Annotated in this window: 223 protein-coding genes, 6 tRNA genes and 1 pseudogene (1 of these 230 cut by a window edge); 145 read left to right on the top strand and 85 right to left on the bottom strand. The window is 63.1% G+C overall.

Annotation, left to right across the window (positions count from 1 at the left end; genetic code table 11):
- The first annotated feature begins 193 nt into the window (after positions 1-193).
- Complete coding sequence (locus tag KTJ77_RS11610) at positions 194-919, top strand: hypothetical protein (protein ID WP_217338700.1); 726 nt, start codon at positions 194-196, stop codon at positions 917-919.
- 206 nt (positions 920-1,125) lie between these two features.
- Here KTJ77_RS11610 and KTJ77_RS11605 read toward each other — a convergent pair whose 3' ends face one another.
- The 7 genes from KTJ77_RS11605 to KTJ77_RS11575 all read right to left on the bottom strand — a co-directional run bounded on the left by KTJ77_RS11605 (position 1,126) and on the right by KTJ77_RS11575 (position 7,861).
- The gene (locus KTJ77_RS11605; RefSeq protein ID WP_217338699.1) at positions 1,126-2,007 is read right to left on the bottom strand and encodes a phosphoribosylaminoimidazolesuccinocarboxamide synthase; all 882 of its coding nucleotides are present in this window, start codon (positions 2,005-2,007) and stop codon (positions 1,126-1,128) included.
- A gap of 40 nt (positions 2,008-2,047) precedes the next feature.
- Positions 2,048-2,857: a siderophore-interacting protein gene (locus tag KTJ77_RS11600; protein ID WP_217338698.1), complete on the bottom strand. Its 810-nt coding sequence runs from the start codon at positions 2,855-2,857 to the stop codon at positions 2,048-2,050.
- A 110-nt stretch (positions 2,858-2,967) separates the two neighbouring features.
- Positions 2,968-4,239: a phosphoribosylamine--glycine ligase gene (purD, locus tag KTJ77_RS11595; protein ID WP_217338697.1), complete on the bottom strand. Its 1,272-nt coding sequence runs from the start codon at positions 4,237-4,239 to the stop codon at positions 2,968-2,970.
- Between the two features lie 119 nt (positions 4,240-4,358).
- Complete coding sequence (locus KTJ77_RS11590; RefSeq protein WP_217338696.1) at positions 4,359-4,715, bottom strand: sterol carrier family protein; 357 nt, start codon at positions 4,713-4,715, stop codon at positions 4,359-4,361.
- 10 nt (positions 4,716-4,725) lie between these two features.
- Complete coding sequence (locus KTJ77_RS11585; RefSeq protein ID WP_217338695.1) at positions 4,726-6,240, bottom strand: AAA family ATPase; 1,515 nt, start codon at positions 6,238-6,240, stop codon at positions 4,726-4,728.
- A 95-nt stretch (positions 6,241-6,335) separates the two neighbouring features.
- Positions 6,336-7,649, bottom strand: a complete 1,314-nt coding sequence (locus KTJ77_RS11580; RefSeq protein ID WP_217338694.1) for an APC family permease — start codon at positions 7,647-7,649, stop codon at positions 6,336-6,338.
- Positions 7,646-7,861, bottom strand: a complete 216-nt coding sequence (locus KTJ77_RS11575; protein ID WP_217338693.1) for a hypothetical protein — start codon at positions 7,859-7,861, stop codon at positions 7,646-7,648. The genes KTJ77_RS11580 and KTJ77_RS11575 overlap by 4 nt, the downstream gene beginning before the upstream one ends.
- Before the next feature lie 137 nt (positions 7,862-7,998).
- On the opposite strand from KTJ77_RS11575, the gene KTJ77_RS11570 reads away from it, so the two are divergent.
- Positions 7,999-8,325 (top strand): potassium transporter Trk, encoded by a 327-nt coding sequence (locus KTJ77_RS11570; protein WP_217338692.1) that lies wholly within the window; start codon positions 7,999-8,001, stop codon positions 8,323-8,325.
- Positions 8,326-8,330: 5 nt separating this feature from the next.
- On the opposite strand, the gene KTJ77_RS11565 is transcribed toward KTJ77_RS11570, so the two are convergent.
- Positions 8,331-8,942 (bottom strand): zinc-binding alcohol dehydrogenase, encoded by a 612-nt coding sequence (locus KTJ77_RS11565; protein WP_217338691.1) that lies wholly within the window; start codon positions 8,940-8,942, stop codon positions 8,331-8,333.
- An 84-nt stretch (positions 8,943-9,026) separates the two neighbouring features.
- Here KTJ77_RS11565 and purM point away from each other — a divergent pair, with 84 nt between their 5' ends.
- The gene (gene purM, locus KTJ77_RS11560) at positions 9,027-10,175 is read left to right on the top strand and encodes a phosphoribosylformylglycinamidine cyclo-ligase (protein WP_217338690.1); all 1,149 of its coding nucleotides are present in this window, start codon (positions 9,027-9,029) and stop codon (positions 10,173-10,175) included.
- Between the two features lie 6 nt (positions 10,176-10,181).
- Complete coding sequence (purF, locus tag KTJ77_RS11555; protein WP_217338689.1) at positions 10,182-11,642, top strand: amidophosphoribosyltransferase; 1,461 nt, start codon at positions 10,182-10,184, stop codon at positions 11,640-11,642.
- A gap of 124 nt (positions 11,643-11,766) precedes the next feature.
- Here the strand turns inward: purF and KTJ77_RS11550 are convergent, their stop codons facing one another.
- The gene (locus KTJ77_RS11550; RefSeq protein ID WP_217338688.1) at positions 11,767-11,964 is read right to left on the bottom strand and encodes a DUF3073 family protein; all 198 of its coding nucleotides are present in this window, start codon (positions 11,962-11,964) and stop codon (positions 11,767-11,769) included.
- Between the two features lie 128 nt (positions 11,965-12,092).
- Between KTJ77_RS11550 and KTJ77_RS11545 the strand changes: the two genes are divergently transcribed.
- Positions 12,093-12,638 (top strand): universal stress protein, encoded by a 546-nt coding sequence (locus KTJ77_RS11545; protein WP_217338687.1) that lies wholly within the window; start codon positions 12,093-12,095, stop codon positions 12,636-12,638.
- Between the two features lie 304 nt (positions 12,639-12,942).
- Here KTJ77_RS11545 and KTJ77_RS11540 read toward each other — a convergent pair whose 3' ends face one another.
- Positions 12,943-13,557 (bottom strand): PadR family transcriptional regulator, encoded by a 615-nt coding sequence (locus KTJ77_RS11540; RefSeq protein WP_217338686.1) that lies wholly within the window; start codon positions 13,555-13,557, stop codon positions 12,943-12,945.
- Positions 13,554-14,465, bottom strand: a complete 912-nt coding sequence (locus tag KTJ77_RS11535) for a DUF4097 family beta strand repeat-containing protein (RefSeq protein ID WP_217338685.1) — start codon at positions 14,463-14,465, stop codon at positions 13,554-13,556. Before KTJ77_RS11535 ends, KTJ77_RS11540 begins: the two co-directional genes overlap by 4 nt.
- A 163-nt stretch (positions 14,466-14,628) precedes the next feature.
- On the opposite strand from KTJ77_RS11535, the gene KTJ77_RS11530 reads away from it, so the two are divergent.
- Together KTJ77_RS11530 and dcd are read left to right on the top strand one after the other, a co-directional pair.
- Positions 14,629-15,381, top strand: coding sequence for a MerR family transcriptional regulator (locus tag KTJ77_RS11530; RefSeq protein WP_217338684.1), 753 nt, complete (start codon positions 14,629-14,631; stop codon positions 15,379-15,381).
- A gap of 81 nt (positions 15,382-15,462) precedes the next feature.
- Positions 15,463-16,068, top strand: coding sequence for a dCTP deaminase (gene dcd, locus KTJ77_RS11525; RefSeq protein ID WP_217338683.1), 606 nt, complete (start codon positions 15,463-15,465; stop codon positions 16,066-16,068).
- A 120-nt stretch (positions 16,069-16,188) separates the two neighbouring features.
- Here dcd and KTJ77_RS13730 read toward each other — a convergent pair whose 3' ends face one another.
- Positions 16,189-17,016, bottom strand: a complete 828-nt coding sequence (locus KTJ77_RS13730; RefSeq protein ID WP_217338682.1) for a tetratricopeptide repeat protein — start codon at positions 17,014-17,016, stop codon at positions 16,189-16,191.
- An 87-nt stretch (positions 17,017-17,103) separates the two neighbouring features.
- Here KTJ77_RS13730 and KTJ77_RS11515 point away from each other — a divergent pair, with 87 nt between their 5' ends.
- Positions 17,104-18,537: an MFS transporter gene (locus KTJ77_RS11515; RefSeq protein WP_217338681.1), complete on the top strand. Its 1,434-nt coding sequence runs from the start codon at positions 17,104-17,106 to the stop codon at positions 18,535-18,537.
- Positions 18,538-19,339: 802 nt separating this feature from the next.
- Here the strand turns inward: KTJ77_RS11515 and KTJ77_RS11510 are convergent.
- Positions 19,340-20,212 (bottom strand): hypothetical protein, encoded by an 873-nt coding sequence (locus KTJ77_RS11510; protein ID WP_217338680.1) that lies wholly within the window; start codon positions 20,210-20,212, stop codon positions 19,340-19,342.
- Positions 20,213-20,337: 125 nt separating this feature from the next.
- On the opposite strand from KTJ77_RS11510, the gene KTJ77_RS13470 reads away from it, so the two are divergent.
- From KTJ77_RS13470 to KTJ77_RS11450, 12 genes are all read left to right on the top strand, one after another.
- The gene (locus tag KTJ77_RS13470; protein ID WP_254367770.1) at positions 20,338-20,934 is read left to right on the top strand and encodes a MarR family winged helix-turn-helix transcriptional regulator; all 597 of its coding nucleotides are present in this window, start codon (positions 20,338-20,340) and stop codon (positions 20,932-20,934) included.
- Between the two features lie 490 nt (positions 20,935-21,424).
- Entirely contained in the window at positions 21,425-23,281 is a 1,857-nt protein-coding gene (gene dnaK / locus KTJ77_RS11500) for a molecular chaperone DnaK (RefSeq protein WP_217338679.1), read from the top strand.
- A gap of 8 nt (positions 23,282-23,289) precedes the next feature.
- Positions 23,290-23,886, top strand: coding sequence for a nucleotide exchange factor GrpE (locus KTJ77_RS11495; protein ID WP_217338678.1), 597 nt, complete (start codon positions 23,290-23,292; stop codon positions 23,884-23,886).
- 17 nt (positions 23,887-23,903) lie between these two features.
- A complete protein-coding gene (locus tag KTJ77_RS11490; RefSeq protein WP_217338677.1) occupies positions 23,904-24,887 on the top strand; it encodes a DnaJ C-terminal domain-containing protein in 984 nt (327 codons plus the stop codon).
- Positions 24,888-24,985: 98 nt separating this feature from the next.
- Positions 24,986-25,432, top strand: a complete 447-nt coding sequence (locus KTJ77_RS11485) for a MerR family transcriptional regulator (RefSeq protein WP_217338676.1) — start codon at positions 24,986-24,988, stop codon at positions 25,430-25,432.
- 110 nt (positions 25,433-25,542) lie between these two features.
- Positions 25,543-26,244 (top strand): GntR family transcriptional regulator, encoded by a 702-nt coding sequence (locus KTJ77_RS11480; protein WP_217338675.1) that lies wholly within the window; start codon positions 25,543-25,545, stop codon positions 26,242-26,244.
- Positions 26,245-26,451: 207 nt separating this feature from the next.
- A complete protein-coding gene (locus KTJ77_RS11475; protein ID WP_217338674.1) occupies positions 26,452-27,456 on the top strand; it encodes a tripartite tricarboxylate transporter substrate binding protein in 1,005 nt (334 codons plus the stop codon).
- Positions 27,457-27,510: 54 nt separating this feature from the next.
- Positions 27,511-28,053, top strand: a complete 543-nt coding sequence (locus tag KTJ77_RS11470; RefSeq protein ID WP_367948915.1) for a tripartite tricarboxylate transporter TctB family protein — start codon at positions 27,511-27,513, stop codon at positions 28,051-28,053.
- Positions 28,050-29,678: a tripartite tricarboxylate transporter permease gene (locus tag KTJ77_RS11465; protein WP_217338673.1), complete on the top strand. Its 1,629-nt coding sequence runs from the start codon at positions 28,050-28,052 to the stop codon at positions 29,676-29,678. The genes KTJ77_RS11470 and KTJ77_RS11465 overlap by 4 nt, the downstream gene beginning before the upstream one ends.
- Positions 29,675-30,544, top strand: a complete 870-nt coding sequence (locus KTJ77_RS11460; protein WP_217338672.1) for a dihydrodipicolinate synthase family protein — start codon at positions 29,675-29,677, stop codon at positions 30,542-30,544. Before KTJ77_RS11465 ends, KTJ77_RS11460 begins: the two co-directional genes overlap by 4 nt.
- A gap of 9 nt (positions 30,545-30,553) precedes the next feature.
- Positions 30,554-32,035, top strand: coding sequence for an FGGY-family carbohydrate kinase (locus tag KTJ77_RS11455; RefSeq protein ID WP_217338671.1), 1,482 nt, complete (start codon positions 30,554-30,556; stop codon positions 32,033-32,035).
- 30 nt (positions 32,036-32,065) lie between these two features.
- Complete coding sequence (locus tag KTJ77_RS11450; RefSeq protein ID WP_217338670.1) at positions 32,066-33,697, top strand: fucose isomerase; 1,632 nt, start codon at positions 32,066-32,068, stop codon at positions 33,695-33,697.
- Between the two features lie 53 nt (positions 33,698-33,750).
- Here the strand turns inward: KTJ77_RS11450 and KTJ77_RS11445 are convergent, their stop codons facing one another.
- Positions 33,751-35,154, bottom strand: a complete 1,404-nt coding sequence (locus KTJ77_RS11445) for a DUF2252 domain-containing protein (RefSeq protein ID WP_217338669.1) — start codon at positions 35,152-35,154, stop codon at positions 33,751-33,753.
- Positions 35,155-35,196: 42 nt separating this feature from the next.
- A complete protein-coding gene (locus KTJ77_RS11440) occupies positions 35,197-35,787 on the bottom strand; it encodes a hypothetical protein (RefSeq protein ID WP_217338668.1) in 591 nt (196 codons plus the stop codon).
- A 278-nt stretch (positions 35,788-36,065) separates the two neighbouring features.
- On the opposite strand from KTJ77_RS11440, the gene KTJ77_RS11435 reads away from it, so the two are divergent.
- Both KTJ77_RS11435 and KTJ77_RS11430 read left to right on the top strand, forming a co-directional pair.
- A complete protein-coding gene (locus KTJ77_RS11435; protein WP_217338869.1) occupies positions 36,066-37,271 on the top strand; it encodes a glycosyltransferase in 1,206 nt (401 codons plus the stop codon).
- Position 37,272: 1 nt separating this feature from the next.
- Entirely contained in the window at positions 37,273-38,370 is a 1,098-nt protein-coding gene (locus KTJ77_RS11430) for a glycosyltransferase family 1 protein (protein ID WP_217338667.1), read from the top strand.
- Between the two features lie 40 nt (positions 38,371-38,410).
- On the opposite strand, the gene KTJ77_RS11425 is transcribed toward KTJ77_RS11430, so the two are convergent.
- Positions 38,411-38,887: a hypothetical protein gene (locus tag KTJ77_RS11425; protein WP_217338666.1), complete on the bottom strand. Its 477-nt coding sequence runs from the start codon at positions 38,885-38,887 to the stop codon at positions 38,411-38,413.
- Positions 38,888-38,974: 87 nt separating this feature from the next.
- Here KTJ77_RS11425 and KTJ77_RS11420 point away from each other — a divergent pair, with 87 nt between their 5' ends.
- Both KTJ77_RS11420 and KTJ77_RS11415 read left to right on the top strand, forming a co-directional pair.
- A complete protein-coding gene (locus tag KTJ77_RS11420) occupies positions 38,975-40,327 on the top strand; it encodes a nitrate/nitrite transporter (protein ID WP_367948914.1) in 1,353 nt (450 codons plus the stop codon).
- A 133-nt stretch (positions 40,328-40,460) separates the two neighbouring features.
- Positions 40,461-42,614 (top strand): ATP-dependent Clp protease ATP-binding subunit, encoded by a 2,154-nt coding sequence (locus KTJ77_RS11415; protein ID WP_217338665.1) that lies wholly within the window; start codon positions 40,461-40,463, stop codon positions 42,612-42,614.
- A gap of 21 nt (positions 42,615-42,635) precedes the next feature.
- On the opposite strand, the gene KTJ77_RS11410 is transcribed toward KTJ77_RS11415, so the two are convergent.
- Positions 42,636-44,006: an MFS transporter gene (locus tag KTJ77_RS11410; protein ID WP_367948913.1), complete on the bottom strand. Its 1,371-nt coding sequence runs from the start codon at positions 44,004-44,006 to the stop codon at positions 42,636-42,638.
- A 147-nt stretch (positions 44,007-44,153) separates the two neighbouring features.
- Between KTJ77_RS11410 and rraA the strand changes: the two genes are divergently transcribed.
- Positions 44,154-44,636 (top strand): ribonuclease E activity regulator RraA, encoded by a 483-nt coding sequence (gene rraA, locus KTJ77_RS11405; protein WP_217338664.1) that lies wholly within the window; start codon positions 44,154-44,156, stop codon positions 44,634-44,636.
- Here rraA and KTJ77_RS11400 read toward each other — a convergent pair.
- Positions 44,633-45,727 carry an ABC transporter permease gene (locus KTJ77_RS11400; RefSeq protein WP_217338663.1) on the bottom strand — a complete coding sequence of 365 codons (1,095 nt, stop codon included), beginning with the start codon at positions 45,725-45,727 and terminating at the stop codon, positions 44,633-44,635. The two genes, rraA and KTJ77_RS11400, sit on opposite strands and share 4 nt — an antisense overlap.
- A complete protein-coding gene (locus tag KTJ77_RS11395; RefSeq protein ID WP_217338662.1) occupies positions 45,724-46,608 on the bottom strand; it encodes an ABC transporter ATP-binding protein in 885 nt (294 codons plus the stop codon). The genes KTJ77_RS11400 and KTJ77_RS11395 overlap by 4 nt, the downstream gene beginning before the upstream one ends.
- A 191-nt stretch (positions 46,609-46,799) precedes the next feature.
- Here KTJ77_RS11395 and KTJ77_RS11390 point away from each other — a divergent pair, with 191 nt between their 5' ends.
- Positions 46,800-47,372: an NADPH-dependent FMN reductase gene (locus KTJ77_RS11390; RefSeq protein WP_217338661.1), complete on the top strand. Its 573-nt coding sequence runs from the start codon at positions 46,800-46,802 to the stop codon at positions 47,370-47,372.
- Positions 47,373-47,558: 186 nt separating this feature from the next.
- Here KTJ77_RS11390 and KTJ77_RS11385 read toward each other — a convergent pair whose 3' ends face one another.
- From KTJ77_RS11385 to KTJ77_RS11370, 4 genes are all read right to left on the bottom strand, one after another.
- Positions 47,559-48,236, bottom strand: coding sequence for a response regulator transcription factor (locus tag KTJ77_RS11385; protein ID WP_217338660.1), 678 nt, complete (start codon positions 48,234-48,236; stop codon positions 47,559-47,561).
- Entirely contained in the window at positions 48,233-49,492 is a 1,260-nt protein-coding gene (locus KTJ77_RS11380) for a sensor histidine kinase (RefSeq protein ID WP_217338659.1), read from the bottom strand. Before KTJ77_RS11380 ends, KTJ77_RS11385 begins: the two co-directional genes overlap by 4 nt.
- A 78-nt stretch (positions 49,493-49,570) precedes the next feature.
- A complete protein-coding gene (locus KTJ77_RS11375; protein ID WP_217338658.1) occupies positions 49,571-50,413 on the bottom strand; it encodes an exodeoxyribonuclease III in 843 nt (280 codons plus the stop codon).
- 287 nt (positions 50,414-50,700) lie between these two features.
- Positions 50,701-51,294: a YbhB/YbcL family Raf kinase inhibitor-like protein gene (locus KTJ77_RS11370; protein WP_367948912.1), complete on the bottom strand. Its 594-nt coding sequence runs from the start codon at positions 51,292-51,294 to the stop codon at positions 50,701-50,703.
- A 33-nt stretch (positions 51,295-51,327) separates the two neighbouring features.
- Between KTJ77_RS11370 and KTJ77_RS11365 the strand changes: the two genes are divergently transcribed.
- From KTJ77_RS11365 to pyrE, 6 genes are all read left to right on the top strand, one after another.
- A complete protein-coding gene (locus KTJ77_RS11365) occupies positions 51,328-52,329 on the top strand; it encodes a LacI family DNA-binding transcriptional regulator (RefSeq protein ID WP_217338657.1) in 1,002 nt (333 codons plus the stop codon).
- A gap of 143 nt (positions 52,330-52,472) precedes the next feature.
- Positions 52,473-53,750 carry an ABC transporter substrate-binding protein gene (locus tag KTJ77_RS11360; RefSeq protein WP_217338656.1) on the top strand — a complete coding sequence of 426 codons (1,278 nt, stop codon included), beginning with the start codon at positions 52,473-52,475 and terminating at the stop codon, positions 53,748-53,750.
- Positions 53,751-53,802: 52 nt separating this feature from the next.
- On the top strand, positions 53,803-54,696 hold the full coding sequence (locus tag KTJ77_RS11355) for a carbohydrate ABC transporter permease (RefSeq protein ID WP_217338865.1): 894 nt from the start codon (positions 53,803-53,805) through the stop codon (positions 54,694-54,696).
- The gene (locus tag KTJ77_RS11350) at positions 54,693-55,610 is read left to right on the top strand and encodes a carbohydrate ABC transporter permease (protein WP_217338655.1); all 918 of its coding nucleotides are present in this window, start codon (positions 54,693-54,695) and stop codon (positions 55,608-55,610) included. Before KTJ77_RS11355 ends, KTJ77_RS11350 begins: the two co-directional genes overlap by 4 nt.
- Positions 55,607-56,536 (top strand): ROK family protein, encoded by a 930-nt coding sequence (locus KTJ77_RS11345; protein ID WP_217338654.1) that lies wholly within the window; start codon positions 55,607-55,609, stop codon positions 56,534-56,536. The genes KTJ77_RS11350 and KTJ77_RS11345 overlap by 4 nt, the downstream gene beginning before the upstream one ends.
- Before the next feature lie 9 nt (positions 56,537-56,545).
- Positions 56,546-57,124 (top strand): orotate phosphoribosyltransferase, encoded by a 579-nt coding sequence (gene pyrE, locus KTJ77_RS11340; protein ID WP_217338653.1) that lies wholly within the window; start codon positions 56,546-56,548, stop codon positions 57,122-57,124.
- Between the two features lie 154 nt (positions 57,125-57,278).
- Here the strand turns inward: pyrE and KTJ77_RS11335 are convergent, their stop codons facing one another.
- A complete protein-coding gene (locus KTJ77_RS11335) occupies positions 57,279-57,845 on the bottom strand; it encodes a YdeI family protein (RefSeq protein WP_217338652.1) in 567 nt (188 codons plus the stop codon).
- Between the two features lie 255 nt (positions 57,846-58,100).
- Here KTJ77_RS11335 and KTJ77_RS11330 point away from each other — a divergent pair, with 255 nt between their 5' ends.
- Positions 58,101-59,087: an SDR family NAD(P)-dependent oxidoreductase gene (locus KTJ77_RS11330; RefSeq protein WP_217338651.1), complete on the top strand. Its 987-nt coding sequence runs from the start codon at positions 58,101-58,103 to the stop codon at positions 59,085-59,087.
- A 31-nt stretch (positions 59,088-59,118) separates the two neighbouring features.
- Positions 59,119-60,054 (top strand): nucleoside hydrolase, encoded by a 936-nt coding sequence (locus tag KTJ77_RS11325; protein ID WP_217338650.1) that lies wholly within the window; start codon positions 59,119-59,121, stop codon positions 60,052-60,054.
- 11 nt (positions 60,055-60,065) lie between these two features.
- Here KTJ77_RS11325 and KTJ77_RS11320 read toward each other — a convergent pair whose 3' ends face one another.
- On the bottom strand, positions 60,066-60,698 hold the full coding sequence (locus KTJ77_RS11320) for a metal-dependent transcriptional regulator (RefSeq protein ID WP_217338649.1): 633 nt from the start codon (positions 60,696-60,698) through the stop codon (positions 60,066-60,068).
- Between the two features lie 135 nt (positions 60,699-60,833).
- Here KTJ77_RS11320 and KTJ77_RS11315 point away from each other — a divergent pair, with 135 nt between their 5' ends.
- Entirely contained in the window at positions 60,834-61,241 is a 408-nt protein-coding gene (locus KTJ77_RS11315) for a hypothetical protein (RefSeq protein WP_217338648.1), read from the top strand.
- Positions 61,242-61,285: 44 nt separating this feature from the next.
- On the opposite strand, the gene KTJ77_RS11310 is transcribed toward KTJ77_RS11315, so the two are convergent.
- Positions 61,286-61,609, bottom strand: a complete 324-nt coding sequence (locus tag KTJ77_RS11310; RefSeq protein ID WP_217338647.1) for a hypothetical protein — start codon at positions 61,607-61,609, stop codon at positions 61,286-61,288.
- A gap of 123 nt (positions 61,610-61,732) precedes the next feature.
- On the opposite strand from KTJ77_RS11310, the gene KTJ77_RS11305 reads away from it, so the two are divergent.
- The gene (locus KTJ77_RS11305; RefSeq protein ID WP_217338646.1) at positions 61,733-62,353 is read left to right on the top strand and encodes an RNA methyltransferase; all 621 of its coding nucleotides are present in this window, start codon (positions 61,733-61,735) and stop codon (positions 62,351-62,353) included.
- 3 nt (positions 62,354-62,356) lie between these two features.
- Here the strand turns inward: KTJ77_RS11305 and KTJ77_RS11300 are convergent, their stop codons facing one another.
- On the bottom strand, positions 62,357-62,839 hold the full coding sequence (locus tag KTJ77_RS11300) for a hypothetical protein (RefSeq protein WP_217338645.1): 483 nt from the start codon (positions 62,837-62,839) through the stop codon (positions 62,357-62,359).
- Between the two features lie 35 nt (positions 62,840-62,874).
- The gene (locus tag KTJ77_RS11295) at positions 62,875-64,197 is read right to left on the bottom strand and encodes an MATE family efflux transporter (protein ID WP_217338644.1); all 1,323 of its coding nucleotides are present in this window, start codon (positions 64,195-64,197) and stop codon (positions 62,875-62,877) included.
- 78 nt (positions 64,198-64,275) lie between these two features.
- Here KTJ77_RS11295 and KTJ77_RS11290 point away from each other — a divergent pair, with 78 nt between their 5' ends.
- Positions 64,276-66,240: a M13 family metallopeptidase gene (locus tag KTJ77_RS11290; RefSeq protein WP_217338643.1), complete on the top strand. Its 1,965-nt coding sequence runs from the start codon at positions 64,276-64,278 to the stop codon at positions 66,238-66,240.
- 1 nt (position 66,241) lies between these two features.
- Positions 66,242-67,168 carry a serine hydrolase gene (locus KTJ77_RS11285; RefSeq protein WP_254367768.1) on the top strand — a complete coding sequence of 309 codons (927 nt, stop codon included), beginning with the start codon at positions 66,242-66,244 and terminating at the stop codon, positions 67,166-67,168.
- A 14-nt stretch (positions 67,169-67,182) separates the two neighbouring features.
- Here the strand turns inward: KTJ77_RS11285 and KTJ77_RS13465 are convergent, their stop codons facing one another.
- A complete protein-coding gene (locus KTJ77_RS13465) occupies positions 67,183-67,374 on the bottom strand; it encodes a substrate-binding domain-containing protein (RefSeq protein ID WP_254367767.1) in 192 nt (63 codons plus the stop codon).
- A 271-nt stretch (positions 67,375-67,645) separates the two neighbouring features.
- On the opposite strand from KTJ77_RS13465, the gene KTJ77_RS11275 reads away from it, so the two are divergent.
- From KTJ77_RS11275 to KTJ77_RS11230, 10 genes are all read left to right on the top strand, one after another.
- The gene (locus KTJ77_RS11275) at positions 67,646-68,017 is read left to right on the top strand and encodes a hypothetical protein (RefSeq protein WP_217338640.1); all 372 of its coding nucleotides are present in this window, start codon (positions 67,646-67,648) and stop codon (positions 68,015-68,017) included.
- A 14-nt stretch (positions 68,018-68,031) separates the two neighbouring features.
- Positions 68,032-69,342 (top strand): alpha-hydroxy-acid oxidizing protein, encoded by a 1,311-nt coding sequence (locus tag KTJ77_RS11270; protein ID WP_217338639.1) that lies wholly within the window; start codon positions 68,032-68,034, stop codon positions 69,340-69,342.
- Between the two features lie 122 nt (positions 69,343-69,464).
- A complete protein-coding gene (locus tag KTJ77_RS11265) occupies positions 69,465-70,208 on the top strand; it encodes a hypothetical protein (protein ID WP_217338638.1) in 744 nt (247 codons plus the stop codon).
- Positions 70,209-70,215: 7 nt separating this feature from the next.
- Entirely contained in the window at positions 70,216-70,734 is a 519-nt protein-coding gene (locus tag KTJ77_RS11260; RefSeq protein ID WP_217338637.1) for a hypothetical protein, read from the top strand.
- A 284-nt stretch (positions 70,735-71,018) separates the two neighbouring features.
- A complete protein-coding gene (locus KTJ77_RS11255; RefSeq protein ID WP_217338636.1) occupies positions 71,019-72,404 on the top strand; it encodes a glycine--tRNA ligase in 1,386 nt (461 codons plus the stop codon).
- Between the two features lie 263 nt (positions 72,405-72,667).
- Positions 72,668-73,300, top strand: a complete 633-nt coding sequence (locus KTJ77_RS11250; protein WP_217338635.1) for a hypothetical protein — start codon at positions 72,668-72,670, stop codon at positions 73,298-73,300.
- 80 nt (positions 73,301-73,380) lie between these two features.
- Positions 73,381-73,995, top strand: coding sequence for a hypothetical protein (locus KTJ77_RS11245; RefSeq protein WP_217338634.1), 615 nt, complete (start codon positions 73,381-73,383; stop codon positions 73,993-73,995).
- A 107-nt stretch (positions 73,996-74,102) separates the two neighbouring features.
- Positions 74,103-74,693, top strand: a complete 591-nt coding sequence (locus KTJ77_RS11240) for a copper resistance CopC family protein (RefSeq protein WP_217338633.1) — start codon at positions 74,103-74,105, stop codon at positions 74,691-74,693.
- Between the two features lie 31 nt (positions 74,694-74,724).
- Positions 74,725-75,306: a copper chaperone PCu(A)C gene (locus tag KTJ77_RS11235; protein ID WP_217338632.1), complete on the top strand. Its 582-nt coding sequence runs from the start codon at positions 74,725-74,727 to the stop codon at positions 75,304-75,306.
- The gene (locus KTJ77_RS11230) at positions 75,306-76,532 is read left to right on the top strand and encodes a Dyp-type peroxidase (RefSeq protein WP_217338631.1); all 1,227 of its coding nucleotides are present in this window, start codon (positions 75,306-75,308) and stop codon (positions 76,530-76,532) included. Before KTJ77_RS11235 ends, KTJ77_RS11230 begins: the two co-directional genes overlap by 1 nt.
- A gap of 82 nt (positions 76,533-76,614) precedes the next feature.
- Here the strand turns inward: KTJ77_RS11230 and KTJ77_RS11225 are convergent, their stop codons facing one another.
- On the bottom strand, positions 76,615-77,889 hold the full coding sequence (locus KTJ77_RS11225; protein WP_217338630.1) for an aminoacetone oxidase family FAD-binding enzyme: 1,275 nt from the start codon (positions 77,887-77,889) through the stop codon (positions 76,615-76,617).
- A 126-nt stretch (positions 77,890-78,015) separates the two neighbouring features.
- Here KTJ77_RS11225 and KTJ77_RS11220 point away from each other — a divergent pair, with 126 nt between their 5' ends.
- The 4 genes from KTJ77_RS11220 to KTJ77_RS11205 all read left to right on the top strand — a co-directional run bounded on the left by KTJ77_RS11220 (position 78,016) and on the right by KTJ77_RS11205 (position 82,100).
- Positions 78,016-79,326, top strand: coding sequence for a M18 family aminopeptidase (locus tag KTJ77_RS11220; RefSeq protein ID WP_217338629.1), 1,311 nt, complete (start codon positions 78,016-78,018; stop codon positions 79,324-79,326).
- 178 nt (positions 79,327-79,504) lie between these two features.
- Positions 79,505-80,974, top strand: a complete 1,470-nt coding sequence (locus KTJ77_RS11215) for a cytosine permease (protein WP_367948911.1) — start codon at positions 79,505-79,507, stop codon at positions 80,972-80,974.
- Positions 80,971-81,540 (top strand): cysteine hydrolase family protein, encoded by a 570-nt coding sequence (locus KTJ77_RS11210; RefSeq protein WP_217338628.1) that lies wholly within the window; start codon positions 80,971-80,973, stop codon positions 81,538-81,540. The genes KTJ77_RS11215 and KTJ77_RS11210 overlap by 4 nt, the downstream gene beginning before the upstream one ends.
- 32 nt (positions 81,541-81,572) lie before the next feature.
- The gene (locus KTJ77_RS11205; protein ID WP_217338627.1) at positions 81,573-82,100 is read left to right on the top strand and encodes a hypothetical protein; all 528 of its coding nucleotides are present in this window, start codon (positions 81,573-81,575) and stop codon (positions 82,098-82,100) included.
- Between the two features lie 26 nt (positions 82,101-82,126).
- Here KTJ77_RS11205 and KTJ77_RS11200 read toward each other — a convergent pair whose 3' ends face one another.
- Both KTJ77_RS11200 and KTJ77_RS11195 read right to left on the bottom strand, forming a co-directional pair.
- Positions 82,127-82,549: a DUF1801 domain-containing protein gene (locus tag KTJ77_RS11200; RefSeq protein ID WP_217338626.1), complete on the bottom strand. Its 423-nt coding sequence runs from the start codon at positions 82,547-82,549 to the stop codon at positions 82,127-82,129.
- Positions 82,546-83,121, bottom strand: coding sequence for an HhH-GPD-type base excision DNA repair protein (locus KTJ77_RS11195; protein ID WP_217338625.1), 576 nt, complete (start codon positions 83,119-83,121; stop codon positions 82,546-82,548). The genes KTJ77_RS11200 and KTJ77_RS11195 overlap by 4 nt, the downstream gene beginning before the upstream one ends.
- A gap of 343 nt (positions 83,122-83,464) precedes the next feature.
- Here KTJ77_RS11195 and KTJ77_RS11190 point away from each other — a divergent pair, with 343 nt between their 5' ends.
- The 9 genes from KTJ77_RS11190 to KTJ77_RS11150 all read left to right on the top strand — a co-directional run bounded on the left by KTJ77_RS11190 (position 83,465) and on the right by KTJ77_RS11150 (position 94,382).
- On the top strand, positions 83,465-86,176 hold the full coding sequence (locus KTJ77_RS11190) for an FtsX-like permease family protein (RefSeq protein ID WP_217338624.1): 2,712 nt from the start codon (positions 83,465-83,467) through the stop codon (positions 86,174-86,176).
- The gene (locus KTJ77_RS11185) at positions 86,173-88,908 is read left to right on the top strand and encodes an ABC transporter permease (protein WP_217338623.1); all 2,736 of its coding nucleotides are present in this window, start codon (positions 86,173-86,175) and stop codon (positions 88,906-88,908) included. Before KTJ77_RS11190 ends, KTJ77_RS11185 begins: the two co-directional genes overlap by 4 nt.
- The gene (locus tag KTJ77_RS11180) at positions 88,905-89,831 is read left to right on the top strand and encodes an ABC transporter ATP-binding protein (RefSeq protein WP_217338622.1); all 927 of its coding nucleotides are present in this window, start codon (positions 88,905-88,907) and stop codon (positions 89,829-89,831) included. The genes KTJ77_RS11185 and KTJ77_RS11180 overlap by 4 nt, the downstream gene beginning before the upstream one ends.
- The gene (locus tag KTJ77_RS11175) at positions 89,828-90,745 is read left to right on the top strand and encodes an ABC transporter ATP-binding protein (RefSeq protein WP_217338621.1); all 918 of its coding nucleotides are present in this window, start codon (positions 89,828-89,830) and stop codon (positions 90,743-90,745) included. Before KTJ77_RS11180 ends, KTJ77_RS11175 begins: the two co-directional genes overlap by 4 nt.
- 32 nt (positions 90,746-90,777) lie before the next feature.
- Positions 90,778-92,151 (top strand): NAD(P)/FAD-dependent oxidoreductase, encoded by a 1,374-nt coding sequence (locus tag KTJ77_RS11170; RefSeq protein ID WP_217338620.1) that lies wholly within the window; start codon positions 90,778-90,780, stop codon positions 92,149-92,151.
- Between the two features lie 76 nt (positions 92,152-92,227).
- Positions 92,228-92,644: a hypothetical protein gene (locus KTJ77_RS11165; protein WP_217338619.1), complete on the top strand. Its 417-nt coding sequence runs from the start codon at positions 92,228-92,230 to the stop codon at positions 92,642-92,644.
- 2 nt (positions 92,645-92,646) lie between these two features.
- Positions 92,647-93,057 carry a phage holin family protein gene (locus tag KTJ77_RS11160; RefSeq protein WP_217338618.1) on the top strand — a complete coding sequence of 137 codons (411 nt, stop codon included), beginning with the start codon at positions 92,647-92,649 and terminating at the stop codon, positions 93,055-93,057.
- Positions 93,047-93,307 carry a hypothetical protein gene (locus tag KTJ77_RS11155; protein WP_217338617.1) on the top strand — a complete coding sequence of 87 codons (261 nt, stop codon included), beginning with the start codon at positions 93,047-93,049 and terminating at the stop codon, positions 93,305-93,307. Before KTJ77_RS11160 ends, KTJ77_RS11155 begins: the two co-directional genes overlap by 11 nt.
- 274 nt (positions 93,308-93,581) lie before the next feature.
- A complete protein-coding gene (locus tag KTJ77_RS11150; protein WP_217338616.1) occupies positions 93,582-94,382 on the top strand; it encodes a uroporphyrinogen-III synthase in 801 nt (266 codons plus the stop codon).
- Between the two features lie 4 nt (positions 94,383-94,386).
- On the opposite strand, the gene KTJ77_RS11145 is transcribed toward KTJ77_RS11150, so the two are convergent.
- Complete coding sequence (locus KTJ77_RS11145; RefSeq protein ID WP_217338615.1) at positions 94,387-95,049, bottom strand: hypothetical protein; 663 nt, start codon at positions 95,047-95,049, stop codon at positions 94,387-94,389.
- A gap of 105 nt (positions 95,050-95,154) precedes the next feature.
- Here KTJ77_RS11145 and KTJ77_RS11140 point away from each other — a divergent pair, with 105 nt between their 5' ends.
- A complete protein-coding gene (locus KTJ77_RS11140) occupies positions 95,155-95,595 on the top strand; it encodes a hypothetical protein (protein WP_217338614.1) in 441 nt (146 codons plus the stop codon).
- A gap of 62 nt (positions 95,596-95,657) precedes the next feature.
- Here the strand turns inward: KTJ77_RS11140 and KTJ77_RS11135 are convergent, their stop codons facing one another.
- Together KTJ77_RS11135 and KTJ77_RS11130 are read right to left on the bottom strand one after the other, a co-directional pair.
- On the bottom strand, positions 95,658-96,473 hold the full coding sequence (locus KTJ77_RS11135; protein ID WP_217338613.1) for an ABC transporter permease subunit: 816 nt from the start codon (positions 96,471-96,473) through the stop codon (positions 95,658-95,660).
- A complete protein-coding gene (locus tag KTJ77_RS11130; RefSeq protein ID WP_217338612.1) occupies positions 96,470-99,454 on the bottom strand; it encodes an ATP-binding cassette domain-containing protein in 2,985 nt (994 codons plus the stop codon). The genes KTJ77_RS11135 and KTJ77_RS11130 overlap by 4 nt, the downstream gene beginning before the upstream one ends.
- 109 nt (positions 99,455-99,563) lie before the next feature.
- Here KTJ77_RS11130 and KTJ77_RS11125 point away from each other — a divergent pair, with 109 nt between their 5' ends.
- Positions 99,564-100,646: an enoyl-CoA hydratase/isomerase family protein gene (locus KTJ77_RS11125; RefSeq protein ID WP_367948910.1), complete on the top strand. Its 1,083-nt coding sequence runs from the start codon at positions 99,564-99,566 to the stop codon at positions 100,644-100,646.
- A gap of 5 nt (positions 100,647-100,651) precedes the next feature.
- The gene (locus KTJ77_RS11120; protein WP_217338610.1) at positions 100,652-101,581 is read left to right on the top strand and encodes a DnaJ domain-containing protein; all 930 of its coding nucleotides are present in this window, start codon (positions 100,652-100,654) and stop codon (positions 101,579-101,581) included.
- Positions 101,582-101,766: 185 nt separating this feature from the next.
- Here the strand turns inward: KTJ77_RS11120 and KTJ77_RS11115 are convergent, their stop codons facing one another.
- Positions 101,767-102,462: a FadR/GntR family transcriptional regulator gene (locus KTJ77_RS11115; protein WP_217338609.1), complete on the bottom strand. Its 696-nt coding sequence runs from the start codon at positions 102,460-102,462 to the stop codon at positions 101,767-101,769.
- Between the two features lie 100 nt (positions 102,463-102,562).
- On the opposite strand from KTJ77_RS11115, the gene KTJ77_RS11110 reads away from it, so the two are divergent.
- Positions 102,563-103,126 (top strand): nucleosidase, encoded by a 564-nt coding sequence (locus KTJ77_RS11110; RefSeq protein WP_217338608.1) that lies wholly within the window; start codon positions 102,563-102,565, stop codon positions 103,124-103,126.
- A gap of 60 nt (positions 103,127-103,186) precedes the next feature.
- On the opposite strand, the gene KTJ77_RS11105 is transcribed toward KTJ77_RS11110, so the two are convergent.
- The 5 genes and pseudogenes from KTJ77_RS11105 to KTJ77_RS11085 form a co-directional block, all read right to left on the bottom strand.
- Positions 103,187-103,390, bottom strand: a complete 204-nt coding sequence (locus KTJ77_RS11105) for a cold-shock protein (RefSeq protein ID WP_217338607.1) — start codon at positions 103,388-103,390, stop codon at positions 103,187-103,189.
- Between the two features lie 458 nt (positions 103,391-103,848).
- On the bottom strand, positions 103,849-104,187 hold the full coding sequence (locus KTJ77_RS11100) for a cupin domain-containing protein (protein ID WP_217338606.1): 339 nt from the start codon (positions 104,185-104,187) through the stop codon (positions 103,849-103,851).
- A gap of 108 nt (positions 104,188-104,295) precedes the next feature.
- Positions 104,296-104,658 carry a rhodanese-like domain-containing protein gene (locus KTJ77_RS11095; protein WP_217338605.1) on the bottom strand — a complete coding sequence of 121 codons (363 nt, stop codon included), beginning with the start codon at positions 104,656-104,658 and terminating at the stop codon, positions 104,296-104,298.
- A gap of 9 nt (positions 104,659-104,667) precedes the next feature.
- Positions 104,668-104,853, bottom strand: a complete 186-nt coding sequence (locus KTJ77_RS11090; protein ID WP_217338604.1) for a hypothetical protein — start codon at positions 104,851-104,853, stop codon at positions 104,668-104,670.
- A 187-nt stretch (positions 104,854-105,040) separates the two neighbouring features.
- Positions 105,041-105,316 (bottom strand): annotated as a pseudogene (locus KTJ77_RS11085) (GyrI-like domain-containing protein); the annotation flags it as partial.
- A 257-nt stretch (positions 105,317-105,573) separates the two neighbouring features.
- Here KTJ77_RS11085 and KTJ77_RS13460 point away from each other — a divergent pair.
- Positions 105,574-106,698: a DUF998 domain-containing protein gene (locus tag KTJ77_RS13460; RefSeq protein ID WP_217338603.1), complete on the top strand. Its 1,125-nt coding sequence runs from the start codon at positions 105,574-105,576 to the stop codon at positions 106,696-106,698.
- A gap of 113 nt (positions 106,699-106,811) precedes the next feature.
- Here the strand turns inward: KTJ77_RS13460 and KTJ77_RS11075 are convergent.
- The 3 genes from KTJ77_RS11075 to KTJ77_RS11065 form a co-directional block, all read right to left on the bottom strand.
- Positions 106,812-106,884: transfer RNA gene (locus KTJ77_RS11075), tRNA-Phe, on the bottom strand.
- 68 nt (positions 106,885-106,952) lie between these two features.
- Positions 106,953-107,026: transfer RNA gene (locus KTJ77_RS11070), tRNA-Asp, on the bottom strand.
- Between the two features lie 21 nt (positions 107,027-107,047).
- Positions 107,048-107,120 (bottom strand) — tRNA-Glu (locus tag KTJ77_RS11065).
- A gap of 234 nt (positions 107,121-107,354) precedes the next feature.
- Between KTJ77_RS11065 and KTJ77_RS11060 the strand changes: the two genes are divergently transcribed.
- Positions 107,355-108,824 (top strand): M23 family metallopeptidase, encoded by a 1,470-nt coding sequence (locus KTJ77_RS11060; RefSeq protein WP_367948909.1) that lies wholly within the window; start codon positions 107,355-107,357, stop codon positions 108,822-108,824.
- A gap of 54 nt (positions 108,825-108,878) precedes the next feature.
- Positions 108,879-109,187, top strand: coding sequence for a M48 family metallopeptidase (locus tag KTJ77_RS11055; protein WP_217338602.1), 309 nt, complete (start codon positions 108,879-108,881; stop codon positions 109,185-109,187).
- A gap of 61 nt (positions 109,188-109,248) precedes the next feature.
- Here KTJ77_RS11055 and KTJ77_RS11050 read toward each other — a convergent pair whose 3' ends face one another.
- On the bottom strand, positions 109,249-109,782 hold the full coding sequence (locus KTJ77_RS11050; RefSeq protein WP_217338601.1) for an inorganic diphosphatase: 534 nt from the start codon (positions 109,780-109,782) through the stop codon (positions 109,249-109,251).
- 153 nt (positions 109,783-109,935) lie between these two features.
- On the opposite strand from KTJ77_RS11050, the gene tilS reads away from it, so the two are divergent.
- A complete protein-coding gene (tilS, locus tag KTJ77_RS11045; protein ID WP_217338600.1) occupies positions 109,936-110,913 on the top strand; it encodes a tRNA lysidine(34) synthetase TilS in 978 nt (325 codons plus the stop codon).
- Between the two features lie 246 nt (positions 110,914-111,159).
- Here tilS and KTJ77_RS13605 read toward each other — a convergent pair whose 3' ends face one another.
- Positions 111,160-111,759: a DUF937 domain-containing protein gene (locus KTJ77_RS13605; protein ID WP_217338599.1), complete on the bottom strand. Its 600-nt coding sequence runs from the start codon at positions 111,757-111,759 to the stop codon at positions 111,160-111,162.
- Positions 111,760-111,930: 171 nt separating this feature from the next.
- Between KTJ77_RS13605 and hpt the strand changes: the two genes are divergently transcribed.
- The 11 genes from hpt to lysS all read left to right on the top strand — a co-directional run bounded on the left by hpt (position 111,931) and on the right by lysS (position 122,361).
- Positions 111,931-112,482: a hypoxanthine phosphoribosyltransferase gene (gene hpt / locus KTJ77_RS11035; protein ID WP_217338598.1), complete on the top strand. Its 552-nt coding sequence runs from the start codon at positions 111,931-111,933 to the stop codon at positions 112,480-112,482.
- A gap of 160 nt (positions 112,483-112,642) precedes the next feature.
- A complete protein-coding gene (gene ftsH, locus KTJ77_RS11030) occupies positions 112,643-114,808 on the top strand; it encodes an ATP-dependent zinc metalloprotease FtsH (protein WP_217338597.1) in 2,166 nt (721 codons plus the stop codon).
- Position 114,809: 1 nt separating this feature from the next.
- Positions 114,810-115,397 carry a GTP cyclohydrolase I gene (folE, locus tag KTJ77_RS11025; protein ID WP_217338596.1) on the top strand — a complete coding sequence of 196 codons (588 nt, stop codon included), beginning with the start codon at positions 114,810-114,812 and terminating at the stop codon, positions 115,395-115,397.
- A complete protein-coding gene (folP, locus tag KTJ77_RS11020; RefSeq protein ID WP_217338595.1) occupies positions 115,394-116,197 on the top strand; it encodes a dihydropteroate synthase in 804 nt (267 codons plus the stop codon). Before folE ends, folP begins: the two co-directional genes overlap by 4 nt.
- On the top strand, positions 116,190-116,609 hold the full coding sequence (gene folB, locus KTJ77_RS11015) for a dihydroneopterin aldolase (RefSeq protein WP_217338594.1): 420 nt from the start codon (positions 116,190-116,192) through the stop codon (positions 116,607-116,609). Before folP ends, folB begins: the two co-directional genes overlap by 8 nt.
- Positions 116,606-117,133 (top strand): 2-amino-4-hydroxy-6-hydroxymethyldihydropteridine diphosphokinase, encoded by a 528-nt coding sequence (folK, locus tag KTJ77_RS11010; RefSeq protein WP_217338593.1) that lies wholly within the window; start codon positions 116,606-116,608, stop codon positions 117,131-117,133. The genes folB and folK overlap by 4 nt, the downstream gene beginning before the upstream one ends.
- A complete protein-coding gene (locus KTJ77_RS11005; RefSeq protein ID WP_217338592.1) occupies positions 117,130-117,597 on the top strand; it encodes a DUF3180 domain-containing protein in 468 nt (155 codons plus the stop codon). The genes folK and KTJ77_RS11005 overlap by 4 nt, the downstream gene beginning before the upstream one ends.
- Before the next feature lie 157 nt (positions 117,598-117,754).
- Positions 117,755-118,309: a PH domain-containing protein gene (locus KTJ77_RS11000; RefSeq protein ID WP_217338861.1), complete on the top strand. Its 555-nt coding sequence runs from the start codon at positions 117,755-117,757 to the stop codon at positions 118,307-118,309.
- Positions 118,306-120,021, top strand: a complete 1,716-nt coding sequence (locus KTJ77_RS10995; RefSeq protein ID WP_217338591.1) for a PH domain-containing protein — start codon at positions 118,306-118,308, stop codon at positions 120,019-120,021. The genes KTJ77_RS11000 and KTJ77_RS10995 overlap by 4 nt, the downstream gene beginning before the upstream one ends.
- Positions 120,018-120,764, top strand: a complete 747-nt coding sequence (locus tag KTJ77_RS10990; protein WP_217338590.1) for a DUF2520 domain-containing protein — start codon at positions 120,018-120,020, stop codon at positions 120,762-120,764. Before KTJ77_RS10995 ends, KTJ77_RS10990 begins: the two co-directional genes overlap by 4 nt.
- 73 nt (positions 120,765-120,837) lie before the next feature.
- On the top strand, positions 120,838-122,361 hold the full coding sequence (gene lysS, locus KTJ77_RS10985) for a lysine--tRNA ligase (protein WP_217338589.1): 1,524 nt from the start codon (positions 120,838-120,840) through the stop codon (positions 122,359-122,361).
- 196 nt (positions 122,362-122,557) lie between these two features.
- Here the strand turns inward: lysS and KTJ77_RS10980 are convergent, their stop codons facing one another.
- Together KTJ77_RS10980 and KTJ77_RS10975 are read right to left on the bottom strand one after the other, a co-directional pair.
- Positions 122,558-124,006, bottom strand: a complete 1,449-nt coding sequence (locus tag KTJ77_RS10980; protein ID WP_217338588.1) for an HNH endonuclease signature motif containing protein — start codon at positions 124,004-124,006, stop codon at positions 122,558-122,560.
- 286 nt (positions 124,007-124,292) lie between these two features.
- Positions 124,293-125,348, bottom strand: coding sequence for a DUF4192 family protein (locus KTJ77_RS10975; RefSeq protein WP_217338587.1), 1,056 nt, complete (start codon positions 125,346-125,348; stop codon positions 124,293-124,295).
- A 133-nt stretch (positions 125,349-125,481) separates the two neighbouring features.
- Between KTJ77_RS10975 and KTJ77_RS10970 the strand changes: the two genes are divergently transcribed.
- From KTJ77_RS10970 to KTJ77_RS10960, 3 genes are all read left to right on the top strand, one after another.
- Positions 125,482-125,658, top strand: coding sequence for a hypothetical protein (locus KTJ77_RS10970; protein WP_217338586.1), 177 nt, complete (start codon positions 125,482-125,484; stop codon positions 125,656-125,658).
- A 52-nt stretch (positions 125,659-125,710) separates the two neighbouring features.
- Positions 125,711-127,159 (top strand): cardiolipin synthase, encoded by a 1,449-nt coding sequence (gene cls / locus KTJ77_RS10965; protein ID WP_217338585.1) that lies wholly within the window; start codon positions 125,711-125,713, stop codon positions 127,157-127,159.
- A gap of 116 nt (positions 127,160-127,275) precedes the next feature.
- On the top strand, positions 127,276-128,001 hold the full coding sequence (locus tag KTJ77_RS10960; protein WP_217338584.1) for a hypothetical protein: 726 nt from the start codon (positions 127,276-127,278) through the stop codon (positions 127,999-128,001).
- 52 nt (positions 128,002-128,053) lie between these two features.
- On the opposite strand, the gene KTJ77_RS10955 is transcribed toward KTJ77_RS10960, so the two are convergent.
- Positions 128,054-129,067 (bottom strand): diacylglycerol kinase family protein, encoded by a 1,014-nt coding sequence (locus KTJ77_RS10955; RefSeq protein ID WP_217338583.1) that lies wholly within the window; start codon positions 129,065-129,067, stop codon positions 128,054-128,056.
- 42 nt (positions 129,068-129,109) lie between these two features.
- On the opposite strand from KTJ77_RS10955, the gene serS reads away from it, so the two are divergent.
- The 5 genes from serS to KTJ77_RS10930 all read left to right on the top strand — a co-directional run bounded on the left by serS (position 129,110) and on the right by KTJ77_RS10930 (position 133,051).
- On the top strand, positions 129,110-130,375 hold the full coding sequence (gene serS, locus KTJ77_RS10950) for a serine--tRNA ligase (RefSeq protein WP_217338582.1): 1,266 nt from the start codon (positions 129,110-129,112) through the stop codon (positions 130,373-130,375).
- Positions 130,372-131,193, top strand: a complete 822-nt coding sequence (locus KTJ77_RS10945) for an HAD family hydrolase (protein WP_217338581.1) — start codon at positions 130,372-130,374, stop codon at positions 131,191-131,193. The genes serS and KTJ77_RS10945 overlap by 4 nt, the downstream gene beginning before the upstream one ends.
- A gap of 191 nt (positions 131,194-131,384) precedes the next feature.
- A tRNA-Ser gene (locus tag KTJ77_RS10940) sits at positions 131,385-131,469 on the top strand.
- A gap of 47 nt (positions 131,470-131,516) precedes the next feature.
- Positions 131,517-132,833, top strand: a complete 1,317-nt coding sequence (locus KTJ77_RS10935) for an LCP family protein (RefSeq protein WP_217338580.1) — start codon at positions 131,517-131,519, stop codon at positions 132,831-132,833.
- Between the two features lie 126 nt (positions 132,834-132,959).
- Positions 132,960-133,051: transfer RNA gene (locus KTJ77_RS10930), tRNA-Ser, on the top strand.
- 58 nt (positions 133,052-133,109) lie between these two features.
- Here the strand turns inward: KTJ77_RS10930 and KTJ77_RS10925 are convergent.
- The gene (locus KTJ77_RS10925) at positions 133,110-133,868 is read right to left on the bottom strand and encodes an IclR family transcriptional regulator (RefSeq protein WP_217338579.1); all 759 of its coding nucleotides are present in this window, start codon (positions 133,866-133,868) and stop codon (positions 133,110-133,112) included.
- Between the two features lie 207 nt (positions 133,869-134,075).
- Between KTJ77_RS10925 and KTJ77_RS10920 the strand changes: the two genes are divergently transcribed.
- From KTJ77_RS10920 to KTJ77_RS10895, 6 genes are read left to right on the top strand one after another with little or no spacing between them, the layout of a single operon-like run.
- Positions 134,076-135,017, top strand: a complete 942-nt coding sequence (locus tag KTJ77_RS10920) for an ABC transporter permease (protein ID WP_217338578.1) — start codon at positions 134,076-134,078, stop codon at positions 135,015-135,017.
- Complete coding sequence (locus KTJ77_RS10915) at positions 135,014-135,901, top strand: ABC transporter permease (protein WP_217338577.1); 888 nt, start codon at positions 135,014-135,016, stop codon at positions 135,899-135,901. Before KTJ77_RS10920 ends, KTJ77_RS10915 begins: the two co-directional genes overlap by 4 nt.
- The gene (locus KTJ77_RS10910; protein WP_217338576.1) at positions 135,898-136,944 is read left to right on the top strand and encodes an ABC transporter ATP-binding protein; all 1,047 of its coding nucleotides are present in this window, start codon (positions 135,898-135,900) and stop codon (positions 136,942-136,944) included. Before KTJ77_RS10915 ends, KTJ77_RS10910 begins: the two co-directional genes overlap by 4 nt.
- Positions 136,944-137,753 (top strand): ATP-binding cassette domain-containing protein, encoded by an 810-nt coding sequence (locus tag KTJ77_RS10905; RefSeq protein ID WP_217338575.1) that lies wholly within the window; start codon positions 136,944-136,946, stop codon positions 137,751-137,753. The genes KTJ77_RS10910 and KTJ77_RS10905 overlap by 1 nt, the downstream gene beginning before the upstream one ends.
- A 24-nt stretch (positions 137,754-137,777) precedes the next feature.
- On the top strand, positions 137,778-139,346 hold the full coding sequence (locus KTJ77_RS10900) for an ABC transporter substrate-binding protein (protein ID WP_217338574.1): 1,569 nt from the start codon (positions 137,778-137,780) through the stop codon (positions 139,344-139,346).
- Positions 139,347-139,365: 19 nt separating this feature from the next.
- Positions 139,366-140,142 carry an SDR family NAD(P)-dependent oxidoreductase gene (locus KTJ77_RS10895; RefSeq protein WP_217338573.1) on the top strand — a complete coding sequence of 259 codons (777 nt, stop codon included), beginning with the start codon at positions 139,366-139,368 and terminating at the stop codon, positions 140,140-140,142.
- Positions 140,143-140,290: 148 nt separating this feature from the next.
- Here the strand turns inward: KTJ77_RS10895 and KTJ77_RS10890 are convergent, their stop codons facing one another.
- Positions 140,291-141,031: a 2-oxo acid dehydrogenase subunit E2 gene (locus KTJ77_RS10890; RefSeq protein ID WP_367948908.1), complete on the bottom strand. Its 741-nt coding sequence runs from the start codon at positions 141,029-141,031 to the stop codon at positions 140,291-140,293.
- A gap of 116 nt (positions 141,032-141,147) precedes the next feature.
- On the opposite strand from KTJ77_RS10890, the gene KTJ77_RS10885 reads away from it, so the two are divergent.
- The 10 genes from KTJ77_RS10885 (at position 141,148) to KTJ77_RS10840 (ending at position 150,530) form a co-directional block, all read left to right on the top strand.
- Positions 141,148-142,125 carry an AEC family transporter gene (locus KTJ77_RS10885; protein WP_217338572.1) on the top strand — a complete coding sequence of 326 codons (978 nt, stop codon included), beginning with the start codon at positions 141,148-141,150 and terminating at the stop codon, positions 142,123-142,125.
- A gap of 261 nt (positions 142,126-142,386) precedes the next feature.
- The gene (locus tag KTJ77_RS10880; RefSeq protein WP_217338571.1) at positions 142,387-143,409 is read left to right on the top strand and encodes a DctP family TRAP transporter solute-binding subunit; all 1,023 of its coding nucleotides are present in this window, start codon (positions 142,387-142,389) and stop codon (positions 143,407-143,409) included.
- 56 nt (positions 143,410-143,465) lie between these two features.
- The gene (locus KTJ77_RS10875; protein WP_217338570.1) at positions 143,466-144,101 is read left to right on the top strand and encodes a TRAP transporter small permease; all 636 of its coding nucleotides are present in this window, start codon (positions 143,466-143,468) and stop codon (positions 144,099-144,101) included.
- Positions 144,098-145,579, top strand: a complete 1,482-nt coding sequence (locus tag KTJ77_RS10870) for a TRAP transporter large permease (RefSeq protein ID WP_217338569.1) — start codon at positions 144,098-144,100, stop codon at positions 145,577-145,579. Before KTJ77_RS10875 ends, KTJ77_RS10870 begins: the two co-directional genes overlap by 4 nt.
- Before the next feature lie 21 nt (positions 145,580-145,600).
- Positions 145,601-146,368 carry an SDR family NAD(P)-dependent oxidoreductase gene (locus KTJ77_RS10865; RefSeq protein ID WP_217338568.1) on the top strand — a complete coding sequence of 256 codons (768 nt, stop codon included), beginning with the start codon at positions 145,601-145,603 and terminating at the stop codon, positions 146,366-146,368.
- A 122-nt stretch (positions 146,369-146,490) separates the two neighbouring features.
- Entirely contained in the window at positions 146,491-147,399 is a 909-nt protein-coding gene (locus tag KTJ77_RS10860; RefSeq protein ID WP_217338567.1) for a DUF296 domain-containing protein, read from the top strand.
- Positions 147,400-147,424: 25 nt separating this feature from the next.
- Entirely contained in the window at positions 147,425-147,652 is a 228-nt protein-coding gene (locus tag KTJ77_RS10855; RefSeq protein ID WP_217338566.1) for a biotin/lipoyl-containing protein, read from the top strand.
- 8 nt (positions 147,653-147,660) lie between these two features.
- Complete coding sequence (locus KTJ77_RS10850) at positions 147,661-148,635, top strand: thiamine pyrophosphate-dependent dehydrogenase E1 component subunit alpha (RefSeq protein ID WP_217338565.1); 975 nt, start codon at positions 147,661-147,663, stop codon at positions 148,633-148,635.
- 2 nt (positions 148,636-148,637) lie between these two features.
- Positions 148,638-149,624, top strand: coding sequence for an alpha-ketoacid dehydrogenase subunit beta (locus tag KTJ77_RS10845; RefSeq protein WP_217338564.1), 987 nt, complete (start codon positions 148,638-148,640; stop codon positions 149,622-149,624).
- A 78-nt stretch (positions 149,625-149,702) separates the two neighbouring features.
- Entirely contained in the window at positions 149,703-150,530 is an 828-nt protein-coding gene (locus KTJ77_RS10840; RefSeq protein WP_217338563.1) for an SDR family oxidoreductase, read from the top strand.
- Between the two features lie 56 nt (positions 150,531-150,586).
- On the opposite strand, the gene KTJ77_RS10835 is transcribed toward KTJ77_RS10840, so the two are convergent.
- Complete coding sequence (locus tag KTJ77_RS10835; protein ID WP_217338562.1) at positions 150,587-151,357, bottom strand: FadR/GntR family transcriptional regulator; 771 nt, start codon at positions 151,355-151,357, stop codon at positions 150,587-150,589.
- 349 nt (positions 151,358-151,706) lie between these two features.
- Here KTJ77_RS10835 and KTJ77_RS10830 point away from each other — a divergent pair, with 349 nt between their 5' ends.
- A complete protein-coding gene (locus KTJ77_RS10830) occupies positions 151,707-153,419 on the top strand; it encodes an acyl-CoA dehydrogenase (RefSeq protein WP_217338561.1) in 1,713 nt (570 codons plus the stop codon).
- Between the two features lie 252 nt (positions 153,420-153,671).
- Positions 153,672-154,433 carry a hypothetical protein gene (locus KTJ77_RS10825; RefSeq protein WP_217338560.1) on the top strand — a complete coding sequence of 254 codons (762 nt, stop codon included), beginning with the start codon at positions 153,672-153,674 and terminating at the stop codon, positions 154,431-154,433.
- 68 nt (positions 154,434-154,501) lie between these two features.
- Here KTJ77_RS10825 and KTJ77_RS10820 read toward each other — a convergent pair whose 3' ends face one another.
- Genes KTJ77_RS10820 through KTJ77_RS10805 form a run of 4 tightly spaced genes read right to left on the bottom strand, consistent with a single transcriptional unit; the run spans position 154,502 to position 158,233 of the window.
- Positions 154,502-155,677, bottom strand: coding sequence for an NADH:flavin oxidoreductase/NADH oxidase (locus KTJ77_RS10820; protein WP_217338559.1), 1,176 nt, complete (start codon positions 155,675-155,677; stop codon positions 154,502-154,504).
- Between the two features lie 14 nt (positions 155,678-155,691).
- Positions 155,692-157,086 (bottom strand): MFS transporter, encoded by a 1,395-nt coding sequence (locus KTJ77_RS10815; RefSeq protein WP_217338558.1) that lies wholly within the window; start codon positions 157,084-157,086, stop codon positions 155,692-155,694.
- Positions 157,074-157,496, bottom strand: a complete 423-nt coding sequence (locus KTJ77_RS10810; RefSeq protein ID WP_217338557.1) for a thioesterase family protein — start codon at positions 157,494-157,496, stop codon at positions 157,074-157,076. The genes KTJ77_RS10815 and KTJ77_RS10810 overlap by 13 nt, the downstream gene beginning before the upstream one ends.
- A complete protein-coding gene (locus KTJ77_RS10805) occupies positions 157,493-158,233 on the bottom strand; it encodes an SDR family NAD(P)-dependent oxidoreductase (RefSeq protein ID WP_217338556.1) in 741 nt (246 codons plus the stop codon). The genes KTJ77_RS10810 and KTJ77_RS10805 overlap by 4 nt, the downstream gene beginning before the upstream one ends.
- Before the next feature lie 91 nt (positions 158,234-158,324).
- On the opposite strand from KTJ77_RS10805, the gene KTJ77_RS10800 reads away from it, so the two are divergent.
- Positions 158,325-159,191, top strand: coding sequence for an SDR family NAD(P)-dependent oxidoreductase (locus KTJ77_RS10800; RefSeq protein ID WP_217338555.1), 867 nt, complete (start codon positions 158,325-158,327; stop codon positions 159,189-159,191).
- 126 nt (positions 159,192-159,317) lie between these two features.
- Here KTJ77_RS10800 and KTJ77_RS10795 read toward each other — a convergent pair whose 3' ends face one another.
- From KTJ77_RS10795 to KTJ77_RS10775, 5 genes are all read right to left on the bottom strand, one after another.
- Complete coding sequence (locus KTJ77_RS10795) at positions 159,318-160,499, bottom strand: NAD(P)/FAD-dependent oxidoreductase (RefSeq protein WP_217338554.1); 1,182 nt, start codon at positions 160,497-160,499, stop codon at positions 159,318-159,320.
- A gap of 4 nt (positions 160,500-160,503) precedes the next feature.
- Complete coding sequence (locus KTJ77_RS10790; RefSeq protein ID WP_217338553.1) at positions 160,504-160,821, bottom strand: 2Fe-2S iron-sulfur cluster-binding protein; 318 nt, start codon at positions 160,819-160,821, stop codon at positions 160,504-160,506.
- Entirely contained in the window at positions 160,814-162,085 is a 1,272-nt protein-coding gene (locus tag KTJ77_RS10785; protein WP_217338552.1) for an epoxide hydrolase family protein, read from the bottom strand. The genes KTJ77_RS10790 and KTJ77_RS10785 overlap by 8 nt, the downstream gene beginning before the upstream one ends.
- Positions 162,082-163,068 (bottom strand): cytochrome P450, encoded by a 987-nt coding sequence (locus tag KTJ77_RS10780; RefSeq protein ID WP_217338551.1) that lies wholly within the window; start codon positions 163,066-163,068, stop codon positions 162,082-162,084. Before KTJ77_RS10780 ends, KTJ77_RS10785 begins: the two co-directional genes overlap by 4 nt.
- Before the next feature lie 357 nt (positions 163,069-163,425).
- Positions 163,426-164,184 carry an SDR family oxidoreductase gene (locus tag KTJ77_RS10775; protein WP_217338550.1) on the bottom strand — a complete coding sequence of 253 codons (759 nt, stop codon included), beginning with the start codon at positions 164,182-164,184 and terminating at the stop codon, positions 163,426-163,428.
- A 132-nt stretch (positions 164,185-164,316) separates the two neighbouring features.
- Here KTJ77_RS10775 and KTJ77_RS10770 point away from each other — a divergent pair, with 132 nt between their 5' ends.
- The 4 genes from KTJ77_RS10770 (at position 164,317) to KTJ77_RS10755 (ending at position 169,042) form a co-directional block, all read left to right on the top strand.
- Positions 164,317-165,546 carry an ABC transporter substrate-binding protein gene (locus KTJ77_RS10770; RefSeq protein WP_217338549.1) on the top strand — a complete coding sequence of 410 codons (1,230 nt, stop codon included), beginning with the start codon at positions 164,317-164,319 and terminating at the stop codon, positions 165,544-165,546.
- Positions 165,547-165,628: 82 nt separating this feature from the next.
- Positions 165,629-166,486 (top strand): branched-chain amino acid ABC transporter permease, encoded by an 858-nt coding sequence (locus KTJ77_RS10765; RefSeq protein ID WP_217338548.1) that lies wholly within the window; start codon positions 165,629-165,631, stop codon positions 166,484-166,486.
- 2 nt (positions 166,487-166,488) lie between these two features.
- Entirely contained in the window at positions 166,489-168,324 is a 1,836-nt protein-coding gene (locus KTJ77_RS10760) for an ATP-binding cassette domain-containing protein (RefSeq protein ID WP_217338547.1), read from the top strand.
- Positions 168,317-169,042, top strand: coding sequence for an ABC transporter ATP-binding protein (locus tag KTJ77_RS10755; protein WP_217338546.1), 726 nt, complete (start codon positions 168,317-168,319; stop codon positions 169,040-169,042). The genes KTJ77_RS10760 and KTJ77_RS10755 overlap by 8 nt, the downstream gene beginning before the upstream one ends.
- Before the next feature lie 165 nt (positions 169,043-169,207).
- On the opposite strand, the gene KTJ77_RS10750 is transcribed toward KTJ77_RS10755, so the two are convergent.
- Complete coding sequence (locus KTJ77_RS10750) at positions 169,208-170,038, bottom strand: SDR family NAD(P)-dependent oxidoreductase (protein ID WP_217338545.1); 831 nt, start codon at positions 170,036-170,038, stop codon at positions 169,208-169,210.
- A 63-nt stretch (positions 170,039-170,101) separates the two neighbouring features.
- On the opposite strand from KTJ77_RS10750, the gene KTJ77_RS10745 reads away from it, so the two are divergent.
- Genes KTJ77_RS10745 through KTJ77_RS10735 form a run of 3 tightly spaced genes read left to right on the top strand, consistent with a single transcriptional unit; the run spans position 170,102 to position 172,954 of the window.
- Positions 170,102-170,890, top strand: a complete 789-nt coding sequence (locus KTJ77_RS10745) for an SDR family oxidoreductase (protein ID WP_217338544.1) — start codon at positions 170,102-170,104, stop codon at positions 170,888-170,890.
- Positions 170,883-172,103 (top strand): acetyl-CoA C-acetyltransferase, encoded by a 1,221-nt coding sequence (locus KTJ77_RS10740; RefSeq protein ID WP_217338543.1) that lies wholly within the window; start codon positions 170,883-170,885, stop codon positions 172,101-172,103. The genes KTJ77_RS10745 and KTJ77_RS10740 overlap by 8 nt, the downstream gene beginning before the upstream one ends.
- Positions 172,103-172,954, top strand: coding sequence for an SDR family NAD(P)-dependent oxidoreductase (locus KTJ77_RS10735; RefSeq protein ID WP_217338542.1), 852 nt, complete (start codon positions 172,103-172,105; stop codon positions 172,952-172,954). Before KTJ77_RS10740 ends, KTJ77_RS10735 begins: the two co-directional genes overlap by 1 nt.
- Positions 172,955-173,212: 258 nt before the next feature.
- Here KTJ77_RS10735 and KTJ77_RS10730 read toward each other — a convergent pair whose 3' ends face one another.
- Together KTJ77_RS10730 and KTJ77_RS10725 are read right to left on the bottom strand one after the other, a co-directional pair.
- On the bottom strand, positions 173,213-173,842 hold the full coding sequence (locus tag KTJ77_RS10730) for a hypothetical protein (RefSeq protein WP_217338541.1): 630 nt from the start codon (positions 173,840-173,842) through the stop codon (positions 173,213-173,215).
- Between the two features lie 97 nt (positions 173,843-173,939).
- Entirely contained in the window at positions 173,940-175,553 is a 1,614-nt protein-coding gene (locus KTJ77_RS10725) for an AMP-binding protein (RefSeq protein WP_217338540.1), read from the bottom strand.
- Between the two features lie 109 nt (positions 175,554-175,662).
- Here KTJ77_RS10725 and KTJ77_RS10720 point away from each other — a divergent pair, with 109 nt between their 5' ends.
- Positions 175,663-176,271, top strand: coding sequence for a TetR/AcrR family transcriptional regulator (locus tag KTJ77_RS10720; RefSeq protein ID WP_217338539.1), 609 nt, complete (start codon positions 175,663-175,665; stop codon positions 176,269-176,271).
- On the opposite strand, the gene KTJ77_RS10715 is transcribed toward KTJ77_RS10720, so the two are convergent.
- Both KTJ77_RS10715 and KTJ77_RS10710 read right to left on the bottom strand, forming a co-directional pair.
- Entirely contained in the window at positions 176,268-177,023 is a 756-nt protein-coding gene (locus KTJ77_RS10715) for a CoA-transferase subunit beta (protein WP_217338538.1), read from the bottom strand. The genes KTJ77_RS10720 and KTJ77_RS10715 overlap by 4 nt on opposite strands.
- A complete protein-coding gene (locus KTJ77_RS10710) occupies positions 177,020-177,883 on the bottom strand; it encodes a CoA transferase subunit A (RefSeq protein ID WP_217338537.1) in 864 nt (287 codons plus the stop codon). The genes KTJ77_RS10715 and KTJ77_RS10710 overlap by 4 nt, the downstream gene beginning before the upstream one ends.
- A gap of 151 nt (positions 177,884-178,034) precedes the next feature.
- Here KTJ77_RS10710 and KTJ77_RS10705 point away from each other — a divergent pair, with 151 nt between their 5' ends.
- Positions 178,035-178,757: an SDR family NAD(P)-dependent oxidoreductase gene (locus KTJ77_RS10705; RefSeq protein ID WP_217338536.1), complete on the top strand. Its 723-nt coding sequence runs from the start codon at positions 178,035-178,037 to the stop codon at positions 178,755-178,757.
- 8 nt (positions 178,758-178,765) lie between these two features.
- A complete protein-coding gene (locus tag KTJ77_RS10700; protein WP_254367765.1) occupies positions 178,766-179,647 on the top strand; it encodes an aldo/keto reductase in 882 nt (293 codons plus the stop codon).
- Here KTJ77_RS10700 and KTJ77_RS10695 read toward each other — a convergent pair.
- Positions 179,644-180,084 carry a VOC family protein gene (locus KTJ77_RS10695; RefSeq protein WP_217338534.1) on the bottom strand — a complete coding sequence of 147 codons (441 nt, stop codon included), beginning with the start codon at positions 180,082-180,084 and terminating at the stop codon, positions 179,644-179,646. The genes KTJ77_RS10700 and KTJ77_RS10695 overlap by 4 nt on opposite strands.
- Before the next feature lie 85 nt (positions 180,085-180,169).
- Here KTJ77_RS10695 and KTJ77_RS10690 point away from each other — a divergent pair, with 85 nt between their 5' ends.
- Both KTJ77_RS10690 and KTJ77_RS10685 read left to right on the top strand, forming a co-directional pair.
- Positions 180,170-180,910: an SDR family NAD(P)-dependent oxidoreductase gene (locus KTJ77_RS10690; protein WP_217338533.1), complete on the top strand. Its 741-nt coding sequence runs from the start codon at positions 180,170-180,172 to the stop codon at positions 180,908-180,910.
- Entirely contained in the window at positions 180,910-181,515 is a 606-nt protein-coding gene (locus KTJ77_RS10685; RefSeq protein ID WP_217338532.1) for a gamma carbonic anhydrase family protein, read from the top strand. The genes KTJ77_RS10690 and KTJ77_RS10685 overlap by 1 nt, the downstream gene beginning before the upstream one ends.
- 591 nt (positions 181,516-182,106) lie before the next feature.
- Here the strand turns inward: KTJ77_RS10685 and KTJ77_RS10680 are convergent.
- Entirely contained in the window at positions 182,107-182,712 is a 606-nt protein-coding gene (locus KTJ77_RS10680; protein WP_217338531.1) for a TetR/AcrR family transcriptional regulator, read from the bottom strand.
- 69 nt (positions 182,713-182,781) lie between these two features.
- Here KTJ77_RS10680 and KTJ77_RS10675 point away from each other — a divergent pair, with 69 nt between their 5' ends.
- The 3 genes from KTJ77_RS10675 (at position 182,782) to KTJ77_RS10665 (ending at position 184,891) form a co-directional block, all read left to right on the top strand.
- Positions 182,782-183,582 (top strand): SDR family oxidoreductase, encoded by an 801-nt coding sequence (locus tag KTJ77_RS10675; protein ID WP_217338530.1) that lies wholly within the window; start codon positions 182,782-182,784, stop codon positions 183,580-183,582.
- A gap of 68 nt (positions 183,583-183,650) precedes the next feature.
- Positions 183,651-184,466, top strand: coding sequence for an alpha/beta fold hydrolase (locus KTJ77_RS10670; protein ID WP_217338529.1), 816 nt, complete (start codon positions 183,651-183,653; stop codon positions 184,464-184,466).
- Positions 184,463-184,891 (top strand): hypothetical protein, encoded by a 429-nt coding sequence (locus tag KTJ77_RS10665; protein ID WP_217338528.1) that lies wholly within the window; start codon positions 184,463-184,465, stop codon positions 184,889-184,891. The genes KTJ77_RS10670 and KTJ77_RS10665 overlap by 4 nt, the downstream gene beginning before the upstream one ends.
- A 71-nt stretch (positions 184,892-184,962) precedes the next feature.
- On the opposite strand, the gene KTJ77_RS10660 is transcribed toward KTJ77_RS10665, so the two are convergent.
- From KTJ77_RS10660 to KTJ77_RS10645, 4 genes are read right to left on the bottom strand one after another with little or no spacing between them, the layout of a single operon-like run.
- The gene (locus KTJ77_RS10660; protein ID WP_217338527.1) at positions 184,963-186,054 is read right to left on the bottom strand and encodes an acyl-CoA dehydrogenase family protein; all 1,092 of its coding nucleotides are present in this window, start codon (positions 186,052-186,054) and stop codon (positions 184,963-184,965) included.
- A complete protein-coding gene (locus KTJ77_RS10655) occupies positions 186,051-187,019 on the bottom strand; it encodes an acyl-CoA dehydrogenase family protein (protein ID WP_254367764.1) in 969 nt (322 codons plus the stop codon). The genes KTJ77_RS10660 and KTJ77_RS10655 overlap by 4 nt, the downstream gene beginning before the upstream one ends.
- Positions 187,016-188,188 (bottom strand): acyl-CoA dehydrogenase family protein, encoded by a 1,173-nt coding sequence (locus KTJ77_RS13600; protein ID WP_217338526.1) that lies wholly within the window; start codon positions 188,186-188,188, stop codon positions 187,016-187,018. The genes KTJ77_RS10655 and KTJ77_RS13600 overlap by 4 nt, the downstream gene beginning before the upstream one ends.
- Positions 188,185-189,039 (bottom strand): enoyl-CoA hydratase, encoded by an 855-nt coding sequence (locus KTJ77_RS10645; RefSeq protein ID WP_217338525.1) that lies wholly within the window; start codon positions 189,037-189,039, stop codon positions 188,185-188,187. The genes KTJ77_RS13600 and KTJ77_RS10645 overlap by 4 nt, the downstream gene beginning before the upstream one ends.
- Positions 189,040-189,158: 119 nt before the next feature.
- Between KTJ77_RS10645 and KTJ77_RS10640 the strand changes: the two genes are divergently transcribed.
- Genes KTJ77_RS10640 through KTJ77_RS10630 form a run of 3 tightly spaced genes read left to right on the top strand, consistent with a single transcriptional unit; the run spans position 189,159 to position 192,282 of the window.
- A complete protein-coding gene (locus KTJ77_RS10640; protein WP_217338524.1) occupies positions 189,159-190,328 on the top strand; it encodes an acyl-CoA dehydrogenase family protein in 1,170 nt (389 codons plus the stop codon).
- On the top strand, positions 190,325-191,116 hold the full coding sequence (locus KTJ77_RS10635; protein WP_217338523.1) for an SDR family oxidoreductase: 792 nt from the start codon (positions 190,325-190,327) through the stop codon (positions 191,114-191,116). The genes KTJ77_RS10640 and KTJ77_RS10635 overlap by 4 nt, the downstream gene beginning before the upstream one ends.
- A 14-nt stretch (positions 191,117-191,130) precedes the next feature.
- Complete coding sequence (locus KTJ77_RS10630; RefSeq protein ID WP_217338522.1) at positions 191,131-192,282, top strand: acetyl-CoA C-acetyltransferase; 1,152 nt, start codon at positions 191,131-191,133, stop codon at positions 192,280-192,282.
- 396 nt (positions 192,283-192,678) lie between these two features.
- Here KTJ77_RS10630 and KTJ77_RS10625 read toward each other — a convergent pair whose 3' ends face one another.
- The 5 genes from KTJ77_RS10625 to KTJ77_RS10605 form a co-directional block, all read right to left on the bottom strand.
- Positions 192,679-192,951, bottom strand: a complete 273-nt coding sequence (locus KTJ77_RS10625; RefSeq protein WP_217338521.1) for a hypothetical protein — start codon at positions 192,949-192,951, stop codon at positions 192,679-192,681.
- A 479-nt stretch (positions 192,952-193,430) separates the two neighbouring features.
- Positions 193,431-194,504, bottom strand: a complete 1,074-nt coding sequence (locus KTJ77_RS10620; protein ID WP_217338520.1) for a nitronate monooxygenase family protein — start codon at positions 194,502-194,504, stop codon at positions 193,431-193,433.
- Positions 194,504-195,343, bottom strand: coding sequence for a CoA-transferase subunit beta (locus KTJ77_RS10615; protein WP_367948907.1), 840 nt, complete (start codon positions 195,341-195,343; stop codon positions 194,504-194,506). The genes KTJ77_RS10620 and KTJ77_RS10615 overlap by 1 nt, the downstream gene beginning before the upstream one ends.
- Positions 195,340-196,182 carry a CoA transferase subunit A gene (locus tag KTJ77_RS10610; protein ID WP_217338519.1) on the bottom strand — a complete coding sequence of 281 codons (843 nt, stop codon included), beginning with the start codon at positions 196,180-196,182 and terminating at the stop codon, positions 195,340-195,342. Before KTJ77_RS10610 ends, KTJ77_RS10615 begins: the two co-directional genes overlap by 4 nt.
- A 9-nt stretch (positions 196,183-196,191) precedes the next feature.
- Entirely contained in the window at positions 196,192-196,950 is a 759-nt protein-coding gene (locus tag KTJ77_RS10605; protein WP_217338518.1) for an enoyl-CoA hydratase family protein, read from the bottom strand.
- Positions 196,951-197,096: 146 nt separating this feature from the next.
- On the opposite strand from KTJ77_RS10605, the gene KTJ77_RS10600 reads away from it, so the two are divergent.
- Genes KTJ77_RS10600 through KTJ77_RS10590 form a run of 3 tightly spaced genes read left to right on the top strand, consistent with a single transcriptional unit; the run spans position 197,097 to position 199,704 of the window.
- The gene (locus tag KTJ77_RS10600) at positions 197,097-198,002 is read left to right on the top strand and encodes an SDR family oxidoreductase (RefSeq protein WP_217338517.1); all 906 of its coding nucleotides are present in this window, start codon (positions 197,097-197,099) and stop codon (positions 198,000-198,002) included.
- Positions 197,999-198,784: a MaoC/PaaZ C-terminal domain-containing protein gene (locus tag KTJ77_RS10595; RefSeq protein ID WP_217338516.1), complete on the top strand. Its 786-nt coding sequence runs from the start codon at positions 197,999-198,001 to the stop codon at positions 198,782-198,784. Before KTJ77_RS10600 ends, KTJ77_RS10595 begins: the two co-directional genes overlap by 4 nt.
- Complete coding sequence (locus tag KTJ77_RS10590; RefSeq protein WP_217338515.1) at positions 198,781-199,704, top strand: NAD(P)-dependent oxidoreductase; 924 nt, start codon at positions 198,781-198,783, stop codon at positions 199,702-199,704. The genes KTJ77_RS10595 and KTJ77_RS10590 overlap by 4 nt, the downstream gene beginning before the upstream one ends.
- 4 nt (positions 199,705-199,708) lie before the next feature.
- On the opposite strand, the gene coaE is transcribed toward KTJ77_RS10590, so the two are convergent.
- The gene (gene coaE, locus KTJ77_RS10585; RefSeq protein ID WP_217338514.1) at positions 199,709-200,335 is read right to left on the bottom strand and encodes a dephospho-CoA kinase; all 627 of its coding nucleotides are present in this window, start codon (positions 200,333-200,335) and stop codon (positions 199,709-199,711) included.
- Between the two features lie 50 nt (positions 200,336-200,385).
- On the opposite strand from coaE, the gene KTJ77_RS10580 reads away from it, so the two are divergent.
- Positions 200,386-201,297: a TIGR03619 family F420-dependent LLM class oxidoreductase gene (locus KTJ77_RS10580; RefSeq protein WP_217338513.1), complete on the top strand. Its 912-nt coding sequence runs from the start codon at positions 200,386-200,388 to the stop codon at positions 201,295-201,297.
- A 26-nt stretch (positions 201,298-201,323) separates the two neighbouring features.
- Here KTJ77_RS10580 and KTJ77_RS10575 read toward each other — a convergent pair whose 3' ends face one another.
- A complete protein-coding gene (locus KTJ77_RS10575) occupies positions 201,324-203,729 on the bottom strand; it encodes a helix-turn-helix transcriptional regulator (RefSeq protein ID WP_254367763.1) in 2,406 nt (801 codons plus the stop codon).
- Between the two features lie 559 nt (positions 203,730-204,288).
- Positions 204,289-204,753: a nuclear transport factor 2 family protein gene (locus tag KTJ77_RS10570; protein WP_217338511.1), complete on the bottom strand. Its 465-nt coding sequence runs from the start codon at positions 204,751-204,753 to the stop codon at positions 204,289-204,291.
- 87 nt (positions 204,754-204,840) lie between these two features.
- Between KTJ77_RS10570 and KTJ77_RS10565 the strand changes: the two genes are divergently transcribed.
- A complete protein-coding gene (locus KTJ77_RS10565) occupies positions 204,841-205,293 on the top strand; it encodes a VOC family protein (protein WP_217338510.1) in 453 nt (150 codons plus the stop codon).
- Positions 205,294-205,358: 65 nt separating this feature from the next.
- Here KTJ77_RS10565 and KTJ77_RS10560 read toward each other — a convergent pair whose 3' ends face one another.
- Together KTJ77_RS10560 and KTJ77_RS10555 are read right to left on the bottom strand one after the other, a co-directional pair.
- Positions 205,359-206,426 carry a low specificity L-threonine aldolase gene (locus KTJ77_RS10560; RefSeq protein ID WP_217338509.1) on the bottom strand — a complete coding sequence of 356 codons (1,068 nt, stop codon included), beginning with the start codon at positions 206,424-206,426 and terminating at the stop codon, positions 205,359-205,361.
- 89 nt (positions 206,427-206,515) lie between these two features.
- A complete protein-coding gene (locus tag KTJ77_RS10555) occupies positions 206,516-207,367 on the bottom strand; it encodes an SDR family oxidoreductase (RefSeq protein WP_217338508.1) in 852 nt (283 codons plus the stop codon).
- A 167-nt stretch (positions 207,368-207,534) separates the two neighbouring features.
- On the opposite strand from KTJ77_RS10555, the gene KTJ77_RS10550 reads away from it, so the two are divergent.
- From KTJ77_RS10550 to KTJ77_RS10540, 3 genes are all read left to right on the top strand, one after another.
- Positions 207,535-208,095, top strand: a complete 561-nt coding sequence (locus tag KTJ77_RS10550; protein ID WP_217338507.1) for an asparagine synthase — start codon at positions 207,535-207,537, stop codon at positions 208,093-208,095.
- A 145-nt stretch (positions 208,096-208,240) separates the two neighbouring features.
- A tRNA-Arg gene (locus KTJ77_RS10545) sits at positions 208,241-208,313 on the top strand.
- Between the two features lie 545 nt (positions 208,314-208,858).
- Positions 208,859-209,767: a G5 domain-containing protein gene (locus KTJ77_RS10540; protein WP_254367762.1), complete on the top strand. Its 909-nt coding sequence runs from the start codon at positions 208,859-208,861 to the stop codon at positions 209,765-209,767.
- 105 nt (positions 209,768-209,872) lie between these two features.
- Here KTJ77_RS10540 and KTJ77_RS10535 read toward each other — a convergent pair whose 3' ends face one another.
- Positions 209,873-210,250, bottom strand: coding sequence for a cupredoxin domain-containing protein (locus tag KTJ77_RS10535; protein WP_217338506.1), 378 nt, complete (start codon positions 210,248-210,250; stop codon positions 209,873-209,875).
- Between the two features lie 132 nt (positions 210,251-210,382).
- On the opposite strand from KTJ77_RS10535, the gene KTJ77_RS10530 reads away from it, so the two are divergent.
- The 7 genes from KTJ77_RS10530 (at position 210,383) to KTJ77_RS10500 (ending at position 218,343) form a co-directional block, all read left to right on the top strand.
- On the top strand, positions 210,383-211,873 hold the full coding sequence (locus tag KTJ77_RS10530; RefSeq protein WP_217338505.1) for an L-serine ammonia-lyase, iron-sulfur-dependent, subunit alpha: 1,491 nt from the start codon (positions 210,383-210,385) through the stop codon (positions 211,871-211,873).
- A gap of 10 nt (positions 211,874-211,883) precedes the next feature.
- Positions 211,884-212,504 carry a TetR family transcriptional regulator gene (locus tag KTJ77_RS10525; RefSeq protein ID WP_217338504.1) on the top strand — a complete coding sequence of 207 codons (621 nt, stop codon included), beginning with the start codon at positions 211,884-211,886 and terminating at the stop codon, positions 212,502-212,504.
- 47 nt (positions 212,505-212,551) lie between these two features.
- A complete protein-coding gene (locus tag KTJ77_RS10520) occupies positions 212,552-213,292 on the top strand; it encodes an ABC transporter ATP-binding protein (RefSeq protein ID WP_217338503.1) in 741 nt (246 codons plus the stop codon).
- Complete coding sequence (locus KTJ77_RS10515) at positions 213,289-214,023, top strand: ABC transporter permease (protein ID WP_217338502.1); 735 nt, start codon at positions 213,289-213,291, stop codon at positions 214,021-214,023. The genes KTJ77_RS10520 and KTJ77_RS10515 overlap by 4 nt, the downstream gene beginning before the upstream one ends.
- A 117-nt stretch (positions 214,024-214,140) precedes the next feature.
- Entirely contained in the window at positions 214,141-215,526 is a 1,386-nt protein-coding gene (locus tag KTJ77_RS10510) for an MFS transporter (RefSeq protein ID WP_217338501.1), read from the top strand.
- Positions 215,523-217,358 (top strand): glycoside hydrolase family 2 protein, encoded by a 1,836-nt coding sequence (locus tag KTJ77_RS10505; protein WP_217338500.1) that lies wholly within the window; start codon positions 215,523-215,525, stop codon positions 217,356-217,358. Before KTJ77_RS10510 ends, KTJ77_RS10505 begins: the two co-directional genes overlap by 4 nt.
- Complete coding sequence (locus KTJ77_RS10500; protein ID WP_217338499.1) at positions 217,345-218,343, top strand: DUF2804 domain-containing protein; 999 nt, start codon at positions 217,345-217,347, stop codon at positions 218,341-218,343. Before KTJ77_RS10505 ends, KTJ77_RS10500 begins: the two co-directional genes overlap by 14 nt.
- A gap of 56 nt (positions 218,344-218,399) precedes the next feature.
- On the opposite strand, the gene KTJ77_RS10495 is transcribed toward KTJ77_RS10500, so the two are convergent.
- The gene (locus KTJ77_RS10495; RefSeq protein ID WP_217338498.1) at positions 218,400-218,834 is read right to left on the bottom strand and encodes a MarR family winged helix-turn-helix transcriptional regulator; all 435 of its coding nucleotides are present in this window, start codon (positions 218,832-218,834) and stop codon (positions 218,400-218,402) included.
- 77 nt (positions 218,835-218,911) lie between these two features.
- Between KTJ77_RS10495 and KTJ77_RS10490 the strand changes: the two genes are divergently transcribed.
- The 3 genes from KTJ77_RS10490 to KTJ77_RS10480 all read left to right on the top strand — a co-directional run bounded on the left by KTJ77_RS10490 (position 218,912) and on the right by KTJ77_RS10480 (position 223,435).
- Positions 218,912-220,753 carry a DUF2207 domain-containing protein gene (locus KTJ77_RS10490; protein WP_217338497.1) on the top strand — a complete coding sequence of 614 codons (1,842 nt, stop codon included), beginning with the start codon at positions 218,912-218,914 and terminating at the stop codon, positions 220,751-220,753.
- Between the two features lie 477 nt (positions 220,754-221,230).
- A complete protein-coding gene (locus tag KTJ77_RS10485) occupies positions 221,231-221,974 on the top strand; it encodes a TnsA-like heteromeric transposase endonuclease subunit (protein ID WP_217338496.1) in 744 nt (247 codons plus the stop codon).
- Positions 221,975-222,790: 816 nt separating this feature from the next.
- Entirely contained in the window at positions 222,791-223,435 is a 645-nt protein-coding gene (locus KTJ77_RS10480; RefSeq protein WP_367948906.1) for a hypothetical protein, read from the top strand.
- Between the two features lie 48 nt (positions 223,436-223,483).
- Here KTJ77_RS10480 and KTJ77_RS10475 read toward each other — a convergent pair whose 3' ends face one another.
- Complete coding sequence (locus KTJ77_RS10475; RefSeq protein ID WP_217338495.1) at positions 223,484-223,885, bottom strand: low molecular weight phosphatase family protein; 402 nt, start codon at positions 223,883-223,885, stop codon at positions 223,484-223,486.
- A gap of 126 nt (positions 223,886-224,011) precedes the next feature.
- On the opposite strand from KTJ77_RS10475, the gene trxB reads away from it, so the two are divergent.
- Complete coding sequence (trxB, locus tag KTJ77_RS10470; protein ID WP_217338494.1) at positions 224,012-224,989, top strand: thioredoxin-disulfide reductase; 978 nt, start codon at positions 224,012-224,014, stop codon at positions 224,987-224,989.
- On the top strand, positions 224,986-225,042 hold the 5' portion of the coding sequence (gene trxA, locus KTJ77_RS10465) for a thioredoxin (protein ID WP_217338493.1). 270 nt of this gene lie beyond the right edge of the window; the window shows 57 of its 327 coding nt (coding positions 1-57); the start codon lies at positions 224,986-224,988; the stop codon falls past the right edge of the window. Before trxB ends, trxA begins: the two co-directional genes overlap by 4 nt.

Here is a 225,042-nt window from a genome sequence, read left to right as displayed (position 1 = left end):
CCCCGCCCGGCGTGGTTCCGCCCTGCCCCGGCGCGCCAGCGGCGATACACATTTTGGTCGGCGAAACCCGCTCGGGCCGCATGTTTCTCGCCGACCAAGATGTGTCTCGGGATGGTGGGGCCGGAACCACGAAGCGGGTCGCTCGTCCAGCTGATGGTCAGACACGCCCCAACAAGTGGCGTACCGTTGAATGGTGGTCTCCTATTCAGCCCTGACCGACCATTCCGCCATCACACAAGCCTTTGACGAGTTCGACAAACTCGGTCGCGAACTGTTCTTGATCCGTTACGGATTCAAAGAGGTCAACGACTCGTTTGTTGTCGCCCGAAGTGGCCGCTACGACACCCGCGCACTCTTCGCTGCGGCCTACGAATACCAGACAGGTGACGCGCTCAGCTCGCGCCAGATCTCGGGCTTCGCCGGTGCCGCAACGCAGTTCACCGCGCTGGGCTATGTCGTCGTCGGTGCAAACGATCAGAAGGATCGTGAGCGCTTCACGTCGTTTGATGCTGCCTTGTCACGTGTGCGGATTCCCGTCGAAAACCTGCCCGCCATCCGTGAGTTCTTGGCTCGTGGACTTTACGCCGAATACTACGTGCCTACGTCGGGCGCATATATCGGCTTGAAACCCCGTTCCGGTAAGCCGCCGCACTTCGTTGCCGCGGGTTACATCGCCCATCGCGAAGACGACGGTCGCGCTCGCGGCTTTGATCTTCCGTACAAGCCTGCGCTGCGCCGATTCGCGCCATCGAAGCCGATTCGCCCAGCGTCCACAACGCCGTCAACGCGCGTGAAGAGTAACAAGCCGTCGACTCCGCAGTCGCGCGCGGCAGCCGCTGCTGAGCGGCCGATCACGTACTGCGAGACGTGTTTCCTGGCAGTGCCCGCCACGGGTATCTGCCCGAACTGCGACGAATAAGACGCACAAAAAGCGAGCGGAACCTTCGACTGTTGTCGAGGTTCCGCTCGCTTTGTCATTTCCGCGCGCCGGAGTTCGTGCTTCCCCCGCCGCAATTCCTGTTGTGCACGCCGTGATTCCTGTTGTGCACGATGAGATTCAGGAGAACGCGCGACACGACGTGATTTTTGGCACCCTGCCGCGTTTGCTCGTGCAGAACAGGATTGTCAGTCGCGGAGGCGGGTGAGGAGTTCCGCGTACTTGGCTGCCGTCTGGTCGACGATGTCGGCGGGCAATACCGGGGGAGTGCCCTGCTTGTCCCAGTTGGCGGCGAGCCAGTCGCGCACGATCTGCTTGTCGAAGCTTGCCATGCGCTCGCTTGGCGTGGTTCCGGTCTCCCAGGAATGCTTGTCCCAGTAGCGCGACGAATCGCTCGTGAGAACCTCGTCGGCGAGGGTGAGCACGCCGTCGGCGTCGTGGCCGAACTCGAACTTGGTGTCGGCGAGAATGAGGCCGTGCGCTTCGGCGATGGCTGCGGCGCGGCGGTAGATCTCGAGGGATGTGTCGCGCAGATCCATCGCGATCTCTTCGTCTACGATCTCGGTGACGCGCTCGAACGAGATGTTTTCGTCGTGCTCGCCCATCGGCGCCTTGTACGCCGGCGTAAAGATCGGCTCGGGCAGGCGGTCGCCGTTGTTGAGACCCGCAGGAAGCGCGATGCCGCAAACGGTTCCGCTCTCCTGGTATTCAACCCAGCCGCTGCCGGTGATGTAGCCGCGCACGACGCATTCAATCGGCAGCATGGTGAGCTTCTTCGCGACCATGCTGCGCCCGGCCACCTCGGCCGGCGGCTCTTCACCCGTCAGGTGGTTCGGGATCGCGCGGCCGCCATCGGCACCGGCGAGCTGCTCGAACCACCAATCGCTCAGCGTCGTGAGCAGCGCGCCCTTGTTGGGGATCGGCGGCTCAAGTGAGAAGTCAAACGCGCTGATGCGGTCGGACGCAACGACGAGCATGCGCGCGGCATCTCCCGACGTCGGTTCGTACAGGTCGCGCACCTTGCCCGAGTACACGTGGGTCCAACCGGGAATGCTCACAGGAGAAGTCACCGTTTCATTATCCCCCGTGTGCTCGGGCGGTTTCGACGGGTTACTCGTCGTCGGGATCCATCGGGTCGATGGGGGCGTGGTGGTCCCACGCGACAACGCCGGTGCGCCAGTAGCCGCTCACCGCGACCTGCGCCGCCGGCAGGGCGAGGGCGCGACGCAGGTGACGCCGCACCGTGATGAGGTTGGCGGCGTTGCCTGCGACAAAAACGAATGTGGTGTCGGTGATGCCGATCTCCGTGAGCGCCGCGATCGCGGGCTCAGCGGCGTTGGCCGTGACGATGACGGTCGCGCGATCGCCGACGTAGTTCTGCACCCAGGCTCCGTCGCCTGAAACGGTGGCGATCACGAAAACCTCGGCACCCGCCGGAGCATCGGCCACCCACCGTGAAGCGGAGGGCATTGCGGTTTCGTCGGCGACCACGATGAGGCGCTCAACGCCTGCGGGGAACGAACGTGATCCGCGCGGGCCGCCAATGACGAGAGCGGAACCAGGTGTTGCGTTGAGTGCGAAGGAGGCGGCAGGGCCGGGGTTCACGTGCGTGTAGAAGTCGAGGTCAAGTTCGGTACCGTTGGCCGTTTCGCGAATCAGCGGCGTGAAGTCGCGGGAGATAACGGCGGCCGGGTTTCCATCTTTCGGCGTGGTGATGACGCCGGTCTCCGGGTTCGGCAAGAACAGCTTGATGTGGTCGGCCGCCCCGTTGCTCATGAATCCAGCGAGGTCGGCGCCACCAACTGTGAGGCGAACCATGTCGGGAGCAATCCGCTGCACTGCCGTCACCTGCAGGTGACGCAACACCAACTCGTGGCGGATAAGTTCGCGGTGAAAGAGAGCAGTCTGTTCCGTCGTCATGGTTCCAGCTTAGGGCAACCTAACTTAGCCCGGATCCTGGTTCCGGATCGCGCGACCGGCGAGGGCAAACCGGCGCACCAGAAGAGCCGACGGCACCGGGCCCAAAAGAGTTACTCCGAGACGACGCGTGCCGCGATGTCCTTGCGGTACTGGGCTCCCTCGAGCTCGATCTTTGAGAGCGCGGTGTACGCGCTGGTGCGGGCCTCCGCGAAGTCGTTGCCGAGGCCGACGACGTTGAGCACGCGTCCACCGGTGGCAAGCAGAGCGGAACCATCGGCGGCGGTCGCGGCGTGCGCGATGTGCACGTTGGGGGTTGCCGCGGCGAGCTCGAGTCCGGTGATTTCGCGACCGCTGATCGGGTTGGCTGGGTAGCCCTCGCTTGCGAGAACAACCGTCACCGCGGCCTTCGACGAGAACTCCGGCAGCGGCTGGTCCTCCAGGTTTCCAGACGCAGCGGCGAGAAGCAGCTCAGACAACGGGGTGACCAGGCGGGGCAGCACAACCTGCGTCTCGGGGTCACCGAAGCGCGCGTTGAACTCGATGACCTTGATGCCCTGCTCGGTGAGGATCAGGCCGGCGTAGAGAAGGCCGATGAACGGCGTGCCCTCGCTATCGAGCTGACGAATGACGGGCAAGGCAACCTCATCGGTCACCTGCTGCACGAATGCAGCCTCCGAGCCGAACTGGTCGGCCAGCCACGGCAGCGGGGAGTACGCACCCATGCCACCCGTGTTGGGGCCTTCGTCGCCGTCGCCGAGGCGCTTGTAGTCTTGCGCCGGGCTGAGCGGGCGCACCGTGTCGCCATCGGCGAGGAAGAACAGGCTCACCTCGGGGCCAGAGAGGAACTCTTCAACGAGCACCGGGCCGACGGGGAGATACGTCTCCGCGTGCGCGAGCGCCTCGGCACGGTCAGCCGTAACAACGACACCCTTGCCCGCGGCGAGCCCGTCTGCCTTCACGACGTACGGGGCGCCGTACTCGTCAAGCGTGGCAGCAACCTCGTCGAGCGTCGCGGCGCGGGTTGCGCGGCCGGTCGGAACGCCAGCGGCATCCATGATGCGCTTCGCAAATGCCTTAGAGCCCTCCAGTGCGGCGGCTTCCTTGCCAGGGCCAAACACCGGAATCCCGCGCTGGCGCAGGGCGTCGGCGACACCGGCGATGAGGGGCGCTTCCGGGCCAATCACGACGAGGTCGACCGCGTTTTCAATCGCGTAGTTGGTGACAGCCACCGGGTCGTTCGCGTTCAGCGCGACCGGCGTGGCGTCCTGGGCGATGCCAGCGTTGCCCGGCGCAATGAAGAGGTCGTGAGCGGTGCTCTCCGACTTCAGCGCAAGGATGATGGCGTGCTCGCGGGCACCGGAACCGAGAACCAGGATCTTCACACCCACAGCCTATCCGGCGCACCGCCATCCGTCTGATCCGGGCCGTAATCTGGCGCTCCGCTTCTCACCGGAACCATTGGTTCCGCCGCAGGCTCACGGCGCAGTGTCACCGCCGCAGGTTAGGGGCGCAGGGGGAGTAACGCTGAGATGTCGGCGCGGGTGCCGCTCGCCGAGATGAGGCCTGCCGCGTACAGCTCGCTCCAGGCGCTCGCACCCGTGGCGAGGGCGATCCAGGTGTCTGCGTCCGTTTCAACGACGTTGGGTGGGGTGCCGCGGGTGTGCCGCGGCCCCTCCAAAACCTGTACCGCACCGAACGGCGGTACGCGCACCTCCACGGTGTTGCCAGGTGCCTTCTCTGCCAGCAGTTGCAACAGATAGCGGACTGCGGTGGCGCGGTCAGTGCGCACCGTGGAACCGTCAAGTACAGCGGCTAGTGCGCGCCGACCGATCGTGGTGTCGATCTTTGGTGCAGGCACCGTGAGACCTTTACAGGCCCTGGGCGACTGCCGCGGCAGCGGCCAGCCACGCACGCTGCGTTTCCGGCTTCAGAGCGTCGTAGGAGAGCTTGCCTGCACGCATGGCAGGGTCAAACGGAATGACGCTCGCGGCACGAGCCATGGAGCGGAACCCGTCGGCAACCTTCTCGGCCTGCGCCGAGCCGCCCTTGTGGTCAGCCTGCGACACCACCACAACGGCGTCACGTGCGAGCTGCGCCGAGTGTTCGCCACGCTCACGCAGGGCTTCAAGCAGCAGTGCGCCAGCTTCAGCATGCTCGCCGCGGGCGGTTGTCGCGATGACAATCTGGTCGGCGCGGTCAATCATGCGACGCCAGCGGTCAGCCGACTCGTCATTGCCCGAGTCGATGAAGATGAGGCGGAAGTACTTCGCCGCCACACTGTGAATTGCGTCGAATTCGTTCATGGTGAGGCGCTGGTCTTCAGCCAAAATGTTCGGGTTTGAGCGCAGCACGTCGTACTTGTCCGCAACCTGGTGGTGCAGGTATCCGGTCAGGTCAGAAGCACGCGCCTCGGCCGACATCAGGGTCGACGCGTTGGGCAGCAACGCCTGCACCGTCGCTTCGTGCTGACCCTGCTCGGTACGCCAGCCCAAGGTTCCGCGGGTCTCGTTGTTGTCCCACGCGAGCACGCCAGAACCGCCGTTGCGGGCAAAAACGGCCGACAGCATGGCCGTGGTCGGAGTCTTCGACGCCCCACCCTTGCCGTTCACAATCGCAATCGTGCGCGGGCCTGACCAGTGCTGGCTGACGCGCGCGATGTCGGCACGCTCCGATGCCTCGGACGCGTTCGGTGCGAGCTTGAAGCCCACCTTGTTCAGGGCGCCGCGGAATCCGCGCTCGGCGCGGGCCGCCTCCGTTTCCTCTTCGATGAATGAGCGGCGGGCGGGGCCAGCAGCGCGCTCAGTGACAACGGCGGGGGCGGGAGCTTCGGTCACGGCGGGAGAATCCTGTTCGATCGGGGTGGCGGCAACGGGTGCGGAAGATTCGGGTGCCGGAACCACGGGAGTCGGAACCACGGGAGCAGTATCGGCTGCAGGGGTGACGGCGGGAGCGGCTTCCGTCGACGAAACCGGCGCAACGGGTGCGATGCCCCGCGCTGGCGTCGGTGTCGGAACGCTGCGCACGATCGGCAGCCTGCCGGTCGTAATCGGGGCGTCCAAGTCGGGGGCGCCCGCGGGCACGTATGAAACCTCCGGCGCCATTTCCATGTCGCGCTGGGGCGAGAGGGGAGCGGTGCTCTCCTCGACATTGCCATTCGGGTTGACAACAAGGTGCGCGGTGCCGGACGGATCCTTCGAAACCACGGTGACCGGGCGGTCTTGCTTAGCAGCGTGCGTCACTAGCACTCCGATCGCGCGGGCGCGGGCGCGCTCGACGGAGGACTCAGCGATCAGCTCGGTGCGATCGCCAATGACGACAACGCCGCTCCCATCCGGGCGAATGGTGGCGGTCGCCGGCGCGGGGTTGGGGGTTGATGCGGGCATAAGTTGTCCTCCGGTGACGTGCCGCACTCGTGGTTCCGGCACCATCGTTTAATGCGCTTACGCGAGACGCGCGACAAAAGCCGTGCCTCAGGAGTTTACCGGTCGCGTTCTGAACGTTGATCCAGAACTCGTGTGGCGGCATAGAGCACTCCGCCGAATGCGAGTAGCGCTGCGGCGAACAGCCACACCATCGGCTTCTGCTGGGTCAGCAACACCACACACGAGGCGATCCCCAGGTACGGGACGATCGTCCAGACGGTGAAGTGCTCGTGCGTGACCTTGTCACGCCGCAACACCAAGACCGAAATGTTTGCGCTCAGAAACACGATCAGGAGCAGAAGTACGACTGTTTCGGCGAGCGTGGCTAGGTCGCCGATGAGAGTGAGTCCGATCGCGATGACAGTCGTCGCTACGATGGCAACCCACGGTGTCTTCCGCTGCGGAAGAACGCGACCGAGCACCGCAGGCAACAGACCCTGCTCTGCCATGCCGTACGTGAGCCTGCTCGCCATGATCATGGTGAGCAGGGCGCCGTTGGCGACCGCGATCAGTGCAATGAGGGCAAACAACCAAGACGGGACGCCAGCTCCGGTCGCTTCGACGACGGCCAACAGTGGGCCGCTGGATTGCTGTAATTCTTCAGGCGAAAGAGCCGCAGAGCTAGCTAGTCCGACGAGAACGTAAACGACGCCGGCTGTGATGAGTGACGCGAACAGTGCTCGTGGATAGCTCTTCGAAGGGTTCTTTACTTCTTCAATAATGTTCGCCGATGTCTCGAAGCCCACAAATGAGTAGTACGCGATGATAGCGCCGCCGAGCACGGCGAGGGGGACGGGCACGTCTGGCGGCGACTGGCCTACACGACTGAGATCGCCACCGCCGGAGGCGACGAAGAAGCTGACAACCACAATGACGATAACAAGTCCGCTGAGTTCGATAGCGGTCATCACAAGGTTCGCGCCCATCGATTCACGAATGCCACGCATGTTCAACAGCCCGACCAGGAGAAGGAAGATCACCGCGGCGATCGCGGGCGGGATTGCGAGGAAGGTTTGGAGGTAATCGCCCGCAAAGGCGATCGCAAGCCCTGCAGCGCTCACCACCCCTGCGGCCAACATGCTGAAGCCGACCAAGAACGCGATCGGCCGGTTTCTAAAGGCGCGTTCCGCGAAGACGGCAGCGCCTCCCGCGCGCGGATACTTCGTGACCAGCTCGGCGTACGACCCCGCCGTGAGCAACGCTAGGAGGAGCGCGATCAGCAGGGGAGCCCACAGCATGCCACCGACTTCTGTCGACAAGACTCCCATAAGAGCGTAGATACCAGCCCCCAGAACGTCTCCGAGGATGAAGGCGAACAGCATCGGGCCGCTGATAGCACGGCGCAATTTCGTGTCTGCTTGAGAGCTCATCGCATACCTTTTTCGTTCATGAAGCCGCGGTCGGCCTCTACGGGCAATTGTTCGGAAGGCACGATCGTGAACAGTTCCCACCGAATCGCTTTTTTCAACGCCGCGCGCTGTTTCGGCGGCAAATCGGAGCGGCCAAATTGCACGCCTCGTTCCACGTGAGGGAGACGTCGTCGCCGCATGCTCGTCGTGCGAGCCTTGTGTTCGATCGTCATGTAGACACCATCGCGCGTGCGGACGCGCGTTCAGAAGGGGATTGCATCCGGAGGTGCCCCTGGGGTAGCTCGGCATCACGATTGTTTGAAAGGTGGATCGCGGCGAACGCTCAGGGACGCGGTGACACAATGGAGGCATGCCCGAACAGACTTCCACCACGGTGACAGAGGGGCGCGTGCGCCGCGTTCCTCGGTACGGCGTCTTCCTGGTGTTGGGTGGTGCTCTTGGTGTTCTCATTGCCGCAATTTTGACGTTGGCGTTTGATGGCATTGCGGAGCCGAGCGAGATCGGTGTGACCTACTCGCAGAGCCAGGTCTTCGGGTTCCTGATGCTGTACTGCGCAGCAGGTGGCGTCATGCTGGGCGCCATCGTCGCCCTCATCCTCGACAAGACCATTGGTCGTCGTACCCACACGGTGACGGTGCAGACCGAAAAGGTCATCGAAACCCCCGACGCCGCGTAACGCGCCTACCCGAGTTCGTCGACGACGGCGGCCAGCGCCGAGTCAAACGCGACGACGTCGGAGCGCACGGAATCGGTGATCGCGATCGTGAGTGCGCCGATCCACCACACGCCGCGCTGACTAAGCGGCAGCACTTCAACGTTCAACTCGAAGTCTTGCGCGCTACGCCCCGCTGTGCGATGCAACGTCGAAATCGCATTGACGTAAGGGCGTCGCGCCTCGCCGCCGCGTCGTGCTGACTCATCGAAGTAACGTTGCCCCGCCTGCGCCGCGTACGCCATGGCGGCAGGGGCGAGCGGAACCATGGCTGCGTGCAATTCGTCGGCTCCCGTCACGGGGAGTGCCACGTAATCTTCATAGCCGTCCAGCAAGTCCAGCGGCCCGGAGTGCGTGTGCGCACGTGGTTCCACCGTCATATCCCAATACAGGCGCCACTGGCGTTCGAGGGCATCATGTTCCGCGTCGGAGCGGACGGGATTGGCGATCGGCGCGTTTCGCAGGGTGGGGAGGTCGTGCCTGCCGCGAATGCCGAGGGCCTGCCTGGCGTAGAGCGCGATGATGATGGCACGGGATGCTTCCTCCCGTATCACCCACCGTGATTGCGCCTCTTCGCTCATGCGCCCATTGTATGAACTCCTGGTGGCGATGGGGCGAACGTTATACGGAGGATAGAAGGCCGCGAAGCAGGTAGGCTGTCACTCGTGGCCGATGCATCTCAGGCAAACGATTCCCCCCTCTCCGCTTACGCGGCGGCAGGTGTTGACACCGTCGCCGGCGACCTCGCTGTCGAACTCATGAAGAACGCGGTGCGTTCTACCCACGGAGCCGAAGTGCTCGGTGGTGTCGGCGGCTTCGCCGGCATGTTTGACGCCAGCGCCTTGCGTGACTACCGCCGCCCGCTGCTCGCAACGAGCACCGACGGTGTCGGCACGAAGGTCGCCATCGCGCAGGCCATCGACAAGCACGACACCGTGGGTCAAGACCTCGTCGGCATGGTTGTTGATGACATCGTCGTGGTGGGCGCCAAGCCCCTCTTCATGACCGACTACATCGCCACCGGCAAGGTTGTGCCCGAGCGTATCGCCGACATCGTGCGCGGTATTGCTGACGCGTGCTCGGCAACCGGTACCGCTCTTGTGGGCGGCGAGACGGCAGAGCACCCGGGACTCCTCGGCCCCAACGACTACGACATGGCTGGCGCTGCCACCGGTGTGGTCGAGGCCGACAACGTGCTCGGTGCTGACCGGGTGCGCGACGGTGACGTCGTGCTGGCCCTCGGTGCGAGCGGCCTGCACTCCAACGGCTACTCACTGGTGCGTCACATCATCACGGGCGCCAACATTTCGTATGGCGACAACGCTGCCGACTTCTCAACCACGTGGGGCGAAGCACTGCTGGAGCCGACCCGCCTGTACACGACGCCGCTGCTGAAGCTCATTGATGAGCTGGGCGACGCGGTTCACTCCCTCAGCCACGTCACCGGCGGCGGAATCGCGGCAAACCTTGCGCGCGTGCTCCCGACCTCCGCATGGTGCGACGTTGACCGCTCGACGTGGTCACCGCTTCCTGTCTTCCGCGTGCTCACTGACCTCGCCGGAATGCGCTTGGAAGACACCGAGGGTACGTGGAACCTCGGCATTGGCTTCCTCGCTGTTGTCGACGCGAGCCGTGCCGCTGACGCCATTGCGGCGATTGCCCGTCAGGGCATTGACGCATGGCAGGTTGCCACCGTACGCATGACCGATCGCCCTGACGGCGATTATGAACAAGGCGCTAAGGGCGTCGATGGCGGCGCTGTCCGCCTCGTGGGCTCCTATGCAGATTCCACCTCCGGAAAGGGCGCGGAGTAACACCCCATGTGCGGCATCGTCGGAATGGTCGGCTCCGGCCCGGTCAATCAAGACATTTACGACTCCCTCGGTTTGCTGCAGCATCGTGGCCAAGACTCCACAGGTCTGGCCACGAGCGAGCCCAATGGTGTCTTCCACATCATCAAGGCCAAGGGCATGGTGCGTGAAGCTTTCCGCACCCGGGACATGCGCAACCTCATGGGCAACGTCGGGCTCGGCCACGTGCGTTACGCCACCATGGGTGCCGCCGCAAACGAAGAAGAGGCTCAGCCGTTCTACGTCAATGCGCCCTACGGCATCGTTCTCGTGCACAACGGCAACCTCACCAATACGCGTGAGCTGACCGAAGACCTATTCAGCAAAGACCGTCGCCACCTGAACACCACGAGCGACACTGAACTGCTCGTGAACGTGCTCGGCTCCGAGTTGCAGACGGCCATCGCTGGCCCAGACCTTGACACCGCGCAGATCTTCGAAGCGGTGCGCCGCGTTCACGAACGCGTCGAAGGATCGTACGCGACGATCGCCCTCATCGCCGGACACGGCTTGCTGGCATTCCGCGACCCGTACGGCATTCGCCCGCTCATTATGGGCAAGCGCACGGCTGCCAACGGCAAGACCGAGTGGATGGTTGCTTCCGAATCGCTCGTTCTCGAAAACGGCGACTACGACATCGTGCGCGATGTCGCTCCAGGTGAAGCGATCTTCATCGACAGCGACGGCGTCATGACCGCGCAGCAGACCGCGGCGGCCACGCGCCTCGCGCCCTGCTCGTTCGAGTACGTGTATCTCGCCCGCCCCGACTCGATCATGAACGGCATTTCGGTCTACGAAACGCGTCTGCGCATGGGCGACCGGTTGGCCGCAACCATCGCCAAGCACGTTGACGTATCTGAAATTGACGTCGTCATGCCGATCCCGGACTCGTCGCGGCCGTCGGCAATGCAGGTCGCGCGTCGGCTGGGCATCGAATACCGTGAGGGCTTCTACAAGAACCGTTACGTCGGCCGCACCTTCATCATGCCTGGCCAGGCGACGCGCAAAAAGAGCGTGCGCCAGAAGCTCAACGCCATGTCGACCGAGTTTCAGGGCAAGAACGTTCTCCTGATCGACGACTCGATTGTGCGCGGAACCACGAGCAAGCAGATTATTCAGATGGCGCGTGACGCTGGTGCGAAGTCTGTTATCTTCGCGTCGGCCGCTCCTCCCGTGCGCTACCCGCACGTATACGGCATCAACATGCCGAACCGTAATGAGCTTGTCGCGCACGGCCGGACGATTCCGGAGATCGCGGAAGAGCTTGGGTGCGATGGCCTGGTGTACCAGGAGGTCGAAGATCTGCGGTCTTCGATCCTTGAGGGCACCGACATCACCGAACTCGACATGAGCTGCTTCGATGGCAACTATGTGACCGGTACGGTCACCGACGAATACCTTGCCTGGGTGGAGAAGGTTAAGTCCAGCTGACACGTGAAAGCGGGGCCTGGAATCCAAGCCCCGCTTTCACACACAGGTATATTGTCATGCGAATTCAGCACACTAAAGAATCGTGCCACCGCAAAGGTGACGCGATCTTGCTAGAACGACTCGACTACGCGGTTTCCCGAGTATGCGAGTCTTCGTCCTCGTCTTCGTCCGCATACATGTCGGCCCACTTGTCGACATACTCCGCCTCTTCAGCAGGTGCACCGATCTCACGCTGCAGCGCGGCGACGTTAAGGTCCGGGCTGAAGGACTTGAGTTCGCGGGCGAGCTTAGTGTGCTTCGCCTTCTGACGGCCACGCCCCATGCGCAACCCCCTCACGAGTTCACTGCGGGTGGTCAAACCCGACTATTCACGATTCCGACTCTGGGTCGGTAAGAGTAAAGTCCAGGATACCATGACGGGGCACAGTCGCCCTTGCAGAGAGGACAGCAATGAGTACTTCACCTGCGCAAGACCCCGTACTTGATCCGTTTGATGCTGACGCGGTTCGCGGTGCCGTGGTTGTCGGCCTGATGCCCGGTCAAAATCCCCGTGTCATCAAGGAAGCGGCCAAGTACGCCACCCTCCTTCAGGTGCCCCTCGTGGGTGCCTACGTCGATACGACGCGCTTCGTCACATATGAAGAGCCGGGCGGAACGGTGCACTCGGCGGCTCTTGATCTCTCCATCGAAGCGAAACAGGTTGATTACGAGCGGCTCGTCACCGAAACCCGTGCCGCACTCGAAGGCACAGACACCGTCTGCGTCGTTCGAGAGCTTGTCGGTGACCCGGCATTCGCGATCCGTGACCTCGCCGACGCGGTGGGCGCAAAGCTCATCGTGGTCGGAACCCGTCGCCCCGGAATTGGGGAGACGCTTCGCGAGTTCATTACTGGTTCCGTCGCTGCGCGCCTAGCGCACCGGCAGAAGCGCAATATTCTCGTGGTTCCGCACGGCGACGTGATCGATGACGACGCCCCGGAGTTCCCCGCCGCCTAACCGCACCGACGACGATCGAACGTTGCGGCGTGGTACCGCGGAGCGCGGGATAGCTCCGGGAATATCTCCGGGCCGCCCTCCGGGCGGCCTGCCAGACCACCAATATTCCCTCCGCCATCCCGCACTCCTTGTGACGTCGGGTTGCGTTGGGTGGGTGGCTGAGTCAACGACCGGGGGCTCCGGGCCGAACGTTATGCAACGTCGGCGGGGCAAAAACCCCACCAACACCCCAGATTTCTGCGACATAACGTGTTTGCCGTGACATAACGTCGCGGCGAGCGGAACCATGGGGCTGGGTTTCGGCTCAATGACCCTGGTGAAGGGCCGCCACCAGATCACGGGCGGCGGCGTCGATCGCGTCGATGAACATCGTGATGGCCTCGGCGTCGATCGTGCCGCCCCGCGCGACCTGGGTGCGGAGGTCTGTGCGTACGCGTCCGCGGAAGTCGGTCAGCGCGGCGTCTGCCCGGTGTAGCTGCTCGCGTGCCTGGGTGCGCGCATCCGTGCGCGGCGGTGCCGGTTGGGCGGCGGAACGCATGGACTGCGCCGCAGCGGCGAGGTCGGCATTGAGTGAGCGCATCGCATCTTGCACGCTGGAGCGCACGCCATCGGCAATGAGTCGTACCGAATCGGCGAGGCCGGATTCGATGTTCTCAATATCGCCGCGGCGGGCATCCACCTCGGCGCGTCCGGCGTCGGTGATCTCGTAGATCGTCTTGCGGCCGTCGACCGTTTTCGTGACGAGCTCTTCTTCCTCCAGCTTCGCGAGCCTCGGGTAGATGGTTCCGGCGCTCGGCGTATAGGTTCCGCCTGTGCGGTCCGTCAGTGCCTGGATCAGGTCGTATCCGTGCCGCGGCCCCTCGTCGAGCAGCAGTAGCAGATACAGGCGCAGGTCACCGTGTTGGAAGACGGGGCTCATGACGCGCTTCCTTCGGTGCCGTACGACTCGTCGCTCGGCGTGCTCTGTGGTTCCGTTGCATCAGCGGAACCACTGGTGCCGCTGGGTGCCGCCGTCGCCGGAGCGGCGCGGCGGAGCACGGTGACGCTACCTGAGACAGCGTTGACGCGGGCGTCGACGAACTGTCCGGAGAGGTCGCCGCGTGTGGCGGTGACGTTGGAGGGGCCGACGGTTGTGTGTTGTGAACCGTCGAGCAGAATCTTGCCGCTCACCGTGCGCATGACGTAATTGGCGGCAAGGCTATCGTCGAGGCGAATCGTGGAGTCGCCTGACACCGTGTTCAGGCTGATGTCGTGCACGTATCCGCTCGCGTCGACGAGCATGTCGCCTGAGACGGTGTCGATCGATACTTTGGGCGGGGTTCCGACCACGGTGACATCGCCCGAGACCGTGTTGGCGGTGAAACGACCATCGAGGTCACGCACCTGCGTCTCGCCAGAGACCGCGTTGACGGAGAGGTCTCCGGTGAGGCCGTCAACGACGATATCGCCCGAGACGGTGTTGAGCTTCGCCCCGTTTTCCAGGCCAGCGACGAGTGCGGAGGCGCTCACGACACCGAGGGTCAGCGCCACACTGCGCGGCACGGCGACGGAAATTTCGGCTTTTGGGCCGGTGGCCGTGAAATTGCGGAACACCTCGAGGAAGTTGTCCCACCGCAATTGGGCGTGGTCGATCTCGAGGAGATCGTCGGTGAGTTCGATGCGCAAGTCTTTTTGCGTGACGCTGTGCACCTCGATGCGAATGGTCGGTTCGTCGTGTGCGATGACGTCGACCTGACCACCGACCAGGCCAATCTTGACCTTCGGGGTAGCGGGAACGTCAATAACGCGCGTGTCACCGGGGCTAATGAGCCACTTTTCTACGGGCATGATTGCTCCTTCATAAGAACTCGCGATATATCGCGTTGGGAAACAATAACACGATATATCGCGAGTTCGACCGTGCTGTTAGAAAACTTTCGGGTTTTCGCCGCGATTGGGCTTGACCTTGACGTAACGGAAGGTTTTATCGTCAGATGCGAAAGGAAAACGCATGGAATGGTCGATCCAACAGATAGCCAAGCTCTCCGGTACGACGAGCCGCACGCTGCGTCACTATGGTGACCTCGGGCTGCTCACGCCAGCACGCACGGGGGCAAACGGCTACCGCTATTACGACGACGACAACCTCGTCACCCTGCAACGCATTCTGCTGTTGCGCGAGATGGGATTGGGCCTCGACGACATCGCTGGCGTACTGGCGCGTGATGTCAGTGAAGAGCGTGCTCTGCAGTCGCACCTGACGTGGCTGCGCCAAGAGCAGGATCGCATCGCCCGACAAATCGCGGCGGTCAACACCACACTTCATGCTCGCAAGGAAGGAGTGCCCCTCGTGGCAGAAAACACATTCGATGGCTTTGAGCATACGAAACACAAAGGGGAGGTCGAACAGCGTTGGGGAGCCGACGCCTATCGCCGCTCTGATGAGTGGTACCGCGGCATGAGCGACGCCGAGCGTGGCGACTGGCGCGCGATCGTGCAATCGCTCAACGCCGATTGGACTGATGCTGCCCGCCGCGACGTCGATCCGGCAAGTGACGAAGCTCAGCAACTGGCGGCGCGCCACGTTGCCTGGCTGACGTCGATTCCCGGAACCCCGGCTGGCGACGGTGGCGACCTGGTTGGCTATGTGACGGGGCTGGCAGACATGTATGTCGCTGACCCTCGATTTGCCGCAAACTATGGCGGTCAATCGGGTGCGGAGTTCGTGCGTGACGCGCTCAAGCTCCACGCTGAGACGCTGTAATCCGGTGTACCGCAGGCCCCAGCGTGCGCAAGTTGAGGCAACATGGCGGCAGAGAGCGGCCCGGCATCGTAGGCTGGTGCCGTGCTGCTCTCTGACCGCGATATTCAGGCCGAACTGACCGCTGGCCGCATTGGCCTCGAACCAAGCGATGCCGCGATGATTCAGCCGTCGAGCGTCGACGTGCGTCTCGACCGCTACTTCCGGTTGTTCGACAACCACAAGTACCCGTTCATCGACCCGGCTGAAGACCAGCCTGAGCTCACTCATCTCATCGAGGTCGATCCGACGGAACCGTTCATTCTGCACCCTGGCGAGTTCGTGCTCGGCTCAACGTACGAGCAGATCACGCTGCCAGACGACATCGCGGCACGCCTCGAAGGTAAGTCGTCGCTCGGCCGCCTCGGCTTGCTCACGCACTCCACTGCCGGCTTCATCGATCCCGGCTTCTCCGGCCACGTCACACTGGAGCTCTCCAACGTCGCGACTCTGCCGATCAAGCTGTGGCCAGGCATGAAGATCGGTCAGCTCTGCTTCTTCCGGTTGTCTTCGCCCGCGATCAACCCCTACGGAACCGGCGCGTACGCGAACCGCTACCAGGGACAGCGCGGCCCGACGGCCTCCCGCTCATTCCAAAACTTCCACCACACCGATGTCGGCGTCACCGACGCCGGTGCACGCGGCAACTAGGCGTTCTTGCGATCCCGGTGTTCCGCCGGGGCTCGGCCTGTGGTTGCGGAACCACGGGCTAACGGTGGTGCGTTCTGGACTTCCGGGTGTTGGTTCCGGAACCACGGCGCGGGGTGTGCTTCACACCTCGAGCGGGCGGTTCGCCAGTTCGTGAGCCCGGCGGGCGTATCGCGCGCTTTTGGCATCGTTCTGCTCGACGCCCTGCCCCGTGCCGTACATTCGTGCCAGCGTCGCCGCCGCTCGCACACTGCCGGCCTCGGCGGCGCGCAGATACCAGGTGAGCGCCCGGCTCGGATCACGACTGATGCCCGTGCCCGTGGCATAAGCGCCGGCGAGGTTTGCCATGGCGCGCGCGTGTCCGAGCTTGGCAGCCTGGTGCAGGCGGGTCATCGCGGTGTTGAGGTTGGCCGGACCCGTCAGGCCGGTTGCGTCGTAGACATACAGCTCGAACAGCGCGTCGGCCGAACCCGCATCTGCAGCGGCTTGCATCATGGCGCGCGCACGCGTCGGATTCGCCGCATACCCTTGACCGCTGGCGAGCATGTATCCGGTGAAGACGATCGCTTCCACGCTCGGAGCGGTGCGCAGGAGATCGTTCAGGCTTGAGGCCGCTCGTACATAGTGCTCCGCCGTGAGGTCAGGCGGGAGAAAGTGCACGGCGCGCGCATAGGAGAGCGCATCGGAGTGGCCGCCCGCTTTCGCAGCCGCAGCCAACACCTCGAGCGCTTCAGCCAACACCTCGCGCTGCCCGTTCGCGGTGCGAATCAGGTGGCGACCGAGATCTCCGCCTGCCGCAGGAATGCCATCGGCGAGCGCGCGACGCAACAGCGTCGTGATTTCAGCCGTGTTTTTGCCTGCCGCATCCGTGGTTCCGGCGCTCTCATCCGCCATCAGGGCGCGCGCCTGCATCCACGCGGAGTGCGCCTGCCCCAATACGGAATCGCTCACGGTCCCCTCCTTAGCGAGTCACCACACAATAACAAGTTCGTGGGGTGGGTTAACTGTGCACATGCCGCGACCCACTAGGGTGAGCGCATGAGTGATCACCTCCCGACGAACCGCAAGATTCCCACCGTGGCAAACACGGGGGCGATCGCCCCGATCGGGCTGGAGCTCAACGAAGACCGCGACATCCCCAAGAAGCAGATCTGGTCATGGGCGATGTGGGACTGGGCGACCCAACCGTTTAACAGCGTCATTCTGACGTTTGTGTTTGTCGCCCTGTACCTGGTGGGCGACGATTTTCTTGCGCCGTCGATTGCCGCGCTCGCCGACGATGCCCCGGAGAAGGAGCGTGCGCTCGCCGAGCTGAGCGCGGTTCTGGGCTGGGGTGGGACCATCGCCGGTATCTTTATTGCGGTGCTCGCGCCGGTGCTCGCGCAGCGTGCAGACGCCGCGGGGCGGCGCAAGCGCTGGCTGTTGATCTACACCGGTGGCCTGATCGTCACGATGTTCCTGCTGTACTTTGTGCAGGCTGACCCGGCGTACTTCATGCTCGGTGTCGTGCTGATTTCGGCTGGAACCGTCTTTAGTGAGCTCGCCGGCGTCAACTATAACGCCATGATTACGCAGATTTCGACGCCGAAAACGGTCGGTAAGGTCAGTGGTCTTGGCTGGGGTCTTGGCTATATCGGCGGCATTGTCGCGCTGGTCATTGTCGTCGTGCTGAACACGTTCGACTGGTTCGGCATGGACACCTCCAACGGCAACGCGTACCGGCTGATTGGTGTCGGCGCTGCGGTGTGGGCCTGCATTTTTGTGATCCCGATGATCCTGAATGTGCCGGAAACCCCGCGCCTGCAAACCAAGCCACGCGGCGGCAACTGGATCACCGACTTCCTCCTCAGCTACCGCGACCTGTACGAGCACGTCAAGCGCATCTTCCGCGAATCACGCCCGACGTTCTGGTTTTTGGTGGCCTCTGCCGTGTACCGCGATGGGTTGAGCGGCGTCTTCACTTTTGGTGCCGTTATCGCCGCACGCGTCTATGGTTTCTCCGCGAACGAGGTCATCATCTTTGGCATCGCGGCGAACCTCATCGCCGGAATCGGAACCATCATCGCCGGCCGCCTTGACGACATCTTCGGACCGCGAAATGTCATTGTCGGCGCGCTGACGGCGCTGCTCGGTGCGGGACTGCTGGTGTTCTTCCTGCACGATGCTGGTTCCGTTGTGTTCTGGATCTGCGGCATGATTCTCTCCGCGCTCGTCGGCCCGGTGCAGGCGGCATCGCGTTCGCTGCTTGCTCGAGTGACGCCTGCTGGGCGTGAGGGTGAAATCTTCGGCCTGTACGCCACGACCGGTCGCGCCGCGAGCTTCCTCGCCGCGATGCTGTGGGCCATCTTCACGTCGGCCATGGGCGCGATCTACTGGGGCATCCTCGGCATCATGATCGTCATCGGCGCGGGCCTCGTGCTCATGCTCTTCGTCAAGATGCCGCCGATGGGCACCCGCGCGACGCGCGCCTGACTCGGGTTTCTCGAGCCGGGCTCCCTTGTAGGGGCCCGGCTTCGCCGTTGTGTAACTGCCGAATCGAGTAAGGGCATCGTGCGTGCAGGTGTGCTGACGAGCTGACGAGGTGCCGCGGACCCTTCATACGCGCACCATGGTTCCGCAGTTCCGCCACGGGCGCGCACCACGGGTCCGATTTGTCCGCTCGCCGTTGTGTAACCGTCGGACGATTCGGGTGACACGCCGGGTGGAACCGTTCTAACCCGCCAAGTGGAGGCAATTGGTCCGACGGTTGCCCCGTTTACGGCGATTGCCGCTCCGCCGCTGCCCCCCGTCACTGGCGCGCATCATGGTTCCGCGGTTCCGCCACAGGCGCGCACGGCGGGTCCGCGGGTCCGCTCGTCGTTGTGAAGCCGTCGGACGAATCGGGGGGACACGCCGGGTGGAACCGCTCTCGAGTGTCGTGGGCGCGGGATTGTCCGACGGTTGCTCCTGGCGGTCGCGATTTGGCGATTCGTCCGTGACATTTCGGACACCGGTGCGCCCCAGGGCGTGAGCTGACCAAATGTCCGGCCAGTTCGCGTGACACGCGGAACGGCGCTCGTCCTGTGGCTACTTGTCATCGAGGGACCGGACATTTGGTCGTGGCTGGCTTGCCACAGGTCGAACAATTACGGTAGCTAGGTCGCGGGCGGGCTGGCGTGGGGGTTCCGGAACCATCTGTGCGGCGTGCGATGGGCTGCGGTTCGAAAAGTGGTGCGGCGAAACGGCAGAATGCGGGCCCTGGAGGGTCCGCATTCTGGTGGATGTGGGGAGTGCGTTAGCGCTCGGTGTCGGTGCTTGTGGAGTCGAAGTCGTGTGGGCGTCCGTGACGGCGGCCGAAACCGCGGCCGCGCGGGTTGCCCTCGCAGGTGTGGCCATGCTCGCCGTGACCGCCGTGACCGGCGTACTCGCCGTGATTGTCGTGATTGCCGTGACCGGCGTGACCGGCGTGACCGTCATGCTCGGCGTGGCCATGTGCGTGTGGGCCATGCGCGCATCCGCGCCCGCCAGGCCCGGTGTGACCGTCGTCGGCGTGACCATGCCCATCATGGCCGTGACCGTGACCGTGTGGGTCGCGCCCGTGGCCATATCCGCGCCCATGGCCGCCATGGGCGCCGTGCCCGCCATTGCGATGGTGGCGTGAATGGGGATGGCCGCACCCAGTACGCATTGAGTCGTTCCCGCGCATACCCATGCGCTCGCGCATGGGGCGTCGCTGTGCGCGGCGTGCGGTGCGAGCAGCGTCGGGGCCACCGAGCGAATCGATCGCCGTGGTCAAAGCCTCCGCGAGTTCGGAGTTTTCGGTGGTGTCACCGACGGCGGACGCGACGATGGCGGTCAGGCGGGCGCGCTCGGCATCGCCAGCCGGGGTCAAGCGCCAGGCCTGGTCGGTGGACGTGAGCCATCCGCGCGCCGCAAACGTGGCGGCGATGGTTCCGGGCTGCGCGACCTTGATGTCGAGGCGGCGGCGCATGTGGTGCGTGCGATGACCATCGGCTGCGTTAGCCGATGCGATGCGCTCGAGCAGTCGAAGCTCGCGCGTGCTGCCGGCCGCGTGCAGAGCCTCAGCCGTTGCGGTGGCAACGAGGGCCTGCGCGTCTCCGAGGAGTGTGCCAAGCGGTCGGCCGGTGGGGGAGTCTGGGGGAGTCATTGGGGTGTTCATGGAGTCCTTTCGTGGATCGCAGAACCTTTCGCGATCTCAATGCATGTCATATTGCATGCATGTACTATGACATGCGAATTAACTACATGTCAAGTTGCATGTAATCTGGACGCATGACAAAGCCCGACGACAACGAGATCGATGCAATTGCGGCGGCGCTCGCTGTCATGCGGGCGAGTCGTGGCGGCCCTCGTGGAATGCGCCCGGACGCGGCGCATCGTGCGCACGGCGACCACGCGCACGGTGACCACGCGCATGTCGACCAGGCGTACGGCGACCATGTGCACGGCGACGATCCACTTCACGGTCACCGTGGCCATCGGGGTGATCGTGGTGCCGGAGGGTTCGGCGCCCACGGCGGCCGTCATGCCGCAGGCCCGGCACGCATGCGCATGCTCGAGGCGCTTGCGGCGTCGGGCGAACCCATGTCCATTAGTGCCATCGCCGAGCTCGTTGGGGTTGACCAGCCGCGTGCATCCCGCCTCGTGCAGCAGGCTGAGATGATGGGGTTTGTCGCGCGCGAGGTTGACCCGGATGACGCCCGCCGCACCCGCGTCGCACTGACCGAACAGGGCCGCACCGTCGCGACTTCCATGCGTCGCGATCGTCGCGACCGCATCGGCACCGCGCTCGAGCAGTTCACCCCCGAAGAGCGCGCCGATTTCGCCCGCCTCTTCACGAAGTTCGCCAGCGCCTGGGCTGACCGCTAACTCATTGCCCGCGGTCATCGCCGTGCCGAGTTGCCAAATGTCGAACGGCCCGGCTTGACACGCCGCGTGACACCGCCCGCATGCCTCTTTCGTGACCACCTGTTCGACATTTGGTAACTCTCGTGACCCGCGCCGTGGTTCCGGAACCGCGCGAGCGTATGAGAGGGAGCACAGCGCCGCAGCGGCTCGCTCAGATGCCGAAAGTTTCCGATCTCATGCGGGTGGGTGGCCGTCGTCAGCCATACGCGCGGACCTTTCGGCGAACGAGCCTCATTCCTGAGTGTGAGCTTTGCGTTTTCAAAGTTGAGCCTGATTGACTCAACTTTAAATTGACAATCGAAAAGCGCGGATCTAACATTGAGTCATCAAGGCTCAAGTCTTGAGAAACCCCTCATCGAATCGGTGAGGACCCCAGATTTAGGTTGCGGCCCAGCAAGGGCGAGCCACCCGCCTCGGAGCATCACACCTGCGGGGCATGAAAGGAAAAACAATGGCACGTGCAGTAGGTATTGACCTCGGTACGACGAACTCCGTCGTCTCGGTACTCGAGGGTGGCGAGCCGAAGGTCATCGCCAACGCCGAAGGTTTCCGTACGACCCCGTCGGTCGTCGCATTCACCAAGGATGGCGAGGTGCTTGTCGGTGAAACCGCTAAGCGCCAGGCCGTCACCAACGTTGACCGCACCATCGCGTCGGTCAAGCGCCACGTCGGCACGGACTGGACGTTCGACGTCGACGGCAAGAAGTACACGCCGCAGGAGATCTCGGCCCGTATCCTCGGCAAGCTGAAGAAGGATGCTGAAGAGTACCTCGGCGACACCGTCACTGACGCTGTCATCACGGTTCCGGCCTACTTCAACGACGCTGAGCGTCAGGCAACGAAGGACGCCGGTGAGATCGCTGGCCTCAACGTTCTGCGCATCATCAACGAGCCCACCGCTGCGGCTCTCGCATACGGCCTCGACAAGGGCAAGGAAGACGAGCTCATTCTGGTCTTCGACCTCGGTGGCGGTACGTTCGACGTCTCGCTGCTCGAAGTGGGCAAGGACGACGACTTCTCCACGATTCAGGTTCGCGCAACCTCCGGTGACAACCGCCTCGGTGGCGACGACTGGGACCAGCGCGTCGTCGACTACCTAATCAAGCAGTTCAAGGACACCACGGGTGTTGACGTCTCGGGCGACAAGATTGCCCTGCAGCGTCTGAAGGAAGCAGCTGAGCAGGCGAAGAAGGAGCTCTCGAGCTCGATGTCGACGTCGATCAACCTTCCCTACCTCTCGCTGACCGACTCGGGTCCCGTTTCGCTGTCGGAGACGCTGACCCGCGCGAAGTTCGAAGACCTGACGAAGGATCTCCTCGACCGCACGAAGAAGCCGTTCGAAGACGTGATCCGCGAGGCTGGCGTCAAGGTTTCTGACATCGACCACGTCGTTCTCGTCGGTGGCTCGACCCGTATGCCGCAGGTTGCTGAGCTCGTGAAGACGATGACCGGTGGACAGGAAGCCAACAAGGGTGTCAACCCGGATGAGGTCGTCGCCGTCGGTGCAGCCCTGCAGGCCGGTGTGCTGAAGGGCGAGCGCAAGGATGTTCTGCTCATCGACGTCACCCCCCTGAGCCTCGGTATCGAGACCAAGGGTGGCATGATGACGAAGCTCATCGAGCGCAACACCGCCATTCCGACTAAGCGTTCGGAGACCTTCACCACGGCCGACGACAACCAGCCGTCGGTTGCGATTCAGGTCTTCCAGGGTGAGCGCGAGTTCACCCGCGACAACAAGCCGCTCGGAACGTTCGAGCTCACGGGTATCGCTCCGGCTCCCCGTGGCATCCCGCAGATCGAGGTCACCTTCGACATCGACGCAAACGGCATCGTGCACGTGTCCGCTAAGGACAAGGGCACGGGCAAGGAGCAGTCGATGACGATCACCGGTGGCTCGTCGTTGCCGAAGGAAGACATCGAGCGCATGGTGCGCGAGGCTGAAGAGCACGCTGCTGAAGACAAGAAGCGTCGCGAGTCGGCAGAAACGCGGAACCAGGCTGAGTCGCTTGCGTACTCGATTGAGAAGCTCATCAAGGAAAACGACGAGAAGCTCCCCGCTGACGTGAAGGAGTCGGTCCAGGCTGACGTTGACGCTCTGAAGACGGCTCTGGCCGGCGAAGACGACGACGCGGTGAAGACCGCCTTCGACAAGCTGAACGAAAGCCAGGGCAAGTTGGGCGAAGCAATCTACGCTTCGAGCCAGGCTGAGGCTAACGCCGAGGCGCCCGAGGCTGACGCTGAGGCACCTGCGGCTGATGACGATGTCATCGACGCCGAGGTTGTCGAAGACGAAGACGACAAGAAGTAAGAGGAATCATGTCGGACGAGAAGGATTTCGACCCGTCGAATGCTTCGTCCGCAGAGCCGGGGTCGGAGGCACACGCCTCCGACCCCGCTTCGCAGGACGACGAGCTGACCGTTGATGACATCCTCGGCGCGGCGCAAGACGCCGACGTCGCCGATGCGGATGCCGCAGCTGATGCCGCACTGGCTGACGCTGAGAACGCGATGCTCAACGACCTCAAGCGACTGCAGGCGGAGTATGCAAACTACCGTCGTCGCACGGAAGAGCAGCGGGAGATTGAGAAGCAGCGCACCAAGGGTGACGTTGTGAAGTCTCTCCTGCCCGTGCTTGACGATTTGGACCGTGCGGAAAAGCACGGCGATCTGGCTGAAGGCAGCGCGTTTGCTGTCATTGCCGAGAAGGTTCGCGCGCTCGTTACCCGTCAGGGTGTCGAGTCATACGGCGCCGTTGGCGATGTTTTTGACCCACAGCGCCACGAAGCGATCTTCCAGCAGCCCACCCCGGGTGCCACGGAAATCACCATCATCGACGTTGTCGAGGTGGGATATCAGCTCGGTGACGTGGAGCTGCGCCCCGCCAAGGTCGTTGTTGCGGTTCCCGCCGAATAGGCGAAAGAGAGAAACATATGGCGAGCCAGGACTGGTTCGACAAGGACTTCTATAAGGTCCTCGGTGTCGACAAGAGCGTCACCGAAGCTGACCTCAAGAAGACATACCGCAAGCTCGCGCGCAAGTATCACCCTGACTCTAATCAGGGTGATGCGGCCGCCGAGGCAAAGTTCAAAGAGATCAGTGAGGCCTACTCGGTGCTCAGTGATTCTGAGCAGCGGGCCGAGTACGACCAGATCCGTGCCATGGGTTCGGGTGCACGATTCACTTCGGGTGGCCGTGGCGGCCAGACCGGCGGGTTTGAGGATGTCTTCAGCGGGTTTGGGCGCGGGTCTCGTGGCCAGCAACAGACCAACTTTGAAGACATCTTCGCGATGTTCAATCAAGACCCGATGTCGGACTTCAACTCGCGCTATGGTTCCGGCCGTCGCGCGGGCTTTGGTGGCCCGACTAAGGGTGGCGACTTCACCGCACGCACCACGATCGACTTCGTTACCGCGGTCAAAGGCGAAACCATCACGCTCGCGGGCGAAGATGGTCAGCCGTTCAAGGTGAAGATTCCGGCCGGCGTTTCTGACGGCCAGAAGATTCGTCTGCGTGGCCGTGGCCGTCCGTCCACGAACGGCGGCGAAAACGGCGACGTCGTTGTGACGGTCGCGGTGCGCAAGCACCCGGTCTTCGAGCGCGATGGCTTGAACCTCAAGGTGACTGTGCCCGTCACGTTCACCGAAGCCGCTCTCGGCGCGACCATCGAGGTTCCGACTCTCGGTGGCGAACCCGTGAAACTCAAGGTCGCACCCGGCACGCCGTCGGGCCGCACCATGCGTGTCAAGGGTCGTGGCGTACACACCGCGAAGGGCACAGGCGACCTGCTCGCGAGCGTGCAGGTCGTGGTTCCGTCCCACCTCGAAGGTGAAGCGAAAGCCGCGTTGGAGGCTTTCGCGGCAGCGGAACCAAAAGAGAATCCGCGAGCAGAACTGCTCGCTAAGGCACGCGCCTAGCGTGCACGCTTGTGCCGCACCTCTCGGGGGTGCGGCACAAGCACCAGGCGGCGGATGCCCGCCACAAACCCGGCGGGGAATACGCAGGAAGGAGCATCATGGCACACGAGAACGTTGATGAAGACGCGCCGCTGTTTGCGATCGCTGTCGCTGCCGAACTCGCCGCGATGCACCCCCAAACTTTGCGGCAGTACGACCGCATCGGCCTTGTGGTTCCGGGCCGCACCCGCGGCGGATCCCGCCGATACTCGCTGCGCAATATCGCGCAGCTGCGCCAGGTGGCGCAAATGTCACAAGACGGCATGAGCCTGCCAGCGATCGCCCACATTTTGCGGTTGGAAGACACCGTGCGGTCGTTGCGCAAGCAGGTCACCGATCTGGAAACCCAACTCCGCACCGAGCGTGAACAGCGCCCGGGTAGCCGCGTTTTTGCGGCAGGCGCGACCGGTTCGATCGTCACGCTCCGCTCCGGCACGCGCATCCGCCGCGAGACCGGCATCGAACTGTGGGCGCCGCCGGTGCGACGCGATCCTGACGACAGCTGACCTGTTTTGAGCGATCCGTGCGGTGACCGTCTGGCGGGCACCGCACTTGACAGCGCGTACGACCATCCGCCACGATTCTGTTAACAGTCAACAGAATCGAAGGGGATCGAGTGACTCCTCCACTGACACCAGTTCGGGTGGTGCGCGAGGCGCTCGGGCAACAGGTCGCGAATCATCTGCGTCAAGCGATCGTACGCGGGCAGCTTGCTACCGGCCAGCGACTCGTTGAAACAGACATCGCCGAGTCGCTCGAGGTGAGCCGCGGCCCCGTGCGTGACGGCTTCAAGATTCTCGAGGTCGAGGGTCTCATTGCCAAGCGCGGGCAGGGCTATGTTGTGCTGAGCCTGGCCGACAGCGACATTCGAGAGCTCTATTCGCTGCGCGAAGCGCTGGAGTCGTTGGCACTGCGCCTCACGATGGAACAATCGCCGCTGCCTGATCTCATGCCGCTGCGAGAAGCCATCGCGCACATGCGCATCGCGGCCGAAACAAAAGACCTGCAGGCCTTCGCGCGCGCCGACATCGGCTTCCACGCCGCGATGTGCGACGTCAGCGGGCACCGCCGAGTCGCCTCGGTCTGGCGCCAGCATGAGCCCATCACAACGGCCCTGATCGGGGCCACCGTCTTGCTGGACTCTGACCTGCACAAAACCACCGATCGGCACCTCGACATCGTGCGCCTGATTGAGGCCGGCGACATCGATGACGCCCTCGCTGAGCTGCACGACCACCTGCATGGATCCGAACAGAACATGCGCGAGGCCTGGTCGAAAATTTCCGGCGACCCCGTCGAGGCAGAGCAGCCCTCGTAGCCGCTGCACGGTTCCGCTCTCTGCATCACACGGTTCCGCTCTCTGTGTCAGGGGGCGGCGTTCGGCGTGGGCGGAAGAACCGAGCCGCGAACACCGCCGATCGATAACTTTTTGAAAACTGTTAACAATCCGGTTGACTGTCAACAGTGAACATTGCTACCGTGGCGGTGTCGACAACAAGGTCGGCCCCCACCAGGAGGAGCGAAGATGCCCCTTTCGCGCATCACTCGTGCAGCACTCGGACTCGCAGCAGTCGCGCTGACGGCAACCGCCCTGAGCGCATGCACCAAGGTCGAAGAAGCAGCCCCGCCGGCAGAGACTGGCGACGCACAGGCCACCACGGCCCCAGAAACAACCTTCCCCGAGAAGGACATTCGCCTCATCATCCAGGCCAACCCCGGTGGCGGTTCCGACCTGTCGTCGCGTGCGCTGGCAACGGAGCTTGAGGGCATCCTCGGCGTCAGTGTCATCCCGGAGAACATGCCGGGTGCCGCTGGTGCACTCGCCATGGAGTACGTCGGCTCGCAGCCTGCAGACGGTTACACGATCGGCTTCGGCCCGGTTGAAATCGCGATGCTGAACACGACGCAGGGCGCGAACGTCCTCCCTGAGAACTACGACCTGCTCGGCCAGATCATGCTCGCTCCTGGCGTGATTTCGGTTGCCGCAAACAGCGACATCCAGACGCTGGAAGACCTCATCGAGAAGGCCAAGGCTGGCTCGATCTCGGTCGCTAACTCGGGTGCTGGCTCCATTTGGGAGGCGGCAACGCTTGCCCTCGCCGACACCACCGGCGCACAGTTCAGCCCGGTCGCATACGAGGGTGGCGCCCCCGCCGTTGCCGCAGCGGCATCCGGTGAAGCCGGCGCTTCGGTCTCGGGTCTCGGTGAGGCACTGGCGCAGGAGGGTGCTGTGCGCATTCTTGCCGTCATGCACTCCGAGCGTCACCCCGACCTGCCCGACGTGCCGACCGTTGAAGAAGCGATTGGCGACAGCGTTGAGTTCGCTGGCTGGGGCGGAATCTACGCGCCCGCCGGTCTCCCCGACGACGTGAAGGCAAAGCTGGAATCGGCTATCGCTGAGGCTGTCGAGAGCGACACCTACCAGGCGTTCCAGAAGAACGCGAAGAACCTCGTCGTCTACCGTGACTCCGCTGAGTTCACCGAGTTCGTCAACGAGCAGTTCATCCTGTTCAAGGACCTGCTGGGTTAATAAGATTCGGGGCCGGGGTAATAACCTCGGCCCCGGTCTCGTAAGGAGCGCGACGTGTCGAACGCCAATGGTGCCGAAGAGTACACGGCCAATATTGTGATCGAACCCCCACCCGCACCATCGCGGAAGCTGGAGGTATCCTTCGCCGCTGGTGCGGTGATCTTTAGTGTGATTTACCTCATCATGGGGTTCCAGATTGAGCTGCGTCGCGAAGCGGCACCTGGCCAGATCGACGCTCGCTTCTTCCCCATCCTGATCGGCATCATCGCCCTCGTGACGTCGATTGCGATGCTGGTGTTCGCGCTCATCAAAGAGCCGCCCACACGCGAAGACCTGGAAAAGCAGCAGTCCGGCGGCATGCGTCGCGTGGCTGCCGCCCTCATCATCTCCATCGCGTACGTATTCGTTTGGAGTCTGAAGAGCGTCGTCATCGCCGGCTACCGCATTGAGGTGTTTCCCTTTGCGACTGCGCTGTTTATCTTCGGCCTGATCTTCCTGTTCGGTCAGCGTAAGATCGCCGGCCTCATCATTTATCCGCTCGCCATCACCGCCTTCATCTGGGTGCTGTTCGGCATGCTGCTGAGGATCCCCCTATGACCCCGATTCTCGAGGGCCTCGGCGCCCTCATGGACTGGTCCATCCTGCTCTACATGCTGGTCGGACTCCTGCTCGGCTTCCTGGTTGGCGCCTTCCCTGGCATCACGGCGACCATGGCCGTCGCGCTCGCCGCCGGCTTCACGATGACGCTGGAACCGGTGCAGGGTCTCGCGGTTCTCCTCACGATCTACGTCGCGGCAAACTTCGGTGACCGCGTGCCTGCGATCCTGGTGAATACGCCAGGAACCCCGGCATCCATCGCGACCACGCTGGACGGATATCCGATGGCGAAGCAGGGCCGCGCTGGCCTTGCGCTGACGATCTCTGCGATCGTCTCTGCCATCGGCATCCTGGCGTCTGTCGTCCTCTTCGCGCTGGTCGCGGTTCCGGTCGCCAGCTTCGCCCGTGACTACTTCAAATCGCCCGAACTGTTCGCCCTGGTGGTGTTCGGTCTCGCGGTGATGATCGGTATTTCTTCGAAGTCGATGCTCAAGGGCATTCTCGCCGCGGCCATCGGTCTCATGATCGGCACCGTCGGAACATATGCCGCGACCGGTGACAAACGCTTCACGTTCGGCATTCTGGAACTGATGGAGGGCTTCAACTTCATCGCCGTCATCATCGGTCTGTTTGGTATCGCCGAGCTCTTCGACCAGCTGCTCACGCACCACCAGACCAAGACGCGCCCCATTTCGAGCCTCGGCCGCTGGTGGCCGAACCGCTCCGAGCTGAAGCAGACGAAGCGTGCGCTCGCCGTTTCGGGTGGCGTCGGTCTTGGCGTCGGTCTGATCCCGGCCGCTGGTGGCGACATCGCGGGTCTGATCGGCTGGCAGCAGGCTCGCCGAGTATCCAAGACTCCGGAACAATTCGGCAAGGGATCGATTGAGGGCATCACCGCGAGTGATACGGCTTCAAGCGCAACCCTGGGTGGCTCGTTGACCACAACGATGGCGCTCGGTATTCCGGGCGACTCGGTGATGGCCGTGATGATCGGATCGATGATCATTTGGGGCATCGCGCCCGGCCCGAGCCTGTTCTCGAACCACCCCGACCTGGTCGCCTCCATCGCGGGCATCATGGTGATCGCGACCCTGCTGTCGCTCGGCCTCAGCCTGATCCGCATGCGCGGCATGGTGAAGCTGCTCGACGTACCGCGTCCGTACCTGTGGTCGGGCATCCTGATCTTCTGCATCATCGGTACCTACGCGACCACCAACTCGATTTCGACGGTGTTTCAGATGCTGATCTTCGGTGTCGTCGGCCTGGTTTTCAAGCGACTGTCGATTCCTGCAGGGCCCGTCGTACTTGGCCTGTTGCTCGGACCGCTCGCGGAAGAAAACCTCGCCCGCACCCTGGCCCTACTGCCCACCAAGCCATTCTTCGAAGTGGTCAGCCCGATCGCCATCGTGTTGCTCGCACTCGCCGTGATCTCGATCGTGATGCCTGCCGTTCGCAACGCCCGCAAGCCGCGTGACAAGCGTGGTTCGCTCGCGGACTCCATCCTCGATGACGACACGGTGGCCGAGGTTGAAGACTCGCACGCCGCGATGCACCTGCTGCCGGATCCCTCTGACGAGGTTCCCGCTATCACCAAGCCAAACAACACCAAGGAGAACCTCTCGTGACTCGCCGTGACATTCTGACCGCTATCCCCACGGCTTTTGCCGCTGACGGTTCACTCGACCTGGACGGCACCCGCGCGATCTTCCAGTACGTGGCGAAGTCGGGCAACGAAGGGGCTTTCGTGCTCGGAACCACGGGTGAATTCCCGTCCATCAACGAGGAAGAATTCCGTGCGGTTGTTGAGATCGCGCTGGCCGAGTTGTCGGCCGTGACGAGTGTTGTTGTGCACGTTGGCGCGCCCAGCGCATATCAGGCGGTCCGCCTCGTGAACATCGCTCGCGAGCTGGGAGCGACGCGTTTCGCCGCACTGACGCCTTACTACATGGCATCGAGCGAAGCCGCAATCTTCTCCTACTTTGAGCAGGTCGCAGCCGCAGTGGGCGACGGTGACGTGTTCGTCTACAACTACCCGAAGCGCAGCGGCAACCAGGTTTCGCCTGCGCTGATGGCGCGCCTTGCCGGTATCCCCGGCATCGTTGGTGCGAAGGTCAGCGAGCTCAGCCTCGACGACATCCGCGCCTACCGTGCAGCGACGCCAGAAAACTTCATCATCTACACGGGCGCCGACCGCGACCTCGTGGCCGCTGGTGAAGCCGGCGCGCAGGGTGTCGTGTCGGGTGTGAGCTCGGTTGCCCCGAAGCCCTTCCGTGCCCTGATCGAGGCCGCCAACTCGGGTGATGCTGAGCGCATCGCGACCGCACAGGCCGACGTTGACGACGTCGTGGCGACGATCGGCGGCGACATGCCCCGCATGAAGGCCGCGTACCGTGCCATGGGTATTACTGACAGCACGTGCCGTATGGCCCTCGACGAGCCGACTGAGGCTGCCCTCGCGCAGATCGACCGCATCGTCGCGATGTACATCTAGAAGGCAGCCATGAGAGTCACCCTCGGTTTCGACGTCGGAACCTCGTCATCGAAGGGCGTCCTCGTGGCGCCCGATGGCACGATCGTTGCGCAGGCGACGGTCGCGCACGAGGTGAGCCGACCCGCGCTCGGTCATGTTGAGCACGACCCTGCCGTGTGGTGGAACGAGTTCATCGATGTCACAGCGCAGCTAAAGGCCCAACGTCCGGACGCCGAGGTTACCGCGGTTGGTGTCAGCGGCATGGGCCCGTGCGTGCTGCTGACCGATGCCGACGACGTTCCCGTGCGGCCCGCGATTCTGTACGGCGTCGACATGCGTGCCATCGAGCAGATCGAGCGCATGACCGCAGAACTTGGCGTCGATGCCATCACCGCAACTGCTGGTTCCACCCTCACAACGCAGGCCGCCGGCCCCAAGATTGTGTGGGTCGCCGACAACGAGCCCGAGGTGTACGCTCGCGCCCGCCGACTATTCATGCCGTCATCGTGGTTGGCTCGCAACCTCACCGGCGCGTACGTGCTCGACCACCACTCCGCGTCGCAGTCCACGCCGCTCTATGACGTCACCACCCAGCAGTGGCACGACGCCTGGTGGCAACGCTACGCGCCCGGTATCGAGCAGCCGCAGCTGGTGTGGCCTGGGGAGATTGCCGGAACCATCACCGCGGTTGCGAGCGCCGCGACCGGGCTTACCGAGGGCACGCCCGTCATCGCCGGAACCATCGACGCGTGGACAGAATCGGTGAGCGTTGGCGCGGTTGACCCCGGTGACCTGATGCTGATGTACGGCACCACGATGTTCCTGGTCGCCACCGGAAGCGAAATCCTGCGTACCCCGTCGATGTGGACCACCATTGGCGCCTACCCCGGCACGACGAACCTCGCCGGTGGTCTCGCGACCAGCGGCGCTCTCACCGCCTGGCTGAAAGACCTCACCGATACCGACTATCCGGCCCTGCTCGCGGAGGCGGAGGCTGCCGGGGTCGGCGGCAACGGCCTGCTCATGCTCCCGTATTTTGCGGGGGAGCGCACGCCGATTCTCGACCCCGATGCGCGTGGCGTGATCGCCGGGCTCACCGTCACGCACACCCGCGGCGACCTCTACCGCGCGGCCCTCGAAGCGACAGCGTTTGGCGTTCGCCACAACATCGAGACGGTGCGCGCCGCTGGCGCCCACATCGAGCGGATTGTTGCGGTGGGCGGCGGAACCCAGGGGCAACTGTGGTTGCAGATTGTGTCGGATGTCACCGGCCTCGTGCAGGAGGTTCCGGCGACGACAATCGGTGCCAGCTACGGCGCCGCATACCTCGCCGCGCAAGCGATCTCTGACGACAAGCAGTCGATCACCGATTGGAACCCCGTCACTACCCGCATCGCGCCCACCCCCGACAACCGCGCGGACTATGACGACCTATACGCGCACTATCTCGCGCTCTACACGCAGACCAAAGACATTCAGCACGCCCTTGCTCGCCGCCAGCACGGCGCGTAGGCACCGAGACCCCAGCACGAAAGAGACGTCATGACGTACACCTTCCCTGACACCCCCGCCACCGCACCCGTGGCGCCGAAGACCGCCTACCTCATCGCCTCCGGTGACCTCCGCGAGTCAGCCAACGTCGCCGGCTGGCCGACGCAGGCCACGATGGAAGCCGACATCACCCGCGCGTTCGAAGCGCTCGGATGGAGCATCATCCGCGCCAACGGCATCGACCCGGAGACCGGCCACGGCTTCATTTCGAGTCAGCGCATGGGACTCGAAGTCTTCAAGACGATCCCCGCCGACGCCCCGCTCATCGTTGCGGAGGCTGTCTGGCAGTACTCGCACCACGTGCTTGCCGGTCTGCGCACGCACGAGGGCCCGATCCTCACGGTCGCCAACTTTGCAGGTGACTGGCCAGGGCTCGTCGGTCTGCTCGGCCTCAACGCTGGACTCACCAAGATGAACAAGCCGTACTCGACCATTTGGTCGGTCGACTTCACCGACGACTGGTTTGCCGCTGGCCTCGCCGAGTGGGTCGAGACCGGAACCATCACGCACGACGACTCGCACGTGCGCGCGTTGCCCGAGTTGCCTGCATCGCCCGAGCGTGATCTTGGCTACGCCCTCGGCGACCAGCTGCTGCGCGACAAGGCCATCATCGGTGTCTTCGATGAGGGCTGCATGGGTATGTACAACGCCATCTTCGATGACGAACTGCTCAACAAGACGGGTATCTACAAGGAGCGCCTGTCGCAGTCGGCGCTGTACGCCGAAATGCTGCGCGTCACCGACGAAGAAGCCGCCGCTGTCGGCGCGTGGCTGACAGAGAAGGGCATGACGTTCCGCCTCGGCACCGACGAGGCGACCGAGCTGACCGAAACCCAGCTGCAGTGGCAGTACAAGATGTACATCGCCGCGCTGCGCATCTCCGACGACTTCGGCCTTGATGCCGTCGGCATCCAGTACCAGCAGGGTCTGAAGGACCTGGTTCCGGCCTCCGACCTCGCCGAGGGCATCCTCAACTCGACCGAGCGTCCGCCGGTCTTCTCCCGTGACGGCAAGCGTGAGCTGCACGCGGGCCGTGCTTTCCCGCACTTCAACGAGGCCGACGAGGGCGTGGCAGTCGACGCGCTCGTTACCGACCGCGTCTGGACCGCCATGGGTATGGTTCCGGACAACACGCTGCACGATGTGCGCTGGGGCGAAGAATACGACGGCCAGTTCGTGTGGGTCTACGAAATCTCCGGCTCCGTCCCGGCCTCGCACCTGGGCGGTTGGCAGAACGCAGAAGGCTGGCGCCAAGACCCGGTGTTCTTCCCCGCGGGTGGTTCCACGATCAACGGAATTTCCAAGCCCGGTGAGCTCGTGCTGAGCCGCGTTTTCATCGCAGACGACCAGCTTCAGGTCGACATCTTCCGTGGTTCCGCTATCGAACTGCCCGCTGAGGAAACCGAGCGCCGCAAGCAGGCGACGAACCCGGAATGGCCGATCGCGCACGTCGTGCTGCACGGGGTCAGCCGCGACCAGTTCATGGCACGCCACAAGGCCAACCACGTGCAGATGGTTTACGCGGATGACGCCCAGTCGGCTGACAAGGCGCTACTCGCGAAGGCTGCCATGTTCGAGCGCATGGGTCTCATCGTCAACCTGATTGGTGACGTCGCGATCTAATTCGACGTCAGACGAGAGGGAGTGCCAGGCGGGGTGCTCCCTCTCTGTCGTTATCAGGCGGTTCCGGAACCAGGAGAGTCGGAACCAGGGGAAGAATCAGCGGCGCCTGTGGCTGAAATAGACGCACGGAATGCCTCGAAGTCGGCGAGTGACACGTCGGCGTAGGCGCGTGCCCAGGTGAGAATCGCGGCGGCGATGCCGCGCCCGCTTCCGATATATCCGGCAACAACCGGGGCCGTCGCCGATTGGCTGTGCGCTCGAGCGATCACCGCCGCACAGGACTGCGCGTAGGTCACGAACGGTCCGTCTTCGAGCTCTTCGACCTCGATGGATCCCTTCATGTCGTGAAACTGCCGCACATAGAAGTCGCGAAGCGGCCCACGCATGTGGCCGAGGAATGGGTCAGAAAGCGCCTGCAAAATGCGTTGCATGGCCACCACTCGCGCACCCTCGCCATGCTCGGTGATGTGTTGCGTCACGATGGCGGGTTGCTCGATGCGACCGTATTGAATGAGCACGCTCTGGCCGGCTTCCTTCGGCTGCATGAGCAGGCTGTGGCCGCCACCGTCTTGCAACAGCACGAGGTAACACCGGGTACCCACGCTGCCGACGCCAACGACGCGCTGCACGACATCGCTCACGCCGTAGTGCTCGAACAACAGTGAGACGTCCGGCGTCGCGCTGTCGCGAAACTGCTGCATGAGATTGCCGACACGGTTACGAAGCTCATCATCCACGGCAGTGGTGGTTGGCGGCATCAGCACGAACCGCAATCGCCCGGACTCATCAAGATGGGTGAGTTTGCGCACCGCACGCTCACCCGTGCGCTTCTGCGCTGCCTTAATCGACGCTTTCGTCGCCTTCTGCGACGCCTTGTCAAGCAGTTGGGTCGTCGCCGCGACATCGAAGTGCGTGAAGTAACGCTCGGTGGGGCTGAGTGCGATGGCCCGTCTGATGCCACGCACATACGTCGCAACAGCGCGACGCACGGCTTCGTCGATCACCTCATCGGTGCGCCCGGTGGCACGCCCGCCCACGACGATGCTCGCCGCAAGGCGCTTCAGATCCCACTCCCACGGTGCCCACGCCGCCTCATCAAAGTCATTGAGGTCAAACACGAGATCGCGCTGCGGTGACGCGTAAAACCCAAAGTTTGACACGTGCGCGTCACCACACGATGCCACCAGAATTCCGCTGTGCGGCGCATCAGCAAGATCCGCAGCCATCAGCGCCGCGGTTCCGCGGTAGAACGCGAATGGGCTCGCGCTCATGCGCTCTTTGCGAAGCGGAACCAGGAACGGGTCGCGCGACTTGTTTTGCGCATCGAGGATGCTGAGTGGATCACGCGCACCTGTTCCGAGCTGGGCGAGATCGCTGCGTCGCACGCGTGTTCGGGCGGCGATGCCGCGTCCGCGTTGCTCAGCAGGCGATTCGGGGCTTTCCCACACGTCGGTCATGCGCTCATTGTGGCACCCGGCCTGGCCGCAGCGGAAGAGTCGTTACGCCGGGTCAATCCGGAGCGTGGGGGACCCTTCGGTGACGGTCATGTCATCGATCACGCGAATTTCTCGCGCCAGCGCATCGAGATCTCCGAACGTCGTCGGAAAGCGGTTGGGGTCGCCGGCAATAGCGGTCACCTCGATGAAGTCAGTGCCGCGATCCCATGAGTACTGCACGAATGGGGGCTGCCCGTTGCCAGGCGCGTCCATCACCAGCTTCTCGCCGACACCTAGCGTGGGGTGGCCGAAGTTGACGCTGTCGTCGTACTCCATCGGCCGCATCGCACGGGCTGTGCGCAGCTGGGGCGTTGCCTGCTGGATCGTCGCCATCACCACGACCAGCTCAGGGTCGCCCTTGTGCACCCACACCAGCACGCGGCCAGCGGCCTTGCGCATCAACGCCGGCGCGGCCTGGCTCATCGCCCACGTCGCGAAACGCCCACCGCGGGGCGCCTCAGCTCCCATCGCACCCGTCATCTGCGCCATCAGCATGCGCAACGCGGCCTTGCGGTGGCGGCGTCCGCGAAAACCGAAGGATTCGGTCACCGGCACCCACGTTGTCGGGTCGGCTTCTGCGAAGAGTCTGGCCATGTCACCAGCTTATGGGGCACCGTTCACCCGCACCGGTGGTTCCGCTCTCTGTACGCACCGTGGTTCGACGTGCAACCACGCCGATGAGCCTCCATATATGCGCAGCGTCATTGCCGTGTCACGAAGAGTTCACCTGCAGGAACCCCGTGATGGCGGGCATGATCGGCGCGGGATCGGCTGGTATCCAGCACGCACCGGGTACAGTTAGGGCGCTGGGCGTGGCCACCGTCGCGTTCGACAAAAAGAAGAAGGCAGCATACCTCGTGAGTTCCTCCCCGATGCCCGAAGCCGACAACGGTACCAGGCACCCGCAGGCGAAGCGTCCGTTGAAGATTCTGATTGGTGCAGATACCTTCGCCCCCGACATCAACGGCGCCGCTCGATTCACGGAGCGGCTGGCTGCTGGCCTCGTCGAGCGTGGCCACGAGGTGCACGTCGCTGCACCGAACACGCAATACAAGCAGAACCCGACGCACACCGAGGTCATCGAGGGGCAACCGGTCATCATGCACCGTCTGCCTTCGGTGCGCTGGGCGCCGCACGACTGGCTGCGCTTTGTGTGGCCGTGGCGTTCGAAGCACTACGCACGCAAAGTGCTGAGCGAAGTTCAGCCCGACATCGTGCACATTCAGTCGCACATTGTGATTGGTCGCGGGCTCGCCCGTATTGCCCGCAAGCGTGGCATTCCGATGATCGCCACCAACCACGTGATGGCCGAAAACATTCTTGACTTCACGACGATGCCGCCGTTCGTCGACAAGCTCGTGCTGAAGCTTGCGTGGGACGATGCGACCCGCACGTTCAACATGGCTCGTGCCGTGACGACGCCGACGCGTCGCGCCGCAGAGTTCCTCGAGCAGACGATCGACATCACCGGCGTCATTCCGATCAGCTGCGGTATCGATCAGCGCAACTACACGGCTGATTTGTCGCCGCGCACCCAGATGAACGTCGTCTTTGTTGGGCGCCTGACGACCGAGAAGCACGTCGACGTTGTGCTGAAGGCGATTGCCTCCCTGGTTCCGGAACTTGACATTCACTTCGACATCGTCGGTGGCGGCGACCAGCACAAGAACCTTGTCGAGCTCACCGCACAGCTGGGTCTGAATGACCGCGTCAGCTTCCACGGGCGCATCCCTGACGAAGAACTGCGCGGATTCCTTACCCGCGCCAGCGTCTTCACAATTGCGTCGATCGCTGAACTACAGTCAATCGCGACGATGGAAGCGATGGCCTCCGGTCTGCCCATCGTTGCCGCCGACGCCGTTGCCCTTCCGCACCTCGTGCACGATGGCGAAAACGGTTACCTGTTTGAGCCAGGCAACGTTGCCGATCTCGCTGACAAGCTGCGCCGCGTGCTGACGGCGACGCCGGAAGAGTATCTGCGCATGCAGAACGCTTCGCTTGATGGCGTGAAGATTCACGACATTAACCGCACGCTGACGACGTTTGAAAAGCTCTACCGCAACGAGCCGCTCGACTGACATGCGTCTGATCTTTGACGCTCGGTACATCCGCACCGATTTTCACGATGGCATTAGCCGGTTCTCGCACGAACTTGCGCACGCCCTCGTGGCGACGGCACCCACCGACGTGGAGATCACGTTTCTGATCCACCAAGAGGCGCAGTGCGCGTTCTTGCCTGCCGGATCAGCCGCGCACATGTTCCATGCGCCGACCTCTGCGAAAGAAGCGTTCGCGGCACGCTTGCTCAATAAGCTGCACCCCGACGTTGTCTACTCTCCGATGCAGACCCTGGGTTCCGCCGGACGAAAGTTCCGGCTGATCCTGACGCTGCACGACATGATCTATTACCGGCATCGCACCCCGCCTCGGAACCTGCCCTGGCTGGTGCGCGTTGGCTGGCGGCTATTCCACCTCACGTATGTGCCGCAGCGCATCACGCTCAACGGCGCCGACATTGTGGCGACCGTGAGTGAAGAATCGCGCCGCCAGTTCGCGGAGGTGAACCTCACCAAGCGGGAGGTCATTGTGATTCACAATGCGCCGCAAAAGCTTGCTGAGCAGTTGCCTTCTGGCGTTTCAGTGCGTGCTGGAGCGCCGACAAACCTCGTGTACATGGGCTCCTTCATGCCGTACAAGAACGTGGAGACGCTAGTGCGGGCGATGGCGTACCTGCCGGGTCGCGCGTTGCATGTGCTCAGCCGGATCACTCCTGCCCGTCGCGCGGAGTACGAAGCGCTCGCGGCCCCCGGAGTGAAAATTGTCTTTCACAACGGCGTCACTGACGCGGAGTACGCCGCATTGCTTGCAGACGATGGCGCCCTCGTCACAATGAGCCTTGATGAGGGCTATGGTCTGCCGGTGGCTGAGGCACTCGAGCTCGGTGTGCCCGCTGTGGTCACTGACATGCCCATCTTCCGCGAGGTTGCCGGCGGTGGTGCCCTCTACGTCGACCCGCATGACCCGAAGGCTGTGGCCGACGCGATCATTGCGTTCGACGATGATGAGCGCCGCACCGCTGTGGTCGCCGCCGGGCGCGCCCACGTTGCCCGCTTTACCTGGGAACGCTCCGCCGGGGTTCTTCTTGAAGCGGCACAGCGACTCGTTGCGCGCACCTAGCGTCAGACCTGTGCGCGCATTGCTACGGGCGGTCTGAAGCTCAGAAGAACACCCCGGTAATATTCGGGATGTATCCGAGCACGAAACTGAGGATGCCAAAACCGCCGACGCCGAGCGCGATGCCAGCGAACAGGCGAACCCGATCTTTGCGCAGGCCCGCGAGTCCGAACAGCAAGATCACGACATTGACGGCTGCAAGCGCAAACGAAACGATCATGTGCGCCGAGGCCCACGCGGAATAATCGCCTCCATGCATCACGATGTTGATAAGTGGCGCACTGAGAACAGAGAGCAATAGGCTGACAGCGGCAATGGCGGTGCCGATCTTGCCATATTTCGCGTCTCCGCCAACGGGACGACCGCCGGACGCGCTTGGCGCGTACGGTGTGGTTCCGAACTGCGGGTCAAACCCAGCAGCAGGCGGCATCACACCGTAATGCGGGTCAGTGCCCGGTACGTATGGGGTGGTTCCGAACTGAGGATCAAAATCCGGGACTGAGGGCGTTTTGTTCGTCACGGTGACTCCGATGTGTTGCGAGGAGTGACCACCACGATACGCATCGGTTGAGTGCAGTGGCAGGATTGAAACGGAGAAGGAGGCTTCGTGGAGGCGAACCGAGCCCCGAACGCGCGGGCATGGATTATCTGGACCGTCGGAGTACTTGCCTACGTTCTCTCGATTACCAACCGATCATCGTTGTCGGCGCTCGGAGTGGAAGCGGCAGATCGCTTCTCCGCTGACGCATCAACGCTGTCGATGTTTGCGGTGCTGCAGGTGGGCGTTTACGCGATCATGCAGATTCCGTCCGGGCTCTTGCTCGACCGGTTTGGCGCCAGGCCCATCATGACGATCGGCCTCAGCATGATCGTCATCGGCCAATTGGTCATGGCGTTTTCGCCCAATGTTGGCGTCGCGATCGCCGCACGCATGTTGCTCGGCGCAGGAGATGCTGCACTCTTTCCCGGCGTGCTCCGACTGGTTTCCACGTGGTATTCCGCCCAGCGCGCGCCGCTCATGGCACAGCTGACCGGAACCGTGGGGCAGGGCGGCCAGCTGCTCGCGTTGGTTCCGTTGCCCTTGCTGTTGCACGAGACGAGCTGGGAGTTCGCGTTCGCGACACTGGCCTTGACGACGGCCGTGTTCGCCGTGCTCGTCTTCGTGATCGTCCGCAACCACCCGCCGACGGTTGCGGCGGACGTCTCGGTAAACACTGACACCGGAGCCATTCGCGTCGTTAAGAGCTCGTTCGACTTGCGGCAGTCGCTGGGGGAGGCGTGGCAAAACCCGGGCACGCGACTCGGGTTCTGGTCGCACTTCACGACGCCCTTCGCCGGCACCGCATTTCTCATGCTCTGGGGTGTGCCGTTCCTGACCGCAGGCGAAGGGCAATCGCGCGAGGTCGCATCCGTCATTACGACGCTGCTCGTGATCTTCGGCATGATCATGGGGCCGATCCTGGGAACACTGTCGGGGCGGCACCCGCTGCATCGCTCATACGGCCTTGTCTTGCCGACGGTGGCGCTCCAGTTCGTCGCATGGATGACGGTCATCCTCTGGCCAGGTCCGGCGCCCGTCTGGTTGCTCATTGGGCTGGCCTTCGCCATCGCGACGGGTGGCCCGGCCTCGATGATCGCGTTCGACCACGCTCGCGCCTACAACCCGGCACACCGATTGTCGACGGCGACCGGTCTCGTGAACGCCGGTGGATTCATTTCCGCCCTGATCCTGATCTTCGCGATCGGTCTGCTGCTTGACCTGCAGGGTGCAGGGTCTCCCGACACGTACACGCTCGATGCTTTCCGCGTCGCCTTCCTTGCGCAGATTCCGCTCTGGCTGGTGGGGTCGATCTTCATCGTGCGTAGCCGCGCCGACGTGCACCGCACGCTGGGTCTGCGTCCGCCGAAAGAGCCAAAGAAGCCGAAGAAGCCGACCGTACATCCTGACGACGAAGACTGAACACGTAGGTAGTGGTGCGCGATCTGCGTGCCGTCGCTCGGCATTCTCGCAGGCAGGCGGGTAGCCCGAAATCACACTCAATGGTAAAGTTGAGTCATATCGACTCAACTTTGGGTAGTGATGAGGAGAACGAATGAACAACACCAACCCTGCCGCGCAGGAGGAGCAGCAAAGCGCACTCCAGCAGTTCGGCATTAATCTCACCGATCGCGCCCGGCAGGGCAAGCTTGACCCTGTCATCGGGCGCGATGCGGAGATCCGTCGCGTTAGCCAGGTGTTGACGCGTCGTACCAAGAACAACCCGGTGCTTATCGGTGAACCTGGCGTCGGAAAGACCGCCGTCGTCGAGGGGCTCGCGCAACGCATTGTCGCGGGTGACGTCGCCGAGAGTCTGAAAGATAAAGAGCTGATTTCGCTCGACATGTCTGCGCTGGTAGCCGGCGCCATGTACCGCGGTCAGTTTGAAGAGCGCCTCAAGAACGTGCTCAAGGAGATCACCGAGTCTGACGGCAAAGTCATCACCTTCATTGACGAGCTTCACGTATTGATGGGTGCTGGCGGTGGCGAAGGATCCGTTGCCGCCTCCAACATGCTCAAGCCCATGCTTGCCCGCGGCGAACTACGCCTGATCGGCGCCACGACGCTCAACGAATACCGCGAGTACATCGAGAAGGACGCTGCGCTCGAGCGCCGCTTCCAGCAGGTTTACGTCGGCGAGCCGACCGTTGAAGACACGATCGCGATCCTGCGCGGACTCAAGGGGCGCTACGAAGCGCACCACGGTGTCACGATTGCCGACAGCGCGCTCGTCGCCGCCGCAGCCCTCTCGAACCGCTACCTGCCGAGTCGTCAGCTGCCTGACAAGGCGATCGACCTGATCGACGAGTCGATGTCCCGGCTCAAGATGGAAATTGATTCCTCTCCTGTCGAGATCGACCAGCTCAAGCGTCAGGTTGATCGTATGAAGCTGGAAGAGCTCGCACTGAAGAAGGAGAAAGACCCGGCATCGAAGGAGCGTCTCGCGGCGTTGCGAGAGCAACTGGGCGAGTCGGAACAAGAACTTGCGGTGCTGCAGGAGCGCTGGGCTCGCGAGCGCCAGGGGCTCAACCGCGTGGGTGACTTGAAGAAGCAGCTTGATGACGCCATCACGCAGCGCGACCGCGCGCTGCGTGAGGCTGACTACGCCAAGGCCTCCAAACTCGAGTACGAGACGATTAAGCGTCTCGAAGCCGAGATTGCTGAGGCGGAGAAGGCCGAAGCGCTGTCTGCCGATGAGCCGCGCATGGTCAACGAGCAGGTCACGGAGGAAGACATTGCGGCGGTGATCGCCGCGTGGACGGGCATTCCGGTTGGCAAGCTGATGCAGGGTGAGTCGGAGAAGCTGCTGCACCTTGAAGCTGAGCTTGGCAAGCGCCTGATCGGTCAGAAGGAAGCCGTCCGTGCGGTGTCTGACGCCGTGCGTCGTTCGCGCGCTGGCATTTCTGACCCGGGCAGGCCCACGGGTTCCTTCCTGTTCCTCGGCCCGACCGGTGTCGGCAAGACCGAACTCGCCAAGGCGCTCGCTGAGTTCCTTTTCGACGACGAGCACGCCATGATCCGCATCGACATGTCGGAGTACGGCGAGAAGCACTCGGTCTCGCGTCTGGTCGGTGCCCCTCCTGGATATGTCGGCTATGAGGCTGGCGGTCAGCTCACCGAGGCGGTGCGGCGTCGCCCGTACAGCGTTGTGCTGCTCGATGAGGTGGAGAAGGCGCACCCCGAAGTGTTCGATGTCTTGCTCCAGGTGATGGACGATGGTCGTCTGACCGACGGTCAGGGCCGCACCGTCGACTTCAGCAACGTCATTCTGATTCTGACGAGCAACATCGGCTCGCCGATTCTGATTGACCCGAGCCTGAGCGCCGACGCCAAGCGCGACGGCGTGATGACCCTCGTGCGGCAGGCGTTCAAGCCTGAGTTCATCAACCGCCTCGACGACATCGTGATGTTCCAGGCCCTCAGCATCGATGACCTCTCGCAGATCGTCGAGCTCGCCATCGACCAGCTCCAGCGTCGTCTCAAGGAGCGCCGCCTCACTCTGGCGGTCACCCCTGACGCTCGTGCCTGGTTGGCTGAGCGCGGCTACGACCCGATCTTCGGTGCCCGCCCGCTGCGTCGCCTGATTCAGACCGAGGTGCAGAACAAGCTCGCCACGGCACTGCTGGCAGGCAACGTGCGCGACGGCGACACCGTTCGCGTCGACGTCTCAGCCGATGGTTCCGGGCTCGTCCTCACGAGCGGCGAATAACCGAAAAACGAGAACTGCCGGTCACGCCTCTGCCGTGGCCGGCAGTTCTCGTGTGGCCCAGAAGGGGCCGAACACGACAAACAGTGAGCTCACCACCTGGCCGAAGGCGCCGACCCACATGGTTGCGACGACGCCAAACTCGGTGCCCAAGTACCCGGCGAGCAGGGCAGAAAGCGGCATCACGCCCCACACCACGAAGCGAATCGACGCGTTCATGCGGCCGAGCAAGCGGCGCGGGGTGATGCGCTGACGAAACGTCACCTGCGTGATGTTGTAGACCAGCACCGTGAAGCTGGAAATAAAGCCCTGCACGACGAGTAAGACAAAAGCGACAGACGGAACCATGGCGGCGACGGGCAGCAACACGGCGGTAACGCTGAAGCCGATGGCCCCCAGTAGAATCGCGCGAGCTTCGCCCACGCGCGCCACGATGAACTTCACCGACATCGCGCCGAGGAGACCACCGACACCGGCGAGCGAGAAGATCAATCCCATGTTCGCGACCGACAGCCCGAGCTCACGAAGAATGAAGATCGGTAGCAGCGTGAATGACAGGGTGCTGAAGAAGTTGCTCACCGCGGTGGTCGCGACGATGCGCTTCAAATAGCGGTTTCCGAACACCCAGCGCAGGCCCTCACCAATGTCGGAGACGAGCGAGCCCTTCTCGGTGCGTAGTTCCAGGTGCTCGGTGTCCTTCGTGAAAATCAGGGCGACGAGGCTGACGACGTAGGTGCCAACGGTTGCGAGAATCGCGAACGGTGCGGTGATCAGGCCGACAAGCCAGCCGCCCACCGCGGGCCCGGCGATACCGGCGACCTGCGCGGTTGACTCCAGCTTGCCGTTCGCTTCTGCGATGTGGGTGGCTGGCACGAGCGACGGAACCAGGCTCTGGTACGAGACATCGAAGAATACGTTTGCGATCCCGACGACGGCAGCCACCACGAACATGTGCCACATCTCGAGGGTTCCCAAAAACCACAGCATCGGGAGAACAGCGAGCGCGAGGGCGCGCACCGCGTCGGCGACAATCATCACGTGCCGTTTGCGCATGCGGTCAACCCAGGCGCCAGCGGGCAACCCGACCAGCAAGAACGCGGCAACCGCCGACGCATTCAAGAACCCGACGTCGAGCTCGCTGGCGTTCAGCAGAATGACGGCGAGCGTCGGAATTGCGAGCTCCGCAATTTGCGAGCCCAGCTGCGCGAGCGCCTGGCCCGACCACATCGTGAGAAAGTTGCCGTCCCGCCACAGTGACCCGGTGCGCGCCGGCTCGGGCGCCTGCCCGTCTTCGTGGGCCAGCGCCTCACCCATGATCGGCATGTCAGAGTACGGCGTCTGGTTGGCGACGGAACCAGCATCTTCGCTGGGCGCATCGGAGGGGTGGAAAGTCACTTCGTTAGTTTGGCACGGCGCCGACCGGAACAAGAGGGGCCGCGATGTGGGTCACCGGCCGGGGTGAAATTTTCGAGAACAGAAGAAGCCGCAGACTTTTTCTGTGAGGGCAGCACGCACCCCTGCCGCCGCGCATATGGTTCCGATATGAGCCATGCTTTTCAGACTGCCGACCTCTACGACGAGCACGGCGACGCCCTTGATTCGGTCAGCCTTGTGATGAATGACATGGGCGGGCGCACCGCCTTCACCGGGCGGGTGCGAACGATCCGGTGCTTTCGCGACAACGCACTCGTGAAGCAGACGCTGGCGACAGATGGCCGCGGTCAGGTGCTCGTCGTTGACGGTGGTGGCTCGCTTGAGTCAGCGCTCGTGGGCGACCTGATTGGCGCCTCGGCGGTGCAGCACGGCTGGGCAGGCGTCATCATCAACGGTGTGGTGCGTGACCGGCTCGCACTGGCGCGACTGCCCATCGGCATCAAAGCGCTGGGATCAAACCCCCGCAAGAGCGCAAAAGATGGCGCCGGCGAAGTCGACGTTGTCGTCTCATTCGGCGGCGCCACCTTTGTTCCCGGATCAACCGTCTGGGCTGATGCCGACGGAATCCTGGTGCAGCGGGCTGGGGACTAACCCTTCAGCGCGTCCTTCAGCGATACCCGGCTGCCCATCTTCAGCAGCGTGTTGTCGTAGATCTTCGCGCCCACCACGATCGCGATTCCAGCCGTGACGGCGAGGATCGCGAGGCTGAGCAGCGGCTCCCACCACTGTGCTTCACCGAGGAAGAGGCGCATCGGCATGCCGACCGGGGCGGAGAACGGAACATACGACATCGCGGTGAGAACGGCGGGGTTGTCGCTGAACAGGATGATGAGCACGTAGGGAATCATGATCAGCATCGTGATGGGCGTCGTGGTGGCGCCCGCGTCTTCCTGACGCGACACCATGGAGGCGGCTGCCGCGAACATCGCGGCCAACAGGATGAAGCCGAACAGGAAGAACACCGCGAACCACACCATCGGTGCGCCGAGCAGGCTCAGCAGGCCCGCCTGGCCGGTGATCGTGAGCCCCAGGATCGTGACGACCACGATGCCAATCACCTGCATCATGGCGAGCACAGTGTTGCCGAGCACCTTGCCTGCAAGCAACGCTCGCGTCGAGATGGTGGAGATGAGGATCTCAACGACGCGCGTTGACTTCTCTTCAATCACCGACTGGGTGATGGTGGAGCCGAACATGGTGGCCGCGAGCATGAACAGCACGCCGAAGCCGATCGAGACGATGTAACGCATGAACGGGTCGGTGGCACTCGGTTCGAGCACGTGTGTCGTGGGGGCGACCGAGAGGAGCGAGGTCAGTGAGTTGTCGACCTCGTGCAGCGTGACGACGGTGTAGCCGGTCGGAGAGGCAGGGTCTGCGACGACGGCTGCCTCAACGGTGTCGTTGCGAAGCGCGTCTTCGGCGGCGGTCACGGACGACACCTCGATGAGCTCGAGCCCCGGAACCTCGGCGAGGGCAGCGGAGGAGTCGCTTGTCACAGCAACTTTCGTCTCGCCGCTCAACGAGCCGCCAGCAAAGCCAGAGAATAGGATCCCGGCGAGAACGAGGGCGAACAGCACCAACGTGGAGATGACGAAGGCTTTGCTCTGCAGCTTCGACGTGATTTCGCGCTCCGCGACGAGAGCGACGGACTGACCAAAGCTGGGGCTAACGGCGGTACTCATTGGATGACCTCCTTGAAGATCTGCGCAAGCGTCGGGCGCAGGGGGCTGAAGCTGGTGACCTCACCGTGGGTGAGTGCGGTGCGGAGGGCCGCGTGTGCCGCAGCGGGCTGATCGGCGATGAACTGGGCGTTGCCGCCGTCGAATGCGGTGACCTGGATGCCTGGCTGCGTGCGCAGCCAGCCGGTGTCGGCCGTCGAGACGAGCTCGTACTGGTTGGAGGCGTACTGCTCGCGCAGGGCATCGCGGCTGCCTGCGGCGCGAATGTGCCCGCCGGCGATGATGACGAGGTCGTCACACAGGCGCTCAACGACATCGAGCTGGTGGCTGGAGAACAGCACAGACACGCCCTGTGCGGCGCGCGACTGCAAAACCTGCGCGACCGTGTCAACAGCAATGGGGTCAAGGCCGGAGAACGGTTCATCGAGGATGAGGACCTCGGGGTCATGCACGAGCGATGCCGCAATCTGCACGCGCTGCTGGTTGCCGAGTGACAGTGACTCAATCTTGTCGGTCAGGCGCTCGCCGAGGCTGAGTTCTTCGAGCAGTGCGGTGGCCTTTTGCACCGCGTCGCGCTTGGTGTAGCCGTGCAGGCGGGCGAAGTAGGCGACCTGGTCGAGCACGCCCATCTTCGGGTATAGGCCACGCTCTTCCGGCATGTAGCCAAAGCGGCGACGCTGCGTGGTTTGTACGGGCTCGCCGTCGATGGTTACGGAACCGCCATCCGCGGTGAGCACACCGAGAATGATGCGCATCGTCGTCGTCTTGCCTGCACCGTTTCCTCCGACAAAGCCGGTGAGGCGATTGTTCGCGACGGTGAACGACACGTCGTTCAGCACCTGCCTGGTTCCGTAATTCTTCGAGATCCCACTGAGTTGCAGCATGACCGCTCCTTCCTTGTGGTTCCAATCTAGAAATTCTGGTGGGGAGCACATCCGCCGTGCGGGGGAATTGTCTCCTCCACCCCGTGGGGGAGTGGAGAGTGGTCCGGTGGGCGAGCGGCCTGGCGCTGAGAGGTTGCTGAGATGGGGCCTCTCAATTTGCATCAATCATTTACATGCGTTTGAATATAACTATGACTCGCACCATTGGATACATCGTCGGATCGATTTCTTCGACTTCAATCAACCGCCGCCTGGCAAAGGCACTTGAGCGTCTTGCTCCCGAGGGTGTCGAAATCAAGGAGATTCCGATCAAGGACCTCGGCTTCTACTCGCCCGACCACGACGCGAACTACCCCGCTGAGGCTGTCGCCTTCAAGCAGGCCATCGCTGACGTCGACGGTGTCATCATCGTGACGCCCGAGTACAGCCGCTCGATTCCGGGTGTTCTGAAGAACGCTCTGGACTGGTCGGCACGCCCCTGGGGTCAGGGTTCGTTCGACGGCAAGCCTGTTGCGATCATCGGAACCTCGGGTGGTGGCATCGCCACGGCCGCTGCACAGCAGCACCTGAAGGCCATCTTCAGCCACTACAACGCGCCGGTTCTCGGCCAGCCTGAGGGCTACGTTCAGACCACGCCCGGCCTGTTCACCGAAGACGGTGAAGTGACCAACGAGGGTACCGCAGAATTCCTGCGCTCCTATCTCGCCGCATTCGAAGCGCTCATCGAGCGTTACGTTCCGGCCGAAGAGCTCGCTAACGCGTAAGTTCCGCGCTTCAGCCCCGCACCCGCTTCGGCCGGTGCGGGGCTTTTTCTGTCCCGTCCCCTCGCGTCCCGTGATCGGTCGCGAAACACATTTTGGTCGGCGAGAAACATGCGGCGCGGGAGGGTTTCGCCGACCAAAATGTGTTTCGCGGTGATGGGCGAGGGTAGGGGGCGGAACCAGGTGGGGCTAGGTGAGGCCGTTGCGGTGGGCGAAGACGACAGCGGCAACGCGGTCGCGGGCGCCGAGCTTGGCGAGCAGGTTTGAGACGTGTGACTTCACGGTTGCCTCGCCGATGAACAGTTCGGCCGCGATCTCGGCGTTTGACAGGGCACGGGCGAGAAGGCGGAGAACGTCGAGCTCACGTTCTGTCAGATCGACGGAAATATGGGCCTGCGTTGTGACACTGGGCGTAGCCGTCGCGCTCGCGGCGGCGGGTGCTGGCGTTGACGCAAACCGCTCGATGACGCGCTTGGTCACCTCCGGCGCGAGCAAAGCATCGCCGGCGGCGGCCACCCGTACGGCGGAGATGAGCTCATCGGCACCGGCGTTCTTGAGCAAGAATCCGCTCGCCCCGGCCTGCAACGCCTGAAAAACGTAGTCATCGCGGTCGAACGTGGTCACAACAACGATGGCGGAGCCCACCGCCGGGTCTGACACGATCTGCCTGGTGGCCTCGAGGCCGTCCATATCGGGCATCTGCACGTCCATGCAGATCACGTCGGGGTGAAGCTCCCGCGCCATAGCAACGGCCTCGCGCCCCGTCGACGCTTCACCGACAACCTCGATGTCATCGGTCGACGCGAGGATCATCCGAAAGCCTGCCCGCATCACGGCGTGGTCATCAACCAGGACGACGCGAATCATGCGCCCACCTCCGTCAGGGGAATCTGCGCGCGCACCAACAAACCGCCATGGGCACGCGGAACCAACTCAATGGTTCCGCCCGATGCAGCCGCCCGTTCCCGCATGCCGAGCTGTCCGAGTCCGGGGCGAACCTGCAACATCGAGCGGCCGGTGTTGCTCACTTCAATTTCAACGAAAGACGGGTCGTAACGCAGGCGAACGTCGGCCGTGGCATCGGGCCCGCCGTGACGGCGCGCATTGGTGAGGCACTCCTGGGTGATGCGGTACAGGTTGGTCTGTACGACGGCCGGAACCGCGCGCTCGTCGCCGAGGATCGTGAAAGCCGTGGGCATGCCAGCGTCGTTGACGTGGCGCACGAGGTCGGAAAGACGGTCAAGCTGCAGCGTCGACGCGTAGGTCGACTCGGTGCTGTCATCGTTCGTGCGCAGGGTTTCTAGCAACAGACGCAGCTCAGCGATGGCTGTGCGCGCGGACGCTTCGATCGTGGTGAGCGCCTCGGCGGCGAGCTGTGGTTCCTTCGTCATCATGAGGCGTGCGGCCGACGCCTGCACACCCATGGCAGAGACGTGGTGGGCGACGACGTCGTGGAGCTCGCGGGCGATCGCGACGCGATCCAGCGCGACGGCCTGTGCCGCGGTGAGCTCGCGTTCCGCCTCCAGCTCGCGCGTGCGCTGCATGAGCTTGTCCTGTTCGATCGCGGCGTTCCATGAGCGATCACCCATGAACCAGGCGCCGCCGAAGAATGCGATGTTGATCAGCACATTGAGCAGCATGTACGCGACGTAGGGGGAGAATAGCCCGGCGCGGGAGAGTCCCTCGTCGATGTCCACCGGCGCGGTTGCTGCGATGTACATGTTGATGAACAGCCACAGCATCATCAGCGACGTGATGATCGCGCGCGCCCAAAACGCCAGGCGACGGTTGTTCACCCACGCGCCCGCGGTAAACAGGGCGATGAACATGGCAATGTTGCCGACGTGGACTTCTGGAACCTGGAAGGTCACGCTGGCAAAATATGTGGCGCACACGATGGCGGCGACGGCGATCGGGTAGCGGCGGCGTACCGCGAGGGCAGCGCTGTTGATGGCGGTCGTGAGCAGCGCCCACTCAATGCCGACCTGACCGGCGCCGTAGAAGTTGACGACCGTCATCAGACCCGCACTGATGACACCCGCAACGAACATTCCCAGGGCGATCCAGAGATCGGTGCGGTACTCCTGCGCGGTGGGAGCCGGGCGGGCAAGAACTTCGGCCATGCTTTTACCGTAGGCGTCGTGCCGCCGTGTCGCCTCCTCCCTGAGGCGGAGATTTCAGATGGCGGCGGTGGCGCTTCGTTAGCCGAAAATCATCGGAATGTCGTCGTCATCGACCGGGTCAAGATCGAGATCGACAACCACCGGAACGTGGTCGCTGGGAATTTCGCCCTTGCGCTCATCCCGCGCAATAAAGGCGCCGGTGACCGTCTCTGCGAGTGCAGCCGAACCGAGAATGAAGTCGATTCTTATGCCCTCGTTGCGGGGGAATCGCAGCTGCTTGTAGTCCCAGTATGTGTAGCCGGTCGGAACCAGCGGGCGAACCACATCCGTCAAGCCGGCGGACTGGAGGGCAGCGAACGCCGCACGCTCCTGCGGCGAGACGTGGGTGGAGACGCCCTCAATGATAGACGGGTCGCCGTTGTCTTCGTCGAACGGAATGACGTTGAAGTCGCCGACGAGGGCGAGCTTGAGGTCGGGGTTGGCGGCCAACTCTGCCTCGGTGTGGCGGGCCAGTGCATCAAGCCAGTGCAGCTTGTATGCCATGTGCGGGTCATCGAGCGAGCGGCCGTTCGGCGTGTACAGGCTCCACACCCGGACGCCGTTGATCGTGGCGCCGATCGCACGCGCTTCCTGTGGTGCGTCGGGACCCTCATAACCCTTCAAGAAGCCCGGCATGTCGGCGAACGCGAGTTCAACGTCTTCAATCGGCTCGCGGCTCGCGATCGCGACACCGTTCCACTGGTTCAGGCCGTGCGCGACCACGTGATAGCCCGCCGCCTCAAAATCGGCGTACGGAAACTGCTCAGGCTTGCACTTGATTTCCTGCATCGCGAGAACATCGATGTTCTCGCGCACAGCGAATTCCACAGTGCGCACGACGCGCGCGCGAATCGAATTGACGTTCCAGGTGGCAAGGCGCATGCCACCAGCCTACGATCACCCGCCGACACCCAGCGACAGCCGCCCTGGTTCTGTCATCCTGGTTCCGTCACCTCAGTTCCTTCATCTGGTTCCGTCACCCAGTTCTTCCATCTGGTTCCGGAACCGGTGCAACCGTCGGATGAATCCGTGAGGACGGGGCGTGCGCGCGGAACTTTTCGGCGTGTCGGCAGATTTCGTCCGACGGTTGCACCGGCCAGCGAGGGAACCACGAGGCTGAGTCGGCGACGGAACCACGGGCTGTGTCAGTCGGGTTACCCCGAGAGCACCTACGGGGTCGCGGTTCCGATGAGCACGCCTCGCGCGAGCGAATGGAAGTGCCGGTTGAAGCCGAGGATCGCGGGCGTCGAACCCGGGGCGATATCGAGCGTGTCAACATCGAGGGCGTCGATCACGAAGAAGTACCGGTGGGTGCCGGTTCCGGCGGGCGGAGCGGCGCCGATGTAGTGCTCGGTCCCTGCCTCGTTCGGAAGCATCATCGCGGCTGCAGGCAGGGCCAACGAACCCGCCGAGCCCGCCCCGGCAGCCAACGATGCGACGTCGGCGGGAATGTTAAAAACGGCCCAGTGCCAGTAGCCGGAACCGGTGGGCGCGTCTGGGTCGAAGCACGAAATCGCGAACGACTTCGTACCTTCGGGCGCACCCGACCACGACAGCTGAGGTGACAAGTCCGCACCTCCGCGACCCGCGCTCCAGGCCGTGAGCGGCAGCGCTTCACCATCGGCAAAGTCGGTGCTGGTGAGCGTCATTGGGGCAAAGTCGCGAAGTTCCGCGAGGGCGGCGTACGGGTCGTACGACAGCATGGCTACCTCCTTGTGGCTTTCAGCCCAGGCTAGCGCTCGCGGCGCGGGAATTGTCGTCACGCCGATTCCGTGGCATTCTCCGATGGAGGTGTCATGACTGATGCAAACGCAACGCCGCGGCGCGCCACGATGAAAGACGTGGCCGCGCTAGCTGGCGTTGGCCTTTCTACGGTTTCTCGGGTGGTTGCCGGAACCGCGGGCGTGCGTGCCGACAAAGTGCGGCGGGTGGAGAGGGCGATTGCGGAACTCAACTTCACGCGAAACGACTTCGCACGCACGCTGCGCACGGGTAACACCGCAACAATCGGCGTGATCGTCACACGGCTGTCTGACCCGTTCTTCGCCCAGCTTGCCCATGCCGTCCAGGAGCGCGCGCAGAGCGAGGGCATGCTTGTGCTGATTGCGTCTGCGAGCGATGACCCGGAGCAAGCCACTCGCGTGTTGCAAAGCGTCGTGAGTCGTCGCCTCGATGGCCTCGTTGTTGTGGTTCCGGAGCAAACGGACGTCTCGTATCTCCAGCAGGAGATCAGCGGAGGCACGCCGATCGTGCTGGTCGACCGCCCGATGGCCGGCGTCGTCGCTGACGAAGTGTTCGCCGACAATGCGGCCGGTATGAGCCTCGCCGTTGATCACCTCGTCGCGCAGGGGCACACCCGCATCGGGTGCTTTGTGCACACGATTGGCGAGTTCACCGCTGATGCGCGCCGCGACGGGTTCGTCGCGGCAATGGCGGCGCACGGCCTCGACGCCGACGCCGAGTTGATGCCGACCGTTATCGAAGACGCCGCTCTCATCGCACCGGTGTTGCAAGCGATGCTTGCCACCGATGACCCGCCCACCGCGATCGTGACAACGAATAGCCCGACAACGAAGGCGACGCTCCGGGCCATCCGCGCGATTGACGCGACGCTCGCGCTCGTGGGCTTTGACGATCTTGATGACGCTGACCTGATGGAACGTTCGGTCACGACCATTGCGCAAGACCCGGCGAACATGGGCCAGCATGCGGCCGAATTGTTGATGATGCGCATTCGGGGCATCGACGCCCCCATCCGCCGCGTCGTTCTCGGCACCCGCCTCGTGACACGCTCGTAGGTTCCGCTCCATTTTCTGCCGCTGATCGGGCTGTTCGCGCAACCATCTTGTTTTTGGCAACGTTTTCAGGTTTTATGAACGCGAGCCGTTGGAATGGACCACGGTGTCTTGCAAATCACACATGCAATCCAAAGGAGGATCACATGCGCAAGTCTGTTGTAGCCATCGCGGGTGTCGCCGCGGCGGCCCTCGCACTCAGTGGCTGCTCGAACTCCGGTGGGGGAGGAGAAGGCGGCGGCTCCGCCAACGAGGTTGAGGTATTTACCTGGTGGGCTTCCGGCTCTGAGAAGGTCGGCCTTGACGCGCTCGAGAACGCGTTTGGCGAGCAGTTTCCCGACATCAAGTTTGTCAACGCATCCGTCGCAGGTGGCGCCGGCTCGAACGCGAAGGCTGCGCTTGCCGCGCGCCTCGAGGCGAACAACCCGCCTGACTCGTTCCAAGCGCACGCTGGTGCCGAGCTCACCGACTACATCGAGGCTGGCCAGCTTCAAGACCTCAGCGGCTTCTACGCTGACAAGGGTTTGAATGAGGTCTTCCCCGAGTCGCTGCTCGAGCGCCTCACCATCGACGGCAAGATCTACTCGGTGCCGTCGAACATCCACCGCGCCAACGTGACGTGGGTGAATGTCGATGTGCTTGAGAAGGCAGGCATCGACCCGAATAGCGCGCCAGCCGACATTGACGCGTGGCTCGTCGACCTCAAGAAGCTGAAGGACTCGGGCGTCGAAACGCCCCTCGCACTCGGTACCGAGTGGACCCAGATGCAGCTATTTGAAACCGTACTGATCGCGGATCTCGGCGCCGACGGCTACTCCGGGCTGTGGGACGGAACCACGAAGTGGGACGACGCGGGAGTCACGACCGCCATTGAGCACTACGGTGATCTGCTCGAGTACGCGAACACCGACTTCGCGGGCCTCGACTGGGATGCGGCAACGCAGATCCTGATCGACGGTCAGGCCGGGTACAACGTCATGGGCGACTGGGCAGAGGCCGCTTTCGCGCAGGCCGGCTGGACGTACGGCACTGAGTACACGACGTGGGCGACGCCCGGCACGGAAGGTGTCTTTGACTTCCTTGCCGACTCCTTCACGCTGCCGGTTGGTGCACCGCACGAGAGCGCAGCGAAGGACTGGCTGACGACCATCAGCTCGGATGAAGGCCAGAAGGTCTTCAACCAGGCCAAGGGTTCGATCCCGGCTCGTACCGACGCGAAGTCGAGCGATTACGGCGCATACCAGCAGACCGCGATGGAGAGCTGGGCTGCTGACACCATCGTGAGCTCGCTCGCGCACGGTGCCGCTGCCAAGATTTCCTGGTCGAGCGACATCTCGTCGGCAATTGGCAAGTTCGGTAGCGACTCTGACGCGAAGGCACTCCAGACCGCCCTCGTCGCCGCTGCTGACAAGGCCCTGGGCTAAACACATACAAAATCGGTGGGCGGGCGTGAGCCCGCCCACCGTGGGGGCACGCATGCATAAGGGAATCCGCAACTGGGGTCCGCCGGTACTCCTCATCTCACCGACGCTGATTCTGATCGCGATCTTCGTGTACGGACTCATCGGCGTGAACACGTCGGTCGCGATGAGCAACCGCCACTCGATCGCACCCGCCACCGAGTTTGTCGGATTCAAGAACTTCAGCGACCTGCTCGCTGAGGAGCGGTTCCAGCACTCGTTGGTGAACCTTGCGATCTTCACGGTCTTCTTCATCGTCGGAACCATGGTGTTCGGATTCTTGTGGGCCTGGATGCTCGATAAGGGCGTGACGGCCGAGGGCGTCTTTCGTAGCGTGTATCTCTTTCCAATGGCGATCTCCTTCGTCGCCTCTGGTGTCGTCTGGCGATGGCTGCTCAACTCGGCCGAAGGGGAGCGCGCGTCCGGCCTGAACCGACTGCTGGAGAGCATGGGCCTTGGCGCCCTCCAAAACGCGTGGTGGAACGAACCGGGCTGGGGCATGGCCGCCCTCGCGATGCCCGCCGTCTGGCAACTCTCCGGCTACGTGATGGCGCTGTTCCTCGCCGGCTTCCGCGGCATTCCGGAAGAACTCCGCGAGGCCGCCCGTATGGACGGCGCCAGTGAATTCAAGCTGTACCGCTACGTTGTCTTCCCGCAGCTCAGCCCCATCGCACTGTCCGCGCTGATCATCGTCGCGCACATGTCGCTCAAGGTCTTCGACCTCATCATGTCGATCACCGGCTCGATCTATCAGACCGAGGTTCCGGCGACGTACCTGTGGGAGGCGCTCACCGGAAACGACTACGCCAAGGCGGCAACGATCGCCACGATCCTGCTCCTCATTGTCTGTGTCTTCATCGTTCCTTACCTCGTGTGGACGATGCGCAACGAGCGAAAGGCCGCCCGATGAGCGTCACCACCGAAATCGAACGCCCCACGGCGACTGCGCATACTGTCACCGGCAGCACCGCCAAGCGCCGCCTCAGCCGCACCGCCAAATACGCGCTGCTGATTCTGTTCGTAGTCGTGGTTCTCATGCCCGTCTACGTGCTGATCGTGACGAGCCTGAAGCCACCGGCCGACGTCAACCCGGCAACCTCGTGGGGTCTGCCTGTGCGCTGGCCGTGGGAAGCCAAGGTTGAGGGCGGCCCGACCGGATTCGATAACTGGATCATGGCTTGGCAGTCACTGGCCCCGGCGATCAGCCGTACCTTCCTGCTCGCGATCCCGGCGGCCATCATCTCCGCGATGCTCGGTTCGATGAACGGCTTCGTGCTCTCCCGCTGGCGGTTCCGCGGTGCCGACCTCGTCTTTGCCCTCATCCTGTTCGGCATGTTCATCCCGTACCAGGCGATCATGACGCCGCTCGTGCAGATGAAGACGTCGCTCGGCATGCCGAGCAACGTGCTCACCCTGCTCATCGTGCACATCATTTACGGCCTGCCGATCTGCACGCTGATCTTCCGCAACTACTACGCCGGGGTTCCGAATGAGCTGATCGAGGCCTCTCGCGTCGACGGCGCTGGCATGCTCACGACCTATGCGCGCATCATTCTGCCGCTGTCGTTGCCCGGCTTCGTTGTCACGATTATTTGGCAGTTCACGTCGGCATGGAACGACTACCTCTTCGCGCTCTTCCTCTCCAATGCCAATGAGGGGCCGGTGTCGCTCGCATTGGTCAACCTGTCGCAGGGCGCCCAACTCGCCAACTACGGTGCGGCGATGGCCGGCGCGCTGCTCGCTTCGCTGCCCACCCTGCTGGTCTACATCATTCTCGGCAAGTACTTCATTGGCGGATTGATGAGCGGCTCGGTCAAGTCGTGACGCAGTTCGTCGTTGCCCTTGACCTCGGCGGAACCAAATTAGACGGCGCGCTCGTCAGTCACGCAGGTGACGTGGTCGCGGGATCTCGCACGCGGGTGCCGACCGGGCGCACGCTGAGCGCCGATGCCCTCACCGCGGCGCTCGCACAGGTGGTGTCACGGGCAGCAGCCGCCGCGAACGGCGCGCCCATCACCGGAATCGGAATAGGCGCACCCGGTCCGATCGCGAGCGACGGCACGTTGGCGTCTGTCAACCTTCCCGGGGTGCACGGATTCCATCTGGAGACCGAGCTTTCCCGCATTGCAGAAGAGGTGCTCGGAACCGCGGTGCCGGTAAAGAGCGGTCACGACGCGGGATGCTTGGCGCTGGGTGAAGCGACGTTTGGTGTGGCTCGGGAGGCCGCGGCCATGATCGGTGTTGTGGTGTCTACGGGCGTCGGCTGTGGCATCGTGATCGATGGCAATCTGGTGCGTGGTACGACCGGCAACGCCGGCCATATCGGCCAAATGCGCGATGAGTCCGGCGTCACCGTCGAGGAGGTGGCAGCAGGTCCGCATGCCGTCGCTTGGGCACGGGAACGCGGATTCAGCGGAACCACGGGGCACGAACTCGGTGCGGCGTACGCCGCAGGTGACGCGATTGCGCAGCAGGCCGTCGAGCGCTCTGCGCGCGCCGTTGGCCGCGCTCTGAGTAATGTCGCCACCCTGCTCGACGTCGACGCCATCGTCATTGGCGGAGGTTTTTCGCACGTCGCGACTGACTATCTGGAGCGCGTCCGCGCCGCGATTCGCGACTCCAGTGTGCTCGCCTACGCCCGCGACGTTGCCGTCATGGTTCCGTCTCTCCAAGGCGAGGGCGCCATCAAGGGGGCTGCCGCCCTCGCGCTTTCGCAGACGGCGCGAAATGTGGCGGAGACGGCCGCTTAGAATCGAAGCATGACCGCGTTCTCGTCGCCCGCCCTGGAAGCTGACCGCCAGATGCTCATTGAGCTCATCAAAAGTGAGGCCGTTTTCCACGGTGACTTCACCCTGTCGAGCGGCAAGAAGGCGTCGTACTACGTCGACATGCGTCGCCTGACGTTGGACCACCGTGCGGCTCCCGCGATCGGTCGCCTGACGGCAGAGCTCGCCAGCGAATTTGACGGCGTGGTTGCTGTCGGCGGGCTCACGCTCGGCGCTGACCCCATCGCCAACGCCGTCATGCACGCGTCGGCTGGCAGCGACAAGCCGCTGGACGCGTTTGTGGTGCGCAAGGAGCCGAAGGACCACGGCCGTGGCCGCCAGATCGAGGGCGCCGAGGTTGAGGGTAAGCGTGTCATCGTTGTCGAAGACACCTCGACCACCGGCCAGTCAGCGCTCAAGGCAGTAGAGGTGCTTCGCGCCGCTGGTGCCGAGGTCGTTGCCGTCATCGTGATCGTTGACCGCAAGACCGGCGCTCAGGCCGCGATTGAAAATGCCGGCCTGGAATGGCGCGCAGCTATTGACCTCGACGACCTGGGGCTCGCACCCCAGTAACCCGTTGCGGTAAGGCGTCGTCGGTCTCCGGCGGCGCCTTACTCGTTCTTGTCGTTCTTGTCGTTCTTGCGGTCATTCATATAACGCCAAATAAACAGCACGAGTGTGGACGAGACGATGACCGTCGAAACCAGGAAGAGAAGATCACGTTCGCTCATGGGCGTTTTCCTTCGGCAGCTGTGTGAACAACGTTCGCGATGCGTTTGGAGACCGTTGCCGGGCTCATTGCCATCGCGATCTGCGTGAGCTGATACTTGCGCACGCTCGCGGGATAAGACTCCCACGTTTCGCGCGCTGCGTCATTCGCATCGAGTGCCTCCTGCAGCTCAGTCGGCACGATGCCAGCCTCGGGGCCATCGAGCACAGACCACCACACCGAGGCTTTTGCCTGATCGATCACGGCCTGGCCTGCTGGCATCATGAGGCCCTGCTCGATGAGGCGGGCGACGCGCACCTTGTTTGTCGCCGCCCACGGGCTGCGTGGCCGCCGCGGCGAATACCACTGCATGCGCCGATCGTCGCCGAGTGACTTGTTGACCGCGTCGATCCACCCGAAGCACAGTGCTTCTTCGACCAAGTCGTCGTAGCTCGGCCGGGGGCGGTCACCTCGCCACACCACAATCCACACGCCGTCTGAGGTGGCGTGATTCTCGCTGAGCCAAGCGCGCCACTGGGCTCTGGATTCGAGATGAACACGCTCCGCTTCGTCCATTCGTGCCATGTCGAAATCCTAGGCGCGGCCCCCGACATTGCCCAGCGTTCTGCGCTCCCTGGTCCGCTGTCCTTCTCGCCGTCTCTCGTGGTTCCGCTCTCCGATGTCGCGGCGGAAGGAAAACACCGCGAGGGAAGGAGAATATGGGCCAATCGTCCTTCTGCCGGCGTGTTTTCCTTCTGCCAGAGCAACGCGGAAGGAAAACACGCCGGGAGTGCTCCGTGGCGGTGTTGGAGCACACCGGAAACCGGATAGGGTTGCCTCGTGGTTGGTTCCCGAGATTCGTGGGATGCGCGTGCGCTCCCGAGTCTTGCTGGGCGTACCTATCTCGTCACCGGGGCGACTTCTGGCCTCGGATTCTTCTCCGCAGAGCAGCTTGCTGCCGCAGGCGCTCACGTTATTTTGAGCGGCCGCAACGTCAATAAGCTCACCGCTGCTCGCGCGGCCATTGGCCGTCGCGTTGCCGGAGCTTCGCTCGAGTCGATGATTATTGACGTCACGAAGCGATCCGTGGTGCGCTCAGCCGCCGCGAGCTTGTCGTCGCACGACCGGCTTGACGGCGTCATCCTGAACGCCGGCATCGTGCACCCGCCGCGTAAGCGTGAAGAGGTTGATGGCCACGAGGTTGTGCTCACCACTAACGTGCTCGGCCACTTTGCGCTCGCGGCTGGCTTGTTGCCGACGCTGGCGAAAGCGGGTCGCGACTACGGAACCGGCCGCATGGTGTGGTTGGGATCGGTATCGACGGCGTCGTGGAAAACGATCAAGGTCGACCCCGAGCTCACAGAAAACTACAGCGGCCCCCGCGCCTACGTGCAGTCAAAGTTCATGGTGCAGACGCTCGCGGCCGAGGCACAGCGGCGTCTCGACGAAGCGAACGTCGCCGTGACCAGCGTGATCGCGCACCCCGGCTACTCGCTGAGCGGTCGCACCGAAGCCGTCGCCGGTGTCAACGAGGTGCGTCGCCTCAAACGATTCTTCGCCAACCTGCAGGCACCCGTGAGCCAGTCCAAAGAATTGGGTGCCACCGCGCAGGTGCGCGCCCTGATAGATCCGCTCGTTCAGGGCGGCGACCTCATCGGGCCTGCGCGCACGTTCACGGGCCCGCCGCGCATCTACCCAGCGGCTAAGCCGACGAAGCTCACCGAGCGTTCGCGCCGGCCCGAGGTTGGTCGCGATGTGTGGGAGTTCTGCGAATCTGCCACGCGCACGGTGTGGCCGTTCACGGCCGCGCAGTCTCCTCGCGACTAGTCCTACCCGCCCCCGTTCTGAAAGGTCTCTTGTGAGCGCCATTCCCGTCATCATTGATTGCGACCCCGGCCACGACGATGTGGTGGCTCTGTGGTTGGCGCTCGGCAACCCGACCCTTGATGTGCGTGCGGTAACCACGGTCGGCGGCAATGTTCCGCTACCCCTCACCACGATGAACGCGCGGGTCGCGCTCACCGTCGCGGGTGTGAACGATGTGCCGATTGCCGCCGGTGCCGCTGGCCCGCTTGCACGCGAGCTGGAGACGGCGGAGTTCATTCACGGCGAAAACGGTCTCGGCGGCCCTGAACTTCCGACGCCGACGATGCCGCTCGATGCTCGCTCAGCGCAGCAGCTCATGGTCGACGTTATCGAGGCGGCCGACGAACCGGTCGCGATCGTCGCCACCGGCCCGATCACGAACGTCGCGGTTTTGGTGCGCGATCGCCCCGACCTGAAGCCGCGTATTCGCGAAGTGGTCTGGATGGGCGGCTCAACCGAGCGCGGCAACGCCACCCCGTACGCCGAGTTCAACGCGCTTGTCGACCCAGAAGCGCTTGCCGTCGTGCTGGAATCCGGCGTGAAGTTCACCATGGTGGGCCTCAACGTCACCCATCAGGCGCTCCTCACCGCCGACGTCCGCGAGCGCATCCTCGCGGTCGGCAATAACACCAGCAAGTTCAGTGACGAGCTGATGCGCTTCTTCTGCGACACCAACGAGGCCGTGTACGGCATGCCCGATGGGCCGCTGCACGACCCGGTCGCCGTCGCCGTACTTGCCGCGCCTGAGACCGTTGAGGTTGTGCACACGCGTCTGGACGTGGAAACGCACGGAACCCACACGCTGGGCGCCACGAGCGTTGACCTGCACGGCATGCTTCAGCGCGAGCCCAACGCGTATGTGGCCGTTGGCCTCGACGTAGACGCGTTTTGGAGCGCGGTCGTCGACGCCATCAAGACTCTCGACTGAGGCGGTGGCGGCTACGCGGTCAGCCAGACCGACCGGGTAGCGCCGGGCGGAACCATGCGGCTGACGCCGTCGACGTCGACACCCGTTTCTGAGACGGTCACCGTGGTTCCGACCAACAGTCCGGCCTCATCGATCGCGCGCAGTAGATCCGGGTCGTGGTCGCTCACGCGCAACACGTTGCCTGTGTGCCCAACGGGAGCATCGGCCAACAGCACGAACGGCGTGAATGCGACGACAAGGTTCTCATCGGGAATCGCGTCGCCGTGCGGATCGAAGCGCGGGTTACCCAGCTGTGCGTCGATCTTTGACAGCAGACGATCGCTGAGCGCGTGCTCAAGGATCTCGGCCTCATCGTGCACTTCGTCCCACGAGTAGTCGAACGTCTTCACGAGCCATGTCTCAATGAGGCGGTGACGGCGCACCATTGCCAGCGCCCGTTCACGCCCCGCCTCGGTCAGCGTGACCGCGCCATACGGAACGTGCGAGACGAACCCAGCGGTAGCCAACTTCTTCACCATTTCGGTGACGCTCGATGGTGCGATGCCAAGCTTGCCAGCGAGAACCGAGGGCGTAATCGCTTCGTCTTGCCACTCCGTGTGGGCATAGACGGTCTTCAGATAGTCGTCGGCCGCAGGAGATCTCACCGCACCAGGCTACTCGCCTTCGAGGTTGAGTACCCATCGCATTGTTTACCTGCCAGCCCTGGATTGCGTCGTAAGCCGGACGTAGCATGGGCATCACGTGGGCGTATCCCCGTCCACCCGACGAAGGAGCACGCCATGATGAACATGACCGACATGATGAAGTCCATGCCGATGGATGACACCGCGATGGCCTCGATGGATATGGCCGTTATGCAAGAGTGCATGGAGGCATGTAACGCCTGTATGCAGGCATGCACGATGTGCTCCGGAACCATGGCGGGCATGGACGGCATGGGAATGTGCGTCTCGATGAGCACGATGTGCGCCGAGATGTGCCAGACCATGATGAAGATGATGATGCACCCGATGGCGATGTCACGCGACACCATGATGCCGATGCTTCAGGCGACGGTCGCCATGACGAAGGCCTGCATGGACTGCTGCAACGAGCACGCTGAGATGAGCGAGACCTGCCGCATGTGCGCGATGGCGTGCGAGGCGGCTATGAAGGCGTGCGAAAAGATGATGGCAGCGATGAGCTAACCCACAGCGCCGGGCTTCTGGCCCGACCGGCACCTCGCGATACGTCAGCGTGCGACGTTGACGCGAGTGTCGCCCGCGACGAGCACGTCGTAGCGTGCATGCACCGACACCGGCTCACCAACGTGCAGTGAATCGGTGCGATCGGTGTGGTTCCACACCCGCACGCTCTCGCCTGCGAGCGTTGCCACCGTGATCCAACCGTCCGACTCAACGGCAGTCACCAGGGCGTCGACCCAGCCGCTTGGGGTGGCCGTTGCGAGTCGCCACTGGATGGCGCTCAGTTGGTGGCCGGAGCGGTCGTGGACGCACATCTCACCCTGCTCGCATGCGGTCGCAAGTGACTGCTGGAGGCGGGCGGTGGTGAGCATGATGGTCCTTTCAACGGGGTGACATCACGGTACGTCTCACCCATGACGATGGCGAAAAGCCCCGTCACACAGTGAAACAGAGGCGGAACCAGGGGGAGCGGGGCCAGCGATTAGGCTGGATGGGTGAGTGAAGAAACCCCGGAACGGTCAACCCACGGCGTCGGCCCCTGGCAGGGGGAGTGGCCGGAGGGCGACTGGTACGACTCCGAACTGCTCCGTGACGGCGACACTCGCAACGTGATCGACAGGTACCGGTACTGGACGATGGAGGCCATCGTCGCCGACCTCGACACGCAGCGCCACGCGTTTCACGTGGCAATTGAAAACTGGCAGCACGACATGAACATCGGGTCGATCGTGCGAAGCGCCAACGCGTTCCTCGCTGACACTGTGCACATCATTGGTCGTCGCCGCTGGAACCGCCGTGGTGCGATGGTCACTGACCGCTACCAGCACGTTGTGCACCACGAAACGGTTGAGGCCTTCGCCGCGTGGGCAGCAAGCGAAAACCTGCCGATCCTCGCGATCGACAACGTTGGTGATGCCAAGCCCGTCGACAAGGCTGAACTTCCGGAACGATGCGTCATGCTGTTCGGCCAGGAGGGGCCCGGACTCTCTCCCGAGGCGCTCGCGGCAGCCGACGCCTTCATTGAGATCACGCAGTATGGTTCCACGCGCTCGATTAACGCTTCAGCAGCGGGCGCCATCGTGATGTATGAATGGTGCCGCCGCTACGCGAGCTAACGGCTAGACCGACGCGTCCTTCGAGAGCTGCGAAACGTAGATGCCATCGCTCTCGCCCGTGATGCGCAGCGTAATGGTTCCACCACCGGTGAACTTCAGGGCCGTGGGCGTTGCCGCCTCGCACTCCACCGGGGTGGATGCGACCACAATCTGGTCGTCGATGAGCACTTCTGCGGTCACCGATCCCTCAGCGGCGCAGGCAAACTCGGCAACCCAACCGCCGTCCGCGGCATCCTTTGCCGTGGCGTCCACCGGTTCGCCCGGGGTGAGCCTGCCCTCGGAGCGCAGCGCCACCGCAGCGCTTGTCGAGTTCTCCGGCAGGATCTCTTCGAACGTGGGCTGGTCACCAAGGTCAGGCTGCTGCGTCAGCGTGACGGTCGGGCTCGGTGCCTCGCCGTTGGGTGTCGTACCTCCGGCACAACCGGTCAGAGTGAGCAACGCTGCAATCGCAACGGCGGGAGTCGTCAACCACAATCGCTTCGTCATGTGACCAGAGTAGGCCGCATAGCGGCTTCTGCACCCTAAATGTTGCTGTCAATCCACGCATCGGTGCGAATGCGCGCACCGAGTGTGACCAAACGCGCCAGCATGTAGATGCCAAAGAAGCACACGGCGACCCACACCAGACCCGACGAACCGGTCGGGTGCAGTGCGACGACGAGCCAGAGCGCTGGGACGGTCGGAACCAGGTTGATGAGGCCGACGATGGCGAGGTATTTGGCGTCACCTGCTCCCATCAGCACGCCATCCAGCACGAACACCATGCCGCAGATTGGTTGCGCAATGGCGAGCACGAGGAGGGCAGGCATGATGAGCGCGGCGACCTCCGTGCTCCCGGTGAAGAGCAGGCCAATCACACCGCTGAACGCAGCGATGAGTACCCCGACGATCAGGCCGAACCAGGCGCCCCAGGCGAGTGTGCGTCGCAACACGAGGCGGGCCTGTCGGGGATCGTTCTTGCCAAGCGCGAGGCCGACGAGTGCTTGCGCGGCGATCGCGAGCGCATCGAGCGCGAATGCGGCGGTGGAGAACATCGTGAATGCGATTTGCCAACCCGCGAGCTCATCGGTGCCGAGGGAAGTGGCGACGGCAACGGTGAGTAAGAGTGCGAGGCGCAGGCTCACGGTGCGCAAGAGAAGCCACCCGCCGCTGCGGGCGTTTCCGGCGACGCCGTCACGTTGCGGGCGAAGACGGGCTTCATGCTGGCGGGCGAGGCGCGTGACAATCAGCACGTAGGCGCCGACCATGCCCCACTGTGCGACAACGGTTCCTGCGGCTGAACCGCCGATGCCCCAGTCCAAAACGTAGATGAAGATGTAGTTGAGCAGGGCGTTGGCGCCGAATCCGACACCGGCGATCCACAGCGGCGTGATGGTGTTCTGTAGTCCTCGCAAGAGACCCGTCGCTGCGAAGACGATGAGCATCGCGGGCAGACCGCCCATCGAAATGCCGAGGTAAATTGTGGCCTGCTCAGCGACATCAGCGGGCGCATTGAAGAGTGAGATCAGCCATGGCGAGGCGAGATAACCAGCCGTCGCGAGAATGGCGCCAAGGCCCAACGCCAGCCACATGCCGTCAATGCCGACCGAGACCGCCGAACGTGTGTCGCCTGCACCAAACTTTCGGGCGACGGCGGGCGTGGTCGAGTAGGCCAAGAAAACCATCAGCCCGACGATCGTCTGCAAGACGGCAGCCGCGATGCCGAGACCAGCAAGCGGAACCGTGCCGAGGTGGCCAATCATGGCCGAGTCGAGCATCAGAAACAGCGGCTCCGCAATGAGAGCACCAAACGCAGGAAGAGCGAGCGTGAGAATGTCGCGGTTCAGGGTGGAGGGTGCTGTCACGTCTCCAGCCTATGGGTGCGCCGAAAAAGACCCCTCAAACATGGCGGTGTCCCGGGCAGATCGGCATAGGCTGGGTGCATGAGTGCTCTCGTGCCTTCCGGCCTGAAAACCGAAGAATTCAACGACCAGATTCGCCCGCAAGACGACCTGTACCGTCACGTCAACGGTGACTGGATCGAACGCACCGATATTCCCGAAGACAAGGCGCGGTGGGGTTCCTTCAACGAGCTCGCGGAGCAGGCCGAAAAGCACGTACACGAGATCATCGAAGAAATCGTGACGGCTGAACCCGGCACCGACGCCCGTAAGGCGGGCGACATTTACGCCAGCTTCATGAACACCGACGCGATTGCTGCGCATGGCACCGCGCCGCTTCAGCCGTTGCTTGAGCGCGTAGACGCCATCACCGACGTCCCGAGCCTGCTCACCGTGCTTGGCGAGTTCGACCGCGAAGGTATCGCGAGCGTAATCGGCATGTTTGTGGAGCCCGACCCTGGCAACCCTGAGCGGTACGTTCCTTTCCTTCTGCAGAGTGGCATCACGCTGCCAGACGAGAGCTACTTCCGCCTCGATAACTTCGCCACCGTGCGCGAGCAGTACCTTGCTCACATTGAGACGATGCTCACCCTCGCAGGCATCGACAATGCCGCCGAGCAGGCGCAGCGCATCTTCGACCTGGAGAAAGAAATCGCCTCCCACCACTGGGACAACGTGCGTAGCCGTGACTCCGTCGCGACATACAACCTGCGCACGTGGGCTGAAATGCAGGCGGCCATGGGCGTTGACATGACGCCGTGGCGCGACGCGGTAACGCCGAACAGCACCGCCGCGCTGGATGAGGTCGTGCTGTACCAGCCCTCGTTCTTTGAGGGGCTCGGAACCATGCTGACGGCTGAGCGTGTTGCCGACTTCGTTTCGTGGTTGCGCTTCAAGGTCGTGCACGCGGCTGCTCCCTACCTGACGGACGAGCTGGTGAACGCAAACTTTGCGTTCTACGGCACCGCGCTTACGGGTGTTCCGGTGATCCGTGAGCGCTGGAAGCGCGGCGTTTCGCTGACCGAGGGTGCGATGGGTGAGGCGATCGGCAAGGTCTATATTGACCGTCACTTCCCGCCAGCTGCGAAGGAAGCGATGGACGACCTCGTCGCGAATGTGGTTGAGGCCTACCGCCAGAGCATCGCGAAGCTGGATTGGATGGGTGACGAGACGCGCGAGCGCGCCCTCGACAAGCTCTCCAAGTTCACGCCCAAGATCGGCTTCCCGGTGAAGTGGCGCGACTACTCGTCCCTCGAAGTCTCGGCTGATGACCTGCTCGGCAACGTTCGCGCCTCGGCCGTACACGAACACGATCGCCAGTTCGCTCGCGTGGGTGAGCCGATCGACCGCGACGAATGGTTGATGACTCCGCAGACCGTGAACGCGTACTACAACCCGCTCATGAACGAAATCGTCTTCCCTGCGGCCATTCTGCAGTTCCCGTTCTTCGATGCTGACCGCGATGCGGCCGCCAACTACGGCGGTATTGCTGCCGTTATCGGTCACGAGATCGGGCACGGTTTCGATGACCAGGGTGCCACGTTTAACGGCGACGGCAAGCTCGAAGACTGGTGGACCGAGGCTGACAAGAAGGCCTTCCAGGAGCGCACCGCGTCTCTCATTGCGCAGTACGACGCCCTGGTTCCGGTCGGTCTCGACGACGCGAACACCGTGAACGGTGCCCTCACGATCGGTGAGAACATCGGCGACCTTGGCGGCCTGGGCATCGCGCTTAAGGCATACGAACTGTCGCTTGGCGGCGCTGAGGCTCCGGTCATCGACGGATACACCGGTGTGCAGCGTCTGCTGCTGAGCTGGGCTCAGGTGTGGCAGCAGAAGTCACGCGAGGCGGAGACGATTCGTCTTCTGACGATTGACCCGCACTCGCCTGCCGAGTTCCGTTGCAACCAAATCGTGCGCAACATTGATGCCTTCTACGAGGCGTTTGATGTCACCGAATCCGACGAACTGTGGCTTGATGCGGATCAGCGCGTCACGATCTGGTGATATGACTCCGCGTACCCGTCGGGAGCAGGCAGCGGCTCAGGCCGAGCTGTTGCCTGCCCGTCGTGGTGCCCGGCATGCGTCGAGGCGCATTGACGCCTCTAGGCGTGGGTTTGCCGCGACGCTTCGTGCGCTCGAAGAGCTTGCGGCGACGGGCGCGCAAGTGTCGCTCCACGTGCGAGACGTGGACCGCGACAATGTCGTGGTCGCTGGCGATGACTATGTGTCGCAGCCGATTGGCGGCCTCGGCGCTGTGGCGGTACTGCTCGAAGTTGCCGTGCAGTTTGATGCGGGCACGCTCGACCCCGCCGAACTCGTTGACCGCTCCAACGTGGTTCCAGCCCCCGTCGCCGGAATTTGGAACCACCTCGCCGCCACCAACTTCACTCTCGCTGACGTCGCCGTATTAGCTGCAGCGACCGGTGATCCTGTCGCGACAAATGCGTTGCTTGCGCGCGTCGGAACCGAGGCGGTGCGGGTGCGGCTGGAGAGTTTGGGGTTGACGCGTCTCGCCGTCCTGGACGGATTTCGCGACAACCGCGGCCCGGACGACGCCCCGGATCTTGCGGTTGGTTCCACGCGGGAAACCGCGGGACTCTTTGCCGCGCTTGTAAACAGCAAGGTTGTTGACCCTGCCGTGAGTGCGCAGGTGGCAGAGTGGCTGAGTTTGAACCAAGACCTCAGCCTGGTGGCATCGGCGACGGGTCTGGATCCGTTCGATCACGAAAACGACAAGCACCGCATTCTGTTCATCAACAAGACGGGTCGTGCCGAGGGTGTCCGGGCCGAGGCCGGGGTGCTTGCCGGGCCGCGGGCGGGCGTTGCTTACGCCATCACGGTGTGCTTCGATGACCTTTCCATCGTGCACCGACTGCGTGTGCACGATGCGATGCGCACGTTCGGCATCGAACTGATGGAATACGTGTTCTGACACACGCTCGGGCGTTACGGCGCAGGCGGCGCGGCGGTGGACGAGCGAACGATGAGTTCGCTTCGCACGGGTTGGGTGGCGGTTGCCGAGCCGGTGCCCTCGATCTGTGCGATCACGCTCAGCGCCGCGGCGGCACCGACTTCATCGAATGGCTGCCGCACGGTCGTGAGCGCGGGGGACGCGTAAGCGGCAAAAGTTAGCGCCATACAATTTGGCGGGGGCGCTGCAGAGGGTGCGCAGGGCCAGCGCCGGAACCAGCGGTTGGTGGCGGGGGCTTCGCTGCGGTTCGTGTCGCCAAACCCGTATTTGGTCGTGAGGCCCGGTAAGAATGGCCCCAAAAGTACGGGTCTCGCGACCGAGTACGGGTCTCGCGACAGAGCGAGGGCGCCGGAACCATGGGCTGGGGTGCGGGGGAGCCTGCGGAACCAGAGGCGGGGTTCCGGAACCACGGGTCGGGTGCCGGGGTAGGGTTTCAGCATGTTGTCTGCTGACGCCACGCCCCACCGCCGAGCCGACCGCGAGATCGTGGGGTGGATCGTGCCTGCGGGTGATCTCTGGCAGGGCGTCGATGTGCTGGGGCGCACGGTCGGGGAGCCAGCCGAATGGCTCGACGTCGAAGAGAGGCTCGAAGAGTGGGGCATCAGCTTTCTGGCCGACGCATGGACGCTCGAACTCCCCGAAGGCCCGACCCGCGTGCGCCTCGTCGAGGTCACGCCCGACGGCATCGTCGTGAAAACCGAAGACTTCGGCGCGATCGATGCGCCGACCACGCGATACGACCTGCCCTGGCCCGCGCCGACCACCCTCCGGCCCACTCGCGCAGACGACCCCAATCCGTTCTTCTCCTAGCTAAGCTGACGGGCATGAGCAACGAAGCTCCGAGCGGCGTTGGCCGCAGTGCCCAGTCCGCAATCTTCCGTGCCGGCATCGGCGGAACCGCACCCCAGGTTCCGGTCGACCCCTCTGTGCTCTTCGACGCGGCTCGGCGAGCGCTGTCGAAAGAAGCCGCCGCCTACATCTTTGGCGGTGCCGGCGTTGAGCGCACCATGGCCGCCAACCGCGCCGCATTCGATGACTGGCAGGTGTGGCCGCGTCCGCTCACAGACGTCAGCATGAGAAACCTCGAAACCACGGCGTTCGGGGTTACCAGGCCGACGCCATTCATTCTCGCGCCTCTCGGCGTCATGGAGATGGTGCACCCCGAGGCAGACTTGGCGGTCGCACGCGCAGCGGTAACCGCACAGATGCCATATGTGCTCAGTAACCAAGCGTCCTTTCCCATGGAAGACGTTGCCGCAGAGGCGCCAGCTGGAGAACGCTGGTTTCAGCTGTATTGGTCGGCATCTGACGAACTGAACGAATCTCTTGTAACGCGAGCCGAAGGTTCCGGTTGCACAGCCATCGTCATCACTGTCGACACGCACCTCCTCGGCTGGCGCACCCGCGACCTTGACCTCGGGTACCTGCCTTTCACACGGGCCATGGGCATCGCGCAGTACCTCACCGACCCGGTATTTAAGAGGTTGGTGGCAGCGCGGGTGGCGGAACCACAGGGCCAGCGGGCCGCGGTGAAGATCACTCCGAAGGCGGTACTGGCGGGTATTTCGATCGCCCGCAAGGGCGAATCGCTGACGGGCGCTGGCCTGCGGGACAGCCTGAAGTCGCCGCTGCCGCGTGCCGCGGTTGAGACATTTCTTGACGTCTTCTCGACCCCCGCGCTGACGTGGGGCGACATTGTGCGGGTGCGCGAATGGACGAGCTTGCCCATCATCATCAAAGGCATCGTGCATCCCGATGACGCGGTTCGCGCCCGGGATGTTGGCGTCAACGGAGTATGGATCTCAAACCACGGCGGGCGCCAGATTGATGCCAGCGTGCCGACGCTCTACGTGCTGCCTGAGATCGTCGCGCGGGTTGGCGGTGACGTCGAGGTGATCTTTGACTCCGGCGTGCGTGGCGGTGCCGATGCGCTTATTGCGCTGGCCCTCGGCGCCTCGCTTGTTGCGATCGGTCGACCGTACGCCGCGGGCCTCGCGCTCGCGGGAGAAGACGGGGTGCGGGAGGTGTTGCGCAACCACCTGGCCGAGCTCGACATCACGATGGGACTCGCCGGTCGCACGCGCATCAGCGACCTCGACCCGACCGTGCTGCGGCACCGTGGGCGAGCCGATTAGGCGGGGCCCGCGCACGGGATATGTGGGCCGGGGATCGCTGTCTGGGAGGGGGTGGTGGTGTGCCCAAAGAATTGACATACTCGGTGCAACAAAGGCGGAAGCCCGTTAAAGGAGCGGAATCAATGATCACGGCATCACGGCATCACGGCATCACGGCATCACGGCATCACGGCATCACGGCATCACGGCATCACGGCATCACGGCATCAGGTAAGCGAGCGGCCAAGATCGGGCTGGTAGTTCTAGGAACTGTCGCTCTCTGCGGCGCGTCATTCTTGCCCTCGACATCTGTTGCGGCCTCAGAAGAGAATGAATCGCCAACGCGCGGATACTTTGCGGGTGTAAATGAGACTGCCCCTCTGTCATTCGGCGGGTTCGATGTGGAACGCGCTGCAGAAAACGGCTTCGATGTTCGAACGGATCCGCAGGGCTGGCAATACGCAGTACCTTTCGGCACTCCCGAGGACAGTATGGAAGGCGCGGAGTTTCGGTTTCACCCGGTTCTTGGTGTAACGGAGCTTCTCGGCGAACCAAACCCTTCGCCGCGGAACACAGTCGGCGGTGAATGCGGGACGAGCACGATCACGCTCTACACAAGGACCTCTGGATATACCGCGTACAACCTTAACGGGAGCATGGGCGGGGCCATTTATCACACGTGGAAAGTTGGCGTCAGTTCCCAGACGGCAAACGCGATTGTAGATAAGAGTGGGTTACCACCGTTCCCGACGGTCAGTTTGAGTTGGGGAACCGACTTCACATTCGACGTCGGGCAGAGCTCCACGGTGTACGCCGCCATGGGTGAGGGCGTCGTTGAGACGGTGCTCGGAATTTGCTATTCTACCGGCCCTTCCGACTCGATCTAGAGGAATCATGGAGCTTTCGGATGTCATAAAGGCCCGACGCAACGTGGACCGCGCACGCGCATTCGGGCAACCGCTCCTACATTCTGCGTATCCGCAGGCTTCGGTGGTGGGGTATTCATTGAACGCCGTGAATGACGTCGACAAGAGTATTGAAGTGAACCACGTCGTCGGGCCGCTCGGTTCGCCGAATATGCTTTGGTTCTCGACACGCACCTCAATCGCGACGGAGCTACCGGACGAACAACTGCTATCCCATGCCATTTCGGTCGTGATGAACAAGCTCATGCCCGAAGTGGGAGTTGAAGCTGTACTGGCTCAACGGGGCCTCCTTGTTGCGGAACTGCAATCTCTTGACCATCGTGTGCACTCGATCGTCATCGACGAACATCCAACCCGTGCGTTCGGCTTCGAGTATGAAGGAGTCACCTTTCTCTGCGTCGAACTTCGGTCTGCCGTCGTCACAACAGTGGCTGCACCGGAGCACATTATTGATGCGGGCTTCGTCACGAGATTTCCGACGGAGTGAGCGCCGAATAGACACGTCTGCTCACTTGATCGATGCTTACGCAAATTTCTTCGGCGCGCGGTAGACCAGCTCGTGAGCCTTTGCGAGGTGCTCGTCGGTGATCTCGTAGTGCGCTCGGGGCACGAATTGATCGGTATCGAAGATCGCGACGGCGCCTTCTGGGATGCCGCCAGCTGACCTGACCGCGCCTTTGCGGCGAACGCCGCGCGGGTAGGATGGGTGAGCGCGGCCTTGCGTGCGCCGCGCTTTCGAAACCCCACCCCTTCACGACCATTGGAGCCACCATGGCCGAGCAGTCCCGTCTCGACAAAGTCATTGCCCTCGCCCGTCACCGCGGGTTCGTTTTTCAAGCGGGTGAGATTTACGGCGGTTCGCGTTCGGCGTGGGACTACGGCCCCCTCGGTACCGAGCTGAAGGAAAACATCCGTCGCCAGTGGTGGCAGACGTTCGTGCGCGGCCGTGGCGACATGGTGGGCCTCGACTCGTCGATCATCTTGCCCAAGCGCGTGTGGGAAGCATCGGGTCACGTCGCGACGTTCTCCGACCCGCTGATCGAGTGCCTGCAGTGCCACAAGCGTCACCGCGAAGACCACCTCATCGAGGCGTTCGTTGCGAAGAAGGGCCGTCAGCCGGAGAACGGCCTCGCCGACATCGTCTGCCCTGACTGCGGAACCCGCGGCAAGTGGACAGAGCCGAAGGCGTTCTCTGGCCTCGTTAAGACGTACCTCGGTGTCGTCGACGATGAGTCGGGTCTGCACTACATGCGCCCCGAGACGGCCCAGGGTATTTTCGTGAACTTCGCGAACGTGTTGACCGCTGCGCGCAAGAAGCCGCCGTTCGGTATCGGCCAGGTTGGTAAGGCCTTCCGCAACGAAATCACGCCCGGAAACTTCATTTTCCGCACCCGTGAGTTCGAGCAGATGGAGATTGAATTCTTCGTACCGCCCGCCGAGGCCCAGGAATGGTTCGACCACTGGGTACAGGCGTGCTGGGACTGGTTCGTCGACCTGGGCGTCAACCCCGAGAACATGCGCCAGTTCAACGTGCCCGACGACGAGCGCGCGCACTACTCCGCCGCCACGATCGACTTCGAGTACCGCTTTGGCTTCCAGGGGTCGGAGTGGGGCGAGCTCATGGGCGTCGCCAACCGCACCGACTTCGACCTGTCGAGCCACTCAGAAGCGTCAGGTCAGAGCCTCACGTACTTCGACCAGGCTTCCGGCGACCGTTACACGCCGTACGTCATTGAGCCGTCGTTCGGCCTGACGCGTTCGATGATGGCCTTCCTCGTTGACTCCTACGTCGAAGAAGAGGTTCCGAACGCGAAGGGCGGCGTAGACACCCGCACGGTGCTCAAGCTTGACCCGCGCCTCGCACCGATCAAGGTCGCCGTGCTGCCGCTCAGCCGCAACGAGAAGCTTTCGCCACTCGCGCGCCAGGTGGCCGACGAACTGCGTGGCAACTGGAACATCGACTTCGACGACGCTGGCGCGATCGGCCGCCGCTACCGTCGCCAGGACGAAATCGGTACCCCGTTCTGCGTCACCGTTGACTTCGAATCGCTCGAAGACAACGCCGTGACCGTGCGCGACCGCGACACCATGGAACAGCAGCGCGTCGCTATCGACGAACTGCACGCCTTCCTCGCCGAGCGCCTTCGCGGAGCGTAAGCAAACGAACAACGGAACGTTCCCTCGAGCAATTGAGGGAACGTTCCGTTGTTCATTCCACCGGTCGATGAGCGAGCGTCCCCGCTGGCGCGCAGCGAGCAGCAGGCGAGACGAAACGTGCGGCCGCCAGCTGAACCCAGACCCAGTCGTTAATGTGGGGCGGTGCAGGCACTGAGATCGGTGCAACCGCCACGGGGGGAGACTTGTGGTTGAGTAGGCGGGTGAGCACGCCTGTGACCAGACCGCCAGTCTCCCTGGTGCGAGTGACGGTTGCCTTGGTCGTGACGACGCTGGTGCTCGGCGGGATCGGGGCGGCGCTGCGCGATCAACCCGATGACAACTCGATGCGCGGCATGGCGCTCGGGTTCGGCGGAGCACTGCTCTCGGGCTTTGTGATCACGGGAATCGTGTGTTTTCGAGACATCATCAGGCGACACCTGCTGTGGGCGATTCCTGCACTGTGGGTGGCCTCGGCTCTGGCATGCGCGGCAACTCTGCCTGCTGACGCTCCGGCGGCTGACTACATCATGCCCGCGGCGCTCCCGCCGCTCTTGATGATGATCGGCGTCCTCGTCTTCCTGGTCATCGGCTGGCCCTTAGCGATCCTCGTGATCAGCGTCGTGAAGCCGGGCCGATATCCGGCGTCACTCGTGTGGGGCTGTGCGGCGGCCATCACGTTCGCTGGCACGTATCCGTTTGTCGCTGCCGCCGTCGCGACGCCGCGATCTCTGACCCGGTGGGGGCAGGGCGGTGAAATTCTCGGTGCGGTTCTGGGCCTCAACGACCTGCCGATTGAGAACGAAACGGCGCTGTGGTTCACGCGTGCGTTCCTCGCACTCTCCATCGCGGTCGGGATCATTGCCCTCGTGCAAGCCAAGCGTGAACGCGCACGCTAAGCAGACCCTGCGCATAACGACCAGCGCAGTGAGGGAGCCGAGTCGTCCGATGACCGCAACAAACCTGGCAGAATAGAAGCATGCGTTCGCCTCGTGTCACTCGCGTCCTTCGCGGCTCGGTGGCTGGCGCGTTCGCAACTTTCGTTGCGCTGATGTCGCACGTTGCCGCCGGCGGCGCGCTTCCCGGATGGGTCGGCATCGCGGTTCCGCTCGTGTTGTCGATGCTGCTGTGCATCGTCATCGCGGGCCGCAAGCTTTCAGCCACTCGCACCCTCATCGGCGTGAGCGTCAGCCAATTCTTCTTCCACACGCTGTTCATCCTCGGCACGGCTTCCAGCCCCGCGGGTGGCACTTCGATCGGTCACCATAACCACGGCGCCATGGTCATGACCGAGTGGGAGACGGCCGCGACCCTCATCACCGCAGACACCACAATGTGGGGTTGGCACGCGCTCGCGGCAGGCGTGACCGCCGTCGTCATGTACCGTGCCGAACGTGCCGCCGTCGTGATGCGCGCGCTCGCCGCCGCGATCGGCGCCTGGCTTCGCCGCGTCATCGCCCTGCTCGTTGGCATTCTTGTCGACCCCGCTCGCGCAACGCGTAGCGTCGTTGACACCACGGTTCTTCCGGCGCTTGATCGCCTCTTCGTTGCGTCCGCCTGGCGGCGCGGCCCACCAATCGCACGCGTGCTCTGACTCCCTCCGCTGAGCAAGCGGAATCCTTCACCCCTAAACGCCTCAGGCGTCGGGGGATCAACGCGTAGCCTGATGCTTCGGGCATCGGCGCGCAGATGGGTCACATCATGCGTATTGCACGTGTTTCGAGCGCGGCGGCACTTGCCGCGCTGCTGGTTCTCGCGTCGGCTCCCGCCGCGTTCGCGCACGAAGAGCTGATCTCGAGCACTCCCGCCGTTGGGCAGGAGTTCGAGACGGCGCCCGAGACGGTCACGCTGAGGTTCTCGGCAGAAGTGATGACGATGGGTGCGGCGATCGTTGTGGTCGATGCTGATGGCACCGACTGGGTCGTCGACGAACCTGTCGTTGACTACAGCGAAGTCATCGCAACGCTCGAACCGGGCATGCCAGAAGCCGGATACGAAGTGCGTTGGCGCGTCGTCTCCAGCGACGGACACCCGATCAGTGGAATCATTCCGTTCACCGTTGGTGACGCGGAACCACTGGTGCGCGAGAGCGCCGCACCAGTGGCTCAGGAATCGACGACAGCGGAACCAGGATCAGCGGAAGAAGAGCAGAGCACAGCAGGCGACGGGGGAGTACCCCGCGCCCTCCTCATCGGGGGAGCCGCGGCTGTTATCGCCGCCGCCGCATTCACCCTTTTCTCCGTTACTCGTCGGCGCGCACAGCGTACCGACACCGAGACGACCGATGCCTAACATCGCGTCTCACAACATAAGGACTATTGCTATGACTTTTAAGAACACCGCCTCCATCCGTTTCGCTCGCCTCGGTGCCCTCGTCGCTGTCGGCGCCCTCGCTCTCACGGGTTGCACCGTTGTCGCCAACGAGCCGGGCATGACGCCGACGTCCACTGAGGCCGCGGCTGCCACCGTCGCAGGAGATGCCGTCACGGTGCACGATGCGTGGATCAAGGCCGTCGAGTCGGGCATGACGGGTGCCTTCGGACACCTGGAGAACACCGGAACGAGCGACGTCACGGTGGTGTCGGTTGCGACTGCGGTTTCGCACATGGTGGAGCTTCACGAAACCGTCGAAACCGACACAGGTGAAATGAAGATGCGTGAGGTCGAGGGCGGATTCACCATCCCCGCAGGCGAAACACTCGCGCTGGAGCCCGGCGCGAACCACATCATGCTGATGGGCATTGAGTCACCGCTCGTTGCCGGTGACGTCGTCACCTTCACGGTCACCTTCTCCGATGACTCGACGCTCGAGTTCGAAGCTCCGGTGAAGGACTACACCGGAGCAAACGAGAGCTACGACGACCTCGAGCACGGCGACGGCGACCACGAGGGTATGGATCACTAATGACGAAAACCGATTCGGGCGCGCGTCGGCCTGGATCGACCCGGCGACAGTTCCTCCTCGGAGGCGCTGTCGCCGGCGTCGCGGCCGCCGCAGCGATCGGCGTTGACTATGCGCTGAACTCGTCATCCACGCCAGCGAAAACTCCCAGCCCGACAGGCGAACCGGTCATCCACGGTGGCGAAACGGTGGCGTTTCACGGGAAACATCAGGCAGGCATCGCCACCGATGCCCAAGCACACGGCACCTTCATCGGTCTTGACCTCAAGCCCGAGATCGATCGCGGGGGCCTGCGTCGCCTGATGCAGATCCTCACCGACGACGCTGCCCGACTCACCGCGGGAGAACCCGCGCTCGCCGACTCCGAACCCGAAATGGCGATCACCCCCGCGCGGCTGACGGTCACCTTCGGATTCGGGCCCGGCTTTATCGCCCGAGCCGGTGGTTCCGGCATCTCGCAATTGCCCGCCTTCGGTATTGACCGGCTGCAACCCGAGTTCAGCGAGGGCGACCTGCTGATGCAGATCGCGGGAGATGACCCCACAACCGTTGCGCACGCCGCCCGTATGCTGCTCAAAGACACCCGCAGCTTCGCGACGGTGCGCTGGACGCAGCACGGGTTCCGTCGCGCCTACGGCACGGAAGCGCCCGGAACCACGATGCGCAACCTGTTTGGTCAGGTCGACGGAACCGCGAATCCGCGCCCGGGTACTGCCGACTTTGACACGGTGGTGTGGCGCGCGGACGGCTGGTTGGCGGGCGGAACCACGATGGTGATCCGCCGGATCCACATGGATCTGGAGGGCTGGGATCGCGTCGACCGTGTGGGGCGTGACCAGTCGGTGGGGCGCAAGCTGAGCAACGGGGCGCCGTTGACCGGCGTGAACGAGCACGATGAGCCCGACTTTGAGGCCAAGAACCCGATTGGGTTTCCGGTCATTCCGGAGTTCTCACACATGCGCCGCTCGCGGTCAGATAACCCGACCGAGCGCATCTTCCGCCGTGCGTACAACTACGACATCCCGCCGGTGGGCGAGGAGATCTCCAACTCGGGGCTCATCTTCGCTTCGTTCCAAGCCGATGTTGACGCACAGTACGTACCGCTGCAACGCCGGCTCGATGAGCTCGATCTGCTGAACGAGTGGACCGTGCCGATCGGGTCATCAGTGTTCGCGATTCCGCCCGGTTGCCAGCCCGGAGGCTACATCGGCGAGACTCTCCTCGGTTGACGCGGTCGTTGAGCGAAGGTAGCGAGACGAACGTCGTATCGTGCGGTGGGGCGTTTTCGTTTCGGGCGCTGCGCGCCTTCGCTCAACGGCCGGTCTCGGAAGCTACGGCTTGACCGGCGACGAATCCGGTCGTCCAGCAGATCTGCAGCGAGTAGCCGCCGGACGGCCGGTTAATGTCGAGCAGGTCACCGACGACGAACAGGTTGTCGATCAGGTTTGACCGCATGGTTTTCGTGTCGATCTCGCGGAGGTCGACGCCCCCATCGGCCACCACGGCGCGATCAAAACCCATCAGGTTGCTGATCGTCAGCGGGATGCCCTTGACGAGCCTGACCAGCTTCTTGCGATCCTCTTTACGCAGGCTGTGAACCTTCACCTCGGGATCGAGTTCAGGCAACAACATCCGCGGCACGTGCCACACGCCGTTGGGGAGCCACTCCTTCAGCACCGTCTTCAGCGCCTTGTTCTTGTGGAGTTCCAGAAGCTCCATGAGCTCTCGATCGCACGCGCCTTCATCGAGGTGCGGGAAGAGGTCGATCTCGGCCGTCACCGTGCCTGCTTCGAGTAGTTCGCCGACCTGGGCTGCGCTATTCAGAATCGTCGGACCGGAAATGCCGAAGTGCGCAAAGAGGATCCGGCCCTGGGCCTTGAATTGTCGCTTGCCATCGAGCAGGAAGGTGACTCGGCCTTCGACCGTTTTCCCGCCGAGTTTGGCTACCCACTTCTCCTTCGTGGCCAAAGGCACAATGCCGGGGCTCGGTTGACGGACGGTGTGTCCGAGCGATGTCAGCCAGCCGAAGCCAGCTCCGGTCGAGCCAGTCTCTGGTCGCGACATCCCACCTGTCGCCAAGATGTACGAGTCGGCACGAAACTCGCCGCGCTTCGTGCTGACGGACCTGAGCAGGTCGCCGTCGCGATTGAGCGATGTCACTGCGCAGTCAAAGATGATCTCGACCTGACCGTTTTTGAGGGCCCTCGAAAGGACAGCGGTGACGTCAGTGGCTTTCTGGCTCACCGGGAACGCTCGGTTGCGAGCCTCGACCTGCAGCGGCAGCCCGCGGCTTTCAAAGAATTCGAAGGTGTCGCTCACCGCAAACTGCGAGAACGGGCTGTGCAGAAAGTTCACTGCCTTGCCGTAATGCGCCAGCAGGCTTCGGGTGTCGTACTCGGCATTGGTGATGTTGCATCGACCACCGCCACTGATGTTCAGCTTCTTTCCGAGCGAACGGTTCTTTTCCAGCAGGAGAACCTTTTTGCCTGCCTCCGCTGCGACAGCTGCCGCCATCATGCCGGCGGGTCCGCCACCAACAACCAAGACGTCGTATCGATCAGTCGGTGGATTTTCAAACGTGTTCATATGTCCCGCCAAGCACGCCGTATGTGGCCACGGCTCCACTCAGGATAGTTGAACGGAACCAGGGGTGCGGGTTGCGGCATATGAGACGGGTGCCGACGGCGCTCGCGGGCCGCGGACTACGATTGAATGGACGACCCGGAGGTTGAATTGTCTGTCACCGCTGATGCGATTGCCCATGCCGAGGATCTTGCCGATTTTGTTGCGGCTTCGCCCTCGAGCTACCACGCTGCCGAAGAGGTAGCCCGCCGCCTCGAAGCCGATGGTTTTACCCGTCTGGCGGAAGAAGATGCCTGGCCTGACCAGCGTGGCGGCCGATTTGTCATCGTGCGTGACGGTGCCGCGATTGCCTGGGCTGTTCCCGCAAACGCCACCGCAACGACGGCCAACCGCGTCTTCGGTGCGCACACCGATTCGCCCGGATTCAAGTTGAAGCCCAAACCCACGACCGGCGCGCACGGCTGGCTGCAGGCGGGTGTCGAGATCTACGGTGGCCCACTGCTGGCATCATGGCTCGACCGTGAGTTGCGTCTCGCTGGCCGCCTCGCCATGAAGGACGGCTCTGTCGTGCTCGCCGCGACTGGCCCGCTGCTGCGGTTGCCGCAGCTCGCGATTCACCTGAACCGCGAAGCCAATGACCACCTCGCCCTCGAAAAGCAGGTGGAGACCCAGCCGGTGTGGGGGCTGGGTAACCCTGTCGACGCCGACCTGCTCGCCGAACTGGCTGACGCCGCTGGCGTCAACCCCGCAGACATTCGCGGCTTCGACGCCGTTGTCGCTGACAGTGCCCGCGGCCAGGTCTTCGGCAAAGACAACGCCTTCTTCGCGAGCGGTCGCCTCGATGACCTTGCTTCTGTGCATGCGGGTGTCGTCGCCCTCGGCGACATTGCCCGCGACGGCTTTGATGGCGACCACATCCCCGTTCTTGCCGCCTTCGACCACGAAGAAATTGGTTCCGCTTCGCGCTCAGGAGCGGCTGGCCCCATTCTCGAAGACGTTCTCGTGCGGATCTATGCCTCGCTCGGTGCCGATGACGCGCAGCGTCGACAGGCTTTCGTGTCATCGTGGTGCCTCTCGAGCGACGTTGGTCACTCGGTGCACCCCAACTACGCAGGCAAGCACGATCCCGTGAACAAGCCGCTTCTTGGTTCCGGCCCGATCCTCAAGATCAACGCCAACCAGCGCTACGCCACCGATGCCGTCGGCGCAGCCGCGTGGATTGACTGGTGCGAGCAGGTCGACGTCACGCAGCAGGAGTTCGTGTCGAACAACTCGGTGCCGTGTGGCTCGACGATTGGCCCGATCACAGCGACGCGCCTTGGTCTGCGCACGGTTGACGTGGGCATTCCGATTTTGTCGATGCACTCCGCACGCGAGCTCGCTGGAGTGAGTGACCTGTATGACCTCTCGAAGGTTGCCGGAGCGTTCTTCACGAAGTAGCTTGCCGGAAACGGGGCGTGCATGACCGGTCGGTCGCACGCCCCGTTTCGCAGGTTCCGGCGGCTCGTTACATTTTTATATCTTTGAGAAATAAGACGATGAAAGTTGTTCCCTCCGCTAGGTGACAGTGCCACACTGATGCTCAGAACTATTCAGCAACGGAGCCGACGGAGGCATCGTGTCTACTCAGAGCAGTGACGGCATTCTCACCGGATCAACCCTTATCGAGCGCAACGGCATCGAGATCATTCCCGAGTCGGAGCGCACCGCCAAGCCCTCAGACCTGTTCTGGCCGTGGTTCGCGGCCAACGTGTCGGTGTTCGGTATGTCGTACGGGTCGTTTGTCCTCGGGTTTGGCATCTCGTTCTGGCAGGCGACGATCGTGTCCATCGTCGGCATCGTCATTTCGTTTGTGCTGTGCGGTTTCATCGCGATCGCAGGTAAGCGCGGCTCAGCACCCACCATGGTGCTCTCGCGCGCGGCGTTCGGTGTGGAGGGACAAAAGGTTCCCGGCATCATGAGCTGGATCGTCTCGATTGGGTGGGAGACGTTCCTCGCGATTCTCGCCGTGCTCGCCACGTCGACGGTGCTGACGCAGCTCGGTGTGTCGAATGAGTCGAACGACATGTTCATCAAGATCCTCGCCACCGTGATCGTGGCGGCGCTCATCGTCACCGCCTCGGTGCTGGGCTACCACACGATCATGAAGATGCAGGCGGTGCTGACCTGGCTCACGGGTATCGTCACGGTGATCTACATCTTCCTCACCGTCGGTCACATCGACTTCGGCGCCGTGATGTCGGTGCCAGCCGGAAGCATGACGGCCGTCATCGGCGCGCTCGTCATGGTGATGACCGGCTTTGGCCTCGGCTGGATCAACATCGCCGCCGACTGGTCGCGCTACCAGCACCGCGACGCGAAAGACTCCAGCATTGTGTTCTGGAACACGATCGGTGGTTCCGTCGCCAACGTCATTCTGGTGACCTTCGGTCTGCTGCTTGCTGCTTCTGACCCCGAGCTCAATGCCGCCATCGCCGCCGACCCGGTGGGTGCGCTGGCCACAATCCTGCCGATTTGGGCACTCATCCCGTTCTTGCTGACCGCGATCCTCGCGCTGGTTTCTGGCGCCGTGCTCGGAATCTACTCCTCGGGCCTCACACTGCTGAGCCTCGGCATCAAGATTGCGCGCCCGAAGGCGGCCGCGATCGATGGCCTCATCTTGACCCTCGGAACCATTTACGTCGTGTTCTTTGCCGAGAACTTCCTTGGCCCGTTCCAGTCGTTCCTGATCACGCTCGGTGTTCCGCTCGCCGCATGGGCAGGCATTCTGATTGCCGATATCTTCAGCCGTCGCGCCGTCTACAACGAAGACGCGCTCTTCGACAAGAAGGGCATTTACGGTGCGTGGGATTGGATCTCGGTCGGAACCTTGATTGCCGCCACGATTATTGGCTGGGGTTTCGTACAAAACAACTTCGCCGACGATGCCGCCTGGAACAACTGGCAGGGCTACCTGCTGGGTCTCGTTGGTGGTAAGGACGGTGACTGGGGCTGGGCGAACCTCGGCGTGCTGTTCGCTCTCGTGATCGGCTTCGTCGTGACTTTCATCTTCCGTCGCGGCATTATCCGTCGACAGGAGCAGGCATGACATTGCGGGTCGATCGCGACGCTTGGCTCGTCGTGATCGACCCGCAGGTCATTTTCGCGGCACCAGACTCTGACTGGGCGTCGCCCTTCTTTGATGAGGCGTTCGCGAACATCCGTGCGCTGGCGTCGGCGTTTGGTGAGCGGGTCATCGTGACGCGCTGGGTGCCGACGGCCGATCGCGAAACGTCGTGGGGTGAGTACTTCGCCGCCTGGCCATTTGCCGACCAGCCGGCCGACAATCACCTCTTCGACTTGGTTCCTGAAGCCCGTGATCTCAGCCCGCTACCGACCGTTGACCTCCCCACGTTTGGCAAGTGGGGTGAAGCGCTTACCGACATCACCGGGCCCGCCCCGAAGCTTGTGATCACCGGCGTCTCGACGGACTGCTGTGTGCTCTCGACCGTGTTGCCAGCAGCGGATGCGGGAGCGTGGGTGACCGTCGCGACGGATGCGTGCGCGGGGTCAACGGCTGAGAACCACGCGGCCGCCGTGCATGTGATGGGGCTGTATCCGCCGCAGATTTCTCTCGCGACGACGGCTGAAATTCTCGCCGCTACTTCTCACTGAGTTTTCTGGCCGCCACTTCGTAAACTAGGCCCATGCACATGAACGTAGCGCTGACCGCGGCCGACGCCGCGCTCGATGACCTGCGCGCTGATGCTGACTTCGCGCACGCCGAGCACGGCGATGTGTACGCCACGAGCCTCATGCACTATCACGAGCGACTCTCAGAGCTGCTCGCGAAGGCGTTCACGCTGGTCGAGGCTTCGCACGATGCGACGATGAAAAAACGTGACCGCCTCGCTCACGAAGCGCACGCCAGCGACATTGCGAAGCACGTGCTCACCGACGTCACCGCCGTGCGCACGAACTTTGCCACCGTAGTTGCCCGTGGTTCCGTCTCCAAGCCCGGCGCTCGCGGCGTGGTTGAAGCAGCGATCGGCCAGAGTCTGAACAAGGCCGAGATTTGGTGGGATGGCCGCGTGCGGCTGGGTAAGCTCACGACGACCGACGTTGCCGCTCGCGACACGGCGACGTATCGTCCGTTTCCGACGTGGGTGCCGTGGACGGGAGGTGCCGTCGCCGCCGGTGCTGTCGGTCTTCAGGCGCTGTCGATTTTCTTCTAAATCGCCCGCCCGACAAGCCCGCCCACCTACGCGTCGACGCGAATGGTTCCGTAGCTCGTCTCTTCAGAGACAACCCGATTGAACGAATCGGTAATGATGGTGCGCAGCACGTCGAGGTTGTTTTTGTCGAGGTTCTTCAGGTACAGGCACGACTTGCCGACGGTGTGCGGACCAACCTGCGCGAGCTCGGCGACGTGGTCAGACGTGTCCATCAGATACACGCTCATCGACGCGGCGCGGGGCGAGAACGCGATCAGCGGCATGTCGCCGGAGCCGCCCGTCGGGTACTCATAGTGGCACGAGCCGAAGCCGACGATCGTTCCCCACATTTGGGGCTCACGGCCGGAGATATCGCGCATCATCTCGAGCAGGGTGAGGGCATCACGTTGACGAACGGCAGACGGAACCGCGGCGATGAACTCGTCGACGGAACCACCGGTCGGGTTCATGACTTCGCTTCCTTGGCTGCCGCCTTCATGGCGCGCTTGTGCTCGCGCACCAGGGTGAGGGACTCGGGGCTCACGATGTCGGCGACGCTGCGGTACGAGCCCTCGTCGCCATACGCGCCTACGGCCTCACGCCAACCCTCACCGGTGAAGCCGTACTGCTTACCGAGCAGCGCGAGGAAGATCTTGGCCTTCTGGTCGCCGAAACCGGGTAGGGCCTTCAGACGCTTGAGCACCTCGGGGCCGGTGGGGTTGCCGCGGGTCCAGAGGGCGGCAGCGTCGCCGTCCCAGTCTGAGACCAAAACCGAGCACAGCGTCTGCACGCGGGTGGCCATCGATCCCGGAAAACGGTGCACCGCCGGTGTCTCACTGAATGCCGCGTTAAACGCCTCAGGGTCGTACGACGCAATGTGCTCGGCCGTCAGAGCCCCGGTGCGCTGCTCGATCTTGAGCGGCCCGCTGAACGCCTGTTCCATCGCAACCTGCTGGTCAAGCAACATGCCGATCAGGAGGGCGAGCGGGTTTTCGGTGAGCAGTGTGTCAGCAGCCGGGTCATCCGTGATGTGCAGAGCCATGGTTCCAGTGTCGCACCGCGAGTGCCGTAAGTGGGAGGCTGGAGACGCTCGCCAAGCGAGGACGCGCAGAGCGTGAGCGGGTGGCGGGGCTCGGACCCGTCAAGATGCAACGGATCGTGTGACAGAAGTAAACCAGAGTGACGAATGAGGAAGGCTTTTCGTCATGCGTGATGCATTTTCACGCGACTCAGGCGGGAGCAGCACGTCTCCCTGCGCTCGCGGGGCGGCAGGGAGGATGGCAGGGGCATTACTCGCGGGGCGGGCGTGTGCGCATTAGGGTAAAGGAACTGCCGGGGGCTCATGAGGTGCCCGTCTGTCTTACCACTCGACGACGAATGGGTTCATGAGTACGACGCGTCTGATCCGACTGAGCCGATTGACGCGCGCCCGTACCTTCGCCCACGGCGCGCTCGCGGCGGGCGTGGGCCTGCTCATCGCCTTCGTGGTGTTTTTGGTGGCCACCCTCGGCGCGTGGATCACGGTCGACACGCACCGCGCGTTGGTGACGGCGATCGGAACCAGTGAGTCGGCGGTGCTGGTGCTGGAAACCCGGGTGGGTAAAGATCCGGCAGCGCAAGACGCTGAAGCTGAAGCGGTGATTACCCGCGCCCTCGGCACGAGCATTCACATTGAACGTGCGGCCGTCGAGGGTGATGACGCGCTCGTGCAGTACAAGATCACGCCAGATATCGACAAGCTCACTCCCGGCTCGGCGTCCCGCATGGCGTCAGGTATCGACACGATCGAAGACCGCTTCCGTCAGTCCACCGCCGCCGTTGGTGGTCTCACAATCAGCGGCGGTTTGGCGGCGACGATTTCCGATGCGGGTGCCGGCGCGGTGGCGAGCGCAGCAATCTCGCCGATCCCGCTCGCGATCATCGCGGTGCTTGGCTGGTTTGCGGTCATGGAACTCAGTCGAGCGTGGGGTCGCGCACGGGCCCGTGAAACGGCGCTTCTCACGGCGCGCGGTCTGTCACGCGGGCAGAAGATCATCCTGACCGCTGCCGAAGTCACCGCCATCACCCTCGCCGCCAGCCTTATCGGCTTTGCCTGCGCGATTGTCGTGACCTGGTTCCGTGCCGGTGAAGGAACCATCGGTGCGATCTCGGGCGGGCTTGGCCTCACTATCGGCACGATTGTCATCTTGGGGCTGACGGCCGCGGTTAGCGTGTCCCGCGCCGCCGAGAGCGAAGCGCGAATTTCGGCGCGAGCGGCGCGCTTCACGCAGGTTGCTTCTGTCGGGGCGCTGGGCGTGATCGTCTTTTCCGCTGGGCTTTCGGTGTGGCAACTGTTCGCGACCCGCGATGCGCCGGTGGATGGCACTTGGCGGGTGGCGTTGTCGTCACTCGCGCCGATTCTCACCCTCATTGCGGCGGCGCTCATCGCCGTGCTGCTCGCGGCACCACTCGCACGGATCATCGCCGCAATCGCGGGAAAGCGGCCGAAACTATCGCCCAGCCTCCCGGCGCGCAACGTCGCTCGACGCTTGCCCGCATACGCCACGGCCGTCGCCCTCGTCGTGATCACCGTGTCTGGTTCCGTCTTCGCCGCCAGCTACGTTTCAACCTGGGAGCGCGCATCCGAATCGGCCGCCGACCTCGGGGCGGGCGCTGATACGCGGGCACACATCGGGTTTGTGAAACCGGCCGATATGCGGGCCGCGACCGGCCTGGGCATTGCCGCTGCCGTGTACACCGCCAACGTTGAGGTGGGCGACGTCAGTGCCGAAATGCTCGCCATGTCACAAGACCAGCTTGCTGACGTCATCATCCCCATTCCCGGTCTCGTCGACCCGCAGAAACTGGCGGCGAGTGTGACGACGACCACGAATGCGCTCCCGGTTGCCGAGGGCGCGACCGAGGTGCAATTCACGGTCAATGCTGAGGGGCTCGAATTTCCCGTTGTGACGGCGACTGCTCAGCTGTGGGTCGCCGACGCACACGGTGTCGCGACGCTCGTGACACTCACCTTCGACGACATCGAAGAGAAGTCTCGCCGCCCCGACCCCAATGGCGGCTTTTACGGCGACCAGATTTCTGTGACCCTGACCGGGACCACGCTGTTGCCAACCAACACCACGAGAATTCTCAGCGTCGGGATGGCGGCGACAGATGGTGCCCGCTTCGACGGCACGATCGTCACCGTCTCGCAACCTCAGCTCGCCATCGGCACTGATGGCAACATGGTTCCGCTTGCTTTTGATCCTGCCGTCCCGAGCCTCGTTCTCGGTGGTTCCGTCGTGGCCGAAACCAGCAAGCCGTACGGTGTTTTTTGGAGTTCGCGCGCCGCGGCCCCCGTGATTCCCGCTGTGATGTCTGGGGCTTTTGCCCGCGAATTGAGCGTCGCTGTCGGTGATGAGGTAGAGCTGCGAGTCGCCGGAACCGGTCGCACTTTTACGACACAGGTGGCGGCAATTGTGGAGGCCATTCCGGGTGCGCATGACGCGCGGGCGGTTCTCGTTTCGCTGGATGCAGCCGTGGAATCTGCGGTGCCGATCGGAACATTTAAGGCAACGCCGTCGAGCCCGGCGGCACCGAATGAAATTTGGATCGCGGGCGCTGACCCCACGGAGGTCGCTACGGTGCTCGGTGCCGATGTTACGGTGCCGACCGACGTTGCCGCGATTGTCACGGGAGGACTCATCACGACGTGGTGGATCGCGCCCATCGGTGCCGCTCTGCTGGCAGCCATCGCCCTCATCGCGATGCTGGCGTCGCTGACCGCAACGCGGGCTGGCGAAGTTCTGATTCTGCGGGCCGTGGGTGTCGCCCCGCGCGCGCAGGCGCGAATGCGCATGGTGGAGGCCGCCACCGTGGTGCTGACATCGATTGTGCTTGGTGCGCTGGCCGGCTGGGCGATGAGTGCGCTCATCATTCCGGTCTTGGTCGGTGCTGCTGTTCCGGGTTCCCGCCAGCCCGTGCTTGCCGTGAACCCCACCATCGTCGGCATCGTCGTGGGAATCATCGTGGTGGCGTTTATCGGCGCAGCGATCGTCATCGCCGCGATGGTGCGAAAGCATGCCACCTCAACACGCACGGCGGAGGCAGCTGAATGAGCCTGTCACGTGGTCGACTGATCGGCACGCACTGGCGGTACGCGCCGGGCGCGAGCCTCGTGGTGGCGTTTATCGTCGCACTCCTCACCATCGCAATCACGGTGTTGCCACACGTTTTGTCATCGGTGCGTGAAGATACGCTCAGCGAACACCTCACCGAAATGTCGGTGACCAGCCGTGATCTCGGTGCCAGAACGGCTGACACCGGCCCACCCTCGTCGGGCGTTGCCGAGCGTCTGCCCATCGAGTATCGGGGGCAATGGGGTGGCATCGAAGACCGCATGCAAGACATCCGCAGGAACGCCCCGGCACACTTACGAGCCGCCATGCAAGAACCCCACTATGTGGCTATCGCGGGCAACATGGATCCGGCAATGGACCGACGCGTCTTCCTCGCGATGGATCCGTTTTACGACACGCATCTTGAACTCACCGAGGGTCGGCTCCCGGAGTTGGTGCCGACGCGCGGTGCGGTGCCCACGTTCGAAGTGATCGCCCCGGTGGCGACCGCCGAGGCTTTTGAGTGGGCAATCGGCCAGACCCGTGAAGTGCCCCTCGGCTCAGTGTTTGTGATCGATGAGAATGGGCAGCCGGTGGAGACCTCGCCTCCGCAGCTCACTCTCGTTGGCACCTACACGCCTGACAACGCATCCTCTTCGTATTGGTCGCAATTGGTTCCGCTCACCGGTCCGACGACGAATTACGATCCGTTCGGTCAACCGGCCGTTACCGGCTACTTCTTCGCTAATCCCGCTGTCGTCGCGCAGACGCGGCCGTGGGCTCCGGTGCCAACGACCTACTGGTTCCCGATCGACACGGCTCAAATCAGAGACGCAGATACCGTCGTGTTGCAGGGGGAGATCGACACCTTCATCGCCAAGTCGCACACCCTCAACGAGTTCTTCCCGTCGGGTTCGCGGTTTGAAACGAAACTGGGCCCGGTGCTGGAGCGGGTGTCAAACACCAACCATGCGTTCACGGCGCTCGCCCTGATCTTTGTGTCTGGGCCGATCGGGGTGGGCGCTGCCGTGCTCATTCTCGGTGCCCGCATGATCACCCAGCATCGTCGCAGCGCCTTCGCCCTCATGGACGCACGGGGTGCGAGCCCGACGCAGCGGCGCCTGCTGATGGCGGGGGAGGGCTTGATCGCCGCGGTCCCTGCCGCGATCATCGGCGTCGGCATCGGAATTGCCCTGACGCTCACGGTGTTCACGCGGTCAGGTGCGCCCCTCTTCTCCCCGCTGACGATCGTCTTACTGATCGCCGTCGCGCTCTTTCCCGCGGTGGCGCTCGCGGCATCTGCGCCTGGCGCCGAACGCGCCACGCGCGTGGACGATGCGACGCCCGCACGCACGCGCGTTTTCGTGGAGATGGCCGTCGTGATCCTCACCATCACCGCCACCCTCGCTTTCATCTCCCGTGGTTCCGGAACCCCGCAAACCGGGATCGATCCGCTTGCCACGATCACCCCGCTCCTGCTCACCGTGACGGCCGCGCTCATCACGCTGCGGCTGTATCCGCTTGTCATGCGTGCCGTGCACGGGCGCCTTCGCCGTGGCAACGGTTTCGTCGACTTCATTGGTTCGGCCCGCGCCGTGCGCGAAGCCTCGGCCGGGGCCGCTGCCCTTCTTGCCCTGCTCGTCGGTGTGTCAATCGCGGTGTCGTCAACCGTGGTGCTTTCCACGATCGACGCCAGTGCTCAGCGGATCGCCGAGATTCGCGCCGGTGCTGATCTCACCCTCAGCGTGCCGCGCTTCGCAGACGATGCCGCCGAGCGGGTGGCCGCTCTCGACGGAGTGAACGAAGTCGTGGCGGTGCGTAATGTGCCTAACGTCGCGGTCGTGGTGAACAACAAGACCACGCGCGTGCCGGTCTACGCGCTCGATTCCGAAGCATTCGAGCGTATCTCCCCGCATGCCGATGCGCTCATTCCCGACGGTTCCTCGCTGCGCGCTGATGGTTCCGTACCCGTCATCGCTTCGCAATCAGCGTCGCAACGCCTGGGCATTACGCTGGGGGATTTGACGATCGGCGGCACCCAGGAGAAAGTCACGGCCGACGTTATTGCTGTCGTCGAAGACACGGCCGGTTTCGCATCGATGGAGATCTGGATTCTTGTCGACGAAGAGTATCTCGACGACATCGTGCCGACTGCAGGCACCGTGTCAACGTTGCTCCTCGACCTCGATGACGTGGTTGATCCGGCAACGATCGTCGATGAGGTGCGAAGCGAAGTGGAACCATTTGTCTCGTGGATCACGCCAGCGTCGGCGCTTGACGAGGCAACGTCGGGTGCGACTACGGCGGGCCTGCGCGGAACGCTGTTGGCCGCGATTGGGCTGGTGGCGCTGCTGTGCGCTATCGCGATCGTGCTGACGCTCGTGTTGAACGCGCCTGCGCGTTCCCGCCTACTCGCACTGCTGAAAACGCTCGGCGCACCGCCCCGCTCCGGTGCCGGAATCGTGTCGTGGGAGCTGGTTCCGCTCTGCGTTGCCGCCGTCGCCGCAGGCACAGCGTTTGGCCTTGCGCTCCCGGTTTTGCTGTTTCAGGTGCTTGACCTGCGCTCGTTCTCGGGTGCAGACAGCGCCCCGGCGTACAGCGTTGATCCGCTGCTGCTGACCCTGTCACTGGGAGGCTTCCTCGTGGTTGCCGCCCTGTTTACCCTGTTGTCGCTGTTCTTCTCCCGCCGCGTGAAGGTGTCGAGCGTACTGCGAACCGTGGAGGAATCATGACCGAACTGACCGCTGAGCCCGACATTTTTTGCTCAGACCTGGTGCGCATCTTCGCGGTGAAGGGGCGCGATGGCAAAGCCGTCGAAGTGCAGGCGTTGCAGGGGCTGAACCTGCGCGTCGAGCAGGGCGAGCTGGTGGCGGTGGTTGGCGCCTCGGGCTCTGGCAAGAGCACGCTGCTATCGATTCTGTCGAGCCTCGACGCTCCCACCGCTGGTGTTGCCCGTGTGGCTGGGCGCGATCTGCTCACCATGACCCGGAAGCAACGCGTCGCGTTTCGTCGAGAAGACGTCGGGTTTGTATGGCAGCAGACATCGCGGAACCTGCTGCCGTACCTGACAGCGGCAGAGAACGTGGGCGCTGTGCTCGCGATCGTGGGCGAGCCGAAGGGCGCGAAAGAACGCTCGGCGCGTGTTGCGGAACTGTTCGATCTGCTGGAGATTTCCCACCTTGCCGACCGCAAGCCCACCGCTCTGTCTGGCGGTGAGCAGCAGCGGGTGGCGATCGCCTGCTCGATCGCACACACCCCGCGCGTCGTACTCGCCGACGAGCCGACCGGTGAGCTCGACGATGACACCAGTGTGCAGGTGTTGGAGGCGATGCGTTCGGTCAACCGTGAGCTGGGAGTCACGACCCTGATCGTGACGCACGACCCGACGGTGTCAGAGCACGTTGCTCGCACCGTGCAGATTCGTGACGGTCGCACGGCGACCGAAGTGCTGCGTTCCACGCGTGTCGACGAACACGGTGCCGAGCACGCCGTGGCCGAGGAGTACGCCGTGCTCGATAAGGTCGGTCGCCTGCAGCTGCCAGACGAGTTTGTGTCGTCACTCGACCTGCGCGAGCGCGTACGCCTGGCTCTGGAACCTGATCACGTTGGCGTCTGGCCCGGGCAGAAGACCGCGGGCGAAGAGGAGACCTTATGACTGTCTTGCTGCGGGCTCGCAACCTGACCCGCACCTATTCCTCAGCAGCCGGTGACGTGCACGCGTGTGTCGATGTGTCGCTCGAAGTGTCAGCCGGCGAACTCGTTGTCGTGCGCGGCCCCTCCGGTGCAGGTAAATCGACGCTGCTGAACCTGCTCGGCACCCTCGACAAGCCGACGAGCGGAACCATTGAGATTGATGGGCAGGAGGTGACAGCTCTCGCCGAAGATGCGCTGGCCGTCATCCGCCGCGACAATCTGGGCTTCATTTTTCAGTCGTTCGGCCTGGTTTCGATTCTCTCCGCGGCAGAAAACGTGGAGTTGCCTTTGCGTATCGCCGGCGTCGCGGCCGCCGAACGTGTCGAGCGCGTCGACGAGGCGCTGGCACGCGTTGGCCTAGAAAAACATGCAGAACAGCGTCCAAGCGAGCTTTCCGGCGGCCAGCAACAGCGTGTCGGTATCGCGCGAGCCATTGTGAGCCGCCCGCACATCCTGATCGCGGATGAGCCAACCGGCCAGCTCGACTCTCGTACGGCCGCCAGCATTATGGACCTGCTCTCCGTGCTCGCCCACGAGCAGGGACTCGCCGCCATCGTCTCCACGCACGATCCGCTCCTCGTCGCCCGCGCCGACCGCGTCATCGATATTCACGACGGACGCATCACGGCGGTTCATGATGCGAAGGCGCTCGCTTCGGAACCATCGGCTGAGCCGCAGACGGAAAGCGCTGAGCAAGCAGCTGCGGTGCCTGCCGCCGGTCTCGAAGAGCAACCCGAGGTTCCGGCCACCCCGCCGTTGACCCGCAAAGCGCTCAAGATTCAACGTGCGATGACGGGGGAGATTCCGATCATTCGCTTCGCTGACGCCGACGGCGGGTCCGAGAAGCCGGCAGGGGAGAGCACGCACGGCGGCTAATTCTCAGGCTCATGGGATGGGATCATAGGTACATGCCTGAAACCCCGGATCTCGCCGCAACCGCCCGTTCGCACACCGTGGGAATCATCGGTGGCGGTATCGGCGGGCTCATCGTTGCGTGGGAGTGCGCGAAGGTCGGAATGGCGGTGACCGTGTGGGACGCAGCAACCATCGGCGGTATGACTCGTCGCGTGGCTGTCGGCGGTTCGAACGTTGACATTGCGGCATCGACCATTGAACGTGGCGCGGCCGTTGACGAGGTGCTTGCCGCATTCGGTCTGACCGACCAGCTCGTCACGGCGGCCACGACCAGCAGGTGGCTGATGCAGCGAACACCGGTTGCGCTGCCCGCGAGCCCGGCGCTGGGGATTCCTGCGAACCCGTTCACCCCCGATGTGACCGGTGTCATTGGTTGGGGCGCCGCGTGGCGCGCGTACCTCGACCGACTCAAGCCGGTGCTCACCATCGGCAACGCCGAGAGCCTCGGCGAACTCGTGCGACAGCGGATGGGGGCGAAGATATGCGACAAGCTGGTCGCACCGCAGACGCGCGCGCAGTTGCACCTCGATCCAGAAGACGTGCTGATCGACGTTGCGCTGCCCGAACTTAACGGCGCGCTGACTCGTGCAGGCAGCCTCTCCGGTGGCGTGGGGCTGATGGATGTGACCGCACCGCCGCTCAGCCTGGATGCGGGCCTGGGCGCACTGACAAGCGCGCTGCGTGCCCGCATTGAAGAACTGGGTGGCGTCGTGCACGAGCACGCGCCCGTCTCGGGGGTGCAACCAACGGAAACGGGCTGGGCGGTCACCAGTATTCCCGCCAACACTGACGCCGTGGACGAGCAGTCAACCGAGACACACGTGCAGCATCTTGTGCTCGCAACCGACGCCCGCGCAGCGCACGCTCTGCTGGTTCCGCTTCTTCCGTCGCTGCCCGCCGATGTCTCGGCCGAGCAGACTGTCGTCGTTCTCGCGGTCACCGGTGTGACAGGCACGCGCGGCGCGGGCCTGTACGCGCGCGACGCATCCGACACCGTGCAGCGTATCGACCACGTCACAGCCCAGTGGCCACATGTCGCGTCTGACGCTGGCCACGACTTTTTCCGTGTGACACTCACGGGGCACGGCGTCGGCGATGCGGTTGAGCTCGCTGCCACCGCGATCAGCGAGGCCTACGGCGCATCTGCCGTTGTGGTCGACGCTGTTGTCGAGCGTTTTGTGCGGGCGCAGTCCCGTGCAGCCCGCACGCATGCCGACCGTACCAGTGCGATTCGCACCCAGATTTCCGCCCTGCCGCAGCTGGATGCTGTCGGCGCGTGGGTCGCCGGTGACAGCGTGCGCGATGTCATCACTGATGCGATGGCGACAGCCGAAGTAATCCGTCGTCGGGCACTCTTTTCTGTGTAAGACATGGATGCCAGAAGTGGCATATAGGGCTACGCTGAGTCGCGTACCTGCAAATTTCGCCACACAAGGGGGACCAATGAAGGGCAAAATCGGACTCGTCATCGGGCTCACAGCCGGATACGTGCTCGGCGCACGCGCTGGCCGCGAGCGTTACAACCAGATCGCGAAGTTTGCGTCTTCGGTGTGGCACACCGCTCCCGTGCAAAAGCAGGTCGACAAGGCGAAGGGCTTCGCAAAGTCCTCGGCACTTGCCCTGCCCGGTGCTATTTGGGACACCGCGGTGAAGGTGACGAAGGCTGCGTCGTCGCCGAAGACGGCTGGCGAGAAGCTGGACGCTGCGATCTCCGAGACCAAGAAGGCGGGACCGACCGTGTCACGAGCCGCCGAGAAGTCGGCTGAAGCGATCAGCGATGCCGCCGAAGACCTCATCGAAAAGGTCACTGATGCAAAGCCGGCGCCCAAGAAAACCTCACGCGGCAACAAGAAGGCTTAACTGTGTCGAATCCCTCTGGCTTCCGCGACCGTTCGAAAGACGGGCTCCTCACTCTCGTTGGTGAGGTTCCGGAGCTTGTCAAAAACCTCGTTGTCGCCGAAGTTAACTCCGCAAAGCAATGGGTTGCCAAGGTTTCGAAGGACGCAGGCATTGGTGCCGTGTGGTTCGTTATCGCCCTCTTCTTCCTGTTCTGGACGGTGCCGGCATTTGCCGCCTTCGTGATCGTGGGGCTGTCGAGCTGGTGGCCATGGTGGGTCTCGACCCTCGTCGTGTTCGCCCTGATGCTGGTGCTTGTCGCCGTGTTTGCGGTGCTTGGCATCATGCGGATGAAGCGGCTGACCAAGGTCGAAGATCCCGTAACCGCCGTCAAAACCGATGCTCGCATGGTGAAGGAGATTGCAGATGAGCTCTGACACGAACATTCCCCGCACCGCGGTGCCCTATGGCATTACCGATCCGGTAGAAGCGGCTCGCGCCGAGTTGAAGGCTGCGCTGAGCGCTATTGAAGAAAAAGTCAACGTGCCCAAGCAAGTGGGTAAGGCGACGACGAAAGCCAAGGCTTATGCCGAGCGCAAGCCCGGCGTCGCCGTTGCCGCCGTTGTCGGCATCGCGATTGCAACGGGCGCTCTCGTGTGGGCAATCGCGCGGTCGCTTTCTCGCTAACAGCCCATTCCCCGGTGTCGATGGAGGCAATATCGCTTCCCGACATCGGGGATTTTGCATCTACCGGGCACTCAGGAAGCAACCGCGTAGACCCAGGTAAGCGCTTGCATGTTGCCTCGAAGTTCCAGAATCAGGAATCAGGGGTATATTCGAGGGAACAGGCAGTGGCAATGGAGCGGATACTGCCAGCGGTATAGTTCCAAAAAACCCCTGAGGACGACCGCTTTTCCTTGGGAATTGCAATCGCTTTTCCCACCGATGCCTGAGAGTTGCCATGAATTTTCCGAGTGAAGAGAACCACAAGCCATTAGGCGGTTGGCGAGTTCTCGTTCCGCGTGGAGGCCCCTGGGGTGACGGCGTTGCCGCATCACTGCGCGAACAGGGCGCCGTGCCTGTTGTTGCACCACTGATTAACTTCGCCGCGACGACCGACCCCGAAGCCCTCGACGACGCACTTGAGCGCCTCGGCAATGGCGAGTTTGACTGGCTGACCGTTACGAGCGCGACAACGGTCGACGTCCTGTACGCGCAGCGCGCGGTGATTCCTGCCAAGACCAAGGTCGCGGCTGTTGGTGAGACCACGGCAGCTGCCCTCCAGGCCGCCGGCCTCAAGGTCGACCTCGTTCCCGAAAAAGACAACTCGGCAGCCGGCATGGCTGAAGAGATGATCGCCCTCGAGCAGGCCGCCCCGCGTCGCGTTTTGTCATTGCGCAGCGAGATCGCCAAACCCGTGCTGAGCAAGGCGCTTGAGGCTGCCGGCCACGATGTGTCAAGCGTCGTTGCCTACCGCACCGTTGGCGTGCCCGTCACCGAGCGCATCATGCGCGACGTTGTCAGCGGCCGCATCAACGCGATCCTGGTGACCAGCGGTTCCGTCGCAGTGCAGGTGCACGAACAGTTCACCGACATTCCGGCCGGAACCATTGTTGCTGCCATCGGGCCGCGTACCGCGAAGGATGCTCGCAAGGTCGGCCTTGACGTTGACGTGATCGCTGATCGCCAGACGGTGGGGGCGCTGATCGAAGCCGTTTCGCGCTTCCCGTTGCCGCACGCGGCAGACGAACTACAGCCCTGACGTTCTAGTCCTGCGCTGGCGGCGGATCGATCCGATAGCGGCGGTCTGAAGCGGTTGTGGGCGGCTCGAGGCGGAATGCGCGGGCCGCGGCTCGCGTTCGCGTTCCCAACGTCGGCCAGTCGCGCACCTGCACCAGTTGACGCGCCGACGTCACGGTGCGGCGCACGGTGGTTCCGGGATCAAGAACAGCGGCACCTGTCGGCACGCGGTTCGCGAAAAACTCGTCAGTAGCGTCGACGCTCAGCGCAGCGGCACTCTGCGCGACCAGCACCGTGGTTCCGTTGTCTTCAGCGTTCGTCACCACGCCGAGGGGCACCGTCGCAGCCTCCACGAGCAACGCCGTGAGCTCGTGCCCATCAAGGGCTGGCAACACGGCCCTGACGAGCGCCACATGGCCGTGTGTGGCCGCAACGGCCGCCCATGCGTCTGCGGGGGCCAGCGAGCGTGCAATCGTGACAGCAACCTTCGTGCTGATCGTTTCCAGCTCTGATGTGTTGTCGTTCTCATCGGTCACGACCACGATGTGCGCGACAGCGGTGCTATCGGCGATTGCGGCGACGGTATCGAGTGCGATCGAGCGCGTCAGGGCGTGCGCATCCGCGCCGAGACGCGAGGAATTCTCGGCAAGACGCAGAAAAGGTACGACGACGCTCCAGTGTGCTGACATGCCCCACAGTCTGTCATTTCTTGGCCGTGCAAAGGTGCAACGGATCGGGGCATTGTTGCCGAGCTGTGAACATTGGTGGGGGACTCGCGTGGCAGACTGGTTGGCATGGTCACGCTGTTGCTGGATTCTGCGAACCTTGAGGTTGGGTTGTCAGCCTCGGAGCGTCTGGTGAGCCTGCAGAAGCAGAACGTGCGTGTGCGACGTAGCGATATCACCAAGGTGCAGCTGACCGATGACCTGTGGACGTGGTTGCGCGGGGTGCGAAGCCCCGGCACTTTTGTGCCTGGCGTCGTGGCCGCAGGAACCTGGCGTTCCGTTGCGGGCGCAGATTTTGTGATGGTGCGCGGGCGCAAGAAGCCCGGGGTTGTCATTGACCTCGGGCACGAGGCGCCGTTTCAGCGACTCGTGCTCTCAACCCAGCACGGACTCGCCCTGGTGAAGGCGCTGCGTCTCGACGGCGAGGTGGAGCTGAACGACGTCGTGACGTTGACCTCGCCGATCCCGACGATCAAGCCTCAGCACGCGCCCAAGCCCGCAACCGCCTAGTCCGGTTCTTACGGGGCGCTTCGTCTCGTTACGCTCGCCCAACGACCGGCGTGGAAGCCGCGTTAGTCGACGTCGCGCCGCCACGTGGTGATCGCGCCGATCGCGGTCAGCACGACGGCGTAGACCGCGAGAATCACGGCACCAACCCACCACTGCTGTGTTTCGCCCGCGGCACCGAGCATGACGTAGAAGTTTGAGCCGGTGAGTGTGTCAGAGGCGGCACTCGGGAGGTAACGAGCCACCGGTTCGATTGCGGGCACGAACGCTGCCGCGGTGCGGAGGAGGGGTTCAACCAGCTGAGTGAATACCAGGGCGATGACGATGGCGGCGACCTGGTTACGCACGATGCTGCCCAAACCGAGACCGACCCAGGTCCACAGCACAAATGCCAGGATCATGCGGCCCATCATGGCGAGGTTGTCGTTGCTGGTGAGTGCCGGGTCTTGGCCGGTTGCCGCGAAGACCGCGGCGGCAGAGCCGACTGTCGCGATGACCGCGATGATGCCGAGCCCGGCACCGACGACGGCACCGGTGACGATCTTTGCGAACAGCACTGTGGTGCGCTTCGGGGTTGCAAGGAACGTCGGAACCAGAGTTTGGTGGCGGAACTCGCCGGCCACGAGAAGGACGCCGAGCAGGATCGGAAAAATGTATCCGATGTTGACGGCGAGACCGTACACGAGTGACGGTGCGGCAGCGCCCAGGAGCGCGGCATCGGGAACGTCGTCCAACGCGCCAGACTGGGCCAAACCGATCGCGGCAGCGAAGCCTCCGGCAAGGAACACCAGGGAAGCTGCGGTGATGAGGGCGAGGACCCACCACGCCGACGTGGTGAAGTATTTGGTGAATTCAGAACGGGTCGCAGAACCGATGCTCATTCCGCGGTACCGCCTTCCTGTGACGTGGCGGAGTCAGAATCGTCAGACTCAGAACTGGGGGAGGGGTGCAGGCCGACGGAGCGGAAGAACTCGTCGGCAGCGTCGTCTGCGGGCGTGCGGTCGGTTCGACGCTCCCACGCTGCGCGCTCATCAAACGCGGACAGCAAAGCGTCGTCGTCTGCATCAGTGGCCTCTGAGTCTTCGACTGACTCTGCTGACTTGTCTGCCGGTTCCGCGGCGAACACCGGAATCGACGCCGTGAAGGTGTGCGGCTCCGTCGTGCTCACCGTGATGATGCTGGTGGCAACGGTGTCGGCCGAACCCTCGTCGACGTAGGCATCGGGGTCGTCATCGGGGTCGTGTGACACCGGAATGTCGGTAACGCCCTCGTGCTCAAGGAGCGCGACGAACGGGTTCTCGGTGGTCCAGGACTCTGGATCCATGGCCTCGGCGATAGCCTCGGCAACGGTGGGGTCCACCGGGGCGACCGCCTCGGGTGCCTCAGCGGCAGATGCCGGCTCTGCAAATGCGTGCTCTTCAGCTTCGTCTGCAGTCTCCTGCGCGCTGGCCTCGGGCGCTTCCGCAGCGTCGTCTTCGGTGAGGGGTTCAGCCACGTCCGGGACGTCTGCCGCATCGGCAATCGTGATCGGCTCCGTGCGCGGCGCCCACGGCGAGAGAATCGGAGCCCAGGCGGAAGCCGGAACATCGTCATCTTCTGGCGCGCCATGTGCCGGTGCGCCGAAGGTGTCGTGTGCCGACTCATCGCCCTGGAGGAGGTCATCGAAGGATGCCGCTACGGTCTCGCCGTCGAATTCTGCGTCGAATTCGGCGTCGCTGTCGGACTCGCTGTCGCCCTTGGATTCGGAGTCGCTGTCGGCTTCGCTGTCGGCTTCGCTGTTGGCTTCGCTGTCGCTGTCGCTGTCGCTGTCGCTGTCCGTGTTGCCGTTGGACTCGCTGTCGCTGCTGGTGTCGGTCTCGCCCACGTTCTCTGTGGCGGCCGATTCAGCGTTGTTCGAGTCGGTGTCGTTTGATTCAGCGTCGTTCGAGTCGGGGTCGTTCGATTCAGCGTCGTTCGACTCGGTGTCGTTTGACGAGGTGTCGTTCGAGTCGGTGTCGTTTGACGAGGCGTCGATCGATTCCGTGTCGATGGTTCCGGCAGCCGCTACCCATGCCGATGCCGGGTTTGGCGCATCGTCCGTTTCGGAGCCCTCAGAACCAGCGTCAGAGTCCGACGCTTCGGAGCCGGAGGCTACGTCGTCGTCCTCGTCGTCATCATCGTCGTCGTCATCGTCGTCGTCATCGTCGTCGTCGTCGTCGTCGTCATCGTCCGATTCGACGTCTTCCTCGTTCGAGGCGTCCGAGTCCTTGTCGCTCTCGGCCGCGTCTTCGCCTGAATCGTCATCGTCGTCGTCCGAGTCCGAGTCGTCGTCGTCCGAGGCTTGGTCGTCATCGTCCGAGTCTTCGTCGGAGTCGTCGGTGGAGTCAACGGCGGCTTCGGAGGAGCTATCCGAGTCATCGTCCGAATCGCTGTCGTCCGAGGCTTCGTTGTCGTCGTTCGAGTCCTCGTGGGCGTTTTCGTCCGAGGCGCCATCGGGATAGTCGGCGTTGTCGTCGGCGTCTGCGGCTTCGTCTGCAGCAGCGGCGGCCTCGGAGCTATCCGAGTCTTCGTGGGAGTCGCTGCCGTCGGAATCGGCTGCGTCGGGCTCGTCAGCGACGGCTGCGGCCTCGTCTTCGCTGCCAGACTCACTCAGCTCGGGATCCGTCGTGTCGGTCTCGGACGCCTCGTCAGCGTAAGCAATCGCAACGGCGGCGATCGCGGCACCGGCAGCGGCGGGAGCGATTGCGGCCGCGTCTACCTCGACATCGGCTTCCGCATCGTCCTCAGCCGCAGGCTCCGCGGCAACCGCGTCGGTGCCGTCCGTGGCAACAGCGTCCGGGCCGTCCGCACCTACTGCGTCTGCGGGTTCGCCAGCGCCCCCTGCCAGCGCAGCGGCAGGTTCCGTGGCCTCGGTTGTCTCATCCGTCACCGTTTCAGCGACCGGGGTCGCCAACTCAGCCACCGGTTCCGCCACCGGCTCGTGCACGCGGGCGCCACTGACCAGGTCAAGGAAGATCTCCTCAATCGACGGGCCGCGCTTTCCGAGTGCCGAGAGCGTGACGCCAGCTGCCGCAGCGGCGGCGCCGATCTCGGCGGTCGTCGCACCGCGCACCGTGAGGCCGGATCGCAAAACCTCCGCATGCAACCCCGCGTCGCGGAGGGCGGCGGCCAGGGCGCCGCGGTTGGGTGAATCCACCGTGACGGTGTCGGTCGCATCGATCGCGATGAGGTCGCCGAAGTCGCCATCGAAGACCTTCTTGCCCTCGGCGATGATGATGATCGAGTCAGCCATCTGCTGAACTTCGCTGAGCATGTGGCTCGAGACGAAGACGGTGCGGCCCTCGCGCGCGCGATCGCGCAGGAAGGATCGCATCCACTTGATGCCTTCAGGGTCGAGGCCGTTGGACGGCTCATCGAGCACCAGAACCCCGGGGTCGCCGAGAAGCGCAGTCGCCAGGCTCAGACGCTGGCGCATACCGAGGGAGAAACCACCGACCTTGCGGTTCGCAGCGGCGGTGAGGTCGACCTGGCCGAGCACCTCATCGATGCGCGTGAGCGGTACGCCGCCGGCGATCGCGTAAACCTTGAGGTGGTTCGCCGCAGTACGACCCGGGTGGAACGTGTTCGCCTCGAGAGCGCCACCGATCGTCTGCAACGGGTGCTTCAAATCGCGGTAGACGGAACCACCGATCGTGGCCGTGCCGCTGGTGGCGTTTGCAAGCCCCAGAAGAATGCGGAGGGTGGTCGTTTTTCCAGCGCCGTTGGGTCCAAGAAAACCGGTGATCCGACCGGGCTCAACGCGAGCCGAAAAGTCGGAAACCGCAGCGACTTTGCCGTACTGCTTGGTGACGCCAGAGAATTCCAGCACCTGGCCATCAGACATGCGTGGGCCTCTCTATCCGGGGATGATCTGTCTATCCTCTCGGAAATTGCCCCCATTTGTCTCTTCGGCACCAGAATTCTCTCGAACCGTGGGAGGTAACCTGGGACTCGTGACCGATATCAACCTCACTGATGAGCACGTTCTGGTGTCTGCGCGCGGCGGTCTTGGCCGCATCACGCTCAACCGTCCACGTGCGCTGAACGCGCTCTCACTCGACATGATTGTCGCTATTACGCGGGTGCTGAACGCTTGGCGTGATGACACGGATATCGAAACCGTTGTCATCGACTCATCAGACCCGCGCGGGCTGTGCGCTGGCGGTGACGTTCGTGCGCTTCGGGAAGCAATCATTGCAGGTAAGCGTGAGGAAGCCGCGGGCTTCTTCCGGGCTGAGTATGCGATGAACGCCGCGATTGCCGAGTACCCCAAGCCAATCGTCGCGATTGCTGACGGCATCACAATGGGCGGTGGTATCGGCATCGCCGGTCACGCTTCACACCGAATCGTCACCGAGACCTCCAAGCTCGCGATGCCCGAGACGCGCATTGGATTTACCCCCGATGTCGGCGGCACCTGGCTACTGGCGCAGGCCCCCGGCCGCTTCGGTGAGTACCTTGGCCTCACCGGCGCGACGATGAATGCGGCCGACGCGATCGCGACGGGCTTTGCCGACTACTTTGTACCGGCTGCGCGCGTTGCTTCCCTCATTGACGCGCTTGAGACGCGCGCCGATCCGAGTACGGTGACCGAGCTCATTCTGCTGTTCGATGAGACGGCGGAACCATCACCACTGCTGATGCAAAAGGAGTGGATTGACGACGCCTTCGGTCGGGCATCGGTGGCGGAGATCGCCGAGCGCCTCGACGAGCTGAGTGCCGATCCTGAGGTGGGTGCGGCCGCGGCCGCCGCGCAGCAGTTGCTGACGGAAATGTCACCGACATCGCTGGCCGTCACGCTGGCATCGGTGCGTCAAGCGCGCACTCTCGATGGCGTACACGCCGTGCTCGCGCAAGAATTTAACCTCGCCGATTGGCTGTGGAGCGTGTCAAACGACATGGTCGAAGGCATCCGAGCGCAGCTTGTCGACAAAGACCGCAATCCGCAATTTTCTCCCGCGACGATTGCCGAGGTTCCGGCCGACACCGGCGCTCGCGCCCTCGCGCACCGCGCTGAGACCCCTCTTTGGAATTAATCACGGTGTTCGATAGTCCCCTTTCTGCTTCGGCTTACGAAATTTTGCAGGTTGCCGTCACGGCGACCGAGGAAGAGCTTCGCCGTGCCTATCGCGTGCGTTTGCGGCATACACATCCAGACACCGGCGGCGATGCTGCACAGTTTGTGCTGGTGCAACGCGCGTGGGAGCTGGTAGGCACCGCGCAAGCGCGGGCTGCCTACGATCGGGGCCACGGCTTCGGAACCGCGGCGCCTCACGTGCAGGACTTCGCTGGATTTCGGGCACAGGCAGCGCCATCGACGACGCGGCCAGGGCCCCGTACCTACGGCCAGCCTGGGGGTCGCAACCGCGAGCGGTACCTCGCGGGTATCCGCGAGTTCGCCGGTCGCGGCGTACAGCTTTTCGACCCGTACGACCCGGCACTCGTGCGCTCGGCCCCGCGTGAGCTGAAGCAGCTCCTTGCTGACGCTCTTGCCGAGGAGACAACCGCTCGCGTGCTCAGCGAATTGGGCATGGGATACACGCTGTGGCACGACGTCGCGGTCCCGACCCGTAGTGGGCATGCGCTGATTATCGACCACATCGTGCTGGGCCCGAGCGGCCTGTACGCGGTGGCATCGGAGGACTACGGAACCGCGGTGCGGTTTAAGCGTTCCGAAGTGATTGGTGACGGGGTTCCGTCCGCGCCCATTGCGACCCTCGTGGGGGCTGCGCGCACTCTCGGTCGGGTTGCTGGCGTTCGTTTTGGTGGTGCCATGCTGGTGCTGCCAGACGAAGACCTCCCCGAGACGATCACCGAACTGGGGCGCGTGAAGTCGCTCCCGGTCGCGGTGGTCTCCCCACAGACGCTCACGACCATGCTGAGGCGCGGCGTGACGGGCGTGCCCGATATCGGTGGCAACGAGATCTTTGACGTGCGCACGCGCCTCCAGCGCACCGTGCAGTTCGCGTAACTCGCAGGCAAACGCGGCCGGTGTGCCAGGTGTGCTGCGTGTAGACGCGAGCCTGCCGCACCGTCGATACGAGCCCGAACTCAACGCGACTCCGAACTCAGGTGATCCCGCCCCGGTACGAGCCCGAACCCAGCGTGATCCCGACTCAGTGCGAGTCCGAGCCCAGCGCGAGCCCGCGCGATTTTTTAGTGCGCGCCGACCGAGTCCAGTTCGTCGCCGTCGCGTACCCAGTAGTCAATTTCGGCAACGTGTTGCTCGATGAGCTCTGACGCTCTGGCGGCATCACCGGTGGCGATGGCCTCGACGATCGCTTCGTGCTCATGAACGGTGCGCGCCACGGTCGCCTGTGCCAGAGGCTCAGCCGTTGCCCGGTCAAAAAGCGGGCGGGCAATGAGGCTTGTGACGAGAGCAGTGAGATAGCGATTGCCTGCAATGCCACACAGCACGCGGTGAAACTGCGCGCCGTGGGCAAGGTAGTCCGCAGCTTGAGCGATTTCGTCAACCGTTTTCAGCTCATCGCGCAACGCCTGGATTTCTTCTGCCGTGGCGGTGCGAGCGGCCTCGGCAGCGGCATGACTCTCCAACACCCGCCGGATGTGGAACATTTCGCGCAGGGCGCGGTCATCGTGCATATCGGTGACGAACGCCAGTGAGGTTAACAGGATGTCAGGCTCGAGACTAGTCACGTATGTTCCACCGCCATGCCGAACGTCGAGCACGCCGAGAAAAGCGAGTGCCTTGACAGCTTCGCGTAGCGAGTTTCGAGAGATGCCTAATTGCTCGCCAAGTTCATGCTCCGGTGGAAGTCGATCTCCGGGATTCCACACTCCGGAGACGATTCTCGCCTTGATCATGGCAATGGCGTCATCTGTGAGTGCCATGCCACCAGAGTACGGCTTTCACAACCAACCGCCTATTTGCCGCGATTCGCGCGTACCGAGGGTGAGCGCCTAGCGTTGAGGATGACACCCTGGAGGAACCATGAAGCTACTTGTTGCCGCCGCCGAATCTGAACTGCAGGCATTCCCGTCGCACATTGATGGCTACGAAATTTTGGTCACTGGCATTGGCAAGTTGCGCGCAGCTGTTCGCCTCACCCAGGCGCTGGAGAGGGCGACCTACGAAGAAATTCTGGTTGTCGGAACTGCGGGCTGTGTCGACGAGGCGCTGATGGCTGGTGTGCATGACATTTCCCGAGCATTGCAACACGACGTGCAAAACCTCGAAGGCGTCGTCGGCGAGCACGTCACGCTTCCCGCCATCGTCGACCTTGAGCGCGAGGGCCTCACGATCGCAACAGGCGACAGCTTCGTTGATGATGCCGCTGTTGTCGCGACGGTGCGCGGCTTGGGTGCCTCGCTCATTGACATGGAGTCCTACGCGTTTGCGTGGGTCGCGAAGGAATATGGCGTTCCGCTTCGCATCGTGCGCGTCGTCTCAGACAAGGCAGAAGACGGCGCGACTGAGTTGTGGGACGAAGTCGTCGCTCGATGCAGCGCGCAACTGTGGGAGTGGATGCAGGACGAGTACGGCGTCTCTGCCTGACCTACAAACAAAAGAACGCCCCGTCGGCAAAGCCTGACGGAGCGTTCTTCGTTTTACGGGTTACAGCGCGACGATGTTCGCAGCCTGCATGCCCTTGGGGCCCTGCTCGGCGTCGAATTCGACTTTCTGTCCTTCGCGCAGCTCCTTAAAGCCTGAACCGGCGATTGCGCTGTAGTGCGCAAAGAGGTCTGCGGATCCGTCATCGGGAGCGATGAAGCCGTAGCCCTTTTCGCCGTTGAACCATTTCACGGTGCCAGTGGCCATCGTGTCTTTCCTTTGTTATGCCGACCGCTTGTGCGGTCACTATCATCTTCTCACCATTTTGCGTGCTTTTGCACGCAAATTTGGACGAGATCTTCTCCGAGCGTGCTGCACAGCGTCTTGTGCAAGGGCTCGGGTACGGAATCGGCCGAGGCGTTCGCCCCGGGAACCATGGGCAAAATAGCCCGCGGCGGGTGCGATGGCAATGAAGCCAGCGTATTCGCCTTCGTGGGTCGCCACGAAGACATCATCGTCGGCTTGAAGCCAACGGAAAGAGTCAAGCGCGGCATCGGCGCCGCTCACAGCAGACAAAATAACAACCTTCTGACGCACGCCAATGCGCGCGTAAAATCAATGGTTCCGGAAGCGGAACATGGACTGACGCTGCCTTCATTGGCCGTGCGTCGTGGAGTCAGGGGCGGGTGCGAGCCCGCGTGAACTCCTCAGCTTAGCAGACTGGCTTACAGTGCCGTTGCCAGGAGGAGTGTCATGTGCGCTTCGGATACGGCTTCAAGCTCATGTTTCACGCCAGCGGCGACATGGATGATCGCTCCTGCAGGCATTGACACTTCGTCACCTGCGATGCGGAATGTGATCAGGCCTTCGAGAACCTGCACGGTGAGCGGGGAGTTCGTCGAGTGCTCGCGCATGATCTGACCCTCGGCGAGGGTAAGGCGCACGATTGTCGTGCCTGGACCCTGAAAAATGCGCTTCATTTGCGGCCGGTCGGTCGAAGCGACGGGCTCGGCGAGCAGAGCCTCGCGGTCGGCGGAAACGAGCGTGTATGGCTGATCGGTCATGGCAAACCCCCCTGGTCTTGCCTCGACCATACCCCGGTGAATGGCGCCCTGGACGCGAATTGGCTCACCGCGAAATCGCGGCGAGCCAATGTCTGATGAAGCGATGTACTACTTGACGATCGCGATACCCGTCGCGTCTGCGGCCTGGCTGAGCGAGCCGAGGTTCGTCACGTTGCTATAGCCGGCGTCTTGCATCAGCGTGACGGCTTGCCCGGCGCGGTTGCCCGACTTGCAGTAAACGACGTACTCGGCGTCGGGGTCGAGGGTCGGGATCGCCGCAGCGACATCGCCCGCATTCATATCGAGAAGCTGTGCGCCCTCGAGGTGCCCGGCGGTGTACTCAGAGGCCGTGCGGACGTCGAGGACGATCGTGTTGGTTCCGATTTCGATGGGGTCGGCAGCGGGCGCGCACGCGGTCAAGCCGAGCGTCAGCGCAAGGGCTGCGGCCATCAGGGTCATCAAGCGACGCATGAGCGCGGCCTAGCGGGAGAACAGGCGCTGGAAGAAACCGCCCTTGTCGGCCTTAGCCGCGGCGACCTCTGCGGCGGTGTGCTTGCCGTTGCACCACTGCGATGACGGAACGCCCGCCTTCACCATTGACACGTGCTGGCCGCAGCCAGCCCAGGTTGTCTTCGAGCAGGTCTTGCAGGGTACAGCGCGGCACATGGGGAGGACTCCTTGAAAGTGTGATTGATACCCCTGGGGGTATATCTAGGGTACCCCTGGGGGTATGGCGTGTGTCAAACGGAGAGCCTGGGAAAATCGTGCGAGTTGGGCATCGCCCCACGCGGCACGATGTGGTTTGTCTCGCCCTGTTCAGCGCCCGACATGCGGACGCTGAACTGGGATGGCGTCAGGAGCGCTCGACGGGGAGCCAGAGTCCGATCGTGGCCGTGGCGAAGTCGTCAGCGCGGTCAACAACCGCGACGATCGATGGGCCTGGGCGCAGGCGCCAGGGATTCGACGGAAACCATTCCGCGGCCGAAGCAGCGTATGTCTCCTGCACCGTCGCGGGGTAGGGGCCAGACGCACGCAAAACAGCCCACGTTCCAGCAGGAACGTCGATCGCGTCAAGATCGCGGGGGATGGGCGTCGATTCGGTGACAGCGACGCCATGCCGGTAAGCGAGGAGAACATCCGGCGCAAGTGATACTCGGTCGTTGCCAGTTCACGGGGGACAGCTGAGATATCGAGTTCGCTCGACATGTCTGTCTCGACGCTATCCAGCAGGTGGTTGAGTTGCGTGATCATGCGGGCTCCCTTCGCTCTCAAGCTTGTGCGCTTTCTGCGCCGCGCACCCGATGGTTCCGGTTCGATTCCATCGGATCTCGTCCGCCCAAGAGGCGGATGCGTGTGTCGCGTGGTGGTAGGTGAGATGATCCCTGTGTGGATGGGCATCAGAGTAAGGCGCTCACGCGTCGCGAAGTGCGAGCGACGCGATTCGCCGTCGCTGCATTTGTTATTGGTGGGATTCTGGCGCTGATTTTAGCCGCCGGGCGGCATATGCCCATCGGCGGCCCGGAATCACTGGGCTCACTTGCCGGCTGGATTACGGGCGGGCTCTCGGCAATCGCCTACGCCGGCGCGTATCTTCTGCCAGGCGGAGGAGCCAGCGCACCCGCGCTGCGGTGGCGACTGGAGGTTCCGCTCGCGAAGCGAATCTTCGATGTTCTCGCGCTGACCGTGGCAATGGGCATGCTCAACTATCTGCTTGTGATGGCGATCGCCGCCGTGTTTCAGATGGGCTTTCGCGGGCTCCTTATCGATCCGATCGGTGGCGCCGTACTTGTCGGCTTCGCCGCCGCCGCGCTGACATACGTCGCCGCCCTTGCCGGCGGCAACGTCACGGGATCGTCAATCGCGTCGCTGGCTATTGCAGTGTTGTTGAGCGGAACCATTGCCAGCATGGTGAGTTCGCCAGACGAATCATGGTGGCAGCTGCACTTCTCGCAGTTGGGCAACACGGGCGGGGTGACCGGTTATCGCTTTAACCTCGCGCTCATCATCACGGGATTCGTGATTACGGTGATCGCGGGGTACGTCGGTCAAGCATTCACCAGCGGTGTTCGCCGTCGCGGATACGACCTCGGACGAAAGCCCCAGGTGCTCGCCTGGCTATTCACCGGCATCGGGCTGTGCATGGCGATGGTCGGGTTTGTGCCAGACGCGGTGAGCTTTGCGATTCACGTGGGTTCGGCGTCTGGCATGGTGGTGCTGTTCGGCGTCTTCGCCTATTGCGCGTTGCGATACATCCCTGACCTGCCGCGTGACCTCATTGTGTTTACCGCGATTGTCGTGATCGGCATTATTGTCGCGATCGTGCTGTGGGTGCCCATCGGGTACTACAACCTCACCGGCATGGAACTCGTCGCAGCCGGGCTCCTCTTCGCCTGGCTGCTCGTGTTCGTGCGCTCGGCCGAGGCTTACGGCGCGGGCGGCGCGGTCGACGGTGCGGGTGGCGCGGCAGAGGTTGCCCGCGCGGCGGGTGCGGAACCACGAGATGCGGGATGAGGCGCGGGCAGAACGCACACGAGGATGCCGCTGACCTCGCCGGGGCAAAGCAAAACCCCCGTCATGTAGAAGCTAGACGAGGGTTTCTGGGCTGATTGTAATGATCAGCCTTGTGGCTCCGACCGGCATCGATCCGGTGACCTTTCGATTTTCAGTCGAACGCTCTACCAACTGAGCTACAGAGCCTCACGGCACAAGTGTCGTGATCTGATATGCGAAAGGCCCTCTCTGAGAAAGGGCCCGTCGCATCAGAGCGACCCTGACGGGACTTGAACCCGCGACCTCCGCCGTGACAGGGCGGCACGCTAACCAACTGCGCTACAGGGCCATAAAATATTAAGTTGTAGTGTGACCCCAACGGGATTCGAACCCGTGCTACTGCCGTGAAAGGGCAGCGTCCTAGGCCACTAAACGATGGGGCCGGAGTGGCAGGCTACCGAGGTAGTTGCTCCTTGCCGACACCCAAGCATAAGGGGATTTTTGCCCCAAAACCAAGTCGAGCGTGTATCTCGCGCGTGGCGCGCTCGGAATATGGTTGAAAATTCCTGATCAAACAGCCAATTAATCAAATGCAAAAAGTTTCACACTGATCTGCAGAGCGACACGCTGGTTCCGTCGTCGTCCGAACCAGGATGCAAAGTACCCCCGTTACAAATGTGACTGATGTTGTTAGTGTGGATGAGGTGACTGGCCCGCAGTCAAGGGAGTTTCTTGTGCCGATGACACATACTGATGACGAAACAGAAGAGAGCGGAACCGTGAAAAAGCGTCGTTCGCGCCGCGTTGGTGTCGTCGCTCGTCGCGCACTTTTCTCCACTCTCGCCGTCGCTGCACTTCTCGCGACCGGGCTCTCCGGCTTCGCTGCGCCTTCTGCCGATGCGGCCAACGTCGCTGCCGGCTACCCCACGTGGGAAGACGTGCAGAACGCCAAGAACAACGAGTCTCTGAAGGCGACCGAGATCGCCAACATTCAGACCCTGATTTCAACCCTGCAGACAAATGTCGAGGTGACGCAGGCTGCGTCCGTTGCCGCTGGCGACGCGTACTACGCGGCGCAGCAGGAATACCTCATGCAGGAATACCGTGCAACCGAACTGCAGACCCAGGCTGACGCCGAGGCGGCAGCGGCAACCGATGCCGAGACCAAGGTCGGTCAGGTCGCATCCCAGCTCTACCGCTCAGGTGGCGACGACACCGCGCTGAAGCTGCTGTTCTCTGAAGACAGCACCGACGCCGATCAGCTGCTTAACCAGCTCGGTCAGATGGACAAGCTGATGGAGCGCAATCAGACCGTCTATGACGACGCCGTGCTTGCTACCAACTCCGCACAGTCGTTGAGCGATCAAGCAAAGGTCGCTCGCGACGAACGTGACCGCCTGCAGAAGATTGCTGAAGACGCGTGGGTCACCGCCCAGGCTGCTGCTCAGGCCGCAGCCGATGCGCTCGCCGCGCAACAGTCAAACCTGATGACGCTGCAGGCTCAGCTCCTCGCCCTGCAAGACGAAACGACGAACGTCACGACGCAGTACGAAGCTGGCGTTGAGGCCGAGCGTCAGCGACTCGCAGCAGAGGAGGCAGCGCGCATTGCGGCTGCCGAAGAGGCGCGTCGCCGAGCGGAAGAAGAAGCCGCGAAGAACCCGCCGGCCACGACTCCCCAGCCGCCCGCGGCTGGGGGCGGCGGTGGCGGTGGCGGTAGCTCCGCCGGAACCGGCGGCTGGGTTCGCCCGAGCTACGGTAGCCGCACCTCCGGGTACGGACCGCGCTATTCGCAGTGTGGCCCGAGCTACTGCATGTCGAGCTTCCACCAGGGCGTCGACCTGGCGTCTGGTTGTGGCTCCGGCATCTACGCCGCACAATCCGGAACCGTGACGTACGCCGGCTACAACGGTGGCTACGGCAACTACGTGCGCGTCGACCACGGTGGTGGTACGAGCACCGGGTACGCACACATCCAGTCAGGCGGAATTCTGGTCAACTACGGCCAGTGGGTCAATGCTGGCGACCTCATCGCGCTTGAGGGCAACACCGGAAACTCGTTCGGCTGCCACGTTCACTTCGAGGTCTACATTTGGGGCAGCACCATTAACCCCATCGACTTCATGGCCGCACGCGGCATTTGGGTCTAATCCAGGCATCAATCCGATGTGCGCAATCCGCATGGAACCTGCGACACTAGGGCTGTGACTGCCAACATCGGAACACCCCAGCAAAAGGTCAAGTTTCAACGAGCTCACATGCTTGTCGAGCGCAAGGCGTACGACAAAGCAGAGGTGCTGTTCCGCGAGATTGTCGAGATCGACCCGAAGTCGATGATCGGTTGCCAGGCGTCTGTCTCATACGGTGAACTGCTGACGTTTACTGACCCGGATGCGGCTCAGGCCGTGCTCGAAGCAGCCGTTGAGAACATGGAAGCGTACCCCAACGAAGAGGTTCTCGACTGGGATCGCGAGCGCGCAGCTCAACTTCTTGCCGCCCTCGCCGAGGCCTAAAGCACGCACTGCTGAAACGCAGAACGGCCGCCCCGAAGGACGGCCGTTCTGACAGAAACTCTTAGAGAGTCGAGGGAGCCTCGCCCGAGCCCTGGGTCTTGGTCTGACCCTCGTGCTCGTCGAAGCGTTCGTAAGCTTCCTTCACCAGGCGCTCGGCCTCGGCAGCATCTGCCCAGTCGTCAACCTTGACCCACTTGTTGGGCTCGAGGTCTTTGTAGTGCTCGAAGAAGTGCGAGATTTCCTTGCGCGTGTACTCCGGAATGTCGTTGACATCCTGGATGTGGTCCCAACGCGGGTCGCCGGCCAGAACGGCAACAACCTTGTCGTCGCCGCCAGCTTCGTCGCTCATCTTGAGCACGCCAACGGGACGGACCGAAGCCATGACACCCGGGAACAGCTGCTGGTCAAGCAGCAGCATCACGTCGAGCGGGTCGCCGTCTTCGCCGAGGGTGTTCTCAAAGAATCCGTAGTCGGTGGGGTAACCAAAAACCGTGTACAGAACGCGGTCCAGGAACACGCGACCAGTACCGTGGTCAACCTCGTACTTCACGCGGCTACCGCGCGGAATCTCAATAACGGCGTCGTACGCGCCCATGCGTTTTCTCCTCAAAGAAGTGGAAGGGATGACACCAGACTACTGGCCTCGGCTGTGAACGTCGCACACCCGAAAGTCCGGATAGGGCAGATAAAGGGCAGATAGTGATTGGAACCGGGGGCTGGTGATCGGCGCGGCAGGTACCGTTGAGGGGTGCCTTCGTTGAGTCCTGCTGTCGCTGAAGTTCGTCGCGCCGTGCGCGCGGTTCTTGCTGATCGTGCGGGGGAGCGGGTGATCGTGGCGCTGTCTGGTGGCGCGGATTCGCTTGCTCTGGCTGCGGCGACTGCGCACGAAGCATCGAAGGCAGACGTCACCGTCACCACCGTTACCGTCGACCACGGATTACAAGAAGGATCGGCTCGCGTTGCTGAGCAGGCGGCGCACCAGGCGCGGGCGCTTGGCCTTGACGCGCGAGTCGTCTCAGCGACGGTCGAACGGAACCATCCGGATGGGCCAGAAGCGGCTGCGCGAGAGGCCCGCTATGGAGAGTTGGAGCGCGTAGCTGGGGAGCTCGCGGCGACCGCGATCCTGCTCGGACACACCCGTGACGACCAAGCAGAAACCGTACTTTTGGGACTTGCTCGTGGTTCCGGTGCAGGCAGCCTCATGGGGATGGCCCCAATTTCGGGACTTCGAGTGCGTCCGCTGCTTGATGTTTCACGAGAAACAACCCGGGCTGCGTGTGCCGCCGAGGGGCTCGAGGCGTGGAGCGATCCGCACAATACCGATCAGGCATACGCCCGGGTGCGGGTGCGTACGGCTGTGTTGCCTGTACTCGAAGCGGAGCTCGGCCCGGGGATTGCCGAGGCGCTCGCCCGCACGGCGGAGCAACTTCGTGAAGATCACGAGGCTTTCCAAGAGATGATCGACGAGACCATCGAAGACATTGTGGAGCCCGCAGAAGCAGGTATCGCGATCTCGGTCTCCGCTCTGGCGGCAAACCCGGCAGCGTTGCGCAACCGGATCATTCGGTACGTCGTCGCGAGCGAGTTTCACGTCAGCCTGACTCGCACTCAGACCCGTGAAGTCGCGCGCCTTGCGACCGACTGGTGCGGCCAGGGCCCGATCGACCTGCCCGGCTGTGCAGCGCGCCGCGAAGCGGGCAAAATCGTGATCGCCGCCCGCGCCTAGATTCCTTGGCCGTTTTCTCGTCGGCTCGCGAGTTTCGCAACGTTATGCAACAACGATGGGCCAAATTCCTGAGGGTTCGGCCGAATCTCCGCGACGCAACGTATTCCTTGCGACATAGCGCAGGGCAAGGAGCGACGGGAGCCGGAACCCCGGAGCCGGAACCACGGGGGCGGGTACGAAAAAGGTGGCGCACCCAGAAGGATGCGCCACCCGGAGTTCGTGCCACAGGGCCCGAACGGAGAAGTCTTACTTCTTGCCGCCGAAAAGGCCGCCGAGCAGGTCGGTGATGCCGCCGAGTGGGCCGCCGTCCTTCTTGCCGTCGCCATCAGCGTCGCCGCCACCGAGAACGCCGCTCAGCAGGTCGCCGATGCCGCCGGTGCTTGCATTGCCGCCACCGCCGCCGAGCAGGCCGCCGATAACGTCCATGATCCCGCCGCCTGCGGAGTCGCCAGACGGCTGGCTCTTGTTCTTTGAGAGCATGCCCATGATGATCGGGGCGAGCATCGGCAACAACTTACCGAAGTCGATACCGGCCGTCTTGTCGCTCTTGGTGAGCTCCTTCTCGACGGTCTCTTTCTTGTCACCAAAGATGTGGGTGAGGATCTTGCCGCCGTCAACAGCGTCGACTGAGGTGACGTCCACCGTCTCGCTCTGGCCGCTGTGCTTGCCAAGTGCCTTTTCGATGGCAGAGGCACCTTCGCTGGTCTGAGCGTTCTTCGCCAGTCCGCTCAGGATCGTCGCTGATCCTTCTTCTACAGCCTGCGAAGCCACTGCCGGGTCGACGCCGAACTGCTTGGCAATGTCATCAATCGGAAGCCTCTTGAGAATGTCGCTCAGACCCGTCATGGGGTTCCCCTTCGTTAAAATTTGCGCGTTCGGCGCAAGAGATTCATCGACAACTTATCGCCACTGTGGCGCACGATGGCGCGACGCACAAGGGCTCGCCCAGATTCGTGTCAGCCTGCGCACACGAGCACGGCATCCGCACATGCGCTGGGAGATGCCTAGAATTGGTTCATGCGTGCGGCAGATATTGCAGAGGACCTGACCACCGTTCTTGTGACTGAAGAGCAGATTTATGCTCGCCTGGCTGAATTGGGCCAGCAGGTCGCGAAGGATTATGAAGGAAAAGAGCTCGTGCTCGTGGGCGTGCTCAAGGGCGCGGTCATGGTCATGGCCGACTTCATGCGTGCGCTTCCGAAGCACGTCACGATGGACTGGATGGCCGTCTCCTCGTACGGTGCAAGCACCAAGTCGAGCGGTGTCGTGCAGATCCGCAAGGACCTCGACATCGACCTTGCTGACAAGCATGTTCTCATCGTCGAAGACATCATCGACTCCGGCCTGACGCTCGCGTGGTTGCTGGAAAACTTCGAGTCACGCGGTGCCGCCTCGATCGAGGTTCTCGCGCTACTGCGCAAGCCTGACGCCATGAAGGTTGAAATCAACAGCCGTTATGTTGGCTTCGACATTCCCAATGACTTCGTTGTCGGCTACGGCCTCGACTACGACGAGCGCTACCGCAACCTGCGCGACGTTGCCGTGCTCGCACCGCACGTCTACAGCTAAACCGAACAGCAGGTTCCGCCGCCATCAGAGGACGGAACCATAGCTGTTGCGTACGCCTTGGGCGAATCATCAGGCGCGCCATAGGGGCTGAGCGATAGCCTGGACAACAGCGCTTTTGGCGCGCACGCGAGAGAAGGGCCCTGGGGCGTCGCCCCGCACCATGAACGTGAAAAAGCTCATCAAGAGTCCGGTGACGATCATCCTGCTGATCGGCCTCATGCTGATCGTTGGGTTCAGTCTGTTCTCGTCGCTTGCCGCTGCCAAGCAGATCTCCACGCAGGAGGGTCTGCAGCTGCTGAAGGGCGACAGCGTCGTCGAGGTCGTGACCACCGACGGTGATCAGCGCGTCGACATGAAGCTGTCGAAGGAGTACGAGGGCGCGAAAGACGTCCAGTTCTACTACAACTCGGCGCGTGCTGACGAAGTGATCGCGGCGATCAACGAGTCTGACCCGAAGGACGGCTTCAACGACGTCGTGCCGCGGCCGAGCTTTCTTGACGGTCTGCTCTCGCTGATGATTCCGATCCTGCTGCTTGGTCTGCTGTTCTGGTTCCTGATGTCGTCTGCGCAGGGCGGCGGCGGCAAGATCATGCAGTTTGGCAAGTCGCGCGCGAAGCTCGTGTCGAAGGAGTCGCCGACCGTCACGTTTGATGACGTCGCGGGTGCCGATGAGGCCATCGAAGAGCTCGACGAAATTAAGGACTTCCTGCAAGACCCGGCCAAGTTCCAGGCCGTTGGCGCCAAGATCCCGAAGGGCGTGCTGCTGTACGGCCCTCCTGGAACAGGTAAGACGCTGCTTGCACGTGCTGTTGCCGGAGAAGCGGGCGTTCCGTTCTACTCGATCTCTGGTTCCGACTTTGTCGAAATGTTCGTCGGTGTCGGTGCCAGCCGCGTGCGTGACCTGTTCACGCAGGCGAAGGAAAACTCGCCAGCGATCATCTTCATCGATGAGATCGACGCCGTCGGTCGCCACCGCGGTGCCGGCATGGGCGGCGGCCACGATGAGCGTGAGCAGACGCTGAACCAGATGCTCGTGGAGATGGATGGCTTCGACCCGAAGCAGAACGTCATCGTCATCGCAGCAACCAACCGCCCCGACATTCTCGACCCGGCGCTGCTGCGCCCCGGCCGTTTTGACCGCCAGATTGGCGTGGATGCCCCTGACCTGAAGGGCCGCCTGCGCATTCTTGAGGTGCACGGCCGCGGCAAGCCGCTGGCCGACAGCGTCGACCTCGAAGTCGTCGCACGCAAGACGCCCGGCTTCACCGGCGCCGACCTGGCCAACGTACTCAACGAGGCAGCATTGCTGACGGCGCGCTCGAACGCGCAGCTCATCGATAACCGTGCCCTTGACGAGGCCATTGACCGTGGCATTGCCGGCCCGCAGCGCCGTAGCCGTGTCATGAAGGACCGCGAAAAGCTCATCACGGCGTACCACGAGGGTGGTCACGCGCTGGCCGCTGCCGCGATGAACTTCACCGATCCGGTCACGAAGGTGACGATCCTGCCGCGCGGTAAGGCTCTCGGCTACACGATGGTGTTGCCGTTAGATGACAAGTACTCCGTCACGCGCAACGAGCTGCAAGACCAGCTCGCCTACGCGATGGGTGGCCGTGTGGCCGAAGAGATCGTGTTCCATGACCCGACGACCGGCGCATCGAACGACATCGAAAAGGCGACAAACATCGCCCGCAAGATGGTCACCGAATACGGCATGACCACCGAGGTTGGCCCGGTCAAGCTGGGCTCTGCCAGTGGCGAGGTCTTCATGGGTCGCGACATGGGTCACGGCCGTGAGTACTCCGAGCGCGTTGCTGAGCGCGTCGACGCCGAGGTGCGCGCACTGATTGAGCGTGCGCACGATGAGGCGTACGCCGTACTCAACGACAACCGTGACATCCTCGACCTGTTGGCAGCCGAGCTGCTCGACAAGGAGACGCTCGATCACCTGCAGCTTGAAGAGATCTTCAAGAACGTGCGCAAGCTGCCTGTTCGTGAACAGTGGCTCTCCAGCGATGACCGCCCGGTGTCGACGTTGCCTCCGATTGAGGTGCCCACGAAGGTGGTTCCGGTGGAGTCGGTAGCCGAAATGGCTGACGCTGAGCCCGCACCCGTTGACGAAGATGGCGAAAAGCCGGAGGCCGTTGCTGAGGTTGCTGAGGCAATCGACGAGGCAGAAGCGGCTGCGGAGACGGTTGCGGAACCTGCGGAGGCTTCCGAGGAGCCGACGGTTGTCGAGGCGCCCCCGGTGCCGACGCTGCCCGATGCCGCCGTGGTTCCGCCGCGCCCTGATCTTCCTGAGCTTCCTGACGAACCGAAGAAGTGACATGGCCGTTGATCGCGCTCGCGTTGCGGAGCTCGTTCGCGAGCTGATTCTGGCGATCGGCGAAGACCCGGAGCGTCCGGGGCTGAGCGGAACCCCGGAGCGGGTCGCGACGACGTGGCAGGAGTTTTTCGGTGGCGTCGGGATGGACGAAACCGAGCCGCTGTCACACACGATTAGCGTGTCGCACGGACCGGCACCGGAGACCGTGCCTTCGGGTGCCGTGATTTTGCGGGACGTGCACTTCCGGTCGATGTGTGAGCATCACTTGTTGCCGTTCCTGGGGCGTGCGCACATCGCGTATCTGCCGGGCGATGATGTTGTGGGCCTGGGCGCGCTGCCAAAGGTGGTTGAGATTCTCGCTGCTCGTCCGCAAGTGCAGGAGCGGCTGGGCGAGCAGATTGCTGAGACGATCGCGACGACGCTCAACGCTCGCGGCGCTCTTGTCATTCTCGACGCGCAGCACCAGTGCGTCACCGCGCGCGGCGGCAAGCAGGTCGACGCAAGTACCGTGACGATTGCCGCACGCGGCGAGCTTGCTGAGCCTGCCGCCCGCGCCGAACTTATCGCGCTGATTGGCCGTGGCGCATGACCCAGCTCTGGGGCATCGTCAACGTCACACCCGATTCTTTCTCTGACGGTGGGCGTTATGCGTCGGTTGAAGCGGCGATCACACACGGCCGCGAACTGCTGGCCGCAGGCGCTCACGTTCTCGACATTGGTGGCGAATCCACGCGCCCTGGTTCCGAGCGCGTGCCTGTCGAGGTGGAACAGCACCGTGTGATTCCGGTTATTGAGGCTCTTGCGGCCGAGGGTGCGACGATCAGCATCGACACGATGAACGCTTCAACGGCCGCGGCCGCCGTGCGCGCTGGCGCTCGGTACGTCAACGATGTGGCAGGCGGCCTGGCTGACCCCGACATGTATGCGGCCGTCGCCGACAGCGGTGCCGACTACGTGCTCGGCCATTGGCGCGGCCCATCGAGCGACATGTATGCGCAGGCGCACTACACGAACGTGGGTGCGGAGGTCGCGGCGGAAGTTGCCGATCGCCTTGCCGGCGCGATTGCCGCAGGGATCGCACCAGAGCGCATCGTTGTTGACCCGGGCGTCGGGTTCGCGAAGACCGCCGAGCATAACTGGGCTCTCCTGCGAGAACTGAACCACGTGACTGGCCTCGGGCACCGCGTGCTCATCGGCACCTCTCGCAAACGCTTCCTCACGACGGCGCTCGGTGACAGCACAACCGAAGAGCAGCGCGACCTGGCTACGGCCGTGACGTCGGTATTGGCTGCTCAGGCCGGAGCTTGGGCCGTTCGCGTGCACAACGTCGCCGCGAGCCGCGATGCGCTCGCCGTCGCCCGCACCTGGCAAGGAGTCATCGATGACTGACCTCATCACCCTCACGGGTCTGCGCGTCTTTGGCCGCCACGGGGTGTTCGACTTTGAACGCGAAAACGGCCAGGAATTCGTCATCGACGTGACTCTGCGACTTGATCTCGCGGTTCCGGCCGCCTCCGATGATGTGCGTGACACCGTGCACTACGGCGAACTGGCCGACGCCCTCGCCGCGATTGTCGCGGGGGAGCCGGTGAATCTCATTGAGACTCTCGCCGAACGCCTCGCCACCGAAACGCTGCGTGATCAGCGCGTGCAGTGGTGTCGCGTCACGGTGCACAAGCCGCAGGCGCCGATCGAGCAGAGCTTCGCCGACGTCTCGGTCACGGTCGAGCGCGTGCAATCGAGTGCCGGAACCATTGGCGCACGTGACTCGGTTGCCTCAGCAGAAGCGGACGCTACATGAGGCGCCCCGGCCCGATCACTCCGCCGCCCGCTGGCGTTCGTCGCGCGCCGGTACGCGCTGTCGTTGCCCTCGGTTCCAATCTGGGAGATAGCGCCCAGATCATCGCAGATGCGAAGCGCGCGCTGGAGAAGCTCCCGTTGACGACCGAGGTAGCGATGGCTGATCCGATTGAATCGGTCGCGCTCACACTTGATGGTCTGGACGACACAAAGCCGGGCTATCTCAACACCGTCGCGCTTGTTACCACGACGCTCGCGCCGAGCATGTTGCTTGCGCACCTGCACGGCATCGAAAAGGAGCATGGGCGAGAGCGCATTGTGCGCTGGGGTGATCGCACACTGGATCTTGACCTGATCGCTTACGGCGACGTGCAGAGCGACGATCCGTACCTGCTGCTGCCGCACCCGCGCGCCGCTGAGCGTGATTTCGTCCTGGCACCGTGGCTGGCCCTCGACCCCGACGCCGAACTCATCGGCTTTGGTCGTGTCGCCGACCTACTGGCTGGTTTGCGGGGCGACGCGTGAAGCGCACCGGAACCGCCGCCCTGACGATTGCCGCCAGCGCCGGACTCATCGCTGGATTTCTCACCGACCAGGTGCTGACGTGGATGCGTCAGCCGACCTTTACGCCCGCATGGTCGTTGCCCATCGTTCTCGCGCTGCTGGCTGTCGCTTGCCTCTACTTTGCGTGGCCCGTAAGACGGCAACTAAAAGGCACCAAACCGGGCTCAGTTGACGCGATTCGCGCGTTTCGTACGGTGACATTGGCTCGGTCTGCGAGCTTGGTGGGTGCGGCCTCTGCTGGGTTCGGGCTGGGACTGTTGGCGTTCTTGTTGACCCGCCCGGTGCAGCCCCCGGTAGGCTCGGTCACGGTTGTTGGGGTGACCATTGGCGTTGCCGTCGTTCTCGTTGTCGCTGCCCTAATCGCCGAAAGTTTTTGCGTGCTGCCGAAGGATGATGATGACGACCCCTATGCAACCGACTCCTGAGCCGAATGCCCCTCAGCATCCACTCGCACCAGGGGGTGCTGCCGAGGAGCCCGACTCGGAGACGGCGCGCCCTGACGCACCTGCGCGGCCCGTGGTTCCGCCCGTCGCGCCCGCGCAGCCGGTGGTTCCGCCCGTCGCGCCCGCGCAGCCGACTGCGATGCCGTCAGACGCGCCGCATCCGGTGCTGGATGACGGAACCTTCACGACGCTGAAGACCGCACGCTCGGCGAAGCGGCTGGAGCTGGATGGTACGTGGCATCAGATCTCGCCAAAGTACGTGCGGGAGCAGTTGCTGGCAAACGGCCTGTTGTTGCTGATCCCGGCGGCGGCGGTCGTCGCGATGCTGCTTGATTTCATCCCCAATAACCCGTGGATTTGGATTCTGCTGGGGGCAGGTTCCGCCGTGCTGCTATTCACGATGATCATTACGCCGCGCCAAGCGCGCGCGATCGGCTACCGGCTGCGTGACGACGATCTGGTGTTCCGCAAGGGCATCTTGTGGCAGCGCATTGTTGCCGTGCCATACGGTCGCATGCAGCTCGTCGACATTTCGCATGGGCCGATGGACCGTGGTTTCGGTCTTGCCCAGCTCAAGATGGTGACGGCCGCCGCGACCACCGGTGTCACGATTCCGGGGCTCACGCAGGAAGCGGCAGAAGTGCTCCGCGACACCCTGATCGACGTCGCAGAAACTCGACGGACCGGCCTGTGAGTGACAACCTTTATCCGCCGCGATTGCCGGCGGACTCGCCACTTGTTCCGCTCGGTGACGTCCCACCCACGCAAGTCGATGGTTCCGCGTCGCCGTCCGGCCCCGCGTTGCAGAGCGATCTCAGTGATGGGCAATGGCATCGCCTTCATCCGCTGACCCCGCTGTTGCAGGGCGGGATCGTGCTGATTGTGCTTTTCGGTATCATCCTCAGCAACATGCAGGGGCGCCTGGTCGGCATCTTCTTTCCTGCCGACGATATCGACCAGTACGTGGACGAGTTCAACGCTGACCCGATCGACTGGGTGCTCGCCAACAACCTGTGGCTGGCTGCGCTCGGCGTGATTGCTGGTCTGTTGCTGGTGTTCATTGGCGGCTTCTATCTGTCGTGGCGGTTCCACAAGTTCCGCATTAGCGAAGCTGACGTTGAGGTCACGCAGGGCATTTTGTTCCGCAAGCACCGCCGTGCACCGCTGGACCGCGTGCAAGGCGTGAATCTCACGCGTCCCTTCATCGCGCGACTGATCGGGCTTGCCAAGCTTGAGGTGGTGGGTGCGGGCAACGATGCGAACGTGCCGCTGGAGTACCTCACGACGCGCAACGCTGAGCTGGTGCGTGCCGATATTTTGCGGCTAGCTTCGGGTGCTCGTGTGGCACGGGCGCAACAGCGTGGCGATGTCACGGCGGCACAGCGTGCGCACCTTCTTGACACGTTTGGGGCTGGTGTCACGGGACTCGTGAGCGGTGCTGAGACGCCGGTGGGCGAGCCCGAGAGTGTGGTGTCGATTCCGACTGGACGCCTGATTGGGTCGACGCTGGTCAGCACCAGTACGCTCGGTCTGATTGCGTTGGCTGCGGTCATTGTCGTGATGGTCAACATGACCGATCAGCCGTGGATCTTGTTCTCATTGGTGCCTGCGTTCTTGGCGATCGCCGGTGTGAATATCAGCCAGCTGTTCAAGTCTCTGCGGTATTCGATTGCGCCGACGCCCGATGGTGTTCGCGTGGTGTTTGGGTTGACCACGACTGTCACCGAGATCTTGCCTCCTGGTCGCGTGCATGCGCTTGCCGTGACGCAGTCGGTGCTGTGGCGGCCGTTTGGCTGGTATCGCGTTCGGCTGATTCGTCTCAGTGGTAAGAACATCAACCAGGGGCAGGTCGACCAGTTTCAGATTGCACTGCCCGTCGGCAAACGCGCCGACGTTGAGAAGGTGCTCTCGTTGCTCATGCCGGATGTCGCCGCGAGTGACTGGTCCTATGCGTTTGAACACGGCGCCAGGGGGCCTCGCACTGGCGATCCCTTCACTGTGACGCCGAAGCGCGCGTGGTTCATTCGCCCGCTGTCTTTCAAACGCAACGGATTTTTGATGCATCCGCGTGCCATCATGCTTCGCCGTGGCCAGATCTGGCGTTCGCTTGCGATCTTCCCGCTCGCCCGAGTGCAGAGCGTTGCGATGACGCAAGGGCCGATCGATCGCCTCCTGAGCGTTGGAACGCTGCAGGTGCATACCGTGATGGGCTCATTTACCGGCAACCTCGGGGCTATCGACCGCGACGCGTTGCTGAGCGTCTGGGCGCAGGCCGAGGCAGGCATTCTCGCCGCCGGGAACGACGACCACACGCACCGCTGGGGTGCCAGCGTCGTACACGAAGCGGAACCAGTGGGCCCCGTGTCGGTCGCGACTGCGGATCCGCAGATGGGGGAGACCGTATGACTCGCGAGGGACGGCTTGGTGTTGGTGTCATCGGTGCTGGTGTCGTTGGGCCCGTGATCGCGGCAGCGCTTGCGGGAGCGGGTCATGCCCTCACCGGCATCACACGGGGGGCGGAAGACGATCGCGTCAGCGCGATGCTTCCGGGCGTTCCGTTGCTGGAAGCCAAAGAGGTGTTGCGGCGCAGTGAACTGGTTGTGTTGGCGGTGCCCCACGATGAGCTGCCCGGTCTGGTGGCTGGTCTTGCACAAGTCGGTGCCTGGCAAATGGGGCAGCTCGTGATGCACGTCGATGCCGGCTATGGCGTGGAGGTTTTGCGCCCCGCGGCCGAGAAAGGTGCGATTCCGCTCGCTGTCCACCCCGCGATTACCTTTACCGGGTCTCGCATTGATTTGACGCAGTTGCAGTCGGCGTGGGCTGCCGTGACGGCGCCGGGCCCGGTGTTACCGATCGCGCAGGCGCTCGCGGTCGAGATGGGGTGTGAGCCGATCGTTGTCGAGGAGGCTGATCGCCCCGCATACGCCGAGGCTATTCAGACCGCGACGACGTTTTCCAGCGCGATCGTGCATCAGGCTTCCGACCTGTTGCGTGGCATCGGTGTGGAGAACCCCGGTGGTTATCTCTCCGCGCTGATTCGTTCCACGGTGGATCGGGCGCTGAGCGAAGCGACTCCTCGTGACCTGTCCGTCACTGACCTCGATGACTTCCTGGGCGACGATTGGGATGAGGGATCCGACGAGGACTAAGCGGCATCGTCCTACGGTCGGGTGCACAGGTTCCGCTCGGTAGACTGAGGGTTGACTTTTTTGAGGAGATCGCATGTCTGACCAGCAGTCCGCTGAGCCCACCGAGCCCACTGAAGAAGACATCTTCGAGCAGAAGGCCGTTCGTCTGGCGAAGCGCGCGAAGCTGATCGAGCAGCGGGACAGCCTCGCTGGTGGCGCGTATCCTGTGACGGTTCCGGTCACCACGACCATCGCTGCCCTCCGTGCTGAGTATGGCGAGTTGGAAACTGACACCGCCACGGGCGTCACGGCTGCCGTTGCTGGCCGCGTCGTTTTCAGCCGCAACACCGGAAAGCTCTGCTTCGCGACGCTGCAGGCGGGCGATGGTTCGCGTATTCAGGCGATGGTTTCGCTGGCAAACGTGGGCGAAGAGTCCCTTGCTTCGTACAAGGAACTCGTTGACCTTGGTGACCACGTGTTCGTCTCGGGTGAGGTTATTTCTTCGCGTCGTGGCGAGCTGTCGATCATGGTGAATGAGTGGCAGATTGCGTCGAAGGCGATCCTGCCGCTGCCGAACATGTACTCGGATCTGAGCGAAGAGACGCGTGTTCGTAGCCGCTTCCTCGACCTGATCGTTCGTGACCGTGCTCGTGAGAATGCGGTGGCTCGTGCGAAGACCAACGCATCGTTGCGTGCCACGTTTGCGAAGCACGGCTTCCTTGAGGTTGAGACCCCGATGCTTCAGGTGCAGCACGGCGGTGCTTCGGCTCGTCCGTTCGTGACGCACTCGAACGCATTCGACACTGAGCTGTACTTGCGTATCGCGCCGGAGCTGTACCTCAAGCGTGCCGTCGTTGGTGGCTTGGATCGCGTCTTTGAGATCAACCGCAACTTCCGCAATGAGGGTGCTGACTCGACGCACAGCCCGGAGTTCGCGATGTTGGAGGCTTACCAGTCGTATTCCGACTACAACGGTATTGCTGATCTGACACAGGAGCTCATTCAGGATGCGGCTATTGCTGTCTCGGGTTCGACGACGGTGACGTGGGCTGACGGTACCGAGTTTGATCTGGGCGGTCAGTGGGATCGCATTTCGATGTACGACTCGCTGTCGGAGGCTGCTGGCGTGACGATCACGCCGGAAACGTCGCTCGCCGACCTGAAGGCGTTGGCCGACAAGGAAGGCGTTGACGTCCCCGAGAAGGTGGCGACGCATGGCAAATATGTCGAAGAGCTGTGGGAGCACTTCGTGAAGGGTGACCTTGAGCGCCCCACGTTCGTGATGGACTTCCCGGTCGACACCAGCCCGTTGGTGCGTGAGCACCGTAGCATTCCGGGTGTTGTCGAGAAGTGGGACCTCTATGTTCGCGGCTTTGAGCTGGCGACCGGATATTCCGAGCTGATTGACCCGGTGATTCAGCGTGAGCGTTTCGTCGAGCAGGCGAAGCTTGCGGCTGCTGGTGACGATGAGGCCATGCGGGTTGATGAAGAGTTCTTGCGTGCGCTTGAGCACGCGATGCCGCCGTCGGGTGGCATGGGTATGGGGATTGACCGTTTGCTGATGGCCATCACGGGTCTTGGCATTCGCGAGACGATCCTCTTCCCGCTTGTGAAGTAGCCATCGGCTATCCAGCAGGCGCACTCAGCTTCGGCGGGTGCGCCTGCTGCGTTTCTGCCGAGGAGACGGCAGATGGTCCGGATCCGCAGTGTAATCCGGAACGTCCGCGATGCGATGCGAGCTAAGGCGAGGGAAGCCAGGTGCGGGGAAGTTAGCTGCGGGGAAGCTAGGTGGCTGCCAGGGGCGCGCAACACCGTTAGGCGGCGATGTCGTATCGGGCGCGGCCGCCGAGGCGTGGGGTTTGTGTCGGGTCGACGGTGGCGGGTGGGATGATCCACACTTTCGAGGTGCGTTTCGTGCCGTCGACGCGGATGTTCCAGCCATTGTCGTGAATACGGTGGTGGCAACTGGTGCAGAGCAGGACACCGTTGTTGAGGTCGGTTGGGCCGGTGTCTCGGTGCCACCATCTCATGTGATGTGCTTTTGTCATTTGCGGTGGGAGCCCGCACATCACGCATCCGCCGTCTCGTTCAACGAGCGCGAGGCGTTGCGCCTTCGTGAAGAGTCGCTTTTCACGACCCCAATCGAGAATCTCACCATCCGACCCGAGGACAGCGGGGATAACACCACCACTCGCGGCCATTTGCCTGCAGGTGCTGATGCTGATCGGCTGGTCGGTGCCGTCGATCGTCGCGACACCAGTGCCGGCGGTGAGGTCATCAAGGCTCACGCGGACAATGACGGTCGCGCCGGTGAGGGGGAGTTCGTTGTTGTCGCATCCGGTGATGTGCTCGCAGATTGCGGTGAGGGCGTCGGCTTGCAGTTGCGCGACGGTGCGACGATCGTCACCCGGCATCGCCCATCCCTCGGGAGCGTCCCCGGCCGCGGCAGTTCCCACATCATTCGGGACGTCAGAGCCCGTGGCGGTGCCTTCGCATGTGTCACTGTGACCGGCGTTGGCGTTGGGGTTGGTGTTGTGGGCTTGGAAGGTCGCGGTGACCCAGGCTTGGATCGCGTTCTTGATCGGTGCGCCCGACGCGACATCGGTGCGGAAATTCACGAACAGGGACCCGTCACGCTCAAACATGGTCAGTGACCGGCTGGCGCGGGCCTCATCTTCACGTGGTTCGACACCGTCGGGGTTTAGCCAGGCTTCGGCGCGGGTGACGAGTTTGCGGACGTCGTCACACGATAACCCTGCCGCCCCCTCCACCAGAAGAGTCTCGGCTTCACCGATCTGTTCGATGCTGGCGTGCAGGCGGGCACGGTCCAGCATCCCGACGATGAGCGATCCGGCGGCCGCGGCAATCGTGCCCCGCTGTAACGCGTCTTGCACTGCCGGATACTTCGGCGGCAACTTCTCACCGAGCAGGTTCGACCGCGGCGCGGTCGCTTTACCTAGTTTTGTGAGCTTTGACGCATCGCCGGTCGTGCCACCGGTGGTTGCCGCGATCAGCGTCGCCGAGTTTCGAAAACCCTGCTGCTTCGCGAGACCATCCGGCCCCAACTCGGGCCGGGATTCATGCTCGATTCCTGCAGCGACTTCCGCGCGGAGTCCATCAAAGCGTCGTTGCAATGTTCCCATCGCCGCATTCACCGCCAGTAACTGCGTGCGGTCTAAATCGGTGCCACATTCCGCATCGCACCACGCCGACTCGAGCGCCGCAACGGCTTCGAGAAGAGGGGTGAGATGTGGATTGGTCATACCCCCATTTTAGAATACAGCTTCGAATGACGCAAGGGTTTTATGAAGAAAGTTGCATTTGAGTATAGGAGCTAGGTTCTAGTGAATTTGGCAAGTTGCGGAGAGGCCGCATAAGCTCGGCACGCCTCACCCGCGCGCCCCGAACCGCAGCCCACGCACCCCACCCCCGCAGCCCACGCACCGTCACCCCGCCCTCGAACCGCCACCCCGCCCACGCCACGTCCCCGTCCACGCACCGACCCGCCGCCACACGCGCCCGATCGCGACGACACGGCCGCATCACACGTCACTTCCGGCGGTTCTCGGCGGGGAATGCCCACAGGGGCAGGTGCCCGTTCGCGCACAGGGTGGCAACGATCTGGGACAACCCGTGACCCGGGTCTGCTCGCAGTGCCTTCTGCGCGTAGGTGGCGGCATGCGTCGACATGCCCAGCGCCCAACTGATCCAGGCCGCGCAGGCGAGGGGAGCTGCGCGACCACGGCCCGACGCGCACGCGGCAAGTTGGCGCACGCGCCGCAAGGCGGCCTGCAATCGAGCAGCATCCGGAGCGGGGCCCTCGCCCATCAGGAAGAGCGTTTCGGGTGCATCGGGAGCACCGTCGAGCCAATCGAGTTGAAACTCAAGCACCTCGTCGGCGGAGTCAGCGTCGTAGCACCACTGCGACAGTGCAACATCACGAAGCGATGGTCGGCTGAGTAGCCACAACAGGAGCGCGTCATCGCCGACGCTGCCACGTTGTCCTTCGACGGCAGATTCGAAAACCTCGTGCATACGGTCAAATCGTTCGACCAGATCGCGGGGTGAGGCATCCCGCGAGGCATGATCCAAACGTGCCAACTCGGACCGGATCGCTCGCATACGCTCGGCATCAACTCGCGGCAGCCTGGTTCCACTCGACTGATTAGCCTTCGGCTTCGGGCCCCCAACATCGGGGGCATCGCCGATCTCGCTGTGCGGGTGAACGGTCTCATCTGACTCGCTGAACCACCCGTTCTGCGCCACGATGATCACGTCACCGAGGTCAATCCCGCACGCATCGGCTGTGAGCCGAATCGCGTTAGCCAAAGGGGCAAAGGGGTTCGCGTCTGGTAGCGCTACGGAAGTTTCGGCATAGACGACGACAATCATGCCCGACGTCTCTTCCAGCCGGCAGACGATGCCGAGCGCAGAAGCCGCGAATTGCTGAGGCTGGATGACCGGGAGATCGAAGCGAAACAGCCCGACCGAGGTGCTGCCGGCGAACGGCAGGATAACGACGGAGTCGGCTGGTGTGTACCCTGCCATCGTCGGAATGGCCGAAAGGAGATCGGCAACAGAATGTGCTCGAAACGTTGTTGTCATGGTGTCAGCGTGAATGATCAGCGGGTGGCGGAACCATGCGGTGCGCTGGCGGTGGACAAGGTCGCGAAAACCGCGGGTTGGGGAGGAACCGGTGATCGGCTCGACACTCAGGTATCAACGGTAGACTTCCGGTATGGATCCCTACTGGTCACAGGTCGTCTGGTCGCTGTTGCCGACCCTTGCGGTATGCGTGATCTTCTTCTTCATTCTGCGGTCGATCGTGCGGATGGATCGCAAGGAGCGTTCCACCTACGCTGACATCGAAGCGCAGGAGCGCGCGGCGCGCGGACTCCCGCCAAAAGCAAACTAGCCGGGTTTGTCGCTTCCGACCACTACGCTTGGGCGTAAGTGGAAGGCGGGGTATGGACATCTCGTGGTGGCTCGTTGCGGTCTTTGTTATTGACCTAGCCATTCGTATTACAGCCATCATTGTGGTTCCACGCAATCGCCGTCCAACGGCCGCGATGGCGTGGTTGCTGGCGATTTACTTCATCCCATTTGTCGGGGTGTTCCTCTTCCTCCTCATCGGCAACCCGCGGCTGCCTCGCGCCCGCAGGCGCAAGCAGGAGCGCATTAACGAGTACGCCCGCGAAGCGGCATCTCAAATCGAAGGCGGCACTCTTCGCCCCAACCCGCCGCCCTGGTTTCCCTCTGTTGTGCGGATGAACTCGACTCTCGGGGCGCTTCCGTTGGTGGGTGACAACGACGCGCACCTCATCTCCGACTACCAGGAGAGCCTGGACGCGATGGCCGATGAGATTCGTCGTGCCGAGAAATTCGTCTACATCGAGTTCTACATTTTCCAGTCGGATGTAGCGACGGACAACCTGTTCCGAGCGATGGAAGAGGCATGCGCCCGTGGTGTGACCGTACGCGTTTTGCTTGACCACTGGGCAAACCGCTGGAAGCCTTTCTACAGGGCCACCCTCCGTCGCCTCGACGCGATGGGCGCTGACTGGCACCTCATTCTGCCCGTGCAGCCACTCAAGGGCAACACGCAGCGCCCCGACCTGCGCAATCACCGCAAGCTCCTGGTCGTGGACGGACTCGTTGCCTACCTCGGTTCGCAAAACGTCACAGACTCCACCTACAACCTCCCCAAAAACATCAAGCGTGGGTTGCACTGGGTTGATCTGATGGTTCGGCTCGAAGGCCCCGTCGTCACGAGCGTGCTCGCTGTCTTCCTGTCGGACTGGTACTCCGAGACCGATACCGTGCCCGACGACGGTTCCGAGGTCGCGGTGCCGAGCCCCACGGGCGACCTGGACTGCCAGGTGGTTCCGTCTGGCCCCGGATTCGAATTCGAAAACAACAAGCGCATGTTCGTCGAATTGCTGCACGCGGCCCAAAAGCGCATCACCATCATCAGCCCCTACTTCGTGCCAGATGGGGCGGTGCTCGATGCCATTACCTCTGCGACGGCGCGCGGCGTTGCCGTTGAACTCTTCGTGTCGGAAGAGGGCGACCAGGCCCTCGTCTACCACGCACAGCGAAGCTACTACGAAGCGCTCCTTCGGGCAGGTATCACCATTTGGATGTACCAAAAGCCGTACATCCTGCACACCAAGGGCCTCACGATCGACGACGAGGTTGCGGTGATCGGCTCGAGCAACATGGACATGCGCTCGTTTGGTTTGAACCTCGAAATCTCGCTGCTTGTGCGCGGCGAGGAGTTCATTCGCGAACTCGACGAGGTTGCCAGTGAGTATCGCCGGCTCAGCCGTCAACTCACGGCGGAAGAATGGGCAAAGCAGCCGCTTCGCTCGACCGTCTTGGACAACCTGGCGCGCCTCACGTCCGCTCTCCAGTAATCGTCTCAAGCCTGAGGAAACCTCTCGGCAATGCCCCGTGGTTCCGCATAATTCCGCGGATTTTTCCGATACGGAACCAGGGGGCGCGCGAGCGCTTTTGTCGCTACCTTTAGAGCATGCGCACTCGATTGATCCTCACAGCTTCTGTTCTCGGCCTCGCCGCGCTCCTCAGTGGATGCGCGACGACGGCAGCAACCTCGCCGACGAACTCGCCCGATGCGACGACGGCCCCCACAGAAAACCCCGAAGAGACGACCACTCCGGAAGCGGACTTCACCGCCGGTTGGTTGGCATCCGGAACCATGATTGGCGTCGTCACGACCGGAAGCAGCACGTGCGTGCCGATCGTCGAGAGCGTTGAGGGCTCGGGCGACACCGTCACCGTGACCCTCGCCGACCCGGAGCCCAGCACGCCGTGCACGCGCGATCTGCAGCCGCGCATCACGGGCGTTGGCCTGCCTGAGGGCGTCGACGCCACGAAGCCGCTCGTGCTCGACGTCACCTACAACGACATCACCGCATCGATTGATCTCGCGGCGTCGACGGCCCCCGCTACCGACCCGCTCGAAATGGCACCCTCGGCCGGCTACGCAGGTCCGAACACCATCGGACTTGTCACATACGGGTCATCGACGTGTGTTCCGACGGTGGAATCGGCCGAGCCTGGCGATGACGCTTCAAACCTGGTCGTGACGTTCGCGACCCCCGACGCCAACAAGCCGTGCACGATGGACATGGCTTCGCGCGTCACCGTTGTGCACGCCGATTCGGGCGTCAAGACCCTCACGGTCGTGGACGCCGGAACCGAGACCGCAGTGGACGTGCTCGCCAACGGCTTCTAAAACACGAGCGATCCGCCACGCTCAGCATCGCTGCGTGTGGCGGATTTGTGTTTCACAGACGCGGTTCCGATGCGTTCTTCTGATTCGCCGGAATCATGACAGTGACAGCACCTGGTTCGACGTAACAGCGCAACCGCACCGCCTCGCCAAACTCGTCGCCATCGAGCTCAATCGGTTGTGGTTCCGTCGCAACAGCTTCCAACCAGCGCCCCTGCAAAAAGTGCACGTGCGTGGAGTTTCCTGCCCGACGTTTGGCGAGGGTTCGCCCCGCACGGAAGCGCCTGAGCACGCTGTGATCCCACCAAACCGTGCGCCATACGAAGAGCCAGCCAAACATTCCGGTGGGCTTGAAAACGGCGACGTCGAGTAAACCGTCGGTAATCGACGCGTCTGGCAGCAGTGCGATGCCGCCCGGGAGCTGACCGCAGTTCGCGAACAATATGCTGTGAACCTTGCCGCTGTGTTCGCGATGACCAGCCAATTGATACGTCGCCCTAAACGGCTTTGCATCCTTCAGTGAGCGCGCGGCACCACTGACGTACGCGATCCACCCCACCCGCTTTTTCATCTTCGCGCTGGTGTTCTGGATCATTGCGGCGTCGAGACCGATACCGGCCATCACGACAAAGCCATGGCGCTCCGTATGACCACCCGCGCGATCCACATCGGCAAAGCCCACATCGACGGGAGTGGGGGTTCCGCTGAAAGCCGCGGCAATGGCCTCCTGTGGTCGGCCGAGAGGCAGATGAAGGTTGCGGGCGAGGAGATTTCCGGTGCCGCTCGGAACAATCGTGAGGGGAACGCCGGAATCAGCCAGCGCCTCCATCACGGCGCGCACGGTTCCATCGCCTCCCGCAACAAGGATGTGTGAAGCGCCCATCCCTAAGGCTTCAGCGGTCACCTTTTGACCGAGATCGTCAACGGTCGTCTCGAGGAACAGCGGGGTTCCCCAGTCCGCTTCAGCAGATTGTTGGAGCAGCTCTTCGGAGAGCGCGGAGAAATCAACCTTGATCGGGTTGTAGATCAGAGCGGCCCTCTGAGAACCAGCACTCACAGCGTCAGACATGGGGCAAGCATACGGGTAGCGGCAGGCGGATAGACTTCATGTGTGATTGATCCCGCGCTCCTTCGTGATAACCCTGATGTCATTCGCCGCTCGCAGGTCGCCCGCGGCCACTCGGCCGACACGGTCGACGAAGCCATCGAGGCAGACAAGGCCCGTCGCGCGGCGATCAGTCGATACGAAGAGCTTCGTGCCGAGCAGAACGCGTTCGGCAAAAAGGTTGCCACCGCTCCCAAGGAGGAGAAGGCCGAGCTGGTCGCCCAAGCGAAGGGTCTCGCCGAGGGCGTGAAGCAGGCGCAGGCCGAGGCTGGCGCTGCCGAAGAAGCCGCAGATAAGGCGTTCCGCCGCATCGAAAACGTCGTCATCGACGGTGTTCCTGCCGGTGGCGAGAAAGACTTCGTTGTGCTCCGCCACGTCGGCGAGGTTCCGACCTTTGATTTTGCTGCCCGCGACCACCTTGAGCTCGGTGAAATGCTCGGCGCGATTGACATGGAGCGTGGCGCGAAGGTTTCTGGCGCACGCTTCTACTTCCTCAAGGGTGTCGGTGCGCGTCTCGAGATCGCGCTGATGACGCACGCGCTCAACACTGCACTCAAGTACGGTTTCGTGCCGCTCATCACCCCGACCCTTGTGCGCCCCGACATCATGCAGGGCACCGGATTCCTCGGCGAGCATGCCGACGAGATCTACCACCTGGATGACGACGACCTGTACCTCGTCGGAACCAGTGAGGTTGCGCTTGCTGGCTACCACAAGGACGAAATCCTTGACCTGTCGAACGGTCCGCTGCGTTACGCCGGATGGTCAACCTGCTACCGCCGTGAGGCCGGATCGCACGGTAAAGACACTCGTGGCATCATCCGCGTGCACCAGTTCAACAAGCTGGAGATGTTCGTCTACACGACCCCGGAAGAGGCCGAAGCCGAGCACTTGCGGTTGGTGAGCTGGCAGGAAGAAATGCTGCAGTCGCTCGGTCTCGCATATCGCGTGATTGACGTGGCCGCCGGCGACCTGGGCTCCTCCGCCGCCCGCAAGTACGACATTGAGGCCTGGGTTCCGACGCAAGACGCCTTCCGTGAGCTCACGTCGACCTCGAACTGCACGACGTACCAGTCGCGCCGTCTCGACATTCGCTACCGTCCGGACGGCGCCAAGACCACGCCGGTCGCAACGCTCAACGGAACCCTCGCAACGACCCGCTGGATCGTGGCACTTCTGGAGACGCACCAGCAGGCTGACGGCTCTGTCGTGGTTCCGGAAGTCCTGCGTCCCTACCTGGGCGGCCTCGAAAAGTTTGAGCCGCTTTCGTGACGGATAACGCCACCGGTCAGCGATTGCTGATCGCGCTCGACGTTGATGGCACGGTGGTTCTTGAAGACGAATCGCCCAGCCCCGGTGTAATCGATGCCGTTGCTGAGGCTGTTCAGGGTGGCCACGAAGTCATGCTTGCCACCGGGCGCAGCTGGGCGGCGACCGGACGCATCATGGCGATGCTCGGTATTCAGCCCGAGTATGCCGTGTGCGCAAACGGTGCGGCGATCTACAAGCGCGGCACTGATGGCGAGTACGAACGCTTCCACACCGAGGTTTTCGACCCATCGCCCGCGCTGGATCTGCTCGAGCAGCACTTGCCAGACGCGCACTACATGGTTGAGCACGGTGACGGCACGCGCCTGTACACCGACGAAATGCACGACTGGAGCCTCAACCTCGCGCATCAGGTGACGTTTGAAGAGCTCAAGGCCGAGCCCGTTTCGCGCATCGTGGTGGTCTCGCCCGAGCACGATGAAAAAGACTTTGCCGAGCTGGTCTCATCGATCGGTCTGAACCAGGTCTCGTACGCCGTCGGCTGGACCGCGTGGCTTGACATCGCGCCGCAGGGCGTCGACAAGGGCTCCGGACTGGACCTCGTGTGCGCGTGGCTCGGTCATGACCGCGCCAACACCGTGGTGATTGGCGATGGCCGAAACGACCTCGGCATGTTCGCATGGGCGCAGGAAAATGGCGGAACCGCGGTGGCGATGGGTCAGGCCCCGGAAGAAGTGAAGGAAGCGGCGAGCTACATCACGCGCCGCGTGCACGACGGTGGCGTCACCGAAGTGCTGCGTGGGCTGAACCCCGCGCTCTAACCGTCCATCGCGTTACAACAGGCCACCGGCCCGATGGCCGCTGATGAGAGCCGTACGCGCTGCAAAATCGAGCGCTGGAGGCCGATTCTGCATTCAGCGTGCGGCCATATTTTCATCAGCACTCGCTCAGACGTATTTTGCACAATGGAGAGTCGGCTAGACTCATTCACGCGAACGAGTGCGCTCGTTCGGGAAGGTTGTCCGAGTGGCCGATGGAGCTGGTCTTGAAAACCAGTGGGCAGCAATGTCTCGTGGGTTCGAATCCCACACCTTCCGCACATACTGCGCGGTAAGTGTTTTGAACAGCGTAGGAGCACAATCGAGTGAGCGAAACGACACGGTCTGATAGCGACCGCCGCCGCACCCTTGCTCGTCATGGCTTGCAAAAGTCCCCGAGTGCGTGGGGAGCGATTGTTCGTTTCCTCAGTATCGCCGTCGCCACAGTGCTCGTAGCTGGCGTTGGTGTTGCCGCGTTCATTGCGACAGACCTGACGTCATCGCTCAACGCAGACGCCGTCGACATCGGGGGAGAAGCTCCGCCGCCGGACATCGCCGCGTACGACGGGCCCGTGCAGATTCTGGTCGCCGGCACCGACGTGTGTGAACCCGAGTACGCCGAGCTCTTCGCCGAGCGTTGCAGCGATGCCGGAGACGGCGTTCGCAGTGACGTGCTGATGTTGCTGAATATCTCCGCAGCGCCACGCAAGGTCACCGTCATCTCCTTTCCACGCGACCTGATGGTTCCGATTCCGGAGTGCACAGACGCGAATGGAAACGCCACCTGGGAGCAGTCCAAGGCTCAGATCAACGGTGCGTTCAACATGGGCGGACTCGCCTGCACCGTGGCCACCGTGCGTGAGCTCACCGGCCAGCCGATTCAGTTTGCTGCGTCCATCAACTGGGGCGGCGTGATCGAAATGACGAACGCCATTGGTGGCGTTGATGTCTGTATTGGCGCCGACATGTACGACCGTCACACCGGCATCGACTGGAAAGCCGGCCCCCGCACCGTTTCGGGCATGGAGGCCCTCCAATTCTTGCGCACCCGTCACGGCGTGGGCGATGGTTCCGACCTCGGACGCATCTCCAACCAGCAGCAGTACATGTCAAACCTCGTCAAGAAACTGATGAGCGAGCAGGTGCTGTCGAACCCGGGAACGGTGCTCAGGCTCGCAAAGGTCGCCGTCGAAGCGATCGACCCGTCAACGAGCATGACCGACCCGTACAAGCTCATGCAGATCGCGATGGCCGTGAAAGACGTGCCGTTCCAAGACTTCGTGTTTATTCAGTACCCGGTCGCAACCGATCCTGCCGACCCAAACCGCGTGGTTCCGATCTACGACGACGCTGACGCGCTGTGGGCGGCGCTGGCTTCGGGCCAGAGCCTCACTGTGACGGGCGGAACCGGTGGCGCGCTCACTGAGCAGGAGGTCGTCGCACAGCAGGCGGCGAACATGTACGACGGTGATGGCGACGGACTCGACGACGAAACCGGTCAGCCCATGCCGACCGAAATCGTCGAAGAGACTCCGGCACCTGTAGAGCCCGGTGCAGAAGTTCCTGGCGCGCTCCCGCAGTCGATCACAGGTACCAACGCCTCGCAGAACCTGTGTTCTGACGGCACCGTCAGCAACGAATAGCCGCCGAACCGTGCGGATTTCTCGCACAATTTCGGCGGGGATTCGAGCATTCGGCCGCTTTGGTTCGAATCATGCTCCGGAACCCGTTAGTATTGCTGAGTGCCTTCCCCTCACCGGTGAAGCCACGGAGACGTCGCATAGTCAGGCCTAGTGCACCACCCTGCTAAGGTGGAGTCCTCGCAAGGGGACCGAGGGTTCAAATCCCTCCGTCTCCGCCAGATACAAAAGCCCCGCTTCTGCGGGGTTTTTGCGTTGTTCCGGGATGTCGGCGGAGTGTTAGAACGACATGAGCTCGACGAGTTCAGTGGAGACGGTGTCGGTTGTCACTCGCACGAGCTGGGCTGCCCGCGCGAGAGATGTGCGATCGCCCTTCCATGCCAGCGAGATCGCCGCGACGGGAGCGTCGTTGAGCAGAATCGAAGCTGCCGCTGTGCTGATGCCCGAGCGGTGGCGCTTTCCATCTCGTACCAGCACGCCACCGTATCGCTTGGACGTGAGGAACTCGGCGTGCAATGCGACCTCGTCGTACGGCGGGAGACCCTCATCGGTGTGCATTTGCAGGACGTCTCTCGCGGCCTCAGGCGACAACGAGACGAGGATAGCTTGACCGGCCGCAGTCGACACCGCAGGAAGCCGCGTGCCGATGCGCGATGGAATCTCTTTCCACGCGCGGCCCCCGATCTTGTCGATGTGGCAGACGAAGGGGCCTTCCAACACCGACAGGTGTGCGACGGCGCCGCTCGCGAGCTGGAGCTCGTTCAGCGCGCTCGATGCTGCCGAGCGCAACATTTCATGGTTGAACCCCTGCACGAATGTGGTGGCTTTTTCTCCGAGCGAGTACCCGCCCTTGGAATGGGTAAGCCAGCCGTGAGCCATCAGGATCTTCAGGGCGCGATAGGTCGTGCTACGGGGCAGGCCCGAGGCGATTTGCGCCTGATCGAGGGTCTGTTTCGGCGAGCCGTATGTGAACGTTTCGAGCACCTCGAGGATGCGCCCACCTGGTGTCGACTTTGACGTCGTTGGGGTCGTGGTCATAGCCCCAGCATGTTCCGTTTTTCGAAACATAGCAAACGCTCGTTTTTTCTGGTGACTAGCTTGGGGGATCTGTACCGGACTCTCCCGCCCTCACCGTCGAGGAGCGGATCGGTAGCTGTTCCCAACGGAGGGTAAACGTCGTGAATGACTCATTGAGCCACGTGCTGGGCACCTGCTGCCCTGGCGGCATTTTTGGGGGTGTGAATCGTGACTAATTACGTCGTTCGACGTGTGCTGGCTGGCATCCCGCTCATCATCGTGGTGCCCCTGCTCATCTTTTTGCTCGTAGACATGGTTCCGGGCGATCCAGCCGCGATCCTGGCCGGCGAGAACGCGACGCCGGAGCGTATCGAAGAGGTGCGCGTCGCGCTCGGCCTCGATAACCCGGTTTTCGTGCGGTACTTCCTGTGGCTGAAGGCCGCGCTGATGGGTGACCTCGGGGTCTCGTCGGTGGCGTCACAGTCCGTCGCCGAGCTCATCGGACGCCGAATCGGAACCACGGTTTCGCTCGTTGCTGTCACTGCGGTGCTCGCCGCTGTGATCGGCTTCAGCCTCGCCGTCATCGCAACGCTGCGTCGCGGCGGAGTTGTCGACCGTGCCATCAACGCGGCAACATCAATTGCGATCGCGCTGCCGCCGTTTTGGGTTGGGCTCATCCTCGTTGCGGTGTTCGCCGTGCAGATCCCGCTGCTTCCCACGAGTGGCTTTGTGCCCTTCGCCGAAGACCCCTGGCAGTGGATCGTGCACCTCACGTTGCCAGCTATCGCGCTGAGCCTGTTGCCTGCCGCGGAAATCACGCTGCACCTCCGCTCATCACTCGGTCAAGAGCTCTCCACCGACTACGTTGCCAACGCCCGAGCGAAGGGCCTCACGGAACCCAAGATCATCTTTAAGCACGCGCTGAAGAACGCGGCGATCCCGGTGGTCACGGTATTCGGATACCGCATCTCGGAGGTGCTCGCGGGAACGGTGACGATCGAGATCATCTACAACATGCCGGGCCTCGGCCGGCTTGCCGTCGACAGCGTGCAGAGCCGTGACGTGCCCGTGCTCTTGGCCTTTGTGCTGTTCTCGACCGCGGTCGTCGTCGTTATCAACCTCATCGTCGATCTTTCCTATGGCTACTTCAACCCAAAGGTTCGGGCATGACTACCATTCCAACCGCTCCGAAAACGAGCGTTATCGCCGCCACATCGCGGACAAAGCCGCGGCTGCCGGTATCGCTCCCAGTGCTTTCCGCGATCTTCCTTGGTGTGTTGATCATCGTCGCCATCGCAGCACCGTCGATTGCCCCGTTTGACCCCAACCAGCAGGCTCTCGCCAACCGGCTCGCGTCACCGAGCGCGACCAATTGGCTTGGCACCGACGACTACGGTCGCGATGTCTTGAGCCGCCTCATTTTCGGTGCGCGAGCCTCGCTCAGCGCGGCGGCGATTGCCGTGGGCGTCGCCCTCGTGATTGGCCTGCCGCTTGGCGTCATCTCGGGTTACGTCGGCGGCTGGTTCAACGCGATTGTGAGCAGGGCGATGGACGCCCTGATGAGCACCCCCGGCCTCGTGCTTGCGCTGAGCATTGTCGCGGTACTTGGCCCGGGAATTGTCAAGGCCATGTTCGCTGTCGGTATTGTGATGGCCCCGCGCGTATTCCGTGTGGCACGGGCAACCACGGCAGATATCCGCGGTGAGACCTACATTGAAGCGGCAATCTCGGTCGGCACCGCCCCCGTGCGGATCCTGGCGAGAAACATCCTGCCCAACGTCATGCCGCCGATCATCCTGGTGACTGCTGTCTCCCTCGGCAGCGCGGTGGCGGCAGAAGCCAGCCTGAGCTTTCTCGGCCTCGGCGTGCGCGCCCCGGAAGCGAGCTGGGGATCAATGCTCAGTAGCGCTGCGTCGAACGTGCTCGTTGCCCCGCACCTGGTGTGGCCACCCGGGATCATGATCTTCCTGAGTGTCCTCGCATTCACCTATCTCGGCGACGGCCTGCGCCGCGCAACGTTGAAAGATCGCGCATCAGTGGGAGGACGGTCATGATTGAGCAACAGGAAAAGGCATCGCCGTTGCTGACGGTAGAGACACCGTTGCTTTCGGTCGAAAATCTGCGAATCGACGTACCGGCGGGCGCAGGGACATGGCTCACCGCCGTTGACGACGTCACGTTCTCAATCGGTCGCGGGGAGACGGTCAGCCTGGTCGGTGAATCCGGCTCGGGCAAGACGCTGGTTGCCACATCGATCATGGGACTGAGCCAGTCAACCGGAGCCCGCATCGTTGGCGGAAGCATCCACTTCGATGGCCGTGACCTCACGACACTCCCTGCAGACGACTGGCGAAAACTCCGGGGCCGCCAGATGGGAATGATCTTCCAGCAGCCCATTCGAAGCTTGAACCCGGCCTTCACGATCGGCGATCAGATCGCCGAGTCGGCGCGCATGCACCTCGGGCTCAATAAGAAGCAGGCCAAACAGCGTGCCGTCGAGATGCTCGATCTCGTCAAGATTCCGCGCGCCGCCGAGCGCGCCAACGACTACCCGTTCTCGTTCAGCGGTGGCATGTGCCAGCGCGCCATGATTGCGATGGCGATGGTGGCAAACCCGCGATTGCTGATTGCGGATGAGCCGACAACCGCTCTCGACGTGACCGTCCAAGCGCAGATCCTGGAGCTCATCACCGAGCTCCAGGCAGAAACGGGCGTCTCGATGCTCCTCGTTTCGCACGACCTGGGCGTCGTCGCAGAAAACTGCGATCGCGTCGTCGTCATGTATGCAGGGCAGGTTGCCGAAGAGGGCAGCGTGGCCGATATTTTCGAGGCTCCCCGTCACCCCTACACGAGCGCTCTGCTTGGCTCGGTTGCCGGAACCATCGAGACTGACCGAGGACTGCGCCTGCGCACGATCCCTGGTTCCGTCCCCCAGGTGGGGCAGGCGCCAGCTGGCTGCCGATTCCAGCCGCGCTGCGAGTTTGCGAAATCCGGTGCGTGTGACGGGTGGCAACCACTTCTGGTGACGGCGGGTGCCGACCGGAGCGTGCGGTGCGCACGAGCTGACGAACTGATCCTGGAAGGGGTGGCCAGCTGATGGTGCTGCTCAACATGCAGGGAGTGACAAAGCGATACCCGCTTCCGAAGAAAAAGCTCGGTTTTGGTCGCGAATACGTGACCGTCGTCAACGACATCAGTCTGCAGTTGGAAGCAGGCACGTGCCTCGGCATCGTAGGGGAGTCCGGCGCCGGAAAATCGACCTTGGGTCGACTCGCGTTGCGTCTTATCGACGCTGATGCCGGAACCATCGAGCTGGATGGGCGCAATCTCATGAGCATGCGCCCCAAGACGCTGCGCGCCGAGCGTCGCAACATGCAGATGATCTTCCAAGACCCGTACAGCTCCGTCGACCCGCGCATGACCATCGCGCAGAGCGTATATGAGCCACTCCGAGCGCACCATATGGACACGGACGAGTCGCCCGAGCGCGCGGTTGCCCGCCTGCTCGATGCGGTGGGTCTCGCGCAGAACTACGCCAAGCGGTATCCGGCCGAGCTGTCGGGAGGGCAACTGCAACGTGTGTCTATCGCTCGCGCTCTCGCAGTGCGACCCAAGCTCATCGTGTGCGATGAGCCCGTCACCGCTCTTGATGTCTCGGTGCGCGCTCAGGTCATCAACCTGCTGCTCGATTTGAAGGACGAGTTTGGGCTTGCCTATCTGTTCATCAGCCATGACCTGTCTGTCGTCCAGACGATCGCTGACCGCGTGATGGTCATGCGCAACGGCACGGTCGTCGAACAGGGCGCAACCAGCGAGATCTTCGAAAACCCGACCGAAAGCTATACCCGCGATTTGCTCGACGCAGTGCCGCGACCGCGACCGCGTGCGCGCCAGCGCCGAGCCTAACCAACAGTCAACGAAAGGAAACACATGCTGAAACGAATTGTGGTTCACGCTGCCGTGATCTCACTGGCGCTCGGCCTCGTGGCCTGCAGCTCAGGAGCCGGCGATGAAGCCGGAAAGCCCACGAGCTCGAGCAGCGCGAGCGCAGGTGTCCTGCACCTCGCAACCCCCGCACCGTTCAACATTCTCGACCCGCACCGCCAGTCCGCGATCGGCGACTCGATGTTCACCACCCTGATTTTCGACCGTCTGGTGATGGTCGATGCGAAGGACGAACTTCAGCCGATGCTGGCTGAGTCGTGGGAATATGCGGCAGACGGGAGCTACCTGGAGTTCTCACTGCGCACCGATGTCACCTTCCACGACGGCACACCCTTCAACGCAGAAGCAGTCAAGGTCAACATTGAACGTGCCAAGACCGTTGAAGGTAGCACCGTTGCGCAGTACCTCACGAGCGTGAGCGCGGTCGAGGTTGTCGATGACTACACCGTGCGCATGCTTCTCGAAGAGGGTAAGGGTGCGGAAGTTCCTGCGGCTCTGACGACGTCGGCGGGAATGATGATTAGCCCCACGGCAATTGCCGATTCGTCGATCGATCTGGCCTCAGCAACCGGACCCGTTGGTTCCGGCCCCTACGTGGTCAGCGCCTTCACGCCCAGCGAGAAGATGACCTACGAAGCGGCCCCCGCATACTGGGATCCGGCCGCTGGCAACCTCGACGGCATCCAGGTTGAGTTCGCAGCGAACGCCTCGACACGCTTGAACCAGGTGCGCACCGGCAGCTCCAACTTCGCTGCCGTGAGCTCCGCAAACGAGGTGCTGGAAGCAATGGCCCTCGCAGACAAGGGTGAGATCGGCCTCGAAACGGTGAAGTACCGCAGCGTCATGGGACTCATGCTGAATTCGGCCATGGGTGACATGCAGCAGCTTGAAGCTCGACAGGCCGTTGCCTACGCGATTGATCCCCAGATGATCAACGACCTGTTCTCCGGCACGTGTGAGGCGCACCGCCAGATCTATCCGGATGCGAACTGGTCAGCCATTCAGGACTGGGAGTACCCGTACGAGTACAACCCGGAGAAGGCGAAAAAAATGGTCGATGAACTGGGCGGCGTGAGCCTTTCGCTGACCTTCCCGGTGGGTTCCAACACCGAGGCACCCGCGAACGTGCTGCAGATGGCGCTTTCTGAAGTGGGAATCGACGCGCAGCTGAACCCGGTTCCGGTGACAGAAAGCAACACGCGCTACATGGCGGGAGACTTCGAGTCACTCGTCACGGCAAGTTTCGCTCCGCAGCCAGACCCGGCCGCAACCGTCGATCTTTACCTCACGGGAGGGTTCCAGTTGGCACGTACGCCCGCCGAGAAGGAGCGCATCTACGAGATTGCTGGCGATGGTTTGAACCCGACGATGACCTCTGACGAGCGTGCCGCGGTGTATCAGGAGGTGTGGGAGACCGCGCTGGACGAGGCGTGGTTTGTTCCGGTGTGCAACATCACTGCAGGCATTGTGCACACGGCCGACGTCGGAAACGTCAATAACCTCCCATGGGCATCGCAGGGTCTGCAGGACCTCCGATACGTCACCCTCGACTAAATAAGAAAGCGAGTCCGATATGGGCGAGTTGAAATCAAAGACTGTTGTCGTCGCCGGTGCGGGCCGAGGAATCGGCCGCGCTGTCGCTGAGGCAGCCGCAGCGCAGGGAGCAAACGTTGTCATCAGCTCCCGCACGAAGACGGAACTTGACCGCGTCGAGCAGGCCATCCGAGAAGCAGGCGGCACCGTCGTCGGTGTCGTCGCCGATGCCACGGATGTCGAATCGTCTGCGCTGCCAGCTCAGGCAGCGTTGCAGCACTTCGGACGCATCGACGGATGGGTGAATGCCGTCGGTGGGCACCGCGGCGACGACAGGCACCCGCTTGATCTCACGGCCGAATTGTTCAACGCGCACATTCAGCTCAACCTGACCTCGGCACTGTTGGGTGCTCAACACGCAGCGAAGGCGATGATTGATGCCGGAACCGTCGGAACCATCATCAACGTTGGTTCCGGCGACTCGAATCACTCGGGTGCGCGTGTGGGGTACACCGCGGCAAAGCACGGTCTCGTCGGGTTGACGAAGTCGTTGGCGCGGCACTGGGGCCCGGAGGGCGTGCGCGTGAACTGCGTGTGCCCTGGCTGGACGAATACCGAGTTGAACGACTGGAATCTCCTCGGCAAAGCCTGGGGAGTGACGGCTGAGCAGGCCTACAAGCAGGCGGCCGACCAGAATCTGCAGAAGCGCATTCTCGAGCCCAACGAAGTGGCCGAAATGGTGACCTTCTTGATGTCTGACCGCGGATCGGGTGTGACCGGTCAGATCATCAGCGTGGACGGCGGATACCGCGTGTAGCGCCGTCGCGGGATGCGTGTGGTGGCCGTCGTATTTTGCGGCACCACAGTGCGGCGTGCACAATAGCCGCGAGAAAAAGCCGAGAAGCACCGTTGCGAGGTGGAGGGGACCCCTAACCGCAACGGTGCTTCTCATGTTCCCAGCGGGATTAAATCTCGAACGCGCCCGCCTCAAGGCGAGCCTTGATGTGGCCGAGGAAGCGCGCAGCATCGGCACCGTCGACCAGGCGGTGGTCGTAACTCAGCGACAAATACATCATGTCGCGAATCGCGAGCGTCTCTGCGCCATTTTCGGTGACAACGATGGGCCGACGAACGAGAGCGCCGGTGCCGAGAATGGCGACCTGCGGCATGTTGATAATTGGGGTGTCGAACAGTGTTCCGACCGAGCCGTAGTTTGTCACCGTGAAGGTGCCGCCGGAGAGATCGGCCAGGCTGATCTTTCCTTCGCGTGCTTTGCCGCCAATCTCACCGATCTGCTTGGCGATTGTTCCCACGCTCATGTCGCCGGCGTTGTGGATGACCGGAACCATCAGCCCGCGGGGCGTATCGACGGCAATGCCGATGTTTTCGGCTTCAGCGTAGGTAATGATGCCTTCGTCAAAATTGACGGTCGCGTTGACCTTCGGAAACTCCTGCAGCGCTTCGATCGCGGCGCGCACGATAAACGGGAGGTAGCTGAGGCTTGCACCCTCGCGTGCCCGGAACGCGTCTTTTTCCTGGGCGCGAATCGCGGAGATCGCGCTGAGGTCAACCTCGACGGTCGCCGTCAGCTGGGCGGAACCATGAAGCGACTCCATCATTCGCTTGGCAATAGTGGCACGAACGCGGGAGACCTTTTCGGTCGTGCCGGCGACGTGAGAAGCGGGAGTGGGAGCTGTGTTGTTCACGGACAATCCTCATTGACTAGGCTGGTAGAACCAGAAGTATCCTGACACGGGCACTTCAGAACGTCAACGCGAGCTCGGAACCGCGTGTGGGCCGCAATGACGCGGGAGGAAACAACATGTTGCACGTCTTAGGGATCATCGCGCCGATGTTCCTGCTCCTGGGTGTGGGGATGGCAGCCGGGTTCTCCGAGCGGTTTCGGAGTGCGCAACCGGGTCTGAACGCGTTTGTTTTCTACTTTTCGCTTCCGGCTTTTATTTTTGTTGCCGTCGCCAATGCGCCTCTCAACGACGGGGTGCCGCTCTCCTTCATCATGATTTCGCTCGGCGTGACCGCGCTGGTCTTCGCGCTTGCGTACGCCGGCGCGGGTCTTGTCTACCGCCTCCGCAAGACGCCAGCAGAGAACGTGCAGCCGGGCGCCTTCGCGATCGCCTCGACGTATGGCAACGTCGGCTACCTCGGGGTGCCGATCGTGCTGAGTGTGCTGGGGCCGGAGGCGGCTCTTGGCGCGGCTCTTGGCCAATTGCTGCATAACGTGCTGTTCATGGTGGGATACCCACTCTTGAAGACCTTCGGAGCGCAATCTCGCGGACGCAAGGGCGGAAGCATCGCGCGGATGCTGTGGAACGTGGCGAAGAAGTCGATCGTGTTTAACCCCGTGGTGATCAGTGTGGTTGCCGGGGTGATCGTTGGCCTCACCGAGGTGCGTCTTCCTGCCGTCCTGTCCGGCAGTATCGAGATGCTGGGGCAGGCCGCCGTTCCCACCGCGATGTTTGCGGTGGGGCTCACGATCAAGCCGGCGTGGGAGGGCATTCGTAGCCGCAGCGTGCCGCCGATTGGGGTTGCACTGGCCACGATCGCGAAGCTGGGTGTTCTGCCCCTGGCCACACTGGTGGCGGTGCTCATGCTCGGCGATAGCCTTGCGCCGGAGTGGGGGGCTGCCGCCGTGATTATGGCGGCCATGCCGATCTCATCGACAGCCAACATCGTCGTCTTTGAATACGACGGCGACAGTCGCTTGGTGGGGGCGAGCACGCTCGTGACGAGTGTGCTCGCGGTGGCGACGATACCGCTGATCATCAGTTTGCTGGGCTGACGAATCACGACTTTGTAACGCCAGCTGAGCCAAAAAACCGCGTAATCACGCAGTTGATGCTTTTTTGTGCTCGGTGCAACAAACTTCTGGTCGAACCAGGGGGTTGCCTGGTTCTACCAGGCGGGTAATAATAAATGTCGAGCCCATCGCTAGGCACACAGCGGCCCCGGGCTTCTTGCGGAAATCCCCGCGCTTACACGTGCCTGATCCGGGCGGAAATACACATCCCACCGGTCACCAAATCTCAAGGAGGAGATGACAGTGAAGAAAACCACTCTCGTAGCTGGCCTCGCGGCTTCCGCACTTCTGTTTGCTGGCTGCAGCGGACAAGCAGGCGGCGGCGACACCGGTGGCGGTGCCGCCGATGGCGCAACGTACGACTGGGACATGACCATCACGGTCTCCGAGACGTCGACCTGGTACGCCGGTGCTGAGAAGTTCGGCGAACTGCTGGACGAGAAGTCCGATGGCCGCATGAAGCTCAGCGTGTTCGCTAACGAGCAGCTCTCCGGTGGCGACCCGGCCGCTGGTGTTGAGATGCTTGCCAACGGCGACAAGGCGTTCTCCTACAACTCCCCGATCATCTACTCGGGCATTGACCCGCGTTTCTCCGCGATCACCGCACCCTTCCTCTACGAGGACTACGCTGAGGCAGACGCCGCGATCGCTGACGGTGGAGCAGCCGCATACGAGCAGCTGACCGATGACATGGGCATCAAGATGCTCGGCTTTGGTGAGTCTGGCTTCCGCCAGGTCACCAACAGCAAGCACGAGATTCTCGCGCCCGCCGACATCAAGGGCCTCAAGCTCCGCGTTGCTGGTTCCGAACTGTTCCTGAACATCTACAAGGAACTCGGCGCTGACCCCGTCACGATGAACTTCTCCGAGGTCTTCACCTCGCTGCAGAACGGAACCATCGACGGCCAGGAGAACCCGTTCGACGTCATCTACTCGAACGGTCTGATGGAAGTTCAGGAATACCTGACGGTATGGAACTACGTCTATGACCCGCTGATCCTGGGCATGAACAAGGACATCTTCGAGGGCCTGAGCGACGAAGACAAGAAGATCGTCGAAGAGGCAGCTGCTGAAGCCAACGAGTACCAGATCAAGCTGAGCCGCGATAAGGAAGCAGAGCAGCTGGCTGAGATGGAGAAGGAGATGAAGGTTACGACCCTCAACTCCGACCAGCTCGCAACATTCCGCGAGGCTCTCCAGCCGGTCTACGACGCTTACGAAAGCAAGTGGACCCCTGAGGTCGCCGAGGCTGTTCAGCCCAAGTAAGGATTTAAGTGGGCGGCGTGCAAACGCCGCCCACTTAAAGACCGGAGCAACCAATAATGCTTGACGTCATCCTTCGCAGGGTGGAAAACGCGCTCATCGCCATTACCTTCTTGTTCATCACGTTGCTGGCTTTTGCCAACGTGGTGGCACGGTATGTTTTCCACGCCTCGTTCTCTTTCACCAGCGAGCTTTTGGTTAACCTCGCTGTGCTGTTGACGATGGTCGGCGCTGCCGCCGCAACTCGTCTCGGTACCCACCCCGCCTTCACCCTTCTCCGAGACTCCAGCCGTGGCGTGCTGCGCAAGGTTCTTGTTGTCATCGTGTGCGTTGGCATGCTGGTCTTCTTCGCTATCTTCCTGTGGCTGGGTGTTGAGACCGCGCTTAAGCAGCTGGAGTCTGGACGACTGACTCCGGCACTCCAGATTCCGCAGTGGATCTTCTCCATGGGCTTGCCGTTCGGCGCCCTCCTCGGTGTTATTCGCACCGTTCAGGTTGCCGTCATCGAGCTGCGCGGCGGCGAGGCATTCTCCAGCGAAGAAGCCGAAGCAATCCAGATGGCCGAGCGCATTCAGGTCGAAGAACAGGCCAAGCTCGACGCCGATCTGGCCGAAGTTAACGCTGCCGCAGAGTCCGCTGCGGACGTGGTTGACACCGACAACGTCGCAGACACGAAGGAGGGCGGACAGAAATGATCGAACTCGTCCTGTTCGGCACCTTCCTGGTGTGCCTGTTCATCGGTATTCCGGTGGCCATGTCGATGGGTCTGTCGGCATTCGCGACCATCACCTTCACGGGCGGCGTCAAGGCGCTGTCGCCCGCATCGAGCATTCTGTACGCGGGCATGTCTTCGGAGACACTGCTCGCCATCCCGTTCTTCATTTTGGCTGGTGTCATCATGGAGCTCACGGGAATCTCCCGCCGACTCATTGAGTTTGCCGACGCATGCTTCGGCCACCTCAAGAGCGGTATCGCCATCACGGCGATCCTGACAGCGCTGCTGTTCTCGTCGATCTCTGGTTCCGGTCCTGCGACCGTCGCCGCGATCGGTGGCATCCTGATTCCCGCCCTGGTGAAGCACGGCTACAGCAAGCGCCACGCAGCGTCGCTCGTTGCAACGTCGGGCGAGCTTGGCATCATCCTGCCGCCGTCAATCGCCTACATTGTGTTCGCGGTGGTCGCCGCTGACTACGCCGGCCCCGGCGTTGACCGCGTCACCATCGGACGCCTGTTCATGGCGGGTGTTGTTCCCGGTCTCATTCTGGTGCTCGTGCTCTACGTCATTGCCCGCTTCTTGCCGCGTGAGATGGCCGTTGCCAACGGCAACGCCTCGGCGCACCTCAGCAAGGTGATGGGTAAGAACAAGCGCGAGAAGAAGCAGACGATTACTGCGCTCGGTGGTGTTGCCAGCACGGCAGATAACACCGGACTCATCACGATTGATGAGGTCACCCCGGTCAACGCTGATGGCGGCGGTGGCCTGGGCTTTCGCACCAAGCGTGCGCCCGGACGCGTTATCTTCAAGGCGTTCTTGGCAGCCGTGCCCGGCCTGCTGGTTCCGGTGATTATCCTCGGTGGTATTTACGGTGGTGTCTTCACCCCGACCGAGTCGGCAGCTGTTGCCTCGGTTTACGCCCTGGTTGTCGGACTGTTCGTGACTCGAGACCTGAAGTTCTCTGAGGTCTTCAAGATCTTCACGTCTGCGGGTATTCTCTCCGGCCGCATCATGCTGATTATTGCGTCTGCAACGCTGTTCGCCTATGTGATCACGCGCAACCAGATTGCCAAGCACGTTGCCGATTGGATGCTCAGCATCACCGACAGCGCGGTCATTTTGATCCTGATTATCAACGTGGCCCTGCTGATCGCGGGTATGTTCCTGGATGCCATTTCGGCCTTCTACCTGTTCATTCCGCTGTTCGTTCCGGTGCTGCTTGAGCTCGGCATGGATCTGACCACCATCGGTGTGATGATGACGATGAACCTGGCTATCGGTCTGATTACGCCGCCGGTCGGAATCGACCTGTTCGTGGCAGCCGGAATCGCCAAGATTTCGTTTGCGGAAGCGGTCAAGGGCATCGTGCCGTTCGTGCTCTGCGGACTGGGCGTTCTCATGCTGGTCACGTTCGTTCCCGAGATCAGCAACTTCCTGCCCGACTTGCTCGGCCTGTAATCCTCTGAAGGAGACACACTCATGTCACAAGATTTTGCAGGCAAGGTTGCCGTTGTTACCGGTGCCGGAGGCGGCATCGGTGCAGCGATCGCGATTGAACTGGCAAGCCGCGGCGCTGACATCCTGATCGTTGACGTCATTGATGGTGCTGACACCATCGCTCGCATCAACGAGGCAACGGGTGGCGCTACGCGGGTGCGCAGCGAGGTCGTTGATATTCGCGACCGTTCAGCAGTGAAGGCATGCCTCGACACTCTCGTAGCGGACTGGGGTTCGCTGGACGTTCTCGTGAACAACGCGGGAACGGCTGGCCGGCTCAGCCTCGAGGACATGACCGACGAGATTTGGGATCGCGACCTCGAGACCAACCTCAAGGGAACGTTCCTGATGACGCAGCACGCGGTGTATCCGCACATGCGAAACGCTGGCGCTGGAGCCATCATCAACGTCAGCTCCATTTCGGGCATTATTGGCGGCGCTAACTCCGGTGGGGATGGTGCTGCTCGCACCGGCCCCGCCTACGCGGCATCCAAGGGTGGCGTCATCGCGTTCACCAAGTGGGTGGCCAAGGAAGTCGGCCCCCTCGGCATCACGTGCAACTCGGTAGCCCCCGGGCCCGTCGAGACGCCGATGACGAAGGGCGTTCCTTACCCGGTCGATGCGCAGCCGATCAAGCGCATCGGTCAACCAGAAGACATTGCGGCAGCCGTGGCGTTCCTCGCCTCGGCCGGCGCGACCTACATCACGGGCGAGACGCTCAAGGTTTGTGGAGGCACGGCGATCGGTTGATCGCCGGGTCTACGACCTCCGGTGCGCTCCCCATCCGGGAGCGCACCGAAAGCCCCACACAGAGGGGCTGACTGTTGACCCTGAAAACAATCCTCAAGTCACAAGCTGAAAGGAGAATAAACATGCAACCACTCGTGCATCCCGGTCCCAAGACTGAGCCCCGCATTATTGCGCACCAGGTGAAAACTCGCCGTGCTGTCTGCGCACTGTCGTCGAGCCGTCCGCTCGTCGACCAGCTCCACGAAACGCTCGCCAGCATGGGCGCCGATAGCGGTTTCGCCGAACTCAGTGGCGGCGACTACGCGCCGCTGAGCTACTGTGTTCCGGACGTTGCGACCGCCGAAAAGGCGCTGAGCTTCTCTGAAACTCGTGGCCACGACGTCGCGCACCTCATTTATGGTTCCGTCACCCTCGGCCTGCGTGACAACGCTCCGTATATGCACAGCCACTGCTTCTGGCAGGCAACGGACGGCGCTTATGAAGGCGGCCACGTGTGGCTCGAAACCGAGCCAGGGCGCGACGCGCCGTTCGCCGTTGTCACCGCTGTCTATGGTGCGCAATGGCAAAGCGCGACCGACCCCGAGACCCACATGCCGGTGTTCACGCCGGTCGAACGAAGGAGCGCCATGCAGGATCTGCAATCGGCAGCGGACGGCACGGTGATCGCTCGCGTGTTGCCGAACATCGACATCACCGACGCGGTACTGCGCGTCTGCCGCGACGCGGGATACGAGACGGCATCGGTACGTGCTGGCCTCGGTAGCTTCGTTGGCGCCACGTTTGTTGACCGCGCGAGCGGCGAGACCCGCGTCATCGATGGGCCCGCCACCGAGGTCATCGCCCTCGTCGGCGATGTGCGCACGGTAGATGGCGTCCTCACCGCCAACCTCACCGCGACACTCGTTGACCGCCACGGCGTTCTGCACGCCGGCGTCGTGGTTCCGGGCGAGAACCTCATCGCGGCCACCTTCGAACTCACCATCCAACGCATTGACACCCCTGCCGTCGACGTCGACCGTCACGCGGCCTAACAACACCTCACAAAGGAGAACCGACATGGACGTAAACCTCACCAAGGACCTGCTGGGCGACGAAGAAGAAGCCGACCTCGTGGAATGGCTTGTCGAAGACGGCGCAACGGTGACCGAAGGTCAGCCGATTGCTTCGTTCGAGACGTCGAAGATCGTGAGCGAGCTTGAGGCTCCCGCGGCAGGCGTCATCACCCTCAAGAAGGAAGCTGGCGACCTCGTCGAACTCGACGAGACGATCGCCACGATCGACTAGGACCGACCATGGCTCAATACACGGCTGCAGAGCAGGGCCTGGCTGGCCTCGAACTCATGGCGAAGATTCGCGAGTTCGAGCGCCGCATGCCCCTCCTTTCTGATGAAGGGTTGATCCGCGGATCAACCCACCCGTCGCTCGGTATGGAAGCGATCGCCGTCGGCGTATCGCTCGCGCTGACCGACGAAGACGCCATTGCGTCCACCCACCGTGGCCACGCGCACACGCTCGCCAAGGGCGCTGACTTCGGTCGCACCATGGCTGAGATTCTCGGCCGCGCAGACGGATACTGCGGCGGCAAGGGCGGCTCCATGCACATTGGTGTCAAGGAGATCGGTGTGCTCGGAACCAACGGCATCGTTGGCGCCGGAATTGGTATCGCGACGGGCGCAGCGCTGGCATCGAAGATCAAGGGCGATAAGGCTGTTGCCGTTTCGTACTTCGGTGACGGTGCGTCCAACCAGGGCGTTCTTGCTGAGGCATTCAACCTCGCAGCGATCTGGAAGCTCCCGGTCATCTTCGTGCTGGAGAACAACCACTACGCGCAGTCGTCGGCTGTGGAAGAAATGGTTGCTCAGCCTGACCTCAGCAAGCGTGGTGAAGCCTACGGCGTGCCCTCGTTTAACGGCGATGGCATGAACCTGCAGGAAGTTTTCGAACTCGCCACCGCTGCGGTTGAGCGTGCTCGTGCTGGCGAAGGCCCGACGCTGCTGGTGCTGGAGACCTACCGCTACCTCGGCCACATGGCCGGCGACACGGAGATCTACCGCACGAAGGACGAAGTCGAGCAGGCCAAGGAAAACGACCCCATCGAGAAGCTGCTCGCTCAGCTCATCGAGCAGGGTGTGATTACCGCTGAGCAGTGGGAAGCTCGTCGCAACGAGCTGTTCGCTGAAGTGGAAGAGGCTGAGCAGTTCGCTCGCAACTCGCCGTTCCCGGAGGCCGCCGAAGCCTTCACCGACGTCTACGCGAAGGGTGCATAATCATGGCCGAGACGAAAGATCTGGTCACCTGGCGTGCGCTGAACGCCGCCATGCACGACATCATGACCGAGTTCCCGGAGTCGTTCACGCTCGGTGAAGACATCACCACGTGGGGCACGGGAGGCGGCACATACGGTGTGACCCGCGGACTCAAGAAGACCTTCGGCGCTGAGCGTGTGCTTGACACCCCGATCAGCGAAGAGGTTCTCCTCGCCGCAGTATCGGCTGCGGCAACGCGCGGTGTGCGTCCGATCCTCGAGATCATGTACTCCGACTTCTCGTTCCTGGGCTTCGATGGCATCATCAACCAGGCCGCGAAGGCGCGTTACATGTTCGGCGGACAGTTCGACACCCCGCTGGTGATTCGCACCAACGGTGGTTCGGGAATCGGTAAGGCTGCGCAGCACTCGCAGTCGCTGGAAACCCTCTTCGCGCACATTCCTGGTCTCGAGGTCGTGGTTCCGGGTACCCCCGGCGACGCCTACGGTTTGCTCCGTACCGCGGCGAAGTCGGACAACCCGACCATCTTCCTCGAGCACAAGAATATGTACTACGACAAGGGTCCGGTTGACTTCCAGCCGGTTCCGTTCGGTCAGGCGCGGATTGCACGCGAGGGTCAGCACGCGACCATCGTGGCAACCCAGCAGATCCTCAACTACTCGCTCGCAGCGGCAGAAGAACTCGCCGCTGAGGGTATCGAAGTTGAGATCATCGACCCGCGCACGCTGTATCCGTTCGACATGGACGCCGTGTACGCATCGGTCGGCAAGACCCGCCACCTGGTTGTCGGTCACGAAGCTGTTCGTGACTACGGCTGGGGTGCTGAGTTTGTTGCGCAGACGGTGGAAGCCGCCTGGGACAAGCTGGATGCCGCTCCGGTTCGTGTGGGTGGCGCGCGCACGCCGATCCCCTACGCGCAGACCCTGGAAGCCGCTGTAATTCCGTCCAAGGACGACATCATCGCAGCCGTCAAGAAGACGCTCGCGTAGCAAGACCAGAAGAGGGAGGGGTTCGTTTGTGCCCCTCCCTCTCTCATACCCATCTGCATTCTCCGAAAGGCTTTCAACGTGAATCGGCTCCTCAACAAGACCTGCCTCGTATTCGGCGGCGGATCCGTCGGTGGTGAGATCAATAACGGGCTCGCGACCGCGCTGACCTACGCTCGGGAAGGCGCAAATGTTGTCGTCGTCGATATGAGCCTGGAGGCCGTCGACGGCGCCGTGCAGCGCATTACCGATGAGCTCACGGCCGCGGGCATGGAACCAGCAGTGCTGGGCATCGCCGGTAACGTCACCGACGATGGTGACGTGCAAGCCGCTGTCGATGCGACGCTGGCACGGTTTGGCCGCATCGATGTGCTGCACAATAACGTCGGCATTGCGCGCATGGGCGGCCCGGTTGAGCAGCCCATCGAAGAGTGGAACCTGATGCTTAACGTCAACCTGACGAGCATCTTCCTCACCTGTAAGTATGTGCTTCCGCACATGGTGGCGCAGGGCTCCGGCAGCATCGTCAACGTCGGCTCCGTCGGCGGCATGCGTTACATCGGCTACAACTACCCGAGCTATTCCGCAACGAAGGGCGCGGTCACGCAGTTCACTAAGAACGTTGCCCTGGAGTATGCGGCGCAAGGCATTCGTGCCAACACGATCGCCCCGGGTTACATCAATACGCCCATGATCTACAAGCAGATCAGTGGCGCATATGAGACCGTCGAAGAAATGGTGGCGGCGCGGGATGCGCTTTCGCCGACCGGAAAAATGGGAACGTCATTTGACGTGGCCAACGCCGCACTGTTTCTGGCTTCCGACGAATCGCGATACATCAACGGCATCTGCCTGCCCGTCGACGGCGGGCTCGTGCAGAGCTCCGCTCCGCCGGCTCACGCGCAGTAGTTTCCGTGTGAAAAGGGCGTCCGCTTCGGCGGGCGCCCTTTTGCGTGCTGCGGAACCTAGACGCCGGGGGCAGCTGCGGCGGGCCGGTGCTCGGCGCGTTCACGATCGCGCAACACTTCGAGCCAAGCGAAGTGTGCGTCGATGGCTTCGGTCGCAGCACACGTATCGCCCGCTGTGACGCTCAGCAGGATGTTGTCGTGGACAACACGCATGGTTTCAAAGTCTTGTGCGAGCGAAAGATGCTGCAATGTTCCCTGCAGGATGGGCTGAAGCGCCTGCGAGAAAAACTCCAGTGCGGGCGAAGCCGAGGCCGCAAACAGCGCCCGGTGAAACGCTAGGTCGGCTTCAAACAGCTCGCGACCATCGACCGTTGAGTGCATGGCAGCAGCGCTCGCGGCCAGCGCGTACAGCGTCTCCTCGCTGGCAATTCGAGCCGCCTCGACGGCCGCCTGTCGCTCGAGCGCGTGGCGAACCGAAATCAGCGAGTCCAGGGTCATTTGGTGAAACATCATGCTCAACGCGAGCACGTCGCCGGTCTGCCGCGGCTGCACACCGGTGTAAAAGGTTCCCAGGCGCTCTTTGCGTTGCAACGCCCCCATCGACTCCAGCCGTGCAATGCGATCGCGGAGCGTGTTGCGGCTCAGGCCCAGCTGAAGGGTCAGGTCGCGCTCGCTCGGGAGCTGTTGGCCCGGTTCCATCGTGAGCAGCAGATTGACGAGCGCACCCAATGCGTGGTCATTGACCAGGTTTGCGCCGAAATTTCCGACGGTTACTGGTTCCGGAGCGCTCTGCTCGGCCGTGGCGTGTTCGACAACATCGTCGTTCATCGCAGACCCCTTTCCAAAAGTCTGGGCAACGCTTTCCATTCCCAGCGCTCCCTGTCAATCCTATTGGTTCTACCTAGAAAGGCTCGGGCATATTGCACATGAGGCCAGCCAATACGTGCAGGAATTCCCGGAGCGGATGAAGCGAAATACTTTCCGCACCAAGAACGTGCGTGAGCGGGGTTGGCTATCGCTGTGCCATCTCCGCCAGCCTCGTCACGGCCCGGTGCCTGGTGTACATTTTGGGGAGAATCAGGCGCATGCTGGCTTTGTGGAACTCCTCCTAACGAGTCGGGTCAGTGTGTGAGGGTTCGTATACTCGGATGGCCTGCCCACAGAAGGAGACACCGCCGTGCGCGATTCGCAGTACACCGCCCCCGTCGACGACTACCGTTTTCTCTACTCGAGCGCATTTGGCGTTGACCTCATTGCGCGCTCGACCGACGGAGCGCTGACCGCAGACGATGCCACCGACATCGTGGAAGGCGCCGGTGAGTTTGCCGCCAACGTGTTGGCGCCGCTCAGCCGTATCGGAGACACCGAGGGCGCAAAGCTTGTCGATGGCACGGTGCAGTTGCCCGCTGGCTACGCCGAGGCCTACCGAGAAATGGTCGACGCCGGATGGATCACCGCGGAGGCGCCCGCCTCAGCGGGTGGCGACGGGTTGCCCGACGCCGTACGTGCAGCGCTCGGTGAAATCTGGAACTCCTCCAACGCCGCCTTCGCGCTGAGCTGGCTGCTCACGCAGGGTCAGATTCACGCGCTCGACGCGAAGGCATCCGATGAGATTCGCGAAACTTACCTCACCAAGCTGGTGTCGGGGGAGTGGACCGGAACCATGAACCTGACAGAACCAGAAGCGGGCACCGACCTGGGTGCGATTCGCACGATCGCCACCCCGCAGGCCGATGGTTCTTGGTCACTCAAGGGTGACAAGATTTTCATTACGTGGGGAGACCACGAGGTCGCCGAGAACATTGTTCACCTCGTACTGGCACGCACTCCTGGTGCGCCCGACGGCGCCCGCGGACTCTCGCTCTTTGTGGTTCCGAAGTTCCTCGTGAACCCCGACGGCACGCTCGGCGCCCGCAACGGCGTGACCACCGTGTCGCTCGAACACAAGCTCGGTATTCACGCCAGCCCGACCGCCGTCCTCAACTACGACGGCGCGATCGGATACCTCGTCGGTGACCTCCACGGCGGGCTCGCCGGGATGTTCGTGATGATGAACTCGGCCCGTGTCGGCATGGGATTCCAGGCGACCGGAATCTCCGAGCGCGCCTACCAGGGTGCCGTGCAGTACACGAACCAGCGTCTGCAGGGGTCGGTGCTTGAACGCCCAGCCGGAACGGCCATCGCCGAGCACCCTGACGTGCGCCGCCTGCTGCTGTCGATGCGCAGTGACATTTTTGCGATGCGTGCACTGGGTGTGTATGTCGCCGACCTTTTCGACCGCGCTGAGGCAGACGGAACCGGTGAGCTTGCCGAATTCTTCGTTCCGATTCTGAAGGGCTGGGCGACGGAAGACGCCCTGACCGTCACGAGCGACGGCATTCAGGTGCACGGCGGCATGGGCTTTATCGAGGAGACCGGGGCAGCCCAGCACTACCGCGACGCGCGCATCATGCCGATCTACGAGGGTACGACCGCGATTCAGTCCAACGACCTCATCGGTCGCAAGGTGATTCGTAATCAGGGCGCGACTGTCGAACGGCTTCTTGACGAAATCGCGACGACGATCGCAGCCCTGCAAGCGTTTGATAACCCTGTTGCCACCCGCACGGCTTCCCGCTTGCAACGGGCGATCGACGCCGCACGTGCCGCGACCCAGTCGTTGCTTGGCTTTGCTTCGTCGCCGCGCGATGCCGCCGCCGTCAGCGTCCCGTACCTCATGTTGCTCGGCACGCTCGCCGGCGGCTACATGCACGCGCTCGCCGCCGTTGCCGTCCTCGCAGCGGGTGAGACCGACTCGGAGCGTCTCACGATCGCCGACTTCTACGGCGCTCACCACTTGCCGCGCGTGCACGCTCTCGCCGAGACCGTCGCCGGTGGCGAAATCCGCTAACTAACTCCATCCAGAAACGGAACCATCTGCTCGCACCCCGAGCGTATGGTTCCGTTTCTCGTTCACCCGCCCTGCGAGACACAATTTGGTCGGCGAGAAACATGCGGCCACGCCGTGTTTCGCCGACCAAATTGTGTTTCGCGGAATCTGGGGGTGGGGTGCGGAACCTGGGGGTGCGTGGCGGAACCGCTGGGTGCGCCACAAATGGAACACACGCTTGACGAAAAACCAAGCAAGCGCTTGACTGAGCGTATGTTCTCAGAGCTTGCCTTCTTCTCCTTCATTCAGTTGACGGATCCGTCATTTCACCGGGCGTACAACGAGTGGCACCAGCTGGATCACCTTCCCGAAAACCTCGCGCTGGAGGGCGTCGCCACCGGGCAGCGCTGGCGTCACCTCGACGAATACCGCTCACTGACGAGCGGTGAAGCCGAGTTCACCGATGCCAACTATGTGGCGATGTACTGGTTCCGCCCGCCCGTGGAGGAATCTGTCGCGGCGTGGGATGCCCTGGGTGAAGCGTCCTTCCAGTGGGGCCGTGGACCGCTGATTCCAGCGGTGAAGCGCCCGCTGCTTGCATTCTTCAAGCCGGTCAAGGGTTACGCTGCCCCGCGCGCACTTGTGAACGCGGACGTTCTGCCCTTCCGCGCGAACCAGGGCGTGTACCTCACGCTCACCAGCACGGATGAGCCGCACTCGATGGAGACGCACACGGCCTACACGCGCGAAGACCGCGAACTGATTCCGGCTCTCCTTGACGTCGACGGCGTTGCGGGCGCATGGACGTTCTCGTTCAGCCACGTGCAGCAGCACAAGACGTTGCCGTTCGCCGGGCCCGCCGAGCGTAAGCAGGGCTCACTTCGTGTGCGCCTCGTTTACCTCGAGGATGACCCGGCCGTGGTCACCCCGAAGCTGCAGGAGATTGAGCGGGAGCTCGACATTCTGGCACCCACGCAGAAGGTCCTTTTTGCGGGTGCGATCAAGACGATCATTCCGTGGCAGGACTGGGACTAATCGTCCGCTGCATGTAAAAACGGCGGGGTGTGAGCTGAAGCTCACACCCCGCCGTTTTGCGATTGGGGTTAGTCGCTGAAGCGGGTCAGCGGCGTCTCGCCGGCTTCGGCGAGACGCGCGAGCGTGCCGGCGCGGGGTGCGATGGCGGAACCATAGCGAATGTCCCACTGGTCGTGGCTGTCGGCAAGAGCGGCTAGTGCGTGGTGGGCCCAGTTCGGGTCGTTCAGCATTTCCCGGCCAAGCAGCACCACATCGGCGTCACCGTGCGAGACGAGGTACTCGGCCTGCTGCGGATCGGTGATGAGGCCGACCGTCGCCGCCGGCAGGTCTGCGCCCTCGCGCACAGCGCGGCTGAAGTCAGCGTGGAACGCGTAACCACGGCGCACGCGGGTATCCATGGAACGGTCCGTGGTGATGCCGCCTGAGCTGGTGTCGACAATGTCGACACCAGCCACCTTGAGATCGCGAGCGAAGTCAACCGTGTCGTCAATGCCCAGCCCGCCTTCGAAGCCGTCGACGCTGGACACCCGGTACGAGAGCACGATGTCATCGCCAATCGCCGCGCGGATTGCACGCACAACATCGAGCGGATACTTGCGTCGGCCTTCAACGGAACCGCCGAACTCGTCGGTACGGAAGTTTGACAGCGGCGACAAGAACGAGTGCAACAGGTATCCGTGCGCGCCGTGCAACTCAAGCACGCGGAATCCGGCGGCGACAGCGCGACGTGCGGCGGCAGCCCACGCCTCGATCGAGGCGCGTACCTCATCGGCAGACATTTCCGCTGGCCTCGGGAATTCGGGGCCGGCCGGCTTGGCAGACGGGGCCTGTGTCACCCACGGCGAACCCTCCGGGTAGCCCTGTTCGACAGCGTCATCGCCGAGCGGTGCGCCAGCGAACCAGGGCTCGCGCACGCTCGCGCGGCGTCCTGCGTGGCCGAGCTGGATGCCAGCAACCGCGCCGCTTGCCTCAATGAATGACGCAACGCGAGCCAGACCCGGAATGTGCTCATCGCTCCAGATGCCTGCATCGAACGGCGAGATGCGCCCGGCCGGGTCAATCGCGGTCGCCTCCATAATCACGAGCCCGGCGCCACCAAGGGCGAAGCGCCCAAGGTGCACGAGGTGAAAGTCGGTGGCGAACCCGTCTTGCGACGAGTACATGCACATCGGGCTGACACCGATGCGGTTCTTCAGCGTGACACCACGCAGAGTGAGGGGCTGGAACAGGGCTGGAGCAGTCATTGATGATCTTTCGTTCACGCGGATTGCTGGCGACGCGGCAGGAACCACGTCAGCACGGTAGATAACAAGCAGAAAAGAGATGTTGTTCCGAGGCCGATCATGAGGCCGGTCTCGGTGAGGTAGTCAGGCAGAAGCACGATGCCGTAGAGCGTCAGCAAGAAGGCAAACGCCGCGCTTGCCACGGCACCCGATACGGAACGCATGAGGGAATTGAGTCCGCTGGCCGAAGACGCCTGCGCGATCGGAACCACGTCGAGAACCAGAGTGGGCAGGGTGCCGAAGACGAGGGCGGTGCCGACGCCGGCGAGCAGTGTTCCGATGAGGAGCGCGACGAGGCTGCCATGCACGAAGAATCGGAAGCCGAAGGAGATGGCCATCACCAAACTTCCCACCAGCAGCACCGCGCGCGTGCCAAATCGGCGCATGAGCGCGGCGGTTGCGGGGGCGCCGAGTACCATCGCGACCGCGAATGGAACCAGCACGAGGCCGGCAGAGATTTCGGCGAGCCCCAGCCCGATCGCCGTGGATTCAGGCGCCCGCGCCTCCTGCATGGTCAGCAGGAAGTTCGCAAACATTGCGAAAGACGTGAGAAACCCGACCGCGTTGGCGATCACCATCGCGGGACGCGTGGCCAAGCGGAGATCAATCACGGGAGAGGAAGAACGCAGTTGCAGCGGAATGAACAACGCGATGGCCACGCCACAGACCAGGGCGGCTGCAATCGTCGCGGGGCTCGTGATGCCCCATTCACCCACCTTTGAAACGATCAACAGAATCGCGGTGAGACCGACGGCCAGCACGCTGGCACCCACGAGATCGAAGGAGCCGTTTGCACGGTTGTGCTGTTCGGGCACCCACCGCCACACCAGGGTGGCGGTGATGGCAGCGCCAAGTGCAGAAAACAAGAAGGTAAACGGTAGTCCGCCGCTTGCCAGCAGGACACCCGCCAACGGCAACCCGAATCCGCTGCCGATACCAACGGTTCCGCTCAGCATCGCAATACCGATGACGGCCCGATCGCGCGGCAAAATACTGCGCAGCAGGCTCACCCCAATCGGCACGATCGTGGTTCCGAAGCCCTGCATGGCGCGCCCCAGCATCACCAACCAGAAATGAGAAGACCAGATAGCGGCGATCAGCGAGCCGACGCCGAGCGTGATCATCGCAATCAGCAGCATCCTCTTGCGCCCCCGCATGTCAGCGAGGCGCGCAAGAATCGGCGTGACGACAGTTCCGGTCAGCAGGGTGATCGTGACGATCCACGATGCGTCGCTGACTGAAACGTTGAGGAGCTCCGGAAATGATGGGAGGGCCGGAACCATCAGGGTGAACTGCAGGGAGGAGACAAAACCTGTGGACGCGATCGCCCACAGCACGCGGCGATCGGCCGGGCGCGTCACTGCATCCACGCGTCGAGCTGCGCGCGGAGACCTTCGGGAATGGAAATTGCCTTCTGCTCGGGTGACACCGTGACGACGTGAATCCATGAGCGGGCCACGGTCACGTTGTCGCTCGTGCGCACCATCTCGTGGTGAAACTTGAACGAGGAGCGGCTGATGTCGCCGATGCGCAGGTCGATGCGAATCTCATCAAAGAGCACGGCAGCGGCGAGGTACTCACACTGTGTTGCGCGGGAGACCGTCCACCAGCCGTGGGTGTCTTTCAGAGTGTCCTGACGAAGCCCCTGGAGATACATGAACTCTGACTGCAGGCGCTCCATCATCGGAAACCAGGCCGCGTAGTAGAGAATCCCCGCGGGGTCGGTGTCGGCGTAGCTCAGCCGTGACGTGTGTGAGTGCAGAACGGGAGACAGGGTCACTGCGTCACCGTCCAGCCGCCGTCAACGGGCAGGAAGACGCCGTTGATGTAGCTGGCTACGGGGGAGAGGAGGAAGAGGGTGGCGTAGGCGATATCGTCGGGAGTTGCCATCCGGTTCAGCGGAATGCGCTCCATGACCCGCTGGCCAACCTCGCTTTCGGCGAAGCCGGTCAGGCGCGGGGTGTCTGTCATGCCAGGGGCGACCGCGTTGCTACGGAACTCGTGCGAACGGTAGGCGGTGAGGTGCCGAACGTAGCCCATGATCGCGGCCTTGCTTGCCGAATACCAGTCTGAGTTGGTGCCGACCTTGTTGCCTGCAACCGATGCGGTTGCCACCATGGCGGCACCGTCGCCAGGGCCAGCGGCGGCCCACGCATCGGTGACGCGACGGACGCTACCAACGGAGATGAGGAGGGCCTGGTCGAACGGGATGGGCGCGCTGGATGCGGGGCCAGCGTTGTTGTGCAGGTAGCGAATCGAGCCGAGCGCTTCGGTCGCCGATGCGACGCCGGCGGTGACCGCCTCGTCGTCAGACACGTCGGCAACCCACGAGTGGAAGGTTCCGCCCGCGGCCGTCACCAGTTCTGCCGTCTCTGCCAGGCCGGTCGGGTTGAGGTCCCAACCTGAGACGCGCAGGCCCATGCCTACGGCGCGCAGTGCCGTGGCACGGCCAATGCCGCTGCCGGCGCCGGTGATCAGAATCGCGTCGTCGGAGAATCCGAAGTTTGCATCGCCCATGATGCTCCTTTCAACCAAGCATTTGCTTGTGTCAGAATGCTAGCGTGTGGCGCGTGCCGCGACAATCCCATGTACCGAAAGAGAGCACGAGATGACCGACACACCCCGCGTTGCCATTGTGACCGGAGCGAGCCGCGGAGCCGGAAAGGGTATCGCGTTGGCCCTTGGCGAGGCAGGCATGACGGTGTACGTCACCGGACGCTCGACCGAAAGCCCCACGGGGGATCTTCCCGGAACCATCACAGCGACGGCCGCAGAAGTGACGGCACGCGGCGGGCGCGGTATCGCGGTCGCCGTTGATCACAGCTCTGATGAGTCGGTCGCGGCGCTCGTGGAACAGGTACGTGCAGAACACGGCTACGTCGATGTGCTCGTCAACAACGTCTTCGCCGCACCCGATGGGCTCGTCACGCCGCTGCCGTTTTGGGAACAATCGCTCGACATGGATCAGATGTTCGACATCGGTCTGCGCTCGACGTATGTCATGACGGCGCTCGCGGCACCGCTGCTGATCGCTGACCCATCGCGTCGTGGGCTCGTTGTGAACACGTCCGGATTCGGCGGCACGTGTTTCATGCACGGCCCGGCATATGGTGCGGTCAAGGCGGGCGTCGACAAGATGGCACACGACTTCGCGGTTGATTTGAAGCCGCACGGTGTGACGGCGGTGTCTATCTGGATGGGCCTCTTGCGCACTGAGCGCACGACTCGCGTGCTCGCAGCGGAGCCCGACAAGTACCGCGGTGTTGACCAGACGACGGAATCGCCCGAGTTCCCTGGCCGGGTTATCGCGGCGTTGGACGCCCACGCAGACAAAGAGCGCTTCACCGGGCGGGTCCTGGTCGCCGCAGAGCTTGCGGGTGTGCTGGGTGTGACCGATGTTGATGGCCGTCAGCCAGCATCACGCCGCCCGCTCCTGGGCGACCCGCCCCGCTTCAGCGACGCGGTCGTGCGTTAACCGCGACCCGTGGTTCCGGCCGTGTATTGCGTTGCCGCGGAACGTGGCGCTTTTCGTAAGAGCGGATGCGAAATGGGTTCTGCAACAAGATTCTTTTAGCCCACGGAACGGCGGTGACGGCGCTCGTTATGCGAGCGTCTTCTGCGCGTCGAGTTGGCGTCTCGCTGCCATGAAGTCGCGCGGGCGGTTCACCGCGGTAAGGCCGACCAGCTCACCATTCTGGCAATGTCTTATGACAAATGATTCGGCGTCGATGTCGCCATCGATTTCTGCTTCAACCTCAGCGCCGGTTGCCCCGACAATTTGTAGCTTGACGTCGTATTGGTCCGACCAGAACCAGGGAGTCTGCCGCGGCCGTCGCGCCGCGCCAGCGATTGTTGCCGCGACCGACTTCGCTTGTTCAGTCGCGTTATGCACCGACTCGATGCGGCTGATCCTGCCGTGCGCGTCGCGAACTGAGGAGCAGTCACCGGCGGCAAACACGATGGGGTGACTCGTGCGGCCATCCTCGTTGCAGACCACGCCGCGTTCGATTTCGAGTCCTAGTGCTGCCGCGAGTGACGTGTCAGGATCCAACCCGATGCCCACCACGATCAGGTCAGCTTCTAGCTCACGACCATCGCCCAGCGTGATGAGAACGGATCCAGATGCCACTGACGTCATCGAGGCAATATTTGCGCTCAGAATCACATCGACGCCACGGCGACGGTGAATGTCGGCATAAGCGTTCGATATCACCGGGTGCACGACGCGGCCGAGTAAGCGATCGGTCATTTCGATCACGGTGACCGTTTTGCTGCGCTTCCGTGCAGATGCCGCCAGCTCGAGTCCGATGAAGCCGCCCCCAATCACCACGACACGCTGTGCGGCGTCGAGCTCGGCGCGCAGCCGCTCGCCGTCGGCAGCTGAACGAAGGTAATGCGTCCTGGACTGTACGTCGGGCGGCACCGTCAACTGGCGAGGGGTTCCGCCCTGGGCAAGCACGACATTCTCGAAGGTGATGGTTTGCTCATCGTCAAGTTGCGCGCACCGTGCACCAAGATCAATGTTTGCCACTGCTCTTCCGAGCTCGACCCCAATGTTTCCGCGCTCGTATGCACCGGTTCCCCGCAACACCAGGGAGTCCGGTGCTGCCTCGCTCGAGAGAAATGTCTTGGAAAGCGGTGGTCGCTGGTACGGCAGGTGTGGTTCCGCCCCGACGATCAAAATGCTGCCGGGGTAGTTGCTCTCACGGAGGGCAAAAGCAACGTCAGAGCCTGCCTGACCGCCACCGACGATCAGAACATCAACCGCACGATGATTTGTCATGCTTTCACAACCGTTCCGGAACCTGCACCACGACATCTGCATCTTCCACGAGGTAGAGCTGGCAGCCCAGTCTGCTGTTTTCGCAGTACCCATGCAATTCAGCCAGAACCTCGTCTTCGACGTCTTCCTTTGGTTCGAACTTCTCGTTGACGTCTGGCTCGAGCCAGACGTGGCACGTGCCGCACGACATCACACCACCGCACTCAGCGATGATGCCGCGCACACCCTCACGGCGACCAACTTCCATGACGGTGTCATCCATCGACATATCAGCGGTCAGCGACTCTTCTCCGTGCTCATCGAGAAATGTGATGTTACCCATTCGACTTTGCTTTCTGCGCGAGCGCGAATGTCTCGCGCATATCGACAATCCAGCCCTCGGGGTTCTCCCACGGCGCGAAATGGCCGCCGTGTTCATGGGCTTTTACGTTGACTAGGTTGTACCAGCGAGCGCTGCGGTCGCTCGGGCTGCGTTTAGACGCGGCCGAACGATATGCGTCAGCGCGTTGCTGGGCGGTGACGCCAGGTGGATTCTCAAACCCAAGGAATGTGATTCCGGCCGGTGCTTCAATCGCGGGAACGCGGTCGTGTGAGGGTTGCCAGCGATAGTGTGCGGTGTTCGCGTATGTGCGAATGCTTGAGCCGATGGAGTTGGTCGCCCAGAAGATCGTTGCGATTGTCAGGAGGTCATCGGTCGAGAATACGGACTCAAGGTCATTGTCGTGATCAACCCAGAGCTGGTAGCGACGGACGATCCAGGCAAGCATTCCTACGGGAGAGTCAGAGAGTCCGTACGTGAGCGTCTGCGGGTCCAGCATGTGGACCGCGATATGTGCGACAAACTTCTTCATGTATCGTTGCAGGCCGTCGCGCTCAATGTCGCTTGCGCCCTCGGGTGATATCCGACCCTCAGTGATGTCCCACCATCGCTCACCGTGAAAAATATCCAACGGTGTTGGCGTGCTGACGTGGATTGCTACGAGAGAGTCCGCATATTTGTGCCCCATCTGTGCAGTGACCATGGCGCCGAAGTCGCCGCCCACAGCGCCGTATGTTTCGTAGCCGAGGACATCAACCATGAGTTCTTGCCAGAGGTCCGCAACGCGCCAAAAGGTGAGCGTCGGGTCGTGCAACGGTGTCGAAAACCCGAACCCTGGGTATGACGGAATTACGAGATCGAACGCTGGAACGCCGTCGGCATCCGCACCCGTTGGGTCCGAGAGCTCATCGACGACCTTGCTCCAATGCCAGAAAGTCCACGGCCAACCGTGCGTCGCGATCACCGGTATTGCATCGGATCGCTTTGACGGACGGTGCATGAAGTGGATGGTTTGTCCCTGCACTGTGGCGCGATAGTGGTTGTACTTGTTGAGCTCGGTCTCAGCCGCGCGCCAGTCGAACCCGCCTCGCCACCGCTCCACAAGTCGCGCGAGCGTGGCCTGGTCTATGCCGTAAATCGAGCTTTCTTCGGCCGCCACCTGGAGATTGGGCCAACGGGTATCGTCGAGGCGGCGTTTCAAGTCATCAAGAACGTCTTGACCGATGGTGATGTCAAACTTCTCAACCCGTGAAAGATCGATTGTCATTGTGCGGTCCTCGGCTGAAACTCAATCTCCACTTTTTCTGGGCCAGCAATGGTTCCGCCAACTTTGTATTCGACGGGGGACCGCAACGTGACGGCCTGAAGGCGGTCGACAAGTGTCTGCACGCCGATCGTGATCTCGGCTGTGGCGAGCGCCCAGCCGATGCAGTGATGATTGCCGTACCCGAAACCGATGTCGAAGCCTGGAGCGGCGCGGTCGAGGACAACCTCATCCGGGTTTTCAAAGACCTCGGGATCACGGCCAGCTGCCGCCAGATTGAGCGCGACGCGGCCACCTGCGGCGAACGTGACGTCACCATACGTCATGTCTTCTTCAACCACACGAGCGAACCGGTATGCGGCAGGGTAGATCCGTAGCGACTCTTTGAGAGCCCGTGCCACCAACGTGCGGTCGGTGTAGGCCTGTTCCCATAAGCCGTTGTCAATCAGCATGCGAGCGGTCGAGGCAATCTGGGAGCGCGTCGTGTCGTGCCCCGCGAGCAGAATGAAAACAATCGACCAGATGAGCTCGTCCTGCGAAAGCTTCTCACCCGCGTCTTGGATGGCGATCAGATCGCTGATGAAGTCGTCTTGCGGAGCTGCGCGACGACGCTCGATAAGACTGCCGACGTAGGCGTGCACTGTTGTGAGTGCTGCCTCCAGGCGAGGCCGGGATGGTTCGAAAGGTACCGCACTGAGTAGGATCAGCTCGACCGATGCGCTTTCAAACTTGTCAATGTCTTCCGGCGGCACTCCGATGAAGGCAGAGATCGTGCGGATCGAAACATAGTGCGAGTAGTCGGCGACAACGTTTGCGGTACTGCCATTCATGACGATGGCGTCCGCGAGCTCGTCGGCGATGGCCTGGATTCGCGGTTCGGTCGCTTTGATGCGCGCTGGGCGAAACCCGCGCACGATGATGGGGCGAATACGTGCGTGATCTTCGGCGGACATCATATTGAAGTTGCCTGTGGTCACGAATTTCATGATCGGGCTGTCTTCGGTCACACCGAGGTCGCGGAAGACTTGGGCATTCTTGGGGCGCACGCGGGGGTCACGGAATAGCGATCGAACGCTTTCGTAGGAGAAAAATTCCTCACCCGTTGGGCTATTTGCATGTTGGATGCGAGAGAACGGGCAGCCCAGCATTGCGTTGGGGTCCTCGAGGAACTCTTGGGTGTGTACGTCGATGGGTTTTGGCGCCATTGCCATAGTAATCTCCGATCAAGCGATTGCTTGGGGGAGACCTTATCTTTGGACCGTGTAGTTGGCAATGGTGCATCTGCACCACGCGCCCCGGCTTTCCGTGAAGTTGTGAATCAACACCAGTGGAATCGTGCGACGTTAGATGCCGTAGCCGCCGTCGACGTCGAGCTTCTGACCCGTGATGAAGTTGGCGCGCGGGGAAGCAAGGAAGGCCACGGCCTCCGCGATGTCGCTGGCATAGCCGTATCGCCGCATCGGAATGTTCGCCGTCGCGACGTCCAACGCGCGCTGATCGAGGTCGCCCGATGCTTGAAGTTTGGCTGACATGCCATCGTGCAGCATGCCGGGCCCGACGCTGTTTACTCGCACACCGTACTTGCCTTCTTCTGCGGCGATACCGCGAGCAAGCGCCTCAACGCCGCCCTTCGGTGCGGCGGACAGGCCGTCGCGCACGGGGTAGCGCTTGGTGCCAGCCGATGACACGACGGTGAGGGAGCCGCGAGACGTGCGAAGGTGCGGAACGGCCGCGTGCACGATGTTGTAGAAACCCACGAGATCCCCGTCAACTTGCGCCGCGAACTCCGCAGGCGACACAGTAGACAGGTACCTCATCGGAACGTGCGGACCCGCCGCATGGACCACCGTGTGGATGCCCCCGTGACGCTCCGCAATCTCGTCGAAAAGGGCGGTAGCAGCATTGGCGTCTGTGACGTCGAGGCGCGCCAAATCGGCGGAACCCAGGTTGGTTGGAGCTGTCGAACGATAGGTGGCTACAACGTGCGCGCCACCGGCAGTCAGGCGGTGCACACACGCGGCGCCAATGCCACCAGAACCTCCGATCACGACGGCAACGCCGGGAAGCTGAGCGAAATCTTGAGCTGGTTCAACGTGGGTCATGCTCGGCACGGTAGCACTGCGCTACAGTAGAAACCAAGCAAACGCTTCGTTGGTCTTGCCTAACGGAACAGCCTGTGGTTGACTAACCAAGCATTTGTTTGCTGCACTCAATGACGAGAAAGGTCCCCTCACATGCACCGCAAAAAACTCGCCGCATCCGTAGCGGCACTCGCGGTCGCGACGCTCACGTTCGCGGGCTGCTCCGGCAACAGCACCTCACCCGAAACCTCAAAGCCTTCCGAGGGCGGTTCGTCCTCGAGCGAGCCCATCAAGGTTGTCGTTTTCGGTGGTGTTAGCGCTGAAGGCATCCTGGCCAACAACGCTGCGACCTCGATTACGGCAGCGAAGGCATCGGTCGCCAGCGTTAACGCTGCTGGTGGTATCGACGGCCGCCAGGTCGAGATTGAAGTTATTGACGACACCGGTGACCCGACCGTTGCTGTTACCAAGCTCAAGGAACTGCTGGCAAGCGGCGACAAGCCCGTTGCCGTCATGAACTCGGGCCCCTCGACCGTCGCTGACGCGATGATTCCGATCCTCACGCAGAACAAGATTCTGTCGTTCAACATCGGCCCGACGGCAACGTCGGCTGACCCGGCACAGTCGCCCTACAACTTCGACCTCTCGCCTTCGGCCAACGACTACATCAAGGCATTCGTGCCCACGATGGAAGACAAGGGCTACGAAGACGTCGCGATCCTGCACGGCTCGAGCGCGTACGGCGAGCTGTTCGGTAAGGGCACCAGCGAGATCTTCGGTGAGTCCGGCTTCACGGTTGTCGGTAACGAAGGCTACGACGTCGCCGCTCTTGACATGACGGCTCAGCTCGAGGCTCTCAAGTCGAAGAACCCGGACGTCCTCGTTCTTGACGCCTACGGCGCACCGCTCGGCTACGTGCTCCAGGGCATCGAGAAGCTCGGCTGGGACATCCCGATCATGGGCAACACCTCGGTCTCGGCAACGACGCTCATCGCAACGGAGCCCCCGACGGGTGTTCTCGGCACCGACCAGGTTAAGAACCTGACGATGCAGGTCTTCACGTCGACCAAGTTCGACAAGAACGACGCAGCCGTCAACGACGGTGTCAAGCACATGGTTGAGGCAGGCGACATCAAGACCTCGCTCATCCTGGCCTACAACCTCGACGCGATGTGGCTCGTCAAGGCTGCCGCTGAGAAGGAAGGCTCGCTCGACGCTGAGGCCCTCGTTAAGGGAATCACCGACGCGCAGGTGCAGAAGGACGCCGGAACCATCCTGATCAAGAACTACGGCTTCACGCCGGAGAAGCACAGCCCGAGCCTGGGTACGGATGAGTTCCTCTTCATCTCGCCCGGCCCGCTGGTTAACGGCCAGTTCCAGTAACTATGTAAGTGATGGGGGCTTCAGAGCTCAGCTCTGAAGCCCCCATCTCCGCCCACTCCCGCCCCTCCCGGAGACGGCAATCATGACAATTATTTTTTCGGGCCTAGCGCTCGGTGCAATCTACGCACTCGTCGCTATTGGCTACAACATCGTCTTCCTTTCCCAGAAGACCTTTAACTTCGCCCAAGCAACACTCATGATGTTCGGTGCCTTCTTGGCATACCTGGGCATCGCGGTGTGGGGCCTTCCCTGGTGGCTCGTTGGCATTGGTGCCGCGATCATCGTCGGTCTGATTGCCGCGCTCGAAGAGCGCGTGGCCGTCCGCCCCGTCAAAGACATGCACAACCTGCTTGTCACCACGCTGGGTGCCTCCTTCGTTATTGAGGGCGTCGCTCAGCTGATCTGGGGCGGCGAGCCCCACGCGGTTCCGTTCTTCCTCGGCAACAAGCCGCTGGAGATCGCAGGCGGCGCTGTCCTGCCCGTCGAAATCGCGATTGTCGTGGTTGTTGTGCTGCTCGTTGTGGCTCTCACGCAGTTCTCGAAGCGCTCCATGGTCGGTATTGCTCTGCTCGGCATGAGTGAAGACCGCGAGGCCGCTGTGCTGCGCGGTGTCAACGTGCGCCGCTTTGCCTTCCTTGCATTCGTCGCGACCGGAATGATCGCTGGCTTCCTCGGCGTTATCGTCGGTCCGAAGACGTACGCGGTGGCCACCCTCGGTGCGTCGCTCGCGCTTAAGGGCTTCGTGGTTCTTGCCATCGGTGGTTTCGGCTCGATGTGGGGTGTTCTCGTCGGTGGCGCCATTGTGGGTCTCGCCGAGGCCATCGCCGGCCGCTACTGGGGTGCTGACTACGCGGCGATCACTGTCTTCGCGATCCTGGTCATCATTCTCATGATCAAGCCGACCGGTTTGTTCACGCGCCGCAAGGAAAGGACGGTCTGATCATGGCTGCACTGTGGCTTAAATTCCGCGCCCTTCCGGGCTTCATCGTTCCGCTCATCCTCGGCATCGCACTCATTTTCGTGCCGTACATGGGCCTCGGCTATGCCGTGACACGTCAGGTTCAGCTGACGATCCTGCTTGCGCTCATCGTGACAGGCCTCAACCTCAGCCTCGGTTATGCAGGCGAGCTGGCCATGGGTCAGGTGGCTATGTATGCCGGTGGTGCCTACACCGCCGGTCTCATGAGTAAGGCGGGTGTCACTGACATCTTCCTGCAGCTGCTGGCTGGTGCCGCTGTTGCACTGCTGATCGGTTTGATCTCCGGTATCCCCGGCCTCCGCCTTGGCGGTTGGTCGCTCGCGATGACGTCGTTCTTCCTGATCCTGCTGATTCCCGACGTGCTGTCGATCTTCAAGGAAAGCACCGGCGGCCGTAACGGCATGACCGTGGTTCCTGCGACCTTCTTCGGCGGCCCGCTCGACCCGGCAACGTACTACATCCTGCTTTGTGTGATTGCGATCCTGTGGTTCGCCGTGATGCGCAACATCATTGTTTCGCGCAACGGTCTCGCACTGCAGGTGCTCAAGCGCAGCCCCGTGCTCGCCTCATCGATGGGTATCTCGGTCTTCAGCATGAAGCTGTCGGCCTACGCACTCGGTGCGATCCCTGCCGGTGTTGCCGGTGTGCTGTTTGCCAACCTTGACGGCTACATCTCACCCGAGGCGTTCGCGTTCTCCTTCGCCATGACCGTTCTTGCGGCTTCCATCTTCGGTGGTTCCGCTTCGGTATATGGTGCGGCGATCGGCGCAGCGGTACTGCAGTTCGGCCTGAACCAGGCGTCCAACCTCGGTGGCTGGAACATCATCATCACGGGTGCATTCCTGGTGTTCGGTGGTGTGGTCTTCACCGGTGGCCTCGCTGGCCTCGGTCGCAGCCTCGTCAGGAAGATTGACAACTGGGCTGCTAATAAGACCGGAACCGTGAAGCGTGCGTTGACGACGGACTCGTCGTCGGCCGCAAGCGTCGAGATCGAAAAGCTCAATGGTGCACCGCTCGTTGTCACGGATGTCTCGAAGGCGTTCGGCGGAAACAAAGCGCTGTCCAACGTGTCTGTCGACGCTCAGCCTGGCAAGGTGACGGCCATCATCGGTCCGAACGGTTCAGGTAAGACCACGCTGCTGAACATGATCTCGGGCTTCTACAAGACCGACTCGGGCGCGATCAGCCTCGACCAGGACCAGATTGCCGGCCTGCCGTCGTTCAAGGTCTCGCGTGCGGGTGTCTCGCGTACGTTCCAGACGCCGCACATTCCGGAGAAGCTCACGGTTTTCGAGGCGGTGGAAGCAGGCCGTATCGGCTCTGACCGCGTTTCGATTGCCGGTGCGATCTTCCGTACCCCGAAGTTCCTGAAGGTACGCAAGAACGACCGGATTGAGACTGACCGTGCGCTTGCGCTCGTCGGCCTCGCAGAACAGCGCGACATGGAAGCCGACGCACTGCCCCTTGGCCAGCGTCGTCTGCTCGAGGTCGCACGCGCCCTGGTCGCCAACCCTCGCGTTCTGCTCCTCGATGAGACCGCTTCTGGTCTTGACGAGGACGAGCTTGAGGTGCTGGAAGCCCTGATTCGTCGCTTGCGCGACGCGGGCCTCACGATCGTGCTCGTGGAGCACAACTTCCAGCTGGTGCTGCGTCTGGCCGACTCGATCTACGTGCTCGCACAGGGCAAGGTCATGGCACACGGAACCTCGGAAGAGATTGAGAACAACCCGCGCGTCAAGGAGGAATACCTTGGTATCGCAGCGGAGGTTGACGTCACGAGTGGAGAAAGCGATGTCTGAAGTTCTTCTTGACGTCCAGAACCTGAAGACCGGCTACGGCGACCTGACGGTTGTTCGCGACGTGTCGCTCACGGTTCGTTCGGGTGAGATCACAGTTCTGCTTGGCCGTAACGGTGCTGGCAAAACGACCACACTGCGAGCCATCACCGGCCTCAACAAGGTGCAGGGCGGTTCCGTCACGTACCTCGGCCAGTCGATTGCCGACGTGCCCGCGCACAAGCGTGTGGCCGAGGGCCTGTCGTACGTGCAGGAAGGCAAGCGCGTCTTCCACGAGCTCACGATCGAACAGAACCTGCTGCTCGGTGGCTTCTCGACGAAGCAGAAGAAGCGTGCGCTGATGCCGAAGGTGGAGGAGATCTACGAGTTCTTCCCGATCCTCGGTGAGAAGCGGTCGCTGACGGCTGCCAGCATGTCGGGTGGTCAGCAGCAGATGCTGGCGATCGGACAGGCGCTGATGGCAAACCCGAAGCTGCTGATTCTTGACGAGCCGAGCCAGGGTCTGGCGCCGGTCATCGTCAAAGAGGTCATGGATCGCGTGCATTCGCTGAAGGCCACTGGCCTCGGCATCCTGCTCATCGAGCAGGCCGTGCAGGACTCTGTTGCGATCGCCGACGAAGTCGCGGTCATCGACATGGGCAAGAACGTGATTTCGGGCAAGGCTGCCGACATCACGGTCGAAGACCTGCAGGCTGCGTACTTCGGCGTGCAGTCTCACTAAGTTCAGTTGCGAAGGCGGCCGTGCGGATTCCCGTGCGGCCGCCTTCGTGTCGCGTGGGGGCGACTGTATCGTGCGTGCTCCCCGGTTCCGGAACCAGGTAGAGGGGCAAAGAAGAGGGCCCCGGAACCGAGTGGTCCGGGGCCGAGAATCGGTGCGCGGGGCGGATTAGGCGCCGTCGGGCATGTTGGTCCAGCCGCGTGAGCGCGCCTTGCCGTGCCAACCGCTTGCGGCCAAGGTTCCGCCATCGACCGGGATCGTGACGCCCGTGACGAAGCGGGAATCGTTGGAGGCGAGGAACGCGACGACGTCGGCGTGGTCGCCTGCCTGGCCGAAACGGCCGAGCGGAATCCAGGAGGGGATCAGCTCGGGGTCGCGGCCGTTCAGCATCGCGTCGTGCGAGGTTTGCGGGGTATCGGTGAGGTCAGGGGCGATGGCGTTCACGCGGATGCCGTTGGGGCTGAGCTCGACCGCCATGCTCTTGGTGAAGGCAGAAACGCCGGCCTTGTACGCCGAGTAGGCGGCGTGACCCGGAATCCCGCGGAAGGCTTCGACGGTGGAGACGTTGATGATGTTTCCGGTGCCGTGCGTGATCATGCGTGGCGCAAATTCGTGCGTCATCGCCAGCACGTGCCAAAGGTTGATGCGGTACAGCTGCTCCCACATCTCGGGGGTGGACTTCACGAAGACGGGCTTGGCCGGACGGAAATCTCCCACGTTGTTGACGAGCACATCAACGCGGCCGCCCCACGCTGCGTCGACGAAGGCAGCGACGGTTGCCACGCCCTCTGCGGTCGTGACATCGGCAATCAGTGGCGCGCAGGTTCCGCCAGCTGAGACGATGGCCTCGGCGGTCTGGGTCGCGGCATCATTATTGATGTCTACCAGCAGAACGTTGTCACCGTCGTTTGCGAATCGGCGGCTGATGCCGCCACCAATTCCGAGGGCGCCACCGGTGACGATGACGTTGCGGGGAGTGGAGACTTCGTTGTCGATCATTCACACAACCTAGCATTTGTTTGGTAGCCTCGGAAGGGACGCAAAGATGCGCAAGGAGGACGCGTGAGTATCGCATTGGACTTCACCGGCAAGGTTGTTGCCATCACCGGTGGCAGCAAGGGTGTCGGACGAGGAATCGTCACCCGTTTTCTTGAAGCGGGCGCAACCGTTGAGTACTGCGCGCGCACGGCGCCAGAGACACCCATTGGTTCCGCCGCTTTCACCGCCGTTGACGTGCGTGACGCTGAGCAGGTGGCGGCATGGATCGACGGTATCGCTGAGCGCCACGGGCGCCTCGATGTGCTCGTGAACAACGTGGGCGGATCGCCCTTCTCGGCTTTCAAAGACGGATCGCCGCGCTACCAGAAGGCGATCATGGAGATTAACTTCTTCTCCGCCTCGTACGCATGCCACGCGGCGTACCCGCACCTGGAGAAGACCGGCGGCAACGTCGTGAACATCACGTCGATTTCTGCTCGTCGCCCCAGCCCCGGTACCGCCGTGTACGGTGCGGCGAAGGCAGCGCTGGAAAACCTCACCCGATCGCTTGGCGCTGAATGGGCGCCGCGCATTCGCGTCAACGCCATTAGCTCGGGCCTCGTGGGCACGGAGTCAGCTGATGGACACTACGGAACCCCTGAGCAGCTTGCCGGGGTTGCCGCCACAATCCCGCGGGGGCGCCTGGCAAACCCGCTTGAGCTTGGTGCAACATGTGTCATGCTCGCGTCTGACCTGTCTTCGCACACGACAGGCGCCATCCTCAATGTCGACGGCGGCGGCGAATGGCCCGCCTTCCTCGCTCACACCCCGAACGCTGATGCGTTCCCCGCAGAAAGGGCAGAAGATGCCTGAAGCCGTCATCGTCTCCGCTGTTCGCTCGCCAATTGGCCGCGCGTTCAAGGGATCTCTTAAGGACATGCGCGCCGACGACCTTGCGTCGCAAATGGTGCGCGCCGCTCTCGCCGCGGTTCCGGAGCTTGACCCCACCACGGTCGTTGACCTGATGATGGGTAACGCTCAGCCCGCGGGCGAGCAGGGTTACAACATCGCGCGCATCGTGGCACAGCAGATTGGCCTGGACACCGTTCCTGGCGTGACCGTTCAGCGTTACTGCTCGTCGTCGTTGCAGACCTCGCGCATGGCTTTCCACGCGATCAAGGCCGGTGAAGGCGACGTCTTCATCTCTGCTGGTGTCGAGGCCGTTTCCCGCTTCGGCCTGGGCAAGGCTGACGGCATGGAGAACACGAAGCACCCGGCATGGGCTGCTGAGATGGAGCGCACCGCTGCCAACGCGCAGACCCCCGGCTTCGTCTGGAGCGACCCACGCGAGCGCGGCGACCGCCCCGACATTTACATTGCGATGGGCGAGACCGCTGAGAACGTTGCCGGTCTCCGCTCGGTGTCGCGCCAGGCTCAGGATGAGTGGGCTGTGCGCTCGCAGAACCGCGCAGAAGCCGCCAAGGCGCGCGGCTTCTGGGAGAAGGACATCACGCCCGTCACGCTGGGCGACGGAACCATCGTGTCCACTGACGACGGCCCGCGTGCCGGCGTCACGCTGGAAGGCATCTCGGGTCTGCAGCCGGTGTTCCGCGCTGACGGCACCGTCACCGCCGCCAACTGCTGCCCGCTCAACGACGGTGCCGCAGCTCTCGTCATCATGAGTGACGTGCGTGCGAAGGAGCTTGGCCTGACGCCGCTGGCTCGTATTGTGTCCACCGGTGTTTCGTCGGTGAGCGCTGAAATCATGGGTCTCGGCCCGGTCGGCGCTGTACAGCAGGCGCTCGCGAACGCAAAGATGTCGATCGGTGACATGGACATCATGGAGATCAACGAGGCGTTCGCCGCCCAGGTGCTGCCCTCCATCGACGACATCGGTATCGACGCTGACAAGGTCAACGTCAACGGTGGCGCCATCGCGCTCGGCCACCCGTTTGGTATGACCGGTGCGCGCATCACGACGACCGCGATTCACGCTCTGCAGGAGCGCGATGAGCAGTTCGCACTTGAGACGATGTGTGTTGCTGGTGGCCAGGGTATGGCCATGATTCTCGAACGCCTCAGCTAATGACAAGAGCCCTCGAAGATCGCGCCGTCATTGTGACCGGAGCGGCGCGGGGTCTCGGACGCGCATACGCGATCGCGGCCGCCCAACAGGGCGCCGCGGTCGTGGTTGCCGACATTGACGCTGTCGGGGCGGCAGCGGTCGCTTCAGAGATTGCGATCGGCGGCGGCTATGCCGTATCGCACGCCGCGAGCGTCTCGGCAGCCGGAACCGGTGAAGCACTCGTGCAGTTGTGCCGTGACGCGTTCGGGACCGTTGACGGACTCATCAACAACGCCGGAATCTTGAGCCCTGGTCTCGCGACCGAGCAGGACGCCGCGACGATTCGTCACACCATCGACACCAACGTCACCGGAGTCATCAACTGTGGCACCGCCGCGATGCGTGCAATGTCTGGCCGTGGCGGCGCGATCGTCAACATCGTGTCGGGAGCCCTCCTTGGTTCCGATCGTCTCGCCCTGTACGGCGCGACGAAGGCCGCCGTTTTGGGCCTCACCTACGGGTGGGCGCTTGAGGGTGCGAAGATCGGCGTGCGCGTGAACGCGCTCGCGCCGCTTGCGTGGACTGACATGAGCAACGAGATGGGTGGGGACGACGCAGGCAAGGGCGGCGCGGCTGACGCGATTGCACCGGCTGCCGTCTACCTGCTGTCTGACCGCTCGGCCGCGTTGAACGGTCAGGTACTTCGTGCGGACGGCACGCAGCTGGCGCTCATGGCGCCGCCCGCGTTTACGCACGCCGTTCCTGGGCGCGATTGGAACCTCGACACGATTGACGAAGCCCTCGCCGGTCGATTGTCGGTTGGCTTGGCCCCTGTCGGTCTCGGCGCTGGCGCGCCAGCAATGCAGGTTTAGCCTCTGTTTTCTGCCGTCGGTCTCGGTCTGTTTCAGCCCGAGACCGACGGCTTTTCCTGTTGTGCACGGTGGATGCGCCAGCGACGCCGATAATCGCGGCGTGTCGGCCGGGCGGGCGAATCTCGTCGTGCAGAACAGGATGCAGGTGGGGTGCAGGCCGTGCTCGGGCTGGGGCGCAGGCGGTACTCGGGTGCAGGCCGTACTCGGGTTGGTGCAGGCGGACGCCGGGGGTGGGTGCCTGAGTGAAGCCGGGCGTGGTTAGTCGCCTGAGCTGGCCGGCATCGTGTCGTCGGGGCGGGCGCCGGTGGCGGTGAGAAGACCGGAACCATAGAGCGCGTCGAGACGCGCGGGTTCGACAGCGACGGCGAGCGAATCTGGGTACAAGAATCCACCCCACGCGAGGCGGCCCTCATCGTCCCACGCGAACTCCGGAACCTGCATGCCAGCTCGAATGAAGTCGGCAGTGAAGCGGCGAGAGACGTACACCTCGGTGCTGTTGCTCCACGTCGTCGCGAGGTAGTCGGGTTCGCCCAATGTTCCCCAGTATCCGCGCCACATGAGACCGGTCATGGTGAGGTCGCCGATGAGTTCGCGCAGCCCTTCGGCGGTGCGCTCATCGAGCTGGCCGCTGGCTGCGTTGTAGCTCGCCGGGTCTTGCCCCGCAGATTCCAGCAGATCACGCCACGTCGTGCTCGCCGAGAACGCGGTGTCGCCGGGGACGAACCTTGTCCACGGCACCAGCTCCCCGTCCTTCGTCTCGAACGGAAAGAACACCCGAGCAATCCGCAGATCAGCATGCGTGCGGGGGATAAGGTCTGACACCAGAGCCCCGGTGCCCAGCTCCAGCACCTTCATGTGCTCTCGGCGGCGGTCATCTGCATGTCGCATTCCTCAAGCCTCTTGGCTTCCGCGATCTGCGTCAAGCAAAAGGCTCCGGAACCTCCCTGCAGATGCAGGGGATGGTTCCGGAGCCGAGAAAAACGGGTTATGCCGATGCGGATTCGCGCAGTTCACCCTTGAGGATCTTGCCCGTCGCGTTGCGAGGGAACTCGTCAACGAAAACGAACTCGCGTGGCACCTTGAAGTTGGCGAGGCGCTGGCGGCAGAAGGCGTCCAGCTCTTCGACGGTGGGCTTCTCGGCGGCCTGCAGCACAGCGACGTACGCGCGGCCGACCGTGCCGAGGCGCGGGTCCTCGACGCCGATGACGGCCGACTCGTTGATCGCTGGGTGCTTGCGCAGCACGTTCTCCACCTCGGCGGGGTACACGTTGAACCCGCCGACGATGAACATGTCTTTGATGCGATCGGTGATCTTCAGGCAGCCGTGTTCGTCGAGCTGGCCGATGTCGCCGGTGTGCAGCCAGCCGTCGGCGTCGAGCGCCTTGGCGGTGGCCTCCGGGTCTTCGAAGTAGCCCATCATGACACTGCCGCCGCGGATGAGAATCTCGCCGTCTTCGTTCAGGCCCGCGTCGGTGCCGTCCGGGTTGATGGTGCGGATTTCGAGGCCGTAGACAGCGGGCCCGGTCGTCGTCGCGGTGTGCTCGAGCGACTCACCCTTGCGGGAGAACGTCGCAACCAGGCACTCGGTGAGGCCGTAGGCCTGCGCGACACGCTCAAAGCCGAGCTTGTTGACCATGTCGTGGAACAGCGTCTCGGGAGCAGCCGTCGCGCCAGCAACCGCAAAGCGCAGCGAAGACAGGTCGTACTTTTCGCGGTCGGGGTGATCGATCAGCGTCGTGAAGATCGTCGGCACACCCGGCAGCACGCTGATGCGTTCTGTCTCAATGAGCTGCATCAGTGCAACCGGTTCGAAGACCTGCAGCGGGTACACGGTCGCGCCCGCGATGAGCGACGACGTGAGCCCCGCCTTGTATCCAAAGCCGTGGAACATCGGGTTCACGATGCCGTAGCGGTCTTCTGGCGTGAGGTCTGCGCCGAGCGCCCACGAGTACGCAATCTGGGTGGTCTGACGGTGCGAGCACATGACGCCCTTAGGGTTGCCCGTCGTTCCCGACGTGAACAACATGTCGACCATGTCGTCTGCCGTGACCGCCTCGAGACGTGCCTGCAGCGCCGCATCGCTCACCGAGGTTCCGCTGGCGACAAACTCATCCCATGCGACGGTCGCATCGTCGTGCATGTCGTCGTCGACGCTGACGACCACCTTGAGCGACGGAATGCCGACGACGACGGAACCATCGGTTCCGGCTTCGAGGGCTCCCTCGCGCAACATGGCGGAGTAGTTTTTGCCGAGGAAGCCATTGTTGAGCACGATGGCCGTCGCACGCGAGCGGTTCAGGATGTAGGCGGCTTCGTGTCCGGTGTAGCGCGTGTTGAGCGGAACCACCGCTGCGCCGACGGACTGAGCGCCCAACATTGCGAGAATGAATTCTGCACGGTTGGGAATCCAAATGGCAACACGGTCACCGTGCTCGACGCCTGCCGCGATGAATGCGCGGCCTACAGCGTCGGCCTTTTCCTTGAGTTCTGCGTAGCTGATCCGCACGTCGCCGTCGACGATTGCAGGGTGATCTCCGAGCGCAGCCTTCTCAGCGAGGAGCGCGGGAATCGTGTCAGCACGAGACAAAAAGTGGGACATCGTTGCCCTTTCTTGGAAGTTTCTGTGTAGCGTATGCGGAGGATTTACGCCACTTCGGTGGTAGAACTGAAGTTGAACAAACGCTTGGTGAAGGTGTAGGAGATAAGACATGCCAGTAGGAACGCGAACCCGCAACGACCAGAGTTCGGAGCGCCGCGACCAAATCATGGCGATTGCCGCTCACCTGATTGCCCGCCGTGGCTACTCGGCGACCACTGTTCGCGACATTGCCGATGAAGCTGGCATTCTGTCGGGCAGCCTCTACCACCACTTCTCGTCGAAGGAAGCGATTCTGCAGGAGATCCTGCGTAACTTCATGGCGACGTTGCTGGCAAAGCTGGAGCGCATTCAGACGGAAGAATCCGACCCGCGCGTTCAGCTTGACCGCCTCATTGCGGTGGCCTTTGAGACCATCGAGCAGCAGCCGGACGCCGTTGGGCTTTACCAGCAGGAGTCGGCGTTCTTGTCGACTGTTCCCGGTTTTGAGTTTTTGACCGAAGAGTCCAACCGCATCGAGACCATTTGGATTTCTGCTCTCGTTGCCGGTCAGAATGACGGCGTGTTCCGTGAGGAACTGGACCCGGCGCTCAGCTACCGCTTCATTCGTGATGCGGTGTGGTCCACGGTTCGTTGGTTCCGCCCCGGCGGTCGTCACACCGCCGAGAGCCTCACCAACCACCTGCTGAACCTGCTTCACGCCGGGCTCCTCGCGGATTAGTTCGCGACCTCGCGAGTGCGCAGTCCGCGGGGGTCAATGACCTCCCGGATCAGGCGCAGCTCTTCGTCGCTCGGCACCCGCGTCAGCGGAGCCGACTGGGCGTCGACCGTGAAGCCGGTCTCGCGCTCAACCTCGGCGGGGTCAACGCCCGGGTGAACCGACTTCACCATGATGCGGCCGTCGGCGTCGAAGCCGAAGACGCACAGGTTGGTGATGATCGCACCCAGGTGGTGGAACCGCAGCACATCGCCGACGGCGCGTGCGCGGTCGTTGCCGACGCCGGAAACCATGTCAACGTTGTCGACAAAGATGCGCGCAGAGTGGCGCGAGATCCAGTAGTCAACGCGGTGGTTTGCCGTGTTGCCCGGGGCGCCACGCACACCGATGAGCTGACGCTTCGGGGTCTTCCAGTCGCCGATAAGCGAGATGTTCTGGTTGCCGAATGCGTCGATCTGGCTCGCGCCCATCATCGACTGACGACGGCCGGTAGCCAGAATGTCAAAGATGCGGCGGAACGGTGCCCAGCCCTCGATGACGCCGCCGGAAGCGGCCGACTTGCCGAGCGCAGGCGGCTCAGCCATGAAGAACGCTTCACCGTCGCTCAGGACGATGTCGGGTGCGGTCGTGAGCTTAGCCAGACGCGCGCCGATGGCCGGAATCAGGCCGACAGCGTGCGCGAGAACCTCGCCGGATTCGAGATAGGTGTCGGCGACGGCGCCAACGCAGATCTCAGCAATGGTTGCATCGGTCATGCCTGTGCCTCCTCGTGGAACTTCGCGACGGCGGCGTGGTAGCCAGCCTCATCGGTCGACAGGAAGCGCTCGGTGAACGCCTTCCATGCCTCCGGGTCTTTCGCCGATGCGACGTAGTGCTTCTGGAAAGCCTCGTCGCGGTTGTAGTCCGGCTCGCACGACGTGAAGTGTGCGCCGTTTGGAGCCTCGACGACAGCCGACGTGTAAATGCGGCTGAACAGCAGCGTGTGGAACGAGCCCTCGTTCAGCAGCTCGTTCGTCTCAACGATCTTCTCCGTTGACACAATGGTGCGCTTGGCTGCCATCGCGTACAGGTCGTCGAAGTACGGGTCCGGGCCCAAGAACTGGGCGTTGCCCGATGCATCTGCGCGGTTGACGTGCACCAGTGCAACGTCGAGCGGCAGTGCCTTCATCGCGACGTAAACCTCGTCCGAGTACGGCGACTCGACGAGCTTCAGCTGCGGGTTGGCGGGCAGTACGTCGGAACCAAGACCTGCGCGAATAGGCAGGAAGTCCAGACGCTGGTTGGCGGCACGGAGACCGGCAACGTACATGCCCTCGTCATACTCTTCGATATCGAACGCGCCACGTTCACGAGCCTGCGTGAACAGCGGGTCGAGCGGGATCGAGTCCAGCGTGACGAAGCCGTAGATGAGCTTCTTGATCTTGCCCGCTGCTGCCAGCAGGCCGACGTCGGGTCCACCGAATGCGACGACCGTGAGGTCGGTCACATCGGACTGCGCGAGTGCGCGCACCAACGCCATGGGTTTGCGGCGGGATCCCCACCCGCCAATACCGATGGTCATGCCGCTTTCAATTCCGGCAATGGCCTCGGCGATCGACACTGTCTTGTCGGTCATCCTTGACTCCCTCGATGCGAGTTTTCAAAGCTCGCGCTGCCAACAAACCTAGCGTTTGTTTGGTTGCAAGGCTAGCATGATCCCATCGCACCAAAACGGGGGCATCGTTCCCCGGCGAAAAGCACGAGGCAATGTCGCCAATGGAGGCCAAATGTCGGATACCCCGATCGCACCGCACGTCATCGTTACTGGCGGCGCCAGCGGCATCGGTGCGGCCGTTGTTGACGCGCTTGTGGCGCGCGGCCGCACGGTGACGGTGTTTGACCTCGCTCCCGCGGCCAACGGCGTTCCGACAGAAATCGTTGACGTCACCGATGAGACTGCGGTGGTTGCCGCCGTCGAGGCAGCGGCCCAACGAGGCGGAACCATTACCGAGCTCGTGGCATGCCATGGCATTCGCGGCGAGTTCGTGCCTGCCCTGGAGATGAGCCTTGACCGCATGCGCTTGCTCTACAACGTGCACCTCGTCGGCACCCTCTCGGTATCGCGAGAAGTCGTGCGGCGGCTGCACGGGGTTCCGGCTTCCCTCGTTTTCATTGCGTCCACCACCGCCTACCGCGGCTGGGCGAAGCAAGCGGACTACGGAACCGCGAAGGCGGCCGTCAAACAGCTCACAGAGAACCTCGCGGTGGAATGGGCGCCGCTCGGAGTGCGCGTGAACGCCGTCGCGCCCGGGCACACGCTGACGCCGATGGTGCAAGACATGATCGACAACGGCTACGACACCCAGCCCGTTGCCGAACGCACGCCGCTCGGACGCTTGGCGTCGCCCGCAGAGCAGGCTGATGCGATTTGCTTCCTGCTTGCCGACGCGACCTACGTCACCGGACAGTGTGTTGCGGTCGATGGCGGGTGGACGGCGGTCGGTAAATGATCGGCTCGATGCGCACCATTGGAGACCTCGAGGTTTCTGCCGTCGGCCTCGGCGCGATGACTCTCACCCAGCTCCCGGACTTCGACTCGGAGACTGCGCGTCGCGCGGTGGACACCGCGCTGCAAACGGGCATCACGCTGTTCGACACGGCAGACTCGTACGGACCGACGTCTGAGATGGGCGTGAACGAACGCGAACTTGCGCGCCTCTTAGGCTCCCGCATGAACGACGTTGTGGTCAGTACAAAGGGCGGCCACACGCGCCACGAGAACGCCTCCTGGTGGCTCGACGGCTCGCCTGAGCACCTTGCCCGTGCTGCGCGCGACTCAGCCCAGCGCCTCGGCGTTGATTCTCTTCCGCTGTATCACCTGCACCGCCCAGACCCCCGAGTCGAATTTCGGGCATCGATTGAGGCGCTCGCGCAGTTGATTGATGACGGTGTCGTGCAACGCGTCGGGGTCTCCAACGTTGACGCGCGCCAGCTTGCCATTGCGAGTGATGTGCTCGGACACCAGCTCGTCAGTGTGCAAAATGAGTTTTCACCGTTGCGCACCGAGAGTCTCAACCTGCTCGAGATCTGCGAGGCGAACGGCATCGCTTTTCTTGCATGGGGACCGTTTGGCGGCCTGCGCGCGGCGCAAGGGCTTGGCCAGGTGGTTCCGCCCTTCCTACGCGTGGCACGCCTGCACGGCGTCAGCGTGTACCGCGTCGTGCTCGCGTGGATGCTGGCGCTTTCGCCCACGATGATCCCGATTCCGGGCGGGCGTCGCCCCTCGAGCATTATTGACAGCACCGCGGCGCCGGGCTTGACGCTCGAACCCCACGAACTTGCGGCCCTCAACACCTTTGCTTTTGGTTCCGCTCGTCGCCCGACTTTGGTGGCGGTTTAGTGCGGTTCTTCCAACAGCTCGACGCGTACGTCGTCAGGCCCGATGATGTACGCGTAGCGGTAGCCCTCCATGGGGCCCGCGGTCGCGACCATCGGCGCGCTGGTGGCGGCGTAGCCGTTGGCTGCGAGGCGTGTGATTTCGCCTTCGATGTCGCGCACCACGATCGCGGGATGAGCGGAACCAGCTTTGCCGTTGTCGGGAATCAGACGTTGGTTTCCGGTTCCGCGGTACTCGGCGAGTTCGATCACGCTGTCGCCGCCGTCGAACGCGATGAAGGTGATCAGGATCTGCGCGCCGGGGTAGCCGGTGACCGCCTCGACAGCCGGGCCTTGCTTGACGAGCGGGCCGGTGACGGTTCCGCAGGTCAGCGAGGAGTAGAACGCGATCGCTTCTTCGGTGTTGCTGACGGTGATTCCCATGTGATGCAGTCGCGCCATTGCTTTTCCATCCCCGAGGTCGAGCATCGTTGCTTCGTCTCGTAACCAATCAAATATTTGTTCAAGATACTGGAAAGGTCATTCCATGACGAATCCCTTCGTTCGCCTCGACGGCAAGGTCGCCGTTATCACCGGTGCTGCTGGCGGTCAGGGGCGTGCACACGCCGCGCTCTTTCACGAGCTCGGCGCACGCCTTGTGCTCACGGACATCGTCGAAGACGCGGTGCGCGAGGTTGCGTCCGCTTACGGTGATGACGCGATCGCGTTGAAGCACGACAACGCGTCGTCGGCAGACTGGGCGCGCGTTGCCGCGGCCGCCGAGGAGAAGTTTGGTCGCGTTGATGTGCTCGTGAACAACGCTGCCGTGTCGCCCGTTGGCAAGCTGGAAGATATGACCGAAGCGCAACTGCGCACGATCATTGACATCAACCTTCTCGGGCCCATGCTTGGCATGCAGGCACTGCTCCCGCTTCTCAAGCAGCAGGGTGGTTCCGTCATCAATATCTCCTCCACGTCGGGCCTGCAGGGCTACGCCGAACGCGCGCACTACTCGTCGACGAAGTTCGGGCTGCGCGGACTGACACGCTCCATGGCACACGAGTGGGGCCCCTACGGCATTCGCGTCAACACGGTGCTCCCTGGCGCCATTGACACCGTCATGGCCAGCGACGACACCCGCAATGGCATTGGCTTCATCACGACGATTCCGGCCGCACGTATCGGGCGCCCCGACGAGGTCTCTGCCATGGTGGCTTTCCTCGCCTCGGACGCGTCAAGCTACTGCACGGGCCAGGACTTCGTCGTCGACGGCGGAAAAACAGCGTAATGCCCTGCTACGCGATCGATGGCGTGGTTCCGGTCGTTGACCCGACTGCGTTCGTGCACGAAACAGCGGTGCTGATCGGTGACGTGATCATCGGGCCCGGCTGTTACATCGGCCCGCACGCGTCGCTTCGCGGTGACTTCGGTCGCATCATCGTGGGGGAGGGCTCGAACGTGCAGGATTCGGCTGTGATTCACGCTTTTCCTGGTGACGATTGCGTACTCGAACCCGCTTCTCACGTGGGCCACGCCGCTGTTCTGCACGGGTGCCGCATTGGTTCGTATGCGCTCATCGGCATTGGCGCGACGATTCTGGATGGCGCCTCGATTGGTGCCGATTGCCTCGTCGGTGCCGGGGCGTTGGTGACGGCAGGCACTGTGGTTCCCGAGCGGTCACTGGTGCTTGGCTCGCCTGCGAAAGTCGTTCGCGAGCTCGACGACGAGACCGTGGCCTGGAAACGAAACGGCACCCACGTGTATCAGCAGCTCGCGGTGCGCTCGCGGGAGACGCTCGTGCCAGTCACGCCGCTGGCCGCGGTGGAAGAAAACCGCCCCCGTGTTTCGACCGGGTCAGACGTGTCTCAACCCCTCCACAAACAGCGCGACTGACGGTTCCGGTTTGGGTGCTGGGTGGTGTTGCGGTGGTTCGGGCGCTGCACTGCCCCGCAACGGGTGCTGCGGTGCCCCGGAACGGCGGTGGTGGTGCCCCGAAACGGGTGCGGTGCGATGTCGCGAGGGCGAGGGATTGTCGCGAGAGCGAGTGATTTTCGCTCGTAAAGTATCGCTGTCGCGACAAAGTGTCGTTCTCAGGACATTGGAACCACAGGGCGGGTCGGGTGCCGCGAGGGCGAGGGATTGTCGCGAGGGCGAGGGATTGTCGCGAGAGCGAGTGATTTTCGCTCGTAAAGTATCGCTGTCGCGACAAAGTGTCGTTCTCAGGACATTGGAACCGCAGGGCGGGTCGGGTGCCGCGCGTCGCTCTGCGTCGCTCCACGTCTCTCCGAGTCGATCGGTGCTCCACGTCGGTGCTCGTCGTTCCGCTCGCCACGCGGCGCCCACAAAATGCATCAGAGAATGCGAAATGTCATGCTCATGCGTCACGTTGATTTACTTCTGTCACATGATCCGTTGCATTCTGCAGGGCGGAGTGGGCTCGTGACGCCGAAGGCCAACCCACCAACCCGCCGCGAGGGGATTGGGCTACTCGCCGAGGAGGCCGAGGTGAGCGAGCATGGCGTCGACGGTGTCGACAGCGTCCCCCGCCCTGGTGTCGCCGTTTTCCGCCCACTCGGTCAGCGCGGCAAACAGCGCTGATTGATACGCCGTCGCGATCGCGCGGGTGATTGCTGGCGGGAGATCAGGGCGGCGCGCTGCGATGAACGATGCGACCTCGGCGATCCACGGGTTGTGGGCGCTGGGAGCGAGCGCTGCGATTTCGGGCTCGCTGCTGACGAGGCTGAAGAAATCCGGACCAAGTGCCGTGACCTTCGGGTCGCGCGTCACCGAGGCGCTGATGAGTTGCCGCAGTGCGTCGCCGAGGGGGATGTCCAGCGGAACCAGGGGTGCGGCTGCCGCCATGCGTTCCGTTGCGGGCTGCACGCCGATCCACGCGAGTTCGGCGCGACTGGAAAAGTGGCGCATCAGCGTGCGGGTGCTGACGCCGGTGGCATCCGAAATTTCTCGCCAACCGGTGTTTGCATAGCCATGCTCGTGCCACAGCGCGATGGCAGCTTCGGAGATCGCCATGGCGTCAACGATGGAGGGCCGGCCACGGCCCTTCGCGGGTGTTGTCGCTTCTGCACGCATGGTTCCACTTTGCCACTTTTTGGCGTAATATGACAAATGTAAATTTCCCTGACGAAAGGCGGAAATGTCATGGCTCGTACGTACGTTGTGACGGGTTCTGCTTCGGGCATTGGCGCGACGACCTCGCGCATGCTCACGGAGCGTGGCGAAAAGGTCATCGGCGTCGATCTGAAGAACGCCGATGTGGAGGCTGACCTCTCAACCCAGGAGGGTCGCGTTGCCGCTGCCGCCAAGATTGTTGAGCTTTCGGGTGGCGTCGTTGACGCTGTGATTGCGTGCGCTGGTATTTCTGCTCCGCGTGCACTGACGATTTCGGTGAACTACTTCGGTGTTGTCAACCTGCTGCAGGAGCTGCTGCCTGCCCTCGGCAAGAGCGACGCTCCGCGCGTTGCTGTTGTGTCGTCGATGGCCTCGTTGCAGCCGAACTCGCCCGAGATCGTTGACGCGGCTCTCGCTGGCGATGAGGCTAAGGCCGTCGAGATTGCTGACAAGCTCGCTGAGCAGGGCCCGCAGGTTGGTTACGCGGTCTACCCGTCGTCCAAGCGTGCGCTGTCGCGCTGGGTGCGTCGTGCATCGATTTCGGCCGACTACGCCGGCGCTGGCATTGCGCTGAACGCCGTGGCTCCCGGAACCGTGCTGACGCCGATGACCGAGGGCCTGCTGAGCGACCCCGACACGGTCAAGATGGTCGACGCGAGCGTTCCGATGCCGCTGAACTACCACCAGAAGCCCGAGTCGATCGCCGAGGTGCTGATCTTCCTGACGAGCCCCGCAAACACGCACATGGCTGGCCAGACGATCTACGTTGACGGTGGCGCTGACGCGTCGCTGCGCGGCGACGACATCTGGTCGTGGAACGACCCGAAGTAAACCTCTCGCATCTCGCGGATTGAGCGCCCGGTTCCGTTTTCGGGGCCGGGCGCTTTTATGCTGGGGGCATGGCCGATAACCCCGACGATATCCTCTCCGACGCCGTCGCTGAGACCGCTGGTGCGCCCGCACTCGACGGCCGCGTCGACACGTTTTCGTGGCAGGGCGCCGACATGGTGTTCGAGGAGTTTGGCTCCGGAACCCCGGTGTTCGTCCTCGTGCACGGCATCGGTATGGGCCGTGTCGTCTTCGCCGAGCTCATCGACGACCTCAAGAAGATTGGCCGCGTGATCGCGATCGACCAGCCGGGCTATGGCGATTCGCCGGAACCACCACGCACGCCGACGATGGAACGCACCGCCGACATGCTGGCGGCCCTGCTGTGTGATCGCGGCGTGAGCGGTGTCACGGCGATCGGCCACTCGATGGGCACGCAGGTCGTCGCTGAACTCGCGGTGCGCCACCCGAAGCTCGTGAGTGAACTCGTCATGATCGCGCCAACCGTCGACGAATCCGCCCGCCGCATCATGATCCAAATCGGCCGCCTCCTGCGTGATCTGTGGGGAGAGAGCCCCAAGGTTGTGCTGCTCGGCGGCTACGAGTATCTGCGCGCCGGCCCCCACCTCATCCGCAAAATGCGCGCCATGATGGTGCACAGTCCGGAGCGCAGCTACCCTCGTCTCACGCAGAAAACCCTCATCCTGCGCGGCGAACACGACTGCGTGGTTCCGGAACCATGGGCTCAGGAAGCAGCGCGGCTGATCCCCGATGCCACGTACGACACGTTGCCCGACACGAGCCACCAGTCCATGATCCGCAACGCCGCCCCCACCACGCGCCGCGTGCTCAAGTTCTTGGGGCGAGGTAGTACGTTTCTTCCATGAGGGAAGCCTGGGTCGATTGGCGCGCGGATGCCGTTTTCGTGCTGCTGGGCATCGGGAGCTGGCTCCTCGCTTTTGCGATCTGGTGGGGCTTTAGTGAGGTCTCACACCCGACCGGCGGTACCGTTCTCGCATGGGCTAATGTGGCGGGCGTAGGCCTCGCTGGGGCTGTCGTCGTGGTCGTCATCCTCAAGATCACGCGGCGCGAGCTATCCGCAAGGCACGCGTTGGCGACTCCCGTGATCGTATTCGCCGGCGGCGTTCTGATTTATGGGCTGTTTGTGGGCATGACACAAGGGTGGGGTGTGGGCCCGGGCTTCGCACTGGCGTTTGCCGCCTTCGTTGTCGTGCCGACACTTTGGTGGAGTGTTTTCTGGGGCGTTTCCGTCTTGATGAACAGCTGCCGAACGGCCAAACGACAAGACTAAGCAACCCCCAACCGGCAAACGCCAGAGGGCCCGCACCGCGACGGTACGAGCCCTCTGAACGAAACGAATACTTACGCCAGCAGGCGCTCAGCTTCACGCACGCGGATCGCCTCGGGCGAGCCGAACAGTTCACGCGTCGCGTGAGCGCGCTTGAAGTACAGGTGCGCGTCGTGCTCCCACGTGATCGCGATACCGCCGTGCAACTGCACAGCCTCGCCAGCGACGGTGCTGAAAGCATCCGATGCCCATGTCTTCGCGAGTGCGGCGAGCGGCCCCAGTTCAGCGCCGGACGCCACGGCGGAAGCCGCAGCGCGCGAGGCCGTGGTCGCGGTCTCCACGAGCAAGTGCATATCGGCCATGCGGTGCTTCAGGGCCTGGAACGAACCGATCTGACGGCCGAACTGCACACGCTGCTTCGAGTACTCAACGGTGAGGTCGAGAATGCGGCGGGCGCCACCAACCTGCAGTGCGGTGACGGCCGTGGCCGCGATGTCGCGGAGGCGCTCGGTGTCAACAGCATTGCCGATACGAACGGCGGCGGCGCCGTCGAACGTCACCTGGGCGAAGCGCAACGTGGTGTCCATCGCCGGGGTCGCCACGCGGGTGACGCCGGCAGCATCGCCAGCAACCTCAAACAGGCCAACGCCGTCAGAGGTCGCAGCCAACACCAGCAGCACGTCGGCGGTCGATCCGTCGATCACCAGCGGTGCGGTTCCGCTCAACGAAGCCCCGTCAAACGAAACACCAAAACGCGTGGCATCGAAGAGTCCTCGATCATCAGCCCACACGAGCGCTGCCGTGGTTTCACCGGCGGCAATACCGGGCAGCAGGCGCTCGCATGCGTCGGCATCGCCAGAGCAGAGCACGGCCTGGGCGGCGATCGCGACGGTTCCGAGGTACGGCGACGGCGTCATCGCGGCGCCCAGCTCTTCGAGCACGAGGTGCGTCTCAAAAGCGGTAAAGCCAGCGCCGCCGAACTCCTCAGGAATCGCAAGCGACGCGGCACCAATCTCTTCGCACAGCACGCGCCACAGGTCAGCGTCGTAGCCCGATTCTGACTCCATGGCGCGGCGCACCGCACCCGAGTCCGAGCGGGACGACAGCAGGTCGCGCAGCATGCCGACGAGCTCTTCCTGCTCTTCGGTGGGATCGAACTGCATCATGCCCCCTGGTTCAAAATTGCGGCGGCAACGCGGTCGCGGTGGAACGACGTCGAACCCCACGACTGCACAAGCGCGGGCACCAGCGTAACCCAGCGGCCCACGTGGTGCTCGGCGGTGTAGCCGATCGCCCCGTGCACCTGCAGCGACAGCTTCGCGGCGAGCGTCGCGGCATCAGCGGCCGAAACCTTCGCGGCCGACACATCGCGGTCACGGTTGGGGCTGTCAATGTCGAGCGCGGCACGCAGCATGAGCGGGCGCGCGAAGCTCAACGCCACACGCACGTTCGCGAGGTGGTGCTTGAGCGCCTGGTACTCGCCAACCGGCTTACCAAACTGCTCACGAATCTTCGCGTACTCCACGGCCTCATCGAGCAGGCGCTCGCCCGCACCGACGAGCATCGCCGCGGTGGCGAGTGCTGCCTCCGCGAATCCACGGTCCAGAGCTTCCGCAGAGACTGCAGTCGTGGTTCCGGAACCAGAAAGCGGGAAAAGCGTGCGGGTCTTAGCCATCGAAGAGATCGCGTCGCCAGCGTCGGCCGGAGTGACACCGGAACCGTCAACGGCGAATCGAAGCGAAGCCACGTCAGCGTCGAGTGCGTATGGCACGAACGGCGCGTAGGTTGCGGTCGCCATTGCGCCGCCGCAAATCTCCGCCCGAACCTCGTCAGAGACGACGGCCGGAAGGAAAGCGAGGGACTCGATGTAGGGGCCAGGAACGCCGTGGTAACCGAGGCGCTCGAACACGATCGCGAGGTCAACGGCGCTGGCGCCCAGGCCGCCGTCTTCTTCGGCAACGCGGAGTCCGCCGAGGCCGAGCTCGGAGAACTGTTCCCACAGTGCCAAGCCCGCGGCCTTGTCGCCCGCAGCCCACGCCTGCACGACGTCGGCGCCGCCGTTGGCGGTTACGATCTCGTCGATCGCCTCGGCGAATGCGGTCTGTTCGTCAGTAGGGAGGAACTGCATCATGCCTTCCTTCGGTCGCCGCGGGGGAGTCCGAGGATTCGCTCCGCGATGATGTTGCGCTGAATTTCGTTAGTGCCGGCGTAAATCGGTCCGGCGAGGGCGAAGAGGTAGTCCTCGGCCCACTTGCCACCCACGGGGGCGCCATCGCCAATCAGCTCAGCCTCAGGGCCGAGCAGGCGCAGCGCCGTCTCGTGAATGTGAATGTCGAGTTCTGACCAGAACACCTTGTTGATCGAGCCTTCGGCTCCAACGTCGCCGCCCTGCAACAGACGCGAAACGGTCTGCCACGTGAACAGCTTGTACGCCTCGGCGCCGATCCAGCTGTCAACGACAGCGTCGCGGGCGCTCGGCTCGCTCTCGCCGCGCTCGTCCCACAGGTCGATCAGGCGATCGACCGGGGCAAGAAAGCGACCGGGCGCACGCAGCGACAAGCCGCGCTCGTTGCCTGCGGTCGACATCGCGACGTTCCAGCCGTCGCCAGGCGCACCCAGCACGTCCTCGTCGGGCACGAATACGTCGTCGAAGAACACCTCGGCAAAGCCGGTGGAACCATCGAGCTGTTCGATTGCGCGCACGGTGATGCCGGGAGCGTCCATCGGGAACAGGAAGTAGGTGAGACCGCGGTGGCGCTGGGCCTCGGGGTCGGAGCGGAACAGTCCGAAGCCACGGTCAGCCCACACGGCGCGCGACGACCAGATCTTCTGACCGTTCAGCAGCCAGCCACCGCGCGCGTCATCACGCGTCGCCGTGGCGCGGATTGCAGCCAGGTCGCTACCAGCGCCGGGCTCTGACCAGGCCTGCGCCCAAATCTCGGTGCCGTTTGACATCAGCGGCAGGTACTTCGCCTTCTGCTCGGGCGTACCGTGCTCAAACACGATCGGCGCGAGTAGCGAGATACCGTTCTGAGCCACACGCGTGGGTGCGCCGGAGCGGTAGTATTCCTCTTCGAAGATGACCCACTCGGTGATGCCAACTTCGCGGCCGCCGTATTCGGCGGGCCAGGAAACAACCGACCAGTTACCCGAGGCGAGCGTGCGCTCCCACTCACGGTGCTGTTCGAAACCTTCGGCGGTGTCCATCGATGCCAAGCGCTCGGTGGGCACGTTCTCGGCGAGCCAAGCGCGTGCCTCGGCGGCAAACGCTTCCTGCTCGGGGGTGAAATCGAGATTCACTTCTTCTCCTCCGCGTCGCGGATGGTCTTGTGGTTAACGCCGCCGAGGGAGTCGCCTCCGACTTCGGCGTTGTGGGCGTGGGCTGCGTGGTGCAGGCCAAAGACACTGTCCATGCCAGCGCGCTGACCCATCAGGTCTTCTGCCTGGTTGACGGCCTTCTTCGTGAGGGTGAGGCCAATGCGGGGCATCTGACCGATGCGCTCGGCGATGGCCATGGTGCGCTCTTCGAGTTCGGCACGCGGAACCACGTGGTTTACCATGCCGACTTCGTACGCACGCTGCGCAGGAACGCGCTCACCGGTGTACAGCATTTCCTTCGCGAAGCGCGGGTTGGTGACCCACGGGTGTGCGAAGTACTCGACACCGGGGATGCCCATGCGAACGACCGGGTCTTGGAAGAATGCGTCGTCGCTGGCGACGATGAAGTCACACGACCACGCGAGCATGAGGCCACCGGCGATGCAGGCACCGTGCACCATGGCGATCATGGGCTTCGGAATCTCACGCCAGCGGCGGCACATTCCGAGATACACCTCGCTCTCGCGGGCGAATCGCGCGTCGACGCCGGAAGCGCCGACGTGGTCGTACCAAATGACCGCCTTGCGCTCGAAACTCTTGTCGATGTCGCGACCCGGGGTTCCGATGTCGTGACCAGCGCAGAAGTGATCGCCATTTCCAGCGAGAACGATGACCTTGACCTCATCGTCGTTGACAGCACGCGTAAATGCGGCGTCGAGCGCGTAGGTCACGGCGGAGTTCTGAGCGTTACGGTATTGCGGGCGGTTGAGTCGCACGATCGCGGTCGAACCGTGCACCTCGTAGGTGACCACGTCGACTTCTGCTTCAGCCACGGGGAGCTCCTCACTGAACTCGAAAACCAAAAACAACCAAACAATTGCTTGGTTGTACGCTAGCATGACATCGACACATACGTCGATGGCCGAAGAAGGCCCGACATCAAGGAGGCGCAATGGAGCTCACCTACTCGGCTGAGGACGAAGCGTTCCGTGCTGAAATTCGCACCTGGCTCGAAGCCAACCTCATCGGCAAATTTGCCGAGCTGCGCGGCAAGGGCGGCTCTGGCCGCGAGCACGAAGCTTTTGAAGAGCGACTGGAGTGGAACCGTCACATGGCGGCCGCTGGTTGGTCGTGTGTCGCGTGGCCGGTTGAATACGGCGGACGCGGCCTCTCGATCCAGCAACAGGTGATTTTCCACGAGGAGTATGCCCGCTCGGGCGCTCCGGCGCGCGTCAACCACCTCGGCGAGGAGCTTCTCGGCCCGACACTGATCGAGCACGGCACCGCCGAGCAGAAGGCACGCTTCTTGCCGACGATCGTGGCCGTGGAAGAACTGTGGTGCCAGGGCTACTCCGAGCCGGGCGCCGGCTCTGACCTCGCCGCTGTCGCCACCCAGGCACGCCTCAACGGCGATCAGTGGGTTGTCAACGGCCAGAAGGTGTGGACGTCACTTGCCCAGCACGCGCAGTGGTGCTTCGTCGTCGCGCGCACCGAAGAGGGCTCATCGCGCCACGCTGGCCTCAGCTACCTCCTGGTTCCGGTCGACCAGCCGGGCGTCGAAGTGCGCCCCATCCTGCAGCTCACCGGCACGAGCGAATTCAACGAGGTGTTCTTCACCGACGCGGTGACTGACGCTGACCTCGTGGTCGGTGGCGCGGGCAACGGCTGGAAGGTCGCAATGGCGACCCTCGGCTTCGAGCGCGGCGTTTCGACCCTCGCGCAGCAGATCGCATTCCGCGCTGAGCTGGATCTCGTGATCGAGACGGCGAAGAAGAGCGGAACCATTGACGACCCGATTCTGCGTGACGCCATCGTGCGTGCGCACCAGGGTCTTGAAATCATTCGCCTGCACGCCCTCCGCACGCTCGGCGGCGAGCAGGGACTGAACGCTTCTGTCACGAAACTCCTGTGGGCGCGGTGGCACCGTGACCTCGGCGAGCTGGCGATGGCAGCAGAGGGGGCGCTGTCGATCCTTGTGAAGGAAGCGCCCTACGAACTTGATGAACTCCAAACCCTGTTCCTCTTCAGCCGCTCCGACACCCTGTATGGCGGTAGCGATGAGGTACAGCGAAACGTGATTGCCGAACGTATTCTCGGCTTGCCAAGGGAGGCACGCGCATGAACCAGGCTCTGAACCCTCAATACGTCCCGGGCCACGGCCTGCTCGCCGGAAAGCGCGTCGTCGTGACCGCCTCTGCGGGCGCAGGCATTGGTTCCGCAGCGGCCATCAAGTGTCTCGAAGAGGGCGCCGCCTCGGTCATGATTTCGGACACCCACCAGGGGCGTCTCGACACGTCGCTGGCAGAACTGCGCGAGCGCTTCGGCGACGACCGCGTGTTCGCGAAGGCGTGCGACGTCACGAACGAAGAGCAAGTGCAGGCGTTGCTCGACGCGGCTGAGGCCGTTGGTCCGATCGACGTCATGATCAACAACGCGGGCCTGGGTGGCACGGCATCGATTCTGGAGATGACCGACGACCAGTGGAACCTCGTGCTGAACGTCACGCTGACGGGTACGTTCCGCTGCATCCGCGCTGTCGGCCAGCGCATGAAGGCCGCAGGTAACGGCGGTGTCATCGTGAACAACGCGTCGGTTATCGGCTGGCGTGCGCAGGAGGGCCAGGCCCACTACGCGGCAGCGAAGGCTGGCGTTATGGCGCTGACCCGCTCGGCTGCGAAAGACCTCGCGACCGAGGGGATCCGCGTGAACGCGGTGTCGCCTTCGCTCGCGATGCACCCGTTCTTGGAGAAGGTCACCAGCGCTGAGCTGCTCACCGAACTCAAGGCGAAAGAAGCTTTTAACCGTGCAGCCGAGCCGTGGGAGATCGCCAATGTCATGGTGTTCCTCGCGAGCGACTACTCGTCGTACATGACGGGTGAAGTCATCTCGGTCAGCAGCCAGCACGCATAAGTTAGGACAAGAAAATGGCAGAAGCATACATCGTTGACGCTGTTCGCTCTCCCGTCGGAAAGCGCGGTGGCTCGCTCGCAGGCGTACACCCGATCGACCTCGGCGCGCACGCCCTGCGTTCGCTCGTTGAGCGCACCGGAATTGACGCTGGCGCCGTTGATGACGTGATCATCGGAACCACGGACACCATCGGTGGGCAATCGGGTAACGTCGGCCGCTCCGCGCTGCTTGCGGCAGGATTTCCTGAGCACGTGCCGGGTGTGACGATTGACCGCCAGTGCGGTTCGAGCCAGCAGGCCGTGCACTTCGCGGCACAGGGGGTGCTCTCGGGCACGCAGGACCTCGTGATCGCCGGTGGCCTGCAGAACATGTCGCAGATTCCGATTTCGGCGGCCATGATGGTGGGCGAGCAGTTCGGTTTCACCACGCCGTTCGCAGAGTCAGAGGGCTGGAACGCCCGCTACCCTGGCGAAGAGATTTCGCAGTTCCGTGGCGCTGAAATGATCGCCGAAAAGTGGAACATCACCCGCGAAGAGATGGAAGAGTTCGCGTTTGCGAGCCACCAGCGCGCGGCAGCGGCACAGGACGCCGGATACTTCGACAACGAGATCTCGCCGCTGAACGGCCTGGCCTTGGATGAGGGAATCCGCCGTGACACGACGCTTGAGCGCATGGCGGGGCTCAAGACGCTCGTCGATGGCGGACGCCTCACGGCGGCTGTCGCGTCGCAGATTTCCGACGCTTCGTCGGCTGTGCTTGTCGCATCGGAGCAGGCTGTGAAGGACCACGGCCTCACCCCGCGCGCTCGCATCCACCACATCTCAGTGCGTGGTGACAGCCCCGTTTTCATGCTGACCGCTCCGATTCCGGCGACCAAGTACGCGCTGGAGAAGACCGGTCTGTCGATCGACGACATCGACCTGTTCGAGATCAACGAGGCCTTCGCGCCCGTCGTCCTCGCGTGGATGAAGGAGACCGGCGCTACCCACGACCGCGTCAACGTCAACGGTGGCGGTATCGCCCTCGGCCACCCGATCGGCGCGACCGGCACCCGCCTCATGACGACGATGCTCAACGAGCTCGAGCGCCGCGGCGGCCGCTACGCCCTGCAGTCGATGTGTGAGGGCGGCGGACTCGCCAACGTCACCATCATCGAGCGCCTCTAAGCCCTCCCCACAATCGGCCCGCTGGTTCCCCCAGCGGGCCGATTTTTTGTGTGCGGGTGCTTCTGTGCTTCCGTCGCGTGCGTGCTTTGTGGTTCCTGTGTTCTGTGCCTGCTCCATTGGTTCCCACTCGGCGTCCGTACCCTGGCTCGTCGGCCTTGGTTCCGCCCTGCTTTGCTCGCCGCACCCGTGGTTCCGCACCCCACCACCCTGTTCTGCACGATGGCGCCACTCGATGGTGCCGAAATCACGGGGTGTCGCGCTGTCCGCGCCATTTCGTCGTGCAGAACAGGAGAATGCGGCGGGAATGGCGCGGGTGGGAGCCGTGGGGCAAGGGGAGCGCGGGTGAGGGAGGAAGCGTGCGGGCTTGGGCGAGGGAGGAAGCGGGCGGAGCGTGGGTTAGTTGTAGTAGAAGCCCCAGCCGCGGTTGGTGGCGGAGTAGAAGCAGCCGCCGGTCCAGTAGCCCTGGCTCCTGAAACTCAGCCGCTCGGCGTTGCAAATGTTCGCGTTCGGAAAGAACCCCTCGACGGGGTTTTCGACGTACGTTCCGTAGTCGTCGATGACCGCCGGAACCACGACCGTCGGAACCACTGGAGCGGCGGTTGCCAGCGCGGGGGAGGCGACGGCGAACGCCGCGGCACAGAGAACGGTTGCAAACAGTTTCTTGATCATGTCGGGCCCCTTACGCCGTCGTGCCTGGTGCGGCTTTCATGCGAGCTGCGATACTCGCGCCGTCGCGTCGAGCCTAGGCGAGCGCACGATCTCATAACAGGGGTTGACAGATCGACCCCCAGGCGCCGTGTGCGTTGCGTGCTGCCCCCGCCCTCGTACCCGCCGCACCCGCATTCGTGGTTCCGCCGCTCCCGCACCCGTGGTTCCGATGCTCCCGCTCCCGTGGTTCCGGTGTCCTGAGAGGAGGAGATTGTCGCGACAGCCATAGATTTTGGCGGATTTCTTCCCGCTGTCGCGACATTCTCCTGTTCTCGCGACATTGCAGCCGGCCAGGCGGCGGCGGAACCACGCAAAACGCGCCGCCCGTAGTCCACTGACCACGGGCGGCGCGTTCAGACGGGCGCTGTGCGCCTCGCCTCACGAGCGGGTAAAGCCTCGCCTAACGAGCGTGTAAAACCTAGCTAATGAGCGGGAAAAACCTAGCGAACGAGCAGTCCGCCGAGGGCTTCGAGGCGTACGGCGGCCTCGCGAACGACGCGGTCGACGAGCTCTTCACACGACGGCAGGTCATTGATCACGCCGACGACCTGGCCAGACGCGAGCATACCGGCAGACATGTCGCCCTCAACGAGGCCCTGCTTGAGCAGAATCGGGGTGTTCGCGGCCTGCGACATCTGTGCCCAGCTGCGGCCGGTCGCCTTCTTCATCGCGAACATGTCCTTCACGAGCGCTGGCCATGAAAGGCCACTCATCTTCTTGAACTGCAGCGAACGCTTGAGCGTTGCAGGCAGGTTCGTGATGATGTTGGTGTTCTCCAAGCCCTCAACAAACTCGGTGCGCAACAGGCGGTGCGGCATGCCGTCGGCCTTGGTCGTGACGACCGTGCCGTCGAGGCCAAACTCCAGGTAGCGGCGCTTGATCGCCTCCGGAACCGACGAGTCCGAGGTCAGCAGAAAGCGCGTTCCCATGCCAACGCCGACCGCGCCATAGGCAAGGGCGGCAGCGAGGCCGCGTCCGTCGGAGAAACCACCGGCCGCGATCACCGGAATGTCGACAGAAGACACCACAGACGGCAGCAGGATCGACGTCGGCACGGCACCGGTGTGGCCGCCACCCTCGCCGCCCTGAATCATCACAGCGTCTGCGCCCCACGCAGCAACCTTTTCCGCGTGCTTCACGGCCCCAATCGACGGAATGACAACGACGCCGGCATCCTTCAGACGCTTGATCAGCGCCTCCTTCGGAGCCAGCGCGAACGACGCCACCTTCACGCCATGCTTGATCAGCAGCTCGCTACGCTCAACGGCGTCACCGGCATCGGCGCGCAGGTTCACGCCGAACGGCTTGTCGGTGCGCTCCTTCGTCTCGATGATCGCCTTCTCGAGCTCGTCATACGTCATCGTCGCCGACGCCAGGATGCCCAGTGCGCCAGCGTTAGCGGTGGCTGACACGAGCTTGGCGCCTGCCACCCAACCCATACCGGTCTGCACCACGGGGTGCGCAACGCCGGTCAGGTCGGTCAGAGCAGTACGAATCATCTGCGGAGTGGTCATCAGCGGGGAACCTCTCGGTATCGCGCATCGCGCGGGTCAAGGCGCTCGCGAATCAGCGCGAGTTCGCCAGCAGTGGGAAGACGGGTCGTCGGAACCTCGTCAGCAATATGAAGGTCAAAACCGGTGGCTGCCGCCACCTCGGCTACAGATACTCCGGGGTGCACGCTCACGAGCGCCATTGTGCCGCCTGGGCCGGAGAAGTCGAGCACCGCAAGATTTGTCACCACGCGGCGCAGGTCAGCGAAGCGGGCGTCGGCAAGTCGAACGGAACCAGCACCGCAGACGGTGTCGACGGCGGGCACGAAGACGCGCGGCGCGTGCCGCGGGATCCAATAGCTCACCGCGTGGTTCGCGGTGTTCGTCGCAGCGGCGCGCGCGCCGAGCAATTGGTGTGACGGCCGCTGCCAATTACCGATCGCGGAGAAGTTGTGATTGCCGTACTGATCGAGCTGCGAGCCGCCCATGACGACGTGGCGCTTACCGCGAGCAATCAGATCAAACAGCGCGCGGTACGGCAGGTAGTGCTCCGGCTCGGTGAATGGCTCATCGATCGCCGGCGTATCCGCAAACATCGTGGCCTCGCCGTCGCTCAGCATCAGCTCGGGCGCGTGCGTGAGGCGAGCTAGACGGGCGCCGAGTTGGGGAACCAACCCGGTCGGGCTCGCCAGAATCTCGCCGGCACCAACAAACAGATCGCTGATCGCAACCGCACACACCTCGGCGCGCGTCACGTCCAAAACATCCGCCACGTCCGAAACATCCGTCACGTCAGCACCAGCAGTCGCTTCAGCACCAGCAGTCACGTCGGAACCACCGGTCACGTCCGAAGAAAGAGTCACGACGCCTCCCCAAACGCGGCATATGCCCGCCGGAACTCCTCATGTGAGACGTTCGCATAGCGAGACGCAAACGCCTCCCAGTCACCCACAGAGGCGGCATACATCTTCTGAAATGCCTCGTCCCGCGGGTACGACGGCAGGCAGGCGGTCGGCGCTGCGCCCTGCTCAGCCTCGACAATGTGAGAGACATTCAAGCGCGGAATGACGAGCGATTGCAGGGGCTCGGCAGACAGCGACGGAACCACAGATTCTGCACTCATGATCGTTACGTCCGCTGCGGCGGCAAAGTAGTCGTCGAAGAACAGGTCGTCGCCGAGCACTTGACCGTTGCCGCGCTCATCGGCGCGATCCACGTGAATCAGCGCGACATCGAGCTCAATCGCGGGCATTGCCACGAGTTCCTCGCCATCGGCGTACGGCGAGCGAATCATCTTGATGTCCGGATTGCGCAACACAGCGTCAGAGCCGAGCCCCGCTCGCGTGACCTCAAAAGGCAGCCGGTGAGCTGCTGCCCGCAACCCCGAGACCAGCATGGCCTCATCCAAATCGGTGTTGCGAATGGTTCCGGCAACCCGAGCCGCCGCGAAGTGCGGTTCGATCGCGATCGTGTCAAGCGACACGAAGCCGTGCATGACGCGGGCGGCCTGCCCGGTCGCGCACAGCATGCCAACATCGGCACCGCCGAAGCTGACAATCGTCAACCCGCGCACGCCGGAGCGAATGAGGGCGCGCACGAGGGCCATCGGCTTGCGCCGCGACCCCCAGCCGCCAATCCCGATCGTCATGCCATCGCGGAAGAGACCGGGAACCTCCTCATCCCGCAGGCGCTTGTTGCTCATCGATCAAACTTACGTGTCGAGGTTCTTGCCGGTCGCGACGAACTCATCGCGGTGCTCGTCAGCGACACCGGCGAGGTTGAGTTCAAACGTGAAGCCCTGCTCGAAGCGGTACGACGCGTTGACGTCCATCGGGTCGATGCCGTTCAGCGCCGCCTTCGCAGCGCGAATAACACGCGGGTCCTTCGCCGCGATCTCGCTGGCGAAGGAGAGCGCGGTCTCCTCGAGCTTGTCGAGCGGAACCACGTCCCACACCGTGCCGAGCTCGTACAGACGCTGGGCGGTGATGGTGCGGCTGGAGTAGTACATCGAGCGCAGCAGGTTCTGCGGAACCAGGCGGCTGAGGTGCGTTGCCGCGCCCAGGGCACCGCGGTCAACCTCGGGAACGCCAAAGTACGCGTCTTCTGAAGCGATGATCGTGTCGGCGTTGCCAGCGAAGCCAACGCCGCCGCCGACGCAGAAGCCGTTGATCGCAGCGATCACGGGCACGGGGCACTCGTAAATCGCCTTGAACGACTCGTAGCAGCCGCGGTTTGCGCCGAGGATGCCGGAGAAGCCTTCGATCTTCTGCATCTCTTTAATATCGACACCGGCGTTAAAGCCCTTGCCTTCGGCGCGCAGTACGACAACGCGCGTGTCTGCGTCTTTGCCCGCTTCGATCATGGCATCGGCCACGTCGAACCAGCCCTGCACGGGCAGGGCGTTCACGGGTGGGTAGTTCATCGTGATGACACGAACACCTTTGTCGTGCATCTGGGATGTAAGCGTCATGGACAACCTCGTAACCTAACGTTTGCTTGCTTGACCCTAGCACTTGCTTGGTTGCTCGCAAAAGGGCAGGATAGAGATACCTAGCAATTGCTTGGTAGGCATGCGCGCTAGCGTAAGACTTCAAGACTCAAAGAGGAGGCTGGCACATGGCCGGAATTCTGGATGGACGCGTTGCAATCGTGACGGGTGCCGGACGCGGACTCGGGCGCGAGCACGCCCTCGAACTTGCCCGTCAGGGCGCCAAGGTTGTCGTCAACGACCTCGGCACGACGCTCGGTGGCGACGGAGAATCCGTCGGCCCCGCGCAGGAAGTTGTTGACATCATTCGTGCCGCTGGTGGCGAAGCCGTCGCCAATGGTTCCGACATCGCAGACTTCGAGCAGGCTGGCCAGCTCGTGCAGCAGGCCATCGACACGTTCGGACGCCTCGACATTCTCGTCAACAACGCGGGCTTCGTGCGTGACCGCATGCTGGTCAACACCGGCGAAGACGAGTGGGACGCCGTTATTCGCGTGCACCTGAAGGGGCACTTCGCAACGATGCGTCACGCCGGTGCATACTGGCGCACCGAATCCAAGGAGGGCCGCCAGCCGGTCGCTCGCGTCATCAACACGTCGTCGGGCGCAGGCCTGCAGGGCTCGATCGGTCAGGCCAGCTACTCGGCAGCCAAGGCAGGCATCGCGGCGCTGTCGATTGTTGCCGCAGCTGAGATGGGTCGCTACGGCGTCACCGTCAACGCCATTGCGCCGTCGGCGCGTACCCGCATGACCGAGGGGCCGTTCGCTGAAGCGATGGCGGCGCCCGAGGACGGCTTCGACAAGATGAACCCGGCAAACGTATCGCCGGTTGTCGCGTGGCTCGCGAGTGAAGACGCAGCGGATGTCACGGGCCGTGTCATCGAAATCGAAGGCGGCAAGATTTGCCTCGAGAACGGCTGGGCACACGGCCCTGCCAACGACCTTGGTCGCCGCTGGGAGGCTGCCGAAGTCGGCGCCGCCGTGCGCGATCTGATCGCCGCTGCCCCCGCACCCGAGCCGGTGTACGGATCATGACCGCAACCGCCGGAGACTGGGCCGGTCGCCCCATTGGTGACCGCGTCGTGAGCTACACCGAGTGGGATGCGATTCTCTACGCGCTCGCCGTCGGTGCGCCAGCCGATCGCCTCGACCTGGTCTTTGAAGATCAGTTCCGGGTGATGCCGACGTTTGGCCTGACGCTTGCACAGTGGGCTCCCGACGTTCTCGCCACCGAAGGCGCGTGGGACAACACGTCGGTGCACGGCTCGCAGAAGCTCGTCGTGCACAAGGAACTGCCACGACAGGGCGAAATTTCGATGAGCGCGCGCGTAGGTAACGTGTGGGACAAGGGTGCCGCCTCGATCTTTGAGATCGAGGTCACCTGCGAGTACTTCACCGCCACATGGTCGATCTTTGCCCCGGGCACAGGTGGCTGGGGCGGCGAACGCGGAGCGAAAGCGGAACCTGCGGTGCGGGAGGGGGAGGGTGACGTTCTCGAATACAACGTTGCGCTGAACTCAGCTGCGCTGTACCGCCTCACCGGCGATCGCCACCACATTCACATTGACCCGGCAGCCGCCGCCAGGATCGGCCAGGAAAAGCCGATCCTGCAGGGCCTCGCCACGATTGCCGGTGCGTTGATTCCGCTGGCTGACGCGGCAGGTAAGCACCCGGCCGACCTCGTCGAGCTTGAGGGTCGGTTCTCGGGAATGGTAATTCCGGGCGACCACCTGCAGATTCGCACGTGGGGCGAATCGTTTGACATTGAACGCGACGGAACCGTTGTGATCGCAGCCGGAAAGGCGACGTTCGCATGAGTCGTGTTCTGGTTGTCGGCGGCACCGGTTTTATCGGCTCTGAGGTCGTGCGCCAGCTCCGTGAGCGTGGCGATGACGTCGTCATTCTGTCGCGTCGCGAAGAGGCAGAGGGTGACCCCCGCCACATCGCGGGAGTCGAACGACTCCTTGGCGACTACATGGCACCGGAAGCGGTGGACCTCTCCGGGTTCGACGGCATCATTTTCGCAGCAGGACACGACATTCGTCACGTTGCCGCAGGCGACGATGACGAAGCGTTCTGGGGTCGCGTGCAACGCGATGGTGTTCCAGCGTTCGCCGCCGCCGCGAAAAAGGCCGGAGTTGCCCGGTTCGTGCAGGTCGGATCGTACTACCACCAGCTGCACCCCGAGTGGGCCGCAAACGACCTCTACATCGCCGCCAGAAAGGCAGCCGATGAGGGGGCGCGTGCTCTGACGGATGAGACGTTCGCGGCGATCACCGTGAACCCGCCGTCGATCGTCGGCGCGAACTCAGACCGCGGGGTGCGCGGGTTTGCTCGCCTCGTCAGCTGGGTGCGCGGCGAGCGAGCGGAACCAGGTCTCTGGGGCCCAGCTGGTGGCACGAACTACATGTCGGTGCGTTCCCTCGCGCAGGCGCTGATCGGCGCCCTCGACCGCGGCGAGCCTGGCAAGGCCTATCTCGTCGGCGACGAGAGCCTGAGCTACTCCGAATACTGGCAGTGGATTGCCGATGCCGCGGGCTCATCGCACACCATTGAAGAGCGCGACGAAGAGCACCCTTTCCAGCCGGATCGCTTCATTGTGCAGGGCCGCGGCAATGTCATCGCTTACGAGCCTGACGCCGCCGAAACAGCCCTGCTCGGATACGACCGCCATGATGTGCGCCGCGAACTCGCGGCCATTGTGGCGGCTGTCGACGCACTGCCGCCGCGTAGCTAGGGCGTCAGTGCGCGGTGTGGGGGAGGCTCTGGGCATCATGCCACAGAGCCTCCACCTGCTCCAGCGTGTGCGCCATGGTTCCGTCTGTGCGAATCACCCGATCGGCGATCGCCTCGCGCGGCCCGGCAGCGCCCTGCGCCGCGATGCGATCGGCTGCGTGCTGTGGCGAATACCCGCGACCGCTGATGAGGCGCTCGGCTCGCACCGCATCGTCGGCCTCGACGGTCACAACGTAGTCGTATGTCCATGGCAGGGTGCGACCGGTGTACAGCGGAATCTCATGGATGAGGGTCGCTTGCGGGTCGCTGGCGCGTACTGCAGCGATGCGCACAACGGTGGCCCGCTCGATCGCGGGAAACAGAATGCGGTTGTAGGCGCTCCGAAGCTCAGGGTCAGAGAACACCCGCGCGCCAACCGCTTCGCGGTCCAACGTTTCGTCGGCATGGAAGGCGTCGTCGCCGAGCAAGTCCCGAATCTGCGAGACCGTGACAGCGCCAATCGGATCGGCCGGGTCAACAACGGCGCGTGCCACCTGATCGCCGTCGAGAAGATGAGCGCCGCGTTCGGCCAGCGCCCGAGCCACCGTACTTTTCCCGGCGCCGATGCCACCGGTAATCGCAATGATTCGCATCGCAACCTCCGTCGCCCAGCCTACGGGCGCATCTCGTGCAAAGGAGCACCATGACTTTTCTTGCCATCAACCTGATGGACATCGACTCACTGCCCAGCGCATCGGGTGAGCCCGCCGGGTTTGCCGCGATGCGTGATCTCGCCATCATGGCCGATGAGATGGGGGTCGACAAGATTGTGTTGCCTGAGCATGTGCTGATTTCCCGCCAAGCGCACGCCAACCGCGAAGGCTTTCCCTATCCCGTTGAGGCATCGTGGTTCGACCCGATGGTGGCGCTCGGCGCCATCGCCGCGGTGACCCGCAACGCCCGCCTCAGCACAAATGTGATGATTGCGCCATTGCGCCCTGCTCCACTGCTTGCCAAGCAGCTCGCCACGCTCGATGCGCTGAGCGGCGGACGCCTCGACGCTGCCTTCGGGGTCGGGTGGCAGCGGGAGGAGTATGACGCGGCTGAACGGGCGTTTGAGGGACGATTCGGAACCATGGACGAGCAGATCGCGGCATGTCGCGCGCTGTGGGCGGGCGGAGACGCCCAGTTCGTGGGCAAGAAGGTGTCATTCGATGACGCGTGGTCGATGCCGCAACCCGTGCAGGGGGCGGCGCTGCCGATCTATCTCGGCCTCGCACTCACACCCCGCGGCGTGCAGCGCGTGGTGACGCTGGCTGATGGGTGGCAGGCGCCGCCGATGCCCGCGGCAGAGTTCGCCGACGCGGTTGCCACGATCACCGATGCCGCTGGCACAAAGCCGATGCACTTCACCGGAGCGCTCTCCATTCACCCGCGCGGCACCGTGATGAGCGCGGTCGATGATCCGTTCGCTCAAGCCGCAGGACTCTGGCAGGCCGGGGCTCACACTGTGATTGCGCACCCGCGACACTTTTGCGAATCGATGGCCGACGTGGAGCGTTACCTCACCGACCTGGTGGCGCAACGCGAAGCCACGGCCGTCACCGATAGCTAGGCGCACTCGCCTCGCGACCCGCCAGGTTACGATTCGATTCCGAGCCGCAGCAATACCGAAGGGTGCAATCCGTCGCGGTCAACTGCGAGCTTTCGCATCGCGCGGTAGAGGTGCGACTCGACCGTGCGAACCGAAAGGAACAGCCGCTGTGCGATGTCAGCATTGCGGTGTCCTTGCGCGGCAAGCAGCGCAATCTCGTATTCGCGCGGCGTCAATGGTTCCGCCTTCTCTTCCATCGCACGCAATCGTGACGTCACGGTGCGCTTGAGCGGGCGCACCGACTTCTCAAACGCGTGATCCCCGCTCACCAGCGGAGTAAGCGCAGTCAAAGCGGCCTGTGCCTGCTCACCGCCACCCATCGACTGGAAGGTGAAGGCGGCCCGTCGAAGTCGTGAAGGATCCCCCTCTTCGATGCCGATGCAGAAATCCAGCATGGCCCCAGGAATCGTTGCCTCCTCGATGCCGGCAATGTCATCGATGGGGCTACCTGCACCGATTCCGGTGGAGGCTGACGTCAGGAAGCGCTGAGCGAGTTTTACAAGAGGAACCGATGCGTCAGGAAGGGCACTGATGGCATCGGAGAAGGCCACCTGACCGCGCTGCAACTCAATAGTCAGCGCGAGTGCCAGGGTCACGGCCTGCGACAGTGGCGAAGTCACGGGAGAGAACAGCGGCTCGGGCTGGTGTCCGCCCACCGCAGCGAGAACCCAGGCGGATACGTCGGTCCGCGCCTGGCGCGTCAGGAAGCGAATGTCGCCCTGCATCTCATCTTGCTGGTCGTGCTGTGCCGAAATGATCAGGTGACAAATGGCGGCAGCCGTGCTCATCGAGAGGTCTTCATGCAGCAACCCCTCGGTGATGAACCGGTCAATGACCTGCTCGAAGCTGATCGGCACACGCTGCCCGGCAGCGCCGAACGCACACGTGATGACGGTGAGCGCGTCGAGTGTCATGCGCCGCGTCAGGTCGGCCTTGAGGCCACGCTCAAACGTCGTCGCGGTCGCCAATTGAGCAAAAGCCTCGGCAGTGGTCCGTAGCGCCGCATGGTCGAGGCGTCGCGCGTGTACCAGAGCGTTCACGCTGTATCCGCGGAGCGCCGCGAGTGTGTTGCGGTGAGACGGAACCAGCAGGGGGGCCGTCAGGCGCAGCGCCTCATCGAAGTCGCCGAGATCTAGGGCTCCTGCGGCGACGAGGCTGGCGCGGTGCGCTTCGAGTCCGTACCGGTCGATGGTGTCGCTCTGCTGTTCGCCAATTTCGGCGAGCAGGTCGTCGAGGCCAGCCACGGTGGCGGTCAACGGCATCTGCAGACACAGCGCCCACAGGGATAGGTCGGCGACCGGAATCTTTTGGCCGGCGCGGAGGTCAGCAGCCAACCGTTCGAAGTCGTCACTCTCCTGGCGGGCGATTCGTCGCAGACCGTCCGTCGCGGCGGCAGGGTGCATCGTCAGGATGCGACGTGCAATCGCAGCCGCTGGTTCCGACTCGCCGCGACGACGAGCGAGCCACATTGCCATGCTCAATACTGCGAGTTGTGCGTCGCTGTCGATCAGCGCGCGCAGCGTCGCGTCGACCGTGAGCGCGCGTGCAGCCACGTTAACTTCGCTCTCGCTGCATTCGGCGTCGATAACAACAGACGCGCAAATGTCAGCGATGATGTCTTGCGCGAGGGCCGTCATTTCGGGCTCAGACATCATGCGCAGCGCAGACTGGAATGGTAGCGGAATGCACAGGGTGTCACGGTGATCGCTGATCACGTGTGATTCGATGAGTAGCGACAGTTCAACGCGGTTGAAGAAGCGGCGAATGCGGGTGAAACTCACGCCGACGAGCGGCAGGAGTGAGCTCGCGAATCGTTGTAATGCGGGGGGCAAGCCAGCGAGCACACCCGATGCCTCGATCAGTGTGCGACGCGATGGTGTCGACAGGCTGTCTTCTTCGACAGGCGAATCGTTCAGCGTGTGGAGCAGTGACACGGCAACGCGCGGAAATCCGCCGCTTTGCGCCCACACCCACCGGCGCTCGACGAGCGTGGGCTCGGCATGCATGGGGGTGACGCTCACCTGTTCTTCGATGAGAGCATCGCACTGTGTCAGCGTGAGCGGGAGCAGAGTCATCGTGGTGGCGCGGGCCAGTACGGGCGTGCGTGCCGTGCTGTCGGTGGGGTCAGCGAAGGGGTGTGGTGGGCGGCGGGTTGCGAAGAACCGGACGCCGTCGGAACGCTGCAGATCGGCAAGTCGGCTCAGATCCGTCGCGCTGAGCGCATCGAGGTCGGCGATTACGATGGCGCGATCCTTGCTGCTCATCGGGCTCGGCTGATCAAGCCGGATGGTGCGCCATCCTTCGACGCGGGCGGCGCGAGCGACGGTGGCGCGCAGCATGCTCTTTCCGAGGCCAGGCTCAGCCTCAACGATCACGTCGCGATTCGAAGCCAAAGCCTCAAGAATCGCCGTAACGGTCTCGGCGCGGCCGTAATACAACGGCGAAACCGAATCGGTGGGCGTCGTCCTCGGAGACGAAAAATCTGTGTTTTGCATGACAAACGACCTGTGGGAGGTGAACGGGTTTTATTGTGTGGTGCTGGGTACTGCCTTTGGTGCAATGAGCCTCGAGCCGACGTTCTCGGAAACGCGGATTGAGGCCAGAAATGCCATCGTTGAATTTCAACTTGACGGTATTCCTTTTTCGGGTTTGCTGGGACGAATGCACTCATGTTCAGGGCTTCTCCGGCACGGATTCACGGTTTTCTCAGTGCTTTGCGACCCCATCGCCGTAATTTTGTTGGCGTGTCTGCGTAAGTGCACCTGCTCCGGGTCAGTAAAATTCGCTCCCAATTCGACCGATTCTCCCGAATCGCCCCTAAAGTGGGAGCGCTCCTAGGCCTACGTACGGAGGGTTAACGCCCTCAGTCCAACAATGCGAATGCGCCCGGTGGACGCAACGAAAAACGGGGCCCGCACCGAAGTGCGAGCCCCGTCACAGGGCGATGGATAACTACGCCAACAGGGCGCGGGCCTCTTCGACACCGGTAATCGTGCGATTTGCTCGACGCTCGACCTTCCAGCCTCCGTCGGTGCGCACGAGCTCCCAGCGGTTTGCGCTGAGGCGGTCAACCACCCAGCGCTCGCCCTCGTGCATAACAACCATCGAGTAGTTCACCGCGACCGCAGTGTCGTCAGTGACCTCGATGCGCGCCGGACTGAGGAAGTGACTGCACCCAGCGGTGACGTAGCGGAGGTGACCCGGACGGTCGACGATGTCGGCAAGGCCGGTAAACGGAACCACTTCGTCGCCAATGACATAGGTGCCCTCCGTAGACCAGAGTGCCTCGGTGGCTGCACCGTCGCGGCGGTCAACGGCGGGGCCATACGACGCGATGAGATTCGCGATCGCCAGCCGGTCTTCGGCCACCTGAAGGCGGGATTCGAGCTGTTCTAGTCGTTCTTCGACGGTGGGCATGTGTTCCTCCTTGAACTGTTTCGTTCACGCTATCCCAAACGGGTGCTTGCTTGGTATAACGTGTCGGACAACGAAACAGGAGGATCAATGAAGATCGATCGCATGGAACTGCTCGGCGTTGTCGTGACTGACTTGGACGAAGCAGTCGACCGCTACACCCGCCTTTTTGGCCTGGAGTTTCACATCTTCACGCCGGGGGAGTCCTACCCACTCGCCGACGCCATCGCCATCAATGATTCAGCAGCGCAGATTCCGGCGGGCGGACGCATCGCCATGGACACCTCTGGCATGTTTGAGCTCATCGAGTTGCCTGATGAGCAGCCCGGCTTCCGCAATATTCACTACCGCGTTGACGACATCGAAGCAGCCAAGGCGCACTTTATCGCCGAGGGTATGACCGTCGTCCGTGACCTGTATGCCGGCCCGATCCGCGAGGTCATTTTTGACGGCGCAACGTTTGGCGGCATTCGCGTGTGCCTCATGCAGTACGACGGTCCGTCGTTTGCTGAGGTCGCGACGAGCGGCCCCGTGCCGGTGTAAGCGCCAAAAACATGCGGTCCTCGGAACCAAAGGTGATGGTTCCGAGGACCGCTGTCGTTTTGTGGTTAGCGCGTCGTTTCTTGAGCGATCAGGCTGACGAGCGCATCGATGTCTGCCTCGCTCGTGTCGAAGCTGCACATGAGGCGTACCTCGCGGTTTGCCGCGTCCCAATCGTAGAAGCGGAACGTTTCGCGCACCCGGTCGGCGACACCCTCAGGGAGCGTTGCGAAGACGCCGTTGGACTGGGTCTCCTGGGTGAAGCCCACGCCGCGGATGGAACCATCGGCAACGCCCGCTTCGAGGGCAGCGCGCAGGCGCGTGGCCATCGCGTTCGCGTGCGAGGCGTTGCGCAACCACAGGTCGCCCTCCAGTAGGGCGATGAGCTGTGCCGACACGAAACGCATTTTTGACGACAGCTGCATGTTGAGTTTGCGGAGGTAAGTGAGCCCGGTCGATGCCTCGGGGTTCATCACGACGATCGCTTCGCCGAGCATGGCGCCGTTCTTGGTTCCGCCGAAGCTCATCACGTCGACGCCGGCGTCGCGAGTGAATGCGCGCATCGGTTGTCCGAGTGCAGCTGCCGCATTCGCGAGACGAGCGCCGTCCATGTGCACGGTCATGCCGAGGCTGTGAGCGTGTTCGGTGATCGCGCGAATCTCGTCGATCGAGTAGAGCGTGCCGAGCTCGGTGGTCTGCGTGATGGAAACGACGAGCGGCTGCGCGCGGTGCTCATCGCCCCAACCCCACGCCTCTTTGTCGATCAGTTCGGGGGTCAGCTTGCCGTCAGGGCTTTCGACGGTGAGCAGTTTGATGCCGCCTACGCGCTCGGGCGCACCGCCCTCGTCGACGTTAATGTGGGCGGTCGATGCGGCGATCACGGCGCCCCAGCGCGGAAGCATCGACTGCAACCCGACGACGTTCGCGCCGGTTCCGTTGAAGACCGGGAAAGCTTCAACGCCCTCGCCGAGGTGCGAGGCAAATACCTGCTGCAGGCGCTCGCTGTACTGATCGTCACCGTAGGCGATCTGGTGGCCACCGTTTGCCGCGGCAATAGCCGCAAGCACCTCGGGGTGGATGCCGGAGTAGTTGTCAGAAGCGAATCCGCGTACGTTCACGTCGTGAAGATTGGTCACCGAAGTAGCCTATGACTTTTCAGCGGTGCGGGCGTCGGAACCAGCACCATGGTTCCGTTGATTCTTTGCGAGTGCGCGTTGTGGTTCCGCTACTGCACAGGCGTTGTGGTGTCGGTCGCTTTGCGCAGTGGTGCGCGCATGAACGACCAGTGATTCACCGGCAGCAGGCGCACGAGTGCGTCGACGAGGTAGGCCTTGCGGCCGATCATGGTGCGCGCTCGCCTCCGGATGGTTGCGTTCACGATGATGCTGGCGGCGACGTCAGGTTCCGTGTCGTACATGCGTGCCTGAGCGGCCGCCGCGCGATCGGCAATGGCCGGATCAAGGGCGGCGGCGTATCTCCCGTGCAGGATGATGCCGGTTTTTACCCCTGCGGGGTAAATGGTTCCAACCGAGACGGTGGAGTCAGCAAGCTCATGGCGCAGTGCTTCGGAGAAGCCGCGCACCGCAAATTTGCTCATCGCGTAGGGGATGCGCCCGCCGGGGGCAGCCAGCGCGTAGATGCTCGCCAGGTGTGTGATGTGCGCGTGTGGCGATGCACGCAGCGCCGGAAGCAGGCCCTGTGTGATGTTGACTGTGCCCCACAGATTGACGTCCATGAGCCAGCGCATTTCTGCCATCGTGAGCTGGTCTATCGAGCCCAGCATGGACGAGCCTGCGCACGTGATCAGTGCCTGAAGCGTCGTGTGTTTATCGATGATGTCAGCGCAGGCGTGCGCCACAGCATCGTCATCGACGAGGTCGACGACGTGCGTGGTGACCGTGCTCGTGGGGGCCAGAGCGCGAAGTTCTGAGGCCACAGCAGCAAGCGCATCAGCATCGCGATCGATGAGGGCGAGATGTGCGCCCTGTTGGGCGAGCTGACGCGCAACGGCGGCACCCATGCCAGCGGCCGCGCCGGTGATGGCAGCCGTGTGGCCGGTGACGTTGAGTCGAGGCATTCGGGGGATCCTTTCGCGGCAACGTTGCACACAGTCATATCGTGTCGTAGCGCGACCCTGTTTTGTGCACGCCATGCCGCGGCATTTTGTGCACGGCGGCTCAGAGATGGCCTGGGTCGTGACCTCGCGCGCGGGTGCGACTACGCTCATTCATGAGGGAGGGTTCAATGAGGAAGAAGCACGCAGATGCCATCGCGGAAGGTGTCGCCATCGCGCTCGCCGCGGCTCGCCTGATCGTGAAGAACCATATCCTCGTTGACACCATTGCCGGCGGTGAGAGCTTTGACCCCGGCGAGTTTGATGCGGTGGCACGCGACGCCATCGAGACGCTCGCAAAAGAATCAGAGAAGGGCGCGCGCCGCCTGAAGAAGATGCAGCGCGCAGCGTTCGGGCGTTATTCGCTTTCTGACGGCACCCACGACTACCGTGATCGCGACGTGAAGAACCTCCGTCAACGTCGCAAGCACTCGGAGCAAGTGGCTGCTCGTCTGCGCACGATGATTGATGATGAAGCAGCGGTGCGGGAGCTCGTCGAATCCAGCCGCGAGGCAGCATGGATCGATGTGGCCAACAACCTGCAAAACCGGTTGCGCGTCGAGGCTATGCGCCCCGAGGCTGACCCTGACTACGAGCGCATGCGCGAAGCGCGCATGCAGGCCCTCGTGATGGTTGATTTGCAGAATCTCGCGGCGCAGGCGAAGAAAAAGAAGGACTGGGAAACCAAATAGCCCGCCCGAACCAGGGCTTCTCTGGTCTAAGCCGTGCGGGCGCATCGCACGCGGCGCGCCCGGGATTCCGGCGCAACCGTGCCGATTCGCCGGAACGCCGAAGGTGTTGTAAGCTTATCTACGGCCAAGCGAAAGCAAAGGCTGGGCGTTCGTAGCTCAATGGATAGAGCATCTGACTACGGATCAGAAGGTTGGGGGTTCGAGTCCCTTCGAGCGCACACTGTGTTGAGACAGTACAGAAAGCCTCTGCGAAAGCAGAGGCTTTCTTCGTTTCCGCAGGTCCTGGTTCCGCAGGTCCTGGTTCCGCAGGTCCTGGTTCCGTCGGTTCTGTTTTCGCATGTCTTGGTTCCGTATGTTCTGTTCTCGTAAGTCCTGGTCCTACGACCGGCGGCCTTGGCACTTAGCCCGCTTGCCGAGGTTGTGGCCGGCTTGCTCTGCCCGTGGCCGGAGCCACATGCCCCAGAATCGACCGCATCGCCGCGCTCCCGAGTTATGCATGAGCGTTCTCAGTTCTGCATGAGTGAAGGGGTAAATTGGCCTCGACACGCCGTGTTTTCACGCCGGTTGGGCGTTTGGCTCATGCACAACTGAATTGCCTCATGCATAACTGACTTCAACTCGTGCCTAGTCGGCCCAGCGAAGCTTCTTCGGCACGCTTGGCACGAGCGTAGAAATCATGTTTCGCGCGATCGGGTCTTGTCGCTAACATCACAGATGAGAAGGCTCTCATCTTGGTGGGGCCCTTGCTGACCCGGGAGCTGTAATGACGCACGATCCGATGACTCCACTGACACCACCCACCGCAACAGCGATGACGATTGAGCGGGTGAAATCAAAGTGGGGGCCGCTAGCGAAGTTGCCGCTGTGGGCCAAAGGCAGCATCGTCGCGGCAGCCATTCTGCTCGCCATCCTGCTGTGGCAGCTCGTCGTGGCGCTGGCCGCCGTTGTTCTGATCACCGCCATCGTGGCTGTCGTCAAGAACCAACCCACCTGGATCAAGTTTGCGTCACGAAAACACGCCATTGCGGCGATCATTATCTCCGCGGTGATTGCGGTCGGATTCTCCAGCATCGGAACTGCGGTCGCCGGAAAACCGAGCACTAGCGAGAGTGCCCCGGCTGGAATCGCCGCGCTGCCGAGTGAGACGCCTTCAGCCACACCTCGGCCCACGCTGAGTGCGCAGGTAACGGCGAAGGCCGCTGCCACGCCGTCACCGAGCCCGACGCCCGTCGTCGTTGTAAAACAGGAGGCGATCACCGAGGCCGTTCCGTTCGGCAGCTCGCAACAGGAAGATTGGAACCTCGCCACCGGCACCACGCGGGTCGCGATTGCCGGAGTGGCTGGCACTCGCACGATTACGTACGACGTGACCTACACCGACGGCGTCGAGACGGCCCGCGTCGAAGTGTCAAACATCGTCACTGTAGAGCCGATCCACGAAGTTGTTTCGGTCGGCATGTACACGCCTCCGGCCGCGTTCGCCGGTCGCGGTGACAGTGATTGTAATTCCAACTACGCGGATGCCTGCGTGCCTAACGATCCCAATGATGTTGACTGTGCGTGGGGAACAGGAAACGGGCCGTCATACTTCGACGGCGTCGCGCGGGTCGTCGGCAACGACGTGTACGACCTCGACCGCGATAACGACGGGTACGCCTGCGAGCGCGATTGAGCGCCCGACGTTACGGCCGGCTCCATCGACAAGGTCGCCTCTCGGCGACGGCGCAGCCGCATGCCGCAAGAAACTTGCCCGACCACGCCGCTGGGCGCCGCGAACCTACTCGACGGCGACGACCGTCAGTTCCATGCCCATGGCGCGGTGGTTGCCGACGGAGCACCAACCGTCAAGATTGGCGCCGATGACACCGACCTCAACGACGGAGGTCTTGCCTGGCGCGATGTCGCCCGAGTCGGCGCCGTTTGCAAACTTGAGGTCGTGCACCACGGTTCCGGTGTTCTCAAACGTGACGATCAGCTCGTTGCCAACCGGAACCTCGATAACGTCGGGCACATAGGTCATGCCAGAAACGGTGACGGTCACTTCGGTCGTCTCACCGGTGGCGTCAACGGCGGGGCCACTGGAGGTGCACCCGGTCAGCAGAAGCAATGTTGCGGCGATCGCCCCGAGCGTGGTGAGCGGTTTACGAAGTGACACCGATATCTCCTGACGTCTTGTACCTGGTGGTCCTTCCATCCTCTCTCACGTCGTGCGCACGGCCTAAAGCGTCTCGCCTCGCCGGGCCTGAAGAATCGCCCACATGGGCCTGGAGCGACCTACTCTTGAGGTGTGACTGCGTACGTCTCTGCTTTTGACCTGTTCTCCATCGGTGTAGGCCCGTCAAGCTCCCACACCGTGGGGCCCATGCGCGCTGCCGTCGACTTTGTCGAGCGGTTGCAGCACGACGGAACCATGAAGCGCGTCACGCGCATCGCTTGCGTTTTGTACGGATCGCTGGGTGCGACCGGAATTGGTCATGGCACGCCGGACGCCGTCGTTGCCGGCCTGCGCGGCCAGCACCCCGAAACGGTTGACCCCGCCGATGTGCGAAACGCCTGGACGAACTACGTCGAGGATGCCCCGCTCCTCGTCGCCGGCAGTCATGAGATCGCTTTCGCTAAGTCAGACATCACGTTTGAGCCGCGCACCCGCTTGCCCGGCCACCCCAACGCGATGACGCTGTGGGCTTACGCCGATGCCGAAGCCATTGCCGAAGAGACCTACTACTCGGTCGGCGGCGGTTTCATTCGTCGCGACGGCGCGGCCGAGAGCCTCGGCACCCGGTCATTCCCCTACGCGTACCGCGACGCCGAAACCCTCGTCGCCCTGTGCGACGAACACAACCTGACGATTGCCGAAATCGCCCGCCGCAACGAAGAGTCGTTGCGTGCCGAGGCTGATGTCGCCGCCGGTCTCGACGCGATTTGGGATGCGATGGCGGGGTGCGTCGATGCGGGGCTGCACACGGCCGGCGTCCTTCCGGGCATCCTCGGTGTGAAGCGCCGCGCGAACACGATCCGCGAGCAGCTGGAGCTCTCCGAATCCGATGGACACCGCGAACTACCAGGCGAATGGCTTGGCGCATTCGCGCTTGCCGTTAACGAAGAAAACGCCGCTGGCGGTCGCGTGGTGACTGCGCCCACGAACGGTGCCGCAGGAATTCTCCCGGCTGTTGCCATGTACTGGTGGCGCTTCCTGGCGGATTCGGGTTTGGGGCAGGGCAACGCCGTCACGCCGCACGGTGAACTTGTCGGGAGCGCCCTCTTGGGGTTCTCATCGGAACCCGCTGATCCGAATCCGGATAACCTCACGGAAGAACAGCTCGCCGAAGCGAATCGTCGCCGTGGCATCCGCCGTTTCCTGCTGACCGCAACCGCGCTCGGCTCCCTGTTCAAGGCGAACGCGTCCATCTCTGGAGCCGAAGGCGGCTGTCAGGCCGAAGTCGGTTCCGCTTGCGCGATGGCCGCAGGTGGCCTCACCGCCGTAATGGGCGGCACCAACCGCCAAATCGAAAACGCCGCCGAAATCGCGATGGAACACCACCTCGGGCTCACGTGCGACCCGGTCGGTGGTCTCGTGCAGATTCCGTGCATCGAACGCAACGCGATCGCGGCGTCCACCGCCGTGACCGCCGCGCGTCTTGCGCTCCGCGGCGATGGCACCCACTACGTCTCGCTCGATCAGGTCGTTGAAACGATGCGCCAAACCGGCATCGACATGTCAACGAAGTACAAAGAAACCAGCGAGGGCGGCCTGGCCGTCAACGTCATCGAGTGCTGAACGCGGAGAAATGACTGCTCCCGCCGAGAAACCGCGACGCCGCGGTCGGCCGCGCGCGGGGGAGGGCGATACCCGCGAGCAGATCATGCAGGCGGCGGCAGAAGAGTTCGAACTGCACGGCTACGACGGCGCCACAATGCGCGCGATTGCTGCGCGTGCCGGCGTCGATGCCGCGCTCATCCATCACCATTTCGGTGCAAAAGCCGACCTGTTTAGCGCGGTTGTGCACAGCCCCGTGCGGCCCGATGTTGCCCTCATCGATATTCTCTCGAGCGGTCTCGATGGCGCAGGCGAACGCATCGTGAAGTACATCGTCACGGCGTGGGATGACCCCACGGTGCGCCGCCGTGGCGTGGCGCTCTTGCGCGCCACGATGAGCAGCAAGCTCGCTGCCCCCGTAGCCCGTGGATTCTTGTCACGCGAAGTCGTCGGTCGAATCGCCGTAGCCATCGGCGGCCCCGAGGCTGATAGACGCGCGGGGCTCGTGGTCTCGCAGGTTGCCGGGCTCATCCTCACCCGTTACGTCATTCAGCTTCCCGCGCTCACCCGCAGCGAGCCCGACGACCTCGTGAACTCGGTGGGCGCGACGCTGCAGCGCTACCTGACTGGCGACCTTTCGCAGGACCTGTAGCGCGTACCCCCTTGACCTAGGCGATCGCGCGGCGCAATATTCATCACATGATGAATAAGACGGCGGTGTCGATTCGCAACCTCGTGGTCAAACGGGGCAGCATCTCGGTCTTTCGCGGCTTCGACCTGGACATCCGAGCAGGCAAACTGGTCGGCCTGCTCGGCCCATCGGGGTGCGGAAAAACCACGCTGATGCGCTGCATCGTCGGAGCGCAGCGGATTACATCCGGTGAGGTTATCGTGCTGGATGAACCGGGCGGAACCAGTGGGTTGCGCAGGCGGGTTTCTTACTCCACGCAGTCAGCGGCCGTGTACGACGATCTCACGGTGCGACAAAACCTGGACTACTTCGGCCGCGTGCTCGGCGGCACGCGCGTAGATACTGACCGTGCGCTCGCGGCTGTGGGTCTCGAGCCGCAGGCAAAACAGCGAGTCGCGACGCTGAGTGGAGGTCAGCGCGGCCGGGTATCTCTCGCCGTCGCGATGCTCGCCGACCCCGAACTTCTCGTTCTTGATGAGCCCACCGTTGGCCTTGACCCGCTGCTTCGCGAGGCGATCTGGACGGTGATGCGTGAACTGACCGATGCCGGAAAAACGGTGCTTGTTTCGAGCCACGTGATGGATGAGGCCATGCGCTGCGATGAGGTCATCCTGCTGCGCGACGGGCGTCTCGTGGGGCACATGACGCCACAAGAATTGCTCGACACCACCGACACCACCGATGCCGACGCGGCATTTCTCACGCTGATCAAACGTGACATGGGTGACAGTCGACGGAGGGCATCATGAACATCAATCGCACCTTCGCGACCGCCGGCCGCGTGATCGCACAGCTTTTGCACGATCACCGCTCCCTCGCGCTACTCCTGATCGCGCCGAGCGTGCTCGTGGGCCTGTTCGCATGGCTCTTCGTCGAGCAGGAGCAGGTCTTTCAAACGGTCGGCCCTGCGATCCTCGCCCTCTTCCCATTCATTGTGATGTTTCTCATCACCTCAATCGCGACGCTGCGGGAAAGGCGAGACGGAACCTTGGAGCGGCTGATGACGACGCCGCTTGGGCGTGCAGATTTCATCGCCGGATACGCTCTTGCCTTCGCACTTGCGGCCATCGTGCAATCGCTCATCACCGTCGCGTTCGCAGTCATGGTGTGCGGGCTCGAAGTGAAGGGGGAGCTATGGCAGCTCGCCCTCGTTGCAATCGTGGACGCATTGCTTGGCACCGGGCTTGGCTTGCTCGCCAGCGCGTTTGCGCGCACCGAGTTTCAGGTCGTGCAGTTCATGCCGGTACTGGTGTTTCCGCAGATCATCCTGGGCGGGGTGATCATGCCGCGCGAGAACATGACAGAGGTACTGCAACGCATTTCGGATTGGCTCCCGCTGAGCTACGCGATTGATGCCGTCAACGCGGTCACCCGCGGCGAGGGCGGAGCCGACCTGCTGGTTCCGCTCGGCATTGTTGCCGCTTGCGTGCTCGGCGCCATCGTGTTGGCCTCGCTCACGTTGCGCCGCCGCACGCCGTAGCGCCATGCCCCGTTCGCGCTTTCCGCACAAAGTATCGAGCGGAACGTTGTGTAGAAGTTGCATCCTGTCTACTGTTAAGACTACCGGTGCCCGACCGGCAAATCAGCAAGGATGCCGATGACCTCCCACTCTCGCGCCATCGCGAGCTCCAGCGCCACGCGTTCGGAGCGCGCTAGTGGCGTCGGCGCGCGCACCTGGACCACCATTGTTGTGCTCGGTCTGATCGGCCAGCTCGCCTGGGCCGTTGAGAACATGTATCTCAACGTGTTCGTTTACGAAACGATCTCGACCGACCCGACCGTTATCGCACTGCTTGTCGCATCATCAGCGGTCGCCGCGACGCTGGCGACCATGGTGATCGGTGCCTTTTCTGACCGGGTAGGTAAGCGCAAGCCGTTTATCGTGGTCGGTTACATCGCCTGGGGTCTGTTGACCGCCTCGTTTGGGTTCGTTGGCGTCGATGGCGGCACAGCGGCCGCGACGAGCCAAGCGGTCGGTGCGGCCATCGTTGCGATCGTTGCCCTCGACTGCATCATGAGCTTTTTTGGTTCAGGCGCCAACGACGGCGCATTCAACGCGTGGGTCACCGAATCCAGCACTCCGGCGAACCGCGGTCGCATCGACAGCGTGCTCGCGATCATGCCGCTCATCGCGATGCTCATCATCTTCGGCGCGTTCGACGCCATGACCCGCGCTGGTCAGTGGATGCTGTTCTTCGGCATCATCGGGGCGATCACGGCGCTGACCGGTGTCGTCGCGCTGTTTGTGATGCGCGAATCGACAACCATTGAGCGGGCACCAGGCTCGTACCTATCGTCAGTCATCGCTGGCCTGCGGCCGTCCCACATCGCCGCGCACCCGCGCCTGTATGTGACGTTGCTTGCCGTGATGGTCCTTGGCATCAGCGCGCAGGTCTACCTGCCATATCTGATCATCTATATTCAGCGCTCGCTGCAGATTGAGGCGTACGCCATCGTGCTCGCCAGCGTGCTGATTCTGGCAAGCATCATCAGTGTGCTGGGCGGCCGCGTGATCGACCGTATCGGCAAGCAGCGCGCGCTCCTGCCCGCAACAGCCCTGCTCATCACGGGGCTGGTGCTGATGACGATGGCACGGGACATGCTCTTTGCGATTGTTGCCGGAACCATCATGATGGCGGGCATGATGCTCGCTGGCGCGACCGCGTCGGCGGCCGTGCGTGACGCGACGCCAAGCAGTCGCGTTGGTATGGTGCAAGGGTTGCGTATGATCGCGACGGTGCTGGTGCCCATGCTGATTGGCCCGTTCATCGGTGCCGCGGTCATCATCGGCGCAAACGAGACCTACGAGGAGCTGGGCGTGGTGCGGCAGGTGCCGACCTCATGGATGTTCCTGGTGGCGGCGGGCATCGCGGTGCTCGTCATCATCCCCGCACTGTGGTTGCGTGCCCTGCCTGCTGAGCCTGACGCCGCACATGCCCCATTCCAGCCTGAACCCGCACAACCAACGGAGCCCACCGCATGACATTGACGACGCCCTGGAGCGCCGCCGCCCGCGAGGGCATTCCGCTGGCCGAATACCCGCGCCCGCAACTGGTGCGCGACGCTTGGACAAACCTGAATGGCACGTGGCAGTGTGCGTTCACGAGCTTCCCGTCGCCTGATCCACTCGATGTGGCCGACCCGGAACATCCGCCTACTTTTGACCGCACGATTCTGGTTCCGTTCTCGCCTGAGACGCCGCTGAGCGGAGTGGGCAGGCAGCTGGGCGAAGATGAGGTGCTTTGGTACCGGCGTGAGTTCGCCGCACCGAGTGGTGCAGGTGGCCGCGTGCTGCTGCACTTTGGTGCCGTTGACCAGTCGTGCCGCGTCGCTGTGGACGGTGTCGAAGTGGGCGGCAACACCGGCGGCTTCTTGCCATTCACCGTCGATATCACCGATGCGCTCGGCGAGCGGACAACACACGAGATCGTTGTCGCGGTGCGTGACGTCACCGATAAGTCGTGGCTGTCGCGCGGTAAGCAGTCGTCCAAGCCTGGCGGAATTTGGTACACCCCACAGTCCGGAATCTGGCAGACGGTGTGGCTCGAGCGCGTGCCCGATGTCGCGATTGACCGGCTGATTCTTACGCCCGTGCTAGCGTCGCGTGAGGTCGAGGTCACCGTGGTGAGCCATGCGGTGGCTGACGGAACCACGGCGCGCGTTGAGATAAGTGCGCACGGTGAGCGGCACGGCTTTGCCGAGATCGAACCCAACATCCCCACGCGCGTACGACTGGATGAGCCGGTACGCACCTGGACGCCGGAAGATCCCTTTCTCTACGACGTGTCGGTGAGTCTCGGTGACGACCGGATCACCAGCTACGTCGGCATGCGTTCGTTTGGCATTGGGAAGAGCCCAGTCGGGCACGCCTGTTTGACTCTCAATGGGTCGCCGTACCTCCCGGTGGGGTTGCTCGACCAGGGGTACTGGCCAGACGGCGGCTTGACAGCGCCGAGCGATGACGCACTGATTTTTGACATCGAGCTTGCCAAACGGATGGGCTTCACGATGCTGCGTAAGCACATCAAGATTGAGCCGCTGCGCTGGTATTACCACTGCGATCGCCTCGGCATGCTGGTGTGGCAAGACCACGTGAATGGCGGCGAGCAGTATCGGCCGCCGATCGTGACGATGCCGGCCATCGCCTCGCCCGCGATCAGCGACCGTGCGTACGGTCTCTTTGCGCGCAGTGATGAAGCCGGGCGTGCGATGAGCGAAGCAGAACTTGTCGACATGATCGAGCATCTGCGCTCGGTCACCAGCATCTCGATGTGGGTGCCATTTAACGAGGGTTGGGGCCAGTTCGATGCCGCACGCATCGCCGACGTGGTGAAGGCGATTGACCCGACACGCGGCGTCGACCACGCGAGCGGCTGGCATGACCAGGGTGCGGGCGACCTGGTGAGCAAGCACATTTACTTCCGCCCGGTGAAAGTGCGCCGCGCGTGGAAGAAAGACGAACGTGTCATCGCGCTCACGGAGTATGGCGGCTACAGCCATGCGATTCGCCGCCACACGTGGGGTGCGAAACCCATGGGCTACAAGCGGTTCGCGTCTGCGGGCGACTTGCTCGACGGATTCATTCGATTGCACGTTGAGCAAATCGCACCGGCGATCGCGGAAGGACTCGCGGCGACCGTGTACACCCAGCTAAGCGACGTCGAAAACGAGGTCAACGGTATGGTGACGTACGACCGTCAGGTTGTGAAATTTGATGAATCCGCCGTCCGCGCGATCAACGATCAGCTGCGGCGGGTGTTTGCGGGTAAGAGCGATGGCGCCGCCCGAAAGGACAGTGACGATGATTCTGCGTGAACTAACCGCCCCCGTCAGCCTCACGGATGATCGCGGACTCCTCAACCCGGAAAGCGTCGGGTGGGCGCGCCAACCGCTCGTCACCACGGCGGGCATCAACGGCCGCACGGCGTGGGGTCGCAACAAGCGGTGGGAGTACTGGAACGTCATCACCCCGACGCACATCCTCGCCCTCACCGTTTCGAGCCTCGATTACGCGACGGTCAACGACGTGTGGGTCTTCGACCGCGCCACCAGCGACGTGATTCACCTCGGAAAGACAGACATCGGTTCCGGCGCCGTCGTGCTGCCCGCGACGCTCGGCGATGGTTCCGCGCGCGCCAAGAGCGGTGCGCTTGAGATTGACATCGTCGAAGAGCCGGGTGGAACTAGGCTGAAGGCTTCGATTCCGGGTGCGTCCTTTGACGTGTTTGCTGCGCGCCCCGAAGGACACGAGTCGCTTGCCGTTGTGGTGCCGTGGAGCACGAAGCGCTTCCAGTACACCGTGAAAGACGTGGCGCGCCCGGCGTCGGGCTCTGTCACCATTCACGGTCGTAGCTACCCGGTGCCAGCGGGAGAATCGTGGGCGGTGCTTGATCACGGTCGCGGCCGCTGGCCCTACGACATCGCATGGAACTGGGGCGCAGGTTCCGGAACCATGAACGGCCGGGTCATCGGGCTGCAGGTGGGAGATCGGTGGACAGACGGCACCGGATCAACCGAGAACTCGGTCTTGGTGGGGACAACGCTGTACAAGATCCACGAGAAGTTGCAGTGGACGTACGATCTCGACAACTGGGCAGAGCCCTGGCGCATTATCGGCGGCGGCCTCGACGCGACGTTGACGCCGTTCTACAACAAGCAGTCAGCGATGAATCTCGGCATTCTCAGCAACCGCACCGACCAATGCTTCGGTTACTGGAGCGGAACCTTCGACACCGGCTCCGAGGTCGTTGAGTTTGCCAACATCGTTGGCTTTGCCGAGGACGTCCACAACCGCTGGTAGGCGTCGTGCGCCCGGCGGCGTGGGCGTGGCTACGTGGGCGGGTTGGTGCGGCGGGGCTAAGGGTGGGTTGAGCGCAGTTTGCTGGTGAGCGCGTGCAGGGTGCGCAGCTCGTCGGGGGAGAGCACCGACATGCGATGTGCGATGGAGCGCGCGTGGTCTGTGGCGAGCACGCGGAAAGCGTGAGCGCCAGCCTCTGTTGCTGTCAGAACCGACCCGCGGCCGTCTTCAGGATCGGTGCACTTGGTGAGCAATCCTCGCTGCACCATGCGGTCGACGAGGCGAGAGACGCTCGGCTGGCTGATCAACATGCGGGCGGTCACATCGCGCAATCGCGCGGTCATCTCGGGGGCGCGGGTGACGGTGAGGAGCACGTCGTACTCACCCTGTGAGATGTCGCGGTCTTCAAAATCGGTGGAGAGTTCCGCGAGAATCTCGTGCTGGGCGCGGAAGAGACTCTCCCATGCGTCGGTCGCGATTCGTCGGGTGCTCATGATCGCATTGTATACGCATGAATATAAATCCGCGACTTGTGTGGGCGAAACGATGCGCTGATTCCTAAGATAGCCCCATGAGCAGACTGCGCAAGTATCTCGTGGCCCTCACCGTGGCGATCGGCTTCGGGCTTGTGGCGCTCCCCGCATCCGCCGTGGCCGCATCTACCGCTGCGCCCGTGGTTCCGCCTGCCGCAGCTTCGTCTCCTGTCCATGCCATGGTTCCGTCCGCCGACGTTATCGCAGCCGGGGTCGATGACTTCACGTTTGACAGTGTGCACGTCGACTACGAGCTGATTCCGGGCGAGGAAGGCACGGGGTCGCTGGTGGTGACCGAGACATTTGTCGCCGACTTCTTTAATCCTGACACCAACCGCGGCATGCGTCGTATCGTGCCGACGACCTATAACGGTGCACCGCTGCAGCCGCACCTCATCTCGATCACGGACGGCGACGGCGTCGCCCGCGAGAGCGAAACAGAAACCGAAGACGGCAGTTATCTCATGACGTCACGCGCTGGCGGCTACGTCAACGGAAAGCAAACCTACGTCTTCACGTACACGCTCGAAAACGTCATGGTCAACTATGACGCGGAAGATGTTGACGAGTTCTACTGGGATGTCATTGGTGCCGAGTGGGCGCAGCCGTTCGGCGAGGTGTCGATGACGTTGCACATTGATCCTTCCCTTGCCGCGGGGCTCAACGGCAACGCGTCGTGCTATCGCGGTGGCAGTGGCTCGAATGAGCCGTGCACATTGCGCTCGACGGCTGATGGCGTGACGTGGGAGTTCTCTGGGGTGGCGCTTGACCGGTATCAGGGCGTCACGATTGCCATCGGGTTTGATGAGGGAACCATCGTGCCGTTTGACGGTTCCTATTTGTCGCAAGATGTGACGCCCGTGCAGCTCGGCGTTGCCGGCGCGGGAGTTGCGGCGCTGATCGGTGCCTTCGTGGTCCGCGGAACCGTGATGCGCGATGCCAAGGGACGCGGAATCATCGTGGCGCAGTATGAGCCGCCCGCGGGTGTGGACGCGATGAACGCTGGCGTCATGCTCTCCAGCCCCCATGCGCTCACCGCAGAAGTTCTCGAGCAGGCGGTGCGTGGTTCCATTCGCATTCGCGAGGGGGCAGGGCGCACGTACGTTCTCGAGTTGGTGGATGCGCAGCGCGCAGGCGACGTTAACGGTGCGCAGTTGCTGTCGATTTTGTTTAACGGAAACACGACACCCGGAACCATCGTGAGCAATGCGCCGTCGTCGTCCCGAGCGATCAAACTGCGCGCCCTGTTGAGCGAAACGAAGCAAGCCCAACTGAAGGGCGGCGTGCGCCGCAAGCCGTCACGCGGGTGGCTGATTGGGTTCATGCTCGCGGTTATGGCGATTTTCGCTGCCGCGATTGTGACGGCCATCTCTATTGTCGAGGCGAGCGGCAATGGCCTGCCGATCGTGGTCGCGCTCGCTGTTGGACTGGTGGGCGTGATCACGATCGGGCTGCTGACCAAGCGGCCGTACACGGCGCTCGGTGCGGATCTTCGCGACCACTTGAAGGGCCTGAAAGTCTTCATGAACTGGGCCGAAGCCGATCGAATCCGAATGTTGCAATCGCCCGAGGGTGCCGAGCGCGTGCGCGTGCGCACGCAGGACCCGGCCTCGATGCTGAAGCTGTATGAGCCGCTGTTGCCGTTTGCTGTGGTGTTTGGCATTGACAAGCAGTGGACCAAGGCGATGCAGGTGTACTACGACGCGGGCGGATATCAGCCGTACTGGTACTCAGGCAACACGACATTCACGGTGGCCGCGCTCAGCTCGACGGTGCAGGGGTTCACACCGGCCTCATCGTCATCATCGTCGAGCAGTGGCTCGGGTGGTGGCGGTTCCGTCGGTGGCGGCGGCGGTGGTGGCGGTGGCGGCGGCGTGTGAGCCGCTGGCGTTGCGCTTCCGCTCGGTGACGCTGGTGGTTTGATTGGCGTCGCGGGTGCGCTTGCCGCGCTGTTGCGCTCGGGCTAGATTGTGGTGCTGGCCGGGGAAAATATAGAGCCGGTCGGAGAGGCTTCCGACCGGCTCTATCCCTTGCACCAAGAGTGTCCTGCAATCACATGCCGGTAGCTGCCACAGCAAAACAACTACCGTGCATTGACTATATAACGGAGCGATAACGAAGGGAAGGGTTTGCCGTTATCTTTTTGTGATTTTTTTCTTTGTTGTCCTGTCTCACCGGATCTGCCGAAATCTCACCGACCTGCAGATCGTCTCACCGGAGTTGCAGATTCTCATCGGAGTTGTCGCTCGGCGGCGTGGTGTCGGTGCCGAACCCGACAGCGGAGTAGCTTTCACGTCAAGTTGGGACCCGCACCGCGGAACACCTCCGCGGCCACCGGCGCCCGAACGGAGTCCGCAATGACGCTGACGATCAACTGGCTACAGGCAATCGATGGAACGAACGCGCTGGCAGCCACGATTCGATACTCGCTTCATGGGTTCGCGCGAGAGGTGACACCGGCAGATGCCGGGTCGGTCGCCTTCGAGGAGACGGCGCCCGTCCGGAAGTTTCCGGACTACCCACACAAGCGAAACGTCGAGGGACGCTTCTGGCTTGCGTCCACCGGCCAGCACGTGCCCTTCGAGTCCTTTTGGGAGCGGGCGTTCCTCATGAGTCTCGATCGAACCCGGAGCGCCGAGGCGGTGTCGAGTCAGCCCATGTGGATTCACTGGCGCAACCCGAAGCGCCGACATGCCCCCGACTACTTCGTTCGCCGCAAGGACGGCACCGCTCTTCTTGTCGACGTGAGGGAAAAGTCAGAGATCGAACCCGAGGATGCAGCAAAGTTTGAGCTCACTCGGCGGATGGCGGCGGCTCTGGGTTGGGACTACCTCGTTTTCGATGATCTACCCGGAGCAACACAACAGAACCTGAGGTTCCTGTTGCGGTACCGCGACCCGCAGTGGCTTGAGGGAGTGGTTCTCAACGACCTGCCGGCTTCCGGAGAGATTCGACTCCTCGACCTCATCGTGCTCCTGGGTGAACCGCCAAACAGCGCACTGGGAGCGGCATACGCCCTCATCTGGTCCGACGTCGCTCGATGTGATCTCAGCCGTCCACTTAGCATGTCCACTATGGTCCGTTTCGGAGTGGACCGATGATCGTCCATCCCGGCGACTTGGTGAGATGGAACGACGAAGACCTGCAAGTCGTCGCTGTCCGGGCGACCTACACCACGTTGCGCAACGCCGAGATTGGCGAGGATCTCGAGGTACTGAACGCCGATCTCGCTGAACGCGGCGAGCCGGCAACAGTGCGGTCGACGACCGACGTGTTGGATTTGGGTGTCCTTGACGAGCTCCCACCCGCGGACCGCAAAGTAGTGGACGTGTGGCTCGAAGAACTCGACCGACTCTCGGACCTCCTTGCAGTAGGGACGAAGAAGACACCTGGCTACCAGGTGACCGTCGACAATGTGAATCGTCGTCTTGGAACGGACTACAACGCGCGAAAAGTGACGCGGCAACTCGCGGCTTTCGACGAGTTCGGCGTCGCTGGGCTTCTTGATCGACGCCGATTCGGGATGGCGGACAAGCCTCGATCAACACAGGATCCGCGTCTCATCGAAGCGATCCTCTCCGCGATGGACGGTCAGACTCGAGCGTCGACCGGGACGGCCGACCGTCTGATCTGGATGGTAGAGCGCGATCTCGAAACCCGGTATGGAAGAGGCGCCGTTGACGTGCCCAGCAGGGCAACGGTCTATCGCCTGATGAAACGGTCTCCCGAATCCCGCGGGCGCGGATGGCTTCCCGGCCCTCGGCGAAGCCGCGGCGTCGGATGCGATCTCCTACCGCATCCCGGCCGACGTATCAGAGGTCGCCGGTTCGCACATCGTTGTCGTGGGAGCGGGGCACTCCGCCACGCATGCTGTGCTGCGTCTGAGCGAGCTGGCCCGCCGGTCGCCGGGAACGCGCGTGACCTGGCTGCTGCGCAGAGGGAGCGCCGCAAATGTCTTCGGTGGCGGAATCGGCGACGAGCTGCCAGAGCGCGCGGCGCTCGGCTCCCGCGCACGCAAGGTGATCGACGACGGGGTCGTCGACCTGGTGACAGGATTCCGTGTCGCCGAGTTCCAGCAGGCCGGGGATGGCTTGACGATCGTCGCTGAAGACGGACGCGAGGTGAGGGCTGTCGGGCGAGTGTTCGCACTGACGGGCTTCCGCCCCGACACCGGGATGCTGCGAGAGCTCAGGGTCGACCTCGATCCCACGCTCGAGGCGGTCGCAGGCATCGCCCCCGAGATCGACCCGAACATCCACTCCTGTGGCTCGGTCGCCGCGACGGGCGCACGAGAGCTCGCGCAGCCGGAACAAGGGTTGTTCATCGTCGGCGTGAAGTCCTACGGGCGGGCCCCGACCTTCCTCGCCTTGACCGGATACGAGCAGGTGCGCAGTGTCGCCGCGCACCTCGTCGGCGACCACGAGGCAGCTGCCCGCAACGAACTCGCTCTCCCCGACACTGGTGTGTGCGGTGGATCCGGCGCCTACGACGACAATGCGGGTGGCTGCTGCGCAGTCCCCGAAACCCTGCAGATCGGCGCGCGGCCCGTCACTGTCGGCTGATCTCAGCTCATGAGGGGTGGGATGGTCTGTGGTCCCACCCCTCAATCATTAGCTGACGAGTCGAGCCGCCAGGTCGCGGACCTTCACATCGATGGCGTCGCGGAGACTACGCACGCCATCGGCTTCCCAATTCGACGGGTCCGGGAACGACCACTCGATCAGTTCTCCGCGCACCGCGCCCGGCAGTGGAAGTCCCGGCTTCATCAGGACCACGACGTCGGCCGCGTCGAGATCTTCAGGCGTGACCGCTCGCGGCCTGACCGCAGACGTGTCGATGCCGAGCTCGTGCAGCGATGCTGCGACGGCTGGGTTGATCGTCTCGGCCGGGGTGATTCCCGCACTCGTCGCGACAAGTCGCTCATCGCCGATGTGTGTCAGGAGATGGGCGCCGAGTTGGGAGCGCCCCGCATTGTGCTTGCATATGAACAGAACCGTCTTGGGGTGGGTCATCTGGCGTCCTTTGATTGATTGACTGTCTCGATTGCTCCACCTGCATGATCTGTTCGCCAGGTGACGAGTAGGTGAACTCCTTGAGCAACGGTTGCAGACAGTATTGACACGTGTCAATATAGACACATGTCGATTCAAGAAGTGGAACTGGTCATCATCGGGTCCGGCCCTGCGGGCTACACCGCGGCCGTGTACGCGGCGCGCGCGGGACTCGCCCCCGTGGTGCTTGCCGGTTCCGTGACGGCCGGCGGCGCGCTGATGACAACGACCGAGGTCGAAAACTTCCCCGGTTTCGTCGGCGGCGTCCAAGGACCCGAGCTGATGGAGTCGATGCGCGCACAGGCCGAGCGCTTCGGTGCCCGCATCTTCCTCGACGACGCCGTCCTGGTCGACCTCGACAGCCCCATCAAGACGGTCGAGACGGGCGCCGGGGAGACATTCCTCGCTCGCGCGGTCATCCTGGCCATGGGCTCCGCATACCGCAAGCTCGGCATCGCGGACGAGGAGCGTCTCACCGGCCGTGGCGTCTCCTGGTGCGCCACCTGCGACGGGTTCTTCTTCCGTGAGCAGGAGATCGTCGTCGTCGGCGGTGGGGACTCCGCCATGGAAGAGGCACTGTTCCTCACCAGGTTCGCGTCGAAGGTCACCGTCGTGCACCGCCGCGCCGAATTCCGCGCCTCGAAGATCATGGCGCAGCGCGTACTCGACCACCCGAAGATCGAAGTCGCCTGGAACAGCGAGGTCGTCGGGCTCATCGGCGTCGAGAAGGTCGAGGCCGTCGCACTCCGCGATACGGCCACGGGTGTCGAGCAGACGCTCCCGGCCACGGGAGTCTTCGTCGCCATCGGCCACGACCCGCGCTCCGAGATCGTCACCGGCCTCGTCGACATGGATGGTGATGGCTACGTGCTCGTCGAGCACCCCTCCACCCGCACGAACCTCGCGGGAGTCTTCGCCGCCGGCGATCTCGTCGACCACACCTACCGTCAGGCGATCACCGCCGCCGGCACCGGATGCGCCGCCGCACAAGATGCCCAGCACTACCTTGCTGCGCTGGGCGAAGCCGCCCCCGTATCGCACCAGACCGAGGAGGTCTTCGCATGAGCGCGCCCATCACGATCACAGATGCCACCTTCCAAACGGAGGTCATCGATTCC

The sequence above is a fragment of the Microbacterium sp. NC79 genome (genome assembly GCF_019061125.1).
Taxonomy (GTDB): Bacteria; Actinomycetota; Actinomycetes; order Actinomycetales; family Microbacteriaceae; genus Microbacterium.
Note: the sequence above shows the minus strand (reverse complement) of the source record. Positions and strands in the feature narration are given on the sequence as shown.

What these genes read in the sequence shown, in the direction of transcription:
- KTJ77_RS11600 (WP_217338698.1), bottom strand. Translation starts at nt 2,857, where the DNA reads ATGACGACGGAACAGACTGCTCTCTTTCACCGCGAACTTATCCGCCAC.
- KTJ77_RS11585 (WP_217338695.1), bottom strand. Translation starts at nt 6,240, where the DNA reads ATGCCCGCATCAACCCCCAACCCCGCGCCGGCGACCGCCACCATTCGC.
- KTJ77_RS11580 (WP_217338694.1), bottom strand. Translation starts at nt 7,649, where the DNA reads ATGAGCTCTCAAGCAGACACGAAATTGCGCCGTGCTATCAGCGGCCCG.
- KTJ77_RS11575 (WP_217338693.1), bottom strand. Translation starts at nt 7,861, where the DNA reads ATGACGATCGAACACAAGGCTCGCACGACGAGCATGCGGCGACGACGT.
- KTJ77_RS11570 (WP_217338692.1), top strand. Translation starts at nt 7,999, where the DNA reads ATGCCCGAACAGACTTCCACCACGGTGACAGAGGGGCGCGTGCGCCGC.
- KTJ77_RS11565 (WP_217338691.1), bottom strand. Translation starts at nt 8,942, where the DNA reads ATGAGCGAAGAGGCGCAATCACGGTGGGTGATACGGGAGGAAGCATCC.
- purF (WP_217338689.1), top strand. Translation starts at nt 10,182, where the DNA reads ATGTGCGGCATCGTCGGAATGGTCGGCTCCGGCCCGGTCAATCAAGAC.
- KTJ77_RS11550 (WP_217338688.1), bottom strand. Translation starts at nt 11,964, where the DNA reads ATGGGGCGTGGCCGTCAGAAGGCGAAGCACACTAAGCTCGCCCGCGAA.
- KTJ77_RS11545 (WP_217338687.1), top strand. Translation starts at nt 12,093, where the DNA reads ATGAGTACTTCACCTGCGCAAGACCCCGTACTTGATCCGTTTGATGCT.
- KTJ77_RS11540 (WP_217338686.1), bottom strand. Translation starts at nt 13,557, where the DNA reads ATGAGCCCCGTCTTCCAACACGGTGACCTGCGCCTGTATCTGCTACTG.
- KTJ77_RS11535 (WP_217338685.1), bottom strand. Translation starts at nt 14,465, where the DNA reads ATGCCCGTAGAAAAGTGGCTCATTAGCCCCGGTGACACGCGCGTTATT.
- KTJ77_RS11530 (WP_217338684.1), top strand. Translation starts at nt 14,629, where the DNA reads ATGGAATGGTCGATCCAACAGATAGCCAAGCTCTCCGGTACGACGAGC.
- KTJ77_RS11515 (WP_217338681.1), top strand. Translation starts at nt 17,104, where the DNA reads ATGAGTGATCACCTCCCGACGAACCGCAAGATTCCCACCGTGGCAAAC.
- KTJ77_RS11510 (WP_217338680.1), bottom strand. Translation starts at nt 20,212, where the DNA reads ATGACTCCCCCAGACTCCCCCACCGGCCGACCGCTTGGCACACTCCTC.
- KTJ77_RS13470 (WP_254367770.1), top strand. Translation starts at nt 20,338, where the DNA reads ATGACAAAGCCCGACGACAACGAGATCGATGCAATTGCGGCGGCGCTC.
- dnaK (WP_217338679.1), top strand. Translation starts at nt 21,425, where the DNA reads ATGGCACGTGCAGTAGGTATTGACCTCGGTACGACGAACTCCGTCGTC.
- KTJ77_RS11495 (WP_217338678.1), top strand. Translation starts at nt 23,290, where the DNA reads ATGTCGGACGAGAAGGATTTCGACCCGTCGAATGCTTCGTCCGCAGAG.
- KTJ77_RS11490 (WP_217338677.1), top strand. Translation starts at nt 23,904, where the DNA reads ATGGCGAGCCAGGACTGGTTCGACAAGGACTTCTATAAGGTCCTCGGT.
- KTJ77_RS11485 (WP_217338676.1), top strand. Translation starts at nt 24,986, where the DNA reads ATGGCACACGAGAACGTTGATGAAGACGCGCCGCTGTTTGCGATCGCT.
- KTJ77_RS11475 (WP_217338674.1), top strand. Translation starts at nt 26,452, where the DNA reads ATGCCCCTTTCGCGCATCACTCGTGCAGCACTCGGACTCGCAGCAGTC.
- KTJ77_RS11465 (WP_217338673.1), top strand. Translation starts at nt 28,050, where the DNA reads ATGACCCCGATTCTCGAGGGCCTCGGCGCCCTCATGGACTGGTCCATC.
- KTJ77_RS11455 (WP_217338671.1), top strand. Translation starts at nt 30,554, where the DNA reads ATGAGAGTCACCCTCGGTTTCGACGTCGGAACCTCGTCATCGAAGGGC.
- KTJ77_RS11450 (WP_217338670.1), top strand. Translation starts at nt 32,066, where the DNA reads ATGACGTACACCTTCCCTGACACCCCCGCCACCGCACCCGTGGCGCCG.
- KTJ77_RS11445 (WP_217338669.1), bottom strand. Translation starts at nt 35,154, where the DNA reads ATGACCGACGTGTGGGAAAGCCCCGAATCGCCTGCTGAGCAACGCGGA.
- KTJ77_RS11440 (WP_217338668.1), bottom strand. Translation starts at nt 35,787, where the DNA reads ATGGCCAGACTCTTCGCAGAAGCCGACCCGACAACGTGGGTGCCGGTG.
- KTJ77_RS11435 (WP_217338869.1), top strand. Translation starts at nt 36,066, where the DNA reads ATGCCCGAAGCCGACAACGGTACCAGGCACCCGCAGGCGAAGCGTCCG.
- KTJ77_RS11430 (WP_217338667.1), top strand. Translation starts at nt 37,273, where the DNA reads ATGCGTCTGATCTTTGACGCTCGGTACATCCGCACCGATTTTCACGAT.
- KTJ77_RS11415 (WP_217338665.1), top strand. Translation starts at nt 40,461, where the DNA reads ATGAACAACACCAACCCTGCCGCGCAGGAGGAGCAGCAAAGCGCACTC.
- rraA (WP_217338664.1), top strand. Translation starts at nt 44,154, where the DNA reads ATGAGCCATGCTTTTCAGACTGCCGACCTCTACGACGAGCACGGCGAC.
- KTJ77_RS11400 (WP_217338663.1), bottom strand. Translation starts at nt 45,727, where the DNA reads ATGAGTACCGCCGTTAGCCCCAGCTTTGGTCAGTCCGTCGCTCTCGTC.
- KTJ77_RS11395 (WP_217338662.1), bottom strand. Translation starts at nt 46,608, where the DNA reads ATGCTGCAACTCAGTGGGATCTCGAAGAATTACGGAACCAGGCAGGTG.
- KTJ77_RS11390 (WP_217338661.1), top strand. Translation starts at nt 46,800, where the DNA reads ATGACTCGCACCATTGGATACATCGTCGGATCGATTTCTTCGACTTCA.
- KTJ77_RS11385 (WP_217338660.1), bottom strand. Translation starts at nt 48,236, where the DNA reads ATGATTCGCGTCGTCCTGGTTGATGACCACGCCGTGATGCGGGCAGGC.
- KTJ77_RS11380 (WP_217338659.1), bottom strand. Translation starts at nt 49,492, where the DNA reads ATGGCCGAAGTTCTTGCCCGCCCGGCTCCCACCGCGCAGGAGTACCGC.
- KTJ77_RS11375 (WP_217338658.1), bottom strand. Translation starts at nt 50,413, where the DNA reads ATGCGCCTTGCCACCTGGAACGTCAATTCGATTCGCGCGCGCGTCGTG.
- KTJ77_RS11365 (WP_217338657.1), top strand. Translation starts at nt 51,328, where the DNA reads ATGACTGATGCAAACGCAACGCCGCGGCGCGCCACGATGAAAGACGTG.
- KTJ77_RS11360 (WP_217338656.1), top strand. Translation starts at nt 52,473, where the DNA reads ATGCGCAAGTCTGTTGTAGCCATCGCGGGTGTCGCCGCGGCGGCCCTC.
- KTJ77_RS11355 (WP_217338865.1), top strand. Translation starts at nt 53,803, where the DNA reads ATGCATAAGGGAATCCGCAACTGGGGTCCGCCGGTACTCCTCATCTCA.
- KTJ77_RS11350 (WP_217338655.1), top strand. Translation starts at nt 54,693, where the DNA reads ATGAGCGTCACCACCGAAATCGAACGCCCCACGGCGACTGCGCATACT.
- pyrE (WP_217338653.1), top strand. Translation starts at nt 56,546, where the DNA reads ATGACCGCGTTCTCGTCGCCCGCCCTGGAAGCTGACCGCCAGATGCTC.
- KTJ77_RS11335 (WP_217338652.1), bottom strand. Translation starts at nt 57,845, where the DNA reads ATGGCACGAATGGACGAAGCGGAGCGTGTTCATCTCGAATCCAGAGCC.
- KTJ77_RS11315 (WP_217338648.1), top strand. Translation starts at nt 60,834, where the DNA reads ATGATGAACATGACCGACATGATGAAGTCCATGCCGATGGATGACACC.
- KTJ77_RS11310 (WP_217338647.1), bottom strand. Translation starts at nt 61,609, where the DNA reads ATGCTCACCACCGCCCGCCTCCAGCAGTCACTTGCGACCGCATGCGAG.
- KTJ77_RS11300 (WP_217338645.1), bottom strand. Translation starts at nt 62,839, where the DNA reads ATGACGAAGCGATTGTGGTTGACGACTCCCGCCGTTGCGATTGCAGCG.
- KTJ77_RS11290 (WP_217338643.1), top strand. Translation starts at nt 64,276, where the DNA reads ATGAGTGCTCTCGTGCCTTCCGGCCTGAAAACCGAAGAATTCAACGAC.
- KTJ77_RS11285 (WP_254367768.1), top strand. Translation starts at nt 66,242, where the DNA reads ATGACTCCGCGTACCCGTCGGGAGCAGGCAGCGGCTCAGGCCGAGCTG.
- KTJ77_RS13465 (WP_254367767.1), bottom strand. Translation starts at nt 67,374, where the DNA reads ATGGCGCTAACTTTTGCCGCTTACGCGTCCCCCGCGCTCACGACCGTG.
- KTJ77_RS11275 (WP_217338640.1), top strand. Translation starts at nt 67,646, where the DNA reads ATGTTGTCTGCTGACGCCACGCCCCACCGCCGAGCCGACCGCGAGATC.
- KTJ77_RS11270 (WP_217338639.1), top strand. Translation starts at nt 68,032, where the DNA reads ATGAGCAACGAAGCTCCGAGCGGCGTTGGCCGCAGTGCCCAGTCCGCA.
- KTJ77_RS11265 (WP_217338638.1), top strand. Translation starts at nt 69,465, where the DNA reads ATGATCACGGCATCACGGCATCACGGCATCACGGCATCACGGCATCAC.
- KTJ77_RS11260 (WP_217338637.1), top strand. Translation starts at nt 70,216, where the DNA reads ATGGAGCTTTCGGATGTCATAAAGGCCCGACGCAACGTGGACCGCGCA.
- KTJ77_RS11255 (WP_217338636.1), top strand. Translation starts at nt 71,019, where the DNA reads ATGGCCGAGCAGTCCCGTCTCGACAAAGTCATTGCCCTCGCCCGTCAC.
- KTJ77_RS11245 (WP_217338634.1), top strand. Translation starts at nt 73,381, where the DNA reads ATGCGTTCGCCTCGTGTCACTCGCGTCCTTCGCGGCTCGGTGGCTGGC.
- KTJ77_RS11240 (WP_217338633.1), top strand. Translation starts at nt 74,103, where the DNA reads ATGCGTATTGCACGTGTTTCGAGCGCGGCGGCACTTGCCGCGCTGCTG.
- KTJ77_RS11235 (WP_217338632.1), top strand. Translation starts at nt 74,725, where the DNA reads ATGACTTTTAAGAACACCGCCTCCATCCGTTTCGCTCGCCTCGGTGCC.
- KTJ77_RS11230 (WP_217338631.1), top strand. Translation starts at nt 75,306, where the DNA reads ATGACGAAAACCGATTCGGGCGCGCGTCGGCCTGGATCGACCCGGCGA.
- KTJ77_RS11225 (WP_217338630.1), bottom strand. Translation starts at nt 77,889, where the DNA reads ATGAACACGTTTGAAAATCCACCGACTGATCGATACGACGTCTTGGTT.
- KTJ77_RS11220 (WP_217338629.1), top strand. Translation starts at nt 78,016, where the DNA reads ATGGACGACCCGGAGGTTGAATTGTCTGTCACCGCTGATGCGATTGCC.
- KTJ77_RS11210 (WP_217338628.1), top strand. Translation starts at nt 80,971, where the DNA reads ATGACATTGCGGGTCGATCGCGACGCTTGGCTCGTCGTGATCGACCCG.
- KTJ77_RS11205 (WP_217338627.1), top strand. Translation starts at nt 81,573, where the DNA reads ATGCACATGAACGTAGCGCTGACCGCGGCCGACGCCGCGCTCGATGAC.
- KTJ77_RS11200 (WP_217338626.1), bottom strand. Translation starts at nt 82,549, where the DNA reads ATGAACCCGACCGGTGGTTCCGTCGACGAGTTCATCGCCGCGGTTCCG.
- KTJ77_RS11195 (WP_217338625.1), bottom strand. Translation starts at nt 83,121, where the DNA reads ATGGCTCTGCACATCACGGATGACCCGGCTGCTGACACACTGCTCACC.
- KTJ77_RS11190 (WP_217338624.1), top strand. Translation starts at nt 83,465, where the DNA reads ATGAGTACGACGCGTCTGATCCGACTGAGCCGATTGACGCGCGCCCGT.
- KTJ77_RS11185 (WP_217338623.1), top strand. Translation starts at nt 86,173, where the DNA reads ATGAGCCTGTCACGTGGTCGACTGATCGGCACGCACTGGCGGTACGCG.
- KTJ77_RS11180 (WP_217338622.1), top strand. Translation starts at nt 88,905, where the DNA reads ATGACCGAACTGACCGCTGAGCCCGACATTTTTTGCTCAGACCTGGTG.
- KTJ77_RS11175 (WP_217338621.1), top strand. Translation starts at nt 89,828, where the DNA reads ATGACTGTCTTGCTGCGGGCTCGCAACCTGACCCGCACCTATTCCTCA.
- KTJ77_RS11170 (WP_217338620.1), top strand. Translation starts at nt 90,778, where the DNA reads ATGCCTGAAACCCCGGATCTCGCCGCAACCGCCCGTTCGCACACCGTG.
- KTJ77_RS11165 (WP_217338619.1), top strand. Translation starts at nt 92,228, where the DNA reads ATGAAGGGCAAAATCGGACTCGTCATCGGGCTCACAGCCGGATACGTG.
- KTJ77_RS11155 (WP_217338617.1), top strand. Translation starts at nt 93,047, where the DNA reads ATGAGCTCTGACACGAACATTCCCCGCACCGCGGTGCCCTATGGCATT.
- KTJ77_RS11150 (WP_217338616.1), top strand. Translation starts at nt 93,582, where the DNA reads ATGAATTTTCCGAGTGAAGAGAACCACAAGCCATTAGGCGGTTGGCGA.
- KTJ77_RS11145 (WP_217338615.1), bottom strand. Translation starts at nt 95,049, where the DNA reads ATGTCAGCACACTGGAGCGTCGTCGTACCTTTTCTGCGTCTTGCCGAG.
- KTJ77_RS11140 (WP_217338614.1), top strand. Translation starts at nt 95,155, where the DNA reads ATGGTCACGCTGTTGCTGGATTCTGCGAACCTTGAGGTTGGGTTGTCA.
- KTJ77_RS11135 (WP_217338613.1), bottom strand. Translation starts at nt 96,473, where the DNA reads ATGAGCATCGGTTCTGCGACCCGTTCTGAATTCACCAAATACTTCACC.
- KTJ77_RS11130 (WP_217338612.1), bottom strand. Translation starts at nt 99,454, where the DNA reads ATGTCTGATGGCCAGGTGCTGGAATTCTCTGGCGTCACCAAGCAGTAC.
- KTJ77_RS11115 (WP_217338609.1), bottom strand. Translation starts at nt 102,462, where the DNA reads ATGGCACTCACAGATGACGCCATTGCCATGATCAAGGCGAGAATCGTC.
- KTJ77_RS11110 (WP_217338608.1), top strand. Translation starts at nt 102,563, where the DNA reads ATGAAGCTACTTGTTGCCGCCGCCGAATCTGAACTGCAGGCATTCCCG.
- KTJ77_RS11105 (WP_217338607.1), bottom strand. Translation starts at nt 103,390, where the DNA reads ATGGCCACTGGCACCGTGAAATGGTTCAACGGCGAAAAGGGCTACGGC.
- KTJ77_RS11100 (WP_217338606.1), bottom strand. Translation starts at nt 104,187, where the DNA reads ATGACCGATCAGCCATACACGCTCGTTTCCGCCGACCGCGAGGCTCTG.
- KTJ77_RS11095 (WP_217338605.1), bottom strand. Translation starts at nt 104,658, where the DNA reads ATGCGTCGCTTGATGACCCTGATGGCCGCAGCCCTTGCGCTGACGCTC.
- KTJ77_RS11090 (WP_217338604.1), bottom strand. Translation starts at nt 104,853, where the DNA reads ATGTGCCGCGCTGTACCCTGCAAGACCTGCTCGAAGACAACCTGGGCT.
- KTJ77_RS11050 (WP_217338601.1), bottom strand. Translation starts at nt 109,782, where the DNA reads ATGGGCGCGTACGACGCCGTTATTGAGATTCCGCGCGGTAGCCGCGTG.
- KTJ77_RS13605 (WP_217338599.1), bottom strand. Translation starts at nt 111,759, where the DNA reads ATGACGGGTCTGAGCGACATTCTCAAGAGGCTTCCGATTGATGACATT.
- hpt (WP_217338598.1), top strand. Translation starts at nt 111,931, where the DNA reads ATGCGTGCGGCAGATATTGCAGAGGACCTGACCACCGTTCTTGTGACT.
- ftsH (WP_217338597.1), top strand. Translation starts at nt 112,643, where the DNA reads ATGAACGTGAAAAAGCTCATCAAGAGTCCGGTGACGATCATCCTGCTG.
- folE (WP_217338596.1), top strand. Translation starts at nt 114,810, where the DNA reads ATGGCCGTTGATCGCGCTCGCGTTGCGGAGCTCGTTCGCGAGCTGATT.
- folP (WP_217338595.1), top strand. Translation starts at nt 115,394, where the DNA reads ATGACCCAGCTCTGGGGCATCGTCAACGTCACACCCGATTCTTTCTCT.
- folB (WP_217338594.1), top strand. Translation starts at nt 116,190, where the DNA reads ATGACTGACCTCATCACCCTCACGGGTCTGCGCGTCTTTGGCCGCCAC.
- folK (WP_217338593.1), top strand. Translation starts at nt 116,606, where the DNA reads ATGAGGCGCCCCGGCCCGATCACTCCGCCGCCCGCTGGCGTTCGTCGC.
- KTJ77_RS11000 (WP_217338861.1), top strand. Translation starts at nt 117,755, where the DNA reads ATGCCGTCAGACGCGCCGCATCCGGTGCTGGATGACGGAACCTTCACG.
- KTJ77_RS10990 (WP_217338590.1), top strand. Translation starts at nt 120,018, where the DNA reads ATGACTCGCGAGGGACGGCTTGGTGTTGGTGTCATCGGTGCTGGTGTC.
- lysS (WP_217338589.1), top strand. Translation starts at nt 120,838, where the DNA reads ATGTCTGACCAGCAGTCCGCTGAGCCCACCGAGCCCACTGAAGAAGAC.
- KTJ77_RS10980 (WP_217338588.1), bottom strand. Translation starts at nt 124,006, where the DNA reads ATGACCAATCCACATCTCACCCCTCTTCTCGAAGCCGTTGCGGCGCTC.
- KTJ77_RS10975 (WP_217338587.1), bottom strand. Translation starts at nt 125,348, where the DNA reads ATGACAACAACGTTTCGAGCACATTCTGTTGCCGATCTCCTTTCGGCC.
- KTJ77_RS10970 (WP_217338586.1), top strand. Translation starts at nt 125,482, where the DNA reads ATGGATCCCTACTGGTCACAGGTCGTCTGGTCGCTGTTGCCGACCCTT.
- cls (WP_217338585.1), top strand. Translation starts at nt 125,711, where the DNA reads ATGGACATCTCGTGGTGGCTCGTTGCGGTCTTTGTTATTGACCTAGCC.
- KTJ77_RS10960 (WP_217338584.1), top strand. Translation starts at nt 127,276, where the DNA reads ATGCGCACTCGATTGATCCTCACAGCTTCTGTTCTCGGCCTCGCCGCG.
- KTJ77_RS10955 (WP_217338583.1), bottom strand. Translation starts at nt 129,067, where the DNA reads ATGTCTGACGCTGTGAGTGCTGGTTCTCAGAGGGCCGCTCTGATCTAC.
- KTJ77_RS10925 (WP_217338579.1), bottom strand. Translation starts at nt 133,868, where the DNA reads ATGACCACGACCCCAACGACGTCAAAGTCGACACCAGGTGGGCGCATC.
- KTJ77_RS10915 (WP_217338577.1), top strand. Translation starts at nt 135,014, where the DNA reads ATGACTACCATTCCAACCGCTCCGAAAACGAGCGTTATCGCCGCCACA.
- KTJ77_RS10910 (WP_217338576.1), top strand. Translation starts at nt 135,898, where the DNA reads ATGATTGAGCAACAGGAAAAGGCATCGCCGTTGCTGACGGTAGAGACA.
- KTJ77_RS10905 (WP_217338575.1), top strand. Translation starts at nt 136,944, where the DNA reads ATGGTGCTGCTCAACATGCAGGGAGTGACAAAGCGATACCCGCTTCCG.
- KTJ77_RS10900 (WP_217338574.1), top strand. Translation starts at nt 137,778, where the DNA reads ATGCTGAAACGAATTGTGGTTCACGCTGCCGTGATCTCACTGGCGCTC.
- KTJ77_RS10895 (WP_217338573.1), top strand. Translation starts at nt 139,366, where the DNA reads ATGGGCGAGTTGAAATCAAAGACTGTTGTCGTCGCCGGTGCGGGCCGA.
- KTJ77_RS10885 (WP_217338572.1), top strand. Translation starts at nt 141,148, where the DNA reads ATGTTGCACGTCTTAGGGATCATCGCGCCGATGTTCCTGCTCCTGGGT.
- KTJ77_RS10875 (WP_217338570.1), top strand. Translation starts at nt 143,466, where the DNA reads ATGCTTGACGTCATCCTTCGCAGGGTGGAAAACGCGCTCATCGCCATT.
- KTJ77_RS10870 (WP_217338569.1), top strand. Translation starts at nt 144,098, where the DNA reads ATGATCGAACTCGTCCTGTTCGGCACCTTCCTGGTGTGCCTGTTCATC.
- KTJ77_RS10865 (WP_217338568.1), top strand. Translation starts at nt 145,601, where the DNA reads ATGTCACAAGATTTTGCAGGCAAGGTTGCCGTTGTTACCGGTGCCGGA.
- KTJ77_RS10860 (WP_217338567.1), top strand. Translation starts at nt 146,491, where the DNA reads ATGCAACCACTCGTGCATCCCGGTCCCAAGACTGAGCCCCGCATTATT.
- KTJ77_RS10855 (WP_217338566.1), top strand. Translation starts at nt 147,425, where the DNA reads ATGGACGTAAACCTCACCAAGGACCTGCTGGGCGACGAAGAAGAAGCC.
- KTJ77_RS10850 (WP_217338565.1), top strand. Translation starts at nt 147,661, where the DNA reads ATGGCTCAATACACGGCTGCAGAGCAGGGCCTGGCTGGCCTCGAACTC.
- KTJ77_RS10845 (WP_217338564.1), top strand. Translation starts at nt 148,638, where the DNA reads ATGGCCGAGACGAAAGATCTGGTCACCTGGCGTGCGCTGAACGCCGCC.
- KTJ77_RS10835 (WP_217338562.1), bottom strand. Translation starts at nt 151,357, where the DNA reads ATGAACGACGATGTTGTCGAACACGCCACGGCCGAGCAGAGCGCTCCG.
- KTJ77_RS10825 (WP_217338560.1), top strand. Translation starts at nt 153,672, where the DNA reads ATGTTCTCAGAGCTTGCCTTCTTCTCCTTCATTCAGTTGACGGATCCG.
- KTJ77_RS10820 (WP_217338559.1), bottom strand. Translation starts at nt 155,677, where the DNA reads ATGACTGCTCCAGCCCTGTTCCAGCCCCTCACTCTGCGTGGTGTCACG.
- KTJ77_RS10805 (WP_217338556.1), bottom strand. Translation starts at nt 158,233, where the DNA reads ATGGGCGATGCAAACTTCGGATTCTCCGACGACGCGATTCTGATCACC.
- KTJ77_RS10800 (WP_217338555.1), top strand. Translation starts at nt 158,325, where the DNA reads ATGACCGACACACCCCGCGTTGCCATTGTGACCGGAGCGAGCCGCGGA.
- KTJ77_RS10795 (WP_217338554.1), bottom strand. Translation starts at nt 160,499, where the DNA reads ATGACAAATCATCGTGCGGTTGATGTTCTGATCGTCGGTGGCGGTCAG.
- KTJ77_RS10790 (WP_217338553.1), bottom strand. Translation starts at nt 160,821, where the DNA reads ATGGGTAACATCACATTTCTCGATGAGCACGGAGAAGAGTCGCTGACC.
- KTJ77_RS10785 (WP_217338552.1), bottom strand. Translation starts at nt 162,085, where the DNA reads ATGACAATCGATCTTTCACGGGTTGAGAAGTTTGACATCACCATCGGT.
- KTJ77_RS10780 (WP_217338551.1), bottom strand. Translation starts at nt 163,068, where the DNA reads ATGAAATTCGTGACCACAGGCAACTTCAATATGATGTCCGCCGAAGAT.
- KTJ77_RS10775 (WP_217338550.1), bottom strand. Translation starts at nt 164,184, where the DNA reads ATGACCCACGTTGAACCAGCTCAAGATTTCGCTCAGCTTCCCGGCGTT.
- KTJ77_RS10770 (WP_217338549.1), top strand. Translation starts at nt 164,317, where the DNA reads ATGCACCGCAAAAAACTCGCCGCATCCGTAGCGGCACTCGCGGTCGCG.
- KTJ77_RS10765 (WP_217338548.1), top strand. Translation starts at nt 165,629, where the DNA reads ATGACAATTATTTTTTCGGGCCTAGCGCTCGGTGCAATCTACGCACTC.
- KTJ77_RS10760 (WP_217338547.1), top strand. Translation starts at nt 166,489, where the DNA reads ATGGCTGCACTGTGGCTTAAATTCCGCGCCCTTCCGGGCTTCATCGTT.
- KTJ77_RS10755 (WP_217338546.1), top strand. Translation starts at nt 168,317, where the DNA reads ATGTCTGAAGTTCTTCTTGACGTCCAGAACCTGAAGACCGGCTACGGC.
- KTJ77_RS10750 (WP_217338545.1), bottom strand. Translation starts at nt 170,038, where the DNA reads ATGATCGACAACGAAGTCTCCACTCCCCGCAACGTCATCGTCACCGGT.
- KTJ77_RS10740 (WP_217338543.1), top strand. Translation starts at nt 170,883, where the DNA reads ATGCCTGAAGCCGTCATCGTCTCCGCTGTTCGCTCGCCAATTGGCCGC.
- KTJ77_RS10735 (WP_217338542.1), top strand. Translation starts at nt 172,103, where the DNA reads ATGACAAGAGCCCTCGAAGATCGCGCCGTCATTGTGACCGGAGCGGCG.
- KTJ77_RS10730 (WP_217338541.1), bottom strand. Translation starts at nt 173,842, where the DNA reads ATGCGACATGCAGATGACCGCCGCCGAGAGCACATGAAGGTGCTGGAG.
- KTJ77_RS10725 (WP_217338540.1), bottom strand. Translation starts at nt 175,553, where the DNA reads ATGTCCCACTTTTTGTCTCGTGCTGACACGATTCCCGCGCTCCTCGCT.
- KTJ77_RS10720 (WP_217338539.1), top strand. Translation starts at nt 175,663, where the DNA reads ATGCCAGTAGGAACGCGAACCCGCAACGACCAGAGTTCGGAGCGCCGC.
- KTJ77_RS10715 (WP_217338538.1), bottom strand. Translation starts at nt 177,023, where the DNA reads ATGACCGATGCAACCATTGCTGAGATCTGCGTTGGCGCCGTCGCCGAC.
- KTJ77_RS10710 (WP_217338537.1), bottom strand. Translation starts at nt 177,883, where the DNA reads ATGACCGACAAGACAGTGTCGATCGCCGAGGCCATTGCCGGAATTGAA.
- KTJ77_RS10705 (WP_217338536.1), top strand. Translation starts at nt 178,035, where the DNA reads ATGTCGGATACCCCGATCGCACCGCACGTCATCGTTACTGGCGGCGCC.
- KTJ77_RS10700 (WP_254367765.1), top strand. Translation starts at nt 178,766, where the DNA reads ATGCGCACCATTGGAGACCTCGAGGTTTCTGCCGTCGGCCTCGGCGCG.
- KTJ77_RS10695 (WP_217338534.1), bottom strand. Translation starts at nt 180,084, where the DNA reads ATGGCGCGACTGCATCACATGGGAATCACCGTCAGCAACACCGAAGAA.
- KTJ77_RS10690 (WP_217338533.1), top strand. Translation starts at nt 180,170, where the DNA reads ATGACGAATCCCTTCGTTCGCCTCGACGGCAAGGTCGCCGTTATCACC.
- KTJ77_RS10685 (WP_217338532.1), top strand. Translation starts at nt 180,910, where the DNA reads ATGCCCTGCTACGCGATCGATGGCGTGGTTCCGGTCGTTGACCCGACT.
- KTJ77_RS10680 (WP_217338531.1), bottom strand. Translation starts at nt 182,712, where the DNA reads ATGCGTGCAGAAGCGACAACACCCGCGAAGGGCCGTGGCCGGCCCTCC.
- KTJ77_RS10675 (WP_217338530.1), top strand. Translation starts at nt 182,782, where the DNA reads ATGGCTCGTACGTACGTTGTGACGGGTTCTGCTTCGGGCATTGGCGCG.
- KTJ77_RS10670 (WP_217338529.1), top strand. Translation starts at nt 183,651, where the DNA reads ATGGCCGATAACCCCGACGATATCCTCTCCGACGCCGTCGCTGAGACC.
- KTJ77_RS10665 (WP_217338528.1), top strand. Translation starts at nt 184,463, where the DNA reads ATGAGGGAAGCCTGGGTCGATTGGCGCGCGGATGCCGTTTTCGTGCTG.
- KTJ77_RS10660 (WP_217338527.1), bottom strand. Translation starts at nt 186,054, where the DNA reads ATGATGCAGTTCGATCCCACCGAAGAGCAGGAAGAGCTCGTCGGCATG.
- KTJ77_RS10655 (WP_254367764.1), bottom strand. Translation starts at nt 187,019, where the DNA reads ATGATGCAGTTCCTCCCTACTGACGAACAGACCGCATTCGCCGAGGCG.
- KTJ77_RS10640 (WP_217338524.1), top strand. Translation starts at nt 189,159, where the DNA reads ATGGAGCTCACCTACTCGGCTGAGGACGAAGCGTTCCGTGCTGAAATT.
- KTJ77_RS10635 (WP_217338523.1), top strand. Translation starts at nt 190,325, where the DNA reads ATGAACCAGGCTCTGAACCCTCAATACGTCCCGGGCCACGGCCTGCTC.
- KTJ77_RS10630 (WP_217338522.1), top strand. Translation starts at nt 191,131, where the DNA reads ATGGCAGAAGCATACATCGTTGACGCTGTTCGCTCTCCCGTCGGAAAG.
- KTJ77_RS10625 (WP_217338521.1), bottom strand. Translation starts at nt 192,951, where the DNA reads ATGATCAAGAAACTGTTTGCAACCGTTCTCTGTGCCGCGGCGTTCGCC.
- KTJ77_RS10620 (WP_217338520.1), bottom strand. Translation starts at nt 194,504, where the DNA reads ATGACCACTCCGCAGATGATTCGTACTGCTCTGACCGACCTGACCGGC.
- KTJ77_RS10610 (WP_217338519.1), bottom strand. Translation starts at nt 196,182, where the DNA reads ATGAGCAACAAGCGCCTGCGGGATGAGGAGGTTCCCGGTCTCTTCCGC.
- KTJ77_RS10605 (WP_217338518.1), bottom strand. Translation starts at nt 196,950, where the DNA reads ATGACGCTTACATCCCAGATGCACGACAAAGGTGTTCGTGTCATCACG.
- KTJ77_RS10600 (WP_217338517.1), top strand. Translation starts at nt 197,097, where the DNA reads ATGGCCGGAATTCTGGATGGACGCGTTGCAATCGTGACGGGTGCCGGA.
- KTJ77_RS10595 (WP_217338516.1), top strand. Translation starts at nt 197,999, where the DNA reads ATGACCGCAACCGCCGGAGACTGGGCCGGTCGCCCCATTGGTGACCGC.
- KTJ77_RS10590 (WP_217338515.1), top strand. Translation starts at nt 198,781, where the DNA reads ATGAGTCGTGTTCTGGTTGTCGGCGGCACCGGTTTTATCGGCTCTGAG.
- coaE (WP_217338514.1), bottom strand. Translation starts at nt 200,335, where the DNA reads ATGCGAATCATTGCGATTACCGGTGGCATCGGCGCCGGGAAAAGTACG.
- KTJ77_RS10580 (WP_217338513.1), top strand. Translation starts at nt 200,386, where the DNA reads ATGACTTTTCTTGCCATCAACCTGATGGACATCGACTCACTGCCCAGC.
- KTJ77_RS10570 (WP_217338511.1), bottom strand. Translation starts at nt 204,753, where the DNA reads ATGCCCACCGTCGAAGAACGACTAGAACAGCTCGAATCCCGCCTTCAG.
- KTJ77_RS10565 (WP_217338510.1), top strand. Translation starts at nt 204,841, where the DNA reads ATGAAGATCGATCGCATGGAACTGCTCGGCGTTGTCGTGACTGACTTG.
- KTJ77_RS10555 (WP_217338508.1), bottom strand. Translation starts at nt 207,367, where the DNA reads ATGCCTCGACTCAACGTCACCGGCCACACGGCTGCCATCACCGGCGCG.
- KTJ77_RS10550 (WP_217338507.1), top strand. Translation starts at nt 207,535, where the DNA reads ATGAGGAAGAAGCACGCAGATGCCATCGCGGAAGGTGTCGCCATCGCG.
- KTJ77_RS10540 (WP_254367762.1), top strand. Translation starts at nt 208,859, where the DNA reads ATGACGCACGATCCGATGACTCCACTGACACCACCCACCGCAACAGCG.
- KTJ77_RS10525 (WP_217338504.1), top strand. Translation starts at nt 211,884, where the DNA reads ATGACTGCTCCCGCCGAGAAACCGCGACGCCGCGGTCGGCCGCGCGCG.
- KTJ77_RS10520 (WP_217338503.1), top strand. Translation starts at nt 212,552, where the DNA reads ATGATGAATAAGACGGCGGTGTCGATTCGCAACCTCGTGGTCAAACGG.
- KTJ77_RS10515 (WP_217338502.1), top strand. Translation starts at nt 213,289, where the DNA reads ATGAACATCAATCGCACCTTCGCGACCGCCGGCCGCGTGATCGCACAG.
- KTJ77_RS10510 (WP_217338501.1), top strand. Translation starts at nt 214,141, where the DNA reads ATGACCTCCCACTCTCGCGCCATCGCGAGCTCCAGCGCCACGCGTTCG.
- KTJ77_RS10505 (WP_217338500.1), top strand. Translation starts at nt 215,523, where the DNA reads ATGACATTGACGACGCCCTGGAGCGCCGCCGCCCGCGAGGGCATTCCG.
- KTJ77_RS10500 (WP_217338499.1), top strand. Translation starts at nt 217,345, where the DNA reads ATGATTCTGCGTGAACTAACCGCCCCCGTCAGCCTCACGGATGATCGC.
- KTJ77_RS10495 (WP_217338498.1), bottom strand. Translation starts at nt 218,834, where the DNA reads ATGAGCACCCGACGAATCGCGACCGACGCATGGGAGAGTCTCTTCCGC.
- KTJ77_RS10490 (WP_217338497.1), top strand. Translation starts at nt 218,912, where the DNA reads ATGAGCAGACTGCGCAAGTATCTCGTGGCCCTCACCGTGGCGATCGGC.
- KTJ77_RS10485 (WP_217338496.1), top strand. Translation starts at nt 221,231, where the DNA reads ATGACGCTGACGATCAACTGGCTACAGGCAATCGATGGAACGAACGCG.
- KTJ77_RS10475 (WP_217338495.1), bottom strand. Translation starts at nt 223,885, where the DNA reads ATGACCCACCCCAAGACGGTTCTGTTCATATGCAAGCACAATGCGGGG.
- trxB (WP_217338494.1), top strand. Translation starts at nt 224,012, where the DNA reads ATGTCGATTCAAGAAGTGGAACTGGTCATCATCGGGTCCGGCCCTGCG.